The following is a 229331-nucleotide window of genomic DNA, read 5'->3' as shown; positions in this document are numbered from 1 at the left end:
GGACAGCTCGCCCGGAGCGAGGTCCGTGCGGTCGCCCACCAGCGCGAGCGAGACCAGCTTGAGCCGCTCGCCGCGGAAGACCGTCCAGGCGCCGGGCGCGGGGGTGCAGCCGCGCACCACCCGGTCCACCCGCATCGCGGGCGCCGTCCAGTCGGCCTGCGCGTCCTCGACATTGATCTTCGGAGCGAGGGTGACGCCGTCGGCCGGCTGCGGTTCGGCGTGCAGAGTGCCGTCCTCGATGCCGTCCATGGTGGCGACGAGCAGACCGGAGCCCGCGAAGGCGAGCCGGGTGAGCAGATCGCCGCTGGTGTCGGTGGGCCGGATCTCCTCGGTCAGCACTCCGTAGACCGGACCCGAGTCGAGCCCCTCCTCGATCAGGAAGGTCGACGCCCCCGTCACTTCGTCGCCGGAGATGATCGCGTGCTGCACGGGCGCGGCACCGCGCCAGGCCGGCAGCAGCGAGAAATGCAGATTGACCCAGCCGCGGGCCGGAACCTCGAGCGCGGACTTCGGCAGCAGCGCTCCGTACGCCACGACGGGACAGCAGTCCGGGCCGATCTCGCGCAGCCGGGCCAGGAAGTCCTCGTCACGCGGCTTGACCGGCTTCAGTACTTCGATGCCGGCGTCCTCGGCCCGCTGTGCGACCGGGCTCGCCATCAGGGTGCGTCCCCGCCCGGCCGGCGCGTCGGGCCGGGTGACCACGGCTGCCACCTCGTGCCTGCCGGATGCGATGAGAGCGTCCAGGGCGGGTACGGCGACTTCGGGGGTGCCTGCGAAGACGAGTTTCACTGGGTGCCTCTCGGACCGGTACGTACGACAACGAGCAGCGCACCAGTCTATGGGCCGGGCCGAGGGGGCGTACGCCTGGCTGCGCGCCCCTCGCATATGCCCTTACGCCCCCGCAGCGTGACCAGATCAACGGGTGGCGCGTTGGTCAAGAGAGATTGACCGAAACGACAAGGGCCGCAGGCGCGGCCCGATCCCTTTCAACGCCGGTTCGAGAGGCTTGTTCATGGCCGACCACGCAACCCACGACGCCCAAGCGCGGGCCAGCCTCCACCTGTTGGTGCGGGACATCGAGCGGGTCCGCCGACAGGTGGACGCACTTCGCACACTGACCGCCCAGTTGGGGAACGTCTACCGTCCGCGCCGCTCGGGACCCTCCACGGGCTTCGTCGTCTACGGCAGGGCTCCCGCCCCCACCGTCCGGCTGGCCCAGGAGCTGAGGGACAGTGTCGAGACACTGGTGACCGCCGCGGTGGACTTCGACCGTTCGCTGGGATTCTCGTGGGACGCGGTGGGTTCGGCCCTCGGCGTCACCAAACAGGCGGTGCACCGCAGATACGGTGCCCGGCGCGCCGCAGCGGCCACCGCCACGGCCACCACCGCCGAAACCGAAACCGACCCCACCACCGATGAGGAGAGCGCACCGCAGACGGGCCCGGCGCACACACTGCCCGCTGCGCCCGGCCTCCCCTCCGTACCTGCCGCGCGGTCGATGCCGCCGCAGCCGCCGGCGGGCAGCCAGTCGTCCCGGGAAGAGGCACGCACGAGCGCGTTCCCCGGTCCTCGGAACGGCTGACCCGCCCCGCCCCCGTTGCACTGCCCCCGGAGAGCGGCCGTCCGGGGGCAGCCGTGCGCCGGGACACCGATGCGCGGACGCCGGGCTGGGCCCTCTCAGCCGATCTCCGGCGGGTCCACCCTGATCCGTACCGGATCGCCGCCGCGGGTCAGCCGCGCCGCCTGCGCCGTCCTGAGCGCTGCGGCGAGCTCCGCACCGCTGCCGGGCGGCACCCGGATCAGCGCACGCTGCCAGTTCTCCCCCGGCGGCGCTTCGCCGGTCCTGCGCGGCCGGTTCGGATCGCCGGCCTCGACAGCCACCGGCCCCAGCACCTCGGCGTCCCCCGGCAGCCGGACCGCTTCCATGAACGCCTCCACCGCCGCTGGTTTCCCGGACACGGCGGCCATCCGGGAGACGGGCGGGAAGCCCAGCTCGGCCCGCTCGGCCAGCTCACGCACCGCGTGCCCCACCGGGTCCCAGCGGACCAGGGCCTGCACCGGGCGCAGCGTCGGCTCGGCGACGACCACCACCGTGCCGCCTTCGACCTGGCCGCGTACCAGCGATGCGGCGTCCATCCAGCGGCGCAGCGCCTCCTCACCGGCCCGCAGGTCGGGGCGCCCGAGCATGACCCAGCCGTCGAGCAGCAGTGCGGCCGCATAGCCGCTCTCGGCGACCGGCTCGGCGCCCGGGGTACTGACCACCAGGGCGGGCCGGCCGTCCACGGTGTCGAGCACATGGTCGCGTCCGGATGTCCGCACGGGTACGGCGGGAAACGCCCGTCCCAGCTCCTCAGCGGTGCGCCGGGACCCCACGATCAGGGCCCGCAGTCCCGTATGGCCGCATTCCGCGCAGCGCCGGCCGGCAGCGTCACGTCCGCACCATGCGCAGTGCAGCGCCCGCTCGTCCGGGGCCTCCAGCGGTCCCGAGCAGTGCGCGCACCGGGCCGGTGTCCTGCACCGCTCGCAGGAGAGTCTCGGCACATAGCCCCGCCTCGGCACCTGCACCAGCACCGGACCGCTCTTCAGCCCTTCCCTGACCGCCTGCCAGGCCACGGTCGGCAGTCGCGCGGCGCGGGCCGCCTCGTCCCGGGCCAGGTCCATGTCCCCGACGGTCCGCACCAGCGGTGCGGCCGCCCGGATCTGCTCGCGGTCCGCGACCAGCGGGGACGCCCAGCCGCTCTCCACGAGCTGAGCCGCCTCCACCGTGCAGCTTCTGCTGCCGAGCAGAAAGGCGCACTTGTCGTGTGCGGCACGCAGCAGCAGCACCTCGCGCGCGTGCGGCAGCGGTGCATGCGGCTCACTGTGGCTGGAGTCCCCGTCCTCCCAGATGACGACCAGGCCGAGGTCCCGCACCGGCGCGAACATGGCGGCCCGCGTCCCGACCACCGCCCGCACCGAACCGCGCCGTACCGCCAGCCACTGGCGGTACCGCTTCTCGGGCCCCGCATCGGCGGTGAGCAGCGCGTGCCGCCCGGCGCCCAGCTCCTCGGTGAGTGCCGCGTCCACGCGCGCCGCCGTCCGCCCGTCCGGCACCACGACCAGCGCACCGCGACCGGAGGCCAGCGCCGCCCGTACGGCGATCGCCACCTCCCGCGGCCAGTGCGGGCCGGGCAGCGCGGTCCAGACGGCGCGCGGCGCTCCGCCGCCGGCGAGCGCCCGCAGAAAACCGGGGCCCTGCGCATAACGCCCCCAGCTGGCCGGTTCCGGCTCCGCCGGTGACTCCAGCGGTGGCGGTGACGGCCTGCCCTCGGCACGCGCGTTCCTCGGCGGCACTGCCAGCTGCAGTACGTCGGCGAGAGAGCCCGCATACCGGTCGGCCACCGCCCGTGCGAGTGCCAGCAGCTCGGCGCTGAGCACCGGCTCGGGCGAGACCACTCCGGCGAGCGCGGCCAGCGGACCCGCGTAGTCGGATTCAGCACGCCGCTCCACGACGAACCCGTCGATCAGCCCGCCGCCCTCACGGCGGCCGGCCCGGACGTTCCGGTTCCCCGCTCCGAACCGGACCCGCACCCGCACACCCGGCTGGGCGGCTTCGTCCAGCTCCTCGGGAACGGCGTAGTCGAAGAACTGGTCGAGATGGAGCACGCCCTTGTTCACCACGACCCGCGCCACCGGCAGCTCCCCGGCGAGCGCGGCGCCCCGCCAGGTCCGCGGCTTGGCCCGCGGGACCTTCGCCGTGCGCACCGTCTCCCTGATGAGCGCGAGCTGTTCCGGGGCCGCGGTCTGCCGCGGCCCCGTGTTCGGTTCGTCCTCGCTGCTCACAGCCAAATTCCTACCAGAAGCCACTGACATCCCGACGGCCCGGTGACCGCCGCGGTGTGACCGGCGGGCGGGTGAAACAGCTTCACACCGCAAGCGGCCCGCCAGCGGCGCCACCGAAGGATCCGGTGACGCCCCTGACGGGCCGATATGCAGCTGAGCAGCGGTGGTACGACGACCGCCGGAACCTGGGAACCGCTCGGGGCCGGCGCAGGTACGGCCGCCGTTCGGGGCCGGTCCTACAGACCGGTTGCCTTGCGCAGCGCGTCCACCCGGTCCGTGCGCTCCCAGGTGAAGTCCGGGAGCTCGCGGCCGAAGTGGCCGTATGCGGCGGTCTGCGCGTAGATGGGCCGGAGCAGGTCGAGGTCACGGATGATCGCGGCCGGGCGGAGGTCGAAGACCTCGGTGATGGCGTGCTCGATCTTCTCGACGTCCACCGACGCGGTGCCGAAGGTCTCGACGAACAGGCCCACCGGCTCCGCCTTGCCGATCGCATAGGCGACCTGGACCTCGCAGCGCGAGGCAAGACCGGCGGCCACCACGTTCTTGGCGACCCAGCGCATGGCGTAAGCGGCCGAGCGGTCGACCTTCGACGGGTCCTTGCCCGAGAAGGCACCGCCGCCGTGACGTGCCATGCCGCCGTAGGTGTCGATGATGATCTTGCGGCCGGTCAGACCCGCGTCGCCCATCGGGCCGCCGATCTCGAAGCGGCCGGTCGGGTTGACCAGCAGCCGGTAGCCCTCGGTCTCCAGCTTGATGCCGTCCTCGATGAGCTGGTTGAGCACATGCTCGACGACGAACTCGCGGATGTCGGGGGTGAGCAGGGAGTCCAGGTCGATGTCGCTCGCGTGCTGCGACGACACGACGACCGTGTCGAGGCGGATCGCCTTGTCGCCGTCGTACTCGATGGTCACCTGGGTCTTGCCGTCGGGGCGCAGATACGGGATGGCGCCGTTCTTGCGCACCTCGGAGAGACGGCGCGAGAGCCGGTGTGCCAGGTAGATGGGCAGCGGCATGAGCTCGGGTGTCTCGTCGCAGGCGTAACCGAACATCAGGCCCTGGTCGCCCGCGCCCTGCTTGTCGAGCTCGTCCTCGTCGCCCTCGACGCGCTTCTCCCAGGCGGTGTCGACGCCCTGGGCGATGTCGGGCGACTGTGCGCCGATGGACACCGAGACGCCGCAGGAGGCACCGTCGAAGCCCTTCTTCGACGAGTCGTAGCCGATGTCGAGGATCTTGTCGCGGACGAGCTGCGCGATCGGCGCATACGCCTTGGTGGTGACCTCACCGGCCACATGCACCTGGCCTGTGGTGATCAGGGTCTCCACGGCTACACGGGAGGTCGGGTCCTCGCGCAGAAGTGCGTCGAGAATCGTGTCGCTGATCTGGTCAGCGATCTTGTCGGGGTGGCCCTCGGTGACTGACTCCGAGGTGAACAGACGACGGGACACAACGCTCCCTGGGGTTGCAGCGGCTGCTGGCTGATCATGGGTGGAGCGGCCGGGGGCTGCGCCCGGCTCGTTCCGCGACCAGTTTATCGGTCGCCCCCGGCCAACGGGCCACGTGTCTCGACACGTGGGAGCCGTGTGACCTGAGGCACTGCCTATCGGGGCAAGGCTCCACCCGGTTCCGCCGGCTGGAAAGCCGGACAGGCCCGGTTCCATCCATCGGGTGGGGTGACACAAGAATTTCATCCCAGCCTGGGTACCACCAGGTCCCAGACCGCATCGGCAAGTGCCGCCTTCGGACCGTACGGCACCGCGGTCTCGCCTCCTTCGGCGTCGAGGACGACCGCTTCGTTCTCCTCGGACCCGAAGGTCCTCCGCTCGCCCACCTCATTGACCACCAGCAGGTCACAGCCCTTGCGCCGCAGCTTCGCGCGGCCGTTGTCCATGACGTCGTCGGTCTCCGCGGCGAATCCGACGACCACCTGCCCGGCAGTGGCCCGGTCGGCGGAGATCTCGGCGAGGATGTCCGGATTGCGGACCAGGACGATCGGCGCGGGCTCCTGGCCGTCCTTCTTCTTGATCTTTCCCTCGGCGTAGGACGCGGGCCGGAAATCGGCGACAGCGGCGGCCATGACCACCGCGTCGGCGTCCGCCGCCGCCTTGAGGACGGCCTCGCGCAGCTGTACGGCGGTGCCGACGTGGACGATGTCGGCGCCGGCCGGGTCGGGCAGCCCGGTGTTGGCCTCGATGAGCGTCACCCTGGCCCCGCGGGCGACAGCAGTACGGGCGAGGGCATAGCCCTGTTTCCCGGAGGAACGGTTGCCCAGATAGCGGACCGGGTCGAGCGGCTCCCGGGTGCCGCCCGCGCTGACCACCACATGGCGGCCCGCGAGGTCGGGCCCGGCGACTCCGCGGGCGAGCACCTGCCGGCAGGCCTCGAAGATCGCGCCGGGATCGGGCAGCCGCCCCTTGCCCGTGTCGACCCCGGTGAGCCTGCCGACGGCGGGCTCGATCACCACGGCGCCGCGGCGCCGCAGCGTGGCCACGTTCTCCTGGGTTGCGGGGTGCTCCCACATCTCGGTGTGCATGGCGGGCGCGAAGACCACCGGACATCGGGCGGTGAGCAGGGTGTTGGTCAGCAGATCGTCGGCAAGTCCGTGGGCGGCCTTGCCGAGCATATCCGCCGTCGCGGGAGCGACCAGGACCAGATCCGCCTCCTGGCCGATCCGCACGTGCGGCACCTCGTGGACATCGGTCCACACCTCGGTCGACACCGGATGCCCGGAGAGTGCCGACCAGGTGGCGGCACCGACGAAGTGCAGCGCCGAAGCCGTCGGTACGACCCGCACGTCATGGCCCGACTCGGTGAGCCTGCGCAGCACCTCGCACACCTTGTACGCGGCGATGCCTCCGCTGACCCCCAGAACGACCTTCGGCCTGTCCGCCACGTCCATGCCTCCCCGGCTCCCGCATTCGGATTCGTACACCCATGACACACCACAGGCCCGGCAGTAGCGCTGCCGGGCCTGTGGGGAAAAAACAGCTGTCTGCGTTACTGCGCGGGGCCCTCGATGGCCTCGGAGGTCAGCAGACCCGCGTTGATCTCGCGGAGCGCGATCGAGAGGGGCTTCTCGTGGACGTGCGTGTCCACCAGCGGACCGACGTACTCGAGCAGGCCTTCGCCCAGCTGCGAGTAGTACGCGTTGATCTGGCGCGCGCGCTTGGCGGCGTAGATCACAAGGCTGTACTTGGAGTCGGTTGCCTCGAGCAGCTCATCAATCGGCGGGTTGATGATGCCCTCGGGCGTGGAGATGGAAGAGGACACTCTCTGCCTTCCGATGGAGTGAAAATCAAAGAACCTTGACCAAGGCTAGCAGCTCGCGGGCCACGTCCTCGACGGAGGTATTGACAAGGGTCGTATCGAACTCCGCGTCGGCGGCCAGTTCGATCTTCGCGGCGTCCAGCCGCCGTTCGATGACATCGGACGGCTCGGTCCCGCGGCCGGTCAGCCGGCGGACCAGCTCGTCCCAGCTGGGCGGAGCCAGGAACACCAGCTGAGCCTCCGGCATCGACTCCCGCACGAGCCGGGCGCCCTGGAGATCGATCTCCAGGAGCACCGGCTCGCCCGCCTCGAGTCGCTCCAGCACCGCCCGGCGTGGAGTGCCGTAGCGATTGCCCGCGAATTCGGCCCACTCAAGCAGCTCACCGTTCGCGATGAGCTTGTCGAACTCCCCGTCGTCCACGAAGAAGTACTGGACGCCATGACGCTCGCCGGGGCGTGGCTTGCGGGTCGTCGCCGACACCGAGAGCCATACCTCGGGGTGAACCTTGCGCATGTGCGCGACGACCGTGCTCTTGCCGACCCCGGAGGGGCCGGAGAGCACGGTCAGCCGCGGACAGGGGTCCGGGGATGCGGGGGACGTCCCCCGGGGTGTTACAGCCATACGGCGATTATTCCAGCTTCCCAGGGGTGCCTGGGACGTCAGGCAGCGCCGCCACCGAACTCGCGCTCCAGAGAGGCGATCTGATTGGAGCCGAGACCGCGCACCCGGCGGCTCTCGGAAATGCCGAGCCGCTCCATGATCTGCTTGGCGCGGACCTTGCCCACGCCGGGCAGGGACTCGAGGAGAGCGGAGACCTTCATCTTGCCGATGACACCGTTCTCCTGGCCCTGCTTGATGACCTCGTGGAGGGATGCACCGGAGTGCTTGAGTCGATTCTTGACCTCGGCCCGCTCCCGGCGAGCCGCGGCGGCCTTTTCGAGCGCGGCTGCGCGCTGTTCAGGGGTAAGGGGCGGAAGAGCCACGCCTACGTCACCTCGGATGTCGAACTGTCGGATACGGACCGGTGCGGGACTGATCGCCCCACACCTGGTGAGCGACGTGCAAAGGAATTGCGAGTCGGCTCTCGACGGAGACTAGCGGCCAGGGCCGCTCCAGTCAGCGAGAACAGACGAAAAGTCCTGGTCAGCTGTGACTGGGGGCGACATTTGGTGCATATAACCCCGGTTTTCGGTCTGCCGGGTGACCATTGGCCGAATCTGTACGCTCCCGCACGGGGTCTTGACCGCCATCAGCCCCCGACCTCGGGCAGTCCTCAGCCGGAGACCGCCGCGCGTACCTCGTCGGTGAAGCGGGCGGCCGAATCACGCAGAGCGGCGATGTCCGGTCCGTGACGCAGCACGCCGCGGCTGACGCTCGGCAGCACATTACGGACCGCGGAACCGAATACGGCGGGCAGATCGGCGGGGGTCGCGCCCTGGGCCCCGATCCCGGGGGCCAGCAGCGGCCCGTTGATGTCCAGCCGCACACCCGCTTCGCCGAGTGTCGCACCGACCACCGCGCCGACCGCGCCCAGCGGCTCGGCGCCCTCGTTCTCGGCCGCCATGTGGTCGAGCAGTACCTGGGCGACGGACCGGCCGTCGGCAGCCGTGGACCGCTGGACCTCGGCGCCCTCCGGATTGGAGGTCAGCGCGAGCACGAACACACCGGATCCGCTGAGCACGGCGGCGTCCAGAGCCGGCCGGAGCGAGCCGAAGCCGAGATACGGCGAGACGGTCACGGCGTCCGAGAAGAGCGGCGAGTCCTTCTCGAGGTAGGTCGCCGCGTAGGCGCCCATGGTCGAGCCGATGTCGCCGCGCTTGGCGTCCATCAGCACCAGGGCTCCGGCCGCACGCGCATCGGCGACGGCGCTCTCGAGTACCGCGACACCGCGGGACCCGAAGCGCTCGAAGAAGGCGGACTGAGGCTTGAGCACGGCCACGCGGTCCGCCAGCGCCTCCACGACGGTACGGGTGAACCGCTCCAGGCCGGCGACGTCGTCCGCCAGGCCCCAGGCGGTCAGCAGGGACGCATGCGGGTCGATGCCCACACAGAGCGGGCCGCGGGTGTCCATGGCGTGGCGCAGGCGTGCGCCGAAGGGTTCGACGGGACTCATCGGGTGACCTTCCGGTTCTCGGCGCCGACTGCTTCGGCGAGGGTGGCGTAGGGGCTGGCCCGGAGCCGGGCGGCGAGCCCCTTGTGGATCGCGCGGGCCCAGAACGGGCCCTGGTAGATGAAGGCGCTGTATCCCTGGACGAGCGTCGCGCCGGCGAGGATCCGCTGCCAGGCGTCCTCTGCGGTCTCGATGCCGCCGACCCCGATGAGGGTCAGGTCGTCCCCCACGCGGGCGTGCAGACGGCGCAGGACCTCCAGCGAGCGCTCCTTGAGCGGAGCCCCGGAGAGGCCACCGGTCTCCTTCACCAGCGCCGGCGCCGACCGCAGCCCGAGACCTTCGCGGGCGATGGTGGTGTTGGTGGCGATGATGCCGTCCAGACGGAGCTCGGCGGCCAGGTCCGCGACGGCGTCCACGTCCTCGTCGGCCAGATCGGGGGCGATCTTCACCAGGAGCGGCACCCGCCGGCCGGGGACCGTACGGTCGGCGGCCTCCCGTACGGCCGTCAGCAGCGGCCGGAGCGCCTCGGTGGCCTGGAGGTTCCGCAGGCCCGGGGTGTTCGGCGAGGACACGTTCACCACCAGGTAATCGGCGTGCGCCGCGAGCCGCTCGGCCGACGCGACGTAGTCGCCGACCGCCTCCTCCTCCGGGACGACCTTGGTCTTGCCGATGTTGACACCGACCGTGGTACGGAAGACCTGGCTGCGCGCCGCCATACGGGCCGCGACAGCCTCCGAACCCTCGTTGTTGAAGCCCATCCGGTTGATGAGCGCGCGGTCCTTCACCAGACGGAAGAGACGCTTCGGGGGGTTGCCCGGCTGGGGCTGCGCGGTGACCGTACCGATCTCGATGTGGTCGAAGCCGAGCATCGTCATTCCGTCGATGGCCACGGCGTTCTTGTCGAAACCGGCGGCGAGCCCGAAGGGTCCGTGCATCCGCAGGCCCAGTGCCTCGGTGCGCAGTTCCTCGTACCGGGGGGCGAGCGCGGCCGCGATGAAGGTGCGCAGCACCGGAATTCCGGCGGCGGCCCGGATCCAGCGGAACGCCAGATGGTGGGCACGCTCCGGGTCCATCCGCTTGAAGACCAGCTCGAAGAAGAGTTTGTACATCTCAGTGTCCTCATGAAGAGGGGGACACCGTTTCCGGTGTCCCCCTGCTGAACTGCTAGTCGCGGGCCGCGGTCAGTTGCTCGGCGTGTTCCTGGAGCGACCGGACGCCGACGTCCCCGCCGTTGAGCGCGTCGATGCCCTGCACCGCGGCGGCGAGCGCCTGGACCGTGGTCAGGCAGGGAACGGAGCGGGCCACTGCCGCCGTGCGGATCTCGTAGCCGTCGAGACGGCCGCCGGTGCCGTACGGGGTGTTGACGATGAGGTCGACCTCACCGTCATGGATGAGCTGGACGATGGTCCGCTCGCCCGCCGGTCCTTCGCCCTCACTCAGTTTGCGTACCACCGTGGCCTTGATGCCGTTGCGGCGCAGCACTTCGGCGGTGCCCGACGTGGCCAGCAGTTCGAAGCCGTGGGCGACCAGCTCACGCGCCGGGAAGATCATGGAGCGCTTGTCCCGGTTGGCGACCGAGATGAACGCCCGGCCCTTGGTGGGCAGCGGGCCGTACGCGCCGGCCTGCGACTTGGCGTACGCCGTGCCGAAGACCGAGTCGATGCCCATGACCTCGCCGGTGGAGCGCATCTCCGGGCCGAGGACCGTGTCGACACCGCGTCCGTGCATGTCGCGGAAACGCGACCACGGCATCACGGCCTCCTTGACGGAGATGGGCGCGTCGTGCGGCAGCGTGCCGCCGTCGCCGGTGGCCGGGAGCATGCCCTCGGCGCGCAGCTCGGCGACGGTCGCCCCCAGCGAGATACGGGCGGCGGCCTTGGCCAGCGGCACCGCCGTGGCCTTCGACGTGAAGGGGACGGTACGCGAGGCGCGCGGGTTGGCCTCGAGCACGTAGAGGATGTCGCCCGCCATCGCGAACTGGATGTTGATCAGTCCGCGGACGCCGACACCCTTGGCGATGGCCTCCGTCGATGTGCGCAGCCGCTTGATGTCGAAGCCGCCGAGAGTGATCGGGGGCAGCGCACAGGCGGAGTCGCCGGAGTGGATCCCGGCCTCCTCGATGTGCTCCATGACCCCGCCGAGATAGAGCTCGGTGCCGTCGTAGAGCGCGTCGACATCGATCTCGATCGCGTCGTCCAGGAAGCGGTCGACCAGCACCGGGCGACTGGGGCTGATCTCGGTGGACTCGGTGATGTACGAGGAGAGACGGGACTCGTCGTACACGATCTCCATGCCGCGGCCGCCGAGCACGTACGAGGGGCGCACCAGGACCGGGTATCCGATCTCGTCGGCGATGGCCTTGGCCTCGTCGAAGGTCGTCGCGGTGCCGTGCTTGGGGGCGGGCAGATCCGCCTCGGCGAGCACCCGGCCGAAGGCTCCGCGGTCCTCGGCTGCGTGGATCGCCTCGGGCGGGGTGCCGACGACCGGCACGCCGTTGTCCTTGAGCGCCTGGGCCAGACCGAGGGGGGTCTGGCCACCGAGCTGGACGATGACCCCGGCCACCGGTCCCGCGAGCGTCTCGGCGTGCACGATCTCCAGTACGTCCTCGAGTGTGAGCGGCTCGAAGTAGAGCCGGTCGGAGGTGTCGTAGTCGGTGGAGACGGTCTCGGGGTTGCAGTTGACCATCACGGTCTCGTAGCCGGCGTCGCTCAGTGCGAAGGAGGCGTGGACACAGGAGTAGTCGAACTCGATGCCCTGGCCGATCCGGTTCGGACCCGAGCCCAGGATGATCACGGCGGGCTTCTCGCGCGGCGCGACCTCGCTCTCCTCGTCGTACGAGGAGTAGAAGTACGGGGTCTTCGCGGCGAACTCGGCCGCGCAGGTGTCGACAGTCTTGTAGACGGGACGCACGCCCAGTGCGTGCCGCACCTCTCGCACGACGTCCTCGCGCAGGCCGCGGATCTCGGCGATCTGGATGTCCGAGAAGCCGTGGCGCTTGGCGTCGGAGAGCAGCCAGGGGTCGAGCTTCTCGGCTGCGGCGAGCTCGTCCGCATGCTCCTTGATCAGGAACAGCTGGTCCACGAACCACGGGTCGATCTTCGTCGCGTCGAAGACCTCCTCGGGCGTCGCGCCGGCCCGCATGGCCTGCATGACGGTGTTGATACGGCCGTCGGTGGGAACCTTGGCCGTCTCCAGCAGCGCGTCCTTGTCGCCGGGCTCACCGGTGAAGGTGAACTGCGATCCCTTCTTCTCCAGCGAGCGCAGCGCCTTGTTCAGCGCTTCGGAGAAGTTGCGGCCGATGGCCATGGCCTCGCCCACCGACTTCATGGTGGTGGTGAGGGTGGCGTCGGCGGCCGGAAACTTCTCGAACGCGAAGCGGGGCACCTTGACCACGACATAGTCGAGGGTCGGCTCGAAGGACGCCGGAGTCTTCTCCGTGATGTCGTTGGGGATCTCGTCCAGCGTGTACCCGACGGCGAGACGGGCCGCGATCTTCGCGATCGGGAAACCGGTCGCCTTCGATGCGAGCGCCGAGGAACGCGAGACGCGGGGGTTCATCTCGATGACGATGATCCGGCCGTCGTCCGGGTTGACCGCGAACTGGATGTTGCAGCCGCCGGTGTCCACGCCGACCTCGCGGATGATCGCGATGCCGATGTCGCGCAGTCGCTGGTATTCGCGGTCGGTCAGTGTCATCGACGGTGCGACGGTGATCGAGTCACCGGTGTGCACACCCATCGGGTCGAAGTTCTCGATGGAGCAGACGACCACGACGTTGTCGTGCTTGTCGCGCATCAGCTCCAGCTCGTACTCCTTCCAGCCGAGGATGGACTCCTCCAGGAGCACCTCGGTGGTGGGCGAGAGCATCAGGCCCTGGCCTGCGATACGGCGCAGCTCCTCCTCGTTGTGCGCGAAGCCGGAGCCGGCGCCGCCCATGGTGAAGGAGGGGCGGACGACGACGGGGTAGCCGCCGAGCTCGCCGACACCGCCGATGACGTCGTCCATGGTGTGGCAGATGACCGAGCGGGCGGACTCGCCATGGCCGATCTTCGCGCGGACGGCCTCGACGACCCCCTTGAAGAGGTCGCGGTCCTCGCCCTTGTTGATGGCCTCGACGTTGGCGCCGATCAGCTCGACGCCGTACCTCTCAAGGACACCGTTCTCGTGCATGGAGATCGCCGTGTTGAGCGCGGTCTGCCCGCCGAGGGTCGGGAGCAGGGTGTCGGGGCGCTCCTTGGCGATGATCTTCTCGACGAACTCGGGCGTGATCGGCTCGACATAGGTCGCGTCGGCGATCTCCGGGTCGGTCATGATCGTGGCGGGGTTGGAGTTGACCAGAATGACCCGCAGGCCCTCGGCCTTGAGGACCCGGCAGGCCTGGGTGCCGGAGTAGTCGAACTCGGCTGCCTGGCCGATGACGATCGGTCCTGAACCGATGACCAGGACGGACTGGATATCGGTGCGCTTAGGCACGCTGGCCCTCCATGAGCTCTACGAAGCGGTCGAAGAGATACGCGGCGTCGTGCGGGCCTGCGGCTGCTTCGGGGTGGTACTGGACGCTGAATGCGGGCTGGTCGAGCAGCTGGAGACCTTCGACCACGTTGTCGTTGAGGCAGACGTGCGAGACCTCGGCGCGGCCGTACGGGGTGTCGGAGACCCGGTCGAGCGGTGCGTCGACGGCGAAGCCGTGGTTGTGCGCCGTGACCTCGACCTTGCCGGTCGTGCGGTCCTGGACGGGCTGGTTGATCCCGCGGTGGCCGTACTTGAGCTTGTACGTGCCGAAGCCGAGCGAACGGCCGAGCAGCTGATTGCCGAAGCAGATGCCGAAGAGCGGCGTTTTGCGCTCCAGGACGGCCTTGATCACGGTGAGGTCGGCGGTGGCGGGGTCGCCGGGGCCGTTGGAGAGGAACACTCCGTCCGGGGCCACCGCGTAGACGTCGTCGGCTGTGGCGCCGGCCGGCAGCACGTGCACCTCGATGCCGCGCTCGGCCATCCGGTGCGGGGTCATGCCCTTGATGCCGAGGTCGATCGCGGCGACGGTGAACTTCTTCTCGCCGACCGCGGGCACGACGTAGGTCTCGGTCGTGGCGACCTCGGCGGAGAGATCGGCGCCGTCCATCTCCGGGGCCTGGCGGACCCGCGCGAGGAGCGTTCCCTCGTCGGCGATCGCGTTGCCGGAGAAGATGCCGACGCGCATGGCGCCCCGCTCGCGCAGATGGCGGGTGAGCGCACGGGTGTCGATACCGCTGATACCGACGACGCCCTGGCTCACCAGTTCGTCCTCGAGGGAGCGCTGCGAGCGCCAGTTCGACGGAATGCGCGCGGGGTCACGCACCACATAGCCCGCGACCCAGATCTTCTTCGACTCGTCGTCCTCGTCGTTGACACCGGTGTTCCCGACGTGCGGGGCGGTCATCACGACAACCTGACGGTGGTACGAGGGGTCGGTGAGGGTTTCCTGGTAACCGGTCATGCCGGTGTTGAACACCGCTTCACCGAAGGTCTCCCCCAGGGTCCCGTAGGCACGGCCGCGGAAGCTGCGGCCGTCCTCCAGGACGAGTACGGCGGGAGGCGCCGATTTCCTCTTCGAGGCGTTCCCCGGATTGGAGATCGTCATCGTGCGGTGCCTTCCGTAGTGATGGAGTCGTTCGCCGACTGCTTCATGGAGTTGATGGCCTCGGCCCAGGCGGCCTGCCCGGCCGAGTGGTCCGAGCGGAAACCGGAGTCGATCAGCCTGTCGCCGTGCTGCCAGGTGATGATGAGCAGTCCGCCCTCGGTGAGCACCTTGCCCGCGATGCCCTTGTCGAGCCTGGCCCCGCGCAGCTGGGCGGCCGGGATGAAGAAGTCGTTCGCCCCCGGGCGTACGACGTCCACTCCGGCGTCCGTCAGCGTCACATCGGCCCTGCTGCGGGTACCCAGTCCTCGCGCGACGATCCGGTCGAGCCACTGCCCCGCGGTTGTCGAACCGTGGTAGCGGCCGCTCATGGTCAGTGTCGCCGCACCCGGCTCCGCGGGCGCGGCGGGGAGCTCGGGGAGATCGCCCTGCAGCGTCCCCCGCCACTTCCAGCCCTCACGCATCAGCCAGTAGACGAGCGTGATGACGAGCAGCAGCCCGATGATCCAGCCGATGCGCCCCGCCCAGTCGGTGACCTGCGCCGACTTCTGCTCGGCTGCGAGGTGTCCGACTGCCGGGCTGACCGCTGCCAGGTTGATGAGAGGTGTCACGCCAGCTTCCCGTCCACGACCGTTGCCCGGCCCCGCAGGAAGGTGTGGGTGACGCGTCCCGGCAGCTCACGCCCCTCGTACGGAGTGTTGCGGCTGCGGGAGGCGAAGCCCGCGGGGTCCACCTCACCACGGTAATCCGGATCGATGAGAGTGAGGTTCGCGGGCTCGCCTGCCGAGATGGGGCGCCCGTGCCCGGCCAGCCTGCCGATGGCCGCGGGCCGGAAGGACATCCGGTCGGCGACGACGGCCCAGTCCACCAGACCGGTGTCGACCATCGTCTGCTGTACGACGGAGAGCGCTGTCTCGAGTCCGACCATTCCCATGGCGGCCGCGGCCCACTCGCAGTCCTTGTCCTCGTGCGGGTGCGGGGCGTGGTCGGTGGCGACGCAGTCGATCGTGCCGTCGGCGAGTGCCTCGCGCAGCGCCATCACATCGGCCTCGGTGCGCAGCGGCGGGTTCACCTTGTAGACCGGGTTGTACGTGCGCACCAGCTCGTCGGTGAGCAGCAGGTGGTGCGGGGTGACCTCGGCGGTGACGTTCCACCCCTTGGACTTGGCCCAGCGGACGATCTCGACGGATCCCGCGGTCGACAGATGGCAGATGTGCACCCGGGAGCCGACGTGGGCGGCGAGCAGGACGTCACGGGCGATGATCGACTCCTCGGCGACGGCCGGCCAGCCGCCGAGGCCGAGCTCGGACGAGACCACGCCCTCGTTCATCTGGGCGCCTTCGGTGAGGCGGGGTTCCTGGGCGTGCTGGGCGACGACTCCGTCGAATGCCTTCACGTACTCGAGGGCGCGGCGCATGATCACGGCGTCGTGGACGCACTTGCCGTCGTCTGAGAAGACCTTCACCCCGGCGGCCGAGTCGTGCATCGCACCGAGCTCGGCCAGCTGCTTGCCGTCGAGGCCCACGGTGACGGCGCCGACGGGCTGCACGTCGCAGTAGCCGGATTCCCTTCCGAGGCGCCAGACCTGCTCCACGACACCGGCGGTGTCGGCCACCGGAAACGTGTTCGCCATGGCGTGGACGGCGGTGAACCCGCCGACGGCCGCGGCCCTGGTACCGGTGAGCACGGTCTCGGAGTCCTCACGGCCGGGCTCACGCAGATGGGTGTGCAGATCGACCAGGCCGGGCAGCAGGATCCTGCCCTCGGCCTCGATGACCTCGGCGCCGTCGGCCGGCAGGCCGGCGCCCACCGCCTCGATGGTCTCGCCGTCGATCAGCACATCCTGCGGCTCGCCGCCGAGCACCTTCGCACCGCGGAGCAGAATCTTCTTGGTCTCGCTCATCTTTACTTGCTCTCCTCGGATACAGCGGGGCGCGCAGCGCTTCGCTCAGGGGTGGCGGCGGGCGACGATGGGGAGGTGGTGGCGGGCTCGGAGCCGCCCAGCAGCAGATACAGGACGGCCATCCGGATGGAGACGCCGTTGGCGACCTGTTCGACCACGGTGCAGCGGTCGGAGTCGGCGACGTCGGCGGTGATCTCCATACCCCGGTTCATCGGCCCGGGGTGCATGACGATGGCGTGCCCGGGCATCCGGGCCATCCGGTCGCCGTCCAGGCCGTAGCGGCGCGAGTACTCGCGCTCGGTCGGGAAGAAGGCCGCGTTCATCCGCTCGCTCTGCACCCTGAGCATCATCACGGCATCGGACTTGGGCAGCACCCGGTCCAGGTCGTACGACACCTCGCACGGCCAGTGCTCGACACCGATCGGCACCAGGGTCGGCGGCGCCACCAGGGTCACTTCCGCGCCCAGGGTGTGCAGCAGGTGGACGTTGGACCGGGCGACGCGGCTGTGCAGGACGTCACCGACGACGGTGATGCGGCGGCCTTCGAGATCCCGCCCGATGCCGGCGTCGGCGCCGACCAGTCGGCGGCGCATGGTGAAGGCGTCGAGCAGCGCCTGCGTGGGGTGCTCGTGGGTGCCGTCCCCTGCGTTGACCACCGCGCCGTCGATCCACCCCGAGGTGGCGAGGCGGTACGGGGCTCCCGAGGCGCCGTGCCGGATGACCACGGCGTCGGCACCCATCGCCTCCAGGGTGAGCGCCGTGTCCTTGAGGGACTCGCCCTTGGAGACGGAGGAGCCCTTCGCGGAGAAGTTGATGACGTCGGCCGAGAGCCGCTTGGCGGCCGCCTCGAACGAGATGCGAGTCCGCGTCGAGTCCTCGAAGAAGAGGTTGACGACGGTGCGGCCGCGCAGGGTCGGAAGTTTCTTGATCGGCCGGTCGGCGACCCTGGCCATCTCCTCGGCGGTGTCGAGGATGAGGACGGCGTCGTCGCGCGTGAGATCGGCGGCCGAGATGAGGTGGCGCTTCATCCGGGTGTTCTCCATGTGTGCGGAGGATTCGGGCATGGCGGGCGGGCAGGCACAGCTCTGCGGCCCGGGTCGCGGGCCGGGGTGCGGGAAGCTACTGCTCGCCGGTCGGGGCGGCCGGCTCCGTGCCGAGCAGCACCGCGTCGCGGCCGTCCTCCTCGGAGAGCTGGACCTTGACCGTCTCCCGCAGCGACGTGGGGAGGTTCTTGCCGACGTAGTCGGCGCGGATCGGGAGTTCGCGGTGGCCGCGGTCGACGAGGACCGCGAGCTGGACCGCGCGGGGGCGGCCGATGTCACCCAGCGCGTCGAGCGCGGCACGGATGGTGCGGCCGGAGAAGAGCACGTCGTCGACGAGGATCACCAGACGTCCGTCGACACCGTCGGCGGGGATGTCCGTGCGGGCCAGCGCGCGGGCCGGGCGCATCCGCAGGTCGTCGCGGTACATGGTGATGTCGAGGGAGCCGACCGGGACACTGCCTCCGGTGATCTCTTCGAGTTTGTCGGCCAGCCTGCGGGCCAGGAAGACACCACGGGTCGGGATGCCGAGAAGCACGACGTCATCGGCGCCCTTGGCGCGCTCGACGATCTCGTGCGCGATGCGGGTCAGAACTCGCGCGATGTCAGGGCCCTCAAGAACGGGGCGCGCATCGGTGGTGCTTGCGTCCATATGAAACGGACCTCCTTCTCCGCCTCACGGGACGGACCTTAAAGGACGTCAAAATTACGGTTCCCACGGTACCAGGGGCCGCATCAGCGGCATCACGGGCCCCGCCGCACCTGGGCGGGAGCCGCCCCCGACCGTTCAGCTTGACGCATCCAAGTAACGCTGCGTAACCTCACAGTGAGTTACCAGCCGCGCGGCGGAGCCGCAGGTCGTCTCAGCGTCCGGGGAGCCATATGTCCAGCGAATACGCCAAACAGCTCGGGGCAAAGCTCCGCGCTATCCGCACCCAGCAGGGCCTTTCCCTCCACGGTGTCGAAGAGAAGTCCCAGGGCCGCTGGAAGGCCGTGGTGGTGGGCTCGTACGAGCGCGGCGACCGCGCCGTGACCGTGCAGCGCCTCGCCGAGCTGGCGGACTTCTACGGGGTGCCCGTGCAGGAGCTGCTGCCCGGGACCACGCCGGGCGGAGCCGCCGAGCCGCCGCCGAAGCTCGTTCTCGATCTGGAGCGCCTCGCCCATGTCCCGCCGGAGAAGGCCGGACCGCTCCAGCGTTACGCCGCCACCATCCAGAGCCAGCGCGGCGACTACAACGGCAAGGTGCTGTCGATCCGCCAGGACGACCTTCGCACCCTGGCCGTCATCTACGACCAGTCGCCGTCGGTCCTCACCGAACAGCTGATCAGCTGGGGTGTGCTGGACGCGGACGCCCGCCGTGCCGTCGCGCACGACGAGGGCTGATCACTTCCGGCGCTCTGGCTGCATCGCAGAAGAAACGTCTCGTCCGATGGGCGGACCCGCATCCGCCGGGTCCGCCCCTCGGCGTTCCGGCCCGGCAACGGGTTCATGACACGTCGGCAGGGCCTCCCTGCCGCGGTCCGGCGGCCCGGTAGAGCCGGCCGACGAGTTCGGGCAGCAGCCGCTTTGTGAGTTCCGGCGGCAGCACCTGGAGCACCGCGAGAACGGGTGCCATCCGCGGGGGCAGCTCCCCGTCATCCCCGACACCCGCGAGAGCGAGTGCCGCGGACACCTCCCCGGGCGTCAGCGCGTCCGGGTCCAGCATCCGGGCGGCCGCCGCGAGTGCGGGATCCACTTCCGCCGGACCCCGCTCCCGGGCGGCCCCGACTGCCACGGCGAGGGCGTCCAGCAGTTGCCGCACCGTCCGCTCGTCGGCCACCGCCGCCGTCACCGTGAGATGCAGGTTGGCCGGCGAACCCCCGAAGGCGGGCTGCGGCTGCAGATACCAGCCGGCATCGCGCATCTCGTCCGCCACCACGAAGGGGTCGATTCCCGGCCCGTCGGCGGCCACCGCGATCAGGGACGCGTCGGGCCGGCCGAGCACCCGCAGGCCCTTGATGCTCTCGATGCCCTGTGCGAGCGCCGTCGCCGCATGGTGCACCCGGGACGACAGGCGGGTGTACCCGTCCGTACCGATCCGTTCCACGACCGCCCAGGCCGCCGCCAGCGGTCCGGCCGGTTTGCTGCCCTGCAGGGTGGCGTTGACCACCGGATAGCCGGGCCAGGAGGCATGCGCGAACCAGCCGTGCCTGCGCAGTTCGGCGTCGCTGAAGAGCAGCACGGACGCACCCTTGGGGGTGTAGGCGTATTTGTGCAGATCGACCGAGAGGGACGTCACTCCGGGCGTCGACAGATCGAACGCCGGCAGCCGCGGCGCGTCCGGGCCGAGCCGCAGATGCCCCAGGTACCAGCCGCCGATGCAGGCGTCGACATGGCAGAGGACCCCACGCCGGGCCGCCGCCGCTGCGATCTCCTCCACCGGGTCGATCACACCGTGGGCGTACGACGGCGCGGAGGCCACGACCAGCGCGGTGCGGTCGCTGATGGCCGCCGCCATGTCCTCGGCGCGGGCCCGGTACGTCAGCGGGTCCACCGGCACCACCACAACACTGAGGCCGAAGAGCGCGGCCGCCTTGTGGAATGCGGCATGCGCGGTGTCCGCGACGACCAGTTCGGGACGTGTGACACCGCGGGTGCGCCGGGCGTGCTCGCGGGCTGTGAGCACCGCCAGCAGGCAGCTTTCCGTGCCTCCGCTGGTGAAGGTGGCCGCAGTGTGCTCGTCCCCGCCCAGCAGCCGGGCGGCGCGTGCCGTGATGTCGTTCTCCAGGGCCACCACGCTGGGGAATACGGTCATGTCCAGTCCGTTGACGCCCGCGAACCGCTCTGCCGCCGCGGCGGCCAGCTCTTCGACGCCGGCCAGGCCGGAGTCGTAGACGTAAGCCATGGTGCGGCCGCCTCTGACCGGCAGGTCCCGGGCGCGCAGGCTGCCCAGCCGGTCGAGGATCTGCCGGTCCCTGGCTTCGTCTGAGACGGGGTCTGTGGCCATGCGCCGAAACCCTAGGCACTGGTCATGACATGCACCAGGCCCGAAGCAGAAGATTGTTCATCTTCCGCCCCGGGCCCGGAACGGTGTCATGCGGAGCCGCTCGAACAGGGTCAGCCCTGATCGCGCAGGAGACTCGGCTTGAGGTCCTTGAAACGACCCAGCAGGCCGTTGATGAAGGAAGGCGACTCGTCGGTGGAGAACTCCTTGGCGAGCTGCACCGCCTCGTCGATCACCACAGCGTCCGGCGTCCCGTCGACCCACACCAGTTCATAGGTGCTCAGCCGCACGATGTTGCGGTCGACGACCGGCATCCGGTCGAGCGTCCAGTCCACCGCATAGGCGGTGATGAGGTCGTCGATCCGGTCCGCGTACTCCGCGTACCCCTCGACGAGCTCCATCGTGTATTCACCGACCGGCGGCTGCCGGTCATCGGTCCGGGCGAGACGGATCCAGTCCGCGAGGACGGTCTGCACGGACGCCCCGCGCTGGTCGGCCTCGAAGAGGATCTGGAAGGCGCGCTTGCGCGCCGTGTTCCGGGCAGCCACGGTTAGCTGTTCACCCGGCCGAGATAATCGCCGGAACGCGTGTCGACCTTGATCTTCTCACCGGTCGTGATGAACAGCGGGACACCGATCTCGTAGCCGGTCTCCAGCGTGGCCGGCTTGGTGCCGCCGGTGGAACGGTCGCCCTGCACGCCCGGGTCGGTGTGCTGGATCGTCAGCTCGACAGCGGCCGGGAGCTCGACGTAGAGCACATCGCCCTCGTACTGGGCGACAGAGGCGGTGAAGCCCTCGATCAGGAAGTTGGCGGCGTCGCCGACGGCCTTGCGGTCGACCATCAGCTGGTCGTACGTGTCCATGTCCATGAAGACGAAGTACTCGCCGTCCATGTACGAGAACTGCATGTCACGTCGGTCAATGGTGGCCGTCTCGACCTTCACGCCGGCGTTGAAGGTCTTGTCGACGACCTTGCCGGAGAGCACGTTCTTGAGCTTGGTGCGCACAAAGGCCGGGCCCTTGCCGGGCTTGACGTGCTGGAACTCGACGACGGACCAGAGCTGGCCCCCGTCGAGCTTGAGCACCAGGCCGTTCTTGAGGTCGTTCGTGGAAGCCACGGTTGAGGTTCTCCTGGACTGCAGCGTATGTGGGACCGCGGGTACGCGCTCAGAGAGCGAGCAGTTCCTTGGTCGTAATGGTGAGTAGCTCTGGTCCGCCGTCCGCCTCTGGGCGTACGACGAGCGTGTCATCGATCCGGACTCCGCCCCGTCCCGGGAGGTGGACCCCCGGTTCGACGGTGACCGGCACGCAAGCGTCCAGTTTACCCATGGCCGCAGGTGCCAACTGCGGGTCCTCGTCGATTTCGAGTCCCACACCGTGCCCGGTGGACTGCGGAAGCCCCTCTCCGTGGCCCGCCGCATCCAGTACCTGGCGCGCGGCGCGGTCCACGTCACGGCAGGCGGCGCCCGGCACAAGGGCCTCCCGACCAGCCCGTTGTGCGGCGAAGACGAGGTCGTAGAGGTCGACCTGCCAGTTCGCGGGCGATGTCCCGATGACGAATGTACGACCGATCTCGGATCGGTATCCGCGGTATGCGGCGCCCAGGCAGACGGACAGGAAGTGCCCCTCCTCGACCCTGCGGTCCGACGGCCGGTGCCTTCTCAGTCCCGCGTTGGGTCCGGTGGCCACCGATGTGGGGAAGGCGGGCCCCTCAGCGCCGTGGTCGATGAGCCGGCGCTCCAGCTCCAGGGCGAGATGGCGTTCGGTACGGCCGACCAGGATCGATTCCAGCAGCTCACCCAGTGCCTGGTCGGCGATCTCGGCGGCGGTCCGAAGGCTCGAGATCTCTTCCTCGTCCTTGATGATCCGCTGCTGTTCGACGGCCCCTGCCAGGTCGGCGAGGTGCAGTCCGGGTGACACCGAGCCGATCGCGCGGTGCCTGGCGACCGTCAGGTGGTGCTCCTCGACAGCGAGGGAACGGGTGTTGGTGGCTCCCAGCAGCCCGGCCGCGGCGACCGCGGGGTCGCCCCCGGCAGCCGGCAGCATCCGCAGCCGCAGGTGCTCGTCGGGGCGACCGGCTGCCGGATCGCCCGCCGGATCGACCGGGCAGAGCAGCTCGTCCCCGCCCGGACCGAGCAGCAGCACGGCGCCGGCCGGGGCCGTACCCGAGAGATACCGGACATTGGCCGGCCGGGAGACCAGTGCGGCGGCGCTGCCGGCCGCCAGGCACCGGTCGCGCAGCCTTTCCCGGCGGAGCGCGAACACCTCTGACATGCCCCCGAGCCTAGGAGCGCAAGCGGGCTTCAGCCGTTTCAGCGCGTCCGACCGGGGGGCTTCACCAGGTGGGAGGGCTGGCGATGGACCGCGCCAGTACGTCGTCGAGCACCTGGGCGGTGGTCTCCACATCGAAGGCCGAGTTGTCGATGATCGGCAGCCCGGAGCCGTACCAGCCGGCCATCCGGCCGTGGATCCGAGCGACTTCCTCGTCGCTCAGCCGGCGGTTCCCGCTGCGGGCGGCGTTACGTTCCAGCACGATCTCCAGGCCCGGAAGGAGAACGACCGGCAGCAGGCCGGGGCCGACATGGCGCTTCCAGCCGCCGAGACCGACCACGGGCCGGTCGGGGAAGACCGCGTCGTCGAGGATGCAGGAGATGCCGTTGGCCAGGAAGTTCCGGGCGGCGAAACCGCAGGTACGCCGGGCGAGGCGGTACTGGGCCTCGGAGTGGTCGTTCCAGCCGGACTGCGGATCGGCGAACCCGGAGCAGACCCACTCGCGCACATCGTCCAGGCTGATGTGCGCGGTGGGCACCGGACGCCGCTGCGCCCAGTGCCGGGCGACGGTGGTCTTGCCGGCGCCTGCAGGCCCGATCAGCAGCACGGCGAGCGTGGTGCTGCCGGTGTCCGCACGGACGCTGGCGGGCGGAGGGGCGGGCAGGGCCACAGGGCCGCCGGGGGGCAGCCGGACATGGCCGGTGGATTCCGGCGGCAGCGAAGGCGCCGGCGGGGCCGCGGGCGCCGGCGGCCGTTGCGGGGCCGGAGCGACCCAGCCCGGGGCCTGGTCCGGGTGCTGGGCACCCGGCATCCACCCTGCGGCTCCCCCGTGGGACGGCGGCAGCGGAGCCCCCATAGCGTGCATCCGGTGCCACTCCGTCCGTGTCGCCGACTGAATCTCGCTACCGAACGGTACCCTCCCCGGCCGGCACCCTGTGAACGGCCGGGAGGCGGTCGGAGTGCCGCGTCAGGCGGCGAGTTCTCCGGCCAGCGCGCGCAGCGCAAGGCGGTAGGAGCCGATTCCGAAGCCCGCGACCGTGCCGCTGGCGACGGCAGCGATTACCGAGTTGTGACGGAACTCCTCGCGGGCGTACGGATTCGAGATGTGCACCTCGATGAGCGGCGCGGTGCGCTGCGCCGCGGCGTCACGCATTCCGTACGAGTAGTGGGTGAAGGCCCCGGGGTTGATCACTACGGGGACCGACCCGTCTGCCGCCTCGTGCAGCCAGCGGATCAGCTCCCCCTCGTCGTTGGTCTCCCGGACCTCGACATCGAAGCCGAGCTCCTTGCCGAGGCTCCGGCAGGCGTCGACGAGCCCCGCGTACGAGGTCGCTCCGTACACATCGGGCTCGCGGGAGCCCAGCCGGCCCAGATTGGGGCCGTTGAGGACGAGGACCTTCCTGTTCACGCGGAGACCTCCCCGTACGCGGCGAGCAGCACCGCCGGGTCGGGGCCTTCCAGAACGGTCGGTTTGCCGAGACCGTCGAGAACGATGAAGCGCAGCACGTTGCCCCGGGACTTCTTGTCGACCTTCATGGTCTCCAGAAGCTTGGGCCACTGGTCACCGCGGTAGGTCAGCGGCAGCCCGACGGAGGCCAGTACGGCACTGTGCCGGTCGGCTGTCGCATCGTCGAGGCGGCCCGCCAGGCGTCCGAGTTCGGCGGCGAAGACCATACCGACGGAGACGGCTGCGCCGTGCCGCCACTTGTAGCGCTCGTTCTTCTCGATGGCGTGGGCCAGGGTGTGCCCGTAGTTGAGGATCTCGCGCAGTCCCGACTCCCTCAGGTCGTTCGACACGACCTCGGCCTTGACCCGGATGGACCGCTCGATGAGCTCGGCGGTGTGCGGACCGGCGGGGGTACGGGCGGCCTCGGGGTCGGACTCGACGAGGTCCAGGATGACCGGGTCGGCGATGAAGCCCGCCTTGATGATCTCGGCCATGCCGGACACGTAGTCGTTGACCGGCAGCGAGTCCAGGGCCGCCAGATCGCAGAGCACCCCGGCGGGCGGATGGAAGGCACCCACCAGGTTCTTGCCCTCGGCGGTGTTGATGCCGGTCTTGCCGCCGACCGCGGCGTCGACCATGCCCAGCACCGTGGTCGGGACGGCGATCCAGCGCACCCCGCGCAGCCAGGTCGCCGCGACGAACCCGGCGACATCGGTGGTGGCTCCGCCTCCGACGCCGATGATGACGTCGGTGCGGGTGAAACCGGTCTGGCCCAGTGCCTTCCAGCAGTAGGCGGCGACCTCGACGGTCTTGGCCTCCTCGGCGTTGGGCAGCTGGATCGCGATGGCCTCGTATCCCTGGTCCGCGAGATCCTGCCGCACGGCCTCACCGGTCTCGGCGAGTGCCTCCGGGTGCAGGACCGCGACCCGCTTGGTCTGCTCACCGATCAGCGACGGCAGCTCGCCCAGCAGCCGGCGGCCCACCAGCACCTCGTACGGATCGTGGCCGTCCGTGCCGCCGACCTGGATACGGATGGGAGCGTCCTGCGTCATGTGGGTGTTCTCCTGGCCGGGTGTCCTGGGGGCCGCGGCGCCCGCCGCGGATGGCGTGCCCCCCGCGGGCTGCGCGAGTTCCAGAGCGTCGATGACCGCTTGGGCCACCTCCTCGGGCGTGCGGTTGTCGGTGGCTACGACCTCACGGGCGACTTCGGTGTACAGCGAGCGGCGAGCGTCCATCAGTTCGCGCCACTGCCTGCGCGGATTGACGGCGAGCAGCGGGCGAGCGGTGTTCAGTCCGACGCGCTTGACCGCCTCGTCGACATCCATCGAGAGATAGACGACCGGGTGCCCGGCAAGCAGAGCCCGGGTGGACTCGTCGAGCACCGCGCCCCCGCCGAGCGCGAGTACGCCGGTGTGCCCGGCGACCGCGGCGCGGACAGCGGCCCGCTCGAGGGCGCGGAAGTGCTCCTCGCCCTCGTCGACGAAGATGTCCGCGATCGTCCGGCCCTCGGCCTCGACGATGTCCGCGTCGGTGTCCCGGTAGACCGCGCCCAGGCGCTCGGCGAGCAGTTCGCCCACGGTGGACTTGCCGACACCCATCGGCCCGACCAGGACGACCAGCGGCCCGCTCATCGGATCTGGAGGTGGTCGAGGTACGACCGGACGTTGCGGCTGGTCTCGCCGACGCTGTCACCGCCGAACTTCTCGGCGACGGCGTCCGCGAGGACCAGCGCGACCATGGCCTCGGCCACGATGCCCGCGGCCGGTACCGCACACACGTCCGAGCGCTGGTGGTGAGCGGCCGCCACCTCTCCGGTGGCCACGTCGATGGTGGCGAGTGCCCGGGGCACGGTGGCGATCGGCTTCATCGCGGCCCTCACCCTCAGCAGTTCACCTGTGGACATACCGCCCTCGGTTCCGCCGGAGCGGCCGGAGGTGCGGCGGACGCCCTCGGCGGTGGGCACGATCTCGTCGTGGGCCCGGGAGCCGGGCACCCGTGCGAGGTCGAAGCCGTCCCCGACCTCGACGCCCTTGATCGCCTGGATTCCCATCAGCGCGGCGGCGAGCCGCGCGTCCAGCCGGCGGTCCCAGTGCACATGGGATCCGAGCCCCACCGGCACGCCGTAGGCGAGCACCTCGACCACGCCGCCCAGGGTGTCGCCGTCCTTGTGGGCCTGGTCGATCTCCGCGACCATCGCCTTCGACGCGTCGGCGTCCAGGCAGCGCACCGGGTCCTCGTCCAGCTTCGCCTCGTCGGCGGGGACCGGAACGACGCCGTAGGGCGCTTTCGCGCCGGCCAGCTCCACGACATGGGAGACGATCTCGATCCCGGTTGTCGCCCTGAGGTACGAACGGGCCACCGTGCCGAGCGCCACCCGGGCCGCCGTCTCACGGGCGCTGGCGCGCTCCAGGATCGGCCGGGCCTCGTCGAGCGAGTACTTCTGCATCCCCGCGAGGTCGGCGTGGCCGGGGCGGGGGCGGGTCAGCGGAGCGTTGCGGGCCAGCTTGGCCAGCTCCTCGGGGTCGACCGGGTCGGCCGACATGACCTGCTCCCACTTGGGCCACTCGGTGTTGCCCACCATGACGGCCACCGGTCCGCCCATGGTCAGTCCGTGCCGTACGCCGCCGAGGAAGGTGACCTCGTCCTTCTCGAACTTCATCCGGGCGCCGCGGCCATAACCGAGCCGTCGCCGGGCGAGCGCGTCCGCCACCATGCCCGTGGTGATCGTGACACCGGCGGGAAGGCCCTCCAGCGTCGCCACCAGTGCGGGTCCGTGCGACTCCCCCGCGGTCAGCCAACGCAACCTGCTCAACGGTGCTCCTCATGCTCGCGCTTCGATCTGCGACGGCGCGACCGGGTGCGCGGCCCTGGCCCGCCTCATCCGATCCTCCCACGGCCGGGCCCGCCGCCGGTCATGGGTCCAGCTGGCGGACGTCCCCGGGGAGCCCGCACCGGCGCGCCGGTGCGGGCCGCACAGGCCGGTCAGCGGCAGGGCGGGGCGGTGCTGCTGCGCACCACCAGGCGCGTCGCCAGATCCACCCGGGTGGTGGCGGGCCGCTCACCCCGGCCGAGGTCGATCACCAGCCGGGCCGCTGTCTCGGCCATCTCGAGCAGCGGCTGACGCACGGTGGTGAGCGGCGGCCCCACCCATCGGGTGATCGGCAGATCGTCGAAGCCGACGACACTGAGGTCCTCCGGGATGCGCAGCCCCCTCTCGCGGGCGGCCTCGAAGACACCGAGCGCCTGGAGATCGTTCCCGGTGAACACGGCGGTGGGCGGGTCCGGGAGGCGCAGCAGGTCCAGACCGGCGGCGTAGCCGGCCTCGTGGTGGAAGTCGCCCTCCCTCACGAGCTCGGGGTCCACCGGGAGGCCGGCGGTCTCCAGTGCGGCGCGGTATCCGTCCAGTCGTGCCCGGCTGCACATCATGCTGGCCGGGCCGCCGATGACACCGATCCGGCGATGGCCCAGCTCCACCAGGTGACGGGTGGCCGCGAGTCCCCCCTGCCAGTTGGTGGTGCCCACCGACGGGACGTCGTCCCCCGGGTCACCGGCCGGGTCGACCACGACGAAGGGGATGTCGCGGCTGGTCAGCTGGGCACGCTGGGCGGCGTTGAGGTCCGAGAGCACCAGGATCACCCCGACGGGCCTGCGGGCCAGTACCCCGTCCACCCAGGTCTGACCAGGTGTCAGCCGGCCCGCGCTCTCGGAGAGGACCAGGCTGAGCCCGTCCTCCCTCGCGACGTTCTCGACCCCCCTGATGACCTCCATCGCCCAGGCACTCTCGAGTTCGTGGAAGACCAGGTCGATCAGCTGGGACTGCTGCGAGGCGCCCCGCCTGCGCCGGTAGCCGTGCTGGAGCAGCAGTTCCTCGACCCGGGTGCGGGTCGAGGCGGCGACGTCTGCGCGCCCGTTCAGGACTTTCGAAACTGTCGGAGCCGAGACCCCGGCAGCACGGGCGATCTCCGCCAGCGTGGCGGCACCTTCCGGCTGGTCTCCGGCCGGCGTCTTCTGCTGTGAGGACGGGACGTTCGCAGGGCTCATACAGGGATCGTAGCCCTCGATCCAGCCCGCACCGGTCCCGGTGCACCGATCAGGGAAACCCCTGCGCAGCCTCTTGACGAGTCCGAAACCCACCCGTACGGTTCCGGCAACATTCGTAGAACAATTCGAAACATTCGACAGAGGTGCGGTCATGGGGTCGGGCATTCTCAGCAGCGGTACACGTACGGCCAGATGGACCGCGGCAGGGGCCGCGATGGTGATGGCCGGGGTTCTGGCCGGCTGCGGCTCGAGCAGTGGCGGTGGCGGCAGTTCCATCACCGCCTACGTCTACGGCGACGACGCGGTGAAGGTGCAGAAGGCGGCCGTCGCGAAGTTCAACAAGACGTCCGACGTCAAGGTGAAGCTGGTGTCGGTGCCCGGCACCGACTATGTGAACAAGCTCCGCAGCGCCATGGGAACGCCCAACGCGCCGGACGTCTTCTACAACTGGGGCGGTGGCTCCATCAAGCCCTATGTCGACGCCGGTCAGCTCGTGGACCTCACATCGACCGTCAAGAGCGACGCCACACTCAAGGACGGTTTCCTGCCGTCGATCATGACCGCGGGAAGTCTCGACGGAAAGGTCTACGGCGTTCCCATGCGCGGGATGCAGCCCGTGGTGCTCTTCTACAACAAGACCCTCTTCGCGCAGAACAACCTCCAGGCGCCCAAGACCTGGAACGACCTGCAGAAGGACATCACCACCTTCAAGTCCAGGAACATCACCCCCTTCGCCCTCGGCGGCGCCGACAAGTGGCCCGAGCTGATGTGGATGGAGTACCTGCTGGACCGGACCGGAGGCCCCGGGGTCTTCAAGAAGATCCAGAGCGGTGACTCCTCCGGGTGGGGCGATCCGGCGGTGCTCAGGACCGCGCAGACCGTGAAGCAACTGGTCGACGAGGGCGCCTTCGGCTCCAACTTCAACTCGGTCGACTATGGCAATGGCGGCGCGCCCACCCTGCTCAACAAGGGCAAGGCCGCCATGCACCTGATGGGCTCCTGGGAGTACTCGACCCAGCTGGGCAAGGCCCCGAAGTTCGCCAAGAAGGACCTGGCCTGGACGACCTTCCCGACCGTGGCCGGCGGCGTGGGTGACGTGAACGACGTGGTGGGCAATCCCACCAACTACTGGTCGATCAACTCCAGGACGAAGCACAAGGACGCGGCGGTCAAGTTCCTCAAGACCATGGCGGCGGAGTCGTACGCCAAGTCCCTGATCGCCAACGGGGACGTCCCCACCACCTCACACGCGACGTCCCTGTTCAGCTCGTCGCCCAACCCGCAGTTCTCCACGTACCAGTACGACATGGTGCAGAAGGCCCCGAGTTTCACTCTCTCGTGGGATCAGGCGCTGGAGTCCCGGATCGCCACCCCGCTGCTCACCGAGGTCAGCAAGCTCTTCGCCGGGAAGTCCACCCCTGAGCAGTTCGTCTCCGCGATGAAGGCCGTCAAGTAACGATGTCCACCACTCCGCTCGCCACGCAGCACGTTGAGGACGCGAAAACGGCCCGACCCGTCAAGCGCGGAGACGGCAGGGCGGCCGGCAGCAATGTCGGCCGCCCGCACGTCGGCTGGGCGCTCCCCGGTCTGCTCTTCTTCGCCGTCTTCGCGATCGCCCCGCTGGCACTCGCCGTCTATCTGTCCTTCTGTACGTGGGACGGCCTGAACTCGCCCACACCGGCCGGACTGGCCAACTGGACGCGGCTCTTCAAGGACCACGACTTCGGCCAGGCCGCCTGGCTGAGTCTGCTGCTCACCACGATCAGCTGGGCCTTCCAGACCCCGGTCGCGCTGCTGCTGGGAGTCTGGGCGGCGGGACGCCAGCGCAGCCGCGCCCTGCTCTCGGCGATCTTCTTCATCCCGCTGCTGCTGTCCACCACCGCCATCGCGATGCTCTTCCATGCCCTGCTGGACCCCAACTTCGGCGTGATCAAGGAAATCGGCCCCTGGATCGGGGTCGACCCCAACGTGATGGGGACCTCCACCGGTGCCCTGCTGGTGGTGGCGTTCGTCGGCGGCTGGCAGTTCATGCCGTTCCACACCCTGATCTACCAGGGGGGCGCGCGGCAGGTTCCCGAAGTCCTCTACCAGGCCGCGTCCATCGACGGCGCGGGGATGCTCCGGCAGTTCTTCCACATCACGCTGCCTCAGCTGCGGCACACCGTGACCACCTCGTCGGTGCTGATGATCGTGGGTTCGCTGACCTACTTCGACACCGTGCTGATCATGACCAAGGGCGGTCCTGGCACCGACACCACGATCCTGCCCTACCTGATGTACCGCACCGGCTTCCAGACGTACGACCTCGGCTACGCCGCCGCCATCGCCACCGCCCTGGTCGTGGTGGCCACCAGTCTCTCGCTGGTCCTGGTCCGCTTCAGCGGTTTCGGCACCATGCGCTCCACCCGGGAAGGTATGTAACGCGATGTCGTCCGTCACCCGCACCGCGGCGCCTGCCGTGACGCCCCTGCCGCCGGGTCCGGCCGCCGGTGCGCCACGGCGCAGCCGCCTGCTGCGCAGAGCGAACCCACTGGCCGGCCTCGGTTCGCTGGTCTGGCTCGTCATCGTGCTGGTCCCGCTCTACACGCTGGTCTCCTCGTCGCTGATGCATCAGGACGAAGCACTCGACGGCGACCCGCTGGCCTTCCCCTCCCGTCCCACGCTGGACAACTACAACACCGTGCTGCACAGCGGCTTCTTCACGCTGCTCGGCAACACCGCGATCGTCGCCGTTTCCACGGTGGCCATCGTGCTGGTGCTGTCCGTCCCGGTGGCCTACGTCGCGGTACGCACCCGGAATCGCTGGTCGTCGCTGGCCTTCAGGACCTTCCTGCTCGGGGTGGCGATCCCGGCTCAGGCGGTGATCGTCCCGCTGTATCTGCTGATCGGGAAGATGGGCCTCTACGACACCCTGCCGGCGATCATCCTGCCCACCGCCGCCTTCGCGATGCCGGTGTCGGTACTGGTGCTCAGCGGCACGATGCGGGACGTCTCCGAAGAGCTGTACGAGGCGATGTCCCTCGACGGTGCGTCGCCACTGCGGATGCTGCTCCAGCTGGCAGTACCACTCTCCAGGGCCGGCATCAGCACAGTGGCCATCTACTCCGCACTGCAGGCCTGGAACGGCTTCCTCTTCCCGCTGATCCTCACCCAGTCCGAGGGCAACAGGGTCCTGACGCTCGGCCTGTTCAACTTCATGTCCCAGTTCGGCGTGAACATCCCCGCCGTGCTGGCAGCGATCGTCCTCTCCGTGGTGCCGATCTTCGCGGTCTATCTGGTGGCCCGGCGCGCCCTGGTGAACGGCCTGATGGGGGTGGGCGGCAAGTAGGGCCGAGCACAGCACCGCCGCATCACCGCCACTCCGGAGAGGAACCCCTGCACGATGGCATCCCACCCCGTTCCGCAAGCCCCGCGCGCCACTGCCGTCCCCGTCGCCGCCACTGCCGCCGAAAGCCCTGCCGTCGAACGTCCCGCTGCTGATGCACCCTGGCGCGACCCGTCCCGCACGCCCGGTGAGCGAGTGACCGATCTCATCGCCCGGATGAGCCTGGAGGAGAAGACCGCACAGCTCTACGGTGTCTGGGTGGGCGCCGACTCCGAAGGCGATGGGGTCGCACCGCATCAGAACGACATGGTGGATCCGGTCGACTGGGAGAAGCTGATCACCCGGGGGCTCGGACAGCTCACCCGGCCCTTCGGCACCGCCCCGGTGGACGCCGGCGTCGGCGCCGTCTCACTGGCCCGCGCCCAGCAACGTATCGCCGAAGCGGGGCGGTTCCAGATACCCGCACTGGCCCACGAGGAGTGCCTGGCCGGCTTCACCGCCTTCGGCGCGACCGCCTACCCGGTGCCGCTGGCCTGGGGCGCCGCCTGGGATCCGGCGCTGGTCGCCGAGATGGCCCACCGGATCGGCAGCGACATGCGGTCCGTCGGCGTCCACCAGGGGCTGGCGCCTGTTCTGGACGTGGTCCGTGATCCGCGCTGGGGCCGTGTCGAAGAGACCATCGGCGAGGACCCCTACCTGGTCGCCACCGTCGCCACCGCCTACGTCCGGGGACTGGAGTCCGCCGGCATCGTGGCCACCCTCAAGCACTTCGCCGGGTACTCCGCATCGGCGGGCGCCCGTAACCTCGCCCCGGTGCGGGCCGGCGCCCGTGAACTGTCCGACGTGATCCTGCCGCCGTTCGAGATGGCCGTGCGGGAAGGCGGCGCCCGCTCGGTGATGAGCTCCTACTCCGAGATCGACGGTGTGCCCACCGCAGCCGACCCGGCCCTGCTCACAGGCCTGCTCCGGGACACCTGGGGTTTCGAAGGCACCGTCGTCGCCGACTATTTCGGCATCGGCTTCCTGGAGACGCTGCACAAGGTCGCCGCCGACCGCGCCGATGCCGGCCGGTTGGCCCTGGCAGCCGGTGTCGACGTGGAACTGCCCACCGTCCGCTCCTACGGCGACACCCTGATCGCCGCCGTCCGCTCGGGCGCGGTGACGGAGGACATCGTCGACCGGGCGCTGACCAGGGTGCTGCTGCAGAAGTGCGAGCTGGGCCTGCTCGACCCCGACTGGTCGCCGCTGCCCGCCGCCCTCCCCCACGGCGACGACCCGGAGCAGGCGCGCGGCACCATCGACCTCGACCCCGCCGAGAACAGGGCCCTGGCCCGGCTGCTGGCCGAGCAGTCCTGCGTCCTGCTCTCCAACCCCTCGGGCGCGCTGCCACTGCGCGCCGACACCCGGATCGCCGTGGTCGGCCCCCGCGCGGACGACCCGTTCGCGATGCTCGGCTGCTACTCCTTCCCCAGCCATGTCGGCGTCTCCCACCCCGAGGTGCCGCTGGGCATCACCATCCCGACCCTGCTGGAGTCGCTCGGCGCTGAACTCCCGGACACCCGGCTGACCTTCGCCCCCGGCTGCGATGTGGACGGCGACGACACCTCCGGTATCCGGGCCGCGGTGGAACTGGCCCGCGACGCGGATATTTGCGTGGCGGTACTCGGCGACCGTGCCGGACTCTTCGGGCGCGGCACCTCCGGCGAAGGCTGTGACGCCGCGGACCTCTCCCTGCCGGGTGTCCAGGGCGAACTGCTCGACGCGCTGCTGGCCACCGGAACCCCGGTGGTGCTGGTGCTGCTGACGGGCCGTCCGTACGCGCTGGGACGCTGGGACGGCGGGCCGGCCGCCGTCGTCCACGCCTTCTTCCCCGGCGAGGAGGGCGGGCCGGCACTGTCCGGAGTGCTCTCGGGACGGGTCAATCCCTCGGGCCGGCTGCCCGTCGGGGTGCCGTACGGGCCGGGCGGCCAGCCCTGGACGTATCTGCAGCCGCCGCTGGGTCTTGCGGGCGGGGTCAGCAGCCTCGACCCGACGCCGTTGTACGCCTTCGGCCACGGCCTCTCGTACACCACCTTCGCCTGGGATCCGGTCGGCCCGACACCGGCCGAGCTGCCCACCGACGGCTCCATGGACATCGAACTCGTCGTCCGCAACACGGGGGTGCGCGACGGAGCCGAGGTGGTGCAGCTCTATCTGCACGACCCGGTCGCCCAGACCACCCGCCCCGACGTGCGGCTCATCGGCTACGCCAGGGTGCCGCTGGCCGCCGGGCAGGCGCGGCGCGTTCGGTTCCGCTTCGACGCCGACCTGACGTCCTTCACCGGCCTGGACGGGCGAAGGGTCGTCGAACCGGGCGATCTGGAACTGCGCTTCGCTACCTCCAGCGCGGCCACCGGCATCCGGCAGATTGTGCCGTTGCGTCTCACCGGTCCCGAGCGCACCGTCGACCACCGGCGCCGGCTGGTCTGCGACACCTCGGTCGCACCGCCGGCGGACGGCGTCTGAACCGCCCGCCGGGCACCGCGGGAGTACCGGAGGAAGCGTCCCCGTCGCCCCATCGGCTCCGGGTCGGCCACCGCGCCGTCCGGGGCCGTTTCCGGCGCCCGCCTCCCGGCCTCCGCGCGCCGCGCCGTCCGGCCCGGGTCGGTGCCCCTGCCGCCGGCCGGTGGGCCACGACACTCGTTCGCCGCTTGCCGGACACGACACCGAGAGGTCACTCCCGGCGCCCTCGCGATTTCCCGTGCACGGGGATTGACCCCCCGATTTCAAGGCTCTAAGTTTCGCAGAAACTTGCGGAATCGATCTCGAAACTTTCGATCCGATCGCCTGGCGGCCCCTTCGGGCCTGCCTCCGCCCCGTCCGAAAGGGACATTCCATGCTCAGAACCCGACACTGCGCCATGGCCGGAATCGCTGCCACAGCCCTGCTCGTCTCGGCCCTCACCCTGCCGGAAGCGTCCGCGGCCGGCCCGGCCGCCGCCCGTCACAGCAAGCCGGAGCACCAGGCGTCGCCGGACTCCCTCGGCGGCCTCGGTCTGCGGGCCGGACTGCGCATCGGCACGGCGGTCGACACCACCGCGCTCGCCGGCGACGCACCCTATCGGGCCGCCGTTGCCGGGGAGTTCACCTCCGTCACCCCGGAGAACGTCATGAAATGGGAGGTCGTCGAGCCCGAGCGCGGCAGCTACGACTGGAGCGCCGCCGACCGGCTGGTCGACTTCGCCGGGACTCACGGGCAGCTGGTCCGCGGACACACCCTGGTCTGGCACAGCCAGCTGCCCTCCTGGCTCACCGCCGGAGACTTCAGCAGCGACGAGCTGCGGGACATCCTGCACCGGCACATCACCGACGAGATGACCCACTTCAAGGGCAGGATCTGGCAGTGGGACGTCGTCAATGAGGCCTTCAACGACGACGGCACCCTGCGGGACAGCATCTGGCTCCAGAAGCTCGGCCCGGGTTATATCGCCGACGCCTTCCGCTGGGCCCATCAGGCGGACCCCCGGGCCAAGTTGTTCATCAACGACTACAACATCGAGGGTGTCAACGCGAAGAGCACCGCCCTGCGCGACCTGGTCGCCCAGCTGCGGAAGCAGCATGTCCCCATCGACGGAGTCGGGATCCAGGGTCACCTGGACGTTCAGTACATCGCCCCGCACGACATCGCGGACAACATGGCGCGCTTCGAGGCCCTCGGTCTCGACACCGCGGTCACCGAGGCGGACGTCCGGATCACCCTTCCCGTCGACGCCACCAAGTCGGAGGCGCAGAACGAGGCGTACAGCGTACTGCTGCAGGGCTGTCTGCTCACCCGGCACTGCACCGACTTCACCGTCTGGGGCTTCACCGACAGGTACTCCTGGGTGCCCGCGACGTTTCCCGGTGAGGGTGCGGCGAACATCATGGACGAGAACTACCGGGCCAAGTCGGCCTACTCCGCCCTCAGCCAGGACCTGAAGCTGAGCGCGGGCAGGCACTGACACCGGGCACGCGCCCCCTGCGGCCCGGCAGTTCGGGCCCGGGAGACCTCCGGCCTAATTTGTCATTCACCTGAACAAATGCTGCACAATTCTGGGAGAGCAGTATGGACAGGCAGTCCCCACAGCACCGCGCACCGCACTCCACACCCCGCACCAGCCGCAGAACCGTCCTCGGGATGGGCCTGGGAGTCACCGCTCTGGCGGCGACCCCACTCGGTTCCCTGCTCGGGCTGACCACCGGATCCGCAGCAGCCGTCCCGGTTCGCCCGGCCAGGCCGGCCGACTCCGGGGCGTACATCGCCTTCAGCCCGGTCCCGAACGGGTTCCCGCTGGTCAGGGCAGGCAAAGCGGTCCCCATCGTGGTCAGCGCCGGCGACCACGCGGGAGTGGTGCGGGTCGCCGGCGACCTGCAGGCCGACATCGAACGCGTCACCGGTGCACGTCCGTCCGTCTCCCACGGGCCGATTCCCCGGGCCCGTGAGATCACGGTCGTGGGCACCATCGGTCGCAGCCCGCTGATCGACGGACTGGTGTCCGCAGGCAAGCTGGATGTCAGCGGCATCGAAGGACAGTGGGAGACCTCCCTCCAGACCGTCGTGGAGAAACCCCTGCCGGGTGTCGACCGGGCCTTCGTGATCGCCGGCAGCGATCAGCGCGGCACGGTCTTCGGGGTGTACGACGTCTCCCGGGGCATCGGTGTCTCCCCCTGGTACTGGTGGGACGATGTCCCCCCGCTGCACCGCGACGAGCTGTATGTGATGCCGGGACGACACACCCAGGGCACCCCCGCCGTGAAATACCGCGGCTTCTTCATCAACGACGAGAACCCGGGCCTGGGCACCTGGGCACCCGCCTTCTTCGGGCCGGGAAAGGCGCCGGGTTACGAGGGCGGTTTCAACGCCGCCTTCTACGCCAGGATCTTCGAGGTCGTGCTGCGCCTGAAGGCCAACTACCTGTGGCCCGCCGTCTGGGGCCGCGCGTTCGCCGAGGACGACCCGGAGAACCACGCCACCGCGAAGGCGTACGGCGTCGTGATGGGCACCTCCCACGAGGCGCCGATGATGCGTGGCATCGAGGAGTGGAACCGGCATGCGGTGGCGGCCGTGCGGGACAGCACGGGCCGGATCACCACACCCGGGCATGACCCGTACGGCGGCACCGGCGAATGGTCCTACCGTCACAACGCGGAAGCGCTCAAAGCCTACTGGGCCGACGGCGTCCGCCGGATGACGGACCAGGACTTCGAGGGAGTGGTCACCCTCGGGATGCGCGGCAACGGCGACACCGGGCTGCCGGACGGCGACGGCATCGACCTGATGACCGAGATCATCGCGGCCCAGCGGAAGATCCTCGCCGATGTCTCCGGCAAGGACATCACCACGATCCCCCAGGTGTGGACCCTCTACAAGGAGGTACAGCGCTACTGGGACCGCGGGCTGCGGGTCCCCGACGACGTCACCGTCGTGCTCACCGACGACAACTGGGCCAACATCCGTAAGCTGCCCGATCTGCGGAAGGACCCGCGCAGCGGCGGTTACGGCCTCTACTACCACTTCGACTACGTCGGGGTGGGCCGCAACTACAAGTGGGTGGACACCACTTCGCTGCCCAACCTGTGGGACCAGCTGCACCAGTCCGTCGCCTACGGCAACAACGGGCTCTGGATCACCAACGCCGGCGATCTCAAGGGCAACGAGGCGGCCACCCAGTTCTTCCTCGACTACGCCTGGGACCCCGGCCGCTGGACCCTGGAGTGCATCCCGGAGTGGGAGGAGCAGTACGCCAGGCAGAACTTCGGGGAGCAGCAGGCCGCCGCGGTGGCGTCGGTGCTCAGCACATACGCCCAGCTGCAGTCACGCCGCAAGCCCGAACTGCTCAACCGGAAGATCACCCTGGACCCGGCCAAGGACCCGGCGAAGGACTCTTCGGCCGTCGTCCAGGACGATCAGGCCACGCCCTTCAGCCTCACCGACTACCGGGAGCTGGAGCGGGTGACGTCGGAGTGGCAGCGGCTCGGCGCGGCGGCCGAACTGATCGGCAGGAAGCTGCCTGACTCCACCCAGGACGCCTGGTTCGAACTGGTCGGATACGAGGTGCAGGCCACCGCGAATCTCTACGCGCTGCGCGAGGCCGAATTCCTCAACCTGCACTACGCGGCGCAGGGCAGGGCCCTCACCAACGATCTGGCAGCGACAGCCGAGGCCCGTCTCGCCGACGACCTCGCGCTCGCCGACCGCTTCAACACCCGGGTGGCCGGCGGAAAATGGGCCGGATTCCAGACCCAGCCGCACATCGACTACGGCGATGTGGCGCGCTACGGGCCCAACGCCCCCTGGCAGCAACCGGAGCTCGACAACGTCGCGCTCAAGGATGTGCTCTTCCCCGCCGTCAGACGCATCGGCCTTCCGGCGGCCGCCGGGATGGGTGTCGCGATCGACGGCTCGGAAGCCTGGTGGCCGAAGGAGCGGAGTGCTGCGGTGCTGCCCGCCTTCAGCCCGTACCAGAGCCAGCCGGCGCAGTACATCGAGGTGTTCAACCGTGGCACCGGCGCCTTCGGCTACAGCGTCCGTACGGGAGTCCCCTGGCTGACCGCCGACCGCCCCCGCGGACAGGTGGAGAAGCAGGAAAGGATCACCCTGCGGGTCGACTGGTCACGAGCGCCCGGCGGCACCACCAGGGTCCCGGTGAAGGTGTCGGGGCCGCGGGGAGCCGAGGTGACCGTGCAGGCCGTGATCGACAACCCCACGGTGCGCCGCTCGCAGCTATCGGGGTTCGTCGAGGCCAACGGCTACGTGTCCATCGAGGCCGACCACTACACCCGGTCCGTCGGCAGCGGGGGCATCACCTGGCAGCGGATCCCGCACATCGGACGCACCGGATCCGGTATGGAGCCGTTCCCCGTGACGGCGGCCCGGCAGACGCCCGGCGCCACCTCACCCAGGCTGGAGTACCGTCTCACCCTGTTCACCACGGGCCCGGTGACCGTGTGGGCGTATCTCTCGCCGCGCAATGACGCCCTGGCGTCGGACGGGCTGAAGTACGCCGTCTCCTTCGACGGGGACGCACCGCAGACCGTGAACATCACCGAGGTGACCGGGGCCGACGACGGCACCATGAACGCCCAGTGGGCGCGGAACACCTCGGACAACGTCAATGTCACCAGCACCACCCACCACGTGGGCCGGCCCGGTGCGCATGTGCTGAAATTCTGGATGGTGGACCCGACGGTGGTCCTGCAGAACCTGGTGGTGGACACCGGCGGTCTCAAACCCAGCTATCTGGGTCCGCCGGAAAGCCTCAGGCTGCACTGAGCCGGCAGGCAGCCGAGGAGAGACGATGCGACTGGAGTCCGATGGCGGGGCCGCTCTGACAGTGCGGGGCGGCCCCGAAGGGGTGCGGCTCACCGCCCCGCCGACGGCCACGGACGGGGAACGGGTCCTGAGGTACACCCCCGCCCAGGCACGCGAGCTCGCGGCCGCCCTGATGCGCGCCGCCGAAGAGGCGGAGCGCGCCGAACCGGCCGAGCCGGTCACGGTCGAGGCGCGAGAGCTGCGCCGCGGCGATGTGAGGGCCGGTGAACGCTCGATGACGGTGGACCGCGTCAGGCCCGCCGGCGCCACGACTCAGGTGACCTGGAGGTCGGACACCGGCCGCACCTGGACCCAGGACTACACCGCTGACACAGCCATCGCCCTCCGGCGCCGCGGCTGATCCGGGAAGCCGCTCTCAGCGTGCTCCGAGCGCCTGTTCCCCCGCTTCGCGCATCGCGGACAGGGGGGCGGGTGCTCGCCCTGTCATCTGTTCCACCTGCAGCACCGCCTGGTGCACGAGCAGATCGAGGCCCCCGACGACGGCCCCGCCGTGTGCAGCCCAGGCCGTGGCGACCGAGGTCGGCCACGGGTCGTAGAGGACGTCGAAGAGCGTGCCCGGCGCATCGGGAACCGCCGCGGCCAACGCATCGGTGGCACCGGCCGGGGTGGTCGAGACGACCAGCGGCGCATGCAGCGCTTCGGCCGCTTCAGCCCAGTCGGCGGTGCGCACGTCCACCCCGAGCCGCTCGCCCCAGCCCCGCATCTCCGCGGCACGGGCCGTGCTGCGCACATAGGCGGTGACCGGGCCGGCACAGATCTTCGAGAGGGCGGCCAGTGCCGACGAGGCGGTGGCACCCGCGCCGAGCACGGCGGCGGTGTCCACCTTCTGCACGCCCCTCTCGCGCAGGGCGGCGATCATGCCGGGGATGTCGGTGTTGTCCCCCAGACGGCGGCCGTCCTCGGTGAGGACCACGGTGTTGACCGCCTCGACCGAAGCGGCGGTCGGGCTGACTTCGTCCAGCAGCGGAAGGATCGCCCGCTTGAGCGGCATGGTCAGTGAGAGCCCGGCCCAGGACGCGTCGAGCGTCCCGACGAAGCCGGGGAGGCCCGACTCGTCGATCTCGAAGCGGTCGTACGTCCACCCCTCGAGGTCCAGCGCCCGGTATGCGGCACGGTGCAGGACCGGGGAGAGCGAGTGCGCGATGGGCGAACCGAGCACGGCCGCCCGCTTGATGTGGGTCACTGGCCGGACTTCTCCTGCTGCTTCTCGTATTTCGCGCGGTTCCGGTTCTGCTCCGCGTTGGTCACGGCGAACACGGTCTTGTTCTCGGTCACCGACACGAAGTAGTACCAGGGGCCGGGGGTCGGGTGGAGCGCGGAGTGCAGGGCGTCCGGACCCGGGTTGCCGATGGGGCCCGGGGGCAGACCCTTTATGTCGTACGTGTTGTACGGATCCTTGATCCTCCGCAGAGCGTCCACGCTGCCGACATCCAGCGTGCTCTGCTTCCGCACGTAGTTGATCGTGGAGTCGAACTCGAGCCGGCCGACCGTCTCCGTGTTGTTCGGCTTCAGACGGTTGTAGACGACGCGCGAGACCTTGTCGAAGTCATGCTTGTACTTGCCCTCGGCCTGGACCAGGCTCGCCACCGTGATGACCTGGAACGGATCCTTCAGTCCCAGCTTCTTCGCCGCGCCCTCGAGATCCTCCTTGCCGTACGCCTCGTCCGCCTGGCCGACCATCTTCTTCAGGATGTCCTCCGGCTTCATCTGTTCGCCGGCCGGGTAGCTCGCCGGGTAGAGGAATCCTTCCAGCGGGTCCTTGAGCTCCTTGTGGCCCTTGGCCCAGCTGGGCAGGCCCAGGTCGTCGGCCTTCGCCTTGGCGATCGCCTGAGTGGTCCCGGGTTTCAGTTTGAGCTTCGCGTCGATGGCCGCGTAGACCACCTTGTCCCGCGTGCCGGGCGGGACGATGATCACATTGAGGCTCTTCGGGTCGACCATCGCGGTGACCGCGTTCGCCGCGGACATCTGCTGGTTCAGCGAGTACACCCCGGCCTGGAGGGACTTGCCGTTGGCCGCCGAGACAAAGGCGTCGACACTCTTGACGACACCCTTCTGCTTCAGGATGCGCCCGATGCCGCCGATGCCCGTTCCCGCGGGCACCTCGACCTGCACGGGGGTGGTGCCCACGCCCGTGAAGTCGGGCGCGGGCGCATGACGGCTCTGCCAGTAGTCGTACCCGTAGTAGCCGGCCCCGCCGACACCACCGACCAGCACTGCCGCGACCACGGCGCATGCGCAGCCGCTGCGACGCTTCTTGGGCTTGTTCTTGCCGCGGCGGTCGCGGGTGTCCTCCCGGGTCTCGCCCGGGTCGTCGTCGTAGTCACGGTCGTCCCTGTCACCGGGGCCGTCCGCGCCGGTGAAGAAAGGATGCGTCTCCGGCTCGGGCTCGGGCTCCGCCTCGGGTTCCGGGGCCGGCTGCTGCCACTCATCGCGGCGGTCCGGGGGCTGCGGTGGCGGGTAGGCCTCGGGCGTCCGGTAGTAGTCAGGGGTGTCGCCGGCGTAGTTCGTCTGCTGTGCGCCGTACGGGTCACCCTGCGGTGACCCGTACGGCCCTCCGGACTGCTGACCGGTGTTCCAGCCGTTGTACTGAGCCTGCTGATTCTGCTGTTGCTGCTGGTACGGATCCTGCGGCTGGTACTGACCCTGCTGGCCCTGCTGCTGGTACGTCTGCTGCTGCGGGTACTGCTGGCCCTGCTGCTCCGGATACTGGCCCTGCTGATACGTCTGGTGCTGGGGGTACGACTGACCCTGGGGATACGACTGGCCCTGCTGGTAGGCCTGGTCCTGCTGGTAGTGCTGCTGGTACGGGTCCTGCGGCTGCGAGGGGACCGGGTTGCCGTACTGGTCGTACTGCTGCTGCTCCTGCGGATACTGCCGGCGGCCGTCGTACGGCGGCCGGCCGGAGGGGTCCTGCTGACCTCCCCATCCCTGGTCCCCGTACAACGGGTCCTCGGGATCCCACGGTTCGGAGCCTGCGCCCCGGCCATACTCAGTCATCGGTCCCCTAGAGCCGCGAGGCCTCCGGACGGTCCGCCTCTTTTTGCTGTGCGGCAGCTGTTCACACACTGTCGCATGGCGCGGAACGTTACCGTACTGCGATCAGACAACCACTTCGACGGCCTCACCAGCGGCCTTGCCCGAGACCCGTTCGGACTCGAGTGCGTTCTGCAGAATCACGATCGCCGCGGCCTGGTCGACGACGGAACGACCCTTCTTGGATTTTACGCCCGAGGCGCGCAGTCCCTGGGTCGCTGTGACTGTGGTCATCCTCTCGTCAACCAGTCGTACAGGAAGGGGCGCGATCCCGCGAGCCAACTCCTGGGCGAAGCCACGGACCTTGGCGGCCGCCGGTCCCTCGCCCCCGTTGAGGGAGCGAGGCAGGCCGACGACGACCTCGATCGGTTCGTACTCCTCCACCAGCTGCTTCAGCCGCCGGTGCGCGGCCGGGACATCACGTCCCGGGACGGTCTCCACCGGGGTGGCGAGGACCCCGTCGGGGTCGCACGAGGCGACCCCGATACGGGCATCCCCGACATCGATCGCCAGTCGGCGGCCGCGTCGCATCAGGCCGTCTCTCCGACCAGGCGCTCGACGGCGGCCACCGCGTCACCGATGGCGTCCGGGTTCTGGCCTCCGCCCTGGGCGACGTCGGGCTTGCCGCCACCGCCGCCCCCCAGGGTCTTGGCGGCCGTGCGGACCAGCTCCCCGGCCTTGAGCCCGCGCTCACGGGCGGACTCGTTGGTGGCGATGACCGTCAGCGGGCGGCCGTTGGCGGTGGTGAAGAGAGCCACCACGGCCGGGCGGTCATTGCTGATCCGCCCGCGGACGTCGAGGACCAGCCTGCGCAGGTCGTCGGCGCCGGTGCCGTCCGGCACCTGGCCGGTGACCACGGCGACACCGCGTACGTCCTTGGCGCCCGCGGCGAGTCCGGCGGCAGCCTGCAGGACCTTCTCCGCGCGGAACTTCTCGATCTCCTTCTCGGCGTCCTTGAGCTTGGCGAGCATGCCGGAGATCTTCTCGGGAAGCTCCTCGGAACGTCCCTTGACCAGCTCCTGGAGCTGGGCGACCACGGTGTGCTCCCTGGCCAGGAAGTTGTAGGCGTCCACCCCGACCAGAGCCTCGATCCGGCGTACGCCGGATCCGATCGAGGATTCGCCGAGCAGCTTCACCAGACCCAGCTGGGCGGTGTTGTGGACGTGCGTACCGCCGCACAGTTCCTTGGAGAAATCGCCGATGGTGACGACCCGCACCCGCTCGCCGTACTTCTCACCGAACTCGGCGATGGCGCCCTGCTTCTTGGCCTCGTCGATGGACATGACCTCGGCCTGGACGTCGAGTTCACGGGCGAGCACGTCATTGATCTTGTGCTCGACATCGGTGAGGACGGTGCCGGGTACGGCGTTGGGAGAGCCGAAGTCGAACCGGAAGCGGCCCGGCGAGTTCTCCGAACCGGCCTGGGCGGCGGTCGGCCCGAGAGCGTCGCGCAGCGCCTGGTGGGTCAGATGGGTGGCGCTGTGCGCGCGGGCGATGGCCCGGCGGCGGCGCAGATCGATGACGGCGTAGGCGGAGGCGCCGACAGTCACCTCGCCGACCTGGACCGCACCCTTGTGGACCGACACGCCGGGGACCGGCTGCTGGACGTCCCGGATGTCGACGACAGCACCCGAAGACAGCTTGATACGGCCGGTGTCGGCGAGCTGGCCACCGCCCTCGGCGTAGAACGGGGTCCGGTCCAGGACGATCTCGACCTCGTCGCCCTCGGTGGCGGCCGGCGAGGGCACCCCGTCGACGAGCAGGCCGACAATGGTCGACTCACCCTCGGTGGAGGTGTATCCGGTGAACTCCGTCGAGCCGGAGCTGTCGGCCACCTGGCGGTATGCGGAGAGATCGGCGTGGCCGGTCTTCTTGGCTCTGGCGTCGGCCTTGGCCCGGTCCCGCTGCTCCTTCATCAGACGGCGGAACCCGTCCTCGTCCACCGAGAGGCCCTGTTCGGCGGCCATCTCCAGGGTGAGGTCGATCGGGAAGCCCCAGGTGTCGTGGAGCAGGAAGGCCTTCTCGCCGGCGAGCACCTGACCGCCGGTGGCCTTGGTGTCGCTCACCGCGGTGTCGAGGATATTGGTGCCGGCCCTCAGGGTCTTGACGAAGGCGGCCTCCTCGGCGAGGGCGACTGTCTCGATGCGCTTGCGGTCGGTGATCAGCTCCGGGTACTGCTGCCCCATGGTGCTGATCACCACGTCGACCAGGTCGGCGACGACGGGTCCGGTGGCACCGAGCAGCCGCATGTTGCGGATGGCGCGGCGCATGATGCGCCGCAGCACATAGCCGCGGCCCTCGTTGCCGGGTGTGACCCCGTCGCCGATGAGCATCACGGAGGTACGCATGTGGTCGGTGACGACGCGCAGCGCGACGTCCGACTTCTCCTCGGCGCCGTAACGGACACCGGTCAGCTCGGTGGCCTTGTCGATGACTACCTGCGAGGTGTCGATCTCGTACAGGTTCCGCACGTCCTGCAGGATCATCGCCAGGCGTTCGAGGCCGAGGCCGGTGTCGATGTTCTTGGAGGGCAGGTCGCCGAGGATAGGGAAGTCCTCCTTCCCGTCGCCGGCGCCCCGCTCGTACTGCATGAAGACCAGGTTCCAGATCTCCACATAGCGCTCGTCGTTGACGGCGGGGCCGCCCTCCACGCCGAACTCAGGACCGCGGTCGTAGTTGATCTCGGAACACGGACCGCAGGGGCCGGGAACGCCCATGGACCAGAAGTTGTCCTTCTTGCCGAGGCGCTGGATGCGCTCCGCCGGTACGCCGATCTTGTCGCGCCAGATCTGCTCGGCCTCGTCGTCGTCGAGGTAGACCGTGATCCACAGCCGCTCGGGGTCGAGACCGTAACCACCGTCGGCCACGGAGCCGGTGAGCAGCTCCCAGGCGTAACCGATGGCGCCTTCCTTGAAGTAGTCGCCGAAGGAGAAGTTTCCGCACATCTGGAAGAACGTGCCGTGCCTGGTGGTCCTGCCGACCTCTTCGATGTCCGGTGTGCGCACGCACTTCTGCACGCTGGTGGCCCTCGGGGCCGGCGGCTTGGCCTCGCCGAGGAAGTACGGCTTGAAGGGGACCATGCCCGCGGGGACAAGCAGCAGAGTCGGGTCGTCCGCGATGAGCGACGCCGAAGGGACGACGGTGTGACCGCGCTCCTCGAAGAAGCTCAGCCAGCGGCGGCGAATCTCGGCCGACTCCATCAGTGGTCCTCATTCCGGTTGTGCGTATGCCTGGGGTGTCCGGCATCGGTGCGTTTGACGCCGGTGTGTTCGGTGACGATGTGTTCGATGGCGGCGAATCGCCGCCGCGCTGCGAGTTCGGGGGCGGGCGCCGCCTCGATGCCGAGCGCCTCGCCCAGCTCCGCCTCGCGCTGGGCCATCCCGGCCCGGACATCGATGGCGAACTCCTTGAGCCGGTGTCCGGCGTCGACGGCCTTGTTCGCCGCCTGCGCCGCGAGGCTCTCCGGGCTCAGAGCCCTGATCTTGCGGTTGACCTTGGTGGTGGCCCACACGCCGGCTGCGGCGCCGGTGGCGAACCAGAACGTACGGCGGAACATTGCAGCGTCAGCCCTTCCGCTTCCTACGCCGTGCGGCCGGTACCGTGCGGCCGACGATCACCGGCCGGCCCGGACGCCCCGGCTCGTCGCCGGCCCGGCGCCCCAGAGCCCTGCGCACGCCGTAGCCGAAGGCCGCGACCTTCACCAGCGGCCCGCCGAACGTCGAGGCGACGGTCGTGGAGAGCGCCGAGGCGTTCGACGTGACCTCCTGGACGTCCGTCGCGATCGCGTCGACCCGGTCGAGCTGGGTCTGCGCCGAGCGCACGGCCGCCGAAGCGTCGGCGAGCAGCGGAACCGCCTGATCGGTCACGTCCGCCACGAGCTTGGTGGTCGCCCTGAGCGTCTGCGCCAGCCTGACCAGCGCCACGGCCAGGAAGGAGACCAGGATCGCCCAGAAGACTGCCACCAGGATGCCGGCCACCTCTCCACCGGACACGTTGCACCGCTCTCTGGTCGTCGGAAGTCACGTCGGATTTTGGTTGTCCGAGCCTATCGCGCCAGAACACGGCCCCCGTACCGGATTACGGTCGCGTGGGGGATCACTTCAGGGATCGAATTGTACGTACTGCTTACCTCCCAGTACTCTCCGTGTTCCATGCGAAGCGACTCGTCCGGTCACCGCGGTACCGGCCCTGGCGGCAATGGCCCGGGCAATCTCCCTGCGGAGCTCAACCGCTTCGTGGGGCGCTCCGCCGAGCTCACCGTGCTGGAGGGGCTTCTGGACGCGTCACGTCTGGTCACCGTGACCGGCGTCGGCGGGGTGGGCAAGAGCCGCTTCGCGACCCATGCCGCGAGAGGGCTGAAGGAACGGTACGGCGACGGTGTCTGGCTGGCCGAGCTCTCCTCCCTGCGCGATCCGGCGCTGCTGGAGCACGCGGTCGTCGCCGCACTCGAACTGACCGATCACACCAGCAGACCGCCGCGCGAAGTGCTGACGGAACACCTCGCCGGGCGCCGGGCGCTCCTGGTGATCGACGGCTTCGAGTTCCTGGTCGACGCCTGCGCGGACATGCTGCTCGAACTGCTCCGCCGGGCGCCGCGGCTGCAGGTGCTCGCCGTGGGCCGCCGGCCCCTGCGGATCGACGGCGAGACGGAACTGGCGCTGGCCCCGATGCGTGACATGGACGCGGTCCGGCTGTTCGCCGACCGGGTCGCGGCCGGCCGGCCCGGATTCCGGCTCGCCGAGGACGACGGCGGGGCCGGAGCCGACGCAGGCGCGAAGGTGCAGGAGCTGTGCCGGCGGCTGGACGGGATCCCGCTCGCTCTGGAGCTCGCCGCCGGCCGGATGCGGGCGCTCTCCGTCGAACAGTTGCTGGCCAGACTCGATGACCGGTTCCGGCTGCTCACCGGCGGCAGCCGCAGCGCGCTGCCGCGCCACCGGACCCTGCGCACCGCCATCGGCTGGAGCCATGAGCTGTGCACCGCGCGGCAACGGCTCCTGTGGGCACGGCTCTCGGTCTTCGCCGGACAGTTCGACCTGGAGGCCGCGGAGTACGTCTGCTCCGGATCCGATCTGCCCTCCCGCCGCGTCCTGGACGAGCTGGAGGAGCTGCTGGCGCAGTCCGTCGTGATCCGCGAGGAGACGGCGGCCGGCATCCGGTACCGGATGCTGGACACCGTCAGGGAGTACGGCTCCGACTGGCTCGACGCGACGGGTGACGCGGAGCGGCTGCGGCGCCGGCACCGCGACTGGTTCCTCGGGCTCGCGACCTGGTGCGAGCTCGACTGGTTCAGCCCCCGTCAGGCCTCGGTCGCGGCCCGTGTCGAGTGTGAGCTGCCCAATCTGCGCGGCGCGATGGAGTTCTGCCTCGACCAGCCCGACGACGTGCATCTGGCGCAGTATCTGGCGGGGACGCTCTGGTTCTACTGGGCCGGCTGCGGGCGGCTGGCCGAGGGGCGGCACTGGCTGACCCAGGTGCTGGAAGCGGAGGCCGGGAGCGGTACGTCGCGGCTCAAGGCGTTGTGGGTGCTGGGCTATGTGGCGGTGCTCCAGGGCGACCCGATCGCCGCGGTCGCCGCCCTGCAGGAGTGCCGTGAATCCGCGGAGCGCACCGGTAACGCGACCGCCGCCGCCTATGCGGTGCACCGGACGGGCTGTCTCGCGCTGGTCACCGACGACATGGCGCGAGCGGAGGAACTGCTGCGCTCGGCGGTCGGCAGGTACCGGGAGATCGGTGAACTCAACAGCAATGTGCTGATGGGACAGATCGAGCTGGCGATGGCGGTGGGCTTCAGGGGCGGTCTCGAGGAGGCGGCAGCGATCTGCCACGAGGTCGTGGCGGTCTGCGAGGACCACGGTGAGCGCTGGGCACAGTCCTACGCGCTGTATGTGCTGGCCTTCCAGTCCTGGGCCGAGGGGCACAGGGGCCGGGCCAGGGAACTGCTCGCCGAATGCGTCACGATCAGCCACACGTTCCACGACCTGCTCGGTACGGTGCTGGCGCTCGAACTCATCGCGCTGCTCACCCTGGAGGGCGGCGAGCCGGCCGAGGCGGCGCTGTTGCAGGGCGCGGCCGGAGAGATCTGGGGCTCCGTCGGGCTGCCGCTCTTCGGTTCGAAGTACTACAACGCGCCGCACCTCAGCTGCGAGAAGCAGGCTCGTGAGCAACTGGGCGCGAGGTCCTACGAGGCAGCCGTCGCCGAGGGTTCACGGATGACACCCGACGCGGCCGTCGCCAGGGCGCTGCGCGGACCGGTACGCGAAGACCCGCCGTCCCCCGCTCCGGAAGGGGCGGGGGGACGACGGGCCAAAACGCTCAAGCGCGAGGTACGACCGGATCAGCGGGCGTAGTACTCGACGACCAGCTGCTCGTCACAGATGACCGGGATTTCCTTGCGGTTCGGGTCACGGTCCAGGCGGAAGGCCAGGGCCTTCAGGTTCACCTGGAGGTAGCGCGGGGTCTCACCCTCGGTGTCGTAGCCACCCTCACGGGCGACCTGGAAGGGGACCTTGTCGCGGCTGCGGTCACGGACCGACACGACGTCGTCGGGGCGGACACGGAACGACGGCTTGTCGACCTTGCCACCGTTGACCTGGATGTGGCCGTGGACGACCATCTGGCGGGCCTGGTAGATGGTGCGGGCGATGCCCGAACGCAGGACCAGCGCGTCGAGGCGGCGCTCGAGCTCGACGACCAGCGCCTCGCCCGTCTTGCCTTCGGCCTTCTTGGCGCGGTCGTAGGCACGCGCCATCTGGCGCTCGCTGATGTCGTACTGGGCGCGCAGACGCTGCTTCTCGAGCAGACGGACCTTGTAGTCCGAGTTCTGCTTGCGGCCACGGCCGTGCTCGCCCGGCGGGTACGGACGGGCCTCGAAGTACTTGACAGCCTTCGGCGTCAGCGCGATACCGAGCGCGCGAGACTTCTTGACCTTGGGACGCGACTGGTTAGGCACGTTCTCCAAACCTCCATGGTTGGGTTAGGTTAGGCTCACCTTACTCAAGGAGATCGCATGTCGCGTCCGGGGAACACCAGTCACATCACGGACAGCACGAAGAAGGCCGACGCCCAAGGCGTCGACACGACGGAGGTCCGATCAGATCGTGGTCAGCCGCGTCCCAGCGGACTTGAAACCGCCCGGATGCCGTCAGCAGCCGAGCGCACACGAACTCTCGTACAGAGTACCTGCTCGGCCGTACTGCTCGTGACCGGGGTGGAAGGCGCCCGGACCGATCAGCTGATGCCGCGCAGCCGGACACTGGGCCAGGACGGCGAACTGTATCTGCTGTTTCCGGCCGATTCAGCGGTGGTACGGGCCGCCACACACGCCCAGGGCGATGAACTCGCGGCGGTGCTGGAAATCACGGATGTCGCGCCGGTCGCCATGCCGAACCGTATCCGGGGCCGGGCCTGGGTGTCGGGATGGCTCACGACCGTCCCGGGCAGGGCGGCGGCGGGCCTGATGATGCTCCGGCTCGAGGCCGGCGACATCCATGTCGACGATCTGTGGGGTCCGGCCGCCGTGGACCCTGAGGATCTCGCCGGGGCCTGCGCCGATCCGCTCTCCCGGCACGAGGCCGAGCTGCTTCAGCACCTGCACGCCGCACACGGCGAGCAGCTGTGTGAGCTGCGCGGGCTGCTCGGTGCGCGGGCCTCGCACGTGCGGTCGGCGGTACCGGTGGCACTCGACAGGTTCGGCCTCCGGGTGCGGTTCACCGGGGACGGGAGCTTCGACGTGCGCTTCGACTTCACGGAGCCCGTGCGCGATGTGACCGGACTGCGCCGGGCCATGCACAGCCTCTTCGGCTCCTTGGGCGAGGGCCGCTGACCGCGGCGGTCACCGGCGCCCTTCGGCGCCCTCGCCCGCCAGCCGCTCGCGCACCTTCTCCACGACATCCGCGTAGCGCGCCTCGGCGCCGTACCTCGTGGGCTCGTAGTAACGCTTGCCGTGCACGGCGTCCGGCGCGTACTGCTGGGCGGCGATCGCGCCCGGAACATCGTGCGGATAGACGTAGCCCTGGGCGTGACCGAGCTTGGCCGCGCCCTTGTAATGGCCGTCGCGCAGATGCGCGGGGACCGGGCCCACCAGTCCGTCGCGCACATCCGCCCGGGCGGCGGAGATCGCCATGGTGGCGGTGTTCGACTTGGGTGCGAGGGCCAGCGCGATGGTGGCGTGGCTCAGGGTGAGCGCGGCCTCGGGGAAGCCGATCAGTGCCACCGCCTGGGCGGCGGCGACGGCGGTGGGAAGAGCGGCCGGGTCGGCCAGCCCGATGTCCTCGCTCGCCGAGATCATCAGCCGGCGGGCGATGAACCTCGGATCCTCCCCCGCCTCGATCATGCGAGCCAGATAGTGGAGTGCGGCATCCACGTCCGAGCCACGGATCGACTTGATCAGGGCGCTGGCCACGTCGTAGTGCTGATCGCCGTCCCGGTCGTACGTCACCGCCGCGCGGTCGACGGTCTCCTCCACGGTCTCCAGGCTGATCTCCGGCTCGGACTTGGCCATCGCGGCCCCGGCCGCGGCTTCGAGCGCGGTGAGCGCGCGGCGCGCGTCACCGCCGGAGATCCGCAGCAGATGCGCCTCGGCATCCTGTTGCAGGGTGACCGCGCCGCCGAGGCCGCGCTCCTCGGTCAGCGCCCGGCGCAGCAGCGCCCGGAGATCGTCGTCGGTGAGCGATTCCAGGGTGAGCAGCAAGGAGCGCGAGAGCAGCGGGGAGATGATCGAGAAGTACGGGTTCTCGGTGGTCGCGGCGATGAGGGTGACCCAGCGGTTCTCCACCGCGGGCAGCAGCGAATCCTGCTGCGCCTTGCTGAATCGGTGGATCTCGTCCAGGAAAAGGACCGTCTCCTTGCCGTATCCGCCCGAGGCGCGACGGGCACCGTCGATGACGGCCCGCACCTCCTTGACCCCCGCCGTGATGGCCGAGAGCTCGACGAAACGCTTCTGCGTCGCCTGGCTCACGACGTAGGCGAGCGTCGTCTTGCCGATGCCGGGCGGCCCCCAGAGCAGCACCGACGACGGCCCCGCGGGACCACCCCCGGCCTCACCGACCAGCCTGCGCAGCGGCGAGCCCTGTTTCAGCAGATGCTGCTGACCGACCACCTCGTCGAGGGTGCGCGGACGCATCCGTACGGCAAGGGGGCTGCTGGACGGGTCCTTCTCCTGGCGCTCTTCGGCTGCGGCGGTGAACAGATCGGGTTCCACGCACAAAACCCTATGTCACGCCACTGACAACACCGCCGGCTCCGCCCGCTGTCCCGGACCCGGGACGCCGGACCGTCAGCCGGTCCAGAAACTCCACCAGCGGGTCAGGATCAGCATGCCGATGATGCCGATGTGCACCACGGGGAGCACCCAGGTGAACTCGTCCAGGAAGCTCCGCAGCCAGAACGGGGCAGGCAGCTGCCGGTTACGGATGTTGTGCGAGGTGACGTACCAGAACAGCGTGATGGTGCCGACCCAGGCGAGGCAGCACCAGAGGCAGAGCGCGTTGATCGAGTACAGCGACTCGAACTGGAGCCAGGTCACGAACCCGACCCCGAAGAGACAGCCGGCGTTGAACGAGAGCCAGTACCAGCGGCCGAAACGGCCGCCCGCCAGCAGGCTCAGCCCGACACAGATCACCACCGAGTAGGTGGCGAGACCGAGCATCGGGTTGGGGAATCCGAACACCGATGCCTGGGCACTCTTCATGATGTTGCCGCAGGACAGCACCGGATTGATGCTGCAGCCCGGTGTGAAACCGGGGTCCTTGAGCAGTTTGAACTCGTCAAGGGTGATGACCCACGCCGCGAGCAGCCCGGCGGCACCGGTGATGACCAGTAGCCAGGCGAGCCCGCGGCCACCACCGGTTTTCCCATCCTGCTGTGCGGACACGTCCTCGATCACCGTCGTCGTCATAGTGCCGATCCATCGCTCCTGAGACCTGCTGGGCGGGCCCTATTGTGCCGCACCGCGGGGGCTGTCCACCGTTCGATGGACATAAGGATGTACGCCTGGCCGTACCCATCCGTTCAGTGCCCCGGAAGACTCGTCGTCATGACAGCACTCGCGGTGGAAGTACGCGGACTTCGCAAGCAGTACGGCGAAGTGACCGCAGTAGACGGCCTGGACCTGGGCATTCGGCAGGGAGAGGTCTTCGGCATTCTCGGCCCCAACGGGGCGGGCAAGAGCACCACGGTGGAAATCCTGCAGGGCCACCGGTCCCGGGACGCAGGCGAGGTGTCCGTTCTCGGCACCGATCCGGCCGCCGGGAACCGTACGTGGCGATCACGTGTCGGAATTGTCTGGCAGGACGAATCGGCGCCCGCGGAGTTGACGGTCCGCGAAACGGTGAGCCATTTCGCCCGTTATTACCCGAAACCTCGGAGTGCGGACGACGTCATCGACCTGGTCGGTCTCGGCGCGAAGGCCGACAGCCGTATCAAGAGTCTCTCGGGCGGACAACGGCGCAGGCTCGACGTGGCGCTCGGAGTGATAGGCGGGCCCGAACTGCTGCTGCTCGACGAGCCGACGACGGGGTTCGACCCGGCGGCGCGACGCCAGTTCTGGGACCTGATCCGGCAGCTCGCCGCCGAGGGCACCACCATCGTGCTCACCACCCACTACCTGGAGGAGGCCGAGGCGCTCGCCGACCGGCTCGCGGTGATCGCGGCCGGACAGGTCGTCGCAGAGGGCCGGCCGGCCGCACTGCGTGAGCGCTACGGAACCGATGCCACGGTCGAGTGGACCGAGGCGGACGGCGCCGGGCACGAGGAGCGGACAGCGACGCCGACCCGTACCGTCGCCGCACTCATGGAGCGCTTCGAAGGGGAGGTCCCCGGCCTCAGAATCAGCCGCCCCACGCTCGAGGACGTGTATCTGCGCCTCACCGGACAGGAGAACGCCCGATGACCGCCCTCACCACGACCACCGATACCTCACCGCGCACCACGTCCGGCAGGCTGCCCGGCGCCTGGAGCATCGGGCTGAGCCGGGGCGCGCTCGAACTCAAGCAGTTCGCCCGACAGCGCGACCAGGTCATCTTCACCTTCGCCTTCCCCGTCGTGTTCCTCGCTCTGTTCGCGTCGATCTTCAGCGACGACGTCGAGGGCGCCGGCATCACCGCATCGCAGCTCTACGCGGCCGGGATGCTCGCAGCGGGCATCATGTCCACCAGCTTCCAGTCGCTGGGCATCTCGATCGCCATCGAGCGGGACGAGAAGGTGCTGCGCCGGCTCCGCGGCACTCCGATGCCGCCGGCCGCGTACTTCCTCGGCAAGATCTGGATGGTGCTGGTCACCGGGCTCGCCGAGACGGCGATCCTGCTGGGCGCCGGCGCGGGCCTCTTCGGTCTCGACCTTCCGACCGACGCCCTGACCTGGCTCACCTTCGGCTGGATCTTCGTTCTCGGGCTCACCTCCTGTGCCCTCCTCGGCATCGCGATCAGCAGTCTCCCCAAGTCGGGGAAGAGCGCGAGCTCGGTGGTCGTGCTGCCCTTCCTGATCCTGCAGTTCATCTCCGGGGTCTACATCCCGGTCGGTACGGTGCCCGACTGGCTGCTCAACATCAGCGCCTTCTTCCCGCTGAAATGGATGTGCCAGGGCTTCCGCGGTGTGTTCCTGCCGGACTCCGCTGCCGTCCTCGAACAGGCCGGAGACTGGGAGTTCGGGAGGATCGCCCTGGTGCTCGGCGCCTGGTGCGCCGGAGGATTGGTCCTGTGTCTACTGACTTTCCGGTGGAAGAACCGGCGCGACGCTTGACCGGGGCGCGGGCGTCCCATGTGTGGGAGCGGACGTTCCTGCCGTGGGACGCGTACTTCGCGGTCCTGCTGGCCGTCACCGAGGTGTTCGTGCTCGGCACGTCGGCCCCTTCGCTGCCCACGCGTTCAGCGTCGGCAGTGCTCCTGGCCCTGCTGGCCCCCTGGTATCTGCGGTACGGCCGCCAGGTGATCATGGACGAGGGCGACGACGAGCGCCGGGCGCTCATCTATCTGGCAGGGGCGGTGCTGCTCTTCCTGCCCGCCTCGTGGCTGGTCGGCGAGACCCGTCTCGCCACCTTCGTGCTCGCCCCGCAGTGCTTCATGCTGCTGCGGATGCGCCGTGCCCTCGCGGTGCTTTCGGTGATCGTCATCGCGCCGGTGATCGGCTGGGCGCTGCTCTGGCATCCGGAGCGGCAGGTCGTCTTCTTCAACACCGTCTTCGCGGTGGCTTCGCTCGTCTTCTCGCTGTTCTTCGGTACCTGGATCACCCGGGTACTCGAGCAGAGCAAGGAGCGAGCCGCGCTGATCGCGGACCTGGACAGCAGCCGCGAGGAGGTCGCCAGGCTCTCCACGGCTCACGGCGCCCTCGCCGAGCGGCAGCGGATGTCCCGCGAGATCCACGACACCCTCGCGCAGGGCTTCACGAGTCTGCTGATGCTGATCCAGGTGGTGGAAGCGGAGGTGGACCACGATGTGCCGGGGGCCCGCGGCCATTTGGCACTGATGGCCGCGACCGCGCGCCAGAACCTCGCCGAGGCCAGGGCCCTGGTCGCCGGTGGCGCACCGGCGGACCTGGCGGACAGCTCGCTCCCCGACGCGGTACGCCGGCTGGCCGGCCACCACGCGGAGCGGACCGGGGCGCCGGCGGATGTCGAGGTGACCGGGACCGTACAGCAGTTGCCGCCCGGTCTCGAGGTGGTGGCCCTGCGCACCTGCCAGGAGGCTCTGACCAACGCCCTCAAGCACGCCGGTTCCGCGGTTCCCGTCTCGGTCACCCTCGCCTACGGCGAGACCGCGCTCACCGTATCGGTGAGCGACTGCGGCTGCGGATTCGACCCGCGGGCGCCGCGCCGGGGATACGGTCTCAGCGGACTCCGGGCCCGCGCGGCCGAGGTCGGCGGCACCGCGGAGATCCGCAGTGCACCGGGGGCAGGCACCACCGTCACCGTGAACTTGAGGAGCCCCAGTTGATCCGGATTCTGCTCGCCGACGACCATCCCGTCGTACGGGAGGGGCTGCGCGGGATGCTGGCTGCCGAGCCGGATCTCGAAGTCGTCGGCGAGGCGTCCAGTGGGCCGCGGGCCGAGGCGCTGTCGGCCGAACTGCGCCCGGACATCGTGCTGATGGACCTGCGGATGCCCGGCGGTGGCGGAGCCGAGTCGATCGGCAGAATGACCGCGGCCGGGCTGCCCTGCCGAGTGATCGTTCTGACGACGTACGAGACCGACGGCGACATCCTGCGAGCCGTCGAAGCAGGGGCCGCCGGGTATCTGCTCAAGGATCTCGCCCGTGGCGAGCTGGCCGACGCGGTCCGGGCGGCAGCCCGGGGCGAGACGGTGCTTGCGCCCTCGGTCGCCGCCCGGCTGGTCGACCAGTTGCGCAGCAGGCCGGAGCGGCCGCGGCTTTCGGAGCGTGAGACCGCGGTCCTGCGTCTGGTGGCTGAGGGATGCACCAATGCCGAGATCGGCCGTCGTCTCTTCATCGGCGAGTCCACGGTCAAGACCCATCTGCTGCGGGTCTTCGGCAAGTTGGAGGTCGACGACCGCACGGCGGCGGTGACGAACGCGATGCGGCTCGGGCTGCTGTAGCCGGAAGGCCCGTACGGAGCTGTCCCCGTACGGGCCCTGGCGCCTGCTGGTGTCAGCGCAGTCGTGCCGCGACCGCTTCGACAATGCCGTCGAGCTGCACCGCGCTCTGCTCCCCCGACTCCATGTCCTTCAGCTGCACGACACCCTCGGCGAGATCACGTTCACCCGCGACGACGGTGTAGCGGGCCCCGGAGCGGTTGGCCGCCTTCATCGCGCCCTTCAGGCCCCGGCCGCCGAAGGCGAAGTCGGCGGCGATCCCGGCCCTGCGCAGGCCGGTGACCACACCGAACAGCACCCGGCGCGCCTCCTCGCCCAACGGCACGGCGAACACACTGGTGGCGGAGGGAAGTTCGAGCTCCACGCCCTCCGCCTCGAGCGCCAGGACCGTACGGTCCACACCAAGCGCCCAGCCCACCGACGGCAGTTCGGGACCACCGATCATCTCGGAGAGGCCGTCGTAGCGTCCGCCGCCGCCGACCGCGGACTGCGAGCCGAGGCCGTCGTGCACGAACTCGAAGGTGGTGCGGGTGTAGTAGTCGAGGCCGCGCACCAGCTTCTCGTCGTCCTCGAACACCACACCCGCCGCGGTGATCAGTTCACGCACCGACTCGTGGTACGCCTTGCACGCGTCGCAGAGGTAGTCCCGCAGCACCGGCGCTCCGGACAGTTGCTTCTGCACTTCGGCACGCTTGTCGTCGAGCACCCGCAGCGGGTTGATCTCGGCCCGCCGCCGGGTGTCCTCGTCCAGGTCGAGCTCGCGCAGGAAACCCTGGAGCGCTTCCCGGTAGACCGGACGGCACTCCTTGTCCCCCAGCGAGTTCAGCAGGATGCGGAAGTTGCGCAACCCGAGCGAACGGTAGGCCTGGTCGGCCAGGATGATCAGCTCGGCGTCCAGCGCCGGGTCCTCCGCGCCGATGGCCTCCGCGCCGACCTGCGAGAAGTGGCGGTAGCGGCCCTTCTGCGGGCGCTCGTAGCGGTAGTACGAGCCGGAGTACCAGAGTTTGACCGGCAGATTCCCGGCCTTGTGCAGATTGGCCTCCAGCGCCGCGCGCAGCACCGAAGCGGTGCCCTCGGGACGCAGCGCGAGACGGTCGCCGCCCTTGGTCTCGAAGGCGTACATCTCCTTGGACACGATGTCGGTGGACTCACCGACACCACGGGCGAAGAGCTCGACGTTCTCGAAACCGGGCGTCTCGACGTAGCCGTAGCCCGAACTCCTCAGTGGTGCGGCGATCGCCTCACGCACCGCGAGAAAGGTCGCGGAGGAGGGCGGAAGCAGGTCGTAGGTGCCCTTGGGCGCCTGGAAAGTACTCACGGAAAGTCGTCACATTCCTCGTCGGGGAGCGGCCATGCCCCGCAGAAACGGGTTGCCGGCGCGCTCGCGGCCGATGGTCGTCTGCTCGTTGTGACCGGGCAGCACCACGGTCGAGTCGTCGAGCGGCAGGCAGACACGGGCCAGCGATTCGAGCATCTCGGAGTGGTCGCCACCGGGCATGTCGGTGCGTCCGATGGAGCCGGCGAAGAGCAGGTCGCCCGAGAAGAGAATCTGCGGAATGTCCTCCGCCTCGGGCAGTCTGAAGGTCACCGACCCCTTGGTATGGCCCGGCGCGTGCGAGACGGCGATCTCCAGTCCCGCCAGCCTCAGCTCGGCCCCGTCGGCGAGCTCCTTGACGTCGTCCGGCTCCCCCACGGTCAGTTCGCCCATCAACGGCATACCGATGGAGCGGCCGATGCCCTTCTCCGGGTCGCTCATCATGTAGCGGTCCGCGGGGTGGATCCATGCCGGTACGTCATGCGCTCCGCACACCGGAACGACCGATGCCACGTGGTCGATATGGCCATGGGTGAGAACGACCGCCACGGGCTTGAGCCGATGCTTCCTGAGCGCGTCCTCGACTCCCTGGGCAGCCTGGTGGCCCGGGTCGATGATCACGCACTCCTCGCCTGCGGCGGGGGCCACCAGATAACAGTTGGTGCCCCAGGCCCCGGCGGGGAACCCGGCAATCAGCACGATCGTCCTTAAATGTCGGTCCAGCGGGAGTTTGCAGCGGATCAGAGCCTACCGGCGCTCCTCATCACACAGCGAACCCATATACGGTACGGCCTAGCCCGGACCGGTCCAGGACACACGTACGAGGGAGAACACCCGGTGGTCAGCAGCGATCAGCGGCGGCGCCAGCTCGCCAGGGAAAAGTTCGAGCGGCAGCAGGAGCGCCGCGTCACGGCCCGGCGCAAGGCCCGCCGGCGCAATTCGGTGATTGCATCGGCCGTCGCCGTGGTGGTCGTGGCAGGCGCCATCGCCTATGGCGCGGGTGCGTTCCGGAGCGACAAGAACACGGAGGGCAAGGACGCGGGGGCTTCCCCCTCGGCTTCCCCCTCGGCGAGCAGCACCGCGCCGCCCGAGCCCGCCATGAAGATCGACAAGAAGGCGAAGTACACCTTCACCCTCAAGACGAACCGGGGCGCCGTGGCACTGGCGATGGATGCCGCGAAGACCCCGCACACCGTCAACTCCTTCAAGTACCTCGCGGACAAGGGCTTCTTCGACGGCACCAAGTGCCACCGGCTGACGACCAGCGGGATCTACGTACTTCAGTGCGGCGACCCCAAGGGCGACGGCTCGGGCGGTCCCGGGTACACGATCCCCGACGAGAACCTGACCGCCCTCGGCAAGGCGGGCGCGGACGGTTCGGTGACGTATCCGGCCGGCACGGTGGCGATGGCCAACACCGGTCAGCCGCACACCGGCGGGAGCCAGTTCTTCCTGGTCTACAAGGACAGCAAGCTGCCTCCGACGTACACCCCGTTCGGGACGATGGACGACGCCGGCCTGAAGGCCGTCAAGGACGTGGCCAAGGCCGGAGTCGCCGGTGGGAGCAAGGACGGCGCCCCCAAGAAGGCCGTCACGGTCACGAAGGCCACCGTCGCCAAGTCCTGAGCCGGGATATTCGGATGGGCCGGATGCGGACAGCCGCCCCGCAGTTCGCCTATGTTGGCGGTGTGCGGGGCGTATGCAGCCCGGCCGAAGAAACTGTGGACGATGCCCGGGGGCCGCACAGTCCCCGCAGGCATCATGTGGATGGAGGCGCTGTGAGCAGCGACCCGTGGGGCCGTGTCGACGAGACAGGCACCGTATACGTGCGTACCGCCGACGGCGAGAAGGTCGTCGGCTCTTGGCAGGCAGGTTCTCCGGAGGAGGCTTTGGCCTACTTCGAGCGCAAGTACGAGGGCCTGGTCGTCGAGATCGGCCTCCTGGAACGGCGGGTGAAGACGACCGATCTCTCGGCCAAGGACGCCCAGACCGCCATCGATCATCTGCGGGGGCAGATCGATGACCACCACGCCGTCGGCGATCTCGGCGCGCTGCGGGTGCGGCTCGACGCCCTCGTCGCGACGGTCGATGCGCGGCGCGAGGAGCGCAAGGTCCAGAAGGCCAAGCAGACCGACGAGGCGAAGCACGCCAAGGAAGCGCTGGTCGTCGAGGCCGAGGAACTGGCGAAGAGCGACCAGTGGCGTTCGGCCGGAGAACGGCTGCGGGCCCTGGTGGACACCTGGAAGGGCCTGCCGCGGCTCGACCGGAAGTCCGACGACGAGCTGTGGCACCGCTTCTCGCACGCCAGGTCGGCGTTCTCCAAGCGCCGCAAGGCGCACTTCGCCTCGCTCGACGCGCAGCGCGAGGAGGCCCGCAAGGCCAAGGAGAAGCTGGTCACGGAGGCCGAGTCGCTTTCCGGCTCGACCGACTGGGGGGCCACCGCGGCCCGCTACCGCGATCTGATGACCGAGTGGAAGGCCGCGGGCCGCGCCCAGCGCGAGGCCGAGGACGACCTGTGGAACCGCTTCCGCGGCGCCCAGGACGTGTTCTTCGCGGCGCGCGGTGACGTGTTCGCCGAGCGTGACGCCGAGCAGACGGAGAACCTCACGCGGAAGGAGGAGCTCGCCACCGAGGCCGAGAAGCTGCTCCCGGTCAGGGACCTCAAGGCGTCGAGGGCCGCCTTCCGTGCGCTCAACGAGCGCTGGGAGGCGATCGGCCACGTACCGCGTGACGCCCGTCCGAAGGTGGAGGGGCGGATGCACACCGTGGAGCGCGCGCTGCAGGAGGCCGAGGAGTCCGAGTGGCGCCGCACCAACCCGGAGGCCCGGGCCCGTGCCGCGGGGCTCACGGGACAGCTGCAGGACGCCGTGGACAAACTGCGCACCCAGATCGACGCGGCGCGTGCGTCGGGCAACAACGCCAGGGCGGACAAGCTGGCGCGTGAGCTCGAAGGCCGGCAGGCGCTGCTCGACCAGGCGCTGAAGGGCCTGGAGGAGTTCGGCGGCTGACAGCCCGCTCCGTGGCACGACGAAGGGCTCCCGTACCGGGCAGGTACGGGAGCCCTTCGTTCTGTGCGCGGGTGCTACGGGCGCCGGGCCGATGTCACCCGGTACACGTCGTAGACGCCCTCCACGCCCCGTACGGCCTTCAGGACGTGCCCGAGGTGCTTCGGGTCCCCCATCTCGAAGGTGAAGCGTGAGGTGGCGACCCGGTCGCGGGAGGTCTGCACGGCCGCCGAGAGGATGTTGACGTGCTGGTCGGAGAGAACCCGGGTGACGTCCGAGAGCAGACGTGACCTGTCGAGCGCCTCGACCTGGATGGCGACCAGGAAGACCGAGGACTGGGTGGGCGCCCATTCGACTTCGAGGATCCGTTCGGGCTGCTGCGAGAGCGAGTCCACGTTGACGCAGTCCGCACGGTGCACGGAGACGCCGCTGCCCCGGGTGACGAACCCGATGATGGGGTCGCCGGGAACCGGCGTACAGCACCGCGCGAGCTTCACCCAGACGTCGTCCACGCCCTTGACGACCACTCCGGGGTCGGCGTTGGCCCTGCGCTTGCTGCGGCCGTGCGAGGGCGGTGTGCTCTCGGCGATGTCCTCGTTCGCTGCCTCTTCGCCGCCGAGCGCCTGCACCAGTTTCTGCACGACGCCCTGCGCGGCCACATGGCCTTCGCCGATCGCCGCGTACAGCGAGGAGATGTCCGGGTAGCGCATCTCGTGGGCCAGCGTGACCAGGGAGTCGCCGGTGAGGATGCGCTGGATGGGCAGGTTCTGCTTGCGCATGGCCCGCGCGATGGAGTCCTTGCCCTGCTCGATCGCCTCGTCGCGGCGCTCCTTGGAGAACCACGCGCGGATCTTGTTGCGCGCCCGCGGCGACTTGACGAAGCCCAGCCAGTCGCGGGAGGGCCCGGCCCCCGCGGCTTTGGAGGTGAAGACCTCCACCAGGTCACCGTTGTCCAGGGTGGATTCCAGCGGGACGAGCCGGCCGTTGACCCGCGCTCCTATCGTCCGGTCACCGACCTCCGTGTGCACGGCGTAGGCGAAGTCGACCGGGGTGGCGCCCGCCGGCAGCGCGATGACGTCGCCCTTGGGCGTGAAGACGAAGACCTCGTTGCGCGAGAGGTCGAACCGAAGCGACTCGAGGAACTCGCTGGGGTCCTCGGTCTCCTTCTGCCAGTCGAGCAGCTGGCGCAGCCAGGCCATGTCGTTGACGGTGTCCTGGCCGGCGCCCTTGCCGGTGTTCCTGGGCACGTCGGTGCGCACTTTGGAGGCGCCCGCGACGGCTTCCTGCTTGTACTTCCAGTGCGCGGCGATGCCGTACTCGGCCCTGCGGTGCATGTCGAACGTACGGATCTGCAGTTCGACGGGCTTGCCGCTCGGCCCGATCACCGTGGTGTGCAGCGACTGGTACATGTTGAACTTGGGCATCGCGATGTAGTCCTTGAAGCGCCCCGGCACCGGATTCCATCGCGCGTGGACGGTGCCCAGCGCCGCGTAGCAGTCACGCACCGTGTCGACGAGGATGCGGATCCCGACCAGGTCGTAGATCTCGGCGAAGTCCCTGCCCCGCACGATCATCTTCTGGTACACGCTGTAGTAGTGCTTGGGCCTTCCGGTGACTGTCGCCTTGATGCGGGCAGCGCGCAGATCGGCCTGGACCTCGTCGGTCACTATGGCGAGGTATTCGTCGCGCTTGGGGGCGCGCTCGGCGACCAGCCGCACGATCTCGTCGTACATCTTGGGGTAGAGGATGGCGAAGGCCAGGTCCTCCAGCTCCCACTTGATGGTGTTCATGCCGAGCCGGTGGGCCAGCGGGGCGTAGATCTCCAGGGTCTCGCGGGCTTTCTTCTCCTGCTTCTCCCGCTTGAGGTAGCGCATGGTGCGCATGTTGTGCAGCCGGTCGGCGAGCTTGATGACCAGGACCCGCGGATCCTTGGCCATCGCCACGACCATCTTGCGCACGGTCTCGGCCTGCGCGGCCTCGCCGAACTTGACCCGGTCGAGCTTGGTGACACCGTCCACGAGGAGGGCCACCTGGTCGCCGAAGTCCCGGCGCAGGGTGTCCAGGCCGTATTCGGTGTCCTCGACGGTGTCGTGCAGGAGACCCGCCATCAGAGTGGCCGGGTCCATGCCCAGCTCGGCGAGGATCGTCGTGACGGCCAGGGGGTGCGTGATGTACGGGTCGCCGCTCTTGCGCTTCTGCCCGCGGTGCCAGCGCTCCGCCACCTGGTAGGCGCGCTCGATCTGCCGCAGCGTCGCACTCTCGATCTTGGGATCGTTGCCGCGTACGGCTCTCAGCAGTGGTTCGAGCACCGGGTTGTACGGGGATGAGCGCTGCACACCGAGCCGGGCGAGCCTCGCCCGCACTCGGTTGGAGGAACTTCCCGAGCGTGCGGCGGAGCCGGGGGTGGCGGGCTTGGCCGCTGAGCTCTGCGGCGCGGGGCTCGGTGCCGGCTTGGGCGTCGAGAGAGGCGCGCTGCCGTCCGGGCGCACCACAGGCGCCGCGGAAGGCTTCGGCTTCTCCGCAGGCGGCTTCGCGGGCGTCGCTGGGTCCGCCGCGGGCTTCGCGTTCTGCTCTTCGTGCTGCGCGGCGGCTGCGGACTGGGCCTCGTCTGGCAAGAGCACTCCTCGTGCGGGTCCGGGTCCCCCGGTCAGGTCCGGAAAGCCCATGGTAACGAGCCGGGGCGAACCGCTCGCGCCGGGCTGCTCAGCCACCTGCCGCCCGACGGCGACGCGAGGCGGGCACCCGGGTTTCTCCGGGTGCCCGCCTCGTGTGGTCGTCAGTGCCTCAGAGCGTGATCAGCGCTTCCAGCGGAGCGCCTTCCAGCGCGGGTTCCAGGCGGGCACGCCCGTTGAGGAAGCCCAGCTCCATCAGCACGGCGACACCCACCACCCGGGCGCCGGCCCGCCGGATCAGCTGGAGCGATGCCTCGGCGGTGCCTCCGGTGGCGAGGACGTCGTCGATGACCATGACCCGGTCGTTCGTGTCCAGATCCTCGGCGTGCACCTCGATCTCGGCGCTGCCGTACTCCAGGTCGTACGCCTGCGAAAGCGTCGCGCCGGGGAGCTTGCCCGCCTTGCGGACCGGAATGAAGCCCATCCCGGCGCGTACGGCCACCGGCGCCGCCAGGATGAAGCCGCGCGCCTCGAGTCCGACGATCTTGGTGGCGCCGTGCCGCATGCACAGCTCCGCGAGAGCGTCGGTCAGCGCCGTGAAGGCCTCCGGGTCCGCGAGCAGCGGCGTGATGTCCTTGAACACCACGCCCTGCTTCGGATAGTCCCGTACATCCCGGATGCGGCTGAGCAGCAGCTCCTGGACGGCGGTCATCGGCGCTTGCCCTGGGTACGGCCTCTGCCCCGCGGGGCAGGCGGGCGATTACCCGCGACTGAGCCCGCGACAGCGGTGCCCTCGGGGGCCGCGTCGCGCGCGTCGTCCGCCTCGGCCGATTCGTCGTACGACTCGCCCTTGGCCGCGGCGGAGGCACGCTTGGCCAGCACCCGCTTCTTGAGCGCCTTCATGGCGGGCTCGCGCTCCTTGAGGTCCGCGACCAGCGGGGTGGCGATGAAGATCGACGAGTACGCACCTGCCGCGAGACCCACGAACAGCGCGAGCGAGATGTCGTTGAGCATGCCGGCGCCGAGGAAGCCACCGCCGATGAAGAGCAGACCGGCGACCGGGAGCAGGGCGACGATGGTGGTGTTGATCGAACGCACCAGCGTGCCGTTCAGGCTGCGGTTGGCGATCTCGCTGTAGGTGAAGCGGGTCTGCTTCGTGAGGTCCTTCGACGCTTCCTTGAGACCGTCGAAGACGACGACGGTGTCGTAGAGCGAATAGCCGAGGATGGTCAGCAGACCGATCACGGTGCCCTGGGTGACCTCGAATCCGACGAGCGCGTACACCCCGACGGTGATGGTCAGGTCATGGATCAGAGCGACCAGGGCGGCGATGGCCATCCGCCACTCGAAGGCGATGGCCAGATAGATCACCACCAGGACCATGAAGATCGCCAGGCCCTGCCAGGCCTTGTTGGCGATCGACTCGCCCCAGCTGGGGCCGACCACATCGGCCGCGATCTTGTTCGGCGACACGTTCAGATCCTTGGCGATCTGGTCGTGCAGCTTGTCTGCCGTGCTGGTGCTGATGCCCGAGACCTGGATGCGCAGCGCGCCGTCGGAGCCGAGCTTCTGGACGGTCGCCGGGTGCCCGGAGACCTTCTCCGCCGATGTCTGGGCCTCCGCCACGGAGATGTTGGTGCCCTTGGACGTGGTGAAGACCGCACCGCCCTGGAATTCGATACCGAGGTTGAGCCCGCGCACCGAGAGGCCGACGATGGCGGTGATGGTGATCAGGATCGAGATCGCGTACCAGATCTTGCGCTTTCCCACGAAGTCGTAGCCGACCTCGCCGCGGTACAGCCGGGCGCCCATGCTGCCGAGTCGCGACATGTCACGCCTCCTTCGGGTCGGTGGGGGCGGAGGCCGAGGACCGGCGGGTACGCCGGAGCGGGGGTTTCGCACCCAGGCGCTTCGGGTCGAGACCGGACCAGGGATGTCCGCTCGCGAAGAACTTCTTGCGGGCCATCAGCGTCATCACCGGCTTGGTGAACAGGAACACCACGGCGACGTCGAGCAGTGTGGTGAGCCCCAGGGTGAAGGCGAATCCCTGCACCTTGCCGACGGTCACGATGTACAGCACGGCCGCGGCGAGGAAGGACACGAAGTCCGAGACCAGGATGGTGCGCCGGGCACGCGGCCAGGCACGCTCGACGGCGGGCCGCAGCGTGCGCCCCTCACGGATCTCGTCGCGGATGCGTTCGAAGTAGACGATGAACGAGTCGGCCGTGATGCCGATCGCGACGATCGCACCGCACACCGCGGGCAGGTTCAGCGCGAAACCGATGCCCTTGCCGAGCAGCGACATGATCGCGTACGTGAGGATCGCGGAGACCATCAGGCTGAGGATGGCGAGGGCTGCCAGGCCGCGGTAGTAGGCCACCAGGTAGATGATGACCAGCGCGAGGCCGATCGCACCGGCGATCAGACCTGCCTGGAGCTGCTCGCCACCGAGCGCCGCGGTCACCGTGGTGACCGTCTCCTCGTGGAAGGAGAGCGGGAGCGCACCGTAGGACAGCACGTTGGCGAGGTCCTCGGCGGACTGCTGGTTGAAGCTGCCGGAGATCTGGGCGCTGCCGCTCAGCGTCTCGCTGACGCTGGGGGCCGAGACGACCGCGCCGTCCAGGGCGATCGCGAACTGGTTCTGCGGCCTCTGCTGCTGCGAGAGCTTCTTGGTGACCGTCTGGAACTTCTTCGAGCCCTTGCCCGTGAAGTCCATCTGCACGATCCACTGGGCGCTCTGCTGGTCGATGACCGCCTTCGCGCCGTCGACGTCGGTACCGGCGACTGCGGCCGCGTCCAGGATGTACTTCTCGTCGCCCTTGTCACTGCAGGCGACAGTCGGGTCGGTGGGCTTGGCGGAAGCGGCGCCGGCCTTGGCGCGGCCCGCCTTCGTGGAGCAGTTGAGCGCCGCGAATTCCTTCTGGAGCTTCGCCGCCGTGGCGGTGTCCGCGGGCGAGGGGGTGGCGGAGGACTTGGGAGGCGCCGAAGCGGAAGGGCTCGGGTCGGCCTTGAGTGCGTCGGTCACGGCGCGGCCCTGGGTGGATGCGCTGGGCGACGCCGTGGCCTTCGAGGTCGCCTTGTCCTTGTTGCCGGCGGTCGACGACGGACTGGGAGACGGTGTGGTGGAGGGCTTGGCCGGCGTCGGTGTCCCTGGGGCGAGGGCGAGCACGGGCCGGAAGTACAGCTGGGCGGTGGTACCGACCTGCTGCCTGGCCTGCTTCTCGTTCGTCCCCTTGGGGATGTTGACGATGATGTGGTCCTTGCCCTGGGTCTGGACCTCGGCCTCGGTCACGCCCAGACCGTTGACGCGGCGGTCGATGATGCTGACCGCGGTGTCCATGTTCTTCTTGTTGATCGCGTTGGGCCTGCCGGGCTGGTTCTCGGCCTTGAGCGTGATGCTCGTACCGCCCGCGAGGTCGATGCCAAGACGCGGCGTGACCTGCTTCGACCAGAACATCCCGCCGACGAGCGCAACCATGGCGATCAGGATCAGGGCCAGGGCACGCCCGGGCTTGCCCTGGGCTCCCGCCTGCCTTCGGCCCTTGTTCGGTGCTGCCACCTTGTCGATTCTCCCTGTCCTACCGCCCTGCGCCGGGTATGCGCTGTGGGCGGCCACGAAGTGATGTGGGGGACCTGCTCCGCAGACGCAGTGCACGGTCTCGGGGACCACCGGCGCACCGTCGGGCGCCGGTGGTCCCCGCGGGTGTTACTTCGCGTCGTCCTCGCCGTCGGCCTTGGGGGCCTTGGTCTCGGCCTGGTCGTCGCCGGTCTTGGCCTCGGCCGGGCCGGCGGCCGCCGCGCCGTCCTCGGAGTCCGCGATCTTGGCGGAGTCCGTGCTGTCCTCGTGGTCCGGGACGTCGTGCTTGCCGAGGTCGACCTTGGCGTCGTCCGACGTCTCGTCGGGGCCGGTCAGCGAGGAGGCGTCGTCAGGAACGACAGCGCCGTCGCCGTGGACGATGCGGTTGTACTCCTCGTCCTCGAGCACCGCGCCGATCGCGTTCTTGCCGTAGACGGCGTGCACGCCAGGGGCGATCTCGAGGAGGACCGAGTCTTCGTTGATCTCCTTGACGGTGGCGTACATGCCCCCGATCGTCCGGACGCCCGCGCCGGGCTGCATCTGATTGCGCATCGATGCGGCCGCCTGCTGCTTGCGCTTGGCGGACCGGGTCATCAGGAACATGGCCCCGATGAGCACGATGAAGGGGAGGAGGGTCACGAGACTCACGGGAGGGAACTTCCTTCGCACGACCGCGCTGATTCACGGCCTGATCTTCGGGGGCGGGGCATGCCGACTTGGAAGGGCGGCATCGGCGGAGTCTAAGCGAGTCCGCATCAATGGAACAACGCCCAGCATGGCACCGGGGTTCCTGCCCGTGCATCCCTGCGCGCCGTCACGCCCCGAAGAGACCCCCTTGTCCTATTCCCCCAGCGCTTCCGGCGCCCCCCTGTGGCGGTACGAGTCCCAGATGTGCCCAGGCGGCGGGTGTGGCCACCCGGCCGCGCGGGGTGCGGGCCAGGAGCCCTTCGCGCACCAGGAAGGGCTCGGCCACCTCCTCGACGGTCTCCCGCTCCTCCCCCACCGCCACCGCCAGGGTGGAGAGTCCCACCGGTCCGCCGCCGAAGAGTTTCAGCAGGGCCCGGAGCACGGCACGGTCCAGCCGGTCGAGCCCCCTGGCGTCGACCTCGTACACCGCGAGCGCCGCGCCCGCCACCTCACGGGTGACGACGCCGTCCGCCTCGACCTGGGCGTAGTCACGAACCCGGCGCAGCAGACGGTTGGCGATACGGGGCGTACCGCGGGAGCGTCCGGCGATCTCGGCGGCTCCTTCCCTGCCGATCTCCACATCGAGCAGCCGGGCCGAACGGTGGACGACCCGTTCCAGCTCGGCCGGCTCGTAGAACTCCATGTGCCCGGTGAAGCCGAAGCGGTCGCGCAGCGGGGGCGGCAGCAGACCCGCCCTGGTGGTGGCGCCGACCAGGGTGAAGGGCGGCAGCTCCAGAGGGATCGCGGTGGCGCCCGGCCCCTTGCCGACGATGACATCGACCCGGAAGTCCTCCATGGCCATGTAGAGCATTTCCTCGGCGGGCCTGGACATCCGGTGGATCTCGTCGAGGAAGAGGACCTCGCCCTCCTGGAGGGAGGACAGAATCGCGGCCAGATCTCCCGCGTGCTGGATGGCGGGGCCCGAAGTGATGCGGATCGGGGCACCCATCTCGGCCGCGATGATCATCGAAAGAGTGGTCTTGCCCAGGCCGGGTGCGCCGGAGAGCAGGACGTGGTCGGCGGTCGCGCCGCGCTGTCTGGCCGCCCTGAGGACCAGGTCCAGCTGGTGCCTGACCTTCTCCTGGCCGATGAACTCGTCGAGGTCCTTGGGGCGCAGCGCGGCTTCGACAGCCTGGTCCTCGCCATCGGCGCCGGATCCCACCAGGCGCTCTTCGGTGCCGGGAGCGGTTTGGTCCCACTCGTTCTGAGGAGGCAGCATGCGGGTCTCCCGATCAGCGGGCGCGGTTGAGGGTCTGCAGTGCGGCCTTGAGAAGCGCACCGATATCGGGTTCGCCCGCGGCCTCGGCCTGCGGGATGACGGCGGTGACCGCCTCTTCGGCGTCACGGGGCGCGTAGCCCAGGCCGACCAGCGCGGTGTGCAGCTGCTCGTTCCACGGAGCCGGACCCGGGGCGGACCGCTGCGCGGCGAGGTGGGCTCCGGTGCCGAGCGGTACCCCGAGGCGGTCCTTGAGCTCCAGCAGGAGCTTCTGGGCGCCCTTCTTCCCGATGCCGGGCACGGCGGTGAGCGCCTTCTCGTCGCCGGTGGAGACCGCGAGCCGCAGGGCGTCCGGGGTGTGCACGGCGAGCATCGCCTGGGCGAGCCGGGGTCCCACCCCGCTCGCGGTCTGGAGCAGTTCGAACACCTGGCGTTCGTCGTCGTCCACGAAGCCGTAGAGGGTGAGCGAGTCCTCCCGGACGACCAGGGAGGTGGACAGCTTGGCGGGCCGGCCGATACGCAGGGTGGAGAGCGTGTTCGGGGTGCACTGGACGGCCATGCCGACACCGCCGACCTCCACGACAGCGGTGTTGGGGGCCAGGGCGGCCACCGGACCGGAGACAAAGGCGATCATGCGGTACGGCCTTTCAGCGTGCGATGGGCGGCGACGGCCTGCTGCAGCCGGTTCTGGGCGGGGGCCCGCCAGATGTGACAGATGGCGAGTGCGAGTGCGTCGGCGGCGTCGGCCGGCCGGGGCGGCGCGTCCAGCCGCAGCAGCCGGGTCACCATGGCGCCGACCTGGGCCTTGTCGGCCCGGCCGCTGCCCGAGACCGCTGCCTTGACCTCACTGGGGGTGTGCAGGGCCACGGGGATACCTCGGCGGGCGGCGCAGAGCATGGCGACGGCGCTCGCCTGTGCGGTGCCCATCACCGTACTGACGTTGTGCTGGCTGAACACCCTTTCCACAGCCACGACTTCGGGCCGGTACCGGTCGAGCCACTCCTCGATGCCGCGCTCGACGGCGACCAGCCGGGTGCCGAGCTCGGCGTCGGACGGCGTGCGCACCACACCCACTCCGAGCATCGTCAGGGGGCGGCCCGCGGCGCCGTCGACCACGCCGACTCCGCACCGGGTCAGCCCCGGGTCCACACCGAGTACGCGCACGTGCCCCTCCCTCGCCCCCGGCGCCTTCGCGCTCGTTCGACCATGCGTTCCTGCGTTGTTGCAGGTTAGCCGGTGGCACCGACAACGCGGACGGGCCGACAGAGGTGTGTCCCTGTCGGCCCGCCGGTACCGCCTTGCTGAGCGCCTGTCAGGCGTCGATCTTCTCCATGACGTCGTCCGAGACATCGAAGTTGGCGAAGACGTTCTGTACGTCGTCGCTGTCCTCGAGTGCGTCGATCAGCTTGAAGATCTTGCGTGCGCCCTCTTCGTCGAGCTCGACCTGCATGGTGGGCATGAAGTTGGCCTCGGCCGAGTCGTAGTCGATGCCGGCATCCTGGAGCGCGGTGCGGACCGCGACCATGTCGGTGGCCTCGCTGACCACCTCGTAGGACTCGCCCAGGTCGTTGACCTCTTCGGCACCGGCCTCCAGAACGGCGCCGAGGACGTCGTCCTCGGCGAGTTCACCCTTGGGCACCAGTACGACACCCTTGCGGTTGAAGAGGTACGAGACCGAACCCGGGTCCGCCATCGAGCCGCCGTTGCGGGTCATCGCGACCCGTACGTCGGACGCGGCGCGGTTGCGGTTGTCGGTGAGGCACTCGATGAGCACCGCGACGCCGTTCGGGCCGTATCCCTCGTACATGATCGTCTGGTAGTCGACGCCGCCCGCTTCGAGACCGCCGCCGCGCTTGACCGCGGAGTCGATGTTCTTGTTGGGGACCGAGCTCTTCTTCGCCTTCTGGATGGCGTCGACGAGCGTCGGGTTGCCCTCGGGGTCGACACCGCCGGTCCGGGCGGCAACTTCGATGTTCTTGATCAGCTTCGCGAAGAGCTTGCCGCGCTTGGCGTCAACCACGGCCTTCTTGTGCTTCGTCGTAGCCCATTTAGAGTGGCCGGACATCTGCCTGTCTCCTTCGCGTAACCATTTCCTGGACGAACGCCAGAGATCCTACCGGGCGCCGGTCACCGGGCGTCGCGCACCATCTCCGTGAAGTACTGGTGCATCCGGTGGTCACCGGTGAGTTCCGGGTGGAACGAGGTGGCGATGGCGTTGCCCTGGCGGACCGCGACGATATGGCCGCCGTGCCGGGCGAGCACCTGGACCTCGGCGCCGACCGACTCGACCCAGGGCGCCCGGATGAAGACGCCCTCCACGGGACCCCCCTCGATCTCCTCGATCCCGACGGCGGCCTCGAAGGACTCGTTCTGACGTCCGAAGGCGTTACGGCGGACGATCATGTCGATACCGCCGAAGGTCTCCTGGCCCGAGCGCGGGTCGAGGATCTTCTCGGCGAGCATGATCAGACCGGCACAGGTGCCGTAGACCGGCAGGCCGGCGGCGATGCGCTCGCGCAGCGGCTCCAGCATGCCGAAGAGCGCGGCGAGTTTGAACATCGTGGTGGACTCGCCGCCCGGTATGACGAGCCCGTCGACCTCGGCGAGTTCATCGGGGCGCCGGACCGGCCTGGCCAGGGCGTCCGCCGTGGCCAGGGCGATCAGGTGCTCCCGTACATCGCCCTGGAGTGCCAGGACCCCGATGACGGGAGTGCTCATCACCAGCCCCGGTTCGCGTAGCGCTCGTTCTCGGGGAGGGTGTCGCAGTTGATGCCGACCATGGCCTCACCCAGGTTGCGGGAGGCGTCCGCGATGATCTTCGGGTCGTCGAAGAAGGTGGTGGCCTTCACGATGGCGGCGGCACGCCTGGCCGGGTCGCCGGACTTGAAGATGCCCGAGCCGACGAAGACGCCCTCGGCGCCGAGCTGGCGCATCAGCGCGGCATCGGCAGGGGTGGCGACACCACCGGCGGAGAAGAGGACCACCGGCAGCTTTCCGAGCTCGGCGACCTCCTTGACCAGCTCGTACGGCGCCCGCAGGTCCTTCGCCGCCGCGTACAGCTCGTTGTTGTCGTAACCGCGCAGCCGGGCTATCTCGTTCTTGATCTGGCGCAGATGACGTACGGCCTCGACGACGTTGCCGGTGCCGGCCTCACCCTTGGAGCGGATCATGGCCGCGCCTTCGGCGATGCGGCGCAGGGCCTCACCGAGGTTGGTGGCGCCACAGACGAAGGGGGTCGTGAAGGCGAACTTGTCGCTGTGGTTGACCTCGTCGGCCGGGGTCAGCACCTCGGACTCGTCGATGTAGTCGACACCGAGCGACTGAAGCACCTGGGCCTCTACGAAGTGCCCGATGCGGGACTTGGCCATGACGGGGATGGAGACCGCCTCGATGATCTCCTCGATCATGTTGGGGTCGGACATCCGGGCGACGCCGCCGTCCTTGCGGATGTCGGCGGGGACCCGCTCCAGCGCCATGACCGCGACGGCGCCCGCGTCCTCGGCGATCTTCGCCTGCTCGGCGTTGACCACATCCATGATCACACCGCCCTTGAGCTGCTCGGCCATGCCGCGCTTGACGCGTGCGGTGCCGGTGGCCGGAGTCTCGGTGGACCGGTCGGTGGTGGGAAGCGTGCTGGACACGGATGACCTCGCTCGGAGAAGACAGTTGTTGCAGCCCTGATGCAACATCCCGCGACCAGGCCACTGCAAGGGCCAATGCCCGGCCGGTGGATCGTTTTCGCGGTACGGGCAGTCTCCGGGGCCTTCGCTCAGGCACCTGGCCGGTCGGCAAGGGCGACCGGCGGCTCGTCGTCCATCTCGAAGGCCAGCGGGAAGGGCGCGTATCCGGCAAGCCGGAACCAGCGGACCTTGCGGTGCGTGCGCAGCGCACGGGCCGCGCGGATCGCGTCGTTGTGGAACCTCCGTGCCATCGGCACCCGCCGGACCGCCGCTGCCAGCTCGCTCGCGGCGTCCTCACCGCCCGGTGCCGCCCGGACCGCCTCGACCTGCGCCGGCTCGCCGAAGACGGCTCTCAGCGCCTGGCTGAGTTCACTCTCGGTCACCTCGCGCTGCTCCTCCTCGGCCTGCCGGGCCGCGTGCGCGGCCTGGTAGAGAACGATCGAGGCGGCAGGGTCGAGGACCCCGGATGTGGCCAGCTCCTGAGCGACCGACGCACGGCGCAGCAGCTGGGCGTCGAGCGCGGCCCTGGCGGCGTCGATCCGGGCGTGCAGCCGGTCGAGCCGCCCGGCGGTCCAGCTCAGATACAGGCCGCCCGCGAAGAGCGCGACGGCGATCCAGATGATCAGGGTTACGGTCACGGGCGGCAAGGCTACCGGGCCACGGTGCGGCCCCTGCCCGGGTGTCAGTCGCGGGCGAGGCCGAACCGGGCCCGCAGGCTCACCCGCTCGTCGGTGTCGACGGATGCCGCGCCGTCCGTCACCGTCTCGTAGACGGCCAGGATGTCCGCGCCGACCGTCGACCAGTCGAAGCGGCGCACATGGGCGCTGCCCCGTTTGCTCAGCTCCTCCCGGCGTGCGCCGTCGCGCAGCAGACCCACGGCGGCCGCGGCGAGTGCGTCCGGGTCCTCGTTGGCGAAGAGTTCACCGGCCGCGCCCTGGTCGAGCACCTGGGCGAACGCGTCCAGATCGCTGGCGAGTACCGGCGCACCCGCCGACATCGCCTCGACCAGGATGATCCCGAAGCTCTCGCCGCCGGTGTTCGGTGCGATGTACAGATCGACGCTCCGCAGCAGCCGTGCCTTGTCCTCGTCGCTCACCATGCCGAGGAACTCGACCCGCCCGCGCATCTCCTCCGGCAGGGTCGCCACGGCTTCCCGCTCGTCGCCCCGGCCGGCCACCAGCAGCCGGGTTCCGGGACACTCGGCGAGGATCTTCGGCAGCGCCCGCATCAGCACGGGGAGCCCCTTGCGCGGCTCGTCGATCCGCCCGATGAAGCCGATCGTGCCGCCGGACTGCGGCTTACTCCCGTCCGGGCTGCCCTGCGACTGCCACTCGGGTCTCGGCTCGGCCCGGTCGAAGAAGCCGACGTCGACGCCGTTGGGGATGACGACCGCGTCGCCCCCGAGATGCTCCACCAGGGTTCTGCGGGCGTACTCGCTCACCGCGATCCGCGCGCTGATCTTCTCCAGTGCGGGCTGCAGGATGGGGTAAGCGGCGATCATGGCGCGCGACCGCGGGTTCGAGGTGTGGAAGGTCGCCACGATCGGACCCTGCGCGGCCCAGCAGGCGAGCAGCCCCAGCGAAGGCGAGGTCGGTTCATGGATGTGGATCACGTCGAAGGTGCCGTCGTGCAGCCACCGCCGAACCCGGGCAGCGGAGATGAACCCGAAGTTCAGCCGGGCGACCGAGCCGTTGTACGGCACCGGAACGGCCCGTCCCGCGGACACGACATACGCGGGCAGCGGTGTCTCGTCGTCGGCCGGGGCCAGCACCGACACCTGGTGGCCGAGGCGGATCAGATGGTCCGCCAGGTCCCTGATGTGGAACTGGACTCCTCCGGGCACGTCCCAGGAGTACGGACAGACGATGCCGATCTTCACGAGGTCTCCCGGCGGGTCTCTAGGTCGGCGAGCCAGAGACGCTGCAGCATGTGCCAGTCCTCCGGGTGCTCGGCGATTCCGGTGGCGAAGGCATCGGCCACCGCCTGCGCCATCACAGACGTCTTTTCGGCGCGGGTACCTGTCTCGGGCACCTCGACCGGCGGATGGACCCGGCCGCGCATCACCGGTGACTCGTCGTACCAGAGGGTCACGGGCAGCAGCAGCGCACCCGTCTGCTGGGCCAGCAGCGCGGGTCCCGCCGGCATCCGGGTGGGCTCGCCGAAGAACTTCACCTCGACGCCGGACGCGGACAGATCACGGTCGGCCACAAGACAGACCAGGCCGCCGGCCCGCAGCCGCTGTGCCAGGGTGCCGAAGGCCGTGCCTCCGGTGTGCGGCAGCACCTCCATGCCCAGACCCTCGCGGTAGGCGACGAACCTGTCGTACAGCGTCTCCGGCTTCAGCCTCTCGGCGACCGTGGTGAAGGGCACCCCGAGCTTCGTGGTGACCCAGGCCCCGGCCAGGTCGTAGTTGCCCATGTGGGGCAGCGCGAGTATGACGCCCCGCCCCGCGGCGAGTCCCTCGGTCAGGTAGTGCACGTCCTTGACGTCGAACCCGTTCTTCACCCGGTCGGTGCTCCATGCGGGCAGCCGGAACGACTCCATCCAGTAGCGCATGTACGAGCGCATCCCGGCCTGCGAGAGACCTGCCAGCCGCGCCGGTGTCGCGTCGGGCACCACCCGGGCCAGATTCGACTCGAGCCGCAGCACGCTCTTGCCCCGGCGCTTCCAGACCGTGTCGGCGATCCGCCTGCCGAGACCGGCAGCCACCGGTTCCGGCAGCTTCCTGACCGCGCTCCAGCCGAGTCCGTACAGCGCGTCGGTCAGACGCTCCTTCATACCGCCTCGCTGTCCTGGGCCGCGGCGGCCGCCGTATCGGCCTCTGCGGACTCCCTGCGTACCGTCACGACGCGCTGCACCAGGGTGATCAGGCTGCCCACTGCCACGATCCACAGCGCGATCGGCAGCAGGATCTGGATGCCGGGCACCCCGAAGGCGTGCAGTCCGGCCAGACCGGCGGCGACGAGCGAGATGACCAGGCGCTCTGCCCGCTCGATCAGACCGTTGACGGCCACCGGCAGGCCGATCGACTCACCGCGGGCCTTGGTGTACGAGACCACCTGGCCACTGGCGAGACAGAAGATGGCGACGGCGCAGAGCACGATGTTGTCGCCGCTGCCCGCGTACCAGAGGGCGAATCCGCCGAAGATCGCTCCGTCGGCGACCCGGTCGAGCGTCGAGTCCAGGAATGCGCCCCAGCGGCTCGAGACGCCGGCCTGACGGGCCATGTTGCCGTCGATCAGGTCGGAGAAGACGAAGAGCGTGATGACGATCGTGCCCCAGAAGAAATCTCCCCGGGGGAAAAAGACCAGCGCACCCGCCATCACCCCGGCCGTGCCGACAAGAGTGACCGCGTCGGGGCTGACCCCGATGCGGAGCAGAAACGAGGCGAACGGCGTGAGGACACGCGTGAAGAATGCACGCGCGTACTTGTTCAGCATGGCCTTCCCGATGGGTCGGTGGGCCGCGCGGCCCCGTTGGCCACCGGCTGGCCCATCGTAGCCAGGACCGGCGGGCGCCACCGCCGGGCCCTCTCTCCGCCGGGCTGCCGTGCTGTTCCGGCGGGCGCACGTATGGACGCATCGTGAGCCGAGTGGAAAGCTCGAATGACCGCGGGCGCCACCGGTGCCGCCACGCACTGCGGCCCCTCCGCTGTCCGCGCCCTGACACCTCACCGTGCACGGGAGGCAAGAATCATGGGCGACAAGTCGAGCACGCACACCGGAGCCGCGGGCAGGGATCCGTCGGCCGGCCGGCCGGCGTCCGTGCGGAATGTGGTGCTGGTCGGCCACAGCGGTTCGGGTAAGACCACGCTGGTGGAGGCCCTGGCACTGACCGCAGGAGCGATCAACCGGGCCGGCCGGGTGGAGGACGGACAGACCGTCTCCGACTACGACGAGATCGAGCACCGCCGGGGGCGGTCGGTGCAGCTGTCCCTGGTGCCGGTCGAGTGGGACGGCATCAAGATCAACCTTCTGGACACGCCTGGATACGCCGACTTCGTCGGTGAACTGAGGGCCGGTCTGCGCGCTGCGGACGCGGCCCTTTTCGTGGTCTCGGCCGCCCAGGACGCCGGCAGCATCGCCGGGGCGACCCGCGCGGTGTGGGAGGAGTGCGCTGCCGTGGGGATGCCGCGGGCGATCGTGGTCACCCATCTGGACACGGCCCGTACCGGGTACGACGAGCTGACCGGAGTGTGCGGCCGCGTCTTCGGCGACGACCCCGACGCCGTGCTGCCGCTGTATCTGCCGGTGTACGGGCCCCAGGGGCCGGACGGTCATGCCCCGGCGACCGGGCTGACCGGCCTGCTCACCCAGCGGCTCCACGACTACTCGTCCGGGCGGTGCGAGGAGGTCCCGCTCGGGGACGCCCTGCGGGTGGCCGAAGAGGCCCGCAACCGCCTGATCGAGGGAATCATCGCGGAGAGCGAGGACGAGACCCTCATGGACCGCTATCTCGGCGGCGACGAGATCGACATCAAGATCCTCATCGGGGACCTGGAGAAGGCCGTCGCCCGCGGGGTCTTCCACCCGGTGCTCGCGGCGGCGCCCGCTGCTGACGGCACAGGTCAGGGCCTGGGCACCGTCGAACTCCTCGAGTTGATCACCCGTGGATTCCCCACCCCGCCGGAACGCGAGGCGCCGGCGGTCACCACCCCGGACGGCGCCGCCCGGCCGGCCGTCGGCTGTGATCCCGGCGGTCCGCTGGTCGCGGAGGTGATCAAGACGGCGTCCGACCCGTATGTGGGCCGGCTCAGCCTGGTGCGCGTCTTCTCGGGCACGCTGCGGCCGGACGAAGTCGTCCATGTGTCGGGGCACGGCATGACGGAACGCGGCCATGCCGATCACGACGTCGACGAGCGAATCGGTGCGCTCTCCGTACCCTTCGGCAAACAGCAGCGCACGCTCGGCCAGTGCGTGGCGGGTGACATCGCCTGCGTGGCCAGACTGACCCGCGCCGAGACCGGGGACACCCTGTCCGCCAAGGACGAGCCGCTGCTCATGGAGCCCTGGGTCATGCCGGACCCGCTGCTGCCGCTCGCCATCGAGGCGCACAGCAAGGCGGACGAGGACAAGCTCTCCCAGGGGCTCGCACGGCTGGTCGCCGAGGATCCGACGATGCGTCTCGAGCAGAACCCGGACACCGGTCAGCTGGTGCTGTGGTGTCTGGGCGAGGCGCACCTCGATGTGGCCCTCGACCGGCTGCGCGGCCGCTACGGGGTCCAGGTCGACGCGGTGCCCTACCGGGTGTCGCTGCGGGAGACATTCGGCGCACGGTCGGCGGGGCGGGGCCGGCACGTCAAACAGTCCGGGGGGCACGGGCAGTTCGCGATATGCGAGATCGATGTGGAGCCCCTTCCGCCCGGCACGGGGATCGAGTTCGTCGACCGGGTGGTGGGCGGCTCGGTGCCGCGGCAGTTCATCCCCTCCGTGGAGAAGGGGGTGCGGGCCCAGGCCGCGCGAGGTGTCGCGGCCGGCCATCCACTGGTCGACATCCGAGTCACCCTGCGGGACGGCAAGTCCCACTCGGTGGACTCGTCGGACGCGGCGTTCCAGACGGCGGGTGCGCTGGCACTGCGGGAGGCGGCCCTCGACGCCCCGATCCATCTGCTCGAACCGGTGGCCGAACTGAAGGTACTGGTGCCCGACGACTTCGTGGGCCAGGTGATCAGCGACATCTCGGGGCGGCGCGGCCGGGTGGTGGGCACCGAACAGACAAGCCCGGGGCGCACACTGGTACGCGCCGAGGTTCCGGAGATCGAGATCGGCAGATACGCCGTCGACCTCCGGTCGGTCTCGCACGGCACCGGGCGCTTCAGCCGCTCGTACGCCCGGCACGAACCCATGCCGCCGCAGGTGGCCGACCGGGTCCGCGAACAGGCGGGAAACGGCCTGTAGTCGACCCCTTCGTGCGCCCGGCTGCCTTGCGGCCGGCGGTCTTCCGGTGTCCCCTGACGGACGAGGAGTGCCACGGATACGCTGGGGCCGCAGCTCAGAAGGTGTGCGGAGCAAGGTAGTTGGGAACAGCCGCAGCAGCGGTTGAGTGCGGCGATGGGGGCAGCGGTGGCGAACGACGGATTCGACTTCATTCCGGGGGCACAGATCCCGCTCCAGGGATCCGCAGGCCAGACCGCTGCGACCCATGCGCTGGCCTCGGCGGCGTATCGGGACAGCCCGGTCGAGGACCTGCTCAAAGCGAACAACGAGTGGCACAAGACCCAGGTGAAGAAGGGCAGGTTCTCGCTCTTCGAGCCGAATCTGGGCGAGTCCTTCTCCCGCGCCGTACAGGTGAGGATGCTCGGCGGCACCCGCAAGCCGCTCATCCAGTCGTTCGGGACCGAACCCCAGACGGTGGTGGAGCACTGCCTGGCCGCGACCCGGATCCGCAAGGAGAGGGACACGAAGCTCACCCTGGTGATGACCGTCTTCGGGCTGGTGTTCCTGCCCGGGCTCGTGCTGTGGCTCGCCGTGTTCCAGCTGCGGCGCACCCTGGGCGGAGCCAGGAACCGCAGCGCCGGGGCGCTGGGCACCGTCCTGCTGGTCGGCGTCGCCGGGCTGGCGGTGCTCTTTCTGATCAAGCTGCCGTTCGGCGGTCCTCTGGCCCTTTATCTCCGGGCGATGATCGTCGCCCCCGCCATAGGGTGGGTCTGGGCCAAAAGGATCTGTGAGGGCACGGCGAAGGATCTGAGGGCCCGCTGGGAGGACCTGCTGTCCGGCGGCGCGGTCGGCGCCAAGATCCCCGAGGCCGTGCCGCGCAACCCCACCGAGACGGCAGCGGAGCGGCTGCGCCAGTCACTGGCGAAGCTGACCGCCGAGCAGCAGTCCAACGCGGTCTTCTACGCGGGGCCCAAGGGGATACTCGGCATGGGCACGCGCTGGGGCAGCTGGCAGCTCGCCGAGGAGCTCATCCCGCTCAAGGAGGGCACCGAGATCCACGGCTTCCGCAGCTGGGATGTCATCAGGGCGGTCCACGACCGGTTGCGGATGCTGGAGCGCGGTCCGCTGCACACCGGCGGTTTCCCCACCCCTTCCGTCAAGCACTGGATCGTCTCCCCCATCGGCGAGAACGCCGCCGAGGTGAGCCGGCCCGAAGGCGAGGACGTCGACGCCTTCCAGATCAAGGGCCACGAGATACAGCGGATCTGCAACGAGCAGCAGTTCGGCAGCGGCAACCGCCACTATCTCGGCGTGCAGTTCACCCTCTGGGACGGTCAGTTGGTGATCACCATGCTGATCACCGTCACGGTGCTGCACGAGACGCTGCGGATCGAGGTGACGGGGCACGCGCTGGGTCCGGTGCACGCGCTCTTCACCACCAAGCCCGCGCCGAAGACCATAGAGGTCAACAAGACCGTCAAGTTCTGGGAGACGACGGAGCGCCATCTGCCGCTGGTGGAGACGGACGAGGTCGTGCGGCTGGCGGCACGGGCCCCGCTCACCTGGTTCCCCGGGGTCCTCGACTGGGCAGGCGGCCGGATCACCCTGCCCGAGCCGTTCGGTATGCGGCACGCCTGGGCCGACAAGCCCTGGCGGCACCGGTTCATGGCCGATGACGCGATGCGTGCGGCGACACCGGTACTGCGGGCCGTCCACTCCGCTGCCATGCGGGTGCTCGACGAGCACGGGGTGAACACCGAGCGCTTCACCAGCCGCTCGCTGATACTCAGCGGCCTCGTCCAGGACGCGCCGCCGCGCCAAGCCGACGTCTACGACGCCTGACCACCTTCACGCGCCTGACGAACCGTTGCTCACCTGCGCCCGAGCCGCTCCCTCCGGAGCCGTTCGGGCGCAGCCGTCCGTCACACGGGCCAGGCGTCGGCGAGCATCTTCCGGGTGTCCGCCAGCAGCTGCGGCAGCACCTTGGTGTGCCCGACGACCGGCATGAAATTGGTGTCGCCGCCCCAGCGCGGTACGACGTGCTGATGCAGGTGCGCGGCGATCCCGGCGCCGGCGGCGACACCCTGGTTCATGCCGATGTTGAAGCCGTGCGCACCCGACGCGGTACGCAGCGCGGTCATCGCCTGCTTGGTGAAGGCGGCGAGTTCGGCGGTCTCCGGCACATCCAGTTCGGTGTAGTCGGCGACATGGCGGAACGGCACGACCATGAGATGGCCGCCGTTGTACGGGTAGAGGTTGAGCACCGCGTACACATGGAGCCCGCGCGCGACGACCAGACCGTCCTCGTCGGACTTCGACGGAATCGAGCAGAAGGGACACGCGTCGTCCGACCCCGGTCCAGTCGGCTTGTTCTCACCCCGGATGTACGCCATCCGGTGGGGCGTCCACAGACGCTGGAACGCGTCCTGAGTGCCCACTCCGATCTGCTGTTCCGGCTCACTCGTCATGCTGAGCAGCATAGGACTTCCCCCATTCGGACCGCGTCGCCGGGGCGCCGCGACGCCCCGGTGCGGCAATGCTGGGCCGATGGACGTCAAGGAGGCCGCTGAGCGCCTGCCCCGCTGGGAGGCACGCACGGAGGTGCCGCTGTTCGCTGCCTCCGTGCTCTTCCTGGCCTGTTACGCGGTCCTTGTGCTGGCCCAGAGGGCCGATGCGCTGCTGCGCGACGTCGCACTGGCCTTGGCGCTGGCCACCTGGGTGGTCTTCGCCGCGGACTACGCGATCCGGCTCGTACTGAGCGGACAGGGCCTGCGCTTCCCCCGCTCGCACTGGCTGGACACGCTGGTACTGGTACTGCCGCTGCTGCGGCCTCTGCGCATGGTGAAGGTGTACAGCGCCGTACAGCAGCGGCGGGCCCGGCCGCGGCTGAGCCTGCAGGCCAGGGTGATGGCCTATGCGAGTCTGTCTGCCGTGCTGCTCGGCTTCGCCGCCGCTCTCGCCGTCTACAGCAGCGAACGCTCCGCGCCGGACGCCACCATCCGCACCTTCGGGGACTCGGTGTGGTGGGCGGCCGCGACGCTGTCCACGGTCGGCTACGGGGATGTGGCCCCGGTGACGGGACTCGGACGGCTGATCGCGGTGGGACTGATGGCGTGCGGCATCGCCCTGCTGGGCGCGGTGACCGGTGCGTTCTCGTCCTGGGTGCTCGACGTGTTCACCCGCGGGGACGAGAACGGGCCCCCGGGGAGCCGCTGAGGCTCTCCCGGGGGCCTCGGCCCCTGCATACGGATCAGACCTGGACGCGGTCCTCGACGGCCCGGGCGATCTTGGCAATCGCCTCGTCGCGGGCGATGCCGTTCTCCTGTGAGCCGTCGCGGTATCGGAACGACACCGTGCCGGCGTTCATGTCCTCGTCACCAACGATGATCATGAACGGAACCTTCTGCTTCTGCTGGTTCCTGATCTTCTTCTGCATCCGGTCGGACGACGCGTCCACGTCGACCCGGAGCCCCTGCTTCCGCGCCTCGGCCGCGAACTCCTGGAGATACGGGATGTGGGCGTCGCCGATGGGGATGCCGACCGCCTGCACGGGCGCCAGCCAGGCCGGGAACGCGCCCGCGTAGTGCTCGAGAAGCACCGCGAAGAATCGCTCGATGGAGCCGAACAGGGCACGGTGGATCATGACCGGGCGCTGCTTGCTGCCGTCGGGGCCGGTGTACTCCAGGTTGAAGCGCTCCGGCAGGTTGAAGTCCAGCTGCACCGTCGACATCTGCCAGGTACGGCCGATGGCGTCCTTGGCCTGGACCGAGATCTTCGGGCCGTAGAAGGCGGCGCCCCCGGGGTCCGGGACCAGCGGAAGACCCTGCTTCTCGGCCACCTGACGCAGGGTCTCGGTGGCCTCTTCCCAGATCTCGTCCGAGCCGACGAACTTCTCCGGGTCCTTGGTGGACAGCTCCAGGTAGAAGTCGTTCAGACCGTAGTCGCGCAGCAGCCCGAGGACGAAGGTGAGCGTCTTGTCGAGCTCGTCCGCCATCTGCTCCTTGGTGCAGTAGATGTGCGCGTCGTCCTGGGTGAAGCCGCGGGCCCTGGTCAGGCCGTGCACGACGCCTGATTTCTCGTAGCGGTACACGGTCCCGAACTCGAAGAGGCGCAGCGGCAGTTCACGGTAGGACCGGCCACGCGCGTCGAAGATCAGGTTGTGCATCGGGCAGTTCATGGGCTTGAGGTAGTAGTCCGTGCCCTCGTCGAGCTGCATGGGCGGGTACATGCCGTCGGCGTACCAGTCCAGGTGCCCCGACGTCTCGAACAGCTTCCCCTTGGTGGCGTGCGGGGTGTAGACGAACTCGTACCCCTCCTCCTCGTGGCGCTTGCGCGAGTAGTCCTCCATGACCCGGCGGATGATGCCACCCCTGGGGTGGAAGACCGCGAGGCCCGAGCCGATCTGCTCGGGGATGGAGAAGAGGTCCAGCTCGCTGCCGAGCTTGCGGTGGTCGCGCTTCTCGGCCTCCGCCAGGAACTCCAGATGCGCCTTCAGCTCATCCTTCGACGGCCACGCAGTGCCGTAGATACGCTGGAGCATCGGGTTCTTCTCGCTGCCGCGCCAGTAGGCCGCGGCGTTGCGCATCAGCTTGAACGCCGGGATGTTCCGGGTGGTGGGCAGGTGCGGACCGCGGCAGAGGTCCTTCCAGCACAGTTCACCGGTCTTGGCGTCGATGTTGTCGTAGATCGTGAGCTCGCCCCCGCCCACCTCGACGTCCGCGCCGTCGTCGGTGGATGCCGAGCCCTTGATCCCGATGAGCTCCAGCTTGTACGGCTCGGCGGCCAGCTCCTCGCGGGCGGCCTCGTCGCTCACCACCCGGCGCGAGAATCGCTGGCCGCGCTTCTGGATCTCCTGCATCTTCTTCTCGATGGCCTTGAGGTCATCGGGTGTGAAGGGGCGTTCGACATCGAAGTCGTAGTAGAAACCGTCCTTGACCGGCGGCCCGATGCCCAGCTTCGCGTCCGGAAACAGCTCCTGCACGGCCTGCGCCATCACATGCGCGGTGGAGTGGCGCAGAATGTTGAGGCCGTCCTCGGACGAGATCTCCACCGGCTCGACCTCGTCGCCCTCGGCCACGGCGTATCCGAGGTCCTTCAGCTCGCCGGCCACCCGGGCCGCCACGACGGTGCGCTCACCGGTGAAGAGCTCGGCTGCCGTAGTGCCCGTCGTCACCACGCGCTCTTCCCGCTCGGAATCGCGTTGGATGACCACACGGACGTCTGACACCGGTCTCTCCTGACTCAGGGGGTGCGACAGCGGAACACTGCGCGCCTGAATCGTACCGAGCCCGGGGAGCCCAATGCGAAACGGTTTGGCCCGGGCCGGGGCCGGGCGGCCTTCGCGCGGTCAGAGATCCCCGGTGCAGGCCTCCTCGAAGAAGTCGAGGTTCTCCTGGAGGGCCTTCATCAGCCGGTCCCGCTCCGTCTCGTCCACGCGCACCGGGGTCACTCCGTCGGCGCCCGTCAGCCTGCGGAATCCACCCCGGCTCTCCAGCCTGCCGTACACGCGGATCGGCAGTCCGACCAGATGCGCGTGGCCCGCGATCCGGTACGCCTCCTCGTCGAGCACCATCCGGACGTGCGAGACCTCGACCCCGGCCAGCACCCGCAGCCGGACCGTGCCCGGGCCGCCCGGCGAGGAGCGCCGCATCCGCACCACCGCGCCGGTGATCCGCACCGGAAGCGAGGGCTCGTCCTTCAGATAGTGCGCGCCCGCCTGGCGCAGGGCCGGCAGATCGCCCGGCGAGAACTCGACCGGTTCGGGCCGCGCGGCGCAGCCGTCGGGCACTCCGGCGGCAGGTGACCAGGCAAGAGTGATCCGGGCCCCTTCGGTGCCCCGTACCAGCGCGATCACCGCCTCGGTCAGTTCACGGCTCACACCCGCCTGCACCGCGGTGCCGAAGGCCTCCATCCCGCCGGTCGCCCGCTGGTAGTCGACGGCCTCCCTGGCCGCGTGCAGTGCGTGGTGCAGCCGTACGACGGCGGCGCGGCCCGGCTCCACCGGTACGAACGCGGTCAGCCCGCGCCCGTCCGATGCGGGGCCCCCGAGTACGCCTTCCAGCAGGGAGCGGGCCTGCCGGCGGTGCCGGTCGCCGTAGTACCCGGCACGGCCTCTGGCCGACAGCGCACCGGCCAGCAGCATCTGGCTCGCCGCCGACCGCAGCTGCTCCTGGACGGTCCAGGGGGCGACGCCGGCCAGGCCCTCCGCCGTCTCCCGTGACCAGCGGATCTCGTCGCTGGGCGCGGAGAGGGCGACCAGCACCTCGCGGGCCGAGGGCGCGGCGCAGCGGGCCAGCGCGATGAGCGCCTCGGCCAACAGGTCCTCGCTGTCCGGAAAGGCGCGGCTCTCCGGAACGAGCACGCTGGTGCCGCGGCCGGCCGGGCCGGGCGGCGTCCAACGCGCGTAACGACCCGCGGCCCCGCCGCGGCGCCGCCAGCCGTGCCGGTCGAGCAGTGCGCCGAGCACCGCCGGGTCGACCCTGGAAGGGTCCGGCCCCTCGCTGCCGTCCCACACTCCCGGGGCATCGACCGGGTGGGGGCGTACCGGCTCATGGATCGGGCGGTGCTGCATCAGGGTCTCCCTCCGGCCCCGACACGGGTCATGATCTCGCAGAGCGCTCGGTCGTCGAATATCCGCGAGGTCGGGATCCGCACGGTGGTCCTTCGCCTGCCCGTCACGGGGTGGCCTGCCAGGTTGGTCCAGTAACAGCAGTGCCGCAGATCGAGCCGTTCGTGTCCGGCCCGCAGCCAGTCGTCCTGAGTCCGCGGCACCAGCATCACGACCAGGATCTTGTGCACCGACACGGGGGTGCGGGCCAGCTTCACCAGATGGGCGTTGTCGAGCGTGAAGGAGAAGGCCGCGCCCGGCGGGTGCGGGGCTATCTGATAAGTGCACTTGAGCTGCACCTTGATCGTCACTTCGTCGTCAACGGTGTGTCCGGCGGCGCCGTGGCTGACGTGCCAGTCGATGCCGTTGTCCGGAAAGGGCTGGGAGAGCGAGCAGCCCGAAGCCGCCGCCACCGCGTGGAGATACCCCACTTGAAAGGTCTCCATGCAGGCGGTGGTGGCGAGCGAGCCGCGCAGCGGCGCGAACCGCTCGGGTGCCAGATCGCCCCGTTCGGGCTGCGCGAGCGCCATGAGTGTGGTGTGCCTTCCGGAAATGTGCCGACCGGTTTCCTGGTGGCGGACCGTCAATGTCCCGGCCCGTCACCTGTGTTGTCTCCGGTCGGCGTATGTCGCAAACAGCCGGGTATCACCGAATCGGGCAGATGTCGCACGCCATCCGCCAAGTGAGTGCGAGGAGTTGGGACATGCCGTGCTGGTACGAGGGGCCACTGGCCGCATTTGACACCGAGACAACCGGCGTGGACGTCGAGGGGGACCGCATCGTTTCGGCCGCCCTGGTGGTCCAGGACGCGGCCGGCGGCCGGCCGCGCATCACCCGCTGGCTGGTGAATCCGGGCATCCCGGTGCCCGCCGGCGCCACCGAGATACACGGTCTCACCGACCTGCATCTGCAGCGCAACGGCCGGTGGCCGTCGCCGGTGGTCGCCGAGATAGCCAAGGCGCTGGCCGAGCAGTGCGCCGCGGGGCGCCCGCTGGTCGTGATGAACGCGCCCTTCGATCTGACGCTGCTGGACCGTGAGTTGCGCCGCCATCGCGCCTCGTCACTCGACCGGTATCTGGGCGAGTCCCCGCTGCGTGTACTGGACCCCAGGGTGCTGGACAAGCACCTGGACCGTTACCGCAAGGGCCGCCGCACCCTGACCGATCTGTGTGAGCAGTACGAGGTGGTGCTGGACGGCGCACACGACGCGGCGGCCGACGCAACCGCCGCCCTCGAACTCGTCCGGGCGATCGGGCGCCGGTACGCCGGCCGGCTGGAACGGCTGACCGCCACCGAGCTCCACGCCCTGCAGGCGGGCTGGCACGCGGCGCAGGCCCGTGGCCTGCAGGCCTGGTTCGCCAGACAGGGCACCCCCGAGGCGGTGGATCCTTCCTGGCCGCTGCGGCCCGAGCTGACCGCGGCAGCCTGACCGCGGCCGTGCGGGCCTCCCAAGGCCCCATGAAAAAAGGCCGGTCCGTCGATGACGGACCGGCCCTTCCCGGTGGGCGATACTGGGTTCGAACCAGTGACCTCTTCGGTGTGAACGAAGCGCTCTCCCACTGAGCTAATCGCCCGGGAACGGACTGAACCATACAGGGCGCGCCGGGCATCCTTCAAACCCTTACGGGCAGCTCGGGGCGGGTCGGACGGCACCAGGTACTCAGTACCGATCTGAGTATCCGAGCGCCTGTGCACCGGGTGTGTCCCGGGCCACACTCAGCGGTCATGGAGAACCTTCCGCCACCCGCGCAGGAGCTGGTGCTTCTGGACCGCGAGCTGGCACAACTCGACGCCCGGCGATCCCAGTTGCTGACCCGCAGGGCCTGGCTCCTCGCCGCACTGCGTTCCGCGCCGGTCCAGCCACAGGGCAGCCACCAGACCCCGCCCGGCCGGCACGCACCGCTGCCGGAGACCTCCCCGCCCAGTGCGCAGAACGTACTGCTCGCCCTCGGTGGGGTACTGCTGACCATCGCTGCGATCGCCTTCACCGTGGTGAGTTGGGGTCATCTGGGCATCGGCGGCCGGGCCACTGTGCTCGGCGCCCTCACCGCGGCGGCGCTGGCGGCCCCGCCGGTCCTGCTTCGCCGCGGACTGGTTTCGACGGCCGAGTCCGTGGCGGGCACCGGCCTGGCGCTGACGGTTCTCGACACCTACGCACTGCACCAGTTCGCGGCCCGGGACAGCGGAGCGGCGGCCTTCGCCGCGGGCTCGGCGGCAGTTCTCGCGCTGCTCTGGGCGGGGTACGGCACAGCGCTCGGAAGGCTGCGGCTCCCGCTGCCCGCCGCGCTGGTCGCGGCGCAGCTGCCGCTGCTGCTGTGGGCGTCGTCGGCCGGCGGCGGTGCCCTGACGACCGGTTGGGCCCTGCTGGCGACCGCGTCGTTCGACGTGGCGGTCCTGCTGGGGCACAAGGACAAGATGATCCGGGTCATCGCCTGCGCCGGCGCTTCCGGGACCGGCGGAGCCGCGCTGCTCACGGCCTGCGGGCCGGCGCTGTCCGCGGACACCGCGGGGGCCGCGGCAGCGCCCGGGGCGCTTCTGCTGGCCGGTGCGGCCGTCGCACTGTCCGCATCGTGGCGGCTGCGCTCGACCGCCGCGGCGGTCGTGGCGGGACTGGCGGCGGTCGCGGCGGCCGGCGGGGTGGTGCGCACCGCGGTTGCCGACGAGTGGGCTCCTGTCGTGCCTCTGGTGTGCGCGATCGGCCTGCTGGCGGTGGTGCGTACCCGGGTGCCCCGTCCTGTCGTACGTGGCGTCGTGGCCGCGTCCTGCGGGGTTCAGGCAGCGGTGGCGCTCTGGGCGCTGCCGCCGGTCGTTGTTGCCGTTCTGGCTCCGGTGGCCCGGCTGGACAGGGTCTGGGCGGGTGCGCCCGGTTCCCTCCGCCTTCCCTGGCCCGCTCTCCCCGCGGCACCGGCGGCCCTGCTCCTGATCGCGGCGGTCCTGACGGTGGCGCAGGCGTCGGCGAGTGCGATGGCTCGGTGGCGCACCGAGGCCGTCTGCGGCGCGCTCGTCCTGGGCTGGGGGGCCGTGCTCGTCCTTCCCGCCGCCGCTTCGCTGCCCTGGCCGGCAGCCGTCACGCTGTACACCGCGCTGACCGTGGCGGCCCTGGCCGCCTCGGTACGCCTGAGCGCGGCGGCCGGCGCCGGCGCGCCGGCCGTGACCGCGCTGGGCTGTGCGCTGGCGGGGGCGTTCGCGGTCTCGATGGCGGCGACGGAGGAGGAGTCCGCCACCTTCGCTGTTCTCGCCGTGCTGCTCGTGGCCTTCGCCGGCGCGGCCGCCGCTCCGGCGGCGCTTGCGATACGGACCGTTACGGCGTGCGCGGCCGTGGTGTACGCGACCGGGCTGGCCGGCGCCTCGGGTGCCGCGCTCGGACTTCCCCCACACCGGACGGCGTTGCTGGTCCTGGCGGTGCCCGCCGTGGTGGCCGGCCTGGCCGCCCGGCTGCGCCGCCACCCGCTGGCGCTGCCGGCGGAGACCGCCGCGGCGGCGGCCGGCCTGGTCGCCGTGGCACTCGCGGCCGGTGACACGGCCTCGCTGGCACTGGTGCTCGCTCTGGGCGCAGTGATCACCGCGGGCACCGCGGTGCGGCCGGAACGGCGGGCGGTGGGCTTCGCGGCCCCCGTCCTGTTCGTACTGGCGACCTGGGTGCGCCTCGCGGACTCCGGTGTCACCGTCCCCGAGGCGTACACCCTGCCCGTCACCGTCCCCGCCCTGGCCGTCGGCCTGCTGCGCCGCCGCAGCGATCCGCAGGCCTCGTCCTGGACCGCCTACGGCCCCGGGCTGTCGGCGACACTGCTGCCGAGTCTCTTCGCGGCCTGGGGCGACACCCACTGGCTGCGGCCGCTGCTGCTGGGCGCGGCGGCGCTGGGTGTCACCCTGACGGGTGCGCGGCTGCGGCTCCAGGCGCCGCTCGCGCTGGGCGGCGCGGTGCTCGCGCTGGACGCCGTGCACGAGCTGGCCCCGTACCTTGTGCAGGTGGCCGGCGCACTCCCCCGCTGGCTGCCGCCGGCCCTCGCCGGGATGCTGCTGCTGGCGGTCGGCGCGACCTACGAACAGCGGCTGCGCGACGCGCGCCGGCTCCGGGACCGGCTGGCGCGCATGAACTGATCAGCCGGGTGTCCCGGCCGGTGACATGCCGGGCCGGCCACCCGGAACGGCTGGGGACAGACCGATGGCCCGGAGGTCTGAGACCTCCGGGCCATCGGTCCGGACGGTGGGCGATACTGGGTTCGAACCAGTGACCTCTTCGGTGTGAACGAAGCGCTCTCCCACTGAGCTAATCGCCCGGGTGCGACGCAAACATTACCGCATCAGCGGAGGCGCCCCCGACCACCCGCGTCACCGGCCGGTCTTCCACGGCATGACGAAACCGAACTGCCTGACATAGATCACGAGCAGGGCGGCCACGACCACCAGGGCGATCGACGCCAGGACGATGTTCCGCCGCCGCACCCGTGGATCGAGAGCCTTCTGCGCGGCTTCGGTGACCTTCCGCTTCGTCCAGCGCAGCACCAGCTGCGCCCAGACGAATTCCGTCGCCCAGACCGCCATGCCCCCGAAGATCACCAGCCAGCCGGGGCCCGGCAGGGGCAGCATGACGATGCCCGCGGCCACCACGGCGAGCCCGACCAGGAAGACGCCGGCCTGCCAGCTCAGGTGGAGGGCCCTGGACGCCCTGATGAACTCCGGCGCCCTGGAACCGAGTCCTGCGGCGGAGGCAGCCTCGTCCCGCCCGTCACTCTCCGTACTCATGCGGCCAACCTACCGGATCGTTCGGAGCCGACCACGGCTCCGAACCGTGTCACTGCAATGGAGTAATGGCACAAAGTCACATTCAGCCGTACGAGGGACCTGAAGGGCCACAAAACGGACAGAGGGGTTTACAACGGCACCGTAGGTGGCATGTCGATTTCGCCGACGTGCGAATCCCCGAGCGCACACTGAGCGAAAGGCCCTGGCGCTTATGAACACCACGGTCAGCTGCGAGCTGCACCTGCGCCTCGTTGTGTCGAGCGAGTCATCACTGCCTGTACCCGCGGGCCTGCGGTATGACACGGCCGATCCGTATGCCGTGCATGCCACCTTCCATACCGGAGCCGAAGAGACCGTGGAGTGGGTCTTCGCCCGCGATCTCCTGGCCGAGGGCCTGCACAGGCCCACCGGCACCGGCGACGTCCGAGTCTGGCCGTCACGCAGCCACGGTCAGGGCGTCGTCTGCATCGCCCTGAGCTCTCCGGAGGGAGAAGCCCTGCTCGAAGCCCCAGCGAGGGCACTGGAGTCGTTCCTCAAGCGGACCGACGCCGCCGTGCCACCCGGTACGGAACACCGTCACTTCGATCTCGACACGGAGCTCTCGCACATCCTGGCCGAAAGCTGAGCCGGGCTGCGAGACGCACGGTGCCGTCCGACTCGGGGCGACGGCACCGCGCAGACAACCTCATACGGCACACGCCGGGCGCCGTTCCCGCGGAATCCACCGCCGGGGCGGCGTCCGGCGCTTCCCGGCGTACCCGGCACGCGCACTTCGTGCCGCTCCGGCCGAGCGGCTAGAGTCGGCGACCATCGGCGGGCGCCGGCCCGCCGCCGGCCAGGGAGTGCACGGTGCTGATCCCCCACGACACCCGGATCGCCCTCGACGCGGTGGTCGGTCTGGTGAATACCGCCCCGGAGGGCAGTGGAGACACCGATCCCCTTGCCGGCATCGAAGCGCTGTACGCGTTTGTGCAGCGGTACTCGGTCAGCGGGGTGGGCGACCTCACCGAGCGCGACCGCACAGCCGTACTGCAGGTCAGGGACCGGTTCGCCGACGTCTTCGCGGCTGCCGACGCCCGCACGGCGGCCGCGCTGGTCAACCAGCTCGTCGCCTCCGCCGGCACCACCCCGCAGCTCACCGATCACGACGGCTACGACTGGCATGTCCATTACTTCGCGCCCGGAGCCTCGGTCGCCGACCACCTGGCCGCCGACGGAGGCATGGCTCTGGCCTTCATCGTGGTGGCAGGCGAACAGGAACGGCTGCGCCGCTGCGAGGCGCCGGACTGCGGGCACGCCTTCGTGGATCTGTCACGGAATCGCTCCCGGCGCTACTGCGACAGCCGCACCTGCGGCAACCGGCTCCATGTCGCCGCCTACCGGGCACGGCGCAAGGCCGCGACGGGCTGACACCTCGCCTCACAGCAGGAACAGATCATGCACGGCCGCCATCAGCAGCAGAGCGCCGATCACCCCGAGAAAGATCATGAGGGGCGGTTGGGAGAGCGCGAAGAGACAGCCACGCGGCTCGGGGGCAGGGGTGGGGACGGTGACATCGTCCCGGGAGGTATCCAGCATCTCGGCCCGATGATGACTCAGCGGCCCTGATTTCGCTGGCCAACACGCATATGTTCGTGGGGAGTTCGCTGGGGCCCGCCGGGGCGCGGACACCTGTGCGCCGACGGAACGTGAGTGCGGCCCCCGGCACCTGCGACGGCAGCCGCAGCCGTGCCCACGAACCCGGCCGACCCCGGCCGGCGCCGGGAGGTCCGGCCCGGCGGGGGCGCCTGCGGTCGTCCGTTCAGATGCCGTGCTTCTTCAGGATCGCCTCCACGTCCGAGAAGTCCTCCGGGGCCGCCGCGGCCTTGGGCTTCGCCTGCGGCTGCGGCGCCTCGGCGCGTCCGGACAGCGAGGGCGCGGACGCCGCGGGAGCGACCGCTTCACGCTGTGCGTCCCTGGCTGCCTTGCGTCCCTTGCGGGTACGGCCCGAACGCCGCTCGACGGCCCTGGTGAAGGCGAAGAGCAGCCAGGCGGTCCCCAGCAGGACGAAGCCGAGCCAGATGGACGGTTTGAAGGCGATGTCGGACACCCAGCCGATCACACCGGTGAGCACCAGCCCGACAGGCACCAGGGAGTACGCGGCGATGCGCGTGGCCGACAGGAAGCGCTTGCGGTACGCCGTGATCGCGGCGATGCCCAGCCCTGCCGCGGACACCGCGGAACAGATGGTCTCGGCAATCATCCGTCTCCTCCTGCCGTGAAGTATTTCCTCCATCCTGCACCTGACCGGGGTGCACAATCCACGATCGGGTCCGACCTCAGGGAGATCTCGGGGGGCGGCTCCTCCTCAGGTCCCGGTCGGACCCCGCCCGGCGAGGCTGGGAGACTGGGGGCATGAGCGACTCCTCTCCCGTCCGCCCCGTCGTCCTCGACGTCTGGTGCGAGCTCCAGTGCCCCGACTGCCGCGGCGCCCTCGACGACCTGCACGCGCTGCGTGCCCGCTACGGCGACCGGCTCGAGCTGCGTCTGCGGCACTTCCCCCTCGACAAGCACAAGCACGCCTATGCCGCCGCCCAGGCCGCGGAGGAGGCGTTCGAGCAGGGGCAGGGCTGGGCCTACACCGAGGCGGTTCTCGCCCGCACCGAGCAGCTCGCGTCGCAGGGTGAGCCGCTGCTGCTCGACACCGCCCGCGAACTCGGCCTCGACGCCGAGGAGTTCGACACCATGCTGATCGACGGGCGGCACATGCTGGTCGTCGACGCCGACCAGGCCGAGGGCAGAGCGATCGGGGTCACCGGCACTCCGACGTATGTCATCGGCGGAGAGCGGCTGGACGGCGGGAAGAGCCGGCAGGGGCTGCGGGAGCGTGTCGAGGAGATCGCCGACCGGCTGCTCACCGGCTGACGTCCGGACCTGCGCTCAGAGCAGCCGCTTCGCGCAGTGACGCTCGACCGTGCGGTACCCGAGAGACTCGTACAGCCGGAGGGCCGGGGCGTTCCCGGCGAAGACGTTCAGTCTGATCAGCCGTGACCCGGCCGCGATTGCCTCGCGCTCGGCCAGCAGCATCAGCGAACGGCCGTGGCCCCGCCCCCGGTGCTCCTCGGCCACCTCCACCTTGAGGACGAGGGTGCCGCGCCTGCCCGGGAGCACCTCGGCCTCCGAGACCCAGACATGGCCGACCACGCCTCCGTCGGCGACCAGCACATCGATCACCGTGCCGGCGGTGGCGAGCCCCTCGGGGAGCCTTCTGCGGTGGTCGGCCTCGGCTCTGGCGCGGGCATCGGCCTCCGCCACCCCGAGGTCGGTCCAGACCTGCGCGTGGTCGCTCACTGCGGCAGTCCGCCACTGTCCGTACTCATCCTCGCGCATGCCCCGGCCCCCGACACCGGCGGGCAGCTCGGGAGGCCGCAGCGGCAGCTCCTTGAGCATGTGGCTGCTGCGTTCGACGTAGCCGAGCGCGGCGGCCATCCGCAGAGCGCCGGGTGCCCCGGCCGGTACGCAGACACGCACATGGGTGCAGCCCCAGCCGCGCAGCACCTCCTCGGCGGCGAGCGCCGCGACCGTCCCCCGTCCGCGTCCGCGGTCCGGTTCATCGATCCGCAGTCCGCCGACGACACCCCAGGACGGCCCGAATGCGTCGTCCGTGCGCAGATCGACGACGCCCACCGGACGGCCGTTCACGCACACCTCGTAGGAGCGTGACTTCGCGCCTTCGGCGCTTTGCTGAAGCGGCCCGGCCGGCCGCAGAGTCGTGGTCATCAGGGGAGTTGTACCCGCGTAACCGCCGGCGTCATCCCCGTTCACCGCACCGGGCCGCCCCGCCGCCTCACACCGTCCGCATCCCGATTCCGGGTCTACGGATCCAGGTCGCCGGCCGCGCGCTCGTCCCAGATCCGCATGGCCTTCGCGGTGACCGGGCCCGGTGCGTCGGCGAGTTCACGGCCGTCGACGCGGTGCACGGCCTGCACATCGCGGAGCGTCGAGGTCAGGAAGATCTCGTCGGCACGCCGCAGTACGTCCAGCGGCAGATCGCTCTCACGTGCGCCGGCCCATTCGATGGCCAGGGCACGGGTGATGCCCGCGAGACAGCCGGAAGCCAGCGGCGGGGTGTGCAATTCCCCGTCGACGACGACGAAGACGTTCGACCCGGTGCCCTCGCAGAGCCGGCCGCCGGTGTTGGCGAACAGCGCCTCGGTGGCGCCATCGGCGTGTGCCCTGGCGAGCGCGACGACGTTCTCGGCGTACGAGGTGGTCTTGAGCCCGGCCACCGCGCTGCGTTCATTACGCGTCCAGGGCACGGTGACAGCGGCGGTGGTGTCGGGCCTGCGAGTGGTCTCACCGAGCGCCGCCACCAGCGTGGGGCCGGCGTCACCGCGTTCCGAGCCGAGTGGGGAGAAGCCACCGGTGTAGGTGATCCGCAGCCGGCCCAGCGGCATCGGATTGGCCTCGAGCACCGCCGCGCAGGCCCGCCGCACCTCGTCGTGATCGGGGTCGGGCAGACCGAGCCCCCGGGCCGAGCGGGTCAGCCGTTCGAGGTGCCGGGTCAGCGCGAACGTGCGCCCATCCGTCGCCTTGACCGTCTCGAAGATGCCGTCGCCCACGGTCAGCCCGTGGTCGAAGACGGATACCAGCGCTGTGTCGGCGTCCCGAAGGCCGCCGTTGACCCAGATCTTCATGGAGTGGTCCTTCCGGTCGGCACTTTCGCTGCCGACGCTATCGCGAGCAGCCGGGACGCCTTGAGCTCGGTCTCCTCCCATTCCCCCTCGGGGTCGGAACCCCAGGTGATGCCGGCGCCCGCTCCGAAACGCAGCACCGGGCCGCCCCCGGCCGTGCGGTCGATCCAGAACGTACGGATACCCACCGCCAGTTCCGCGGTGCCACGGTCGGCATCCACCCAGCCGATGCCGCCGCAGTAGGGGCCGCGCCGCGCCGTCTCCAGCTCCTCGATGACGCGCAGGGCGCTCGCCTTGGGCGCTCCGGTCACCGAGCCCGGGGGGAAGGCGGCAGCCAGGAGTTCGGGCCACCCGGCACCTTCGGCCAGCTCGCCGCGGACCGTGGAGACCAGATGCACCAGACCGGGATAGGGCTCGATCCCGCAGAGCTGCGGAACGGTGACCGATCCGGTGGCGCAGACCCGGCCGAGGTCGTTGCGCACCAGGTCCACGATCATCACGTTCTCCGCGTAGTCCTTCGCCAGCAGCGCTTCGGGGGTGCGTGCGGTCCCCTTGATGGGGCCCGACTCGACGGTCCGGCCGGACCGTCGGAGAAAGAGCTCGGGGGAAGCTGTGGCCGTCTCCACGCCGTGCGCGGGCAGCCGAATCGTTCCGGCAAATGCGCCGGGATTCCCCAGAGCCAGCAGTGAGGTCAGCGCGTCGATGTCCGCGTCGGCCGGCTCCGGCAGCGGCGCGGAGAGCACCCTGCAGAGGTTGACCTGGTAGACGTCGCCGGCCGCGACATGATCGCGGATGCGCCGCACGCCGTCGACATACGCGGCGTGGTCGAGCGAGGACGTCCAGTCACCGGCGGCGGGCCCGCGCCAGCGTCCCGGGACCGCGGGGGGCACCGGTTCGGTACGTACGTCGGCGAACCTGGCGCAGACCAGCCGGCCGTCGAAGTCCGCGGTCACCGCCCAGAAACCGGACGAGTCAAGGGCTGCGGGGTCACTGGTGACATCGCGCAGGTCGGAGGCGACCCGGCCGCCGAAGCGGGCCAAAGGAGCGAGGTGGAGCACGGTTACGAGTCTAGGACCCGCCACCGCCGGACGACTCCGCAGCGAACGCACCGCAGCACGCTGCGGAAACGCGTTTTTGTACTGGCCCGGGAATCCGCTAGAGTTCACCACGTCGCCGGGACGCGCGAGTGGCCCGGAAACAAGCGGACGTAGCTCAGTTGGTAGAGCGCAACCTTGCCAAGGTTGAGGTCGCCAGTTCGAACCTGGTCGTCCGCTCGCAGGACGGGGGATCCACCCGAACCCCCGCACTCCTGGTGGAGTGGCCGAGAGGCGAGGCAACGGCCTGCAAAGCCGTCTACACGGGTTCAAATCCCGTCTCCACCTCCAAGGACGATTAGCTCAGCGGGAGAGCGCTTCCCTGACACGGAAGAGGTCACTGGTTCAATCCCAGTATCGTCCACTGGATCCCCGCTTCGGCTGGGTGTCCGTCCCGCGCGATTAGCTCAGCGGGAGAGCGCTTCCCTGACACGGAAGAGGTCACTGGTTCAATCCCAGTATCGCGCACGCAGTACGCAGTAAGGATTTCCACCGTTCCACGCACGGTCCCGCGCGATTAGCTCAGCGGGAGAGCGCTTCCCTGACACGGAAGAGGTCACTGGTTCAATCCCAGTATCGCGCACACACCCCGGAGCCCCCGGCCGTTCCCTCGGCCGGGGGCTCCGTCGTTCCTCCCGGTCAGGAGGAGAAGAGCATGTGGCCGAAGCCCTTGTTGTGATGGCCGTGGTGGCCGCCGTGGTGACCGCCGTAATGGCCGCCGCCGTGCTGCGGCGCACCCCAGGCAGGGGCCTGCTGGGCGGGGTAGCCCTGCGGCGCGGGTGGCGCGGGCGGGGCCTGCTGTCCCCACTGCGACTCCAGACGGGTCAGTGACTCGAGCTCCCCGTAGTCGAGAAAGATCCCCCGGCAGCCGCTGCACTGTTCGATCTGGACGCCACTGCGGTTGTACGTGTGCATCGGTGCGTGGCACTTGGGACACTGCATGCTCGGCTCAACTCCTCGCCTCGGTTCAGGTGTGTTCACCCTACGATGACGCCTCACACGTCAACTCGGGCGGGAGGGCGGCAATCCGGGCACAGGAATCCAGCATGACCTGCTCGGCCTCGTCCAGCGGCCGGCTCTCCGCGGCGGACTTCGCCAGGGCCAGGGCCGCGGTCTGCACGGTCAGCGCCCGTGCGGGTACGTCGAGTTCGGGCCACGGGTCGCCTCCGGCACGCACCGCGGGGCCGCCCGCGGCACGATAGGCGCCCAGGAAACGTGTCCAGACAAGCGGCGGCAGCAGTCCTGCCGCGTACCAGGCCGCGGGACGGGCCAGGTCCCAGGCGGCGTCGCCGACGCCCAGGTCGTCGATGTCGATCAGCAGCCACGGCCCCTGGGGCACGGGATGTCTGACGAGCTGACCCAGATGCAGATCGCCGTGACAGAGCCGGCCGCCGCGTGCCGGTGGCGCGGCAGTCTCGCCGCGGGCCCATCCGGGAAGACACCGCCAGGCCCGCTCCACGGGTCCCGTCAGGGCCCGGTCGGGCTGTGCAGTGCGCATACGAGCCAGGGCGCGGGCCACTTTGGCGGGGCCGCGCATCGGGGGCAGCGGCCCGTGGAGCAGGCCCGGGGCGACCGCGTGCAGCCGGGCGAGGAGGGTGGCCGCCTCCTCCCATGGCGCGGCGCCCGGGTCTGCGGGATCCACCGGGGTGCCGTAGGGCCACGCGGTCACCGCTCTGGGGCCCGCCGGGGACGGGCGGGTCAGCGGGGGCAGCAGGATGCCGGCCAGCAGCGGGTGGGCGGCGACCTCCACCCGTACCGCCAGGGCCGACCGGTCGGTGTCGGCGGCGTGCGCCTTCGCCACGGCGCCGCCGTGCCGGACCACGGCGCCGTCCGGGCGGTCGGCGAGGACGGTGGCATCCCCTTCGCAGTCGCCGCACGAGGAGAGCCCCGGCGGATGTGCGGCACCTCCGGCAGCGGCTGCGAGCGTCTGGACGAGAGCGGATGCGGTCACGGTCTCCCCCGGTCGGTGCGGACCTTCTCTCCGGGGAGCGTACGGGGCCCGGACCCGGCCCGTGGGTCCGGACAGCGCGATGTCCGGCCAGCTCCCCAGCTGACCGGACAAACGCTGCCGTCCGCCGCACCCCCGTCCCCACGGGGTTGTTGGCCGGATGTCCCTGGCCCGGACCGCTCTCCCGGGCCCGGGGCGCCGCTCAGCGCCCCAGCATCACGCCCACGGACGACGCCTGTGTGACCACTGCCTGCCAGCCTCCGAAGGCGAACATCAGCAGGGCCGCGACGGGGAGAACCATGGCCGCCGCCACCAGGGGGTGGCGGGTCCCGGGCCGGCGGACGCCGAACGCGGCGAATGCCCTGCGCCCCTGCGTGCGGACGATCGTCCGCGATGCCGTGTCCGTCATGATCCTTCTCCTGTCGAGTCGGCGAGCGGCGAGTGCTGGCCTCGGGGGACGAGTGCTTCACCCGCCGCTCGACCTCAAATCTAGGCCGCACCGCGGCACCGGTCGTCATGCCCGCGTACCGATTGCCGGGCCTCCAGGAGGATGAGCCGCCGCGTGTCGGTCTACTCCCCTGGGTGGAGACTCCGCATCCGGGTCCCGGGGTCATCCCCGAGAGAACGCTCATCCTGGCGCGGGAAATCCTCGTCGGTGCCGGTCGCCCGGCCGCGGTGCGCACCACGGCCCCCGTGGACCGGGCCGGTCCACGCCGCTGGGCACGACGCGCCATCCCCGGGGCGTTCGGACCGTGCGGAGAAGTGACATAGCTCACTCCTGACACCCGTTCGTGGGCCGCGTCCACCACCCCGCCCCCCGCCCGGCCTGCCACCAGGCGGCAGGCACGAGAGGCCGGTCCCGGGCCCTCGGCTGTCCCCGGCGGGCCGCCCTCCGCGTCCCCAAGGCCCCTTCTTCTGAAGAGGCTTGGGATTTCACCCGGGTCAGCAGGCCCGCGTCCGCGCCCCGCTGACCCCGCTTCACCTTTTCCTGTCCGGCACTGACAATCGATCGGGCCGTGAGGGCGCGGCCTATGAGCACACCGGCCCGCGGGTACGTAAGCTGTGCCTCGTCAGACGGACCGGGCAGCGGGGATGGACATGGCGATGATGCGGCTCCGGCGCGAGGATCCGCGTGTCGTCGGCTCGTTCAGACTTCACCGGCGGCTCGGCGCGGGCGGCATGGGGGTGGTGTACCTGGGCTCCGACCGGCGTGGGCAGCGGGTGGCGCTCAAGGTCATCCGGCCGGATCTCGCCGAGGACCAGGAGTTCCGTTCGCGTTTCGCACGCGAGGTGTCGGCCGCACGGCGGATCAGGGGCGGCTGCACGGCCCGGCTGGTCGCCGCCGACCTGGAGGCCGAGCGCCCCTGGTTCGCCACCCAGTACGTCCCCGGTCCCTCGCTGCACGACAAGGTGGCGGACGAGGGGCCGCTCTCGGCCGCGGAGGTGGCCTCCATCGGGGCAGCGCTCTCCGAGGGCCTGGTCGCGGTGCACGAGGCGGGGGTCGTACACCGCGATCTCAAGCCGTCGAACATCCTGCTCTCGCCCAAGGGCCCCCGGATCATCGACTTCGGGATCGCCTGGGCCACCGGGGCCAGCACACTCACCCATGTCGGGACCGCGGTCGGGTCCCCCGGCTTCCTCGCACCCGAGCAGGTGCGAGGCGCCATGGTCACGCCCGCCACCGACGTGTTCGCGCTGGGCGCCACTCTGGCCTACGCCGCAACGGCGGACTCGCCTTTCGGACACGGCAGTTCCGAGGTGATGCTCTATCGCGTCGTGCACGAGGAACCCCATCTGTACGAGGTGCACGACGCCCTCGCACCGCTGGTGAGGGCCTGCCTCGCCAAGGACCCCGAGGACCGGCCGAGCACCCTCCAACTCTCCATGCGCCTCAAGGAGATCGCGGCCCGCGAGGCACAGGGTCTCCCCGAGAGCCGGCCGCCCGCGCAGCGCCGCGCGGCCGAGGCGGACCGGCCCACCGGGCGGCTCGCCGGACCGTACACGGAGCAGCAGACCCAGCGCCGCGCGGAGGGCGCGCCCACACCGCGGCCACAGGCCTCGCGCTCCTCGTCCCCGCGGAGCGGCGCCCGCCCCGCGGCGCGCGGTACGAGCCGCTCCAACGGCCGGACGAACAGCCGTCCTGGCACCAGGCCCGGCACCCGTCCGACATCGGCGGGACGGCGGCCGGGGCCCAGCCCGCGGATGATGCGGCAGAGGCTGATCGTGTTCGTCGTGGTGACGCTGATCGTTCTGGTCGGGATCGCCGCGGCGCAGCAGTTCTGAGCTGGGCACCCGTCAGTCCCGCGGCGCTGTCGGTCAGTCCCGCGGCTTGCGGCGGCCCACGCCGTCCGTCAGTCCTGCGGGCGGCCCGTCGCCACCGCGTAGAACGCCACGGCGGCGGCCGCTCCCACGTTCAGCGAGTCCACACCGTGTGCCATCGGAATGCGTACCCATGCGTCGGCGGCGACCAGGGCCCGGGTGGAGAGGCCCTCCCCTTCGGCACCCAGCATCAGAGCGACCCGGTCGAGCCGGTGGGGGGCGGCCTCCTCGATGGCCGTCGCTTTCACGTCCGGGGTGAGCGCCAGCAGTCTGAAGCCCGCCTCGCGTACGGTCTCCAGGCCCTTGGGCCAGGTGTCCAGACGCGCGTAGGGAACGGCGAAGACCGCGCCCATCGAGACCTTGACCGAACGACGGTAGAGCGGGTCGGCGCAGTCCGGCGAGAGCAGTACCGCGTCCATGCCGAGCGCCGCCGCGCTGCGGAAGATGGCGCCGATGTTGGTGTGGTCGTTGACCGATTCCAGGACGGCGATGCGCCGGGCCGTCCCGAGCAGGTCGTCGGAGCCCGGCAGCGGCTTGCGCTGCATCGAGGCGAGGGCTCCACGGTGGACGTGATAGCCGGTCACCCGCTCCGCCAGATCGGGGCTCACCGCGTAGACCGGGGCCGTCATTTCGTCGATGACGTCGCGCATCACCTCGACCCATTTGGCCGACAGCAGCATGGAGCGCATCTCGTACCCGGCCAGCCCGGCACGCCGGATGACCTTCTCGCCCTCGGCGATGAACAGGCCCTCGGCCGGCTCACGTCTGCGGCGCAGTTCGACGTCGGTCAGGCCGGTGTAGTCCCGCAGACGGGGGTCTTCCGGATCATCGACGGTGATGAGTTCAGCCACAGGGTGATACTGCCTTGTCCTGGACGGGGTGCCAACGGCTGGGCACGCGGGCGGCTACTGCGGTTTGCCGGTGGGGCCGACACCCACGACGGCGCCGATGACGATGACGGCAGGCGGACGCACACCCTCGGACCTGGCCTTCTCGCCCACGGTCGCCAGTGTGGCGTCGACGCGCCGCTGTGCGGCCGTGGTGCCCTCCTGTACCAGGGCCACGGGGGTATCCGGTGCTTTTCCGTGCTCGATCAGGGTCCGGGCGATGGCCGCGATCTTGTCGACGCCCATCAGTACGACCAGGGTGCCGCGCAGCGCGGCGAGCGCGGGCCAGTCGACGAGGGAACGCTCGTCGTCCGGGGCGACATGCCCGCTGACCACCGTGAACTCATGGGCCACACCTCGATGGGTGACCGGGATCCCGGCCGCGCCGGGGACACTGATGGAGCTGGAGATACCGGGCACCACCGTGTACGGGATACCGGCTTCGGCAAGTGCCTCGGCCTCCTCCATGCCCCGGCCGAAGACAAAGGGATCGCCTCCCTTGAGCCGTACGACGGTCCTGCCCGCCTTGGCGTGCTCGATGAGCGCGTTGTTGATGGCCTCCTGTGCCATGAAACGGCCGTAGGGGATCTTCGCGGCGTCGATCACCTCGACATGCGGGGGCAGCTCGTCGAGGAGATCGCGCGGGCCGAGCCGGTCGGCGATCACGACGTCGGCCTCGGCGAGCAGCCGGCGGCCGCGCACCGTGATCAGGTCAGGGTCGCCGGGGCCGCCGCCCACCAGGGCGACGGCCGCGGCTTGCGAACGCGCGCGGTGGTGACGGGCGGCGAGGGTCCCGTCGCGCAGGCCGTCCACGATCGCGTCGCGTACCGCCGCCGAACGGCGCGGGTCACGGCCGGTGAGGACGGCAACGGTCACCCCCTCGCTGCGCCCGGTGGCCGGCGTCCATGCTGTGGCGGCTTCGGCGTCATCGCTGCGCACGCACCAGATCCGGTTACGCTCGGCCTCCGCGGACACCCGTTCGTTCGCCTCGGTGTCGCCCGTCGCGATCAGGACGTACCAGGCGTCGGTCAGGTCGCCTTCGGTGTACCGGCGCCGCTCCCAGCGGATCTCGCCCGCCTCGGCCATCGCTTCGACGGACGGCGTCGCCGAGGGAGAGACCAGGACGATGTCGCTGCCGGCCGCGATGAGGGTGGGCAGGCGCCGCTGGGCGACCTGGCCGCCGCCGATCACGACGACGCGCCGCCCGGAGAGGCGGAGACCTACGGGGTAGGCGGGGTACTCGACGTGCTCGGCCATGGCGTGGCTGGCTCCTCGCGCGGGGAGTGGTGCGACGGGCGCCGCTGCGTCGGTGAAGCGGCTGGTGGGACGGGGTGACAGCCCCGGGGACACTTTACGTTCCCCCTGCGTGGGGCACTGGGCGAGGGGCCGGGACCTGCTGCCCCGGCCCCTCGCCCGGACTGCCGTGCTACTTCTCCGTGACGCCTGCCGAGTCGAACGTCGCGACCTCGTGCATCGCCCTGGCCGCGCTCTGGACCACGGGCAGCGCGAGCAGCGCACCGGTGCCTTCGCCCAGACGGAGGTCGAGGTCGACCAGCGGGCGCAGCCCCAGCTTGTTCAGGGCGGCGACATGGCCGGGCTCGGCGCTGCGGTGGCCCGCGATGCAGGCCGCCAGTGCCTCGGGGGCGATCGCGCGGGCGACGAGCGCCGCGGCTCCGGCACTCACCCCGTCGAGGATGACCGGTGTACGCAGTGAGGCGCCACCGAGCAGGAAGCCGACCAGCGCGGCGTGTTCCAGGCCGCCCACCGACGCGAGTACCCCGATGGGGTCGGTGGGGTCGGGCTGGTGGAGCTCGAGTGCGCGGCGGACCACATCGACCTTGCGCGCGTGCATCTCGTCGTTGATCCCGGTACCGCGGCCGGTGACCTCGGCCGGGTCCTGTCCGGTGTACACGCAGATCAGGGCGGCCGACACGGTGGTGTTGGCGATGCCCATCTCTCCGGTGAGCAGTCCCTTGTTGCCGGCCGCCACCAGGTCACGGGCGGTCTCGATGCCGACCTCGATCGCGGCCAGCACCTCCTCGCGGGTGAGTGCGGGGCCGGTGGTGAAGTCGCCCGTTCCGGCCCGGACCTTGCGGGGCAGCAGTCCCGGGGTGGCGGGGAGATCTCCGACGACACCCACGTCGACGACGCAGACCTCGGCACCGACCTGGTTGGCGAAGGCGTTGCACACGGCCCCGCCCCCCAGGAAGTTGGCGACCATCTGGGAGGTCACTTCCTGGGGCCACGCGGTGACGCCCTGGGCGTGCACCCCGTGGTCACCCGCGAAGATCGCCACAGCCGCGGGCTCCGGGACCGGCGGCGGGCACATCCGGGAGAGTCCGCTGAGCTGCGCGGAAATGATCTCCAGCATGCCCAGCGCACCGGCGGGCTTGGTCATCCGCTTCTGGCGCTCCCACGCCTCGCCGAGCGCCTTGGCGTCGAGCGGCCTGATGTTGGTGATCGTCTCCTGGAGGAGGTCGTGCGGCTCCTCGCCGGGCAGGGCTCGGCGGCCGTAGGTCTCCTCGTGGACCACCCAGGACAGCGGGCGGCGCTTGGACCAGCCCGCCTGCATCAGCTCGGGCTCCTCGGGGAACTCGTCGACGTATCCCACGCAGAGATAGGCGACGACTTCCAGATGTTCGGGCAGTCCGAGGGCACGGACCATCTCACGCTCGTCGAAGAAGCTGACCCAGCCGACTCCGAGGCCCTCGGCGCGGGCGGCGAGCCAGAGGTTCTCCACGGCGAGCGCGGAGGAATAGGGCGCCATCTGCGGCTGGGTGTGCCGGCCGAGGGTGTGGCGGCCGCCACGGGTGGGGTCCGCGGTGACGACAATGTTCACCGGGGTGTCGAGGATGGCCTCGATCTTCATTTCCTTGAACTGCTTGGCACGGCTCTTGGGGAGCGACTTGGCGTAGGCCTCACGCTGACGCTGCGCCAGCTCGTGCATGGAACGGCGGGTCTCGGCCGAGCGGATGACGACGAAGTCCCAGGGCTGGGAGTGGCCGACGCTCGGCGCGGTGTGCGCCGCCTCGAGGACGCGTAGCAGCACCTCGTGCGGGATGGGGTCGCTGCGGAAACCGTTACGGATGTCCCGGCGCTCCCGGATGACCCGCAGCACGGCTTCGCGCTCGGCGTCGTCGAAGGCAGGGGCGGCGGCGCGGACGGGCTCGGGTCCGGCATCCGATGTGACCTCCACGGGCCCGGCCTCCGGGGCGGACTCGGGAAGCGGCGCCTCCACGGGCTCGGTCACGGCGACGGGTTCCGTCACGGCAACCGGCCCGGCCACAGCGTCGGACAATGCTCCCGCCTGCGACCCCTGCTCCGGGATCATCACCACGGGTGCGACGGCGTTCGGCGCCGGCTCCCCGTGACGGGGAGCGGGCACGGCAGCCGCTGCCGGCTCCGGCTGCTGCTGATCCCCGGTCTCTATCGGTACCGCATCGGGCACGGGCACGGCCTCCTGGCCGACGGCATCGGCCGGCGCGGCCTCCGCTGCCGGGGCGGCCGCCGCGACCGGGGCGGACTCCTGGACGGGCTCGGGCTCGGCCGGCGGCTCAGGCAGGGCAGCGGACACGACGGCGGACTCGGACTCGGCTGTGGTTTCCGCCGCCGGCTCGGCCGCGGGCTCGGTGGCGGCCCCGGCGGACGGGTCATCGGCCGCCTCCGCGGCAGGCACCGTCACCGGCACGACGGGCAGCTCCACGGAGGGCTGCACGGTCGGCTCCGCACCTGACCCCGGCGGCTGCACAGGTGCGGCACCGTTCGTACCGCCCTGTCCGGGGACAGAGCCGGCGATCTGCCCGTCCGGGTACTCGGCGGGGGCAGGCGGGCCGGCCGGAGCGGTCATGTCCGTGGCGAAGTCCGGGGCGGCCATGTCGGTGGCCGGCGCAGCGGCCGGATATGCCGCCGGAGCGATCGGATCCTCGGCCAGGCCGAAGGCGGCCTCCGGTTCGGGCGCCGCAACGGGCGCGGAGCCGTACGGCTCAGGTGCGGCTGCGGGGTGCGGGGCTGCGGTGTCCGGCACCGGACCCGCGGGGGTCCCGGCGGGGGCGGCCGCAGGCTCGGGAGCGACCGTTTCTGCCGCGCCGACGAGGTTCTGCGGGGATGCGTGCGGCAGTTGAGCAGCGGACGGCGCGCCGTCCTGGACGGGCGCCGCCGGCTCCGGGGCCCAGGCCGTCGCGGCCTGCGGAGGAATCTCGCCGAGCTGCGGACCGGGGAGCACCGGCTCATCGGCGCGGGTGAAGTCCAGGTACTCCGGGCCCAGGGTCTGCTGCCCGGCCTCACGTACGGGTACCGGGGGTGTCTGGACCGCGGGCGCCGGGGGCGCGGTGGGACCGCGGTCGGCCAGCGAACGCACCACACCACCCGATGTGTCGGGCACCGGCGGGCCCAGATGCAGCGGCCTGCGCAGCGGTGGTGGTGTCGTCGCGGCCGCGGGCTGGGCCACCGGGGCCCGTACGGCCCCGAGGTCCACGGACCCGGTGTCGCGGCCGCCGGTCTCGTGCGCGCCCGGCTCGGGCATCGGCGCCACGGCCTCGGCCGCCTGCTGCTCGAACTGCGGCTGGGGCTCGCTCCAGGCACCCTGTGCGCCGGGCATCAGCAGCAGATCGTCGTCCTCGGTGGGAGTCTCGGAGGGGTCGAGGTAGGGGTAGACGCCGGGGGCGGGGCTGCCCGGCTGCTCCACCGCGCCTGCGCTCTCCGGCTGTCCCTCGCCCGGGATCTGGCCGGTGTCGGTCATGCGTACCCCTCGCCCATCCATAGTGCTCCTTCAGCCCTTTACCGGGACGCCCGTACTGAGAACAACGAGCGGGCGCGCCGCGCGGCACGAAAGGCCTGCGGACACTCAGTATTGTCACGGTCGTTCAGCGCCGGGCAGTGGTTCCTGCCCGGGTTCGCTGTGGGCTGCGCCACGTTGCGCGTCCCCCGGTGTCGCCGTACCACATCAGGCCCCAAAACGGTTCCTTTTTCCGGACATTGGCGAACGAAGCGCCGAACCTCCAGCTGCGGTACAACAGTCGGCCAGCCTACCCCGCGCTGTTCCGGGGGAGGGTCAGGGGCCGCTCTCCGGACGCCGGCCGGAGACCAGGAACACTACGGAGCGCTCCTTCTCGGCCCAGGAACCGGTGTCGAGGCCGACGGACTGCAGCAGTGCGCATTCGACGACGTAGCCGCCGTCCGCGAGGGCGGCGCAGAGCGCCTCGGCCTCGTCCCGCGTGCCCGCGTGGGTGACGATGCGCGCGGGCCTGCGGTCGGCGCAGGCGACCACAACTGCCACTCCCCCGCCCCCGATCCGTACGACATCGGGCTCGGGCAGCCGCTCGAGTACATGGGGTGCGCGGCCGTGGACGACCTGCAGCTGAACGCCGAAGTGCCGGGCCACGGCATCGGCACGGGCGCAGGCCTCCGGGTCGGCGTCGACTGCGATGACCGCGGCGCCGAAACGGGCCGCCTCGGCCGCAAGGGCCCCGCTGCCGCAGCCGATGTCCCAGACCAGATCGCCGGTGGCCGGGCCGAGACGGGCCAGCTGGGCCGCGCGCAGGCCGGCGTGCTCGCCCTTGCCCAGCCCTTCTCCGTACTCGGCGGCCGGCAGTGCCCAGCCCCGTACGACCGGGACGTCGGCGTTGCCTGCCCCACCGATGACAATGACCACATTGGGGTCGCGCCATGCGTGGTCGGCGGCCTTGTCGGAGGTCAGCACGGTGACTTCCTCGCGGTCGGTGCCGAGTTCCTCACAGATGACGAAGGTCCGGTGCACACCTTCGAGGAGCAGCGCCAGCTCGGCGGGCCCGGCACCGGGTGAGGTGAGAACCGCGACCTTGGGGTTCGCCCGGCACACATTGACGGCACGCCGGAGCGTGCGCGGGTGCGCCACCACGACCTCCGCGTCGTCCCAGGGCATCCCGGCCCGGGCAAAGGCCGCGGCGACGGACGATACGGCGGGCACCACCTCGACCTCGAGGCCGTATTCGGGCACGCGCAGCGTGCGCACGACACCGTGGAAGCCGGGGTCGCCGTCGGCCAGTACGACCGCGCTGCCGCGGTGGCCCGCGATCCGCCGGGCGGCCAGGCTCACACTGCCGAGGCGGATTCTCTCCGCTCCGGCCGGTACTTCGGGGAGCGCGAGGTGATGCGCGGCCCCGGCGACCAGCGTGGCCGCGGAGAGGGCGGACCTGGCGGCTGCGGTCAGGGGCGAACCGTCCCAGCCGATCACCGTGACCCGGTCGGCCATCGTCGTCAGTCTCCTGGTGTTGTTGCAGGTGGAGTGGGACAGGAAGGGCACTTGAGGGTACCCGCTGCGGCAGAGCCGGGACGAGGGGGTCAGTTCCAGTCGTTGAAGGTTCCGTAGCCGTTCGCGTCGGCCAGTTGCTCGGCGACCCCGTCCAGGTCCTCGGGGAGCAGGCTCCACACGATGAGATCGGTACGGATGTCGGTCCAGCCGCCGTCCTCGGTCTGGGTACGCGCTATCCAGGCATTGCGCAGGACGCCTTCACTGATGCAGCCGATCTTCTGGGCGACCTGCTGCGCCGCGGTGTCGTCCGCGGGGGTGCGCAGCTCGATGCGCTCGAAGTGCTGATCGCGGAAGAGCCACTGGGCGATGGCGAGCACCGACTCGGTGGCATAGCCCTCACCGCGCGCCCAGTGCGCTGTGATGTAGCGGACCTCGGTGGCGAGGGTACGCCGGTCGGTGGCACGCAGGTGGATGGTGCCCACCAGCCGCTGGGTGAGGAACTCGGTGACCGCGAGAACGATGCCGCGCCCGGAGCTGCGCTCCGCCGGAGCGATCCTGCGGACCCAGCGTTCACCGTCGATGCGCTGGTAGGGGTGCGGCGCCGACGTCCAGGTGGTGACCATCTCGTCGTTCATCATGTCCACCAGCGGCGGGATGTCCGACTCCTCGAAGGGGCGCAGCACCAGCCGGTCCGTGCTGATGGAGATGTCCGGGAAGGTGGTCGTCATGCGCTGCTCCATGGCCGGGACCGACGTAAAGGCACAGCATGCAGCATGGGGACCGCGCTCCGCATGGCCGGGTGGCCGCGGGAAGGCCCCGCGTACCACGTGAGGGTATGCGGGGCCCCGGTCCACAAGAACCGTACGGGTGTCAGGACTTGACGGCTCCGAAGGCGGGGATGACCGCGCCCTGGTACTTGTCCTCGATGTACTTCTTCACCTGAGCGGAGTTCAGGAGTTTGGCGAGCTTCTGCACGCGCGGGTCCTGCTCGCCGCCCTTCTTGACGACGAGGAGGTTGGCGTAGGGGTTGCCGGCCGCCTTCTCCAGCACCAGCGCGTCCCTGCTCGGCTTCAGCTTCGCGTCGAGGGCGTAGTTGCCGTTGATGACCGCCGCGTCGACGTCGGCGAGGGCGCGCGGCAGCGTGGCCGCCTCGAGCTCCTTGAACTTCAGGCCCTTGGCGTCCTGGATGTCGGAGAGCTGGGCGTCCTGGCCCACTCCGGACCTGAGCTTGATCAGACCGTTGTCGGCGAGCAGCTTGAGCGCGCGGCCCTCGTTGGTCGTGTCGTTGGGGACCGCGACCGTCTGGCCCGGCTTGACGGACGCGAGGTCCTTGTCCTTCTTGGAGTACAGACCGAGCGGCTCCAGGTGCACGCTGACGACCGGCACCAGGGTGGTGTGGTTCTTCTTGTTGAAGTCGTCGAGGTACGGCTTGTGCTGGAAGAAGTTGGCGTCGACCTGGCCGCTCTGGGTGGCCCTGTTCGGCAGCACGTAGTCCGTGAACTCCTTGACCTGGAGCTTGAGGCCGGCCTTCGCCGCGAGGTGCGTCCTGACGTAGTTGAGGATGTCCGCGTGCGGGACCGGGGAGGCGGCGACGACCAGCGCCTTGCTCGTGTCGGCGTCCGCGCCCTCCGGCTTGCTCGACGGGTCGGACGAGGTGCCGCAGGCGGTGAGGCCGAAGGCCAGTGCGGCGGTGGCGGCGGCGGACACGGTTATTTTGATCGAGTTACGCACGAAAAGTGCCTCTTTCTGGTGGTGCGGAAAGACGCCCGGACAAGGAGTGCGGGCTCTGGGGGAGAGAAGTTCTACGAAGAGGTGCGGCCCCGGCGCTCCAGGAGCCGTACCGCGCCGTCGCCCAGCAGCTGGATCACGGTGACGATCACGACCAGCACGATCACCGTTGCGATCATGAAGTCGTTCTCGAAGCGCTGGTATCCATAGGTGATCGCCTTGGAGCCGAGGCCCTCGCCGCCGACCGCACCGGCCATCGCGGAGTAGCCGATCAGCACGATGACGGTGGTGGTGACTCCGGAGATCAGCGAGGGCAGCGACTGCGGCAGCAGCACCTTGCGCACGATGGTGGGCACGCTTCCGCCCATCGACTGGACCGCTTCGACCAGCCCGTGGTCGACCTCGCGGACCGCCGTCTCGACGAGCCGGGCGAAGAAGGGTATCGCTCCGATCGCCAGCGGGACGATCATCGCGGTCGGGCCGATGAAGGTGCCGACCACGAGGGTGGTGAAGGGGATCAGGGCGATCAGCAGAATGATGAACGGCAGCGAACGCCCGATGTTCACGATCACGCCGACGGCCTTGTTGACCGGGCGGTTCTGCAGCAGTCCGCCCTTGTCGGTGAGGACCAGGAGCACGCCGAGCGGCAGCCCGACGAGGACCGTGACGAGCGTCGACCACAGCACCATGTAGAGGGTGTCGGTGGTTCCCTGGGACAGCAGCGGCTGCATCTCGGACCAGTTCACTTGACACCCTCCTCGACCAGCGCTGCCGGGGCGGCGCCGGACTTCGTATCGGCCACTTCGACCTGGAGGCCCTGCTCGCGCAGGAATCCGATGGGCACCACGTTCTCCTCGAAGGGGCCGGGCAGTTCGATGCGCATCCGGCCGATCTGGTGGCCGCCGACGGTGTCCATCGCGGCTCCCAGGATCGAGATGTCGATGTTGTACGTACGGGAGAGCTGGGAGATCACCGGGCGCCCTGCGCTGTCGCCGTGGAAGGTGATGTCGATGACTGTGCGGTCGGGGCCGGACGGTTCGCCACCGACCGGAAACAGCTCATGGGCGAGTTCGGAGCCGGGCGTCGCGAGGAGTTCCCCGACGGTCCCCGACTCCACGATCCTGCCCCGCTTCATCAGCGCGGCGGAGTCGCAGACCGACTTGACGACCTCCATCTCGTGGGTGATGAGAAGGACGGTCAGCCCGAGCCGGCGGTTCAGGTCGCGCAGCAACTGGAGGATCGAGCGGGTGGTCTCGGGGTCGAGCGCGGAGGTCGCCTCGTCGGAGAGCAGCACCTTGGGGTCACCGGCGAGGGCCCGCGCGATTCCGACGCGCTGCTTCTGGCCTCCCGAGAGCTGCGCCGGGTAGGCCTTCGCCTTGTCGGCGAGACCGACCAGATCGAGGAGTTCGAGCGCCCTGCGCGAGCGGTCCCTGCCGGAGATCCCGATGATCTCCAGCGGCAGCTCGACGTTGTCCTGAACGGTGCGCGAGGACAGCAGGTTGAAGTGCTGGAAGACCATGCCGATCCGGCTGCGCGCCGAGCGCAGCTCCTGTCCAGCCCGCCGTCCGCGGCCGCCGAGCGCGGTGAGGTCGATCCCGTCGACGCTCACCGTGCCCGATGTGGGGCGCTCCAGCAGGTTGACACAGCGGATGAGCGAGGACTTGCCGGCGCCGCTCTGACCGATCACGCCGAACACCTCGCCCTCGCGGACGTGCAGATCGACGCCGTCCAGAGCGGTGACCTCACGGCCGCGCGAGGCATAGACCTTCGTCAGGCCGGTAGTGGTGATCACAGAAAATCCATCACTGTCGAGTGCGCGGCGCAGTCTCCGCCGGGCACGGGGCATTCATCTGAAAGGCGGCACGGCCGTGACCGGTGGCAACCGGAAGACGTGTCGTGTCCGGGGCGAACTCGCCGGCATACCTGGGGGATGTACGCGCAGGGAGCGGTTCGGCTCTCGGTCCCGCTTCGGGGCGCGGGACTCGGGCGGGGACCCTCAGAAAGTACGCATTCGACACATACAGCGAGCACCGGGCGTCGTGATCGCCTCGGTCGCAAGGGTGCGGCTGCTCGTTGTGGTCATGCGCCAAGTAAAGCAGACCGGCCGGCGGCCCGATCACCCGCGTCCGCATAGCGGACGGCCGTGGACGGTTTTCACGGCCGGCGTCGCGCGCCCCGCGACCCCTCACGACCTGCAACGATGCCGGAGGACCGAGCTCCGCCCGGGTGTCGGCGGCCGGCCGCGCGCCGCCCGGCTGTGGCCAAGGCCACGACCTCCGGCCCCACCGCTCCGGGGCGCGCGCAGCGGGTTCTTCGGCCCGTAATATCCTCAACTCCATGCTCGACGCCCTGACGGTCGCGGTCTCCGTGACCGCGCTCGCCCTCGCCGCCTGGTGCGGCCACGCCGCCTACCGGGACCAGTCCACCAAGGACTGGCACTTCATCGGTATGGCCGTGGTGTCCGCACTCGCGCTGGTGCAGCTGGTGTTCGGCATCGTGCAACTGGCCCGCGGCGAGCAGCCCGACCAGGGCAAGGCGATCTTCATCGCGTACTTGATCGGCTCCTTCGCGGCCGTCCCCGCCGCCGGGTTCCTCTCGCTGACCGAGCGGACCCGCTGGGGCTCGGTCACGGTGGCCGCCGGCGCTGTGGTTCTGGCCGTGCTGGAAGTCCGGCTCTACGACATCTGGGGAAACTGACGATGACCGCAGCTGAGGAGAAGCCCCGGTACGAGCTGGGCACCGGCCCGGGCCGGGTGCTCGTCTGGTTCTACGGAGTGTTCACGGTCGCCGCGGCGTCTCGCTCGATCGTCCAGATGATCATGGACTTCGGAAAGGCCCCGCTCGCCTACACCCTGTCCGCCGTCGCGGCAGTGGTGTACGGCTTCATCACCTACTCACTGGTCCGCGGCGGCGAGAAGGCCCGCAGGGCGGCACTCGTCTGCTGCGCCGCCGAGCTGGTCTTCGTCCTCGTGGTCGGCACCTGGACGCTGGCCGATCCTGGCGCCTTCCCCGACGCGACCGTCTGGTCGGACTACGGGATGGGCTACCTCTTCATCCCGGTGATCCTCCCGGTGCTCGGCATGCTCTGGTTGCGGAAGGCCGGCGCTGCCGGTCGGACGCCGGTGCCCAGCCCTTAGGCGCTCTTCACGAACGCCCCGGCCGCCGCCTCCTTCTCCATCGTCACGATCCTCAGGGCCGGTCCTGCCTGCTCGGTGGACACCGGCACATAGCCATGGCTGCGGTACAACCGGAGATTGCCCTCGCTGCGGTGGCCGGTGAACAGCTGGAAGCGCCTCGCCGAGGGCTCGGACGCGAAGCGCGCCTCGATGGCGGTCAGCAGCCGGCCGCCGAGACCGTGGCGCTGCATCCTCGGATGCACGATCAGCTTCGAGATGCGGGCCGTGCCCGATTCATCGATCCAGCCGCGCACCGATGCAACCACTTCGTCGCCGAGCCGGGCGACCAGCGCGTGCCCTTCGGCGAGTTCGGCCCGCAGCCCGTCGAGGGTCTGGGTGAGCGGTTCGATGGAGTAGTCGCCGTAGAGCTCGGCCTCACTCTGGTAGCACAGGTACTGCAGCTTCAGAATCTGCTCGGCGTCCTGTGCCGTTGCCGCTGAGATGGTCACGCTCATGCCCATGTGTGCATGCCTCCCGCTCACCTGTTCCACCGGTTGTCTATCGCTCCATTCCCCACCGGCCGGGCACCGCAACCTCCGACGTCAGCATCCGCCGCAGACAACTCAGACAACGGGAACGAACCGGCCCCAGGCTGCCCTGTGACATACCCAACTCCCCGGCGATCTCCCGGTAGGTGGGGTCGGCCGGGGAGAGCATCGCGGCCAGTACCTCGGGGCAGCGCCCCGGTGTCCGGCCGACCGCCGCCCGCACCGCGCGGCGCCGCTCCGCGGCCAGGGCGGACGGCTCCGGGCGCGCCTCGGCGGCGGCGGAGGGCTCGACGGCGTACGGCAGTTCCCGCCGAGCCTGCCGCCGGGCGAGCCGCGCCTCCGCGCGGACCGCCGAGCGCACCCAGCGCCTGGGTTCGTCCGGGGTCTGCTCCAGCAGCCTGACCCAGACGGCCTGTTCGAGATCGGCAGGGTCGACCCCGGCCGCGAAGGCTTCGGCCGCCGCCTCCGCGGCCAGCAGCGGGCTCAGTTCGGTTACGAGATCCATGCCGGGCGTGACGCGGGCGCGCCGGTGCACAGTTGCCGGGGCGGCCGTATGTCACCCGTATGGGGAGGGCCGGCAGCCGTCAGCGGTCGCCGAAGTCGGCGGCCGCGAGCAGCGCGGTGTCGGCGTTGTCGGAGAAGACACCGTCGATACCGGTTGCGAAATACGCCCGGAAGGCGCCGAATGCGTCGCCGTAGGCGTTGGGGTCCGTGCCCCGCCGGAAGTCCGCGGGCAGGAAGGTGTTCTCGTTCCGCATCGTGTAGGGGTGGAGCAGCAGGCCCTGGGCGTGGGCGTCCCGCACCAGTGACGTCGGTTCGGTCAGCCGTCCCGCGGCGTCCTTCGGGATGACCGAGTCGAGCGTGGGACCGATCCCCTGGGCGTAGGAGGCGATCCACTTCAGCCCTCCGGGGCTCTGCAGATCGGCGACCGTGCGCGGGTCGCCCGCCTCGACGAAGTCCCACGGCCGGCTGTCGGGGGTGGAGAGCAGCACCACGGCCGGCGTGGTGACGAGCCGGGACAGGCGCTGGATGGAGCCGGGTTCGAAGGACTGCAGGAACTGCGGGGAGTTGCGGTGGTCGCGGCCGTACCGGCGGAGCAGTGCGACCAGCGGTTCCTCGAGCCCGAGGCCGCGCTTGCGGAAGTAAGTGGGGTGCTTGGTCTCGGTGTAGAGCCAGACCGGCCTGCCCCGCTTGCGGCCCTCCTGCTCCGCCCACCGCAGCACTTCGGCGAAGGTCGGCACGGACCAGCGGCCGTCGTAGAGCGTGTTGTGCTGCCGGTTGCCCGGAATCCGCTCCTTGGCCCGCAGTGTCTTGATCTCGGCGAGTGTGAAGTCCTCGGTGAACCAGCCGGTGACGGGGACGCCGTCAACGGTCCTGGTGGTCCTGCGGTCCGCGAACTCCGGGTGCGCTGACACGTCCGTCGTCGCGCTGATGTCGTTCTCGTGGCGGCAGATCAGATGCCCGTCCCTGGTGGGCACCACGTCCTGCTCGATGATGTGCGCGCCGAGGTCCAGGGCGTGCTGGTACGAGCCGATGGTGTGCTCGGGACGGTATCCCGCGGTGCCGCGGTGGCCGATGACCGTGGGGACCGGCAGCTCCCTGTACGGCGCACCGTGCCCTGCGGCGCGCGCCGTGCCGGAGAGGCCGACGGCGGCTGCCCCCAGCACCGCCGCACCCAGCACCGTGCGCCTGCCGGGGCGCCTGTCCATACCCTGTGTCATGACCGCTCCTCCATGTGTGTGATGTCCCGCACCTGTCAAGCGTGAAGTGCCCGATGGTAGGCAGCAGCGCATAGCGTGGTGGTAGATCTGGACACAACACGGTGGAAACTCACGTCAACACTGTGTATCGGGTGGATGAACCCGATGTGCGCGCGCACTCAGCTCGCGAGTATCGTCCTCACCTGCACATACTTCATAGCGGCTGCCCAGCCACGACTCCGGAGGAACCGTTGTCCCGACTCGCGCTCATCAAGGCAGTGCTCGGACCGATCATGCGCCTGATGTTCCGCCCACAGGTGGAGGGCGCCGAGAACATCCCCGGCACGGGTCCGGTCATCCTCGCGGGCAACCATCTGACGTTCATCGACTCGATGATCATGCCGATCTGCCTGGACCGTCAGGTCTTCTTCATCGGCAAGGACGAGTACGTCACGGGCAAGGGCGTCAAGGGCCGGCTGATGGCCTGGTTCTTCACCGGTGTGGGCATGATCCCGGTGGACCGCGACGGCGGGCGCGGCGGCGTCGCGGCGCTGATGACAGGACGTCAGGTGCTGGAGGACGGCAAGGCCTTCTCGATCTATCCGGAGGGCACCCGCTCCCCCGACGGCCGGCTGTACCGCGGCCGCACCGGCATCGCCCGGCTCACCCTGATGACCGGCGCGCCGGTGGTGCCGTTCGCGATGATCGGCACGGACCGGATCCAGCCGGGCGGCTCGGGACTGCCGCGCCCCGGGAAGGTGACGGTCCGCTTCGGTGAGCAGATGGAGTTCTCCCGCTACGACGGAATGGACCGAGACCGCTATGTGCTGCGTGCGGTGACGGACTCGGTGATGGCCGAAGTGATGCGCCTGTCCGGCCAGGAGTACGTGGACATGTACGCGACCAAGGCCAAGGCCGCCTGACCACGGCACCGTACAGCGGAGGACCGTCGCACGATGCGGCGGTCCTCCGGCGTATGTCCGGTGCGTGCGCTACCGCTCCCGCCCGGTGCTCAGATGCCGAGCTTCTGCCCTTTCAGCAGGATCCAGGCCGTCAACGCGGTGGCGAAGATGACGGCGGAGCCCACCCCGGCCGCCGCCTGGAAACCGTGCGTGAAGGCGTCCTGGGCCGATGAGAGCAGCGCGGCACCCTGGTCGTGCGGGAGCGCCTGCGCCGTTTCCACCGCGCCGCCCAGCGACTCGTGCGCCGCGACCGCTTCATCGGCCGTGACGCCCTGCGGGACGGAGAAACCGCGGTAGATCCCGGTGACCACGGAGCCGAGCAGCGCGATGCCGAGCGCGGCACCCAGTTCGTAGGCCGTCTCGGACACCCCGGACGCCGCTCCCGCCTGTTCCTTGGGAACACTGGAGAGGATGACGTCGGAGGTCACCGTGAAGGAGAGGCCCGCCCCGAGGCCGCCGACGAACAGCGACAGCCCCAGAACCACGACGCCGGTGGAGGCGTTGAGAAACACACAGCCGGCGAGTGCCACACCCACCGCCGACAGACCCCCGGCCACCGCGCTGCGTACCGATGCCCTGCGGGCCACATAGCCGGCCATCAGACCGGTGCTCACCGCCCCGACCGCCGCCGGAAGTTCGATCAGCCCGGCATCGAGCGGCGAGCGTCCCTGCACCAGCTGGAGGAACTGCGAGAGGAAGAAGACCAGACCCGAGAGACCGAGGATGGTCAGCAGGTCGGCGAGTACCGCTCCGGAGAACCCCCGGTGCTGGAACAGCCGCATATCGAGCAGCGGCGATTCCAGCGTCAGCTGCCGCCGGACGAACCAGTACAGGGCCAGCAAGCCGAGGGCCCCGGCCCCCAGGATGTCCCAGCGGAAGCCTTCGACCGCCGCTTCCTTCACCGCGTACACCACCGCCATCACACCGACCAGCGAGAGAAGCACACTGACCAGGTCCCACGGTCCGGGGGCGGGATCGCGCGACTCGGGCAGGAGTTTGATACCGACCACGACGAGCACGGCCATCACCGGCAGGTTGATCAGGAAGACCGACCCCCACCAGAAGTTCTCCAGCAGGAATCCGCCGACGACAGGACCGACCGCCGTGCCGGCCGATGCGGCCGCGCCCCAGATACCCACCGCCAGGCTGCGTTCCTTGGGATCGTGGAAGATGTTGCGGATCAGCGCGAGGGTGGACGGCATCAGCGTGGCACCCGCGACACCGAGCAGCGCCCGGGCGACGATCATCATTTCGGGGCTGGTCGCGTAGGCGTTGAGCACGGAGATTCCGCCGAACGCGACAGAACCGGTGAGCAGCAGCTTCTTCCGGCCGATCCGGTCACCGAGGCTGCCCATGGAGACGAGCAGTCCCGCGATGACGAAGGAGTAGATGTCACCGATCCACAGCAGCTGGGTGCCCGAGGGCTTGAGATCCTCGCTGAGGAAGGGGGTGGCCAGGCCGAGTACGGTCGCGTCGACCGCGACCAGCAGCACGGCCAGTACGAGGACGGAGAGGGCGAGCCAGCGGCCGAGACGGTGCCCGGGCTCGTCGCTACTGGTCATTGCTCCACGCTCCGCTGTGCTCCGCCGAGCAGCAACTCGGCGATCATGAATGAGAAGTCCTTGGCCGCCACCCTGCCGTCCTGGATCGCCCAGGCGCAGGTCCCGATGAGCCCGTACAGCGCCTCGGTCAGCCAGGCCGGGGACAGATCGATCCGGATCTCGCCCTGCTCCTGCCCGCGCCGGAATATCGAGGAGACCCGGGCGTCCAGCCTCGCCCAGCCCTCGTTCACCTCTTCGCCCTCGAAGAGCTGGTTCTCGGTGACGAGGAAAGCGAGCAGTCCGGCAGCGGGCTCCACCTCCGTGATGAACCGCCGCAATGCGGCGACGGCCGGGCCCTCGCCGGTGCGCGCGGCGTCGAGCGCTGCTTCGAACTCCGCGATACCGAGCTCCTCCAGCGCTCTGACCAGCGCGTCCCGCCCCGCGAAGTGCCGGTGCAGGGTCGCTCTGCCGATGCCGGCAGCTCTGGCGACCTCATCCATGGTGGCGGTCGCCTTGCGGGTGAGAAGCGCCGCGGCGGTACGCAGCACCTGATCCCGGTCAACGGTCATGAGACGACGATACCCCGAATGAGACATCATTGTCTCATTCGATAGGGCCGGGGCACCCGCCGGAGCTCGCCCCGGCCGTCCTCGGATCCGGGTCCTGCCGGGCCTGTACGGGTTGGCTCCGGACGGGTGCAGCCGTTCGTGTGAGGCGGCGGGGTCCGGCCGGTGCGCTGCTGCCGCCCGGTGAACTGCCCTTCTGTGAACTCCGGGACGGGAACGGGAGGGGCGCTCCCGCTAGGCTGAGTACGCAACGCCGGTTCGGCGCGGTTCCCCGGACCGGTTCCTGGACGCGATGCCCGCGCAGTACTCAGCAGCGAGGAGCGGTTCGTGCGAGATATCGCTGTATTCAGCGGTAGCGCCCATCCCGAACTGGCCGCAGAGGTCAGCTCGCACCTGGGAGTCCCCCTGAGCCCGGTGCGGGTCAACCGGTTCGCCAACGACTGCCTGGAGGTCCAGCTCCAGGCCAACTGCCGGGAACGCGACGTGTTCCTGATCCAGCCGCTGGTCGCACCGGTTCAGGAGAACCTCGTCGAGCTGCTGCTGATGTGCGACGCGGCACGGGGCGCGTCGGCGGGCCGTATCACCGTGGTGATGCCGCACTACGCCTACGCCCGTTCGGACAAGAAGGACGCCCCGCGTATCTCCCTGGGCGGCCGGCTGGTGGCCGACCTGCTGGTGAACTCCGGCGCGGGCCGGGTGCTCGCCCTGACCCTCCACTCACCGCAGGTGCACGGGTTCTTCTCCTGCCCTGTCGATCATCTGCACGCGCTGCGGGAGCTCGCCGCCCACTTCCGCACCTACGATCTGTCCCGCACCACGGTCGTCTCTCCGGACCTCGGCAACGCCAAGGAGGCTGCGGCCTTTGCCAGGCTCCTCGGTGTGCAGGTCGCGGCCGGGGCCAAGCAGCGCTTCGCCGACGACCGGGTGGCCATCAGCGCCGTCATCGGCGAGGTCGCCGACCGTGATGTGATCGTCCTGGACGACGAGATCGCCAAGGGCAGCACGATGCTCGAACTCCTGGACCGGCTGCGCGAATTGGGGGCGCGTTCGGTCAGGGTGGCCTGCACCCATGGGCTGTTCGCCGCGGGAGCTCTCAAGCGGCTGGCGGATCAGAGCGACGTGCTGGAGATCGTCTGCACGAACACGGTGCCGATACCGGCCGGTGACCGCCCGGACAAGCTGACGGTGCTCTCGATCGCTCCGGCCCTGGCCGAGGCCGTGCGGCGCATCCACAACGGCGAGTCGGTCAGCGCCCTGTTCGATCCTTCCTGAACCGGCACCGGGCGCCGGACACTGCCCGGGGAGCCTGCGCTGTGCGGCGACCGGCACCGCGCAGGCGGGGCGGGCCGCTCAGCTCCAGGGCAGCTTGGCACGCTGCTGCCAGTACGCGGCGGGCTCCTCCCCCAGTTCGCCCAGACGGTCCAGCTGTTCCTGGCCCAGGTCGACCACCGCGGCATGCAGATTGGCCGACAGCTGGGCCGTGGTAGCGGCTCCGGAGAGGACAACACCCGCCCAGGGACGGCAGAGGACGGCCGCCAGAGCGACCGCGTCGGGGGTCGCGCCGGTTTCCTCGGCGATGTCGCGCAGCGGGGCCGGCGCCGCTGGTCCGGCCAGTCGGCCGTTCGCCACCGCTTCCTTGACGATCACGGTCAGGCCCGCTTCATGGGCCTCCTCCAGGGCATCGCCCGCCGCCGTGTCCAGCAGGTTGTAGGTGCTCTGGACGGTGCCGAAGAGGGGGCTGCCGTCGACCGTGACGTCGAGGGCCGCCCGAATGGTGTCCGCCTGATCGGGACCGCTCGTGGAGAAGCCGATGGTCACACCACCGGCGGCCAGCTCGGCGAGCCGGGCGTGCAGTGCGGTGTCGGTGAGGGCGGGACTCCCGGCGGTCAGGGAGTGGATCTGATAGAGATCGAGCCGCTCCCCCAGCAGCATCCCGGTCTCGGTGCGCTGGCGTTCGAAGGTCGCCACGCCGTGGTCCTTGACCTCGTGGACCTCCGCGTCGGTACGCCAGTCCGCGGTGTACGTGTAGCCCCACTTGCTGCCGATGACCACGTCCTGGACCGCGGGGCGGGCACGCAGCCAGTCGGAGAGGAACGCTTCGGCGCGTCCGTAGGACCGTGCGGCATCGAAGTAGCGCACTCCCTGCGCGTAAGCGGCGTCGAGCAGCTCATGGGTCCGTTCGAGGAGCATCTCGGGGGTGCGCTCGGCAGGCAGGTCCCGGTCACGTCCCAGGTTGATGTATCCGGGCCTGCCGACGGCCGCCAGGCCGAGTCCGATGTGGGCCGTCGGGGTGGTCGCTGCCTTGAGGCGGGCGAAGGGCATGGGCGGGGCTCCCTGCGCGGATCGGTGGGATTGCGGTCTCCTTCACCTCTACCCACGATCACCGGCAACAGCTCCCGGCACCCCGGGTGAGGTGCCGGACGCCACAGGAACAGCTACTTCTTCGCCGACGCCCAGGCGTGCTGGATGACCAGGTTGGCCTTGACCTCCACGAGCTGCACGGCGACCGCGGACGGTGCGGTACCGCCACGGCCGGTGCGGGCGGCCAGAGCGCCGGGGACGTTCAGGACCGTACGCACCTCGGGGGTGAGATGGCCGGAGATCTTCGCGAACTGCTCGTCGCTGAGCTGGTCGAGTTCGATCCCCTGCTGCTCGCACTCCTTGACGCACGCGCCGGCCACCTCGTGCGCGACCCGGAACGGCACGCCCTGCCTGACCAGCCACTCGGCGATGTCGGTGGCGAGTGAGAAGCCCGCAGGGGCGAGCTCCTCCATACGCTCCCGGTGGACGGTCAGGGTGGCCATCATCCCGGTGAACGCCGGGAGCAGGACCTCCAGCTGGTCACAGGAGTCGAAAACCGGCTCCTTGTCCTCCTGCAGATCACGGTTGTATGCGAGCGGGAGGGCCTTGAGGGTGGCCATCAGCCCCGTCAGGTTGCCGATCAGCCGGCCCGACTTGCCCCGCGCCAGTTCGGCGACATCCGGGTTCTTCTTCTGCGGCATGATCGACGAGCCGGTCGAGAAGGCGTCGTGCAGGGTCACGAAGGAGAACTCCTTCGTGTTCCAGATGATGACCTCCTCCGCGATCCGCGAGAGGTTGACGCCGATCATCGCGGTGATGAAGGCGAACTCCGCGACGAAGTCACGTGAAGCGGTGCCGTCCATGGAGTTGCCGGCCGAGCCGCGCTCGAAGCCGAGGTCCGCGGCGACCGCCTCGGGGTCCAGACCCAGCGAGGACCCGGCCAGCGCGCCCGATCCGTAGGGCGAGACCGCGGTCCGCTCGTCCCACTGGCGCAGCCGCTCCGCGTCCCGGGACAGGGCCTGCACATGAGCCAGCACATGGTGGGCGAAGAGCACCGGCTGGGCGTGCTGCAGGTGCGTACGACCGGGCATGGCGGCATCCGGGTGTGCGTCGGCGAGGCCGACCAGGGCGTCCTGGAAGTCGGCGATCAGGCCGCCGATGATGCGGGCGTGGTCCCGCAGGTACATCCGGAAGAGCGTCGCGATCTGGTCGTTGCGGGACCGGCCGGCCCGCAGCTTGCCGCCGAGCTCGGGGCCGACGCGCTCGAGCAGACCGCGTTCCAGTGCGGAGTGCACGTCCTCGTCGGCGACGGTCCCGGTGAAAGAACCGTCCGCCACATCCGCCTCGAGCCGGTCGAGACCGTTGTGCATCCGCGCCAGTTCGTCCTCGGTGAGCAGGCCTGCCCTGTGCAGGGCGCGGGCGTGCGCGCGGGATCCGGCGATGTCGTACGGCGCGAGCCGCCAGTCGAAGTGGACCGACGCGGAAAGATTCGCCAGCGCCTCGGCGGGGCCGTCGGCGAAACGACCGCCCCAGAGCCGGACATCACCGGTATTGCTGCTCACTGAGTACTCCTCAAGAGGGTGGATATACGCGACCGCCTCCCCGCCGCGGAGGATCGGGGAGGCGGTCGTCACGTGTCGGTGCCGGGGCGGGGATCAGGCCTTCAGGTCACGCCGCGCGGCGATCTTCGACGACAGGCCGAAGATCTCGATGAAGCCCTGCGCCTTGGACTGGTCGAAAGTATCGCCCGAGTCGTAGGTCGCCAGGTTGAAGTCGTACAGCGACTCGCTGGACTTCCGTCCGGTGACCACCGCGCGGCCACCCTGCAGGGTCATCCGGATGTCGCCCGTGACGTACTGGTTGGCCTCGTTGATGAAACCGTCCAGAGCCCGCTTGAGCGGCGAGAACCAGAGACCGTCGTAGACCATCTCGCCCCAGCGCTGCTCGACCTGCCGCTTGTAGCGGGCCAGTTCACGCTCGACGGTGACGTTCTCCAGCTCCTGGTGCGCGGTGATCAGCGCGATGGCGCCCGGCGCCTCGTAGATCTCCCGGGACTTGATGCCGACGAGCCGGTCCTCGACCATGTCGATCCGGCCGACGCCGTGGGCCCCTGCCCGCTCGTTGAGCTGCTGGATCGCCTGGAGGACAGTGACTTCCTTGCCGTCGATGGCGACCGGTGCGCCGGCCTCGAAGGAGATGACGACCTCGTCGGCCTCGCGCGGAACGGACGGGTTCTGCGTGTACTCGTAGACGTCCTCGATCGGTCCGTTCCAGATGTCCTCGAGAAGGCCCGTCTCGACGGCGCGCCCGAAGACGTTCTGGTCGATGGAGTACGGGGACTTCTTGGATGTCGCGATCGGCAGGCTCTTCGCCTCGCAGAAGGCGATCGCCTTGTCCCGGGTCATCGCGTAGTCACGGACCGGCGCGATGCACTTGAGGTCGGGGCCGAGCGCGGTGATACCGGCCTCGAAACGGACCTGGTCATTGCCCTTGCCGGTGCAGCCGTGAGCGACCGTGGTGGCGCCGTGCTTGTTGGCGGCGGCGACGAGGTGCTTGACGATCGCCGGCCTGGAGAGCGCCGAGACCAGCGGGTAGCGGTCCATGTACAGGGCGTTGGCCTTGATCGCCGGGAGGCAGTACTCGTCGGCGAACTCGTCCTTGGCGTCGGCCACCTCGGCCTCGACGGCACCGCAGGCGATGGCCCGCTTGCGGATGACGTCCAGGTCCTCGCCACCCTGGCCGACGTCCACGGCAACGGCGATGACCTCGGCGCCCGTCTCCTCGGCGATCCAGCCGATGGCGACGGAGGTGTCCAGGCCTCCCGAGTAGGCGAGTACGACGCGCTCGGTCACGGGTTTCTCCTTACGGTGCAATCACTGATAGGTATAACTATGCAATGCTCCGTATGTTTTGTCAAAGCTGCCGGTGAGGCGCGGCCCGGGCGGCGCGGCGGCAGACCCGTGAACCCTGAGACCCGAGGGCTGTCCCACCACTCGGAACGCACACCATCGAGTGAACCGCAGGACGATAATCACTCCCATGGGAAAGACGTACGAGCGCATCGACGGACGACTCAGAACCTTCATCGAAGAGCAGCACATCTTCTTCACGGCCACCGCGCCTCTCGACGGCGACGGCACGGTCAACCTCTCCCCCAAAGGCGTCAGCGGCTCCTTCGCGGTGATCGACGAGCGGACCGTGGCGTATCTGGACTTCGCCGGGAGCAATGCGGAAACCGTCGCGCACCTCAGGGAGAACGGCCGCATCACCCTGATGTGGTGCGCTTTCCAGGGACCCCCCACCATCGTGCGGATACACGGCCGCGGCCGGCCCGTCTTCCGTGACGACCCGCGCTTCGGCGAACTGATCCCGCACTTCCCCGGCGTCGACGCCACTCGGCACGGGCTTCGCGCGATCATCGTGGTGACGGCCGAGCTGATCAGGGACACCTGCGGTTACGCGGTTCCCTTCATGTCGTACGACGAGGACCGCGACCTGCACGCCAGGAGGTTCGAGCGCGAGGACGACACCTCGCTCAGCCAGTACTTCGAGAAGAAGGAATACATCGCCCGGAGCATCGACGGGCTGCCGGGGCTGCCGCTGCCGCTCCCCGCACTGAGCGGTGTACCGGGGCCGGCGGAGAACCCTGCCGGAGAGAACGGCACGGCCCCGGGGGAGCGATAGCGCAGGACAAACCGAAAGGGCCGGGGCTCCCCCGGTCCTTTCTCGCGCCCGCACACCCTCCCCCGGCCCGCCCGGGCCCTGCCCGCACGCCCTGCCCGGGCCCGCGCAGCCCTGCCCGCACGCCCTCCTCGAGCCCGCCCGGCCGCTCTCCGTCTCGGCCCCGGAAAAGAATCTGGCGGAACCCATGGACAGGAGCGATCCGCTCCGCTTAGCGTTCAGACATGCCTGGACAGGTTCACAAACATCATCGCGTCTCGCACATCCTCGCCGAGGAGATCCGCGCCGGAGTGCACGCCGACGGCACCAAACTGCCCGGCGAGCACACCCTGCGGGAACGTTTCGGGGTCAGCCGCACCACCGTGCGGCAGGCGCTGAACGCGCTCGGCGAGCAGGGGCTGATCGCCACCCACGCGGGGATCGGCTCCTTCGTCACGTTCGACGGGACGCCCCTGGACAACCGCCTGGGCTGGACCCAGGCGCTCGCCGACCAGGGAACCGTGCTCACCACCGAAGTGCTGCGGTTCGAAACGTTCACCGATCTGGCGCTGGCCGGTGAACTCGGCCTGGAGGCATCGGAGTTCATCGCCCTCGACCGGGTCAGACGACTCCCCGGCGGGCAGGGCATCTCACTGGAGCGCAGCCGGGTCCCGTCGGTCGGCCCGCTCGTCGGACTGCCCGAGCGGGGTCTCGGTGACGGTTCCCTCAACACGGCGCTCATCGCCGCCGGGCGCATCGCCGATTCGGGCGAGGCGCGGATCTCGGTCTCCGGCATCGGCGAAGCCGACGCCGCCACGCTGCGCCGCTCTCCCGGCGAACCGTTCCTCCGGCAGTCCCAGGTGTTCCGCGCCGCCGACGGCTCCGTCGTCGAGCAGGTCACCAGTCTTCTCGATCCGTCCCGGTTCCAGCTGCACGTCCGTACCACCGGCCGAGGAGGCCACGTATGACCGACCGCGACACGCTCGACCGGGCACTCGGCGCCTTCTACGGGCTCGCGCTCGGGGACGCCCTGGGCATGCCCACCCAGGTCATGTCACGCCAGGACGTGGTGCGTGTCTACGGACACGTCACCGGCTTCGAAGCCGCGCAGCCCGACAATCCGGTGAGCGCCGGGATGCCGGCCGGCTCGGTCACCGACGACACCGACCAGGCCGTCATCGTGGGCCGGTTGCTCGCCGAGGGCGGCGGGCACATCGACCCAATCCGCTTCGCCGGCGAACTGCTCGCCTGGGAGAAGGAGATGAGGGCCAAGGGTTCCTTCGATCTGCTGGGCCCCTCGACCAAGGCGGCTCTGGACGCGGTGGCGGGCGGCGCCGACATCAGGGAAGCGGGCAGATACGGCACCACCAACGGCGCAGCCATGCGGGTCACCCCGGTCGGTATCGCCTTCGCCGCCGGTCCGCAGTCCGTCCTGCTCGACCGCGTCGTCGAGTCCTGCCAGGTCACCCACGACACCACGGTGGGTATCGCCGGAGCGGCAGCCGTGGCGGCCGCGGTGAGCACAGGTGTCGGCGGAGGCACTCTGGACGAAGCCTTCGAAGCGGCGATCGCCGCCGCACGGGCCGGCTCCGAACGCGGCAACTGGATCGCCGGGGCAGATGTCTCCGCCCGGATCGGCTGGGCCCGCGAACTGGTGCGCGGCCTCGACGAAACGACGGCGCTGGACCGGGTCGTCGCGCTCATCGGCACCAGTGTCGCCACCCAGGAGTCCGTGCCCGCCGCCTTCGCCGTCCTCGCTCTGACCGGCGGCGACCCCTGGCGCAGCACCCTGCTCGCCGCCAACCTCGGCGGTGACAGCGACACCATCGGAGCAGTGGCGGGCGCGATCGCCGGCTCCGTGCACGGGCTCAGCGGGCTGCCGGCCGATGCCGTACGCACACTGCGCGCGGTCAATGGGCTCGATCTCGAGCCGCTGACGATCCGGCTGCTCTCCCTCCGCTGAACTCCCCCGATCCGTCCGTTCCACCCGAGCACTGCGTAAGGAGGTCCCGTCATGGCCGCTTCAGCGAAGAACGACCGCGTCGGCACCGTAGAGACCCGAGGGATCGAGCCGGTCCCCGACAGTGAGCGTCATGGCCACGCGGGCCAGATGTTCTGGACCTGGTTCGCCGCCAACATCTCCCTCCTCGGGCTGCCGCTCGGTGCGACGCTGGTCGCCTTCCGCGGCCTCGACATCTGGCAGGCGGTGCTGGTCGCCGTGCTCGGTTCGTTCGGTTCCTTCGCACTGGTCGGGGCGCTGAGCATCGCGGGGCAGAAGGGCGGCGCTCCGGCGCTCACCCTCTCCCGGGCGGTCTTCGGACAGCGCGGGAACGCCGGCCCCACGCTCATCACGTGGCTGAGCCGGGTCGGCTGGGAGACGATCACCACGACCACCGCCGCGTACGCCCTGCTCGCCCTGCTCGGCGTGGCCTTCGGGGTGGCACGCAACACCCCGCTCACCGTGGTCTGTCTCCTGGTGTTCATCGCGTGCACCCTGCTGATCAGCGGCCTCGGCCACGCCACCATCATGTGGATCAACAAATGGGCCACGGTCCTCTTCGGCGTACTGAACCTCGTCGTGATGGGTTTCCTCGTCGCGACAGTCGACTGGTCCGAGGTGCTGGCCGCCCCCGCCGGCCCCACCAGCGGGGTGATCGCCGGAATCGGCTTCATCGCCGCGGGAACCGGTATCGGCTGGGCCAACGCGGGCGCGGACTACGCGCGTTATCTTCCGCGCTCCGTCCCGGGCGGCCGGCTCATCTCCGCTTCCGCGTTCGGCGCCGGCATCCCGCTCGTGCTGCTGATCTCACTCGGTTCGCTGCTCACGGCGGGCGACCCGGCGCTCGCCACGGCTTCCGACCCGGTCGCCGCCATCAACGCCATGCTGCCGTCCTGGATGGCCGTCCCGTATCTGATCGCGGCCTTCGGCGGGCTGCTGATGTCCAACCACCTGTCCACCTACTCCGCGGGCCTGACCATGATCACGCTGGGGCTGAAGGTGCCGAGGGCCGCCGCGGTGCTGGTCGACGTCGTGCTGATGTTCCTCGGCGGCATCTACTTCATGCTGATCGCGGGGAACTTCTACGGCCCCTTCTCCACCTTCCTGACCCTGCTGGCCGTCCCCATCTCCGCCTGGATCGGAGTGATCGCCGTGGACACGCTGCGCGGCCGCACCTACGACGCCGCGAGCCTGATGAACACCGGCCGCACCAGCCGCTACTGGTACACCGGCGGCTTCCACCTGCCCGCCGTGCTCAGCTGGGTTGCCGCGATCGTGGCCGGACTGCTCTTCACACGTGCCGCGACGGGCACCGACGATGTGTGGTTCTCGGGCCCGCTGGCCGGCAGCTGGTTCGGCGCCAACGGCCTGGGCTGGGCCATCTCAATGGCGGTCGGCTCGGCCGGTTACGGGGTGTTCGGGCGCAACCGGCCGGTGACCGCCGTCACCACGCCCGCACTCGAGGAGGCCGTCCGATGAAGCCGCGACTGGTTCTCGCAGGAAACGTCATCGTCGATCTGGTGATCGAGGTCCCCGCGCTGCCCGAACGCGGCGGCGACGTCATCGGTACACGTACCGACCGGACCGCTGGCGGCGGCTTCAACACCCTGGTCGCGGCCCGCAGGCTCGGTACGGAGGCGGCGTACGCCGGCCTGCACGGCACGGGGCCGCACGGCGATCTCGTACGGGAGGCGCTGGCCGCCGAGGGGGTGCGGACGCTGCTGCCGGTGCGCGAGGACGGGGACACCGGATTCTGTGTCGCGCTGGTGGATTCCGGGGGTGAGCGCACGTTCGTCACGAGCTTCGGCGTCGACTCCCGGCTCACCGGGGCCGAACTGGACGCGGTGGCGGACCTGCTGACCGGCGACGACCTGGTACAGCTGTCGGGATACGGCCTGGTCATGCCGGTGAACGGTCCCCTGCTCTCCCGCTTCACCGCCCGGCTGCCGGCCGGGGTCACGGTCTGTTTCGACCCCGCGCCGCTGGTGGCCGGCATCCCCGCCGCGGTGCTCGACCCGGTACTCGCGCGCACCGACTGGCTCAGCTGCAATGCCCGCGAGGGACGGCTGATGACCGGCCACGAGAATCCGGCGCGGTCCGCGGCAGCCCTGCGGGAGCGGCTCTCGCCGGGCGCGGGTGTACTCGTGCGCGCGGACAAGGACGGCTGCTGGCTGGCTGCGCCGGGGACCGCGCCGGTCCATGTGCCCGGCTTCGCTGTGGAAGCGGTGGACAGCAATGGTGCGGGAGACGCCCATGTCGGTGCCTTTCTCGCCCTGCTGAGCCGGGGCCTCGATCCGCTCTCCGCGGCGCGCGGGGCCAACGCCGCCGCGGCGTACGCGGTCACCCGGCGCGGCCCCGCCACGGCGCCCGGCCTCGCTGAGCTGGTCGCCTTCCTGGGTGCCGATCCGCTCGCTCACCGGCTGGCCGCACTATCCGTGTAAGGACCACATAACGAGACGGTGTTGCGGCAGGGGGCGGCGCAGGCGTTCCATCGCGGCGTGCGAACCGAACAAGCTCCCCCTCAGCCCGCCGACACCACCGATCGCGCGGCACGCCGCGCGGTCACCGTGTTTCCCCTTCTCGTCCTCGCGGCGGGGGCGATCGGCCTGGCCTCGCCAGGCGCCTTCGCCGGCTGGGGAGTGTCCGTGCCGTACCTCCTCGGCGTGGTCATGTTCTGCATGGGCCTGACGATGACCGCGGTGGATTTCCGGGGGGTGGCGAAACGGCCCTGGGCCGTGGGGCTCGGCCTCGTGGCGCACTACGTGATCATGCCGGGTCTCGGCTGGCTGATCGCGCACGCCCTGGATCTGTCACCGCAGCTGGCTGCCGGGGTCATCCTGGTGGGCTGCGCACCGAGCGGTACGGCGTCCAACGTGGTCACCTATCTGGCGCGCGGGGACGTGGCGCTGTCGGTCTCGGTGGCCACGGTCTCCACCATCGTCGCCCCGCTGGTGACGCCTCCGCTGACACTGCTGCTCGCGGGCACCTATCTGCCGGTCGACGCGGGCTCGATGATGACCGACATCCTGAAGACCGTGCTGCTTCCGGTCCTCGCGGGACTGGCCGTGCGGTTCCTGGCCGGCCGGTACATAGACCGGCTTCTGGGCGCCCTGCCCTGGCTGTCCGCCGCCACGGTGGCCGTCATCGTCGCCGTGGTGGTGGGTGGCAGCGCCGAGACGATCAAGTCCGCGGCGGCGATGGTGCTCCTCGCCGTGGTCCTGCACAACGGTCTCGGACTGCTGCTCGGCTACGGCGCGGGCAAGGTGGCCCGGCTCGGCAGGCCGGGGAGCCGGGCGATGGCCTTCGAGGTGGGCATGCAGAACTCCGGCCTGGCCGCCTCTCTGGCCACCGCCCACTTCAGCCCGCTGGCCGCGCTGCCCGCCGCGATCTTCTCGGTCTGGCACAACATCTCGGGTGCGCTGGTCGCGGCCTCCATGGCCCATCGCTCCCGGAAGACCGAACCGCTCGGCGACCGTTCGGGTCAGCCGGCTCCGGACGGCTCACCCGCGGGGTAGGGCAGTGGCCCGTACGGAGCACATCCGGGGGCGCCACGCCGCGACGGTGCATACGGTGCTGGCATGCGCAGATCTATGCTGATCGGTTTTGCCCTGCTGGCCCTCACCGGCTCGGTCGCGGCACACCCCTACGAGGCTCCGCCTCTCCCGGAGACACTCGCCGACGCCGGCGACGGCACCCAGCTGCTCACCGCCGAGGCCGCCGACACCGGTTCCACCACGGGCACGCTGAGCTGGTGGAGCCTGCGGGCGGGCACCTGGGTGAAGTCGGGATCCGCCCCGGCCCGCTTCGGTGCCAACGGCCTCGCCGAGGGCCGGCAACGCAAGCAGGGCACCGACACCACACCCACCGGCCTGTACGAGCTGCCGTACGCCTTCGGAACCGACGCGGCTCCGGCCGGCACGCGCTACCCGTACCGGCGCGTCGACGACCGCTCCTGGTGGTGCGAGGACAACGACTCCACGAGCTACAACCGGTGGGTGGAGCCACTGCCCGCCGACTGCCGGGCGGCCGAGGCGGAGCATCTGGCCCGCTACCGGACGCAGTACGCCCGCGCGATGGTGATCGGCTTCAACTACGCCGATCCGGCGCGCGGGCGGGGCGCCGGAATATTCCTCCATGTCAACGGACGCGGCGCGACAGCCGGTTGTGTGTCCGTGCCGGCAGCCGCCATGGACCGCATCCTGGCCTGGGCCGATCCGGCCCGGCGCCCGCACATCGCGATCGGCACCCGCTGGGGCCCGACTGCGCTGACCCGGTACTGAGGCCGGCCGGAGGACCCGCGCGGGCTCAGCGAGGGTTCTGAGCCAGCCGCAGCAGATGGTCCGCGAGCGCCTGCCCGCCTGCTGGATCGCGGCTGATCAGCATGAGCGTGTCGTCACCCGCGATCGTGCCGAGGATGTCGTGCAGTTCGGCCTGGTCGATGGCCGACGCGAGGAACTGGGCAGCACCGGGTGGCGTTCGCAGTACGACCAGATTGGCCGAGGCCTCCGCTGAGATCAGAAGTTCCGCGGAGAGCCGGCGCATCCGTTCTTCCTTGGCCGATCCGCCGAGGGGCGCGTGCGGGGTGCGGTATCCGCCCTCGCTCGGCACCGCGTAGATCAGCTCCCCACCCGTGTTGCGGATCTTCACCGCTCCCAGCTCGTCGAGGTCCCGGGAAAGGGTCGCCTGAGTGACGCTCAGCCCGTCGTCGGCGAGCAGCTTCGCGAGCTGGCTCTGCGAGCGGACCGGACCGCGGTTGAGGATGTCCACGATCCGCCGGTGGCGGGCCGTACGGGTCTGCGGGACCGAAGGTCCGTTGTGCTCGGTTTCCTGCGCCTCGGTCATCGTCGCCTCATTCTGCGGATCGCTCTTCCCCGTTCGCCCGGTCGAGGACGCCCGGCAGCGCCTGGAGGAACGCGTCCACCTCGTTGTCGCCGATGATCAGCGGCGGCATCAGCCGTACGACATCGGGGGCGGGCGAGTTCACCAGGAAACCGGCGTCCTGAGCCGCCTGCTGCAGCTGCGCCGCGCGGGGCTCGGTGAGCACGATACCCAGCAGCAGACCGGCACCGCGGACGTGCCCGACCAACGGGTGCCCCAGCGACTCGATTCCCTCCCGCAGCTTCTCCCCGATGCGCTTCACCCGGTCGAGGATTCCGTCGGCGGCGATCGTGTCCAGGACCGCGAGTCCGGCAGCGCAGGCGACCGGATTGCCGCCGAAGGTGGTGCCGTGCTGACCGGGGCGGAGCAGTTCGGCCGCCGGGCCGAAAGCGACGGCAGCGCCGAGCGGAAGTCCCCCGCCCAGGCCCTTGGCCAGCGTGACGACATCGGGTTCCACACCATCGTGTGCCTGGTACTCGAACCACTGGCCGGTGCGGCCGATGCCGGTCTGGACCTCGTCGAGCACCAGCAGTGTGCCGGTGGCACGGGTGATCTCGCGGGCGGCCCGGAGATAGTCCCGGGGCGGGACCACGACGCCGCTCTCCCCCTGGATCGGCTCGATGATCACGAAAGCGGTGTTCTCGGTGACGACCGCGCGCAGTGCGTCCGCGTCGCCGTAGGGAACGTGGGTGACCACTCCGGGCAGCGGCTCGAAGCCGTTCTGCTTTCCGGGCTGCCCGGTGAGCGACAGCGCCCCCATGGTGCGGCCGTGGAACGCCCCCTGGGTGGCGACCATATGGGTGCGCCCGGTCAGCCGGCCGATCTTGAAGGCGGCTTCGTTCGCCTCCGCGCCCGAGTTGGCGAAGTACACGCGTCCCGGGCGGTCGAAGAGCTGGAGCAGCCGTTCGGCGAGCGCGATGGGCGGCTCGGCGATGAAGAGGTTGGACACATGACCCAGTGAGGCGATCTGCCGCGAGACCGCGTCGACGACCGCCGGATGGGCGTGGCCGAGCGCGTTGACCGCGATACCGCCGACGAAGTCGGTGTAGGCCGTGCCGTCGGCGTCCCTGACGGTCGCGCCGGAGCCGCTCACGAGTGAGAGCTTCGGGACGCCGTAGTTGTCCATCAGCGCGCCCTGCCAGCGCTGTGCGAGTTCCTGGTGGGTCATGACTCCCCCTCGGTGGCGGTCTCGGTGTCGGTCTCTTCGCTGTCGGGCACGACCATCGTGCCGATGCCCTCGTCGGTGAAGATCTCCAGCAGGATCGAGTGCTGGACCCGCCCGTCGATCACGCGAGCGGTGGTGACACCGTTCCGTACGGCGAACAGGCAGCCCTCCATCTTGGGGACCATTCCGCTGGCGAGCTCGGGCAGCAGCATCTCCAACTGCTTCGCGGTGAGCCTGCTGATGACGTCGTCGCTGTGGGGCCAGTCCTCGTAGAGTCCCTCGACATCGGTCAGCACCATCAGGGTCTCGGCGTTCAGCGCGGCGGCCAGCGCAGCCGCGGCGGTGTCGGCGTTGACGTTGAAGACATGGTTGTCGTGAGCGCTGCGGGCGATGGACGAGATGACCGGGATACGGCCGTCGTCGAGCAGCGCCTGGATCGCGCCGGTGTCGATCCCGGTGATCTCGCCGACCCTGCCGATGTCCACGGACCTGCCGTCGATCTGCGGGAAGTGCTGTACCGCTGTGATGGTGTGCGCGTCCTCGCCGGTCATTCCCACGGCGAACGGGCCGTGCTGGTTGAGCAGTCCGACCAGTTCTCGCTGGACCTGGCCGGCGAGGACCATCCGTACGACGTCCATCGCCTCGGGTGTCGTCACCCGCAGCCCGGCCTTGAACTCGCTGACCAGGCCGTGCCGGTCGAGCTGGGCGCTGATCTGCGGACCGCCGCCGTGCACCACGACCGGCTTGAGACCGGCGTGCCGCAGGAAGACGACGTCCTGCGCGAACGCGGCCTTCAGGTCCTCGTCGACCATGGCGTTGCCGCCGAACTTGATGACGACGGTCTTGCCGTGATGACGCGTCAGCCAGGGCAGGGCCTCGATGAGAGTCTGCGCCTTGGGCAGTGCGGTGTGCTTACGAGTGCTCATGAGCTGTACGCGCTGTTCTCGTGGACGTAGTCGGCGGTCAGATCGTTGGCCCAGATCACGGCGGACTCGCTGCCCGCAGCGAGGTCAGCGGTGATCTTCACCTCGCGGTACCGCATGTCGACGAGGTCGCGGTCCTCGCCCACCGAACCGTTCTTGCAGACCCAGACGCCGTTGATGGCGACACTGAGCGCGTCGGGCTCGAACGCGGCCGCGGTGGTGCCGATCGCGGAGAGCACCCGGCCCCAGTTCGGGTCCTCCCCGTGGATGGCGCACTTGAGGAGATTGTTGCGGGCGATGGAGCGGCCGACCTCGACTGCGTCGTCCTCGGACGCGGCGTTGACGACCTCGATACGGATGTCCTTGCTCGCGCCCTCCGCGTCGCCGATCAGCTGGCGGGCGAGGTCGTCGCAGACCGTACGGACCGCTTCGGCGAACTCCTCGTGGCCGGGCGTCACTTCGGACGCACCCGAGGCGAGCAGCAGCACCGTGTCGTTGGTGGACATGCAGCCGTCGGAGTCGACTCGGTCGAACGTGGTGCGGGTGGCCGAGCGCAGCGCCCTGTCGAGCGTCCCGCTCTCCAGGTCGGCGTCCGTGGTGAGGACGACCAGCATGGTGGCGAGGCCGGGGGCGAGCATGCCCGCACCCTTGGCCATCCCGCCGACGCTCCAGCCTTCGCCGCCCGCGACGGCGGTCTTGTGCACGGTGTCGGTGGTCTTGATGGCGATGGCCGCCTTCTCCCCACCGTGCGCGGAGAGTTCGCCGGCGGCCTGCTCGATGCCCGGCAGCAGCTTGTCCATCGGCAGCAGCAGCCCGATGAGCCCGGTCGACGCGACGGCGACCTCCCCCGCGTTCTGTCCCAGGACCTCGGCCGCCTTCTCTGCTGTGGCGTGGGTGTCCTGGAAGCCCTTGGGGCCGGTACAGGCGTTGGCGCCGCCGGAGTTGAGGACGACGGCGCCCACGACTCCGCCCTTGAGGACCTGCTCCGACCAGAGAACGGGCGCCGCCTTGACGCGGTTGGACGTGAAGACGCCCGCGGCGGCCAGCCGGGGTCCGTTGTTGACCACGAGGGCCAGATCCGGGCCGCCGCTCTCCTTGATTCCGGCGGCGATGCCCGCTGCCGTGAACCCCTTGGCTGCCGTGACGCTCACTGAATCTCCTCGTTCGCCCCGCCGGTCCGGCGGCTCGTGTCACTGTCGGTCACTCCGCCCAGCGGTGTGCTTGGGCCCGCCCCCGGTGCGGCGGCCGCTTGCCTGTCGCTCACGGGGCCACCCCGACCGTGGAGAGCCCGGTGTCCTCGGGAAGCCCGAGGGCGATGTTCATGCTCTGCAGGGCGCCGCCCGCGGTGCCCTTGGCGAGATTGTCGATGGCGCTGATCGCGATGATCCGGCCCGCCGCCGCGTCATGGGCGACCTGGATCTGTACGGCGTTGGAGCCGTACACCGACGCCGTCGCCGGCCACTGCCCCTCGGGCAGCAGCTCCACGAACGGCTCGTCGGCGAAGGCCTTCTCGTACGCGGCGCGCACGGTCTCCGCGGTAACCCCCGGCTTCGCCCTGGCACTGCAGGTGGCGAGAATGCCGCGGGGCATCGGGGCGAGCGTCGGCGTGAAGGACACCGTGACCGGGCCGCCCGCTGCCGCGCTGAGGTTCTGGATCATCTCCGGGGTGTGCCGGTGACCGCCGCCGACGCCGTAGGGGGACATGCTGCCCATGACCTCGGAGCCCAGCAGACGCGGCGTGGCGGACTTGCCCGCTCCTGAGGTGCCGGAGGCCGCGACGATCACCGCTTCCGGCTCGGCGAGGCCGGCGGCGTACGCCGGGAAGAGGGCGAGCGACACGGCCGTGGGGTAGCACCCCGGCACCGCGATGCGCTTGGTACCGGCGAGCGCTGCGCGCCCTCCGGGCAGCTCGGGCAGGCCGTACGGCCAGGTACCGGCGTGCGGCGAGCCGTAGAACCTCTCCCAGTCGCCGGCGTCCCTCAGCCGGAAATCGGCTCCCATGTCGACAACCAGCACATCGTCACCGAGCTGCTCGGCCACGGCTGCGGACTGCCCGTGCGGCAACGCCAGAAAGACCACATCATGGCCGGAGAGCACCTCGGCGGTGGTCGGCCGGAGCACCCGGCCGGCCAGCGGACGCAGATGGGGCTGCAGCGTGCCGAGCGGCTGCCCGGCGTTGGAGTTGCCGGTCAGGGCGCCGATCTCGACATCCGGGTGGGCCAGCAACAGACGCAGCACCTCGCCGCCGGCGTATCCACTTGCCCCTGCCACTGCTGCACGTACCGCCACCGGAACCCTCCTCGTCGATGGCATGACTATACGCTCGCATGCAGTTTTATGCAACGAATCGGTGCGGGGCGGGCAGCCGCGCGAGGTCGAGCGGCCGGGGTGGGCCGTCCGGCGCGCTCCGCGTCGCCGCGTCGCCGGCGCCGGACCACCGCGCCCGTAGGACCGCCGACCACGCCTGCTGGTCCCCGATCCTGGACAGCGTGTGCAGCGCCCGGCTCCTTGCTCGCACACGCTCCGAACGGACTTCGCGGAGCAGTTCGGGAAGTGTCATGGGCACCGGGCGGCGCGTCGCGCCGCGGCCGCACCGACGGGTGTCGTCACTCCACTCACTTTGACTGCCTCAGGAGAAGTCTGCTGCGGTGATGCCGTCAGGATGTCCGGACGGCCATTCCACCAACTCGATCCGGTAGCCGTCCGGGTCCGTGAGCCACGATGTCTTCGGGCCATGAGGGCCGCCCGGATACTGGACAGGCTCCGGCTCCAGGCCGGATCCGGCCAGGGTCTCCAGGACGGTGACGAGTGTTTCCACCTGGATCGCGAGATGGTCGAACCCGTTGCCCACGTCGATGCGTCCGTGGCCCGGACGGTGGACCAGTTCGAGCGAGGCCGCCGGTTCGCCGGGGAACTGCAGGATCGCAAGGCGAGCACCGTCACCGCCTTCGACTCTGCCCAGTTCGACGTAGCCCAAGGCGGTGTAGAAACCGAGCGAGCGGTCCAGATCGGTAACGCGGTACGCGACGAAGAGCGTCTTCATGAGGCCTTCCCGGATTGGTGCACCCGGTAGCGGAGGTGCGTGACGTCTCGATCGTCGAGCCGGCGGACGAGGTCGAGTTCAATGTGCTCACTACCGAGATGCTCGAACAGCCGTCGGCCGCTGCCGAGAATGACCTGGACCAGATGGATCTCCATCTCGTCGATCTGCCCGGCTCGGAGAAGGGCTTGGGCCGCTCCCGCTCCGTGGACCATGACCGGCCGGTCACCGGCTGCCATGCGAGCCTGACGGGCGCAGTCCGCGACATCGGTGACGAATCGCGCGTGGCCCGGTGGCACGTCCCCGTCATCCTCGTGGTGGGTGAGGACGAAGATCGGGACGCCGTCGTGATGGTCGCCCTGCCAGCGCCCGGCGAGTTCGAATGTCCGACGTCCGGAGATCACTGCGCCGGTTGCCAGCGCTTCGCGGTAGACCTGTCCACTGGGCCCGTCGGAGCCCCGGTCGTCGAGCCAGTTGAAGAGCCGCCCACCGTTGCGTCCGAGCTCCTGGCCCGGCCGATCGTCCGGTCCGGCGATATAGCCGTCGAGGGACATCGACATGTACAGCCGAATCGGAGTGTTCATCCTGGCCTCCATCTCTCCTCCTCCATGACACCGGGATCCACCGGCTTCCCGCCCCGCCGGCCGGGCGGGATGTCGCAAGGAAGACTGCAGTCAGCCGGAGAACTCATCGGCCTGGGGGTCAGCTGAGATAGTTCAGGCTCTGCGTGGCCCTCCGGGCGTTCGACGAGGTGGCCGCGTTCGAAGCGGGCTCCGGCGCGGACGAGGGCGATCAGGTGGGGTGCGTTCACGGCCCGCCGGCGGGAATGGGCGGACCACCGTGGGATCGGCCGCGCTCTAGACGACGCCCTGCCGCAGCCGGTACGGAACCGCTCGCTCCGCGGCAGCGCCGTCTGCCGGTGGGCGGGGCCTCCGGCAGCGCCGTACGGTTCGTCACCGCTTCGGGAGGAGCTCGTCCGTCCACGGCGGAGGAGAAATGACAAAGGCAAGGAGTTACCCACTCCTTGCCATATTCAAGGTATAGCGAACCGGGGGGCTTGCGGCAAGGCCCGGGTCGTGGGCCAGAATCATCCGTCAGGGCCGGAACCCGCGCATATAACCGACTCGCGGAGTTCGTCCGGTGATGTCGGCTCAGGGGCTCGCGGGGAACGCCGCGTCGGCGGTGGGACTCGCCGTGCGACGGCGGGGCTCGGCGCTGCGCTGCGGGTGTGCGCGCCGGCCGACTGCGCGGAGCCGGGGCCGGCTCCGGCCGGAATCCAGTCTCGTTGAGGGGGCGTCTTCATGTTTGACGTGATCGTGGTCGGCGGCGGACCGACCGGCTTGATGCTGGCCGGCGAGTTGCGGCTGGCCGGAGTACACGTGCTCGTGCTGGAGAAGCTCACCGAGCCATCCCGGCAGTCGCGCGGGCGCGGTATGCACGCGCGCAGCGTCGAGGTGATGGACCAGCGCGGTCTGCTGGACCGGTTCCTCGCGGTCAGTGAGAAGTTCCAGGCCGGCGGATTCTTCGGCGGCATCCACAAACCGTGGCCCGGCCTGCTGGACACGGCCCACCCGTACGGCCTCACCACCCCGCAGGCCGTCACCGAGCAGCTGCTCACCGAGCATGCCCTCGAACTCGGCGCCGAGATCCGGCGCGGCTGCGAGGTGGTCGGGCTGAGCCAGGACGAGGACGGGGTGAGCGTCGAGCTGGCCGATGGGGGTACCCCCGCCGGCGGCGGTGTGGGCGGCGGTGTGGGCGGCGGGCAAGGCACACATCTGCGATCGCGCTACCTGGTCGGCTGCGACGGCGGCCGCAGCACGGTGCGCAAGCTCCTCGGCGTCGGCTTCCCCGGCGAGCCCGCCACGGCCGAGACGCTGCTGGGCGACATGGAGGTGACCGAGGATCCGGCGACGATCGCCGCCGTCGTCGAGGAGGTCCGCACGACGCAACTGCGCTTCGGAGTCGTCCCCGAGGCGGACGGGACCGCGATGTGCCGCATCGTCGTGCCCGCCGACGGGGTGGCCGAGGACCGCACGACCGCGCCGACTCTTGACGAGTTCAAGAAGCAGCTTCGGACCTTCGCGGGCACCGACTTCGGCGCGCACTCACCGCGATGGCTGTCCCGGTTCGGTGACGCCACCCGGCAGGCCGAGCACTACCGGGAAGGACGGGTGCTGCTGGCCGGCGACGCGGCGCACATCCATCCGCCCGTCGGCGGGCAGGGGCTCGGCCTCGGCGTGCAGGACGCGTTCAACCTCGGCTGGAAGCTGGCCGCCGAGGTCAACGGCTGGGCACCGGGCGGGCTGCTGGACAGCTACCACACCGAACGCCACCCGGTGGCCGCCCGCGTGCTGGACAACGCCCGCGCGCAGACCACGCTGATGGGAACCGATCCGGGTGCGATCGCCCTGCGGGAGCTGTTCTCGAAGCTGATGGACTTCGAGGAGGTGAACCGGTATGTGACGGGAATGGTCACCGCGGTCGAGATCCGCTACGACTTCGGCGGAAACCACGAACTGCTGGGCCGGCGAATGCGGGACGTGAGGCTGAAGCGGGGGCGCCTCTACGAGTTGCTGCACGGCGGCCGCGGGCTGCTCCTCGACACGACCGGCCGGCTCTCGGTGGCGGGCTGGGCGGACCGGGTCGACCACGTCGTCGACGCCAGCGAGGAACTGGACGTGGCTGCCGTGCTGTTGCGGCCGGACGGCCACGTGGCATGGGCCGGTGAGGATCAGCAGGACCTGCTCAGCCGGCTGCCGCAGTGGTTCGGCGCCGCTGATCCGGCCGGCGGTCGCCGGTCCGGTGTTCCACCACGGACCGGCGGTCAGTAGCCTCGTGCACTGCGCCCCGCACCCGGCGCCGGGCGCGACACCGCCCGGCGAACTCAGCCCGCCGGTGCGTCACTCGACCTGCCGGCCTGGAGGCATCGAACCATGACCGACCGACCGTCCTGGGCCCCTCAGGACATCGATATCACCAAGCCCAGCGCCTCCCGGATCTACGACTACTTTCTCGGCGGCTCGCACAACTTCGAGGTCGACAGGCAGGCCGCCGCCGCCGCGCTCCGGGCGATGCCGGGTGTCCCCGCGATCAGCCAGGCCAACCGGGCCGTGATGCACCGCGCGATCCGTTACGCACTGGACCTCGGCATCACCCAGTTCCTGGACATCGGATCCGGCATTCCCACCTTCGGCAGCAGCCATGAGGTCGCCCAGAAGGCCGACCCGCGGGCGCGCGTGGTCTATGTCGACAACGACCCCGTGGCGTTCGCCCACAGCCGCGCCGTGCTGGACGGTAACGAGAACGCTGCGGTCGCCGCCGCGGACCTGCGCGATCCGCAGTCCGTCCTCGGCCACCCGGAGACCCGGCGGCTGCTGGACCTCGGCAGGCCGATCGCCCTGCTGCTCGTGGCCGTGGTGCATTTCCTGTCCGACGCGGACCGTCCCGCGGAGGTCATCGCCACCCTGCGGGACGCACTGGCACCCGGCAGCATCATGGTCATCACCCACGCCACGCTGGAACACGGCCCCACCCCGACCGGCCAGCGTGCCGTTCAGGAGGTCTACCAGCGCACCAGTACCCCGCTGATCATGCGCAGCGCCGGCGAACTCGAGCCCTTCTTCGCCGGTTTCGACATCATCGAGCCCGGCATCGTCCCGCTGCCGTACTGGCGGCCGGACGTGCCCGGCGACGACCACGATCCGGCCGTACTCCACGGCCTGGCCGGAGTAGGGCTCAAAGCCTGACCGCGGACCGGAGCCGGGGCGGCGGCCCAGCGCTCCGGCAGCCCCCGGTAGGCTCTGCGGGACCCGCCCGAGGAGCCCTGCCGATGTATCCCGTGCCCGATGTCCTGGCCTATCTGGCAGGTGCCTGGCGGGTCGAGCGGACCGTGCGGGACCTGTCAGGTGAATCGGACGGCTGTTTCACGGGACGCACGGACTTCGAGCCGCTGGACGGCGGCGGACTGCTGCATCACGAGTCCGGCACCTTCGTCTGGCAGGGCGTGGCCCGGCCCGCCGGGCGCATCCTGCGCTTCCTTCCCGCGCAGCCCGGTGAGGACGGTGGGACCGGCACCTCACAGGTGCAATTCGCTGACGGACGGTTCTTCCACGGTCTGGACCTGCGCTCCGGACACCACATCGCCGACCACCCCTGCGGCGCGGACCTCTACCGGGGTGAGTTCGAGGCCTGGGGTCCCGACGGCTGGCGCAGTATCTGGCGTGTCGGAGGACCGGCCAAGCAGTTGCTGCTGACCACGGAGTACACCCGCGAGCGGTAGAGCACGGCACGCGGGCGGGACCGGGCAGCCGTTCGCCTCCGGATCCTCGTAGGCCCCTGAGGCCGGGGCCGGCCGCGCCCCGGCCTCCGGGTCAGCGCATACCGGTGTCGAGCCGCAGGCTCCAGCGGCCCGGCGTTCCGGTCAGCGTCACCGTGGAGAGTGGACGGACGTCGACGTTCCAGTAGGCGGAGGGGGGCGCCTTGAGGGCGTACACCAGGGCCGCACGGACAACCGCGGGCTCGGCGACCGCGACGATCGAACCCTCGACGGCGGGGCGGGTCTCCAGCCAGCCGCCCACCCGGGAGATGAACTCCAGCAGGGACTCGCCCCCGTGCGGGGCCGCGCGGGGGTCGGCGAGCCACGCGTCGACGGCCGCGGGCTCACGTGCCGTGACCTCGGCCAGCGTGAAACCCCGCCAGCGGCCCATGTCGCAGTCGCTCAGTGCAGGCTGGGCGAGCGGCGCGTATCCCAGGGCATCTCCGGTGGCACGACTGCGGGTGGTGGGCGAGCAGTAACGGAGCTCCGCGGCGGCCAGCGGCACCAGGACACTCGCCGAGAGCTGCACCTCGTGCCAGCCGACCTGGTCGAGTGGCCGGTCGTCGTCGAATCGCTCGGCGAGCCGGGAGGAACTGCGCGCAGCGGTGACCAGCGTGACGCGAACGCTCATGGCGGTGATCGTGCGGCGGAAAGCGCCCCGGGTCAAGAGGCCGGTCACGACCTCACAGGTGCGGCACCGCCGCACGACCGGTACCGGTCAACCGAGCACGGTGTCGCACGCCTCGCGCAACCGTCGCACCCCTTCGCCGATCTCTTCGGTACCGGCCACTCCGGCGAAACTCAGCCGCAGGTGCGGCGCCGGCGGCTCGGCGGAGAAGTAGGGACGCCCCGGCGCGACGGCGACACCTGCTCTGAGGGCGGCGGCGACCACGGCGCGCTCGTCCGTTCCATCGGGGAGGCGCAGCCAGAGGTGGTAGCCACCGGTGGGGATGTGCGGGAGCGCCAGTTCCGGGAGGTCACGCCGGAGGGCGGCGGCCAGCGCGTCCCTGCGGTCCCTCAACTCGACTGCCACGGAACGCAGATGGCGGCTCCAGGCAGGCGATCCGACCAGTTCGAGGGTGGCTTCCTGGAGCGGGCGGGGAACGAAGAAGCTCTCGACGACCTGGATGGCGCGCAGCCGCTCGAGGACCGGGCCCCGAGCAGCCAGCCCGCCGACCCGCAGGCTCGGCGATGTGGCCTTGGTCAGCGAGCAGACATGAACGACCACCCCGTCCCGGTCGTCGGTCGCCAGTGGTCTGGGCAGCGGGCCCGCGTCCTGGTGGACCAGACGGCGCACGAAGTCGTCCTCCACGACGAACGCTCCCGCCTCCCGGGCGATGCGCAGCACGTCGGGACGCCGGGCCGCGCTGAGCACCGCTCCGGTCGGGTTCTGGAAGAGCGGCTGGCACACGAAGACACCTGCCCCGGTCGCCCTGAAGGCCGCTGCGAGCAGTTCCGGGCGCACACCGTCGGAGTCGACCGGCACGGGCACCGGCCGCAGGCCCGCCGCCCGGGCGATGGCGAGCATCCCCGGATAGGTGGGCGATTCGACGAGGACCGGGGCGCCCGGCGGGGCGAGGGCCCGCAGTGCGGTGGTCAGGGCGCTCTGGCCGCCCGCGGTGACCAGCACCTCCGCCGCGGTGACCGGACCTCCGATACCGCGCGCGAACCACTCGCGCAGCTCCGGGAGCCCGTCGACGGGCGGCCGGCCCCAGGCACCCGGTCTGCGCCCGGCCCTGGCGAGGGCGGCCGACATGGCCTGCTCGGGCTGGAGCGAGGAGTGGAGATAGCCGCTGTTGAACTCGATGACGCCGGGTGCGGGCGCCGCGAGCGTGACCAGGACCCCCGAGGCGTCCACCGCGCGAGGCACCGCGTCGGTGGCCCCGTCCGCGCTGAGCGCGACCTCCTGCCATGAGGTGTCGCCGGGTGCCGGAGCGTTACTGGGGGGCTGTGCGCGGAAGGCGCCGGCCCCCGGCCTGGTCTCCACCAGACCTTCGGCGGCCAACTGGGCGAGCGCGCGGGCGACCGTCACCGGGCTCACCCGGTAGCTCTCCACCATGGCCCGGCTCGACGGGAGCTTTCCATCGATCGGATAGCGGTCAAGCTCTGCCTTCAGCGATTTCACCAGCGCATCGACGCTGCTACCCTGGTTCATGACAGTACAGAATAGCGCTACCGTCGACACACGGATAGCAGTGAACAGCAGCGGCACCCTGCTGGCAGCGCTGGGCGTCGTCGCTTTTTCGCTCACCTTTCCCGCGACCGCCTGGGGTCTTGAGGGCTTCGGACCCTGGTCGCTGGTATCGGTGCGATGTGTACTCGCCGCTCTGATCGCGGGCGCCGCCCTGCTCGCCCTGCACGCCCCGGCGCCGGAGCGGCGTCACTGGACAGGTCTTGCCGTGGTGGCCTGCGGCGTGGTCGTGGGCTTTCCGCTGCTCACCACGCTGGCCCTGCAGACCTCGACCACCTCGCACGCGGCGGTGGTGGTGGGTCTGCTGCCGCTCACCACGGCGGCCCTCTCCGCGCTGCGGACCGGATCGAGGCCCTCGAGGACCTTCTGGATCTCCGCGCTGGCCGGAGCGGCCGTGGTGATCGCCTTCACCGTCCAGCAGTCCGGTGGCGCAGTTTCCGCCGGTGATCTGTATCTCTTCGCCGCACTGCTGGTCTGCGCGGCCGGCTACACGGAGGGGGGACGCCTCGCGCATGAGATGCCGGGCTGGCGGGTCATCGGCTGGGCACTGATCATCTGTCTGCCGTTGGCGATCCCGGCCGCGGTCATCGCGCTGACCCTCGAACCGGTGCATCCCACCGCGCACAGCATTGCCGGAATCGCCTGGGTGGCGGCCGGTTCGCAGTTTCTGGGACTTGTCGTGTGGTACCGGGGAATGGCCGGAATCGGCGTGGCGAGGGCCTCCCAGCTGCAACTGGGTCAACCGCTTCTGACACTGATCTGGTCCGTCCTGCTGCTCGGCGAGCGGCTGCCGGTGGCCGCTCCGGTGGCGGCCGTCGCGGTACTGGTATGCATCGCGGTCACTCAGCGATCAAGAACGCGATAGACAGATATCGCCCTTTGTGCCCGCTTTTTCATGATTCACCCGGGCCGTCATCCACGCGCAGGTCAGGAGTAACGTCTGGGGCCGGGGCGTGCGCCGGAACCATACGGGGGACTCGCCCGCGACGATCTGCGAAAGGCTGGATGTGACCGACATCGAACGCGTCGGAGTGGTGGGCTGCGGCCAGATGGGCGCAGGAATCGCCGAGGTGTGCGCCCGCAGCGGCCTTGAGGTGAAGGTCGCCGAGACCACGGGTGAGGCCCTGGAAATAGGACGTACGCGACTCCACAACTCTCTCTCGAAGGCCGCCGAGCGCGGCAAGATCACCGAGGAGGAGCGCGACGCGACGCTCGGCCGGCTGACGTTCACCACCGATCTCGGGGAGTTCGCCGACCGCGATCTCGTCATCGAGGCCGTCGTGGAGAACGAGCAGGTCAAGACCGAGATCTTCCAGGTACTCGACCAGGTGGTGACCCGGCAGGACGCGATCCTGGCCTCCAACACCTCGTCCATCCCCCTGGTGAAGCTGGCCGTCGCGACGTCGCGTCCCGACCAGGTCATCGGCATCCACTTCTTCAATCCCGCACCGGTGCAGCAGCTGGTCGAGCTGATCCCGGCGCTGACCACGTCCGACGAGACGGTGAAGCGCTCCGAGGAACTCGTCCAGGACATACTCGGCAAGCACGCCATCCGCGCCCAGGACCGCTCGGGCTTCGTGGTCAACGCCCTGCTCATCCCGTACCTGCTGTCCGCGATCCGGATGTTCGAGTCGGGTATCGCGAGCCGTGAGGACATCGACAACGGCATGGAGATGGGCTGTGCCCATCCGATGGGTCCGCTGAAGCTCACCGACCTGATCGGCCTGGACACGGTCGCATCGGTCGCCGACTCGATGTACGCGGAGTACAAGGAGCCACTGTACGCCGCTCCCCCGCTGCTGCAGCGCATGGTGGACGCGGGCAGGCTGGGCCGTAAGACGGCCTCGGGCTTCTACTCCTACGCCTGACGCGGTACGGGTGCGGGGCGTGCCGGCGCCGCCCCGCACCCGCTTCCCGGCGGACCGGGCTCAGCCCAGGCGCAGGTGGTGCAGCATCAGCAGCCCGGCCGCCATGTTCGCCGCGGGAACCTCACCCCGGGCGATCATGTCGGGGACCAGCTTGAGCGGAATCCACGCACGGCGCGATGACTCGAAGGCGTCCACCGGTTGCCCCGTGTAGGTGCCCAGGTCCGACCAGTAGAGATGATGCCGTGCGTCGGTGAGCCCGTTGGAGGGTTCGACGGTGAGCAGATGCCGGAGCGGACCGGGCCGCCAGCCCGTCTCCTCCTCCATCTCGCGGGCCGCAGCGGCTTCGATCGCCTCACCGTCCTCGACGACTCCCGCCGCGAGCTCCCAGCCCCAGCTGTCCGTGATGAACCGGTGCCGCCAGAGCAGCAGTACCTCATTGGCGTCGTTGACGACGGTGGCCACCGCCACAGGGCGCAGCCGGATCACGAAGTGGTCCAGATGGGCGCCGTCCGGGAGTTCGACATCCGCCAGATTCACCTGGAACCAGCGGTTCTTGTACACGTTTCGTTCGCTTAAGTTCATCCACTGCACAGTTCTGCCACCTTCCGACAAGTTGATGGCAACATCGCAGCAGTAGCGGGGTCAGAGGGGAACGCGCAGAGCCCCGTCGATGAGAGCGGCCGCCTCATCGGCCCTTCCGAAGCCGCTCTCCAGCAGATGACCGCGTACGGCCCTCAGCTGGTCCCGCAGCCGCTGAGACTCCATCCCCCTTGCCTGCACGGTCATTTCGACTGCGGTGGCGACCGCACGGTCGGCCTCCCCCTGCCGCAACTCGATCTGGGCGAGGGTCGCCAGCCGGTGCACCCGGCCCCGGTCGTGCGCCGGAGCGTCGGCCGCCGCGACGGCCTGCGCACGGGCGGCCGGCAGATCACCCAGTCTGAGCAGCGCCTCCGCGACCTGCACATTGACCAGACCCGGCTGGACGTAGCCGGTCTCGTCCGGCTCGGCGCCCGAGCTGATCCGACCGGCAGCCGCCTCGGCGCGCCGGATGCAGGACATCGCGCTGCTCGCGTCGCCGAGACACGCATACGCCTTGGCCTGCATCGCGTGGAGATCGGTCCCCAGCGCCGGGGTGAGCTCCCGGCCCGCTGCTCGCAGCGCCGCCTCCGCGAAGGCCACCGCCTGCCGGTATTCGCCCATGAACAGTGCCTGGTTGACGAGGAGCGCGACCACGTAGGCACCGAGCCCGCGGTCACCGCTGGCCTTGGCCAGGCGCAGTGCCTGGTGGAAGTAGCGCTGGGCGAGCCCCTGCGCATCGGAGTCGTAGGCACAGATACCCGCGATGGCCACCAAACCCCCTGCGGCCCGGAGCAGTTGACGCCCGGTGGCATCGCTGTAACTGCCGCGCAGCAGCGGCGCGGTCTCGAAGTTCAGGAATCTGACGACCCGGGCGCGGGTCGCGATACCCCCCGCCTTCCGGTACATCAGCTCATAGTGGGCGCGGGCCGCCCGCAGGGTCTCGGTGTCCGCGAGGCTGACCCGGGTCGGGCCGTCCCGCGAGACGTCGACGTCCTCGGGCGGGTTCTCCCACTCCCAGACCGGCAGCACCGCCGGGGTCCCCGTGACCGGCGCAGCGCCCAGTATGTGGGGGCGCTGCTGTTCGTCGGAGCGCCACAGCGCCGCCGCCCGCTCCATGAATCCGGAGAGGGGCGTGCCCTGCGACGGCGCAGGGCCATCCGGCACACCCAGACCCACGTCATCGAGAGTCAGCGTGCGGCGCAGTCTGGCGGCGAGCACCTCGCAGAGCAGATCGGGCACTTGGCCCCGCGGCCGCTGGCCCTTCAGCCACCGGGCGACGGCGGTGTGTTCGTATCGCAGCGACAAGCCGCGGGAGGCACCCGCACGATTGACCCGGGCAGCCAAACCGGCGTGGGACATGCCGGCCTCGTCGAGCAGCGCGTCGAGCAGGGTATTGGGCAGCATCAAGGCCCTCCGGTGGCTCGGTGGGGCTCAGCGTAATGGAGCGCCGTTCACACGGGGTGTGAACGGAGTGCTCGTACTGGGATGTTCACGCCACTGCCCCTGCGGGGCCCGTCGGCGATTGACTGAACTGCCTCTCAGGAGGCGGCCGGGCCGTCGGCTCCCCCTCGTACAGTGCGACGGCCCGCTCCCGGCGCCGTCCGTCCTGCCGGAACCGCCCGGCGCTCCGTGGCGGGACGGACGGCGCACATCGTGCCGGGCGGATCGGGCGTCCGGCAGCGGTCGTTGTGCAGCACGAGCAGCGCCACATCGTCGGTGAGCCGGCCACCGGTGTGGCGCAACAGCGCCCGGTGCACACCATGGATCACCGAAGCCGGCGAGATCGGCGAACCCCGTGCGGCATCGGACAGTGCCTCGTCCAGCCGGAAGAACCGCCCTGCGGCGTCCCGTGCGTCGGTGGCGCCGTCGGTGTGCAGGACAAGCGCCTCGCCCGGCAGCAGACGGGTACACCGGTGCGCGGCGACGCCGGCGGGCAGCGGGAAGGTACCCAGCGGTGGCAGCGGCTCCGCACCGGAGAGCTGCCGGGCGTCCCTGCCGAGCCGATAGGGCCACGGGTGCCCGCAGTTGACCGCGGACACCTCACCCTCGGCGTCGACTTCGAGGAGAAGTATGGTGACGAACTCCTCGGCGGAGGGATGGTCCGGCTCGGGGCCGCCCGCCGACGGATGCTCGGTGCGCGCCCGCTCCCGCAGGTGGCGTTCCAGCGCGCGCTCCAGCCGGCGTGCCACGCCCGCCAGTTCGGGCTCGTCATGGGCCGCCTCGCGGAAGCTGCCGAGCACCGCGGCCACCGCGCCGATGGCGCCAAGACCGTGCCCCCGAACATCCCCGATCACCAGCCGCACACCGTGAGCGGTCGACAGCGCCTCGTACAGATCGCCGCCCACCATCGCGCCACGTGACACCGAGAGCTGACCTGCCGCGACGGACAGTCCGTCGATCCGGGCGGGCAGCGGACGCAGCAGCACCCGTTGGGCCGCGTAGGCGACCTCGCGGACCTGCCGCAGTTCCCTCAGCGGACCCATGCGCACCCCCGCGAGTACGCAGCCGGTCAGCGCGAGCAGTACGCCGCAGAACAGGAGCCGAGGAGCGATCGCGCCGTCGCTGACCGGCGGGGAGATCAGCTCCCAGCCGACCACGACCAGAAGCCAGAGCCCGGGGAGGCCGAGGACGACCGTCCCGCGCCACACCCTCGTACGGATCGCGGCCCGCGCACGGACCGCGGCCTTCGCACGGATCATGACGTCAGCCCCCTCGAGTTCTGATCGGGCGGGTCGATATCGGGCGGACCGATTCTGTCGGCCCTTCGCACCCGTTGGCGGACATCACCTGCGCTTCTCACCCGAACGAGTGATCAGAGGTCCCGATCCCCGAGTGCCGGGAGCGGCCGTCCGTGCGTCAACAGCCGAGGGGCATGCCCGGAGATCCGGACATGCCCCTCGGACGGCCACCGCTACGAGCGGTCGCGGTGCTCACGCGCCGCGCAGCACCGCCCCCGTGCGCTCGGCCGCGAGCGCCACCGCGGCGTCGCGTGCCGCTGTGGCCTCGTCGACCGTCAGGGTGCGGTCGCCCGCACGGAAACGCAGCGCATAGGCCAGGGACTTGTTGCCCTCACCGATCTGCTCACCGGTGAAGACATCGAAAAGCCGCAGCGATTCGAGGAGTTCACCCGCCCCTTCACGCAGCGCGGCCTCCACGTCGGCGGCCCGCACACCGGCCGCCACGACCAGCGCGACGTCCTGGGTGGCCACCGGGAACGCGGAGATACGCGGGGCGACGAGCGGAGCGGTCCCCTGCTCCAGCACATCGAGCTCGAGCTCCATCGCGCAGGTGCGCTCCGGCAGATGGAGCGCCTTGATCGCACGCGGATGCAGCTCACCGGCGTGACCGGCGAGAACCTCCTGGCCGTCCACCGTGACGTACAGCGCGGCGCAGCGCCCCGGGTGCCACGGCTCGTGCCGGTCGCCGCGGACGGTCAGCTCGACGCCGGCCTCGCGGGCCACCGTACGGGCCGACTCGACGGCGTCCGCCCAGTCGGCCGGGCGGCCCTTGCCCCACCAGCCGGACTGCTCGCGGGCCCCGGCCAGGACAGTGGCGACCCGGCGCGGCTGACGCGGCAGCGTGGCGTTGATCCCGGCGATCTCCTCGTCGGTGGGACGGCGGTCGACGGGCAGCCGCGCGGCGGTGTGCTCATGACCGGTGGGCCTGAAGACCAGACCGGTCTCGAAGAGCGCCAGGTCGTGCGACCCGCGTCCGGCATTGCGCCGCAGCGCACCGAGCAGACCCGGCAGCAGCGAGGTGCGCAGCGCCGGCTCCTCGTCGGAGAGCGGGTTGACCAGCGTGACCGCGGTGCGGCGTGCGTCGTCGGCGGGGAGACCGAGCTGGTCGAGCACCGCCTGGCCCATGAACGGGTAGTTCAGGGCTTCGACGAAGCCGGCTCCGGCGAGCGCACGGCCGGTCCTGCGGTGCAGCCGCTGCCGGTCGGTGAGCCCGCGGCCGGCCGGTGGCTTCGGCAGGGTCGAGGGGAGGTTCTCGTACCCCTCGAGCCGGATGACCTCTTCGGCCAGGTCGTTGGGGTAGGCGAGGTCCGGACGCCAGGACGGCACGGTGACCACCAGCTCGTCCTGCCCGTACACATCACAGCCGACCTGCTGGAGGCGGCGGACGACGGTCTCACGGCCGTACCGCACGCCGGCCACCCGGTCGGGGTGATCGGCCGGCATCGAGATGGAGCGCGGCGCGGTCGGTGCGATGACCTCGGTGACGCCGGCCTCGGCGGTGCCGCCCGCGAGCAGCACCAGGAGGTCCACGGTCCGCTGGGCAGCGGCCGAAGCGGCCTCCGGGTCGACTCCGCGTTCGAAGCGCTTGGACGCCTCGGACGGCAGCCTGTGCCGGCGGGCTGTCCGCGAGATGGAGAGCGCGTCGAAGTGCGCGGCCTCGATGACGACATCGGTGGTACCGCTGACCCGGCCGGTGCCGGGGTCCGCCGTGGCGTCGGCGATCTCGGTGTTGGCACCGCCCATCACGCCCGCGAGGCCGATCGGTCCGCGATTGTCCGTGATGACGAGGTCCTCGGCGTCGAGAACGCGCGCCGTGCCGTCGAGGGTGGTGAACTTCTCGCCCTGCGCCGCCCTGCGCACACCGATCGGGCCGTCGATCCGGGTGCGGTCGTAGGCGTGCAGCGGCTGGCCGAGCTCCAGCATCACGTAGTTGGTGATGTCGACGGCGAGTGAAACCGGCCGCATCCCGGCCTTCTGCAGCCTGCGCTGCAGCCAGACCGGCGTACGGGCCTCGGGGTCGAGCCCGGTGACGGTACGCGCGGTGAAACGGTCGCAGCCCCGCGGGTCGGCGATCTTCACCGGGTAGCCGTGCGCATTCGGCGCGGGGACATCGAGCAACGCCGGGTCACTCAGCGGCAGCCCGTAGGCGACGGCCGTCTCCCGTGCGACTCCGCGGATGGAGAGGGCGTATCCGCGGTCGGGTGTGACGGCGATGTCCAGGACCTCGTCCACCAGCTCGAGCAGCTCGATCGCGTCGGTGCCTGTTTCATGGCCGGGAGGCAGCACGATGATGCCGTGCGAACCGTCGTCGCCCATGCCCAGCTCGTCGCCGGAGCAGATCATGCCGTGCGATGTCCTGCCGTACGTCTTGCGTGCGGCGATGGCGAAGTCGCCGGGCAGCACCGCGCCCGGCAGGACCACCACGACGTGGTCGCCGACCGCGAAGTTGCGGGCACCGCAGACGATCTCCTGCGGCTCGCCGGTGCCGTTGGCCGTACCGACGTCAACGGTGCAGAAGCGGATGGGCTTCTTGAAGCCCTCCAGCTCCTCGATGGTGAGTACCTGTCCGACGACCAGTGGGCCCTTGAGGCCGGCGCCGATCTGCTCGACCGTTTCGACCTCGAGGCCGACGCCGACCAGCTTGGCCTGAACGTCACGGCCGGTCTCGGTGGCGGGGAGATCGACGTACTCCCGCAGCCAGGAAAGCGGGACCCGCATCAGATCTCCATCCCGAACGGCCGGGTGAAACGGATGTCACCCTCGACCATGTCTCGCATGTCTTCGACGTTGTGGCGGAACATCAGCATCCGTTCGATGCCGAACCCGAAGGCGAATCCGCTGTACTTCTGCGGGTCGACACCACAGGCGGTCAGCACCTTGGGGTTGACCATGCCGCAGCCGCCCAGCTCGATCCAGCCCTCGCTCGAGCAGGTGCGGCAGGGTCGGTCGGGATTGCCCACCGAGGCGCCGCGGCAGACATAGCACTGCATGTCCATCTCGGCGGACGGCTCGGTGAACGGGAAGTAGTTCGGGCGCAGCCGGGTGGTCATGTCCTGCCCGAAGAGCGCCTGCACCATGTGGTCCAAGGTGCCCTTGAGGTCGGCCATGGTCAGGCCCTCGTCCACGGCGAGCAGCTCGATCTGGTGGAAGACCGGGGTGTGCGTGGCGTCCAGCTCGTCGGTGCGGTAGACCCGCCCCGGGCAGACCACGTAGACGGGGGGCTCACGGTCGAGCAGCGTGCGGGCCTGGACGGGCGAGGTGTGCGTACGCAGCACGACACCGGACTCGTCACCCTCCGTGCCCTCGGGGCCCTGGACGAAGAAGGTGTCCTGCATCTGCCGGGCGGGGTGGTCGGGCGTGAAGTTCAGGGCGTCGAAGTTGAACCACTCCGCCTCGACCTCCGGGCCCTCCGCGATCTCGTAGCCCATGGCGACGAAGATGTCGGCGACCCGTTCCATGAACGTGGTCAGCGGGTGGCGGGCGCCGGCCGGCGTGCGGTCGTAGGGCAGTGTGACGTCCACCGCCTCCTCGACCAGGACCCGCTCGTCGCGCTCGGCCTCCAGCTCCGCCTGCCGGGCCGCGAGGGCCTTGTTCACGGCGCCGCGTGCCATGCCCACGCGCTTGCCCGCGTCGGCCTTGGCCTGCGGAGGCAGCGCACCGATCTCGCGGTTGGCGAGCGCCAGCGGCGAGGTGCCCCCGGTGTGTGCGGTCTTCGCGTGTGCGAGCGCGTCGAGGTCGCCCGCGGCGGCGAAGGCGGCCAGCGCCTCGCTCCGCATGCGCTCGATCTCTTCCGGTTTCAGTGCCTCGACCTCAACAGGGTCGTACGACTTGTTCGGTGCCGACATCTCTTCCCGTACTTCCGATTGCTGGCTGAGGCGACCTGCTCGCCGACAGCGACGTCAAGGACGCAAACGTGCCACGTGCCGAGTCTAAAGGCCGCGCGGAGGCGAAGAAGCCCGCGGGCTGCTCAGGAGAGGTAGGCCGGAGCGCCGACGGGCAGAATAAATCGGAACTCTGCGCCGCCGCAGGGCCCCCGGCCGACCGTGATCGTCCCGCCGTGCGCCTCGACGATCCCCTTGACGATGTAGAGGCCGAGCCCGGTCCCGCCACGCTTGCTGCCCCGCCAGAAACGGGTGAAGACGCGGCTCATCGACTCCTCGGGAATGCCGGGGCCCTCGTCGGTCACCGTGACGCCCGTTCCCTTCTCGTCGTTCTTCGCGGAGGCTGCGGACACCTCGATCGTGACGGTTCCCTCGCCGTGGCGCACCGCATTTTCCAGCAGGTTGCCGAGGACCTGGTCGATCTTGTCGGGATCCGCCCAGAGGTCGGGCAGCGGCTGCTGGATACGGACCAGGAAGCGGTCCGGGTCCTGCCCCGAAGCGGTGTGCCCCTGGATGTGCCGTCCGACGGCCGCCACGACGTCGACCGGCTGGCGGCGCAGCTCGAGGCGACCCGAGTCGATGCGCGAGATGTCGAGCAGTTCGGCGATCAGCCGGGTGACGCGGTTGGCGTCGGCGTCGACGGTCTCCAGCATCAGCCGCTTCTGGTCGTCCGTGAACCGTTCCCACTTGGCCAGCAGGGTCGCGGTGAAGCCCTTGACCGAGGTCAGCGGGGAGCGCAGTTCGTGCGCGACCGTGGCTATCAGCTCGGCGTGGCTGCGTTCGGTGCGCCGGCGCGCCTCGGTGCCCCGGATGGAAACCACCAGCCGGCGCACCGGGCCTGTGGGGTGCTCGCGTATGTACCGCGCGGAGACCAGCACCTCGCGGCCGCCGGGCAGGAGCAGATTGCGCTCGGGCTGGCCGTACCGGATGGCGAGCCCGCCGTACGGGTCGGTCAGCGTCCACCAGCGGCGGCCCTTGAGGTCCTCGAGCGGCAGCGCCTGCTCCAGCGGGGAGCCGAGAGCTGCGGCCCTGGGCACGGCGGTGATCCGTGCGGCTGCCGAGTTGAAGCAGATGACCGTGCCCCGTTCGTCGGCCACGACCAGACCGTCGGGGAGGTCCTCGGGGTCGACCCCGCCGTCCCCGGCCCAGCCCGCACCGCTCAGCAGGGATCCATGTCCCTGCGATGACGCACCGCCCGCTGGCACAGCCATCCCCGCACCCCACCTCTCCGAATACCGCAGTGGGCCCCCGAACTCGTCACCCTACTAGGTGGAGGTGACGGAGCGGCACCCTCCGGAAGCGCGCTGCGCACGTGCCGAAGCGTAGAGACATACGGCTGCGGCCGTCGCGAGGTTCAGACTCTCGGCCCGGCCGTGGATCGGGACGCGCACCACGGCGTCGGCGAGCGCCCGGGTCTCCTCGGGCAGCCCCCAGGCCTCGTTGCCGAAGATCCAGGCGCTCGGCCCGCCCATGGTCCCGGCGTCGAGCTCCGCGTCGAGGTCGTCATCGCCCGCGCCGTCCGCGGCGAGGATCCGTACCCCCGCCGCCTTCAGACCGGCGACCGCCTGCTCGACCGGAACACCGACGGCAACCGGCAGATGGAAGTGCGAACCCACCGACGCCCGTACGGATTTGGGGTTGTAGAGGTCGACGGACGCGTCGGTGAGGACGACCGCGTCGGCCCCCGCCGCGTCGGCACAGCGCAGTACGGTGCCGGCGTTGCCGGGGTCGCGGACATGGGCGAGCACCGCCACCAGCCGGGGCCGGGCGCTGAGGATTTCCTCGAAGGGGGAGTCCAGGAAGCGGCAGACACCCACCAGCCCCTGGGGGGTGATGGTCTGGGAGAGCCCGGCGAGCACCTCGTCACCGGCCAGGTGGATCCGTGCCCCGGCCTCCCGTGCGGCCCGGATGATGTCGGCGTACCGTTCGGCGGCATCGACCGTGGCGAACAGCTCGGTCAGGGTCGGCTCGCCGCCCGACCGGTGGACCACCGCTTCCCGCACGGCCTGGGGGCCCTCGGCGATGAACCGGCGTTCCCTGGTGCGGAAATTGCGCCGGGCCAGCCTCCTGGCGGCGGCGACGCGCGGGGAACGCGGGGAGATCAGCTCGGCGGGGGTGCCCATGGTCGGCGTTTCACCTTACGTGCGTACGGATCTGCGGAACTACAGAACACAGCGGACCCGCAGACGGTGTCCGTCTGCGGGTCCTCCGGTGTGAAGAGTTTGCCTGTATCAGGCAGCGGTCTTCGGCGCGTTGACGTCGCTCGGGAGCGCCTTCTGCGCGACCTCGACCAGCGCGGCGAACGCGGTGGAGTCGTTGACGGCCAGCTCGGCGAGGATCTTGCGGTCCACCTCGATGTTGGCGGCGTTCAGACCCTGGATGAGGCGGTTGTACGTCATGCCGTTCTCGCGGGCAGCGGCGTTGATGCGCTGGATCCACAGGCGGCGGAAGTCGCCCTTGCGCTTCTTGCGGTCGTTGTAGTTGTAGACCAGGGAGTGGGTGACCTGCTCCTTGGCCTTGCGGTACAGGCGCGAACGCTGACCACGGTAGCCGCTGGCGGCTTCGAGGATTGCCCGGCGCTTCTTGTGGGCGTTGACTGCCCGCTTGACGCGTGCCACTTGTTAACTCCTTGTAGCGGGGCCGTGGTTGGACTCACACGGCCCGGAAACGAATTGGTCCCGGTCGGATGTCGTGCCTCCGGTGGTCACCGGGGGCCCGGCACTACTTGCCGAGAAGCTTCTTGACCTTCTTGGCGTCGCCCGGGGCCACCGTGACGGTGCCGGTCAGCGAGCGGGTCTTCTTCGACGACTTGTGCTCGAGCAGGTGGCGCTTGCCGGCGCGCTCACGGAGCACCTTGCCGGAGCCGGTGATCTTGAAGCGCTTGCTGGTACCGCTGTGCGTCTTGTTCTTCGGCATCGCGCCGTACTCTCCTCGTCAGTGGCGCTCCCCCGGTGCGGGCACCGGACTGCGGGAGCGTCAGATCGTTGGTATGTGTTCCGGACCGGACCCCGGGGCCGCCTGGATGGCGGCCCCTGCGGTCACGCTTCGGAGGATGTCTCGGCCGGTGCTTCGGCCGCTGCCTCGGCCGGAGCCTCGGCGGCCTCGTCCGTGGCCTCGTCGGTCGCGTAACCCTGGCGCTCCGCCTTGCGGGCGGCCTGAGCCTCACGAGCCTCGGCCATGGCCTCGGTCTTCTTCTTGTGCGGGCCGAGAACCATGATCATGTTTCGGCCGTCCTGCTTCGGGTTCGATTCGATGAACCCAAGGTCCTCGACGTCCGATGCGAGACGCTGGAGCAGACGGAAGCCCAGCTCGGGGCGGGACTGCTCACGACCACGGAACATGATCGTGATCTTGACCTTGTCGCCCTGCTTGAGGAACCGCACGACGTGACCCTTTTTGGTGTCGTAGTCGTGCGGGTCGATCTTCGGCCGGAGCTTCATCTCCTTGATGACCGTGTGCGCCTGGTTCTTGCGCGCCTCACGGGCCTTCATGGCCGACTCGTACTTGAACTTCCCGTAATCCATGAGCTTGCACACGGGCGGACGGGCGGTCGCCGCGACCTCGACCAGGTCGAGGTCGTACTCCTGTGCCAGCTCCAGGGCCTTGGCAAGCGGCACAATGCCGACCTGCTCGCCGCTGGGTCCGACAAGTCGCACCTCGGGAACGCGAATCCGGTCGTTGATGCGGGGCTCGGCGCTGATGGATCCTCCTCGGTAGCACCACACGACTGTCTGGCAGACAGCCGCGTAACGTCTGTTTAGACAGACCAACCGTGCGGAGAAAGTAAAAATGCCCCGGACGGGACACAGGCGGAAGCTCCTTTACTACCGGAGCACCGCCGCGTCGAACCGCGGGGCGCACATCGGGTGGCCTCCATCGTCCGTACGGAACGATGGGCGCCGCCTGACCGGTGACCCGCCGTCCCGAAGGACAGCCAGGTGGGAGATCGGAGCCTCCACTTGTGGGCCGGGCACACAGGTGTCCGGCCGGTCGTTACACAAGGTTAGCACCTCCCCGGGGGCAGGGCTAACCGGCGGACACCGGACCTTCGCGCGAGAGGCCGCGGGGCTGCGCATATCGTAGGCGCCATGAGTGACGCGACCCCTTCCCCCGGCTCCCCCGACGAAGCCCCCGGCTTCGACTCCATGACCCGCGACATCGCGGATGTCCCTGCGGTCGAGGTGATCACGACGGTCGCGGTGCACCTGATGAGTTCGGCGGCGGTCAACCTCGGGCTCGCCGAGGACGGCGAGAAGCACAAGGACCTGGACGAGGCACGGAAGCTGATCCAGGCGCTGGCCGGCCTGGTGACCGCCAGCGCCACGGAGATCAGCACCTTCCACGCGGCGCCGCTGCGCGACGGGCTGAAGTCGCTGCAGCTCGCGTTCCGTGAGGCTTCGGTGGTGCCCGACGAGCCCGGCCAGGGGCCCGGCGAGAAGTACACGGGCCCCGTGCACAGCTGATTTCAGGCGTCGTCCGCCACCGCGGCGGGCAGCCCCGCGGGGTGGGTGAACCGGTGCGCGTACGCCGCCAGCGCACCACCGATCATCGGGGCGACCAGGAACAGCCACACCTGGGAGAGGGCCGGGGTGCCGGCGAAGAAGGCCGGCCCCAGGCTCCGGGCCGGGTTCACCCCGGTACCGGTGAGCGGAATACCGACCAGATGGACGGCGCCGAGCGCCAGGCCGATCGGCAGGCCGGCGAGACCGGTCACCAGGATCTTGTTGGTCACCGCCAGGAAGACGTAGACGAACACGAAGGTCAGCGCGAACTCCACGAGGAATGCGCCGCCGGTGTTGAGCTGCACGGTCGACCTGTCGTCGTAGCCGTTGCTGCCGAACAGCCCATGGGTCTTGAGGCCCGGCACCTGCTTGGCGAGCAGGAAGAGAATCGCGGCGCCGACGACGCCGCCGAGCAGCTGCGCCACCCAGTACTCGAGCGCGGTGCGCACCCGCATACGGCCGGCCACGAGCATGCCCATGGTGACCGCGGGGTTGATGTGGCAGCCCGAGATGGCGCCCAGCGCATACATCAGCCCCAGCATGGTGAAGCCGAAGCAGAGCGCGATACCGAAGGCACCGATGTATTCACCGGCCAGCACGGCGGCGCCCACCGCGACGAACACCAGCAGCAGAGTTCCGAGGAACTCCGCGACTATCTTCCGCGTCTCCGTCTCCATATGACACACCTCACGAAGATTGTCGGATTTCACCGCAATTATTCGTCCATGAAGCCAGGTGTGCCTGTCGGGACGCGGTGCGTCACCCCGGGCGTGTGAAGAGCGGGGCGTTGGGAGCCGGAGCCGCCGCGGGGAGCAGGGCCAGATCGAGCCCCTGGACCAACCGGGCCCGGAGCACCTCGTCGGCGGCCAGCGCCGTGGCGACGGAGCGAGCCGCCGACCCCGGGTCGGCGGCGGGGTCCAGGACCAGGGCCAGGGTGCCGTCGGCCCGTCCGGGGCCGAGATGGGCCCGCAGTACGTCCGGCTGCGCGGCCACCACGGCCCGCACGGCCTCCGTGACGGCCGGATCGTCGAGCGGATCCGTACTGGTCCGCCCTTCGGCCAGCGCCAGCAGCGCCGCGCCCTTGAGTTCGTAGGGAACGGGGCCCGCCAGATCGAGTACCAGGGTGTCGGCCCGCTCATGGGCGGCGGCCTGCAGCGCCTGGTGCAGCGGTACGGCGACCGGGCGGGCACCGGGGTCCCAGCGGGTCAGTGCCGCGGTCGAGGTGAAGGCGGGCAGCGCTGTGCGGTCACCGGCCCGCAGTGTGGGAACAGCCATGTCGCTGCTCTTCTCCCGCCGGAGTCCGCTCCCCCGGTGTCCTTCGGCCTCCTCGCCGGTCCCGGTCTCGCCGAGCACGGCGACCACAGGTACCAGCAACCGGGCGTCCTTCAGGGCTTCCAGCACCTTCGGCTCGGCCGCTCTGTCCTGTGACCAGGCGGCCAGCGCCGCGGTGAGCCGGGGGTCGGCGGAGCCGTCGTCGTCGGAGAAACCGGAGTCCGGAATGTTCTTGAGCGCCACCCCCCGAGCCTAGCCGCCGGGGGCAGGACCCCGGTCTACGGGGCCCAGCTCCCCGTGGGCCGTTTCCGCCGGACCCCGGCGGAACTCCCGGCCGGATCTCTCACCTGGTGTTCAGCCTGCGCACAGTGCACCCCCAGGTTGGATTCCTAGCGTCCGGGACCATGAGAAGAACCACACCCCGGATATGCGCGACGGCCGCACTCGCCCTGCTGCTGAGCGGCTGCGCCTTCTCCCCGGTGCCCACCGCGCTGGCCTCGTCCGTATCGTCTGCCGTACCTTCGGCGCCGGCCGGCGCCACCGGCGCGGTACCGAGCAGGGAGCCCTCAGTGGATCTGAACGCGGCACTGGTGTCCGCGCTGCAGCGGGCGGCCGGGGACAGCTCGCTGTCGGCGGCGGTGTTCGACACGAAGAGCGGGGTCACCGCGGTCGGCGGGAACCGCAGCTACGACACGGCGAGCATCGTGAAGGTCGACATCCTGGCGACGCTGCTGATGCAGGCGCAGGACGCGGGGCGCCGGCTCACGGCGCGGGAGACGGCGTACGCCACCGCCATGATCGAGCACAGTGACAACGACTCGGCGACCGCCCTGTGGAATGCGATCGGCGGCGCGGCCGGACTCGACGCGGCAGGCAAACGGTTCGGACTCACCGCCACGAAGGGCGGTGCGGGCGGCGAGTGGGGGCTGACGCAGACCACCGCCCAGGATCAACTCATGCTGCTGAAAGCCGTTTTCGGCACCGACTCCCCGCTCAGCGCGGACTCCCGCGGCTATCTCCGGGGATTGATGGGGCAGGTGCAGGCCGATCAGCAGTGGGGAGTGTCGGCCGCGGGAAGCAACTGCGCCCTGAAGAACGGCTGGCTGCCGCGGAGTTCCACGTCCCTGTGGGACATCAACAGCATCGGCCGGGTCACCGCGGACGGCCGCACCTATCTGATCGCCGTGCTCTCCGACGGCCATGCCACCCGCGCGGCAGGCATCGCGAAGGTCGAGGACGCCGCGCGGGCCGCCGTCAGAACGCTCGCCGGTAGCGGCTGATGCCCGTGCCCCGCCCACCCGTTCCGCGGCCACCGCGCCACAGCACCACGCCGCAGGCGAGCAGCAGCACCCCGCCTCCGCCTGCCAGCGGGACCAGCCAGCCGGCAGGTCCGCCGCCCGTGGACTGCGGGTCGGGACCGGGGCCGAAGTACGTCTTCCCCGGTGCTGCGGCTTCGTTCCGGATACGGCCGGGCGTGAGCTTCGCCGCGGCACCGAGCGCGGCGGCCGGGTCCACGATGCCGTAGCCGCGGGCGTCGTCCCGGCCGCTCCGGGGGGCGTCACGGGCCGTGTCGGTGAGCAGCTTCCTGATCTGGGCCGGCGTCAGATGCGGATACGCGGCGCGGACCAGGGCGACCGTACCGGAGACGAAGGCGGACGCCGCGCTGGTGCCCCAGCCCACGTAGTACTTGTGGTCGGGATCGGCGATCACCACATCGTCTCCGGGGGCGCTGACCGTGGCGTACCAGTGCCGGGTGGAGAACGAGGCATGGGTGCCGTACCGGTCGACCGCGGTCACCGCGATCACACCGGGATAGGCGGCGGGGTAGGAGACGGGGTCGCCGTCCTCTCCGCCGTTGCCCGCGGACGCGACGACGACCGCGCCCTTGGAGAGCGCGTACTGCACGGCGGAGTCCTGCGCCGGCTCGGGGTGGGCCGAAGCGCTGTCGTCGCCGAGCGACAGGTTGATGACGTCGGCGCCGTGGTCGGCCGCCCAGCGGATGCCTTCGGCGAGGGCGCTGCCCCGGGACTCGCGGGCCTTCTTGATCGCGGGATCGGCGCCTTCGAGAATCACCCGGACCGGCAGGATCCTCGCCTGGGGCGCGATCCCCATGATGCCGTCCCCGTGACCGGGTCCATGCCCGTGGCCGGCGATGATGCCCGCCATAGCGGTGCCGTGGCGGGCCCAGGACCGGTCCCCGCGGCGCGCCCCGAATCCGATCAGGTCCTCGTCCGGGAGGACCTGTCCCGCGAGATCGGGGTTGGTGCCGTCCACACCGGTGTCCAGGACGGCGACCGTGACGCCCTTGCCCTTGGTCGTACGCCACGCCTGCTGGACGTGCATGGAATCCAGCGCCCACTCCTGGGCGCGGATGGAGTCGGCGTGGGCCGGCACGGACGGCAGCACGGCACAGAGCGCCGCGGCCAGCGCCGAGGTGCACGCGACGAGGGGTCCGCTTCGCCTCATCAGGACGTCTCCGTGACGGATGCGGCGTTCCGGCGCAGCGCGCGTTCGACCCGCTCCTCGATCCCGGCGGCCTCGTGCCCGAGTCCTGCCTGGGCCGCGGCCGTCTTCTGGGAGGGCGCCATGGCCCGCGCGGCCGGCTGGGGGTCGGTGACCTTGCGGCCGTCGGCGAAGCCCGAGACCGCGTACACGACCACCGGAGCGTCGGTGAGGACGCTGACCTTCCAGCTCGCCCGCTGCTGGTCGCCGAAAGTGGCGGCGACGGTGGACTTCACCGGATAGGTTCCCGGGAGCAGATCGGTGCGTGCGCCCAGTCCCTCGTCGGCGAAGCGGGCGTGCAGAGCCTTCATCGCGGTCGGGTCCGCCTCTGTGAAGACCATGCCGACCGTGGTCACACTGCTGCTGGTCGCGTCGGTGTAGGTGGCCCTCAGCAGCCTCGTGCAGCCGACCGGTTCGAGCACCTTGAGCAGCAGCGGGTCCAGCCTGCCCCGGCAGCTGGTGTCGGGGGCCACACCCAGCCTGGTCCATGACCGGTCGGCGCCGCCGGGGCCCGCGCCGTCCCCCTTGAGCGTGCGGGGGAAGAGGGTGTCGACGGGGGTGCTGTGCCAGAGGCCTCGTGCGGCGGTGAATCCGGTGCGGGAGCCGGCCGCGTCGGCCTCGCCGGTGAGCACGCTCCCGGCGACCGCGCCACCGATGAGCCCGAGGCCCAGCACCAGGCAGGCCGCTACGGCCACGGTCCTCGCGGGACGGCGGGCCGCCACCGGACGCAGCCGGGTGGTGGTCTCCGACGGGGTCTCCGGGCGTGGCTGTGCGTAGACGGTCGGATTTCCTGCGCCGGGGCGCGGAGTGAGGTCGACCGCTCCGACGGGCCTGCGCCGGGTGGCCGGGGGGACCGCGGGCCTGGGCGGCGCGACCTGCGGTGGTGGCGGCGGGTACGCGACGGCGGGCTGCCGGCCGGGGCGCTCGTCGCCGGACGGCTGCCGGTCCGGGGACGTCCGGGCGGGCTCGTCGGCAGGCGGGTTCCCGGCGTCCGGGCCACCGGTGGGCGGGCCGGTGTGCGGGGGATCCAGGGGCGGATCGACGAGGGGACGCAGCCGGGTGGTCGTTTCGACGGGGGTCTGCGCGGAGTCGTCCGCGGGCCGTGCGGCAGTCCGCACCGGCGGCCGCGCGGGCCGGGGCGGAAAGGACGGGAAGGGGGCACGTGGTGCTTCGGTACCCATCCACCCCCCTGTGCCTCTGTTTGCGTCTGCGTACAACTGCCCGTCATGTGCGTGCCGGCGCACGGGCGGCACTCCGCCCGGTCGTCGTCCGCGCGCGCCCGCCCGTCACTCTACGGGCTGCCGGTGGTCCGGCGGGAGGTGGACGGTACGCCCGGGGCATCTGCCCCGAACGTCCCCCTACCCTCCGGTAATCATGTCTGTCAGGCTTCGGCCATGACGCCCCGTGCTGCTGACCGGACCCGGTACGACCGGGCCACCGCCGCTCTTGACGCTCCGCTGGCGATCGTCGACCTCGAAGCCTTCGACGCCAATGCCGACGATCTCGTCCGCCGTGCCGCGGGCAAGCCGATCCGGGTGGCCAGCAAATCCGTGCGCTGCCGGGCTCTGCTGGAAAGGGTGCTGGGGCGGGAGGGCTTCGCCGGGCTGATGTCGTTCACGCTCGCCGAGTCCCTGTGGCTGGCGCGGTCCGGTTTCGAGGACGTTCTGCTGGCCTATCCGTCGGCGGACCGCGGCGGCTACGCGGAGCTGGCGGCCGACCCGAAACTCGCCGCCGCGGTGACCGTGATGGTCGACGACCCGGCGCAGCTGGAACTGATCGACCGGGCACGCGACGGTGGCCGCGAGGAGATCCGGGTCTGTCTGGAACTGGACACCTCCCTGCGGATGCTCGGCGGACTGGTGCGCATCGGAGCGCTCCGCTCCCCGCTCCGCGAACCCGCCCAACTCGCCGAGCTGGCCAGGTCGGTGGCGCGCCGTCCGGGATTCCGGCTGGTGGGCCTGATGGCGTACGAGGGCCATGTGGCCGGGGTGGGAGACGCGGTGGCAGGACATCCGCTGCGCTCGTCCGCGGTCCGGCTCATGCAGTCGGCGGCCCGCAGAGAACTGGCTTCCAGGCGTGCGGCGGTGGTGCGCGCGGTCCGTGCTGTGGCACCGGAGCTGGAGTTCGTCAACGGCGGCGGCACGGGCAGCGTCCAGCACACCGCGGCGGAGGAGGCGGTGACCGAGATCGCCGCCGGTTCCGGCCTGTACGTACCGCGGCTCTTCGACAACTACACCTCGTTCACCGGGCGGCCTGCCGCGCTCTTCGCGATGCCGGTGGTGCGCCGGCCCGGTGTGGGCGTGGTGACGGTACTCGGCGGCGGCTACCCCGCATCGGGTGCGGCCGGCGCGGACCGGCTGCCCGTGCCGTATCTCCCCGAGGGTCTGCGCTACGACCCGCAGGAGGGCCCGGGTGAGGTGCAGACACCGCTGCTCGGCTCGCCCGCGGATGATCTGCTGATCGGCGACAAGGTGTGGTTCCGCCACGCGAAGGCGGGTGAACTGTGCGAACGCTTCACCGCGCTTCAGCTGATCCAGGGCGACCGGGTGAGCGCGACGGTGCCGACGTACCGCGGTGAGGGGCACACCTTCCTGTGACACGCGTCCGCCGGTACGCGGCCGGCCGGGCGGTGCTCAGGGGCCGATGCTGCTGCCCACTCCACCGCTGGTGGCGTCGCCGATGGGGCGGATCCCCCGGGTGATGGTGTCCATGAGGCTTGTCGGCGGGCCGTCGGGCCCTGCGTCGAAGGCGAAGCGGACGACCACGATCGCCTCCGAGCCGACCGATGAGGGCACGGCGAGTGTCTGTACGTAACCACCGGGGCCCGCGCCGGTCCTGACCCGCCAGCGGATCAGATAGCCGGTACGGCCCGCCACCGAGACCGACTTGGACTCGAGCTGGGTGTGCGAGGTGATGCCGTTGTAGATGAGGTCGCCGACGATGTCCCGGTCGTACGAACTCTTCGCGGCATCGTCGATGTCCGCCTTGGCCACGGCTTCTGCGGTGGTCAGATCGGTCTGTGTGGCGGTCCGTGAGGTGACCCTGCCGTGCCAGCAGAAGGTGCCGGTGTCCCCGGGACAGTCGTAGGAGTGCTCGGTCCGCATGGTCGTCACGTCCTCGACGGTGCTGGACGGCTTCTCCCATCCGTCCGGGACCGGCAGGGTGATGCCGTCGAGCTGGTCCACCAGCAGCGAGGGGCTGTCGGCGGTCGGCGCGCCGGCGGTGGGGCTGTCCTTGTGGTCGGTGGTGGCGGCCGGGGACGAGCTGCTTCTCGCGGTCTCCGGCCCCTTGTGGTCGTCGCCCCTGCCCGCGACGACCACCCCCGCGGCCACAGCGCCGGCGAGTACGACGCCGACCGCGGCCAGCACCGCGATCCGCTTATGGCCACGCCGCGGCGCGGGCGGGCCGAACTGCTGCGGCCCTGACTGCTGCGGGCCGAAACCCTGCGACGGCGGCCCGAACTGCGGCGGTGCGCCGGCGGCCGGGCGGGTGGTCGCGGTCCAGGCCGTTCCGTCCCACCAGCGTTCGGTGGCCGGCAGAGAGGCGTCCGGATACCAGCCGGGCGGGGTCGCGTGCGTCATGGCGCCACTCTAGGGTTCGGGCCCCCGGGGCCTGCCCCGGGGGCCCGCGGCACATCGGTCCGGCTACGAAAGCGGCGTCACATAGGCCCCGGAGATCCCTCCGTCCACCAGGAAGTCCGTGGCGTTGACGAAGGAGGAGTCGTCACTGGCCAGGAAGGCCACCGCGGCGGCGATCTCGTCCGCCTCGGCGAAACGGCCGACCGGGATGTGGACCAGCCGCCGCGCCGCCCGCTCGGGGTCGCTGGCGAACAGCTCCCGCAGGAGCGGTGTGTTGACCGGTCCTGGGCAGAGGGCGTTGACCCTGATGCCCTGGCGGGCGAACTGCACACCGAGTTCCCGGGACATCGCGAGTACTCCGCCCTTGGACGCGGTGTACGAGATCTGGCTGGTCGCCGCGCCCATGACGGCCACGAAGGACGCGGTGTTGATGATCGAACCGCGGCCCTGGCGCTGCATGTAGGGGATGGCGGCCTTGCAGCAGAGATAGACGGACGTGAGGTTGACGTCCTGGACGCGCCGCCATGCATCGATGCCTGTGGTGAGGATCGAGTCGTCGTCCGGGGGCGAGATGCCCGCGTTGTTGAAGGCGATGTCCACCGAACCGTAGGTCTCGTGGGCAGTGCCGAAGAGGGCTTCGACCTGATCCGCGTCGGTGACGTCGACCCGTACGAAAGTGCCGCGCACCGCGTCCGCGGCCGCTTTCCCCGCCCGTTCGTCGATGTCGCCGCAGACGACGTGCGCGCCTTCGGAGGCGAGACGGCGGGCGGCGGCGAGGCCGATACCGCTCCCCGCACCGGTGATGACGGCGGTGCGGCCGACGAGGCGGCGGCAGACTGAGGTTTCTTCGGTCATGTGTGCTCAGGCCTCCGTACTGATGAAGACGTTCTTGGTCTCGGTGAACGCGGCGAGCGAGTCGGGGCCCAGCTCACGCCCCAGGCCGGACTGCTTGTAGCCGCCGAACGGGGTGGAGTAGCGCACACTGCTGTGTGAGTTGACCGAGAGGTTTCCGGCCCTCACGGCCTGGGAGACCCGCAGTGCCCGGCCCACGTCACGGGTCCAGATGGAACCGGACAGTCCGTACTCGGTGGCATTGGCCAGAGAGACCGCTTCGGCCTCGTCCTCGAAGGGCAGGACCACCGCGACCGGCCCGAAGATCTCCTCGGTGGCGGCCGGGGACCCCGGTGACTCGGCGGTCAGCACGGTCGGCGGGAACCAGAACCCGGGCCCCGCGGGTGCGGTGCCGCGGATCGCGGCGGCGCCCGCCGGAACGTAGGAGCGTACGCGTGCCAGCTGTGACTCGGAGATCAGAGGTCCCATCTCCGTCTTCTCGTCCGACGGGTCACCGACCACCACGGACTCGATACCGGGGACCAGCAGTTCCAGGAAGCGCTCGTACACGGAGCGCTGGACCAGGATCCGGGTGCGCGCGCAGCAGTCCTGGCCCGCGTTGTCCAGGAAGGACATCGGTGCCGCGGCCGCCGCGGCGTCCAGGTCGGAGTCGGCGAACACGATGTTGGGGCTCTTGCCGCCGAGTTCGAGGGTCAGCGGCTTCGTCAGTTCCGCGCACCTGGCCATGATCTGCTTGCCGATCCGGGTGGAGCCGGTGAAGACGATCTTCGCCACGCCCGGGTGCGTGACCAGTGCGCTGCCCGCGGTGTCCCCGGCGCCGGGAAGCACCTGGAAGAGATGTTCGGGAAGACCTGCCTCCAGGGCGAGTTCGGCGAGCCGCAGTGCGCTGAGCGGAGTGGTCTCGGCGGGCTTGAGGACGACCGCGTTGCCCGCCGCGAGCGCGGGCGCGGTGCCCCAGGCCGCGATGGGCATCGGAAAGTTCCACGGGGCGATCACCCCGACGACTCCGAGCGGTTCGAGGATGGTGAGGTCGATACCACCCGCGACCGGAATCTGGCGGCCCATCAAGCGTTCGGTCCCACCTGCCGCGTACTCCAGCAGATCGCGGACGTTGGCCGCCTCCCAGCGGGCGTTGCCGAGGGTGTGCCCGGCCTCGCGCACTTCGATGCGGGCGAGTTCCTCGCGGTGTTCATCGACGACAGTGGCGAACCGCCGCAGCAGCCGCGCCCGGTCCGCGGGTGCGGCTGCCGCCCAGCCGCGCTGGGCGCGGGCCGCGGCGGCCACCGCTGCCGCGACCTCGGCGGCCGTGGTGGCCCGGACCGTGCCGATGACTTCTTCGGTCGCCGGATTGAGTACGGAATGCTCGTGCACGGCGGTCCTCACAGACGCTCGAAGGCTCGGCGCAGCTCCCAGTCGGTCACTGCCGCGTCGAAGGCCTCGGTCTCGACGCGCGCCATGTTGCGGTAGTGCGCCACGACCTCGTCTCCGAATGCCTCCCTGGCGACCTCGCTGTCCGCCCAGAGGCCCGCGGCCTCGGACAGGGTGCCGGGCACCTGCGCGTAGTCGGCTTCGTAGGCGTTGCCCTCGCACGGCTCGGGGAGTTCAAGCCGGTGCTCGATGCCGTACAGCCCGGCGGCGATCAGTCCCGCCACCGCGAGGTAGGGATTGACGTCGCCGCCCGGCAGCCGGTTCTCGAAGCGCAGCGAGGGGCCGTGCCCGACGACCCTGAGCGAGCAGGTGCGGTTGTCGTGGCCCCAGGCCACCGCGGTGGGCGCGAACGATCCGCGCCGGAAACGTTTGTAGGAATTGATGTTGGGTGCGTAGAGCAGTGAGAAGTCGCGGAGCGCGGCGAGCTGGCCGGCCAGGAAAAAGCGCATGACCGGGGACATGCCCCCGGCCTCGGCGCCGGTCATGGCGCTGCGCCCGTGCTCGTCGCGGAGCGAGAGGTGGATGTGGCAGGAGTTGCCCTCGCGCTCGTTGTACTTCGCCATGAAGGTGAGCGACATGCCCTCCTGGGAGGCGATCTCCTTGGCGCCGGTCTTGTAGATCGCGTGCTGGTCGCAGGTGGTCAGCGCCTCGTCGTAACGGAAGACGATCTCGTGCTGGCCCGGATTGCATTCGCCCTTCGCCGACTCGACGGTCAGCCCGGCCGCCGCCATCTCGTTGCGGATGCGGCGCAGCAGCGGCTCGACCCGGCCGGTGCCAAGGACCGAGTAGTCGATGTTGTACTGGTTGGCCGGGGTCAGATCCCGGTAGTCGCGGTCCCACGCCTGCTCGTAGGTGTCCTTGAACACGATGAATTCGAGCTCGGTGCCGACATGGGCGGTGAGGCCGTGCGAGGCCAGTCGGTCCAGCTGGCGGCGGAGGATCTGGCGTGGCGCGGCGGCGACGGGCGAGCCGTCCTGCGCGGCGAGGTCGGCGATGAGCAGCGCGGTTCCCTCGTGCCACGGAATGCGGCGGAGCGTGGTCAGGTCCGGGTGCATGGCGAAGTCGCCGTAGCCCCGGTCCCAGGAGGCCGTCGCGTAGCCGTCGACGGTGTTCATCTCGGTGTCGACGGCGAGGAGGTAGTTGCAGCCCTCCGTGCCGTGTTCGAGTACCTCGTCGAGGAAGAAGGACGCGGCGAACCGCTTGCCCTGGAGTCTGCCCTGCATATCGGGGAAGGCCAGGACCACGGTGTCGATCTCACCGCTCTCGACGAGTATGCGCAATTCCTCCACGGCGAGCGCGGGTGTACGGACTGGCACGGGCGGATCCTCTCCTCACGGGCCTGAAGATGATCCAAACGTAGGCTCTGGACGGCCGGTTTGGATACGGTGCGTTGATTCCGCGTGCCGCGTCTTCCAGGAGTGCCCGTGTCGCACCGCCGTCCGCTGATCGGGCTGAGTACCTATCTGGAAGCCTCCGCGCGCTGGGGCGTCTGGGATCTGCCCGCCGCCCTGCTCCCGGCCGGCTACCCGCAGCTGGTGCGGGCGGCCGGCGGACTCTCCGCGATGCTTCCGCCCGATGTGCCGGGCGTGGCGGCGGAGCTGGTGGCCCGGCTCGACGGCCTGGTGATCGCGGGAGGGCCCGATGTGGAGCCGGTGCGGTACGGAGCCGAGCGGGATCAGCGGTGCGGTCCGCCGGCCCGGGAGCGGGACGCCTGGGAACTGGCCCTGATCGAGGCCGCGTTGGCGGCGGGGACACCACTGCTCGGTATCTGCCGGGGGATGCAGCTGCTCAATGTCGCGCTCGGCGGGACGCTGGTGCAGCATCTGGACGGCCACACGGGGGCCGCCGGCGTCTTCGGGAGTCATCCGGTGAAGCCGGTGCCGGACACCCTGTACGCGTCGATCGCGCCGGAGGAGACGGATGTGCCGGCCTACCACCACCAGTCGGTGGAACGGCTGGGACGCGGACTGGTGGTCTCGGCCCGTTCGGCCGATGGCACCATCGAGGCGATCGAGGTGCCTGGCAGGCACTGGGCGCTGGGGGTGCAGTGGCATCCGGAGGCGGGCAGGGATACTCGGGTCATGGCTGCACTGGTCCGGGCCGCCTCCTGAGCCGGCCGGGCACGGGCGGCGTCCGTTCCGTGCCCCGCGCCGTCAGCCGAGAGCGGCCCGCAGCGCCTGCGGAGCGCGGCACAGCGACGGCCCGTACCAGGTCAGATACCGTCCGCTGACGAGCGCGGCGGGAAGCCCCGGAAAAGCCTCGGGCCCGTCGTCGGCGGTGAACCGGTACGGCTCATCGGGCAGGACGACCATGTCCGCACCCGCCGCGGTCAGCTCGCCGAGCGGAATCCTCGGATAGCGCTCGGGGTGCTCCGCGTACGGATTGCGTACGCCGAGCCTGCTCAGCAGATCCCCTGCGAAGGTGTCCCGGCCCAGCACCATCCAGGGCCTGCGCCAGATCGGCACGATGGCTGTGCGTTCCCGGCCCGGGACGACTCGCGCCCAGGCCTGTTCCGCCTCGTCGAGCCAGCGGGGCCGGCCGGCCCCACAGGCGGCGAGCACCCTTTCCAGTTCGCTGAACGCCTGGGAAAGACCGCGCACTTCGGTCACCAGCACGCTCAGCCCCGCGGCTCTCAGCGCCTCGAGGTCGGCCGGCCGGTTCTCCTCCTCGTTGGCGATGACCAGGTCGGGTCGCAGCCCGGCGATCGCCGGCACATCGGGATTCTTGGTGCCCCCGATCCGTACGACGTCCAGCCCGGCCGGACGGACGCACCAGTCGGTGGCCGCGGCCAGCACCCCGGGAGCGCTGACGGCGACCGCCTCGGTGAGCGAGGGCACCAGGGAGACGACGCGCATCACGGCCGGCTCAGCGCCGCTGCTCCGCGGTCGCGTCGACATGGTCGGCGACCCCCACTACGACGATGCGGGTGTCGGTTCCGGTGGCCCGCCAGCGGTGGCGCACGCCACCGGAGAGGAACATCGAATCACCGCGTTCCAGCCGGTACACCCGGCCCTCGGCCTCCACTTCGGCCGCGCCGTCGGCGACGTACATCAGCTCGTCGTTGCGGTGCTTGAACTCGCAACCGGTCTCCTGTTCACCGGTGAACTCGGTGGCACGGAGCTGATGGTGTCCCGCGACCAGCGGCCGGGTCTGCGGCTCGGACTGCGGTGGGCTGCCGGGGGCGGTCGCCGCCCGTACGACATCCACCGTGCGCGCGGCATCCGAGGCGGCGAGCAGTTCCACCGCCGTGGTCTCCAGTGCGTCGGCCACCCGCTGGAGGGAACGGACGCTCGGGCGGGCGCGCTCGTTCTCGATCTGGCTGAGGAACGGCACCGAAAGACCGCTGCGTGCGGAGACCTTGGCCAGGGTGAGACCGAGGGTGCGCCGGCGCCTGCGGACTGCCGCGCCCACCCGGAGCGGTTCCTTCTCGTCGGTGTCCATCTCGCGGTTGCCCTCCCCTAGCCGTGTCGCCCGTTGCACGTGCTGCAAGCACCTTACGCAGCTTCCGCCCACAGCTGGGCTCTCCTGTCACACCCGAGTGGGACATCACGACACGACGCAAGGGGTGGACGACGCCCTCGGGCGCTGTCCACCCCTTGCGGGAGTGCGGAGTACTACCGGGTCAGCCGGCGACGGGCGCCAGCTTGGCCTCCATCTCCGGATGGGCGTCCAGCCAGGTGCGGGCCGACTTCTTCTCGTTGCCCGGTCCGCCGTTCTGGATCGCGACCTCGAGCGAGTTCAGCTGGTCCTCGCTGAGCTTGAAGTTCTTCAGCCAGCCGTTGAACTCGGGAAGGTCCTTGCCGAAGTCCTTGCGGGCGACGGTGTGGATCGAGTCGCTCTTGCCCCAGGCGCCCTTCGGGTCCTTGAGCTTGGTCAGGTCGTACTTGCCGTACGCCCAGTGCGGCGACCACAGCACCACGACGACCGGCTCCTTCTTCTTGATGGAGCGGTCCAGCTGAGCCAGCATCGACGACGTACTCGACGACACGACCTTGTACTCACCCTGCAGACCGTAGGCCTTCAGGACCTTCTTGTTCAGCGTGCCCATCTCACCGGCACTGGACTCAATACCGATGATCTTGCCGTTGAACTCCTTGCCCTTGCCCTTCAGATCCGCCAGCGACTTCACGCCCTTGACGTAGGAAGGCACGGACAGTTCAAGGGACGTGGGCCCGTACCAGGAACCGATATCGGAGAGGTTGTCCTTGTATCTGTCCCAGTACTGCTTGTGCGTCGACGGCAGCCAGGAGTCGAACTGCACATCCATCTGGCCTTGTGCCAGCGCGGTGTACAGCGGGCCCGGGTCGAGCTGCTTGACGTTCGGCTTGTAACCGCGATCCTCGAGGATGTTGTCCCAGAGGTAGGTGCTGGCGATTGCCTCGTCCCACGGGAAGTAACCGAGGTTGACGCTCTTGCCCGCGTCCTTGCCCTGCTGAGCACCGCCGCCGGGGACGGGGGCGAGCTTGTTGACGAGACCCGGATTCTTCTTGAGCCAGGCCTTCACGCCGTCCTGCTCGTGCCCCTCACCCGCGGCCTGTACGGCGTTCTCCAGGCTCGTCAGCTGGATCTCTGTGAGCTTGAAGTCCTTGAGCCACTTGGCAGCGGTCGGGTCCTTCTTGGCGAAGCCCTTGTGCGCGACGGTGTGGATCGAGTCCGTCTTGCCCCAGGCGCCCTTCGGGTCCTTGAGCTTGGTCAGGTCGTACTTGCCGTACGCCCAGTGCGGCGACCACAGCACCACGACGACCGGCTCCTTCTTCTTGATGGAGCGGTCCAGCTGAGCCAGCATCGACGACGTACTCGACGACACGACCTTGTACTCACCCTGCAGACCGTAGGCCTTCAGGACCTTCTTGTTCAGCGTGCCCATCTCACCGGCACTGGACTCAATACCGATGATCTTGCCGTTGAACTCCTTGCCCTTGCCCTTCAGATCCGCCAGCGACTTCACGCCCTTGACGTAGGAAGGCACGGTCAGCTCGAGGGACGTGGGCCCGTACCACTGGCCCATGTCGTCCATCTGTGACTTGTACTTGTTCCAGTAGTCGGCGTGCGTCGTCGGCAGCCAGGAGTCCGTCTGGAAGTCGACGTCGCCGCGGGCCACACCGGAGTAGAGCGGGCCGGCGTCGAGCTGCTTGACATCGGTCGTGTAGCCGCGCTCCTCCAGGAGCTCCTTCCACAGGAAGGTGGAGGCGATGCCCTCGTCCCAGGGGATGTACCCCATGTTGATCTTCTTGCCGTGACCGACGTTCGTGCCGGCCGCGGAACTCCCCTGGCTGTCGCCGGAGCCGGCGATGTTCATGCCGCCGGCGACGAGCGCCAGCACCACGACACCAACGGTCGCCACAGCGGTACCGGGCCGGTAGTGGGCCAGGCTCCATCCGCGAGCGACGGCCATCGCCTTCGCGGCCGCCCTGCGGCCGAGCGGGGAGACCCGCTGGTTGAGCGCTCCGGTCATCCGGTCCAGGTAGATGGCCAGGATGACGACGGCGACACCGCTCTCCGCGGCGAGACCGACCTGGAGCTGGGTGATCGCGGCGTAGACCTTCTCGCCGAGTCCGCCCGCACCCGCCATACCGCCGATGACCACCATGGACAGCGCCAGCATGATGACCTGGTTGATGCCGGCCATGATCGTCGGCAGCGCGAGCGGCAGCTGCACCCGGGTCAGGATGCTCCGAGGGCTGGTGCCGAACGCCTCGGCGGCCTCGACCAGCTCGGCGTCCACCTGGCGGATGCCGAGTTCCGTCATCCGTACGCCCGGAGGCATGGCGAAGACGATCGTCGCGATCACACCCGGGGTGACCCCGACGCCGAAGAACATGACGCCCGGGATCAGATAGACGAAGGCCGGCATCGTCTGCATCACGTCGAGCACCGGCCGGACGGTAGCGCCGACCTTGGAATTGCGCGCGGCCCAGATACCCAGCGGCACCGCGATCACGATGGTGATCACCGCGGCGACGACCACCAGCGAGAGCGTGGCCATCGCCTCGTCCCAGAGCGCGAGCGAGTCGATCAGCGCGAATCCCGCGAAGGTGAGCACCCCCGGCAGCAGACCACGCAGCCAGAAGGCGAGAACGGTGAAAATGCCCGCCATCAGCAGCGGCTCGCCGCCGCTGAGAACGGCGTTGACGCCGTCGTACATGTTCGTCAGCACGCTGTTGATGAAGTCGAACAGCCAGCTGACGTGGTTCTGGAGCCAGTGGACGATGTCCTCGACCCAGTTGCCGAAATTGAGCCTAGGCACTGGCGACCGCCTTGTTGTCGGGGGCCGCGTCGCAGGCCAGCGGAGCCTCGGCGTACTCGCCGAGGAAACCTATGAGCCGGGACTGCGGCACCACGCCGACCAGCTTTCCTTCTGTGTTCTTCACGGCCACCGCGTGCGGCACACGCGCACTCACACCGCACAGATCGGCGAAGCTGGTGTCCGGGGTGACCGTCTCGCATCCGCAGTCGTCCGCGCCGCTGACGGGGTCCGTCATCATCGCCGCGGCGGTGAGGACGCGGGTGCGGTCCACGTCCTTGATGAAGGACGCGACGTAGTCGTTCGCCGGGGTGATGAGGATGTCCTCGGCGGTGCCCTGCTGGACGATCTCGCCGTCGCGCATGACGGCGATGCTGTCACCGAGCCGCATGGCCTCGTTGAGGTCGTGCGTGATGAAGACGATCGTCTTCTTCAGCCGCTTCTGGAGTTCGAGCAGCTGGTCCTGCATGTCGCGCCGGATCAGCGGGTCGAGGGCGCTGAAGGACTCGTCCATCAGCAGCAGGTCCGCGTCGGTCGCCAGCGCACGGGCGAGCCCCACACGCTGCTGCATACCGCCGGACAGCTCGTCGGGCCAGGAGTTCTCCCAGCCTGCGAGACCCGTCATCTCCAGGGCCTCGGTGGCCCGTTTCTCACGCTCCGCGCGCGGCACGCCCTGCACCTCGAGGCCGTATCCGGCGTTGTCGAGGACGCTGCGGTGCGGGAAGAGAGCGAAGTGCTGGAAGACCATGCTGATCTTCTTGGAGCGCACCTCCCGCAGCTCCCGGTCGCTGAGCGCGGTGAGGTCGTCGCCGTCGAAGAGCACCCGGCCGGACGTCGGCTCCAGCAGACCGTTGAGCATGCGCAGCAGGGTGGACTTGCCGGATCCGGAGAGACCCATGACAACGAAGATGTGGCCCGGTTCGACGGTGAAGGACGCGTCGATCACCGCAGCAGTCGTCCCTTCGCCGCGCAGCTCATCGCGGCCGGTGCCGTTCTCGAGCTTCTGAACGGCTTCATCGGGTCGTCTGCCGAACACTTTGTACAAGCGGTCGGCTTGCAGCCTGGACACATATACCTCACGCGTCGGAATGAAAACGACCCGTCACCCCCGTGTCGACAGGTCGTGGAGCGGCGCGGGATCCGCCCGCTTCACCCTCGCAATATTTGAATCTGCTACTGGTTCCGCTCCGGGGCGGCGTCTGCCCACGTTTACACCACACAAACAGAAGAGTGACCCAGCTCACTTGGGGCGGCTGTCGGTGCCGTACGGCATCATCGGACCCGTGACGCGACGCCTGATGCTCCTGGATACCGCCTCCCTCTACTACCGGGCCTATTTCGGGGTCCCCGATTCGGTCCGTGCCCCGGACGGCACCCCGGTCAATGCCGTGCGCGGCTTGCTCGACTTCATCGCCCGGCTGGTGCAGGACCACCGCCCCACCGATCTGGTCGCCTGCATGGACGCCGACTGGCGTCCGCAGTGGCGGGTGGACCTCATCCCGTCGTACAAGGCGCACCGCGTCGCCGAGGAGACGGCGCAGGGACCCGACGTCGAGGAGACCCCTGACACCCTCGCACCGCAGGTCCCGATGATCGAGCGGGTGCTCGACGCGATCGGCATCGCCCGTGTCGGAGTCGCCGGATACGAGGCGGACGATGTCATCGGCACCCTCGCCGGACAGGCCACCGGCCCGGTGGACATCGTCACCGGCGACCGTGACCTCTATCAGCTGGTCGACGACGCACGCGGCGCCCGGGTCCTCTATCCACTGAAGGGCGTGGGAACCCTCCAGCTCACCGACGAGGCGGTGCTGCGCGAGAAGTACGGGGTGGACGGGCGCGGCTACGTGGATCTGGCACTGCTGCGGGGCGACCCGAGCGACGGGCTGCCCGGAGTGCCCGGTATCGGGGAGAAGACCGCTGCGAGACTGCTCGACGCGTTCGGTGATCTGGCCGGGATCATGGCCGCCGTCGACGACCCGTCGGCGAAGCTGACGCCGTCGCAGCGCAAGAAGCTGTACGAGGCCCGCCCCTACCTCGATGTGGCACCGAAGGTGGTGCGGGTGGCAGCGGACGTGCCGCTTCCGCCGTTCGATCCCGTGCTGCCCGCGGAGCCGCGCGATCCTGCCGCCCTCGAAGAGCTCGGCGCCCAGTGGGGACTGGGCGGTTCGCTGCAGCGTCTGCTCTCCGTCCTGCACGGCTGAGGTGCTAACTTAGGTGAACCTAAGAACTCGGGACCAGGGAGCCGTTCGTGGCAGAAGAAACAGCCCGCAGGACACCGCAGGCCCGTGAGGTGCAGGTGATCCGCACCGAGCGGATCACCCCGCACATGGTGCGTCTCGTCCTGGGCGGTGAAGGGCTGGAGGGGTTCGACGCCTCGGAGTTCACCGACCACTACATCAAGGTGCTGTTCGCACCCGACGGGGTGAGCTACGCCGAGCCGTTCGACATGGCACGGATCCGCGAAGAGCTGCCGCGTGAACAGTGGCCGGTCACCCGGACCTACACCGTTCGGGCCTGGGACCCGGCGCTGAGGGAGCTGACAGTCGATTTCGTGGTCCACGGCGACGAGGGCCTGGCCGGGCCGTGGGCGGCCCGGGCGCAGCCCGGTGAGACCATACGGTTCTTGGGTCCCGGCGGCGGTTACGCACCGGATCCGGCCGCTGACTGGCATCTGCTGGCGGGCGACGAGAGCGCGCTGCCGGCGATCGCCGCCGCGCTGGAGCGTATGCCGGCGGACGCGCTGGTCCACGCCCTCATCGAGGTGTCGGGCACCGAGGAGGAGCAGAAGATCGCCGCTCCCGCGGGGGTGTCGGTCAGCTGGCTGCACCGCGGTGAGCGTCCGGCGGGCGATGCGCTGATCGATGCGGTGCGCGCACTCGACTTCCCCTCCGGCACGGTCGGCGCCTTCGTCCACGGCGAGGCCGGCTGCGTGAAGGAGCTCCGCCGGCACCTGCGGCTGGACCGGGGCATCCCGCGCGAACAGTTGTCGATCTCGGGGTACTGGCGTCTCGGCCAGACCGACGAGGCCTGGCGGGCCGCCAAGCGCGAGTGGAACGCCCAGGTCGAGGCGGAGCAGGAGCGGGCCGCCTGAGGAACCGCCGCACCGGTGAGCCCCCGGCCGCGGTACGGCCGGGGGCTTGCCGCTGTACTTCCTTCGTGTCAGTCCGGTCTGCTGCCGGCCCGTCAGACGGAGCGCTGGTAGGACCGGAAGGTACGGGTCGACAGCCAGACCGAGAACACCGCGAGCAGCAGCAGCCCTCCTCCGCGGCTGAGCACCACACCCCAGTCCGGGCCCGCCGACATCGCCGAACGCCCCGCCACCATCGCCCAGTTCACCGGGTTGAAGTCCGCGATGTGCCGCATCCAGGACGGCATCTGGGCAGGGGCCATGAAGGCCGAGGACAGGAACGTCAGCGGCAGCAGCAGAAAGGTGTTGATGCCGATGATCGATTCGCGCTCACGGACCAGCATGCCGAGAGCGTTGGAGAGGGTTCCGAAGACCGTACCGAGCAGGATCGACGCGACCACCAGGATGACGAGCCCGCCGAGGCCCCCGGGGTACTGAGCGCCGCCGAGCAGCCCCAGCAGCACGATGACCACGGACTGAACCGCCGTGGAGATGCCGTTCTGCACCACATTGGCGTTCATCAGCGCGGTCCGGCTGACCGGGGTGGTCAGGAAGCGGTTGAGCGTGCCGCGTTCGATCTCCTCCAGGGTTCCCATGCCGGCCCACATGCTCGATCCCAGGGCGCTCATCACCACGATGCCCGGGATCAGATAGTCGAGATACGTGGAGGTGCCGAACCCACCGAGTTCGACGACCTTCCGGAAGAGGCTGCCGAAGAGGAACAGCCAGATCACCGGCTGGATCAGGGAGATCAGCAGAAAGACGGGCTGACGCAGGATCGCCATCAGCTGACGCTGGGTCATGTACCAGGTCTGGGTGAGAGTGGCGGTGCTCACAGGGCTTCTCCCGCGGCTGCGCCCGCGAGGTGCGGGACGGTGGGAACTGCTTCGGCGAACCGGCGTCCTGCGTATCGCAGATAGACGTCGTCAAGGGATGGCCTGGCGACCGTCGCGGCGGCGACGGCGGCTCCGGCCCTCTCCAGGGTGGCGAGCAATGACGGCACCGCTGCCGCCCCGTCGTCCGCCCTGGCACTGACCCGGCGCCCCTCGACCAGCACCTCATGGATGCCGGGCAGGCCGGCGAGTGCGGCGGTGAGCACCGCTCCGTCCCCTTCGGCCCGGAGCTCCACATGCACCGCGTCGCCGCGCAGTTCGCCCTTGAGCTCATCGGGGGTGCCCTCGACCACGACCCGGCCGCGGTCGACGATCGCGATGCGCTCGGCCAGCCGGTCGGCCTCCTCCAGATAGTGGGTGGTGAGGAGAATGGTCAGCCCCTCTTCGCCCGCCAGCCGGGAGATCTCGTCCCACATGGCCGCGCGGGCCTCGGGGTCGAGCCCGGTCGTCGGTTCGTCGAGGAAGAGCACCCGCGGCCGGTGGACCAGACCGAGCGCCACATCGAGGCGGCGCTGCATACCGCCGGAATATCCCTTCACGATGCGGTTCGCCGCGTCCGCGAGATCGAAGCGGTCGAGCAGCTCACCGACGCGCCCGGCGAGTGCGGCGCCTCTCATGCCGTAGAGCCGGCCCTGGAGCAGCAGGTTCTCCCGGCCGGTGGCCACGGGGTCGGCGCCGGACTTCTGGGCGACGACCCCGATCTCGCGGCGCACCCGGTCGGGATGGCGCAGCACATCGTGTCCGGCGACCGACGCTTCGCCGCTGTCCGGGCGGGCGAGGGTGGTGAGGATCTTCACGGTGGACGATTTGCCCGCACCGTTGGGGCCCAGCAGCCCGAAGACGGTGCCGGCTTCGACGGTGATGTCCATCCCGTTGAGGGCGGTGACATCACCTGGATAGGTCTTGATCAGTCGATGCGCCGTTACGGCGGGCGCGGGGTCGGTCATGACAGGGCTCTCCTGTGGTGAGCGGGGTTCTCGGGCATGCCGAGCCGATCCGCGTGAAGAGCGCCGGGCTATCCTGGGTGTGCCGCACCTCGATCGCCCGGCTTGCCTCACCGCAAGTCCGGTCCGGGGTTCGAGACCCCGGTGGGAGCTGCTCCAACAGCGCCCGCCGGGGTCTTCTCTCTGTGGGACGTCTCAGTCCCTGGAGCCATCCTCCTCCAAGGTCTGCCATTCCTGCGGGACTTCACCGGTCTCGTGCAAGGACCGCCAGCCCTGTATACCGCTGAGCGATCCGTCCGCCATCTCCGCGACCAGCGTGCGGGTCCACTCGGCCTCCGCCTCGAGCATGTGCAGCTGGTACTCCGTGTCCAGCAGGAAGATCCGGGGCAGCGTCTCGTACAGCTTCTGCAGGACGCCCCGCAGCGCGGCGGCCCGTACTTCGAGCTGGCCGGCCCGGTCGGTCAGCAGCGTCGCCGTCTCGTCCGGCGGCAGCACCCCCATGAAGGAGAGCGCCGTCCCGTAGAGCGGGAACTCGGTGGCGGGGACGGCCAGCAGATCGGACATCCAGTCGACCATCTCGGCGCGGCCTTCGCCGGTCAGGCAGTAGAGGGTGCGCTCGGGGCGATTGCCCTGCTTCTGCACGTCGGCGACCTCGACGAAGTCATGCTTCTCGAGGTTCTGCACCACCGTGTAGAGCGAACCGAAGTTGATCTTTACGCTCTGTTCCTTGCCGCGCTGACGGAGGGTCTGTGCGATCTGGTAGGGGTGCATCGGGCGCTCGGAAAGCAGCACCATGACGGCGAGTGCCAGCGGGTTGCCGAGCTTGCGCCGCTTCACTGCCACTGTCACCGCCCCATTCCTCATCGCATGCGAATACTCGTGGCCGAACATATCGCGACGCCACACACGCGTCAACCACGATGTATCGCGTATGTGAGAATCGCTGACAGCATCCGAGCGTCTGAGCAATCCACCAGGGCTCCGGCTCCGAATGAAGAGCAGACCCTTGTATGCAACCGTCCCGCACCGTGGAGGAACGCCGCGTGAAAGAAGCCGTACACATCAGCGGAGCCGCCTCGGCGGGACCTGATCTGCAGGAACTGCTGGCCCGGGTCAGCAGGGGCGACCAGGAGGCGTTCTCAAGTCTGTACGACGCGGTGTCCGGCCCCGTTCTGGGCCTGGTACGCGCGGTGCTGAGGGACCCGGCCCAGTCGGAGGAGGTGGCCCAGGAGGTTCTGCTCGAGGTGTGGCGCAGTGCGGCACGTTTCCGCGCCGACCGGGGAACCGCCATCAACTGGGTGCTGATGCTCGCCCACCGCAGGGCCGTGGACCGGGTGCGTTCGGCGCAGGCGGCCACGGACCGCGAACACAAGGCGGCACTGCTCGACCGGACCCCCGCCTTCGACGACGTGACCGAGCAGGTGGAGGCGCGTCTGGAACGTGAGCAGGTACGGCGTTGTCTGCGCTCCCTCACAGAAGTGCAGCGTGAATCGGTGACCCTCGCGTACTACCGGGGGCTCGCCTACCGGGAAGTGGCCGAGCTTCTCTCCGTACCCCTCGGCACCATCAAAACTCGACTGCGCGACGGACTCATCCGGATGCGCGACTGCCTGGGGGTCAGCGCATGATGACAGCGGATCTGCACACACTCACCGGCGCGTACGCCCTGCACGCGCTGGACACCGACGAGCGTGCCGAGTTCGAGCAGCACCTGGCGGACTGCCCTGCGTGCACCCAGGAGGTACGCGAGCTGCAGGCCACCGCGGGACGGCTCGGACTGGCCGTCACGGTGACCCCGCCACCCGCGCTCAAGGCACAGGTGCTGCGGAGGATCGCCACCGAACGCCAGGAACCGCCGCTGCTGGCGCACCAGCCGCGCGGTGGCGGTGGCCGTCGGGGCCGGGCCCTCTCACGCTTCACGCTGGCGGCCTGTCTGGCCGCGGCCGTCGGCTTCGGCGGCATCGCGGTGTGGCAGCACGAGGAAGCCGGCGACGCCAGGGCCAGTGCCCAGCACTCGCAGCAGCAGGCCGATGCGCTGGCCTCGGTGCTCGCCGCCCCCGACGCGAAGGTCACTACCGGAAGGCTCTCGAACGGGGCGACCGGCACCGCGGTCGTGTCGCACAGCAGGAACAAGGCCGCGTTCCTCGCCTCCGGACTGCCCAAGCCGCCCAGCGGCAAGGTCTACCAGCTGTGGTTCAACGACGCCGGGACCATGCGGCCGGCCGGGCTGCTGAACTCCTCGGCCACCTCCGAGGGTGTGCTGCTGGCCGGCTCGGTGAACTCCGCCAAGGGAATGGGCATCACCGTCGAACCGGCGGGCGGCTCTGCCGAGCCGACCAGCAATCCGCTCGCGCTGATGCAGTTTCCCGCCTGACGGCTCCCCCGTAATCCCTGACGGGGCAGCACATGGGCTGTCCCGTATTCCCTGATGGGTCAGCGCACGGCACTGGATGCGGTGCGTCGCGAGGCGGGGGCACCAGCACGCCGGCTGCCTGCCACGGACAGCAGATGGTGCCGCGGCAGGCAGCGGGAAGACCCGGAAGACACTGCCTGCCACGGCACTAGCCGTCGGCCCGCGGGGCCCGCTTCGGCGGCAGCGGGAAGAAACCACTGGTGCGCCCGGCGTACTCGGCGAAGCCGGGACGGTCCGCCATATGCCGCTCCAGCAGGCGCTTCCCACTGCCCTTGGTCAGCAGCAGGCTCATCACCACAGGGCCGGCGACCGTTGCAGCGGCTGCCACCGGATCGTCACAGACGATGAGGAACAGCCCCCACCAGACACAGAAGTCACCGAAGTAGTTCGGGTGCCTGGTCCATGACCACAGCCCGCGGTCCATGATCCGCCCCCGGTGTGCCGGATCGGACGTGAAGCGCGCCAGCTGCCAGTCCCCGACCGCCTCGAAGGCCAGGCCGACCAGCCACACCGCGGCGCCCACCCAGGCGACCGGGCCGAGCGGCCCCGGGATGTACTGCGCGGCCTGCACCGGCAGCGAGACCAGCAGCACAAGTGCGCCCTGGAGCAGATAGACCGTGCACAGTGCGTACAGGTTCCGGTTCCCCCGTGCTCCGCTGAGCATCTTCTCGTACCGCGGGTCCTCCCCGCGGCCGCGCCCGCGATACGCGATATGGGCGGCCAGCCGTACCCCCCACACGACGGTCAGTACGGTCACCAGCAGCCGTCGGGCGTCGTCACCCTCGCCCGACGACACCGCGTACGAGACCAGCGCCACCAGCGCGAACGCCGCTCCCCAGGCGATGTCCACAATCCGGTGCAGCCCCCTGGCGCACGCGACGGCGAACGTGATCAGCATGACGGCGAGAGCGGCGGCCGCCGCCGCTCCCACCCCTTCGCCGAACGCCGCCCAGGGATAGCCGTTCACCGTCCGCCGTCCTCGGCGTACCAGTCCAGCGGAGTGCCGGGCATGGCACTCGTACCGTCACCGGCGGGCCGGACCGCGAGGATCTGGTCGACGCCCATCCGGCGTTCCTCGAAGGCCAGCCGCCCACCGGCCAGATAGAGGCGCCAGACCCGCGCGGTCTCCTCGCCGGCCAGGTCGCTGAACTCCGCCCAGCGTTGCTCGAGCGTGTCCAGCCAGGCACCGACGGTCCTGGCGTAGTGCTCGCGGAGTGATTCCACGGACCGCACTTCCAGACCTGCGCCCTCCAGCAAGGAGACCGTCTCGCCCAGCGGGCGCATGTGCATGTCGGGGGCGATGTACGCCTCGATGAAGGCACCGCCGCCCGGTGCGACAGCGCCCCGGGACATCTGCTGGACCAGGACCCGGCCAGCCGGACGGAGCATCCCGTACAGCGTCGCGGTGAAGCCCGGATACTCCGCGTCGCCGACGTGCTCGCCCATTTCGATCGTGGACACCGCGTCGTAACCGCCGCCCTCGATGTCGCGGTAGTCCGACAGCCTTACGTCGACCAGGTCGCCCAGACCACGCTTCTCGACCTGCGCCCCGACGTACTCGGCCTGCTCGCGGGCCAGCGTGACCGCGGTGACGCGCACCTGGTACTCCTGCGCCGCGTAGAGCGCTAGCGAGCCCCAGCCGCAACCGATGTCCAGCAGTCGGGCTCCGGGCCGCAGTCCGAGCTTGCGGCAGATCAGTTCCAGCTTGTCCCGCTGGGCGTCCTCGGCGACGTAACCGGGCTTCTCGCTGGTCCAGTAGCCGCAGGAGTACGCCATGGTGCGGTCGAGCAGCAGCGCGTAGAAGTCGTTGGAGAGGTCGTAGTGATGGCTGATGGCGGCCCGGTCACGGGCCCGGCTGTGCAGGGCGCCCCGCAGCCGTGCCTGGCTGGCCGGCGGAGCGGGCCGGGGGCCGATCGCGCCGAGCCGCAGCGCGGTACGGAACGCGCGGCCCCGCTGCGCGAGGGTGAGCTCCGGCGGGCGCAGGCCCCGTGAGCGGACCGCGCCCCACACCGTGCGCAGACCGTCGGCAAGGTCCCCCTCGATGTCCAGTTCGCCCGTCACGTAGGCCTGGGCGAGGCCGAGTTCACCGGGCTGCCAGACGAGCCTGCGCAGCGCGCGGCGGGAGCGGAGCACCACGACCGGAGCTTCGTCGGGACCGGCGAGGGAGCCGTCCCAGGCGCGCAGCCGCAGGGGCAGGCGGCCCCCCATGAGCTGTTCCGCCAGCGGAAAGAGCTGCTGTGCGGCGCCGGTCCGTGTCGCAAGAGCCGTCATCGGGAGGTTTCCTCCTTGGTCAGCAGCACGTGCTGCACGTCCAGATAGCCGGAGCGGAAGCCCGCTTCGGAGTAGGCGAGATAGAAGGTCCACAGCCGCCGGAAGGTCTCGTCGAAACCGAGTGCGGCGACCTGCGGGGCCTGCTCCTCGAACCGTTCACGCCAGAGCCTGAGGGTCTCCGCGTAGTGCGGCCCGAAGGTGTCGCGCCCGCTGACGCGCAGGTCGGTGTGGTCCGCGGCGGTCTGCTCGATCGCCTCGGTGGAAGGCAGCAGGCCGCCGGGGAAGATGTACTTCTGGATCCAGGTGAAGGTGTCCCTGCTGGCCAGCATCCGGTCGTGCGGCATGGTGATCGCCTGGAGGGCGACCCGCCCGCCCGGCGCCAGCAGCCGGTCGAGCGTTTTGAAGTACTCGGGCCAGAATTCGGCGCCGACGGCCTCGATCATCTCGACACTCACGATGGCGTCGTAACCACCGCGCACCGTGCGGTAGTCGCGGATCTCCACGGTCACCCGGTCCTCGACACCCGCGGCGCGGATACGTTCCACGGCCAGATCGCGCTGCTCCCGGGAGAGCGTCACGGTGAGCACCGTCGCCCCGCGTTCCGCGGCGCGAACGGCCAGTTCACCCCAGCCGGTACCGATCTCAAGGAGCCGGGTACCCGGCCCGACCGCGGCCTGGTCGAGCAACCGGTCGATCTTGCGGTGCTGTGCGGCTGCCAGCAGGGTGTGATCGGCCGGGAAGCCGCGGAAGAGCGCCGATGAGTACGACAGGGTCTCGTCCAGGAAGAGCGCGAACAGATCGTTGGAGAGGTCGTAGTGGTGGCTGATGTTCTCGCGTGATCCCTCGGGGGTGTTGCGCTGCGCCGCGGGCTGCTTGCTCGCCCAGACCGCGCGAAGCTTCTGGAGCGGGGCGGGAATCAGGCTCGCCGCGCGTTCGGCGAGCACGGCCAGCACGCCGACCAGGTCGCCGGCCTCCCATTCGCCCGCCATGTAGGACTCGCCGAATCCAATGAGTCCGCCCGCGCCGATCCGCCGGAAGAACGCCCTCGGGTCGTGCACCACCATCAGCGGACCGCCGAGACCGAGTGTCTGCGTGGCGCCAAGACGCACCCGCAGCGGGAGGGCTCCGAGTGCCTTGCGGACGATGCGCTCGGCCACGGCCGTACGCAGCCATGAGGCGCGCGGGAGTCGCGCCACGTCCGGCCACCGCCCGGCGTCGACCGCGGTGCGCGGTGCGTCCGGGACAGCGGGGGCCGGTCCCGGTGAGCCTGCGGATCCGGGGCAACCAGTGGTTTCCGTGGAGACGGTCACGCTCACTTCATGCCCTCCTGAGGCCGGTGACGGGGACGGGGCTGCACGGGAAGTCCGCGCAGGTAGAGGCGGATGCCATGGATACGGATGGCCGCCGATGCGGCCAGGGCGGGCCAGGGGTGGCGCAGTGCCGCCCGCAGCAGCACGGCCGGTGTGACCTCCCGGCGCTCGCCACTGACGGTCGCGGTGAACGGCCGGGTGCCCGCACGCTCCAGATGGACCGTGAGATTCAGCCGCTCGCCCGGCCGCGGCAGCCGCATCCGGTAGTCGCCGTCCACCGGGAAGAACGGCGAGACGTAGAACTCCTTCCCGACCGTGTCCTGGCCGGAGGCGTCGGGGCGCAGGAGGTAGCAGTGCCGTTCGCCATAGGTGTTGTGCACCTCTGCGACGACACACAGCGGGCGGCCATCGGCGTCGTTGCACCAGTAGACGGTGAGCGGGTTGAAGACATAGCCGAGGACCCGGGCGTGGGCGAGCATCAGCACACTCCCGCCCGCGAGGTCGACGCCCCTGGCGGCCAGGAACTTCTCCAGGCCGGCCCGCACCGTCGGCTCGTCGCCGCCGAAGTGATCCCGTGCGTCGAAGCGGGCGAGCAGGCGCAGCGGCCAGGGCATCCGGGGCGGCCGGTCGGGGTCGATCACCCACATGTAGGTGCGGTGGCGCAGGCTGTGCCGCAGCGGCTCTGTCCGCACATGAGTGATGGTGCACGGATAGACGGAGTTCACCAGGTCACCCCCAGGGCCGCGGCGGCCGCGACGCCGGAGCGGCAGCCGTCCTCGTGGAAGCCCGAGCCGTGGTAGGCGCCGGCATAGGCGGTGACCTGGCTGTTCAGGTCCGGAAGCAGGCGCTGTGCGGCCACCGATTCAACGGTCTGGACGGGGTGTTCGTACACCATGCGGTCGACCACCCGGTCCTCGGCGATCCGGCCGGCGCCATTGAGGGTGACCACATAGCGGTCGGGGGCGTCGAGCCGTTGCAGGCGGTTCATGTCATAGCTGACCTGTACCCGCTCGGCCCCCGAGCCGCAGTGCGGCATCAGATAGTTCCAGGAGGCGCGGGCCCGGGGGCTGCGGGGCAGGACCGAGGTGTCCGTGTGCAGGAGGGTGGGGTTTCGGGAGTAGCGGAAGGCGCCGAGCACACGGCGCTCCTGCTCGCTCGGGTCGGTGAGCATCCGCAGCGCCTGGTCGGGATGGACGGCGATGACCACGGCGTCGTACCGCTCGGCGCTGCCGTCCTCGGCTGTGATCTCGACACCGTCCGGGGTGCGCCGCACGCTCCGGACCGCGGTCGAGGTGTGCAGGGCGGTGAGCTCCTTGCCGATCCGCTCGACATACCGTGCCGAGCCTCCGGTGACGGTGCGCCAGACCGGGGAGCCGGTGACCGCGAGCATCCCGTGGTGGTCCATGAAGCGGAAGAGCGGTTCGGCGGGGTGGCCGAGTGCCGTCAGCGGGTCGCAGGACCAGACCGCTGAGACCAGCGGTGTCATGAAGTGCGAGACGAAGTAGGGCGAGAAGCCGCCGCGCCGCAGGAAGTTCCCGAGGGTCATGCCGTCGGCTCCCCCGCCGGCGGCGAGCAGCTGCCGGGCCCTGCGGTGGAAGAGCGGTACCTCGGCGAGCATCCGCAGATAGCGGGCCCGGAAGAGGTTGCGCGGCTGCGCGACAAGCCCCGACAGCCCCCGCGCTCCGGCGTATTCGAGTCCGCAGCCCTCGCACCGCACGGACATGCTCATCTCCGACTCCTGGGTGGTGACGCCCAGTTCACCGAAGAGCCGGAGCAGCAGGGGATAGGTCCGCTCGTTGTGCACGATGAAACCCGAGTCGACACGGTGCACCCTGCCGTCGGCCGCCGGTATGTCGTGGGTGTGCGCATGTCCGCCGAGCCTGTCGTCGGCCTCGTACAGCGACACGTCATGTGCGCGTTGCAGGACGTGCGCGGCCGTGAGCCCCGCGATCCCGCTGCCCACCACTGCCGTCCGGCGCCTCTGGTCCACCATGCCACTCCCTCCGGGGGCAGTTCCGTGCACCGCCCCTTACCTGCTATTCGGCGCCGGTTCACGGTCGGATTGGTCTGTCACTCGATCGAATGACAGACCAATCCGCAGACGGTCGCGGGCCGAATAGGCGTCGTGAGTGCACTTCGGAGCGTCGCGGCAGCACCGGGCGGAGCGGGTTACCCGTCCCGCCGTGCCGTGCGCCGTGGAGGCTCGCTCCACTGCACCCGACCCCTCAAGCCGCTGTACGTGATCACTGCAAGGAGACCGTCATGAACACCACTCGCTCCCCCCGCCTCGCCCTCGCCGTCGTGGGTGCGGTCGTCCTGCCGCTGGCGCTGGCCGCCTGCTCCAACGACGACTCCAAGACCAGCTCCGCCGGCTCCAAGCCGACGCCCACGGCGGCCAAGAGCAGCGCCATGGACACCGGCAAGCCGTTCGGTCCCGGTTGCGCGTCGGTGCCCAAGGACGGCGCGGGCAGCTTCGACGGCATGGCCAAGGACCCGGTGGCTACCGCGGCTTCCCACAACCCGGCGCTCTCCACGCTGGTCACCGCGGTCAAGAAGGCCGGCCTGGTCGACACGCTGAACAACGCCAAGAACATCACGGTCTTCGCCCCGACCAATGACGCCTTCAACAAGATCCCGAAGGCCCAGCTGGACAAGGTCCTCAACAACAAGGCCATGCTCACCAAGGTGCTCACCTACCACGTGGTGGGCCAGAAGCTCACCCCGAAGCAGCTGGAGAACGGCACGTACCCGACCCTGGAGAAGAGCAAGCTGACCACGTCCGGCTCCGGCACCTCGTACAAGGTCAACGACACGTCCAACGTGGTCTGCGGCAATGTGCCGACGGCCAACGCGACGGTCTACATCGTCGACAGCGTGCTGATGCCGAAGTAATCAGGTCGGCTCCGGTGGCCTGTCCCCGGAGCGCGCATTCCCCGCCGCGGGCCGCTGCGCACCATGGGCGGCGGCCCGCACGGGGGCCGGGATCCGGGTGCGCGGCCCCACCGGCCGCGCTCCGACGGCTCACGGTCCGGCCGGCCGGCGGACGCTCGTACTCTTGACCTCGATGAGACGCAAGAGACCCCGCCCGCCGGCGCCCCTGCCGCAGCGGGAGGGCATTGATCCGGTCAGGCTCAGGCTTCCGTCCGACGGGACGTGGGCGACCGTGCGCGATCATCTCGTGGAGCGGCTGCCGGCCGGAGCCGCGACGGTGGACGCGATGCTCCGGGACGGGGCGTTCGTCGGTGCGGACGGGCCGGTGACCGCCGACACCCCGTACGCACCGGGGGCCTCGGTCTGGTTCCACCGCGATTTCCCCGACGAGGTGCCCGTCCCGTATCCCATCGATGTGCGCTATCGCGACGATCACATCCTGGTGGCCGACAAACCGCACTTCCTCGCCACCATGCCCCGCGGCAGCCACGTCACCCAGACCGCGCTGGCCCGGCTCCGGCGGGATCTGGATCTGCCCGAGCTGAGTCCCGCGCACCGCCTCGACCGGCTCACGGCGGGTCTGATCCTGTTCTGTGTGCGAGCCGATGAGCGTGGCGCGTACCAGACCCTCTTCCGCGACCGGAAGGTGCGCAAGGAGTACGAGGCCGTGGCCCCATACCTCCCCGGGCTCACCCTGCCGCACACAGCTCGCAGCCGGATCGAGAAGGTCCCCGGAATCGTCGCCGCCTTCGAGACGGCGGGCGAGCCGAACAGCGAGACCCGGATCGAGCTGACCGGGCACCGCGCGGGACTCGGCCGTTACCGCCTCACCCCGGTCACTGGCCGCACCCATCAGATCCGGGTCCATATGAACGCGCTCGGCGTTCCGCTGCTGGGCGACCCGTTCTACCCGGTGGTCACCGATCCGGCACCGGACGACTTCAGCCGGCCGCTGCAACTGCTGTCGCGGATGCTGGAGTTCACCGACCCGGTCACCGGCATCGAGCACCGCTTCGAGAGTGGCCGCACACTGCGGGCCTGGACGGCGTACGAGGACTGGGCCTCGGGAAGGCCCTGAGGTGCCGGGCCCCCGCCGGACATGCCGGACGGGGGCCACAGGACCCGCCGGTCAGCCGACGGAGCTGTACGCGACCACTCCCCGGCGCACCGCGTCGACCGCCTTGCGGGCGTTCCTGGAGACCGTGCTGTCCGCGCCCGGCGCGGCCGCGGCGATCTGGCCGAGCACGTCGATGACCTGTTTGCACCAGCGGACGAAGTCGCCCGCCGGCATCTCGGCGTCGCGCAGCACCTCGTCGAGGCCCCGGCCCGAGGCCCACTGGTACGCCGCCCAGGCGAAGCCGAGGTCCGGCTCGCGCTGCCCCACACCCTCCGTCTGGTTGATCTTGAAGTCCTCTTCGAGGGCGTCGAGCCTGCCCCAGATGCGGACCATCTCGCCCAGCGCGGTCTTCGCCCTGCCGGACGGCACCTTGGGTGTCACCGCGTCGTCGGACTGCCGGGCCTCGAAGACCAGCGCCGACGCGCAGGCGGCGAGCTCCGCGGGGCTGAGGCCCTCCCAGACACCGGCGCGCAGGCACTCCGATGCCAGCAGGTCCAGCTCACCGTAGAGCCGGGCGAGGCGCTTGCCGTGCTCGGTCGCCTCGTCGCCGCGCAGATAGTCCAGTTCGGTCAGCAGCGCGTAGATACGGTCGAAGGTGCGGGCGATGGTGTTCGTCCGGCCCTCGATCCGGCGCTCCAGCTGCCGGGTGTCCCGCTGCAGGCGGTGATACCGCTCGGCCCAGCGCGCGTGGTCCTCGCGCTCGTCGCAGCCGTGGCAGGGATGCGCACGCAGCTCGCTGCGCAACCTGGCGATCTCACGGTCGTCGGCGGCGGTGGACCGCTGCTTGCGGTGCCGGTCGGGCACGATGTGCCCGGCCTTGGTGCGCAGTGCCGATGCCAGATCGCGCCGCGACTGCGGGGAGCGGGCGTTGAAGGACTTGGGGACGCGCATCCGGTCCAGTGCCTCGACCGGCACCGGGAAGTCGATCGGCGCGAGACGCTTGACCTGCCGCTCCGCGGTCAGCACGAGCGGCCTCGGCCCGTCCTGCATCTCGAAGCCGCGGTGCCCGTTGGCCCGCCCGGCCGGCAGTCCGGGGTCCAGGACCAGCGCGAGGCCCGCGAACTTGCCGGTCGGCACATGGATCACGTCGCCGGGTTTGAGCTTCTCCAGCGAACTCGCGGCCGCCGCGCGGCGCTGTGCGGCCCCCTGCTTGGCCAGCTCCGTCTCACGGTCCTTGAGGTCGCGGCGCAGCCGTGCGTACTCCTCGAAGTCGCCCAGGTGGCAGGTCATGCCCTCCCGGTAGCCCGCGATCCCCTCCTCGTTCTTCTGCACCTGCTTGGAGATGCCGACGACGGACTTGTCGGCCTGGAACTGCGCGAAGGAGGTCTCCAGCAGCTCGCGCGAGCGGTGCCGCCCGAACTGCTGCACCAGATTCACCGCCATGTTGTACGAGGGCTTGAAGCTGGAGCGCAGCGGATAGGTACGCGTACCGGCCAGCCCGGCGAGCCCCACCGGGTCCATGCCGCGCTGCCAGAGCACCACGGCGTGACCCTCGACGTCGATGCCGCGCCTCCCGGCACGTCCTGTGAGCTGGGTGTACTCGCCGGGAGTGATGTCGGCGTGCTGCTCGCCGTTCCACTTGACCAGCTTCTCGAGCACCACCGAGCGGGCCGGCATGTTGATGCCCAGCGCCAGGGTCTCCGTCGCGAACACGGCCTTGACCAGACCGCGCACGAAGAGTTCCTCGACGACCTCCTTGAAGGTCGGCAGCATCCCGGCGTGGTGCGCCGCGATGCCCCGCTCCAGACCTTCCAGCCACTCGTAGTACCCCAGCACATGCAGGTCCTCGCGGGGGATCGCTGCGGTGCGTTCCTCGACCAGTTCACGGACCGTCTGGCGCGCCTCCTCGGGGTTGAGCCGGAGACCCGCGTGGAGGCACTGCTGGACCGCGGCCTCGCAGGCGGCCCGGCTGAAGATGAAGGTGATCGCCGGGAGCAGCCCCTCGGCGTCGAGCCGCGCGATGACCTCGGGCCTGCTGGGGGTCCAGATGCGGCTGCGCGAGCGGCGCTCGCGCTCCCGGTCCGCTTCGCGCACCATCTTGCCGCGCCGGCGGTCGCGGGGGTTGTAGGTGCGCTGGTTCTCCTGCCGGGCCATCCGCAGCAGATCGGGGTTGACCTCCCGCTTGGCCCCGCCCCTGCCGCCGTGGTCGGTCGACTCCTCGAAGAGGTCGTACATCCGGCGTCCGGCGAGCACGTGCTGCCACAACGGCACCGGCCGGTGCTCGGAGACGATCACCTCGGTGTCGCCACGGACGGTGTCCAGCCAGTCCCCGAACTCCTCGGCGTTGGACACCGTGGCGGAGAGCGAGACCAGGGTGACCGACTCGGGGAGGTGAATGATCACTTCCTCCCAGACCGCGCCGCGGAACCGGTCGGAGAGATAGTGCACCTCGTCCATCACGACATGTCCGAGGCCGAGCAGTGCCTGCGAGCCCGCGTACAGCATGTTGCGCAGCACCTCGGTGGTCATGACCACCACGGGCGCACCGGCGTTCACGCTGTTGTCGCCGGTGAGCAGGCCGACCTTGTCGGCGCCGTAGCGCCTGGCCAGATCCGCGTACTTCTGGTTGGACAGGGCCTTGATGGGCGTGGTGTAGAAGCATTTGCGGCCCTGTTGCAGGGCGAGGTGCACGGCGAATTCGCCGACGATGGTCTTCCCGGATCCGGTGGGTGCCGCGACGAGCACTCCCTTGCCGGCCTCCAGTGCCTGGCACGCCTCGATCTGGAAGGGATCGAGCTCGAAGTCGTACATGTCACGGAAGGGGGCCAGCGCGGTGGCCTCTTCAGCAGCACGTACCCGGGCGGCTGCGTATCGCTCAGCGGGCGAAAGGTCCTCGGTCATCTTGTCAACGAGCCTACCCGCCCCCTCCGACACTCAGCCGATCTTTAAATCATGGTGCGATGACCCTGACCGCGCCGGGAACGCACTCGGCGGTCACCGGCAGCGCGCCGAGCGGTTCGCCGTCCGCGTACGCGGTGATGCCCGCGGCCTCCAGCATGACCTTGCGCACCCGGTGCACCATGACCTTGGGATGCCCGATGTGGGTCCCCCGGTAGACCCGGGGGAAGACCTTGACGAGGGTCGCGCGTGAGCAGTCCCCGACCACCGTGATGTCGAAGTATCCGTCGTCCAGCTCGGCCCCGGCGCATATCCGCATCCCGCCGCCGTAGGACGAGCCGTTGCCGACGGCGATCAGTGTCGCCTCGATCTCCCGTACCGGTCCGTCGTCGAGTGCGATCCGGTACGGGAACGGGCGGAACGCCGCCAGCTCGGCAACCATGGCCAGGTCGTACTTGAATCGTCCGGCCGGCCATCGCATCCGGTTCCCGCGGTCATTGACCCGCGAGTCGAAGCCGGAGGCGAGCACGGTCCCGAACCACCGGTCGCCCACCCTGCCCAGGTCGATGTCCCTGATGTTCCCGGCTTTGAGCGCATCGGCCGCGAACCGGCCGGCGGACGCAGGATCGAGGACCGGCACACCGAGCGCCCTGGCGAAGTCGTTGCCGGTGCCGGCCGCCACCACGCCGAGCGGGGTCCGGGTGCCGGCCACGGCCTGCAGGGCGAGGTTGATCATGCCGTCCCCACCGACGGCTATCAGTGCTCCGGTTCCCCCGTGGACAGCCTCGCGCGCCCGGCGCAGTGCGTCGCCCGCGTCGGCGCCGAGCACCGTCCGTACCGAATAGCCCGCGTCCCGCAATGCCGAAGCGGCCGGCTGCGCGGCATGCGCGCCCCGGCCGCGCCCTGCGGTGGGATTGACGAAAAGGGTGATCTCGCTGGTCACCCGCCGGACCTTACAAGGTCAGGTGGCGTCGTCGTAACCGTTGAGCCTGCTCGACCTTCCGCCGTCCGACTGCTCGGGCAGGGCGGGGGTGGTCACGCGCTCGATCTCGCCGATGTCCTCAGGGGCGAGATCGAGGTCGGAGGCCTCGTCGTCGTCCGGGCCCTCGGCATCGCGAAGCCTGCGCCGCTTGTCGTTCACCAGAGAGACCGCGACGGCTCCGAAATACATCACCCAGATCGGGCCGGCCAGAGCCAGCATCGAGATGGGGTCCGTGCTGGGGGTCGCGACCGCGGCGAAGACCGTGATTCCCATGATCATCCCGCGCCACCAGCCAAGCAGTCTCTTGCCGGTGAGGATGCCGCCGAAGTTCAGCATGACCAGCAACAGCGGCAGCTCGAAGGCCAGGCCGAAAACTACGATCATGCGTGTGATGAGGTCCAGCAGATCCTCGAGAGGCAGCTGGTTGTCGGTACCGATGACGGCGAACTGAAGCATCACGGTCGCCATCTTGGGCAGCGTCCAGTAGGCGAAGTACGCGCCCATCGCGAACAGCGGGAAGCCCGTGGCGACGAACGAGAGTGCGTACTTCTTCTCCTTCTTGTGCAGACCCGGGGCGATGAACGCCCACAGCTGGTAGAGCCAGACCGGTGATGCCAGGGCCACACCGCCCGTCAAAGAGATCTTGAGGGCCAGCGTGAACGGCGCCAGGAGACCGTTCTGCACGATGCGGGCACAGTTGGCGCTGTGCTGCTTGGCCAGCTCCGTGAAACTGGTGTTGCACCCCACCGCATGCAGGATCGGGTCGGTGAAGAACTCAAGGATCCGTTCATAGAACATGGCCGAGAAGACCGAGGCGATCACGATCGCCAGCAGGCTCTTCACCAGCCGGTTGCGCAGCTCACGCAGGTGCTCCACAAGGGGCATGCGCCCCTCGGCATCCTTGTCCTGTTTGCGGGCAGACACGAGCAACCCACGTCCTCATCTCGTGCGGCGGGCAGCCGCTGACCGCGGCGCCCGCTCCGGCCCGGTTGTCAGCGCTTGGTCGAGTCGGAAGGCTCGGTCACCGGGCGTGCGCTGGTCACGTCTCCGGGAGCGGCCTGGATGGTGCGCGGGACGTCGGTCTGGGCCGTGGTGTCGTGCGGCGGGTCCGCCGGGGCGGGCTGCTGGCCGTCCGACTTCATGGCCTTGGCCTCGCTCTTGAGGATACGAGCGGACTTGCCCAGCGAACGGGCCATGTCCGGAAGCTTCTTCGCGCCGAACAGCAGGACGATGACGACGAGGATCAGGATGATCTCGGGTGCGCCGAGCCTTCCGAACATAAGCTGTACCTTCTCACCGAGGCGGCTGGGGTGGGGCTGCCCGACCGATCGGACAGGTGTCCGGCCGTCGCGCTGGCAGCGATCGTAACCCGCGGGAGTAAACGGGTGGCAATGCCCGCGCATACTCGCGATTGCAGCCCGTGCCTCGCTCCCGGGCCCGCGACCAGCAGCGTACCGCTGAAAGCCGCCGGGCAGCAGGGGCCCTCCCCCGGGGCACGGCCTTCCGCGGCGTGCCACCCCCCCTACGGCAGGGTTTCGCCGCTGCGCGCGAGGCCGGTGGCGGCGCGCTCGAGACTCTCGGCCGCCGTGTTGATCTGCTGTGTGGTGCGGGCCACCTGGCTGCCCAGGCGCTGGGCTTCGAGGAAGACCCTGACCGCGAGCACGCCGAGCACCGCGACCCCGAGGAAACCCAGAGCGATGGCGAACATCGGCCAGAACATGCGGCAACCCTAAACGGTCTCGGCGGTGGAGTGGAGCCGCAGCGTCCGCACGCCGCCGCCGGTGAGCAGTTCGATGATCCGCTCCCCGGCCGGCTTACGGACGGCGGACCCGCACTCGGGGCAGGTGAAGGAGTAGAAGGTGGTACGCCGGCTGGCGCCGATGGCAAGCCTGAACGCCTCGGCGGCCAGCTCGAAGCGGCCCCGGCAGTCCGGGCAGGCCGCCTTGAAGACGGCCGGGCCGATCTGCGCCGAAAATCCGGGCATTACCGTCATATTCCGCAACTCCCTCTATCCCTGCCCTTCATAGGCCGCGAGCGCCTCACGGGCCGCGAGCCGTGCGCTCTCCGCCAGCCCCTGCGGCGACACGATGCGCCCGTCGCCGCCCAGTCGCAGCGCCAGCCTGCGCAGGGATGCCGGCTCCGGCGTGCGCAGGGTGATCCGCAGACCGCCGTCACCCAGTTCTTCGGCGATGTCGTGCGGGTAGTACTCGGCGACCCAGCGCCCGCCCGGGCCCACCTCCACCACGACCTCGGGATCCTCGGCCGCGGGCTGGACGAGCCCTTCCGAGAGATCACGCAGTTCGAGCTCCGGCGGCGCCGACGGCTCGTCGAGCAGCTTGATCTCGGCGACCCGGTCGAGACGGAAGGTCCGTCTCGCCTCGGAGAGGTAGCACCAGGCCTCCATATACGTGTGGCCCACGGCAAACAGCCGGATCGGGTCGACCTCACGCTCGGTGAGCTCGTCGCGGGCCGGTGAGTAGTACCGCAGCCAGAGCCTGCGCCGTTCGGAGATGGCCCGGTCGACGTCGGCGAACACACCGCCCTCGGACTCGAAGGTCACCGAGAGACGGGAACTGGCGCCCGCCGCCTCACCGGCGGCGGCCTCCAGCTTCGCGGTGGCCCGCAGCAGCGCCTGCCGGTCGCCCTCGCGCAGCCCCGGCAGGGTCGAGACGGCGCGGGCGGCCACCAGCAGGGCGGTGGCTTCGTCGGCGGCCAGCCGCAGCGGCTCCGCGACATCGTCGGGGTTGTGCCACCAGATGGACTCGCCGTCGGTGTCGATGTCCAGGAGATCGCCGCCGCGGAAGCTCGTCCCGCACATCGGAAGCACGTCGAGGTCCGAGATGAGCTCGTCCTCCGTGATGCCGAAGGCCCTCGCCACATCCCCGACACGCGCCCCCGGGCGCTCCCGCAGATAGGTCACGAGTGACAGCATCCGGCGGGTCTGGTCGATCGCGTTCGTAGCCACGTGCTCCTCAGTCCTTGGCCACGGCGCGCAGCCGGTCCACCACATCGGCCCGCAGGTCAGCGGGTTCCAGCACCATCACATCGGGGCCGAACTCCACGAGCCAGGCGTCCAGACCATGACCGTACGGAATCTCCAACTCGTCCCATCCCCCACCGAGTTCCCGGCAGCGGGCGGCCCGTGAGCGCAGCGGGTAGCCGGCCCCGGTACGCAGTTTGATCAGCGCCGTACGGGTCGCGGTCTCCCCCGCCCAGGTCTCCACGGTCTCGCGGACGGTCACCACATCCGGCACACCGGCGGTGAAGGGACCGGAACGGGAACGGACCCGTCCGGTGATCCGGGAGAGCCTGAACACCCGTTCGGCGCCGCGCTCCCGGTCCCAGCCCGCCAGATACCAGTGGCCCCGCCAGCACTCCAGGGTCCAGGGCTCGACCTGGCGGGACTCGGGACGGGCGGCGTTGGCCTTGCGGTAGTCGAACACCACCGGGCGCCGGTCACGGCAGGCCAGCATCAGCGGCTCGAAGGCTGCCTCATGCACGGGGATGCGCGGCTCCAGCGCACTGTGCTGAGCCGCGTACGGGTCCTCCGCCTCCGGCATACCGGCCGCGCGCAGCTTCTGCAGCGCGCCGCTGGCCGCACCGGCCAGCCGGGCCTGCTGCCAGACCTTGGCGGCGAGACCGAGGGCGGCGGCCTCCTCGGCGTCCAGGGCGACCGGGGGCAGCCGGTTACTGTCACGGCGGGCCAGATAACCGGCGTCCCCGTCGAGGTTCTCGACCGTCTCGATGACCAGGCCGAGTTCGCGCAGATCGTCCTTGTCGCGCTCGAACATCCGGTTGAAGGCCTCGTCGGAGCCCGCGTCCAGATAGGCCTCGATGGAGCCTCTCAGCTCACGCTTGCTGAGCGGGCGCCGGGTGCCGAGCAGGCACAGGGCCAGATTCATCAGCCGCTCGGCCTTGGCAATCGCCATCGACGCCCTCTCTGGGGTCCGGGGCGTGTCCCCCGGAGGAATGCAGCACGCTCTACGACCGTCGACCGTACCGCCCCGCGCTGTCGTGGCAAAAGCCGAGGGCCCACGCCGGCAGGCGTGGGCCCTCAGAAACGATCAGTTCCGATCAGACCGCGACCAGGTCGCAGACGAAGATCAGCGTCTCGCCCGACTTGATGCGGTCGCCCGCACCGCGGTCGCCGTAGGCGAGGTGCGCGGGGATGGTCAGCTGGCGGCGGCCGCCGACCTTCATGCCCTGCACGCCCTGGTCCCAACCGGAGATGACCTGACCGACACCCAGCTGAAACTGCAGCGGAGTGCCGCGGTTCCAGCTCGCGTCGAACTCCTCGCCGGTGGAGAAGGCCACACCGACGTAGTGGACCTTGACCGTGTCACCGGCCTTGGCCACGGCGCCTTCGCCCTCCCAGATGTCCTTGATCTCCAGGTCGGCCGGCGGCTCGCCGCCCGGGAAGTCGATCTCGGGCTTCTCGATGCTCACGTGACTGCTCCTACTTATCGATACTGGGCAACCGGGACAGTCTTACACTGCCGCCAGGATGTCGACGACGAAGACGAGCGTCGAGTTGGCCGGCAGGGTCGCGCCCTGGGCCTTGCTGCCGTAGGCCAGCTTCGGGGGAATGACCAGCAGCACACGGCTGCCGACCTTCTTGCCGACCAGGCCCTGGTCCCAGCCCGGAATGACCTGACCCGCACCGATGGCGGTGGCGAACGGCGCGCCGGACTTCCACGACGTGTCGAACAGGGTGGCGGTCGGCTTGCCCTGGTTGAGCTTCCAGGCGGCGCCGCTGTACTGCATGTAGACGGTCTGGCCCTTCTTGACCGTCGCGCCGTCGCCCTGGATCAGCACCTTGTCGGTGAGCGTCTTCGGCGGGTCGTTCTTCGGCACCGAGATGGTGGCGGCCGCGTCCTTGTCCGCCTTCACCTGGGGCAGGTTGGACGGGATGGCGGCCTGGGTGCCGTGGGCCCTCTTGGGGATCACTTTCTGGATGTCGAGGGTGAAGACCAGGGTGTCCTTGCCGGTGACCCCGAGCTGCTTCTGGCCCGCGCTGCCGAACGCGGCGGCCGGCGGGGCGACGACCAGCACACGGCTGCCGATCTTCTGGCCGACGACGCCGTCGGCGAACGCCGGGATGATGGTCTTCGAACCGGCGGTGATGAGCTGGGGGGCGCCGCCCTTGTCGTACGAGCTGCCGAGGTCCTTGCCGCTCTTCCAGACCTTTCCGGTGAAGCTGGCCATCACCAGGTCGTCCTTCTTGACGACGGCGCCGCTGCCCTCGGAGAGCGGGTGGACGACGAACTTGCCGCTCGGGTCCTGCTTGGGAATGGTGATGGCGGCCTTCTTGCCCGTCTCCCCCTTGACGCTGGGAAGCGGAGACGCAGAGTCGACAGGCTTGGGCACCGGCGCCGGCGCGGACTGGCTGGGGGACGGAGAGGCGGCCGTGTCGTCCTTCTTCGAGCCCCCACCTCCACAAGCGGTCAGTACCAGGGCCGGCACGATGAGCAAGGCTGCAAAACGGCGTCGCACAATGGTCCTCGGGGGGTAGCTGGGATGTCAGTGGCCGCCACTCTACGACGCCGTGTCCACCACACGGGTTTACGGCAGACGCAGGAGCCCCGCACATCTCTGTGTGCGGGGCTCCTGCGTGTGTTGCGCGAGGACGGTCACATCCCGGCGATGAGCTTCTCCACCCTGTCGTCGACCGACCTGAACGGGTCCTTGCAGAGCACGGTGCGCTGCGCCTGGTCATTGAGCTTGAGATGCACCCAGTCGACGGTGAAGTCCCGCCGCTGCTCCTGTGCGCGGCGGATGAAATCACCGCGCAGCCGCGCCCTGGTGGTCTGCGGGGGCACCGACTTGCCCTCGAAGATCTTCAGGTCGTTGCAGATCCTGGCGGCCTGCCCCCGCTTCTCCAACAGGTAGTACAGCCCGCGCCTGCGGTGGATGTCGTGGTACGCGAGGTCTATCTGGGCGACCCGCGGATTCGACATGGTCATGTTGTGCTTGTCCCGGTACCGCTCGATGAGCTGGTATTTCATCACCCAGTCGATCTCGGTTCCGATCCGGTCGAGTTCCTCGGACTCGATCGCGTCGAGCGTGCGGCCCCAGAGCTCCAGCACCTGCTCGACCTGGCCGGTACGGATGCCGCGGCGCTCCACGAAGTCCACGGCCTTGTCGTAGTACTCGCGCTGCACTTCGAGCGCCGACGCCTCACGACCGCTGGCGAGCCGCACCTTGCGGCGGCCGGTGATGTCATGGCTGACCTCGCGGATGGCCCTGATCGGGTTCTCCAGGGTCAGATCGCGCATCACCGTGCCGGCCTCGATCATGCGCAGCACCAGGTCGGTGGCGCCGACCTTGAGCATCATGGTCGTCTCGGACATGTTCGAGTCGCCGACGATGACATGCAGCCTGCGGTAGCGCTCGGCGTCCGCATGCGGCTCGTCGCGGGTGTTGATGATCGGACGGGAGCGGGTGGTGGCGGAACTGACACCTTCCCAGATGTGCTCCGCACGCTGGCTCACGCAGTAGACCGCTCCGCGCGGAGTCTGCAGCACCTTGCCGGCACCGCAGAGCAATTGGCGGGTGACGAGGAACGGAATGAGAATGTCCGCGAGCCGGGAGAACTCTCCGTGGCGGGCGACGAGATAGTTCTCGTGGCAGCCGTAGGAGTTTCCCGCCGAGTCGGTGTTGTTCTTGAAGAGATAGACGTCGCCCGCGATTCCCTCCTCGTGCAGGCGGCGTTCGGCATCGACGAGCAGGCCTTCGAGAATGCGCTCGCCGGCCTTGTCGTGGGTGACCAGTTCAGCCACGTTGTCGCACTCGGGAGTTGCGTATTCCGGATGCGATCCCACGTCGAGGTAGAGGCGGGCGCCGTTCCGCAGGAAGACATTGCTGCTGCGGCCCCATGACACAACACGGCGGAAGAGGTAGCGCGCCACTTCGTCAGGGGACAGTCGGCGCTGTCCCCTGAATGTGCACGTGACGCCGTACTCGTTCTCCAGCCCGAAAATGCGGCGGTCCATGACTGAACATTACGCCTGATGGCCTGTCCTGAAACCGGGTTCGGCTGCCCCGTTCCGATCATTTTCGGAAGCGGCCACGACGGAACCCATATCGCCGGGAGCTGCGAGGACCCGCTGGGTGGCCATCAGGACGAGCAGAGCGGCGATTCCTCCGGCACCCGCCGAGGCGAACCCCGCGGCCACACCACCGACTTCCACGGCCGGCCCCGCAACGGCCGTTCCCAGTGCGGCGCCTACGCCGAAAGTGGTGACCAGCCAGGAGAACGCCTCCGTCACCGTGCCGCGCGGAGCGTGCCGGTCGACGACAATGAAGGCACAGGCGATGGCGGGCGCCAGGGACACCCCGGCCAGCGTCATCAGGGCGGTCATCGCGGTCGCACCCGGTGCGGACATCAGTGGCAGATAGCCCAGCGCCAGGCAGCCGACGACGATCCGCAGCCGCTTCTCGGGCGCGCCGGGCCACTGCCGGGCGCCGTACACCAGTCCCCCGACGAGGGCGCCGAGACCGATCGCTGCCATCAGTACCCCGTACACCGCGTCGCCGCCGTGGTCGTCGGCATAGGCGACGGCCGCGACCGTGATCGAGCCGAGTGCCAGGCCGATGAAGAAGAAGGCACCGAGCAGGGCGAGCAGGCCCTTCGAGCGCAGTGCCCCCAGCCAGTGGGCCTCGCGCGGCGCCGAGCGCCAGGTGCGCGAGGGCTCCGAGACGACGACCGAGAGCGCGCCGAGCACGCCGAGTACGTTGACCGCCACCAGGGCGGTCGCCTCGGACCACAGCGCCACCGCCAGGGTGATCAGCAGCGGTCCCGCGGTGAACATCACCTCCTGCGCCACCGCGTCCATGGCATAGGCGGCGTGCACCCGGTCCTCCCGCTTCAGAACACTGGGCCACAGGGCACGCAACCCACCTTCCAGCGGCGGCGTGAAGAGGCCGGACACCAGGACAGCGGCGACCGCGAGGGGAACGGGATCGGTCCCCACCGCCGCGAACAGCACCATGCCGAGCGCCGACACCACCGCCGCCGGCAGCATCACCCGGGGTTGTCCGTAGTGGTCCACGGCGCGGCCGAGCAGCGGCTGCCCGACGGCCGTCGCCAGCCCGTAGACGGCCGAGAGCAGCCCGGCGAGGGAGTAGCTGCCGCCTTCGGCGCGGACGAAGAGCACCACGGCGATCGCGGCCGTCGCATTGGGCAGCCGGCCGACGAGGGTGCCGGTCAGCAGCCGCGTCACATGCCTGGTGCCGAGGAGTTCCGCGTAGCCCGCAGCCATGTCCGCCCCTTGTCTCCCCGGCCGATAGCCGAAGTGTTACGTATAACTTCCCGGGTTATACGTACCATGAGCCCTGACCGCGGGTCCAGACGACCGCACACCAGATGCGGGCCGGGGGCCGGCCGAGTGGAGGACCGAGTGGACGCCCGAGCGACGAGCCCGGCGCATACCGGGCCGGCCCGCCCCACCAGCCGCGATGTGGCGCGCGCCGCCGGTGTGTCGCAGGCCACCGTCTCCCTGGTGCTGGGCGACAAATGGCGCGGCCGGGTGTCCGAGCGCACCGCGGGGCTGGTCCGGGACGCGGCCGGCCAGCTGGGCTACCGGCCCAATATCGCGGCCCGCAACCTGCGACTGGGCAGCACGCGTACCGTGCTGCTCGTCGTCCCGGCGCTCACCAACGAGTTCTTCGCCAGGGTGTACACGGGGGCCGCCGCGACCGCAGCGGAACACGGCTTCGGGGTGGTCCTCTACCCGTCACCCGAGGGGGTGGGGCCGGCCAGGGACCCCTTCGCCTCGGCCCGGACCGCGCTGGACGGAGTCATCGCCTCCTCCATGGCGGTCGGCGCACTGACCGCCATCCAGGGTTCCGAGCTGCCCCTGGTGATGCTCGACAGCGATCCGGCCCAGCCCGGAGCCGCCGCCCACGTGAATCTGGACATCGCGGACGGGATGCGCCAGGTGACGGGCCATCTGCTCGCCCTCGGGCACCGCCGGTTCCTGCACCTCGCGCCGGACGTCGACTCCTGGACCTTCGATGTACGCGCCGAAGCGTTGCGCGCCGCCCTGCGCGGCACGGAGGTGCGTACGGTCGCAGCGGCGCTGAACGTCGATGCCGCACGGCGGGCCGCGGAACGCGCGCTCAGCGGCCCGGAGCCCCGCCCCACCGCGGTGATCTGTGACGACGACATCCTCGCCGCCGGTGCCTGCAAGGCCGCCCGGCGGCTCGGGCTGCGGGTGCCCGAGGATCTCTCCGTCACCGGGTTCGACGACCTCGCGCTCGCCACCGCCGTGGAACCGGAGCTCACCACGGTGGCGCTGCCTGCCGAGGACATCGGCCGCCGCGGTATGACGGCGCTGCTCGCCGTACTGGACGGCAGGCAGCCGGAGAACGGCGATCTGCCGGTCGCACTCCTGGTCCGCGGCTCGACGGCGCCACCGCCCGGGTGACGGGGCACCGGCACCACGCCCGGCGCCCCGGAACCGTGCGTACGGTCCGGGGCGCCGGGCGGGAAGCCGGGTGCGGCTACTCCTCTTCTTCCTCGTCGGACGGGGCGTCGGTCTCGGTGACAGCCGCGTCGTCCGCGGCCAGCAGCCGGGACAGCTGACGGCCCACGATGCGCTTGAACTTCCGCTTCTGGGGCCGCGTGCGGTCCAGCACGGCCACTTCCAGTCGCTCGGCGGGGATTTCCCGCTCGCCCCCGTTGGTGTCCCGCGAGAGGGCCTGTACGGCCAGCTTCAGCGCCTCGGCGAGAGTCATACCGTCGCGGTGCCGCTGGTCGAGGAAGGTACTGATGGTCTCGGCGTTGCCGCCGACCGCGACCGAACCGTGTTCGTCCACGATCGAGCCGTCGTGCGGCAGCCGGTAGATCTGGTCGCCTTCCGGATCGGCGCCCACCTCGGCCACGACAAGCTCCACCTCGTACGGCTTCTCGGCCGCGCTGGAGAAGATCGTGCCGAGGGTCTGCGCGTAGACGTTGGCGAGGCCACGCGCCGTCACATCGTCACGGTCATAGGTGTATCCGCGCAGATCCGCGTAGCGCACTCCGCCGATCCGCAGATTCTCGTACTCGTTGTACTTGCCGGCGGCCGCGAAGCCGATCCGGTCGTAGATCTCGCTGAACTTGTGCAGCGCACGGGACGGGTTCTCGCCGACGAACACAATGCCGTCGGCATACTGCAGCACAACCAGGCTGCGACCACGGGCGATGCCTTTCCGGGCGTATTCCGCCCGGTCCGCCATGGCCTGCTGAGGTGAGACATAGAACGGCGTCGACACCGGCTATCCGTCCCTTTCTGTCAGTGACGAGTGCATCGGAAGACCTCAGAGCAGCGGGGCGCGCGGGCCGTCGGGCTGCTCCAGACGCCGCTCGAGGATCGAACGGGCGATCTCGGCGCCCTCCTCGTCGGTCAGCCTGCGGAAGCCTTCATCCGTGATGACGGTGACGATCGGATAGATGCGGCGGGCCACATCGGGGCCGCCCGTCGCCGAGTCGTCGTCGGCTGCGTCGTACAGCGCCTGCACGACCAGGGTGGTCACCTCCTGCTCCGTCAGATCGTCGCGGTACAGCTTCTTCATGGAGCCGCGCGCGAAGATCGAGCCGGAGCCGGTCGAGGCGTAACCGGCTTCCTCGGACCGTCCGCCCGTGACGTCGTAGGAGAAGATGCGGCCCTTCTCACGGTCGACGTCGTATCCGGCGAAGAGCGGAACCACGGCGAGCCCCTGCATGGCCATGGAGAGATTGCCGCGGATCATGGTGGAGAGCCGGTTGGCCTTGCCCTCCAGGGAGAGCGTGGTGCCCTCCACCTTTTCGAAGTGTTCCAGCTCGAGCTGGAACAGCTTGACCATCTCCACCGCGAGGCCGGCGGTGCCCGCGATACCGACTGCCGAGTACTCGTCGGCCGGAAAGACCTTCTCGATGTCGCGCTGGGCGATCATGTTCCCCATGGTCGCCCGGCGGTCACCGGCGAGGACGACCCCGCCCGGGAACGTCGCGGCCACGATCGTCGTCCCGTGCGGCGCCTCGAACGCACCCTGCACGGGCGGCAGCGCACGCTTGCCCGGCAGGATCTCGGGCGAGTGGTCCGACAGGAAGTCCATGAAGGAGGACGAGCCCGGCGTCAGGAAGGCGGCCGGCAGTCGCCCGGTGCTACGAGGGTTGGCTTCCACGCGTTTCCTTCCGGATGGGCGGCGGCCCCGCCTTCTGACGGCCGGGCCGATCTTGTGATCTGTGCACGGACCTTACCCGCGCCCGCGGCGGTCATCCGCGCCGGTGCCGTCGGCTTTTCGGCGACGGCACCGGCAGGGACAACGCGCCTTACTCGCCGCCCTTTTGGACAAATGACCGAACGAAGTCCTCGGCGTTCTCCTCGAGCACGTCGTCGATCTCGTCGAGAACCGAGTCGACGTCGTCCGAGAGCTTCTCCTGGCGCTCCTTGAGGTCCTCCGAGCCCTGCGCCTCCGGCGCCTGCTCCTCGGTCTCCTCGGTGCTGCGCGTCGCCTTCTGCTGTCCGCCGCCGGTGTCCTTGGTCGCCATCTACCTCACCCCGCTCGGTTCGATGTAACTGATCAGACCCGCTTGATCAGACCCTCTTGATCAGACCCTACAAGCGGGGTCCGACATTGGCCTCGCACTTCCCTCAACGTCCGGGACCCATCTCGATGATTCCCACACCTCGGCCTTTTCAGCCTCCGGAGAGCACCCGGACCAGGTCCTCCGCGGTGCGGCACCGGTCCAGAAGCTCCTTGACGTGGTTGCGTGTCCCCCGCAGCGGCTCCAGCGTGGGCACCCGCTGCAGGGTGTCCCGGCCGGGAAGATCGAAGATCACCGAGTCCCAGGACGCGGCGGCCACGTCGTCGGCGTACTGCTCGAGGCAGCGGCCGCGGAAATAGGCCCTGGTGTCCTCAGGAGGGTTCGTCCGGGCCCTCATGACCGCCGGCTCGTCCAGGATGCGCTTCATCCTGTTGCGGGCCACCAGGCGGTTGTACAGGCCCTTCTCGGGCCTGACGTCCGCGTACTGGAGATCCACCAGATGCAGCCTGGCGGCGTCCCACTCCACGTTGTCGCGACGCCGGTAGCCCTCCAGGATCTCCCTCTTGGTGATCCAGTCGAGCTCGCCCGAGAGGCTCATGGGATCGGTCTCCAGGCGGTTCAGCACGTCCTCCCAGCGGCCCAGGACGTCCTTGGTCTGGTCGTCCGCGTCCACGCCGTAACGCTCCTCGACGTACTTCCTGGCCAGCTCGAAGTACTCCATCTGGAGCTGTACTGCGGTGAGGGTCCGGCCGCTACGCAGCGTGACCAGCTGCCGCAGGGTCGGGTCGTGGGAGACCTGGTGCAGGGTGCGGACCGGCTGATCGACGGCCAGGTCCACGTTGATGAAGCCGTCCTCGATCATCGCGAGCACCAGGGACGTCGTGCCGAGCTTGAGATAGGTCGAGATCTCCGAGAGATTCGCGTCGCCGATGATCACGTGCAGCCGGCGGTACTTCTCGGCGTCCGAGTGCGGCTCGTCCCTGGTGTTGATGATCGGCCGCTTGAGCGTGGTCTCCAGACCCACCTCGACCTCGAAGTAGTCCGCCCGCTGGCTGATCTGGAAGCCGTGCTCGTGGCCGTCCTGGCCGATACCGACCCGTCCGGCGCCGGTGACGACCTGGCGGGAGACGAAGAACGGCGTCAGATGGCGCACGATGTCCGAGAACGGCGTCTCCCGCTTCATCAGGTAGTTCTCGTGCGTGCCGTACGACGCGCCCTTGTTGTCCGTGTTGTTCTTGTAGAGGTGGATCGGCAGGGCGCCGGGAACCTGCGCCGCCAGCTCGGCGGCCTCCGCCATGATGCGCTCGCCGGCCTTGTCCCAGAGGACCGCGTCGAGGGGATTGGTGATCTCTGGCGAGCTGTACTCGGGGTGGGCGTGGTCGACGTAGAGGCGCGCACCGTTGGTGAGGATGACGTTGGCCAGGCCGATGTCCTCGTCGGTCAGCTGGCTGCTGTCGGCGGTGTCACGGGCGAGGTCGAAGCCTCGCGCGTCCCGCAGCGGATTCTCCTCCTCGAAATCCCAGCGGGCCCGCCGGGCCCGGTGCATCGCCGCCGCGTAGGCGTTGACGATCTGGGACGAGGTGAGCATGGCATTGGCGTTCGGGTGACCCGGGACGGAGATGCCGTACTCCGTCTCGATGCCCATTACTCGCCGTACGGTCATGCGGCCCTCCTTGCCCGGCAGCGCCCCTCGCGGGGCGCAGCTCAAGTACCGCTCATTCTCCGGTGCGTGCGCGGTCGCCCGTCCGCGCACTGCGCGACTCGGTGGTACGGACGAGCCTAGAACGCCTCTGCGCCGGTGGGGAGATCATTACAGGCATTGCTGTCCCCGCGGCCCAAAGGCCGAAAAACGGGGCGGCCGCGGGTACCCGCAGAGGGGACCCGCAGCCGCCCTGTCTTTTACAGGTACTGACCGGTGTTTGCCACCGTGTCGATGGAGCGTCCGGTGTCCGCGCCCTGTTTTCCAGTGACAAGGGTACGGATGAACACGATCCGCTCGCCCTTCTTGCCGGAGATTCGGGCCCAGTCGTCCGGGTTGGTGGTGTTCGGCAGGTCCTCGTTCTCCTTGAACTCGTCCACGCATGCCTGGAGGAGATGGGAGACCCGGAGACCCTTCTGCCCCTGGTCGAGGAAGGCCTTGATGGCCATCTTCTTGGCCCGGTCGACGATGTTCTGGATCATCGCGCCCGAATTGAAGTCCTTGAAGTAAAGGACTTCCTTGTCGCCGTTGGCGTACGTGACCTCGAGGAAGCGGTTCTCCTCGGACTCGGTGTACATCCGTTCGACGACCGACTGGATCATTCCGCTGACCGTGGCGTCCGGGCTGTCGCGGTGCTCGGCCAGATCGTCCGTGTGCAGCGGCAGCGATGCCGTCAGGTACTTCGCGAAGATGTCCCTGGCCGCTTCCGCGTCGGGGCGCTCGATCTTGATCTTGACGTCGAGCCGGCCCGGCCGCAGGATCGCGGGGTCGATCATGTCCTCGCGGTTGGAGGCACCGATGACGATGACGTTCTCCAGGCCCTCCACACCATCGATCTCGGCGAGCAGCTGCGGGACGATGGTGTTCTCCACGTCCGAGCTGACGCCGGAACCACGGGTGCGGAAGAGGGATTCCATCTCGTCGAAGAAGACGATGACGGGGGTGCCCTCACTCGCCTTCTCCCGCGCACGCTGGAAGACCAGCCGGATGTGCCGCTCGGTCTCGCCGACGTACTTGTTGAGGAGCTCGGGGCCCTTGATGTTGAGGAAGTAGCTCTTCCCCGCGGGCTGTCCGGTGACCTCGGCGACTTTCTTGGCAAGGGAGTTGGCGACGGCTTTGGCGATGAGCGTCTTGCCGCAGCCCGGCGGACCGTAGAGCAGGATGCCCTTCGGCGGCCGCAGTTCGTGTTCCTTGAAGAGGTCGGGGTGGAGGTAGGGGAGCTCGACCGCGTCGCGGATCAGCTCGATCTGGTCGCCCAGACCGCCGATCTTGTTGTAGTCGATGTCCGGAACCTCTTCGAGGACAAGCTCCTCGACCTCGCTCTTCGGCACCACTTCATAGACGTAACCGGACCGGGAGTCGAGCAGCAGGGCGTCGCCGGGACGGATGGTGATGTCCAGGAGTGGCTCGGCGAGCCGCACCACCCGTTCCTCGTCGGTGTGCCCGATCACCAGGGCGCGCTCGCCGTCCTCGAGGATCTCCTTGAGGGTGACGATGTCCCCGGCGCGCTCGAATTCCATGGCCTCGACCACGTTGAGCGCTTCGTTGAGCATGACTTCCTGGCCACGCCGGAGCTCTTCGAGCTCGACGCTGGGACTGACATTCACCCGGAGCTTGCGGCCCCCGGTGAAGATGTCGCACGTACCGTCCTCATTGGCCTGCAGAAACACGCCGAAGCCGGCCGGCGGCTGTGCGAGCCGGTCGACTTCCTCCTTGAGGGCCACGATCTGGTCGCGGGCCTCACGGAGTGTGTTGGCGAGCCGCTCATTCTGAGCGGACACGCCCGCCAGATTGGTCTGCAGCTCGACGATCCGCTCTTCGAGAATCCTCGTATGGCGCGGAGAGTCGGCGAGCTTGCGGCGCAGGACGGCGATTTCCTGCTCGAGATAGGCAACCTGGCCGGCGGGGTCCTCAGACCCTCGCGCGGGCCGGATGCCGCGGTTGATGTCGTCGTCGTGGGCTGCCACGGTCCTCACCTCCTCCAAGGGGAGCTGGACGCTTCCTGACCCTACCTGGGCGGCTGGCGAATCAAACCCCTAGATCACAAAGACTGTCGGAGAGTGTCTGATCTTCACCCTTGCGTACTCCCTCGTGTCTTGGGGATACCCACCCAGCACCGTCGGAAAGCAGCCGGTTGTATCGTCGAACTGTCCAACACCCGTCAGGGCTGGCTCCAATTGGTTCGACCGCGCAGGAAACGTCAGGAGAACGACCGTGCAGCACGAGGCTCCCACCGGTGAGGGCGCTCCGGCCCTCGAGGTCTGGATCGACCAGGATCTCTGCACCGGCGACGGCATCTGCGTCCAGTACGCGCCCGAGGTCTTCGAGCTGGACATCGACGGGCTGGCGTATGTGAAGGGCTCCGACGACGAGCTGCTCCAGTCCACCGGGGCCACAACCCCCGTGCCGCTTCCCCTCCTGCAGGACGTCGTGGACTCGGCCAAGGAGTGCCCGGGCGACTGCATTCACGTGCGCCGCGTCACGGACGGCGTGGAGGTCTACGGCCCCGCCGCGCAGTGACCTCTCACACGCTCCGCGCCTGCGACGGCACCGAGCGTACGAACTTCCCGCCCTGCCAGCGCCACTTGGCCCGCTCCTGGACATCCGGCTTCCAGCGCGGCACGTCGGGCGACGAATAGCCGAGCAGGGTCGCGGTCACCGCGCCCTCCCGGACGGCCAGGGCGCCCACCGTCCGCCGGGACGCGGGGGCGAGCAGCGTCGCCACCACCCGTGGCGTGCCGCCCTTGCCGTGTGGCTGGATGACGACGTATATCCCGCTGGGCGGGGTGCCCGAGCCCGCGTTGCAGCTGACCGCCGCCACGGTTTCGGGGCTGCCGTCCCCGTCGAGATCGCCGGTCGCCTTCCTGGTGACGACGCTGCCCACACTTCCGCACTCCAGCGGGAACGTGACGGCTGCCGTGTCAGGGGCGGCGGCAGCGACCGGTTTCGCGCCCTGGGACGCGGTGGCCGGATCGGGCGTGAGGAATCCCGCTATGGCGACGACGCCGGCCATCGCGGTGGCCGTGGCCAGCCAGTGCACCGGGCTGGTCCGGGTGTGCGCGAGGTCCGGGAGGTCCGGGAGCGCGGAGGGCTGCACGCGGGAGGTCTCCTGTGGGGCAGTTCCGGAGGGGGTGGCCAGAATGGTGCCACACGTCACACGACTTCGGAACGCCGGGGTCCGTATGGTCAACGTAAAGATGCCGCCGCCGAGTTCCCCGGTGTGCTGAGGGAACTCGGCGGCGGCATCGCGACGTTGTCCGCGGTCAGGCGGTGGGGTCGGTATCGCTCTCGTCGCCGGTCTTCGCCTGCGTCCTGACCGCCCCGGGACCGGAGTAGTCATCGCCGTACGCGCCCTTGGAGGGGCGGCGGCGGCGCATCGGGGGCTCCACACCGTCCGCGAGACGGCGGGCGGTGACCAGGAAGCCGGTGTGGCCGATCATCCGGTGGTCCGGGCGGACGGCGAGCCCTTCGACGTGCCAGTTGCGGATCATCGATTCCCAGGGCTGGGGCTCGGCGAAGCAGCCGATCTCCCTGAGGGACTCGACGGTGCGTGAGAGCTGGGTGGTGGTCGCCACGTAGCAGCAGATGATGCCACCGGGCACGAGCGCCTTGGACACCGCTTCCAGGCACTCCCAGGGGGCGAGCATGTCCAGGACCACCCGGTCGACATCCGTGTCGGTCAGATTGTCCTGGAGATCGCCCACGGTGAGCTGCCAGGCGGGGTGTGGCCCGCCGAAGTAACGCTCGACGTTCTGGGTGGCGATCTCGGCGAAGTCCTCGCGGCGCTCGTAGGAGTGCAGCATGCCCTGCTCGCCGATGGCACGCAGCAGGAAGCTGCTGAGCGCACCGGAGCCCACCCCCGCCTCCACGACGCGCGCGCCGGGGAAGATGTCGCCGAAGGCCAGGATCTGGCCCGCGTCCTTCGGGTAGACCACGGCGGCGCCGCGGGGCATGGACAGGACGAAGTCGGGGAGCAGGGGGCGCAGCGCAAGGTAGGCGACGTTTCCCGTGGTGCGGACAACGCTGCCCTCGGGAGCACCGATCAGCTCGTCGTGCGGGAAAGAACCCTTGTGGGTGTGGAAGTTCTTGCCTGCTTCGAGCGTGAAGGTGTGGTGGCGACCCTTGGGGTCGGTGAGCTGGACCTGGTCCCCGACTTTGAAGGGCCCACGTCGGCGGGCGGCACCGGTCGGTTCGGACATGTGAGCAGCCTACCGGCCTCAGGAACCGGGACGCGCCATCGCCTGGACGAATGCACGCTCGACATCCGTGGTGGACAGTACGCCGAAGATCGCGCCGGTCTCCTCCACCACCAGGTATTCGGTGGCGGGGCTGGCCCTCAGCTTGTCGAGGAGCGCCTCCCCCGCGAGCTCGGCCGGCACCTTCATGCTCTCGGTCAGATCCTGGGCCAGCCCGCTGACCGCGACCCAGGGGCGCCGGTGCTCGGGCACCCCGACGATGGCCGCCTCCCTGACCAGGGCCGTGGGCTCGCCCTGGCTGTCGACGATCACCAGGGCGCGCGCGCCCGCCTCGTTGGCACGGCGCAGCGCCTCGGAGAGCGGGGTGGTGGTCTCCACCGGGACGGCACGGCGGGTGAGCGTGCGGGCACGGAGCTCGGGGAGATGTTCGCGCAGCCGGGCCATCCGCAGGCTGTTGCCCGCACCGGTCCAGATGATCGCGGCGAGGATCGCGGCCAGCAGCGCGTCCATCACGGTTTCCATGCCGCCGGCGTCGGCGTCGGAACCGGTGTGGGTGAGCAGCGGAAGGCCGATCAGCACCGTGACGGCGAGCGCCCTGCCGAACCAGGCGGCCGCGATGGTGCCGCTCATCGGTTTGCCGGTGATCTTCCAGACCACCGCGCGGAGCATCCGGCCACCGTCCAGCGGCAGCCCCGGCAGCAGGTTGAAGGCCGCCACGATGAGGTTGGAGATCATCAGTCCGGCGAGCAGTACGCCGGGCACCGTACCCGGATCGACGGCCTTCATCCCGAGGTAGAAGACACCGGAGAGGACGAGTGAGAGCAGCGGCCCGACGAAGGCGAGGATGAATTCCCGGCCCGGGGTGTCCGACTCCTTCTCGATCTCCGAGACCCCGCCGAAGAACTGGAGCTGGATGCGCCGCACCGGCAGCCCGAACCGCAGGGCGGCGACCGTGTGGGCCAGTTCATGGACCAGTACCGATGCGTAGAAGGCGACCGCGAAGAAGAGGGAGACCAGGTAGCGGATGGCGCCGAGCTCCGGCAGCACCCGCTCGAGCTGGCCGCCGAAGACCCAGGTGATGAGCGCGGCCACCAGGAACCAGCTGGGCGCGACGTACACCGGCACGCCGAAGGGGCGGCCCATCAGGATGCCGCCGCCCGGGGCGTCCCGGCGCCCGGGCTTGCCGCCGTCGGGTGCGGAGCCGTGATCGGCATCCCCCGCTCCGGACTGCGGGCGCCCCTTGTCGCCGCTCTCGTCCACGATGTCCCTTCGTGTCTTCCGTCCTGCGCGAGCATCCTCACCGCTGCGTAGTGCGATGTCCCGATCATGCAGTGTGAGGGGTACGAGGTCGATGGTATGCGGACCGGTGTCAGTGGCGGGCCTTAGGGTCTGGGTCATGACTACCGCCCAGCAGCCCACTTCACTCTCGCCGTCACGGGCGAGCGACTTCATGCAGTGTCCCCTGCTGTACAGGTTCCGGGTGATCGACAAGCTTCCGGAGAAGCCGAGCGCGGCGGCCACCCGGGGCACCCTGGTGCATGCGGTGCTTGAGCGGATGTTCGACGACCCGGCCCCGGAGCGGACGGCGCCGCGGGCCAGGGCGCTGGTTCCCGGCCAGTGGGACCGGCTGCTCGCTGCCAAGCCGGAGCTTGCCGGGCTGTTCCCCGACGACGCCGGGGGCGAGCAGCTGGCCCAGTGGCTCTCGGAGGCCGAGCAGCTGGTCGAGCGGTGGTTCACCCTGGAGGACCCCAGCAGGCTGGAGCCCGCGGAGCGGGAACTCTTCATCGAGACCGAGCTGGAATCGGGACTGCGGCTGCGGGGCATCATCGACCGGGTGGACGTGGCACCGACCGGCGAGGTGCGGATCGTCGACTACAAGACGGGCAAGGCGCCCCGTCCGCAGTACGCCGAGGGCGCGCTGTTCCAGATGAAGTTCTACGCGCTGGTGGTGTGGCGGCTGAAGGGGATCGTGCCGCGCAGGCTCCAGCTGGTCTACCTGGGTAACGGCGAGGTCGTGACCTACGATCCGGTCGAGGCGGATCTGCTGCGGGTGGAGCGCAAGCTGCTGGCCCTCTGGGACGCGATCAGGACGGCCACCGAGACGGGCGACTGGCAGCCGCGCCAGACCAAGCTCTGCGGCTGGTGCGATCATCAGGCGTTCTGTCCGGAATTCGGCGGTACGCCGCCCGTGTACCCGCTGGCAGTCACCGGCGGCGCCGGGTCCGTGTCCTCGGAGCCCGACCCGCAGGGGCCGCCCGCGCAGAGACCGGGCTCGCAGGAGCCGGCCTGACCTGCGCCGCGCGCCCCGAGGAGTCGGCGGGCAGTGCTCAGGGCAGAATGGGGCGGGTCTATCAAAGGAGTTGCTGTGGCGATCCGCGTCCTACTGGTCGACGACCAGCCGCTGCTGCGCACCGGTTTCCGGATGATTCTGGAGGCCGAGCACGATCTCGCCGTGGTCGGCGAGGCCGGTGACGGCCTTCAGGCCCTCGACCAGGTCCGCGCGCTGCAGCCCGACGTCGTGCTGATGGACATCCGGATGCCCAGGATGGACGGGGTGGAGGCGACCCGTCAGATCACCGGCCCGGGCCGCGACGGCCCGGCGAAGGTGCTCGTGCTCACGACCTTCGATCTCGACGAGTACGTCGTGGAGGCGCTGCGTGCCGGTGCGAGCGGCTTCCTGCTGAAGGACGCGCCCGCCAATGAATTGGTGCAGGCGATCCGGGTGGTCGCGGGCGGCGAGGCGATGCTGGCGCCCAGCATCACCCGCCGGCTGCTCGACAAGTACGCGGACCACCTGCCGTCCGGTGAGGAATCCGTTCCCAACACCCTGCACACGCTGACCGAGCGCGAGGTCGAGGTACTCAAACTCGTCGCCCGCGGCCTGTCCAACGCGGAGATCGCCGCCGATCTGTTCGTCAGCGAGACCACCGTCAAGACGCATGTGGGCCATGTGCTGACGAAGCTCGGGCTGCGTGACCGGGTGCAGGCCGCGGTGTACGCGTACGAGAGCGGTCTGGTGCGTCCCGGCGCCCAGCAGTAGGGAGGGGCGCCGCTTCTGCCGCCTGCCGCCGATCCGGACCGGCGGCAGGCGGTTCCGTGCCCGCCGCCGGATGGCCGCCCGCGTGGGCCCTCCCCCACCAGGTGCCCGCCGGTTCAGTTCTTGCTGATCTCCCAGAACCGGAACACGGTCGACGCGTCGAGCGTCCACTCGAGCCCGGTGATGTCGTCGTGGGCGACGGCGTACTGCTTGCCCTGCCACAGCGGGAGGATGGGCAGATCCGTCGCGACGATGTCCTGGAGCTCGCTGAAGTCCCCGGACGCTGTGGTCCGGTCGGTCGCCGACGACTCGGCCGGGATCAGATTGTTGATGATGGTCTTGTTGCTGTAGTTGTTGCCCAGCACATTGCCCTTGCCGAAGAACGGCGAGGTGAAGTTGTCGGCGTCCGGGTAGTCGGGCACCCAGCCCTTCACGTAGACGCCGTACTTCCCCGCGGCGATCCCCTTCTCGTACTGCCCGTACGGCACGGACTTCACCGTGGCGTCGAAGAGGCCGCTGGCGTTCAGCTGCTTGGCGATCGCTCCGAACTCCTCGTCGGTCGCGGGGCCGTAACGGCTGGGCGTGGACCAGAGGGTGAGCTTCACCTTGCTGGTGATCCCGGCGGAGCGCAGTGTCTGGGCGGCCTTGTCGGGCTTGGGGTTGTCGCCGTACATGTCGAAGAACGCGGTGCGGTGGGACGCGATCCCGGCGGGGACGATCGAGTACAGCGGCTCGGCCGTGGACCGGTAGACATCGGTGACCAGGGCGTTGCGGTTGATGAGGTAGGCCATCGCCTTGCGCACGGCGAGCCGGCCGGCGACCGGGTCCTTCATGTTGAAGACCAGGTGCTGGACCTCGGCGCTCGAGCCCTCCACGACGTCGATGCCCTTGTCACCGGTGACCGAGTCCTGGATGGACTCGATGTCCTTGGCGGTCAGGCCACGGTAGGCGAGGTCGATGTCGCCCTTCTTGAGCGCGGCCCCCAGCGCCTTCTGGTTGTTGTGGAAGAGCTTCATGGTCATGCCGGAGTTCTTCACCTGCGCCGTGCCCTCGTAGCGCGAGTTGACCGAGAAGACCGCCTGCTTCTTGTTGTAGGAGTCCAGCTTGTAGACACCGGATCCGACCGCCTTGCCGTCGGTGCGGAGCTTGTCGAAGCTGTACTGGCGGTGATCCACGATGGAGCCCGCGCCTGAAGCGATCTTGCTGGGGAAGGTGGCGTCGGGGAACTTCAGATGGAAGACGACGGTCCTGTCGTCCGGAGTCTCCACCTTTCCGATCGAGGTGAGCAACGGGCCGGGACCCAGCTCGTCATTGATCTTCAGCACCCGGTCGAAGGAGAACTTGACGTCCCGCGCGGTGAGTTTGTCGCCATTGCTGAACGTGAGGCCGCTGCGCAGCGTGCAGCGGTACGTCGTCGACCCGCCGGACTCGAAACGGCACTCCTTGGCCGCCTCGGGCTGCGGGGTCGAGCTGCCCTTGGGAAAGCTCATCAGGGACTGGAAGACGTTGTTGAAGAGCAGCCAGGACCCGGGGTCGTAGCCCGACGCCGGGTCGGTGGCCTGGATCTCGTCGGACATCCCCATGACCACCGCCTTGCCGGTCCCCCCGGCGTCGTCCTGCGTGCCACAGCCACTGAGCAGCCCGGCTGCCAGTCCCCCCACGAGAAGGACAGGCAGCGACTGGTTACGACGTATCTTCACGCAGGTGCCTCACATAGTCCGTGCCGATATCAGCTGACGCCGCGGCCCAGCTCCCAGATCTGCAGGGCCGATGAACTGCTGAGCGCCCATTCCGCTCCGGTCAGATCATCACGCGCGGCAACATACTGCTTACCCTGCCAGAGCGGCAGCACCGGGACGTCGTTCGCGACGATGTCCTGGATCTTCTCGAAGGCACCGGTGGCCGCCGTGCGGTCCGCGGCGCGGCGGGAGTCGGGGATGTACTTGGTACGGATCGCGTTGTTCACATAGGGCGAGTTGAGGAAGTTCCCCTTGCCGAGGAACGGCGCCACGAAGTTGTCCGAATCAGGGAAGTCCGGGAACCAGCCGAGTCCGTAGACGGCGTAGTCACCGTGGGTCTGCGCGGGGCGGTACTGCGCCCACTTGGTGCCCTGGGTCTTGACGTCGAAGAGACCCGAGGCATTCAGCTGCTGCTTGAGCAGGGCGAATTCCTTTGCCGTGCCTGGTCCGTAGTGGTCGGTCGTGTAGTGGAGGGTCAGCCGCACCTTGCTGGTGATCCCGGCGTTGTGCAGGATCCTGGCGGCCTCGGTCTTGCTCGGGTCGCCGTACTTGTCGAAGAACGAGTTGGTGTGCCCGGCCATGCTGGAGGGGATCAGCGAGTAGAGCGGCTCGGCTGTGGCGCCGTACACCTCGCTCGCGATCTGGCCCCGGTCGACGAGTGCCGCCATCGCCTGGCGGACCGCCTTGTTCTTCACCGAGGGGTCATCGGTGTTGAATCCGAGGTAACGGATCTCCAGACCGGGGCTCTCGACGAAGTTGATGTCCTGCGTCGCGCCGGCGGAGAGCGTCCTGATCTGTGCCGGAGACATGGAGCGGGTCATCATGTCGATGTCGCCGGACTTCAGTGCCACGCCCATGGCCCCGGCGTCGCTGAACGAACGGATCTCGACCTTGTCGTTCTGCAGCTTCAGCATCCCCTTGTAGTGGGGGTTCTTGGTGAAGACCGCCTTCTGCATCCGGTTGTTCGAGACCACCGTCTTGAGGGTGTACGGGCCCGAGCCGTCCACCACGAAGCCGTTGCGCAGCCGGTTCGGCTCGTAGGTGCCCTTCTCCACGATGCCCGCCGCCGGGGTGGCCAGCTTGTACGGGAAGGTGGCGTCCGGGGTCTTGAGATGGAAGACCAGCTCGTTGTCGCTCACCTGCTCGATGGTGTCGATGTTGTCGAGCAGACCGGCCGGGCCGTTGCGGTCGTTGATGCGGGTGACGCGTTCGAGGGAGTACTTCACATCAGCGGCCTTGAGCGGGTCGCCGTTGGAGAATTCCAGTCCGCTGCGCAGCTTGCAGCGGTAGCTCTCGTTCTCGGTGTCCGTGAACCGGCAGTCGGATGCCGCGTCCGGCTTCGGCTGGCCGCCGCCGCGAGGCACCTGCAGCAGCGACTGCAGGGCGGGGCGCAGGATGTTCCAGGCACCCGCGTCGTAGGCGTAGGCGGGGTCGAAGGGGGCCGGAGCCTCCTGGTCGGCCACGAACGAGTCCGTCGTGCCCACGACGATGGCCTTGCCGCCGCTGTCACCGCTGTCCGTACTGCCGCACGCGGCGAGTATCGGAGCGAGCAGGCCCACTACGGCCGGCAGCACCAAAGTCTTGCGGTTCATTCTGGACGTTCTCCTCATCCGGCACTGGGGATACAGCGGCGTACAGACACTCCGCCGCTGCCGCCCGGTCGGGGCGGTGCGATCGGGCCGGGTACAGAGCGATCAGTCCTGTGTTCGCGGCCGCCTGGTGGGCGCCGGGACAGGGGTGTGTGCGGCGAAGTTCTCGCAATGAGATTAGTGGGGAACGTCAGGAAAGCTGGACCGGCGGCGACTTGAGGTGCTTGCACACCATCTTCACGAATAGCGGAGTGTGGATATCCGAGCACAGGAATGATTCGTACACCGCTCCACCAATCGGGACACATGGGCACGTCCCGTAGGACTGATGAGCCCGCCCCAGCACGGGGAAGCGTCTGTGTCGACGCCCCCGTGGGTGATAAACGTCACGCGAGTTCCTGCTTTAGCAAAGCAGGAATTGCGGGCCCCGTGCTCACGGAATACACACAATTGATCGAAGCTGGTTGGCTCCGAAATTAAAGAAGCACGCTCGGTGCACGACTCAGTGCATTCCGTTGACCAGGGTCCTGAGAAAGGCCAGGTCGACCTGTTCGAGCGACGCCAGGACCACTCTGCCGCCCGCCGGGACGATCGGCGCGACCGACGGGACGGCCACCACACGGCAGCCTGCGGCCTCCGCGGCGGCCACCCCGGTCGCGGTGTCCTCGATGACCGCGCAGCGTGTGGGATCCGCGCCCAGGCCCGCCGCCGCGGCCAGATACGGCTCCGGGTGCGGCTTCGTGCGGGTCACTTCGTCGCCCGCGATCGTCAGCGCGAAGTTGTCCGGGCCCAGCGAGTCGAGGACCCGGTCGATGATGCGCCGGTGCGAGGCCGAGACGAGGGCGGTGGGCACCTGGTGGGCGGCCAGCTCGGTGAGCAGCCGCAGCGCCCCCGGCATCAGGGGTACCCCGCGGGAGATCCGCGCCTCGAACCTGTCGTTGAGCAGCACGGTGATCTCGGGCAGTGTGATGTCCGCTCCGGTCACCTCGATGAGGTAGCCGGCGCTGCGGGTCATCGGGCCGCCCACCACGACGTCGCGCCATCCTTCGTCGAGCCGGTGGCCGAGGCCTGCGAAGACCTCCACCTCCGCGTCCCACCAGAAGCCCTCGGTGTCCACCAGGGTGCCGTCCATGTCGAGGAGGACGGCCTGCAGAGCGGAGTCTTCGGCCATACGGGTACTGAGCGCAGGGACCGTACTGGTCATCCGGTCACACCTCCTGGAGGGACGAGAAGGCCGGCCGCCCACCCAGCGTGGGGAAGCGACCGGCCTGCACTGGACCGACCAGTGTACGACGTCCTGACGGATTACCGCGCGTTGAAGTACTTCGCCTCGGGATGGTGGATGACGATCGCGTCGGTGGACTGCTCGGGGTGCAGCTGGAACTCCTCGGAGAGGTGCACTCCGATCCGCTCGGGCTCCAGCAGCTCGGCGATCTTTGCCCGGTCCTCCAGGTCGGGGCAGGCGCCGTAGCCGAGCGAGAAGCGCGCGCCCCGGTACTTCAGCGCGAACATGTCCTGGACGTCCGAGGGATCCTCACCGGCGTATCCGAGCTCGGAACGCACCCGTGCGTGCCAGTACTCGGCCAGCGCCTCGGCCAGCTGCACGGACAGGCCGTGCAGTTCGAGGTAGTCCCGGTAGGCGTTGGCCCCGAAGAGCTCGGCCGTCCTCTCGCCGATCCTCGAACCGACCGTGACCACCTGAAGGCCGATCACATCGGTCTCACCCGACTCCTCGGGCCGGAAGAAGTCCGCCAGGCAGAGCCGGCGTCCGCGGCGCTGGCGCGGGAACGTGAAGCGGGTGCGCTCGCTGCCGTCGTCGTTGAGCAGGATCAGGTCGTCGCCCTTGGACACACAGGGGTAGTAGCCGTAGACGACGGCCGCCTCCAGCATGTTCTCGGTGTGCAGCTGATCGAGCCAGCCGCGCAGATGCGGGCGGCCCTCGGTCTCCACCAGCTCCTCGTAGCTGGGGCCGTCGCCCTTACGGGCCTCCTTGAGCCCCCACTGGCCCTTGAAGAGCGCGCCCTCGTCGAGCCAGGTCGCGTACTCCTTGAGCTGGATGCCCTTGACCACCCTGCTGCCCCAGAAGGGCGGCTCCGGGACCGGGTTGTCGATGGCGACGTCCGAGCGCACCGACCCCTCCGCCTCCTCGGCCTCGAGGACCACCGCCTGATCGCGCTTGGGAACCCGGCGCTGCTTGAGCTCGGGCAGCGTTGCCCCCGGTACGCCGCGCTTGACCGCGATCAGGGCGTCCATCAGCCGCAGCCCCTCGAAGGCGTCGCGCGCGTAGCGGACCTCGCCCTCGTAGATCTCGTGGAGGTCCTGCTCGACGTACGCCCGGGTCAGCGCCGCTCCACCGAGGATCACCGGGAAGTCGGCGGCCAGCTTGCGCTGGTTGAGCTCCTCCAGGTTCTCCTTCATGATCACGGTCGACTTGACCAGCAGCCCGGACATCCCGATGACGTCGGCCCGGTGCTCCTCGGCCGCCTCCAGGATCGACGAGACAGGCTGCTTGATGCCCAGGTTGACCACGTTGTAGCCGTTGTTGGAGAGGATGATGTCCACCAGGTTCTTGCCGATGTCGTGGACATCGCCGCGCACCGTGGCGAGGACGATGGTGCCCTTGCCGTCGTCGTCGGTCTTCTCCATGTGCGGTTCCAGATAGGCCACCGCGGTCTTCATGACCTCGGCGGACTGCAGCACGAAGGGCAGCTGCATCTGTCCGGATCCGAACAGCTCGCCGACCACCTTCATACCGGCGAGCAGGGTGTCATTGACGATCTCGAGCGCGGGGCGGGTCTCCAGCGCCTCGGTGAGATCGGTCTCCAGGCCGTTCTTCTCGCCGTCGATGATGCGGCGCTGGAGCCGTTCGTCGAGCGGAAGGGCGAGCAGTTCCTCCGCCCTGCCCTCCTTCATCGACTTCATGTTGACGCCCTCGAAGAGCTCCATGAGCTTCTGCAGCGGGTCGTATCCCTCGGCCCGGCGGTCGTAGATCAGATCGAGCGCGACCTTGACCTGATCCTCCTCCAGGCGGGCGATCGGGAGGATCTTGCTTGCGTGCACGATCGCGGAGTCGAGGCCTGCCTTGACGCATTCGTCCAGGAAGACGGAGTTGAGTACGACCCGGGCCGCCGGATTGAGTCCGAAGGAGATGTTGGAGAGGCCCAGCGTCGTCTGGACGTCCGGGTGGCGGCGCTTGAGTTCGCGGATGGCCCCGATGGTGGCGGCGCCATCTCCCCGGGACTCCTCCTGACCGGTGCAGATGGTGAAGGTCAGGGTGTCGATGAGGATGTCGGGCTCGCGCACACCCCAGTTGGCCGTGAGGTCCTCGATGAGCCGCTCGGCGACGGCGACCTTGTGCTCGACGGTACGGGCCTGGCCCTCCTCGTCGATGGTCAGCGCGATCAGCGCGGCGCCGTGCTCGACGGCCAGCGCGGTGACCTTGGCGAAGCGCGACTCCGGTCCGTCGCCGTCCTCGTAGTTGACCGAGTTGAGAACGGCCCGGCCGCCGAGCTTCTCCAGGCCGGCCCGCAGTACGGGCACCTCCGTGGAGTCCAGCACGATCGGCAGGGTCGACGCGGTCGCGAAGCGGCCGGCCAGTTCCGACATGTCCGCGACACCGTCGCGGCCGACGTAGTCGACGCAGAGGTCGAGCAGGTGCGCGCCTTCGCGGATCTGGTCACGGGCCATCTCCACGCAGTCGTCCCAGCGGCCGTCCAGCATGGCCTCGCGGAACTTCTTGGACCCGTTGGCGTTCGTCCGCTCGCCGATCGCGAGATACGAGGTGTCCTGGCGGAAGGCCACGCTCTGGTAGAGCGACGCGGCTCCCGGCTCGGGGCGTGGTTCACGCACGGTGGGGACGGTGTCCCGTACCCGCTCGACGACCTGGCGCAGATGCTCGGGCGTGGTGCCGCAGCATCCGCCGACCAGGGACAGCCCGTACTCGCGGACGAAGGTCTCCTGGGCGTCGGCCAGCTGCTCCGGGGAGAGCGGGTAGTGCGCGCCGTTCTTGCCGAGCACCGGCAGGCCGGCATTGGGCATGCAGGAGATCGGGACGCGGGAGTGCCGGGCGAGGTAGCGCAGGTGCTCACTCATCTCGGCGGGACCTGTCGCGCAGTTCAGCCCGATCATGTCGATGCCCAGCGGTTCCAGCGCGGTGAGCGCCGCACCGATCTCGGAGCCGAGCAGCATGGTGCCGGTGGTCTCCACGGTGACCGAGCAGATCAGCGGGAGGTTCGCGCCGGTGGCCTCCAGGGCGCGGCGGGCGCCGATGACGGAGGCCTTGGTCTGGAGCAGGTCCTGGGTGGTCTCGACGAGCAACGCGTCGGCGCCGCCCGCGATCATGCCTTCGGCGTTCTGCTGGTAGGCGTCCCGGAGCTTGTCGTACGGGGCGTGGCCCAGCGTCGGCAGCTTGGTGCCGGGGCCCATCGAGCCGAGCACCCAGCGCTGCTGTCCGGTCGAGGCGGTGAACTCGTCGGCGACCTCGCGGGCGATGCGCGCACCGGACTCGGAGAGCTCGAAGACACGGTCGGGGATGTCGTACTCGCCCAGCGCCGCAAGGTTCGCGCCGAAGGTGTTCGTCTCCACACAGTCGACGCCGACGGCGAAGTACTCCTGATGGACCGAACGGACGATGTCCGGCCTGGTCACATTGAGGATCTCGTTGCAGCCTTCGAGGTTCTGGAAGTCCTCGAGGGTGGGATCCTGCGCCTGGAGCATGGTGCCCATGGCGCCGTCCGCCACCACCACTCGGGTGGCGAGCGCCTCACGGAGTGCGTCCACTCGGGTCCGGCTGTCAGGGGAAGGGGTCGGCAACGAGGCCATGGAATGTACTCCCTGGGATGCGACGGCTGTCGGCTTTGCGCCCTCCGGCAGGATGACGCACCCGGCCAGGGTAACGGGGACGGCGTGCCGACGGCGCGGCGTCCCACGGGGCGGACGGCTGCCTCGGATCCGGAGGGCAGCCGGTCCCCCCGGGTATCCATGTGCCCCACTCCGGGTGACACTGGTCGGCATCGGCCGATAGTGTTCAGCATTGCCGAACAGAGTGGAGGGTGGCCGGGCGATGGCTAAGAACATTCAGTCCCTGGAACGGGCGGCTGCGATGCTGAGGCTGCTCGCGGGCGGCGAGCGACGGCTCGGCCTTTCCGACATCGCCTCCTCACTCGACCTGGCCAAGGGCACGGCCCACGGCATCCTGCGCACCCTTCAGCACGAGGGCTTCGTCGAACAGGACGCGGCATCCGGCCGCTACCAGCTGGGCGCCGAACTGCTCCGGCTCGGCAACAGCTATCTCGATGTGCACGAGCTCCGGGCGCGCGCCCTCGTCTGGACCGACGACCTGGCCCGCTCCAGCGGGGAGAGCGTCTATCTGGGCGTGCTGCACCAGCACGGCGTCCTGATCGTCCACCATGTCTTCCGGCCGGACGACAGCCGGCAGGTGCTGGAGGTCGGGGCCATGCAGCCGCTGCACTCCAGCGCACTGGGCAAGGTGCTCTCGGCCTTCGACCCGGTGGCGCACAGCGAGGCCCTCGAGACCGAGCGCAAGACCTTCACCACGCGCACCGTCAGCGAACTGGACGCGTTCGAGTCCCTGCTCGACATGACCAGGGCGCGCGGCTGGGCCGCCGACGTCGAGGAGACCTGGGAGGGTGTGGCATCGGTGGCCGCTCCCATCCACGACCGCCGCCGGATGCCCGTCGGCGCCGTCGCCGTCACCGGAGCCGTGGAACGGGTCTGCCAGGAGGGCGAACTGCGCTCCGAGCTGGTCGCGGCGGTGCGCGACTGCGCCCGTTCCGTCTCGCGGGACCTGGGCGCCAGCCGCTTCTGAGGCAGGCCGCGCACCACCCCCGGCACGGCAGGTACGAACCGTGACCGAGTTTCCGGGCGCAGACTCTTGACGTTTATCGACCGTCGGACAAAACTGCCGTTCATCGGTCGGCATTGTCGAACACCTACCGGAAATAAGCGTTAGAGTGTGACAGCGCCAAGGGCCGCTAACGCCCTCACCTGAGGGCGCGGACGACCGGAGGAAACCCGGCGTCCGGCTTCCCCTGGACGAAGGACAAAGGAGTCGCGGGTGTCCAGCTCCGACATCTTCATCGGCGAGACCATAGGTACCGCCGTGCTCGTACTGCTCGGCGCCGGCGTGTGCGCCGCAGTAACACTCAAGCGCTCGAAGGCCAAGGACGCGGGATGGCTCGCCATCACGTTCGGGTGGGGTTTCGCGGTGCTCACGGCTGCGTACATCGCCGGCAGCGTCTCGGGCGCCCACCTCAACCCGGCGGTCACCATAGGGCTCGCCATAGAGGGCGGCACCCCGTGGAGCGATGTGCCCCTGTATCTCGTCTCCCAGCTGTTCGGCGCCATGATCGGCGCGGTCCTCGTGTGGGTCGCCTACTACGGACACTTCCAGGCCCATCTGACCGACCCGGAACTCGTTGAGAAGCACGTGTCCGGCCCGGAGCTCAAGGCCACAGCGGGGCCAGTGGGGCCCGGCCCGGTCGGCGGTGTCTTCTTCACCGCGCCGGAGATCCGCAACGCGGTGCAGAATATGGCTACGGAGATCATCGGTACCGCCGTACTGGTACTGGCGATCCTCACCCAGGGCCTGAACGACAAGGGCAACGGCCTGGGCGCGCTCGGCGCGCTGATCACCGCGCTGGTCGTCGTCTCCATCGGCCTGTCGCTCGGCGGGCCGACCGGCTACGCCATCAACCCGGTCCGTGACCTGGGTCCGCGCATTGTGCACGCGCTGCTGCCTCTGCCCAACAAGGGCGGCTCGGACTGGAGCTACGCATGGATACCCGTGGCAGGACCGTTGATAGGCGGCGCTCTCGCGGGCGGTCTCTACAACCTCGCGTTCACGTGAGCCCCCAGCCGAGAACCGGTACTGACGACCACTCCCCTTCGGACTTTCGGAGCACACCGTGACCACTGACGCTCACACCACGGGGCCGTTCATCGCGGCCATCGACCAGGGCACCACCTCCAGCCGCTGCATCGTGTTCGACAAGGACGGCAGGATCGTCTCCGTCGACCAGAAGGAACACGAGCAGATCTTCCCGAAGCCCGGCTGGGTCGAGCACAACGCGGCCGAGATCTGGACCAACGTCCAGCAGGTCGTGGACAGTGCGGTCGAGAAGGCCGGCATCACCGCCGCCGACGTCAAGGCGATCGGCATCACCAACCAGCGCGAGACCACGCTGCTCTGGGACAGGACCACAGGCAAGCCGGTCCACAACGCCATCGTCTGGCAGGACACCCGCACCGACGCCCTCTGCCGGGAGCTCGGCCGCAACGTCGGCCAGGACCGCTTCCGCCGCGAGACCGGCCTGCCGCTGGCCTCGTACTTCGCCGGGCCGAAGATCCGCTGGCTGCTGGACAACGTCGATGGCCTGCGTGAGCGCGCCGAGGCCGGCGACATCCTCTTCGGCACCATGGACTCCTGGGTCATCTGGAACCTGACGGGCGGTGTGAACGGCGGCGTCCACGTCACCGACGTCACCAACGCGTCCCGCACGCTGCTGATGAACCTGCACCGCATGGAGTGGGACGAGAAGATCCTCGCCTCCATCGGCATCCCGGCGGCCGTGCTGCCCGAGATCCGCTCATCCGCCGAGGTGTACGGAACGGCCGCGAGCGGTGCGCTGGCGGGTGTGCCCGTCGCCTCCGCGCTCGGCGACCAGCAGGCGGCGCTGTTCGGCCAGACCTGTTTCTCCGAGGGCGAGGCCAAGTCGACGTACGGCACCGGCACCTTCATGCTGATGAACACCGGCGACACGCCCGTCAACTCGTACAACGGGCTGCTCACCACGGTCGGCTACCGGATCGGCGACCAGAAGGCGGTGTACGCGCTCGAGGGGTCGATCGCCGTCACCGGTTCGCTCGTCCAGTGGCTGCGCGACCAGATGGGAATCATCAACAGCGCGGCCGAGGTCGAGACGCTGGCCTCCTCGGTGGAGGACAACGGCGGCGCGTACTTCGTCCCCGCCTTCTCCGGTCTCTTCGCCCCGTACTGGCGCCCGGACGCCCGCGGCGTGATCGCGGGTCTGACCCGCTATGTCACCAAGGCGCACATCGCCAGGGCTGTGCTCGAGGCGACCGCCTGGCAGACCCGCGAGATCAGCGACGCGATGACCAAGGACTCCGGCGTCGAGCTGACCGCGCTCAAGGTCGACGGCGGAATGACCTCCAACAACCTGCTGATGCAGACGCTCTCCGACTTCCTGGACGCACCGGTGGTGCGCCCGATGGTGGCCGAGACGACCTGCCTCGGCGCTGCCTACGCCGCCGGACTCGCCGTCGGCTTCTGGCCGGACACCGACGCCCTGCGCGCCAACTGGCGCAGGGCCGCCGAGTGGACACCGCACATGGACGCAGACGTCCGTGACCGCGAGTACAAGAGCTGGCTCAAGGCCGTACAGCGGACCATGGACTGGCTCGAGGACGAGGAGTAAAAAACATGACCACCCTGCAGAGCGTCCCGGCACTCGGGACGCACCCGGCCTCCGGCTCCCTTCCGAGCCGAGCCGAGACTCGGGAGCAGCTCTCCAAGGCGACGTACGACCTCCTGGTGATCGGCGGCGGCATCCTGGGCATCTCCACCGCCTGGCATGCGGCGCAGTCCGGGCTGCGGGTGGCCCTGGTGGATGCCGGCGACTTCGCCGGCGCCACCTCATCCGCCTCGTCCAAGCTGCTCCACGGCGGACTGCGCTACCTCCAGACCGGTGCGGTGAAGCTGGTCGCCGAGAATCACTTCGAGCGCCGCGCTGTCTCCCGTGACGTCGCCCCCCACCTGGCCAATCCGCTCACCTTCTATCTGCCGGTGTACAAGGGCGGGCCGCACGGTGCGGCCAAGCTCGGCGCGGGTGTTTTCGCCTATTCGGCGCTCTCCGCCTTCGGTGACGGGGTCGGCCACGTCATATCCCCGTCCCGGGCGCAGCGTGATGTTCCCGAGCTTCGTACGGACAACCTGAAGGCCGTCGCCGTCTACGGCGACGACCAGATGAACGACGCGCGGATGGCTCTGATGACGGTGCGTGCCGCCGTCGAATCCGGCGCCACCGTGCTCAACCACGCGGAGGTCACCGGCCTCCGCTTCACCCGGGGCAGGGTGACCGGCGCCGAGCTCAAGGACCGTCTCGACGGAGAAGAGTTCGGTGTGAGCGCCCGGCTGGTACTGAACGCCACCGGGCCGTGGGTCGACCATCTGCGCAAGCTGGAGGACCCGGAGGCGGCTCCTTCCATCCGCCTCTCCAAGGGCGCGCATCTGGTGCTGAAGCGCACCTCCCCCTGGCGGGCCGCGCTGGCGACGCCGATCGACAAGTACCGGATCACCTTCGCCCTCCCCTGGGAGGACCAGCTGCTGCTCGGTACCACCGACGAGGAATACGAGGGTGACCCGGCCGATGTCCGGGTCACCGAGAAGGACATCGCCCAGATCCTGGACGAGGCCGCGTTCTCGGTCCGCGACCAGCAGCTCTCGCGTGATCTGATCACCTACTCGTTCGCGGGTCTGCGGGTGCTGCCTGGGGGACCGGGCGACACCTCGAAGGCGAAGCGGGAGACGGTCGTCACCGAGGGACGCGGCGGCATGCTGTCGGTGGCCGGCGGCAAGTGGACGACGTTCCGGCACATCGGCCGCACGGTGATGAACAAGCTCGCCGACCTGCCGGGACACCCGCTGGGCGAGGACATGGAGCCGATCTCGCGTCTGCCCAAGAAGCAGCCGCTGCCCGGCATCGCCAACCCGAACGCGGTCGCGCACCGGCTGCTGGCGGACGGCGGCACGCAGGGACCGGAGATGGCGGCCGACACCGCGCGGCACCTGGCCACGCACTACGGTTCGCTCGCCTTCGACATCGCCCGGCTCGCGAACGAGGACCCGGCGCTGTCCCGGCGCATCCACCCGGATGCCCCGGAGATCTGGGCGCAGGTCGTCTACGCCCGCGACCACGAGTGGGCGGAGACCGCCGACGACGTACTGCGCCGCCGTACCACGCTGACGATCCGCGGACTGGCGACGGACGAGGTGCGGTCCGAGGTCGAGGACCTGCTCGGCAGGAACTGAGCACCGCAGGGGTGCGGGGCGGCCTTCCGGGGGAAGGCCGCCCCGCACCCCTTTTCCGGTCCGCCCGCACCGGACGGGCCACCATCAGGGTGAGACCTCTTCCAGGGCCCGGCCCGCTGTCTCGTCCGCGCCGAACACGGCGACGACGGCACCCGCCAGAGCGACCGCGCCGAGCACCGCGAACACGAGGGAGACGCGGCCGCCCGCGTACACCATGCCGACGACGATCGGTCCCAGGATGACCCCGAGACGGTTCAGCGCGCCGCCGACACTGCTGCCCAGGGCCCGCATCCTGGTCGGGAAGAGCTCCGGTGTGTACAGGTACAGGCAGATATTGGATCCGAAGAGGAAGACCGCCGCGAGGGAGGTCCACACCAGCACCTGGGCCGGGGTGTGCGCGCCGAGGCAGGCGAGAACGAACAGGACGACGGCGGACCCGGTGAGGGAGACGGTGATGACCCGCCTGCGTCCGGCGCGGTCCACGGTCAGCGCGACGGCCAGACAGCCGAGGAGACCGGCACAGGATGTCACCGTCGAACAGAGCAGCGCGTCGGAGAGCGTCAGGTCGTAGCGGTTGCGGTAGATCGTCGGCAGCCATGAGGTGATGCCGTAGTTGACGAAGTAACCCGTGAACCAGAGAGCGCCGATCACCAGGGTGCGACGGCGGTAGCGGCCGGTGAAGAGCCCCCGCAGGCCGTCGGCGGCCTGCCCGGAGGGTCCAGCCGGGCGGCCGGGGCCGACGGGGGGCGTGGCGGGTACCGGAGGAAGCGGCTCACCGGTGGCCCGTCCCACCTCGGCCTCGATCCTCGACATCACGGCGGCGGCCTCCTCGTCCCTGCCGTGCTCGGCGAGCCAGCGCGGCGATTCCGGCACGGCCCGCTGGACCAGGACGCAGAGCACGCCGGGCACGGCTGCGATGACGTACATCCAGCGCCAGCCGAGCAGAGGCACGACCCAGGCGGCGACCAGCGCGCCCACGGTGAGCCCCGCGGGGAAGACCAGCTCGTACAGCAGGACGAAACGGCCGCGGCGGTGGCTACGGGTGATCTCGGCGATGAAAGTGGCGGCCACCGGAACCTCGCCTCCGATGGCCAGGCCCTGAACGAAGCGGACGGCCATGAAGGAGTCCGGTGACGTGGTGGCGGCCAGGGCCAGATTGGCGAGGCTGGAGAGTCCCACGCACAGGACGATGACCTTGACCCGGCCGATCCGGTCGGCGAGCCGGCCGGAGAGCAGCGCACCGGCGAGCATGCCGATCGATCCGACGGTGAGCAGCCAGGTGGTGGCCGACGTGGTCAGATGCCACTCGTCGCGCATCTGCGGCAGGGCGTAGGCGATCAGGAGCTGGTCGAATGCCTCGAAGAAGGTCACGGCGCCCACGATGAGCCGCACGGTGACATGCCAGCGGCTCATGGGCAGCCGTTCGAAGCGGGCGGCAATCGCCGCCCGGAGGGCAAGGTCGGGGGAAGCGTCGATCGTCATGCAGGGTCCTCCGACTCCGCGGATGAGGGGACGAGGGCGAGCGCTGGGGGCGGAACGCGTCGTTCCACAGGGTTCGGGGACACCCTGCCGATGAAGCGCGTTAGGCGTAAGTCTCTTAGGGCTTAAGTTGTATCGCTTGACTACCGGCGTACGTCAAGAGCCTCCACTGGGAAATCATCATCCGGTTGGACCTTGCGCTAAATTAGTTAAGCCCTTAGATTTCTAGCACTCACTCAAATCCGGCCCCGCAAGGAGGCTCCCGCATGCTCCGGTCCCCAGCCGCCGCTGTGCCCGACGAAGCACTCATTGCCGGCCAGTGGCGCCGCGGTGCCGGCGCTCCGGCCGAGACCGTCGACCCCGCCACCGGCTTGGTGCTGGCCACCGTGCACGCCGTGTCCGTGGCAGAGGTCGACGAGGCAGCCGAGGGAGCGGCCCGCGCCGCGGCGGATCCCGCCTGGCGGTCGCTCCTTCCGCACCTGCGCGCCCGGCTCCTGCACCGGACAGCCGATCTGATCGACGAATCGGCCGAACACCTGGCCGCCCTCCAGACCGCCGACACCGGCAAGGCCCTCACCGAGACGCGCGCCCTGGTGGCCAGCGCCGCCGGGACCTTCCGCTACACGGCGGCCGCACTCGAGACCGCCGAAGAGGCGATCACCCCCTCACGCGGCGACTACGTCACCATGAGCCGGTACGAACCCATCGGTGTGGTCGGCGCGATCAACCCCTGGAACTCCCCCGTCGCCAGCGATGCGCAGAAGCTCGCCCCCGCGCTCGCCGGCGGCAACGCGGTGCTGCTCAAGCCCGCCGAGTGGACCCCGCTGGTCTCCCTCGCACTGGGCCGTCTGATCACCCGGGCCATCGGCGAACTCGGCCTGCCCGCAGGGCTGCTGTCGGTGCTGCCGGGGCGCGGCAGCGTCGTGGGGGACGCCATCGTGCGCCATCCGCTCACCGGCAAGGTCACCTTCACCGGCGGCACGGACACCGGACGGACCATCGCGCATGCCGCGGCGGAGAAGCTCATGCCGGTGTCGCTGGAGCTCGGGGGCAAGTCCCCGACGATCGTGCTCGCCGACGCCGACATCGAACAGGCCCTGGCCGGAGTGATGTTCGGCATCTTCTCGTCCAGCGGCCAGTCCTGCGTCGCCGGTTCACGGCTCTTCGTGGCCCGCGAACTGTACGACTCGTTCGTCGGCCGGCTCGTCGAACGGGTGGAAGAGCTGCGGGTCGGTCCCGGCACGGCTCCGGACACCCAGGTGGCACCACTCGTGCACCACAAGCACCGGGACTCCGTCGCCGCCCATGTGGAACGGGCGCGCGGCGAGGGTGCACGCGTGCTCTGCGGGGGTTCGGTGCCGCCAGGGGATGCCTACCGCGACGGCGCCTACTACCTGCCGACCGTGCTCGCGGGGCTCGACAACACCTCGCTCACCTGCCAGGAGGAGATCTTCGGTCCGGTGCTCGTCGCGCTGGATTTCGACGGCGAGGAGGACCTCGTACGGCAGGCCAACGACTCGGTGTACGGACTGGCCTGCGGCATCTGGACCCGTGACCACCGGGCCGCCTGGCGGATCGCCCGCCGGATCGATGCGGGCACCGTCTGGATCAACACCTACAAGCAGTTCAGCATCACCACTCCTTTCGGCGGCCTGAAGGACAGCGGTCTCGGCCGGGAGAAGAGCCGCGACGGCATCCGCGCCTATCAGCGCCAGAAGTCCCTCTACTGGGGCACATCGGACGCTCCGCTCCCCTGGGCCAACTAGCCGCGCACGCCCGTACGCCTGTCTGGAGACTGCCATGCTTCAACCGCCCATAGCCCGGCTGCGTTCCCTTCGCCACGTCGAGCTGCTCACCCCCGCATTCAGCGAGGCCGCCGACTTCTATCAGGAGGTCTGGGGCCTGGAGTCCGTCGAGTCCGACGGCGGCGCGCGCTGGCTGCGCGGCAGCGGCGCGGAACATCACGTCCTGCATCTCACCCGCGCCGACCGCACCGGGCTCGGCCGTATCGCGTTCGCCGTCGCGACGCCGGCCGAGGTCGACGAGGCTGCCCGGCGGCTGCCGGCCCACGGCATCACACCCCTCTCGGGGCCGGGGCCGCTCGACCAGGTGGGCGGCGGCTACGGTCTGCGCTTCACCGACCCCGAGCAGCGGCTGATCGAGATCAGCGCACAGGTCGATGCGGTGGCGCCGCGCGGCCGGGACGAAGCGGTGCCGGTCGGCGTCACGCATGCCGTGCTCAACACCGCGGACATCGACGCGTCCGTCGCCTTCTACCGCGACGTGCTGGGCCTGCGGGTCTCCGACTGGTCCGAGCACCAGATGGCGTTCCTGCGCTGCAACTCCGACCACCACTGCATCGCCTTCAACCAGGCCGAGTGGGCCTCGATCAACCACGTCGCGTACGAGATGAGTTCGGTCGACCACTTCATGAGGGGGCTGGGACGTCTGCGACACCACGGCATCACTCCGCAGTGGGGACCGGGCCGGCACGGTCCGGGTGACAACACCTTCTCGTACTTCACCGACCCGTCCGGGCTCGTCTGCGAATACACATCGGAGGTCGCACAGATCGTCGAGGACACCTGGATCGCCCGGGTGTGGCGCCGCAGTCCCGAACTCTCCGACCTCTGGGGCACCGCCGGGCCGCCCTCGCCGGAGATCCGCCGCAGCATGGCGGGCTCCCCGGACCCCGGCCCCCTGACCACCGCCGGCCCCTGCTCCCTCTCCTCCGAGGAGGTTTCCGCATGACTCTCAAGGTGGGACTCGTCGGCTGGGGCGCCATCGGCCGCGTGGTGGGCTCCGCCCTCGCCGGAGGCGCCGTCGAAGGCGCCGAACTCGTCTGTGTCGTGGACAACCGCGCGCTGGGCACGGCGCCCGCCCCGCAGCTCACCTTCGAAGAGGCGCTGGAGTGCTGCGACTTGATCGTCGAGGCCGCGGGCCAGGGTGTCGTACGGGAATGGGCGGAGCGCATCCTGCGTTCCGGCACCGACCTGCTGATCGCATCGACCGGCGCGCTCACCGACGAGGAGCTGAAGAAGCGGCTGCTGAGCGCGGGGCCCGGCCGGGTGTACTTCACCTCCGGCGCCGTCGGAGGTCTCGATCTGCTCCAGGCGGTCTGCCGCCTCGGACCGCTGCACGACGTACGGCTGACCACGACCAAACTGCCGTCCACCCTCGAACAGCCATGGATGGACGAGGCGTTGCTGGCCCGTCTGCGGACGGCGACCGGTCCCGTCGAGGTCCTGTCGGGCACCGCCCGCGACATCCCGGTGAAGTTCCCGAAGTCCACCAACGTGGCGGCGTCCGTGGCCCTGGCCGTCGGAGACCTGGACGCCGTGCGGGTGCGGGTTGTCGCCGACCCCGGTGCACACCGCACCCGCCATGTCATCGAGGCGGCGGGCCCGCACGGCAGCTACCGCTTCGAGGCCGCGCATCTCCCCGACCCCGTCAACCCCGCGACCAGCCAGGTCGTGCCGTACGCCGTACTGCGCAGCCTGGGTGCGATCGCCGGGCGGACGGGACAGATCCTGTGACCGCCGGAGTGCATGTGGAGCAGGCGGGGGCAGAAGGGCCGCTGCTGCTGTGCCTGCACGGCATCGGCTCGTCGTCCGCCGCCTTCGCACCGCAGCTCGCCGAGCTGTCGGCGTACCTGAGGGTCCTGGCCTGGGACGCTCCCGGATACGCCCGGTCCGCCGACCCGCAGGGCGCGTTGACGCTGGACGACTACGCGGACACCGCTGCGGCGCTCATCGCGGAACACGGTGGACGCGCCCATGTGCTGGGCGTGTCCTGGGGCGGAGTGATCGCTCTGCGGCTCGCCTCCCGCCACCCGGGACTCGTCGACTCCCTGATCATCGCCGACTCCAGTGCGGGTTCCGGAACGGATCCGGCGAAGGCCGGCGCGATGCGGCAGCGGGCCGCGGAACTGGCCGAGTCCGGCCCGCGGGCCTTCGCCGAGCGGCGCGGTCCCCGGCTGGTCTCCGCCGCGGCGCCCGTCGCACTGGTGCGAAGGGTCGTCGACACCATGGCCGGCTCCGTCCGGCTGCCCGGATACGGCTGGGCGGCCGAATCGATGGCCGCAGCGGATCTCCGGGCCGAACTCACCGGTGTCACGGCGCCCGCTCTCGTCCTCTGCGGCGACCAGGACACGGTTACCGGCCCCGGGGCGAGCCAGGTCATCGCCGGCTCCCTCCACACGTCCGCCTACGTGATCGTCAAGGACGCCGGTCATCTGGCGAACCAGGAGCAGCCCGAGGCCTTCAACGCCTGGGCCCTCTCCCACCTCCGTATCACCGCTCGGATCCCTGAGCGGCCGATCAGCCCCGCACCATAAGGAGCACATCATGCCTGTCAGCACCACCGACTACGACAACGGCGGGGATCTCGCCCGGTACACCGACGCGCTGATCGCGACGAAGGACTCCCGCGAGCCCGACTGGGACACTCTCGCGTTCCAGGCGAAGGCCGGCGAGCAGTACCGCCGCGCCCAGATCCGCTACGTCGGCTCCGGGGCCACCGGCAATCACGACGGCGACAGCCGCATCCTGCCGTCCGGCGGCTTCACCTTCTCGAACATGCTGCTGCCGCCGGGGGCCGAGGGGCCCGAGCACACGCACCACGACGTCGAGGAGGCGTTCTTCGTCCTGGAGGGTCAGGTCCGCGTCGGCATCCACCGGGGTGACGGTGAGTCCGAGTACCGGACCCTCGGTTACCGCGACATGATCGTGGTGCCGGCCGGTGTGGCCCGTTCACTGAAGAACGAGGGCGACACCGACGCCCTGTTCTGTGTCGTGATCGGCACCCGCAAGCCGCAGGTCCCGACCTACCCCGAGCACTCGCCGATGCACGGCGTGACCCGCGACTGATGCCGACTGTCGTCATCACCGGC

209 protein-coding genes and 7 tRNA genes (2 of these 216 only partly in view) are annotated in these 229331 nt (G+C 69.9%); 71 read left to right on the top strand and 145 right to left on the bottom strand.

Annotated features, from left to right (window positions below; all coding sequences use genetic code 11):
• Positions 1–789, bottom strand: partial view of a methionyl-tRNA formyltransferase gene (fmt, locus tag OHS16_RS27070; RefSeq protein WP_328539857.1) — the 5' portion only. The gene continues 156 nt to the left of window position 1, outside the view; only the first 789 of its 945 coding nucleotides appear in the window; its start codon is at positions 787–789; its stop codon lies beyond the left edge, outside the window.
• A gap of 223 nt (positions 790–1012) precedes the next feature.
• Between fmt and OHS16_RS27065 the strand changes: the two genes are divergently transcribed.
• Entirely contained in the window at positions 1013–1582 is a 570-nt protein-coding gene (locus OHS16_RS27065) for a hypothetical protein (protein WP_328539856.1), read from the top strand.
• A 95-nt stretch (positions 1583–1677) separates the two neighbouring features.
• Here the strand turns inward: OHS16_RS27065 and OHS16_RS27060 are convergent, their stop codons facing one another.
• From OHS16_RS27060 to pyrR, 14 genes are all read right to left on the bottom strand, one after another.
• Complete coding sequence (locus OHS16_RS27060) at positions 1678–3822, bottom strand: primosomal protein N' (RefSeq protein WP_328539855.1); 2145 nt, start codon at positions 3820–3822, stop codon at positions 1678–1680.
• A gap of 236 nt (positions 3823–4058) precedes the next feature.
• Positions 4059–5267, bottom strand: coding sequence for a methionine adenosyltransferase (metK, locus tag OHS16_RS27055; protein ID WP_328539854.1), 1209 nt, complete (start codon positions 5265–5267; stop codon positions 4059–4061).
• Between the two features lie 239 nt (positions 5268–5506).
• Positions 5507–6718, bottom strand: a complete 1212-nt coding sequence (gene coaBC, locus OHS16_RS27050) for a bifunctional phosphopantothenoylcysteine decarboxylase/phosphopantothenate--cysteine ligase CoaBC (RefSeq protein ID WP_328539853.1) — start codon at positions 6716–6718, stop codon at positions 5507–5509.
• A gap of 98 nt (positions 6719–6816) precedes the next feature.
• Positions 6817–7089, bottom strand: a complete 273-nt coding sequence (rpoZ, locus tag OHS16_RS27045) for a DNA-directed RNA polymerase subunit omega (RefSeq protein ID WP_028814064.1) — start codon at positions 7087–7089, stop codon at positions 6817–6819.
• 25 nt (positions 7090–7114) lie between these two features.
• A complete protein-coding gene (gene gmk / locus OHS16_RS27040) occupies positions 7115–7708 on the bottom strand; it encodes a guanylate kinase (protein WP_328539852.1) in 594 nt (197 codons plus the stop codon).
• 38 nt (positions 7709–7746) lie between these two features.
• The gene (locus OHS16_RS27035) at positions 7747–8070 is read right to left on the bottom strand and encodes an integration host factor (RefSeq protein ID WP_266858973.1); all 324 of its coding nucleotides are present in this window, start codon (positions 8068–8070) and stop codon (positions 7747–7749) included.
• Positions 8071–8360: 290 nt separating this feature from the next.
• Complete coding sequence (gene pyrF, locus OHS16_RS27030) at positions 8361–9200, bottom strand: orotidine-5'-phosphate decarboxylase (protein ID WP_328539851.1); 840 nt, start codon at positions 9198–9200, stop codon at positions 8361–8363.
• Positions 9197–10306: a quinone-dependent dihydroorotate dehydrogenase gene (locus tag OHS16_RS27025; RefSeq protein WP_328539850.1), complete on the bottom strand. Its 1110-nt coding sequence runs from the start codon at positions 10304–10306 to the stop codon at positions 9197–9199. Before OHS16_RS27025 ends, pyrF begins: the two co-directional genes overlap by 4 nt.
• A 55-nt stretch (positions 10307–10361) precedes the next feature.
• Positions 10362–13670, bottom strand: a complete 3309-nt coding sequence (carB, locus tag OHS16_RS27020) for a carbamoyl-phosphate synthase large subunit (RefSeq protein ID WP_328539849.1) — start codon at positions 13668–13670, stop codon at positions 10362–10364.
• Positions 13663–14814, bottom strand: coding sequence for a glutamine-hydrolyzing carbamoyl-phosphate synthase small subunit (carA, locus tag OHS16_RS27015; RefSeq protein WP_328539848.1), 1152 nt, complete (start codon positions 14812–14814; stop codon positions 13663–13665). The genes carB and carA overlap by 8 nt, the downstream gene beginning before the upstream one ends.
• Positions 14811–15422, bottom strand: coding sequence for a PH-like domain-containing protein (locus OHS16_RS27010; protein ID WP_328539847.1), 612 nt, complete (start codon positions 15420–15422; stop codon positions 14811–14813). The genes carA and OHS16_RS27010 overlap by 4 nt, the downstream gene beginning before the upstream one ends.
• Positions 15419–16714 carry a dihydroorotase gene (locus tag OHS16_RS27005; RefSeq protein WP_328539846.1) on the bottom strand — a complete coding sequence of 432 codons (1296 nt, stop codon included), beginning with the start codon at positions 16712–16714 and terminating at the stop codon, positions 15419–15421. The genes OHS16_RS27010 and OHS16_RS27005 overlap by 4 nt, the downstream gene beginning before the upstream one ends.
• A gap of 2 nt (positions 16715–16716) precedes the next feature.
• The gene (locus OHS16_RS27000) at positions 16717–17742 is read right to left on the bottom strand and encodes an aspartate carbamoyltransferase catalytic subunit (protein WP_328541002.1); all 1026 of its coding nucleotides are present in this window, start codon (positions 17740–17742) and stop codon (positions 16717–16719) included.
• A 91-nt stretch (positions 17743–17833) separates the two neighbouring features.
• The gene (pyrR, locus tag OHS16_RS26995) at positions 17834–18406 is read right to left on the bottom strand and encodes a bifunctional pyr operon transcriptional regulator/uracil phosphoribosyltransferase PyrR (RefSeq protein ID WP_328539845.1); all 573 of its coding nucleotides are present in this window, start codon (positions 18404–18406) and stop codon (positions 17834–17836) included.
• A 230-nt stretch (positions 18407–18636) separates the two neighbouring features.
• Here pyrR and bldD point away from each other — a divergent pair, with 230 nt between their 5' ends.
• Complete coding sequence (gene bldD / locus OHS16_RS26990) at positions 18637–19137, top strand: transcriptional regulator BldD (protein WP_014157378.1); 501 nt, start codon at positions 18637–18639, stop codon at positions 19135–19137.
• Between the two features lie 103 nt (positions 19138–19240).
• Here bldD and OHS16_RS26985 read toward each other — a convergent pair whose 3' ends face one another.
• From OHS16_RS26985 to OHS16_RS26945, 9 genes are all read right to left on the bottom strand, one after another.
• Positions 19241–20740 carry a pyridoxal phosphate-dependent decarboxylase family protein gene (locus OHS16_RS26985; RefSeq protein ID WP_328539844.1) on the bottom strand — a complete coding sequence of 500 codons (1500 nt, stop codon included), beginning with the start codon at positions 20738–20740 and terminating at the stop codon, positions 19241–19243.
• Between the two features lie 110 nt (positions 20741–20850).
• Positions 20851–21285 (bottom strand): transcription antitermination factor NusB, encoded by a 435-nt coding sequence (gene nusB, locus OHS16_RS26980; RefSeq protein ID WP_328539843.1) that lies wholly within the window; start codon positions 21283–21285, stop codon positions 20851–20853.
• A 2-nt stretch (positions 21286–21287) separates the two neighbouring features.
• Positions 21288–21854 carry an elongation factor P gene (efp, locus tag OHS16_RS26975; RefSeq protein ID WP_328539842.1) on the bottom strand — a complete coding sequence of 189 codons (567 nt, stop codon included), beginning with the start codon at positions 21852–21854 and terminating at the stop codon, positions 21288–21290.
• Positions 21855–21903: 49 nt separating this feature from the next.
• A complete protein-coding gene (locus tag OHS16_RS26970) occupies positions 21904–23010 on the bottom strand; it encodes an aminopeptidase P family protein (RefSeq protein WP_443042700.1) in 1107 nt (368 codons plus the stop codon).
• A gap of 61 nt (positions 23011–23071) precedes the next feature.
• Positions 23072–23872, bottom strand: a complete 801-nt coding sequence (locus OHS16_RS26965; RefSeq protein ID WP_328539841.1) for an AAA family ATPase — start codon at positions 23870–23872, stop codon at positions 23072–23074.
• Positions 23873–23974: 102 nt separating this feature from the next.
• A complete protein-coding gene (aroQ, locus tag OHS16_RS26960; protein ID WP_328539840.1) occupies positions 23975–24415 on the bottom strand; it encodes a type II 3-dehydroquinate dehydratase in 441 nt (146 codons plus the stop codon).
• Positions 24412–26085, bottom strand: coding sequence for a 3-dehydroquinate synthase (aroB, locus tag OHS16_RS26955; protein WP_328539839.1), 1674 nt, complete (start codon positions 26083–26085; stop codon positions 24412–24414). The genes aroQ and aroB overlap by 4 nt, the downstream gene beginning before the upstream one ends.
• Positions 26082–27266, bottom strand: a complete 1185-nt coding sequence (gene aroC, locus OHS16_RS26950) for a chorismate synthase (RefSeq protein WP_328539838.1) — start codon at positions 27264–27266, stop codon at positions 26082–26084. The genes aroB and aroC overlap by 4 nt, the downstream gene beginning before the upstream one ends.
• Before the next feature lie 170 nt (positions 27267–27436).
• Positions 27437–28495, bottom strand: a complete 1059-nt coding sequence (locus OHS16_RS26945) for a LacI family DNA-binding transcriptional regulator (RefSeq protein ID WP_328539837.1) — start codon at positions 28493–28495, stop codon at positions 27437–27439.
• 214 nt (positions 28496–28709) lie between these two features.
• On the opposite strand from OHS16_RS26945, the gene OHS16_RS26940 reads away from it, so the two are divergent.
• The 7 genes from OHS16_RS26940 to OHS16_RS26910 all read left to right on the top strand — a co-directional run bounded on the left by OHS16_RS26940 (position 28710) and on the right by OHS16_RS26910 (position 39510).
• Positions 28710–29951: an extracellular solute-binding protein gene (locus OHS16_RS26940; RefSeq protein ID WP_328541000.1), complete on the top strand. Its 1242-nt coding sequence runs from the start codon at positions 28710–28712 to the stop codon at positions 29949–29951.
• A gap of 2 nt (positions 29952–29953) precedes the next feature.
• On the top strand, positions 29954–30916 hold the full coding sequence (locus OHS16_RS26935) for a carbohydrate ABC transporter permease (protein ID WP_328539836.1): 963 nt from the start codon (positions 29954–29956) through the stop codon (positions 30914–30916).
• 4 nt (positions 30917–30920) lie between these two features.
• The gene (locus OHS16_RS26930) at positions 30921–31823 is read left to right on the top strand and encodes a carbohydrate ABC transporter permease (RefSeq protein WP_328539835.1); all 903 of its coding nucleotides are present in this window, start codon (positions 30921–30923) and stop codon (positions 31821–31823) included.
• A gap of 54 nt (positions 31824–31877) precedes the next feature.
• Positions 31878–34325, top strand: a complete 2448-nt coding sequence (locus OHS16_RS26925) for a glycoside hydrolase family 3 N-terminal domain-containing protein (RefSeq protein WP_328539834.1) — start codon at positions 31878–31880, stop codon at positions 34323–34325.
• Positions 34326–34695: 370 nt separating this feature from the next.
• Entirely contained in the window at positions 34696–35799 is a 1104-nt protein-coding gene (locus OHS16_RS26920; RefSeq protein ID WP_328539833.1) for an endo-1,4-beta-xylanase, read from the top strand.
• Positions 35800–35903: 104 nt separating this feature from the next.
• The gene (locus tag OHS16_RS26915; RefSeq protein WP_328539832.1) at positions 35904–39110 is read left to right on the top strand and encodes a glycosyl hydrolase 115 family protein; all 3207 of its coding nucleotides are present in this window, start codon (positions 35904–35906) and stop codon (positions 39108–39110) included.
• A gap of 25 nt (positions 39111–39135) precedes the next feature.
• Positions 39136–39510 carry a hypothetical protein gene (locus OHS16_RS26910; protein ID WP_328539831.1) on the top strand — a complete coding sequence of 125 codons (375 nt, stop codon included), beginning with the start codon at positions 39136–39138 and terminating at the stop codon, positions 39508–39510.
• A gap of 15 nt (positions 39511–39525) precedes the next feature.
• Here OHS16_RS26910 and OHS16_RS26905 read toward each other — a convergent pair whose 3' ends face one another.
• The 6 genes from OHS16_RS26905 to OHS16_RS26880 all read right to left on the bottom strand — a co-directional run bounded on the left by OHS16_RS26905 (position 39526) and on the right by OHS16_RS26880 (position 46195).
• Positions 39526–40353 (bottom strand): shikimate dehydrogenase, encoded by an 828-nt coding sequence (locus OHS16_RS26905; protein WP_328539830.1) that lies wholly within the window; start codon positions 40351–40353, stop codon positions 39526–39528.
• Positions 40350–42167 (bottom strand): endolytic transglycosylase MltG, encoded by a 1818-nt coding sequence (mltG, locus tag OHS16_RS26900; protein ID WP_328539829.1) that lies wholly within the window; start codon positions 42165–42167, stop codon positions 40350–40352. The genes OHS16_RS26905 and mltG overlap by 4 nt, the downstream gene beginning before the upstream one ends.
• Positions 42168–42269: 102 nt before the next feature.
• Positions 42270–42734, bottom strand: coding sequence for a Holliday junction resolvase RuvX (ruvX, locus tag OHS16_RS26895; protein ID WP_328539828.1), 465 nt, complete (start codon positions 42732–42734; stop codon positions 42270–42272).
• Positions 42734–45403, bottom strand: a complete 2670-nt coding sequence (gene alaS / locus OHS16_RS26890) for an alanine--tRNA ligase (RefSeq protein ID WP_328539827.1) — start codon at positions 45401–45403, stop codon at positions 42734–42736. The genes ruvX and alaS overlap by 1 nt, the downstream gene beginning before the upstream one ends.
• Positions 45403–45759 carry a DUF6167 family protein gene (locus OHS16_RS26885; protein WP_328539826.1) on the bottom strand — a complete coding sequence of 119 codons (357 nt, stop codon included), beginning with the start codon at positions 45757–45759 and terminating at the stop codon, positions 45403–45405. The genes alaS and OHS16_RS26885 overlap by 1 nt, the downstream gene beginning before the upstream one ends.
• 7 nt (positions 45760–45766) lie before the next feature.
• Complete coding sequence (locus tag OHS16_RS26880; RefSeq protein WP_328539825.1) at positions 45767–46195, bottom strand: DUF948 domain-containing protein; 429 nt, start codon at positions 46193–46195, stop codon at positions 45767–45769.
• 159 nt (positions 46196–46354) lie between these two features.
• On the opposite strand from OHS16_RS26880, the gene OHS16_RS26875 reads away from it, so the two are divergent.
• Positions 46355–48550, top strand: coding sequence for an ATP-binding protein (locus OHS16_RS26875; RefSeq protein WP_328539824.1), 2196 nt, complete (start codon positions 46355–46357; stop codon positions 48548–48550).
• On the opposite strand, the gene rpsD is transcribed toward OHS16_RS26875, so the two are convergent.
• On the bottom strand, positions 48538–49152 hold the full coding sequence (rpsD, locus tag OHS16_RS26870; RefSeq protein WP_328540999.1) for a 30S ribosomal protein S4: 615 nt from the start codon (positions 49150–49152) through the stop codon (positions 48538–48540). The two genes, OHS16_RS26875 and rpsD, sit on opposite strands and share 13 nt — an antisense overlap.
• 186 nt (positions 49153–49338) lie before the next feature.
• Between rpsD and OHS16_RS26865 the strand changes: the two genes are divergently transcribed.
• Positions 49339–50025, top strand: a complete 687-nt coding sequence (locus tag OHS16_RS26865) for a DUF2470 domain-containing protein (RefSeq protein WP_328540998.1) — start codon at positions 49339–49341, stop codon at positions 50023–50025.
• Positions 50026–50034: 9 nt separating this feature from the next.
• Here OHS16_RS26865 and OHS16_RS26860 read toward each other — a convergent pair whose 3' ends face one another.
• On the bottom strand, positions 50035–51402 hold the full coding sequence (locus tag OHS16_RS26860; RefSeq protein ID WP_328539823.1) for a replication-associated recombination protein A: 1368 nt from the start codon (positions 51400–51402) through the stop codon (positions 50035–50037).
• A gap of 75 nt (positions 51403–51477) precedes the next feature.
• Positions 51478–52098 carry a vitamin K epoxide reductase family protein gene (locus OHS16_RS26855; protein ID WP_328539822.1) on the bottom strand — a complete coding sequence of 207 codons (621 nt, stop codon included), beginning with the start codon at positions 52096–52098 and terminating at the stop codon, positions 51478–51480.
• Positions 52099–52236: 138 nt separating this feature from the next.
• Here OHS16_RS26855 and OHS16_RS26850 point away from each other — a divergent pair, with 138 nt between their 5' ends.
• The 4 genes from OHS16_RS26850 to OHS16_RS26835 are packed head-to-tail and all read left to right on the top strand — an operon-like array spanning position 52237 to position 55746.
• Positions 52237–53091, top strand: coding sequence for an ABC transporter ATP-binding protein (locus OHS16_RS26850; protein WP_328539821.1), 855 nt, complete (start codon positions 52237–52239; stop codon positions 53089–53091).
• Positions 53088–53939, top strand: a complete 852-nt coding sequence (locus OHS16_RS26845) for an ABC transporter permease (protein WP_328539820.1) — start codon at positions 53088–53090, stop codon at positions 53937–53939. Before OHS16_RS26850 ends, OHS16_RS26845 begins: the two co-directional genes overlap by 4 nt.
• The gene (locus OHS16_RS26840; protein ID WP_328539819.1) at positions 53897–55129 is read left to right on the top strand and encodes a sensor histidine kinase; all 1233 of its coding nucleotides are present in this window, start codon (positions 53897–53899) and stop codon (positions 55127–55129) included. The genes OHS16_RS26845 and OHS16_RS26840 overlap by 43 nt, the downstream gene beginning before the upstream one ends.
• On the top strand, positions 55126–55746 hold the full coding sequence (locus tag OHS16_RS26835) for a response regulator transcription factor (protein WP_328539818.1): 621 nt from the start codon (positions 55126–55128) through the stop codon (positions 55744–55746). The genes OHS16_RS26840 and OHS16_RS26835 overlap by 4 nt, the downstream gene beginning before the upstream one ends.
• A gap of 52 nt (positions 55747–55798) precedes the next feature.
• On the opposite strand, the gene hisS is transcribed toward OHS16_RS26835, so the two are convergent.
• Both hisS and OHS16_RS26825 read right to left on the bottom strand, forming a co-directional pair.
• A complete protein-coding gene (gene hisS, locus OHS16_RS26830) occupies positions 55799–57061 on the bottom strand; it encodes a histidine--tRNA ligase (RefSeq protein WP_328539817.1) in 1263 nt (420 codons plus the stop codon).
• Between the two features lie 9 nt (positions 57062–57070).
• On the bottom strand, positions 57071–57757 hold the full coding sequence (locus OHS16_RS26825) for an MBL fold metallo-hydrolase (RefSeq protein ID WP_328539816.1): 687 nt from the start codon (positions 57755–57757) through the stop codon (positions 57071–57073).
• Between the two features lie 138 nt (positions 57758–57895).
• On the opposite strand from OHS16_RS26825, the gene OHS16_RS26820 reads away from it, so the two are divergent.
• Both OHS16_RS26820 and OHS16_RS26815 read left to right on the top strand, forming a co-directional pair.
• Positions 57896–58684 (top strand): peptidylprolyl isomerase, encoded by a 789-nt coding sequence (locus OHS16_RS26820; RefSeq protein ID WP_328539815.1) that lies wholly within the window; start codon positions 57896–57898, stop codon positions 58682–58684.
• 152 nt (positions 58685–58836) lie between these two features.
• Positions 58837–60066, top strand: a complete 1230-nt coding sequence (locus OHS16_RS26815; protein WP_328539814.1) for a DUF349 domain-containing protein — start codon at positions 58837–58839, stop codon at positions 60064–60066.
• 74 nt (positions 60067–60140) lie between these two features.
• On the opposite strand, the gene OHS16_RS26810 is transcribed toward OHS16_RS26815, so the two are convergent.
• The 15 genes from OHS16_RS26810 to pgsA all read right to left on the bottom strand — a co-directional run bounded on the left by OHS16_RS26810 (position 60141) and on the right by pgsA (position 75275).
• Positions 60141–62678: a RelA/SpoT family protein gene (locus tag OHS16_RS26810; RefSeq protein WP_328539813.1), complete on the bottom strand. Its 2538-nt coding sequence runs from the start codon at positions 62676–62678 to the stop codon at positions 60141–60143.
• A gap of 169 nt (positions 62679–62847) precedes the next feature.
• Complete coding sequence (locus OHS16_RS26805; RefSeq protein WP_328539812.1) at positions 62848–63387, bottom strand: adenine phosphoribosyltransferase; 540 nt, start codon at positions 63385–63387, stop codon at positions 62848–62850.
• A complete protein-coding gene (gene secF, locus OHS16_RS26800) occupies positions 63384–64505 on the bottom strand; it encodes a protein translocase subunit SecF (protein ID WP_328539811.1) in 1122 nt (373 codons plus the stop codon). The genes OHS16_RS26805 and secF overlap by 4 nt, the downstream gene beginning before the upstream one ends.
• A gap of 1 nt (position 64506) precedes the next feature.
• Positions 64507–66234, bottom strand: a complete 1728-nt coding sequence (secD, locus tag OHS16_RS26795; RefSeq protein WP_328539810.1) for a protein translocase subunit SecD — start codon at positions 66232–66234, stop codon at positions 64507–64509.
• Between the two features lie 147 nt (positions 66235–66381).
• Positions 66382–66900 carry a preprotein translocase subunit YajC gene (yajC, locus tag OHS16_RS26790; protein ID WP_328539809.1) on the bottom strand — a complete coding sequence of 173 codons (519 nt, stop codon included), beginning with the start codon at positions 66898–66900 and terminating at the stop codon, positions 66382–66384.
• A 166-nt stretch (positions 66901–67066) separates the two neighbouring features.
• Positions 67067–68158 (bottom strand): Holliday junction branch migration DNA helicase RuvB, encoded by a 1092-nt coding sequence (gene ruvB / locus OHS16_RS26785; protein WP_328539808.1) that lies wholly within the window; start codon positions 68156–68158, stop codon positions 67067–67069.
• Positions 68159–68171: 13 nt separating this feature from the next.
• Positions 68172–68789 carry a Holliday junction branch migration protein RuvA gene (ruvA, locus tag OHS16_RS26780; protein ID WP_328539807.1) on the bottom strand — a complete coding sequence of 206 codons (618 nt, stop codon included), beginning with the start codon at positions 68787–68789 and terminating at the stop codon, positions 68172–68174.
• Positions 68786–69319, bottom strand: coding sequence for a crossover junction endodeoxyribonuclease RuvC (ruvC, locus tag OHS16_RS26775; protein ID WP_328539806.1), 534 nt, complete (start codon positions 69317–69319; stop codon positions 68786–68788). Before ruvC ends, ruvA begins: the two co-directional genes overlap by 4 nt.
• A 148-nt stretch (positions 69320–69467) precedes the next feature.
• Positions 69468–70220, bottom strand: coding sequence for a YebC/PmpR family DNA-binding transcriptional regulator (locus OHS16_RS26770; protein ID WP_328539805.1), 753 nt, complete (start codon positions 70218–70220; stop codon positions 69468–69470).
• A gap of 62 nt (positions 70221–70282) precedes the next feature.
• Positions 70283–70876 (bottom strand): pyridoxal 5'-phosphate synthase glutaminase subunit PdxT, encoded by a 594-nt coding sequence (pdxT, locus tag OHS16_RS26765; protein WP_328539804.1) that lies wholly within the window; start codon positions 70874–70876, stop codon positions 70283–70285.
• Positions 70873–71844: a pyridoxal 5'-phosphate synthase lyase subunit PdxS gene (pdxS, locus tag OHS16_RS26760; protein ID WP_328539803.1), complete on the bottom strand. Its 972-nt coding sequence runs from the start codon at positions 71842–71844 to the stop codon at positions 70873–70875. Before pdxS ends, pdxT begins: the two co-directional genes overlap by 4 nt.
• Positions 71845–71924: 80 nt before the next feature.
• Positions 71925–72473 carry a hypothetical protein gene (locus tag OHS16_RS26755; RefSeq protein WP_328539802.1) on the bottom strand — a complete coding sequence of 183 codons (549 nt, stop codon included), beginning with the start codon at positions 72471–72473 and terminating at the stop codon, positions 71925–71927.
• 44 nt (positions 72474–72517) lie between these two features.
• Positions 72518–73714, bottom strand: a complete 1197-nt coding sequence (locus OHS16_RS26750; RefSeq protein ID WP_328539801.1) for a glycosyltransferase family 4 protein — start codon at positions 73712–73714, stop codon at positions 72518–72520.
• Positions 73711–74613 (bottom strand): phosphatidylinositol mannoside acyltransferase, encoded by a 903-nt coding sequence (locus OHS16_RS26745; protein WP_328539800.1) that lies wholly within the window; start codon positions 74611–74613, stop codon positions 73711–73713. The genes OHS16_RS26750 and OHS16_RS26745 overlap by 4 nt, the downstream gene beginning before the upstream one ends.
• Positions 74610–75275: a phosphatidylinositol phosphate synthase gene (gene pgsA, locus OHS16_RS26740; RefSeq protein WP_328539799.1), complete on the bottom strand. Its 666-nt coding sequence runs from the start codon at positions 75273–75275 to the stop codon at positions 74610–74612. Before pgsA ends, OHS16_RS26745 begins: the two co-directional genes overlap by 4 nt.
• A gap of 255 nt (positions 75276–75530) precedes the next feature.
• Here pgsA and OHS16_RS26735 point away from each other — a divergent pair, with 255 nt between their 5' ends.
• Positions 75531–77732, top strand: coding sequence for an elongation factor G-like protein EF-G2 (locus OHS16_RS26735; RefSeq protein ID WP_328539798.1), 2202 nt, complete (start codon positions 75531–75533; stop codon positions 77730–77732).
• A 153-nt stretch (positions 77733–77885) separates the two neighbouring features.
• Positions 77886–79553, top strand: coding sequence for a hypothetical protein (locus tag OHS16_RS26730; RefSeq protein WP_328539797.1), 1668 nt, complete (start codon positions 77886–77888; stop codon positions 79551–79553).
• A gap of 80 nt (positions 79554–79633) precedes the next feature.
• Here the strand turns inward: OHS16_RS26730 and OHS16_RS26725 are convergent, their stop codons facing one another.
• Positions 79634–80191, bottom strand: coding sequence for an HIT family protein (locus OHS16_RS26725; RefSeq protein WP_328539796.1), 558 nt, complete (start codon positions 80189–80191; stop codon positions 79634–79636).
• Positions 80192–80258: 67 nt separating this feature from the next.
• Between OHS16_RS26725 and OHS16_RS26720 the strand changes: the two genes are divergently transcribed.
• Positions 80259–80927 carry a potassium channel family protein gene (locus OHS16_RS26720; RefSeq protein ID WP_328539795.1) on the top strand — a complete coding sequence of 223 codons (669 nt, stop codon included), beginning with the start codon at positions 80259–80261 and terminating at the stop codon, positions 80925–80927.
• 34 nt (positions 80928–80961) lie between these two features.
• Here the strand turns inward: OHS16_RS26720 and thrS are convergent, their stop codons facing one another.
• The 3 genes from thrS to OHS16_RS26705 all read right to left on the bottom strand — a co-directional run bounded on the left by thrS (position 80962) and on the right by OHS16_RS26705 (position 84848).
• On the bottom strand, positions 80962–82938 hold the full coding sequence (gene thrS, locus OHS16_RS26715; RefSeq protein WP_328539794.1) for a threonine--tRNA ligase: 1977 nt from the start codon (positions 82936–82938) through the stop codon (positions 80962–80964).
• A 120-nt stretch (positions 82939–83058) separates the two neighbouring features.
• Positions 83059–84282 (bottom strand): hypothetical protein, encoded by a 1224-nt coding sequence (locus OHS16_RS26710; RefSeq protein ID WP_328539793.1) that lies wholly within the window; start codon positions 84280–84282, stop codon positions 83059–83061.
• Positions 84282–84848, bottom strand: a complete 567-nt coding sequence (locus tag OHS16_RS26705; protein ID WP_328539792.1) for a DUF4365 domain-containing protein — start codon at positions 84846–84848, stop codon at positions 84282–84284. The genes OHS16_RS26710 and OHS16_RS26705 overlap by 1 nt, the downstream gene beginning before the upstream one ends.
• A gap of 173 nt (positions 84849–85021) precedes the next feature.
• Here OHS16_RS26705 and OHS16_RS26700 point away from each other — a divergent pair, with 173 nt between their 5' ends.
• Complete coding sequence (locus OHS16_RS26700) at positions 85022–85747, top strand: 3'-5' exonuclease (RefSeq protein ID WP_328539791.1); 726 nt, start codon at positions 85022–85024, stop codon at positions 85745–85747.
• Between the two features lie 73 nt (positions 85748–85820).
• Here the strand turns inward: OHS16_RS26700 and OHS16_RS26695 are convergent.
• Positions 85821–85892, bottom strand: a tRNA-Val gene (locus OHS16_RS26695).
• Between the two features lie 151 nt (positions 85893–86043).
• Between OHS16_RS26695 and OHS16_RS26690 the strand changes: the two genes are divergently transcribed.
• Positions 86044–88419: an SCO7613 C-terminal domain-containing membrane protein gene (locus tag OHS16_RS26690; RefSeq protein ID WP_328539790.1), complete on the top strand. Its 2376-nt coding sequence runs from the start codon at positions 86044–86046 to the stop codon at positions 88417–88419.
• A gap of 107 nt (positions 88420–88526) precedes the next feature.
• On the opposite strand, the gene OHS16_RS26685 is transcribed toward OHS16_RS26690, so the two are convergent.
• Together OHS16_RS26685 and OHS16_RS26680 are read right to left on the bottom strand one after the other, a co-directional pair.
• Positions 88527–88598: transfer RNA gene (locus tag OHS16_RS26685), tRNA-Val, on the bottom strand.
• Between the two features lie 52 nt (positions 88599–88650).
• Positions 88651–89064: a TIGR02611 family protein gene (locus OHS16_RS26680; protein WP_328539789.1), complete on the bottom strand. Its 414-nt coding sequence runs from the start codon at positions 89062–89064 to the stop codon at positions 88651–88653.
• Between the two features lie 211 nt (positions 89065–89275).
• Here OHS16_RS26680 and OHS16_RS26675 point away from each other — a divergent pair, with 211 nt between their 5' ends.
• Entirely contained in the window at positions 89276–89689 is a 414-nt protein-coding gene (locus tag OHS16_RS26675) for an SsgA family sporulation/cell division regulator (protein WP_003959770.1), read from the top strand.
• A gap of 224 nt (positions 89690–89913) precedes the next feature.
• The gene (locus OHS16_RS26670) at positions 89914–90474 is read left to right on the top strand and encodes a CGNR zinc finger domain-containing protein (protein ID WP_328539788.1); all 561 of its coding nucleotides are present in this window, start codon (positions 89914–89916) and stop codon (positions 90472–90474) included.
• A 9-nt stretch (positions 90475–90483) separates the two neighbouring features.
• On the opposite strand, the gene OHS16_RS26665 is transcribed toward OHS16_RS26670, so the two are convergent.
• On the bottom strand, positions 90484–90642 hold the full coding sequence (locus tag OHS16_RS26665; protein WP_328539787.1) for a hypothetical protein: 159 nt from the start codon (positions 90640–90642) through the stop codon (positions 90484–90486).
• Positions 90643–90865: 223 nt separating this feature from the next.
• On the bottom strand, positions 90866–91306 hold the full coding sequence (locus tag OHS16_RS26660; RefSeq protein WP_328539786.1) for a hypothetical protein: 441 nt from the start codon (positions 91304–91306) through the stop codon (positions 90866–90868).
• Positions 91307–91458: 152 nt separating this feature from the next.
• On the opposite strand from OHS16_RS26660, the gene OHS16_RS26655 reads away from it, so the two are divergent.
• Entirely contained in the window at positions 91459–91968 is a 510-nt protein-coding gene (locus OHS16_RS26655) for a DsbA family protein (protein ID WP_328539785.1), read from the top strand.
• Between the two features lie 15 nt (positions 91969–91983).
• Here OHS16_RS26655 and OHS16_RS26650 read toward each other — a convergent pair whose 3' ends face one another.
• From OHS16_RS26650 to OHS16_RS26640, 3 genes are all read right to left on the bottom strand, one after another.
• The gene (locus tag OHS16_RS26650; RefSeq protein ID WP_328539784.1) at positions 91984–92823 is read right to left on the bottom strand and encodes a GNAT family N-acetyltransferase; all 840 of its coding nucleotides are present in this window, start codon (positions 92821–92823) and stop codon (positions 91984–91986) included.
• Positions 92824–92918: 95 nt separating this feature from the next.
• Positions 92919–93740, bottom strand: coding sequence for an aminotransferase class IV (locus OHS16_RS26645; RefSeq protein WP_328539783.1), 822 nt, complete (start codon positions 93738–93740; stop codon positions 92919–92921).
• Positions 93737–94795, bottom strand: a complete 1059-nt coding sequence (locus OHS16_RS26640) for a chorismate-binding protein (RefSeq protein WP_328539782.1) — start codon at positions 94793–94795, stop codon at positions 93737–93739. Before OHS16_RS26640 ends, OHS16_RS26645 begins: the two co-directional genes overlap by 4 nt.
• A gap of 143 nt (positions 94796–94938) precedes the next feature.
• On the opposite strand from OHS16_RS26640, the gene OHS16_RS26635 reads away from it, so the two are divergent.
• The 5 genes from OHS16_RS26635 to OHS16_RS26615 all read left to right on the top strand — a co-directional run bounded on the left by OHS16_RS26635 (position 94939) and on the right by OHS16_RS26615 (position 95414).
• Positions 94939–95011 (top strand) — tRNA-Gly (locus tag OHS16_RS26635).
• Between the two features lie 37 nt (positions 95012–95048).
• Positions 95049–95122: transfer RNA gene (locus OHS16_RS26630), tRNA-Cys, on the top strand.
• A 1-nt stretch (position 95123) separates the two neighbouring features.
• Positions 95124–95195, top strand: a tRNA-Val gene (locus OHS16_RS26625).
• 32 nt (positions 95196–95227) lie between these two features.
• Positions 95228–95299 (top strand) — tRNA-Val (locus OHS16_RS26620).
• 43 nt (positions 95300–95342) lie between these two features.
• Positions 95343–95414 (top strand) — tRNA-Val (locus tag OHS16_RS26615).
• A gap of 56 nt (positions 95415–95470) precedes the next feature.
• Here the strand turns inward: OHS16_RS26615 and OHS16_RS26610 are convergent.
• The 3 genes from OHS16_RS26610 to OHS16_RS26600 all read right to left on the bottom strand — a co-directional run bounded on the left by OHS16_RS26610 (position 95471) and on the right by OHS16_RS26600 (position 97188).
• Positions 95471–95773, bottom strand: coding sequence for a TFIIB-type zinc ribbon-containing protein (locus tag OHS16_RS26610; protein WP_328539781.1), 303 nt, complete (start codon positions 95771–95773; stop codon positions 95471–95473).
• Between the two features lie 40 nt (positions 95774–95813).
• Positions 95814–96782: a phosphotransferase family protein gene (locus OHS16_RS26605; protein WP_328539780.1), complete on the bottom strand. Its 969-nt coding sequence runs from the start codon at positions 96780–96782 to the stop codon at positions 95814–95816.
• Between the two features lie 199 nt (positions 96783–96981).
• Positions 96982–97188: a hypothetical protein gene (locus OHS16_RS26600; RefSeq protein ID WP_328539779.1), complete on the bottom strand. Its 207-nt coding sequence runs from the start codon at positions 97186–97188 to the stop codon at positions 96982–96984.
• Positions 97189–97877: 689 nt separating this feature from the next.
• Here OHS16_RS26600 and OHS16_RS26595 point away from each other — a divergent pair.
• Complete coding sequence (locus OHS16_RS26595; RefSeq protein ID WP_328540997.1) at positions 97878–99062, top strand: serine/threonine-protein kinase; 1185 nt, start codon at positions 97878–97880, stop codon at positions 99060–99062.
• Between the two features lie 68 nt (positions 99063–99130).
• Here the strand turns inward: OHS16_RS26595 and OHS16_RS26590 are convergent, their stop codons facing one another.
• The 8 genes from OHS16_RS26590 to OHS16_RS26555 form a co-directional block, all read right to left on the bottom strand.
• Positions 99131–99949, bottom strand: a complete 819-nt coding sequence (locus OHS16_RS26590) for a TrmH family RNA methyltransferase (protein WP_328539778.1) — start codon at positions 99947–99949, stop codon at positions 99131–99133.
• 54 nt (positions 99950–100003) lie between these two features.
• Positions 100004–101242: a uroporphyrinogen-III C-methyltransferase gene (cobA, locus tag OHS16_RS26585; RefSeq protein ID WP_328539777.1), complete on the bottom strand. Its 1239-nt coding sequence runs from the start codon at positions 101240–101242 to the stop codon at positions 100004–100006.
• A gap of 169 nt (positions 101243–101411) precedes the next feature.
• On the bottom strand, positions 101412–104723 hold the full coding sequence (gene cobT, locus OHS16_RS26580; protein WP_328539776.1) for a nicotinate-nucleotide--dimethylbenzimidazole phosphoribosyltransferase: 3312 nt from the start codon (positions 104721–104723) through the stop codon (positions 101412–101414).
• Between the two features lie 312 nt (positions 104724–105035).
• Positions 105036–106214, bottom strand: a complete 1179-nt coding sequence (gene cbiE / locus OHS16_RS26575; protein ID WP_328540996.1) for a precorrin-6y C5,15-methyltransferase (decarboxylating) subunit CbiE — start codon at positions 106212–106214, stop codon at positions 105036–105038.
• An 89-nt stretch (positions 106215–106303) separates the two neighbouring features.
• Positions 106304–106942 (bottom strand): GNAT family N-acetyltransferase, encoded by a 639-nt coding sequence (locus OHS16_RS26570; protein WP_328539775.1) that lies wholly within the window; start codon positions 106940–106942, stop codon positions 106304–106306.
• 142 nt (positions 106943–107084) lie between these two features.
• Positions 107085–107945, bottom strand: a complete 861-nt coding sequence (locus OHS16_RS26565; protein ID WP_328539774.1) for a MetQ/NlpA family ABC transporter substrate-binding protein — start codon at positions 107943–107945, stop codon at positions 107085–107087.
• A gap of 71 nt (positions 107946–108016) precedes the next feature.
• On the bottom strand, positions 108017–108688 hold the full coding sequence (locus tag OHS16_RS26560; RefSeq protein WP_328539773.1) for a methionine ABC transporter permease: 672 nt from the start codon (positions 108686–108688) through the stop codon (positions 108017–108019).
• A complete protein-coding gene (locus tag OHS16_RS26555; protein WP_328539772.1) occupies positions 108685–109734 on the bottom strand; it encodes a methionine ABC transporter ATP-binding protein in 1050 nt (349 codons plus the stop codon). The genes OHS16_RS26560 and OHS16_RS26555 overlap by 4 nt, the downstream gene beginning before the upstream one ends.
• 545 nt (positions 109735–110279) lie before the next feature.
• Here OHS16_RS26555 and OHS16_RS26550 point away from each other — a divergent pair.
• A complete protein-coding gene (locus tag OHS16_RS26550) occupies positions 110280–110639 on the top strand; it encodes a hypothetical protein (protein ID WP_328539771.1) in 360 nt (119 codons plus the stop codon).
• A gap of 2 nt (positions 110640–110641) precedes the next feature.
• The gene (locus tag OHS16_RS26545; RefSeq protein WP_328539770.1) at positions 110642–111079 is read left to right on the top strand and encodes a hypothetical protein; all 438 of its coding nucleotides are present in this window, start codon (positions 110642–110644) and stop codon (positions 111077–111079) included.
• On the opposite strand, the gene OHS16_RS26540 is transcribed toward OHS16_RS26545, so the two are convergent.
• The 3 genes from OHS16_RS26540 to OHS16_RS26530 all read right to left on the bottom strand — a co-directional run bounded on the left by OHS16_RS26540 (position 111076) and on the right by OHS16_RS26530 (position 113327).
• Positions 111076–111579 carry a GNAT family N-acetyltransferase gene (locus OHS16_RS26540; protein WP_328539769.1) on the bottom strand — a complete coding sequence of 168 codons (504 nt, stop codon included), beginning with the start codon at positions 111577–111579 and terminating at the stop codon, positions 111076–111078. The genes OHS16_RS26545 and OHS16_RS26540 overlap by 4 nt on opposite strands.
• A 37-nt stretch (positions 111580–111616) precedes the next feature.
• Positions 111617–112111 (bottom strand): sigma-70 family RNA polymerase sigma factor, encoded by a 495-nt coding sequence (locus OHS16_RS26535; RefSeq protein WP_328539768.1) that lies wholly within the window; start codon positions 112109–112111, stop codon positions 111617–111619.
• Positions 112112–112190: 79 nt separating this feature from the next.
• Positions 112191–113327, bottom strand: coding sequence for a glycerophosphodiester phosphodiesterase (locus OHS16_RS26530; protein WP_328539767.1), 1137 nt, complete (start codon positions 113325–113327; stop codon positions 112191–112193).
• 230 nt (positions 113328–113557) lie between these two features.
• Here OHS16_RS26530 and OHS16_RS26525 point away from each other — a divergent pair, with 230 nt between their 5' ends.
• Positions 113558–114229, top strand: coding sequence for a lysophospholipid acyltransferase family protein (locus tag OHS16_RS26525; protein WP_328539766.1), 672 nt, complete (start codon positions 113558–113560; stop codon positions 114227–114229).
• 89 nt (positions 114230–114318) lie between these two features.
• Here OHS16_RS26525 and OHS16_RS26520 read toward each other — a convergent pair whose 3' ends face one another.
• Positions 114319–115830 (bottom strand): MFS transporter, encoded by a 1512-nt coding sequence (locus OHS16_RS26520; protein ID WP_328539765.1) that lies wholly within the window; start codon positions 115828–115830, stop codon positions 114319–114321.
• Entirely contained in the window at positions 115827–116378 is a 552-nt protein-coding gene (locus OHS16_RS26515; RefSeq protein ID WP_328539764.1) for a TetR/AcrR family transcriptional regulator, read from the bottom strand. Before OHS16_RS26515 ends, OHS16_RS26520 begins: the two co-directional genes overlap by 4 nt.
• Before the next feature lie 324 nt (positions 116379–116702).
• On the opposite strand from OHS16_RS26515, the gene OHS16_RS26510 reads away from it, so the two are divergent.
• On the top strand, positions 116703–117647 hold the full coding sequence (locus tag OHS16_RS26510) for a ribose-phosphate diphosphokinase (RefSeq protein ID WP_328539763.1): 945 nt from the start codon (positions 116703–116705) through the stop codon (positions 117645–117647).
• A 78-nt stretch (positions 117648–117725) separates the two neighbouring features.
• On the opposite strand, the gene OHS16_RS26505 is transcribed toward OHS16_RS26510, so the two are convergent.
• From OHS16_RS26505 to OHS16_RS26495, 3 genes are all read right to left on the bottom strand, one after another.
• Positions 117726–118697 (bottom strand): aldo/keto reductase, encoded by a 972-nt coding sequence (locus tag OHS16_RS26505; protein WP_328539762.1) that lies wholly within the window; start codon positions 118695–118697, stop codon positions 117726–117728.
• Positions 118698–118810: 113 nt separating this feature from the next.
• Positions 118811–120238 carry an argininosuccinate lyase gene (argH, locus tag OHS16_RS26500; RefSeq protein ID WP_328539761.1) on the bottom strand — a complete coding sequence of 476 codons (1428 nt, stop codon included), beginning with the start codon at positions 120236–120238 and terminating at the stop codon, positions 118811–118813.
• 93 nt (positions 120239–120331) lie between these two features.
• Entirely contained in the window at positions 120332–121528 is a 1197-nt protein-coding gene (locus OHS16_RS26495; RefSeq protein WP_328539760.1) for an argininosuccinate synthase, read from the bottom strand.
• A gap of 187 nt (positions 121529–121715) precedes the next feature.
• Between OHS16_RS26495 and OHS16_RS26490 the strand changes: the two genes are divergently transcribed.
• The 7 genes from OHS16_RS26490 (at position 121716) to OHS16_RS26460 (ending at position 128615) form a co-directional block, all read left to right on the top strand.
• Positions 121716–122360: a pyridoxamine 5'-phosphate oxidase family protein gene (locus tag OHS16_RS26490; protein WP_328539759.1), complete on the top strand. Its 645-nt coding sequence runs from the start codon at positions 121716–121718 to the stop codon at positions 122358–122360.
• A gap of 221 nt (positions 122361–122581) precedes the next feature.
• A complete protein-coding gene (locus OHS16_RS26485) occupies positions 122582–123304 on the top strand; it encodes a GntR family transcriptional regulator (protein ID WP_328539758.1) in 723 nt (240 codons plus the stop codon).
• The gene (locus OHS16_RS26480) at positions 123301–124299 is read left to right on the top strand and encodes an ADP-ribosylglycohydrolase family protein (RefSeq protein WP_328539757.1); all 999 of its coding nucleotides are present in this window, start codon (positions 123301–123303) and stop codon (positions 124297–124299) included. Before OHS16_RS26485 ends, OHS16_RS26480 begins: the two co-directional genes overlap by 4 nt.
• 51 nt (positions 124300–124350) lie before the next feature.
• Positions 124351–125814: a purine-cytosine permease family protein gene (locus OHS16_RS26475; RefSeq protein ID WP_328539756.1), complete on the top strand. Its 1464-nt coding sequence runs from the start codon at positions 124351–124353 to the stop codon at positions 125812–125814.
• Positions 125811–126776 (top strand): PfkB family carbohydrate kinase, encoded by a 966-nt coding sequence (locus OHS16_RS26470; protein WP_328539755.1) that lies wholly within the window; start codon positions 125811–125813, stop codon positions 126774–126776. The genes OHS16_RS26475 and OHS16_RS26470 overlap by 4 nt, the downstream gene beginning before the upstream one ends.
• Before the next feature lie 57 nt (positions 126777–126833).
• Positions 126834–127850 (top strand): bile acid:sodium symporter family protein, encoded by a 1017-nt coding sequence (locus tag OHS16_RS26465; protein WP_328539754.1) that lies wholly within the window; start codon positions 126834–126836, stop codon positions 127848–127850.
• 63 nt (positions 127851–127913) lie between these two features.
• Positions 127914–128615 carry a L,D-transpeptidase family protein gene (locus OHS16_RS26460; protein ID WP_328539753.1) on the top strand — a complete coding sequence of 234 codons (702 nt, stop codon included), beginning with the start codon at positions 127914–127916 and terminating at the stop codon, positions 128613–128615.
• 25 nt (positions 128616–128640) lie between these two features.
• Here OHS16_RS26460 and OHS16_RS26455 read toward each other — a convergent pair whose 3' ends face one another.
• From OHS16_RS26455 to OHS16_RS26420, 7 genes are all read right to left on the bottom strand, one after another.
• On the bottom strand, positions 128641–129177 hold the full coding sequence (locus OHS16_RS26455) for an arginine repressor (RefSeq protein WP_328539752.1): 537 nt from the start codon (positions 129175–129177) through the stop codon (positions 128641–128643).
• A 7-nt stretch (positions 129178–129184) separates the two neighbouring features.
• On the bottom strand, positions 129185–130381 hold the full coding sequence (locus OHS16_RS26450) for an acetylornithine transaminase (RefSeq protein ID WP_328539751.1): 1197 nt from the start codon (positions 130379–130381) through the stop codon (positions 129185–129187).
• Positions 130378–131304, bottom strand: coding sequence for an acetylglutamate kinase (gene argB / locus OHS16_RS26445; protein WP_328539750.1), 927 nt, complete (start codon positions 131302–131304; stop codon positions 130378–130380). Before argB ends, OHS16_RS26450 begins: the two co-directional genes overlap by 4 nt.
• Positions 131301–132452: a bifunctional glutamate N-acetyltransferase/amino-acid acetyltransferase ArgJ gene (gene argJ / locus OHS16_RS26440; RefSeq protein ID WP_328539749.1), complete on the bottom strand. Its 1152-nt coding sequence runs from the start codon at positions 132450–132452 to the stop codon at positions 131301–131303. Before argJ ends, argB begins: the two co-directional genes overlap by 4 nt.
• 109 nt (positions 132453–132561) lie before the next feature.
• Positions 132562–133590 carry an N-acetyl-gamma-glutamyl-phosphate reductase gene (argC, locus tag OHS16_RS26435; RefSeq protein ID WP_328539748.1) on the bottom strand — a complete coding sequence of 343 codons (1029 nt, stop codon included), beginning with the start codon at positions 133588–133590 and terminating at the stop codon, positions 132562–132564.
• Between the two features lie 340 nt (positions 133591–133930).
• Positions 133931–134344, bottom strand: coding sequence for a VOC family protein (locus OHS16_RS26425; protein ID WP_328539747.1), 414 nt, complete (start codon positions 134342–134344; stop codon positions 133931–133933).
• Complete coding sequence (locus tag OHS16_RS26420) at positions 134341–134925, bottom strand: dihydrofolate reductase family protein (RefSeq protein WP_328539746.1); 585 nt, start codon at positions 134923–134925, stop codon at positions 134341–134343. Before OHS16_RS26420 ends, OHS16_RS26425 begins: the two co-directional genes overlap by 4 nt.
• A gap of 717 nt (positions 134926–135642) precedes the next feature.
• On the opposite strand from OHS16_RS26420, the gene rox reads away from it, so the two are divergent.
• The 3 genes from rox to OHS16_RS26405 all read left to right on the top strand — a co-directional run bounded on the left by rox (position 135643) and on the right by OHS16_RS26405 (position 138620).
• Positions 135643–137172: a rifampin monooxygenase gene (gene rox, locus OHS16_RS26415; RefSeq protein ID WP_328539745.1), complete on the top strand. Its 1530-nt coding sequence runs from the start codon at positions 135643–135645 to the stop codon at positions 137170–137172.
• 102 nt (positions 137173–137274) lie between these two features.
• Positions 137275–138087, top strand: a complete 813-nt coding sequence (locus tag OHS16_RS26410; protein ID WP_328539744.1) for an SAM-dependent methyltransferase — start codon at positions 137275–137277, stop codon at positions 138085–138087.
• Between the two features lie 83 nt (positions 138088–138170).
• Positions 138171–138620 (top strand): DUF6314 family protein, encoded by a 450-nt coding sequence (locus tag OHS16_RS26405; RefSeq protein WP_328539743.1) that lies wholly within the window; start codon positions 138171–138173, stop codon positions 138618–138620.
• A gap of 91 nt (positions 138621–138711) precedes the next feature.
• Here the strand turns inward: OHS16_RS26405 and OHS16_RS26400 are convergent, their stop codons facing one another.
• Positions 138712–139287, bottom strand: a complete 576-nt coding sequence (locus OHS16_RS26400) for a histidine phosphatase family protein (RefSeq protein ID WP_328539742.1) — start codon at positions 139285–139287, stop codon at positions 138712–138714.
• A gap of 87 nt (positions 139288–139374) precedes the next feature.
• Positions 139375–140811: an aminotransferase-like domain-containing protein gene (locus tag OHS16_RS26395; protein WP_328539741.1), complete on the bottom strand. Its 1437-nt coding sequence runs from the start codon at positions 140809–140811 to the stop codon at positions 139375–139377.
• On the opposite strand from OHS16_RS26395, the gene OHS16_RS26390 reads away from it, so the two are divergent.
• Together OHS16_RS26390 and OHS16_RS26385 are read left to right on the top strand one after the other, a co-directional pair.
• Complete coding sequence (locus OHS16_RS26390) at positions 140810–141712, top strand: DMT family transporter (RefSeq protein ID WP_328539740.1); 903 nt, start codon at positions 140810–140812, stop codon at positions 141710–141712. The two genes, OHS16_RS26395 and OHS16_RS26390, sit on opposite strands and share 2 nt — an antisense overlap.
• Positions 141713–141854: 142 nt before the next feature.
• The gene (locus OHS16_RS26385; RefSeq protein WP_328539739.1) at positions 141855–142715 is read left to right on the top strand and encodes a 3-hydroxybutyryl-CoA dehydrogenase; all 861 of its coding nucleotides are present in this window, start codon (positions 141855–141857) and stop codon (positions 142713–142715) included.
• 60 nt (positions 142716–142775) lie between these two features.
• Here OHS16_RS26385 and OHS16_RS26380 read toward each other — a convergent pair whose 3' ends face one another.
• The 10 genes from OHS16_RS26380 to infC form a co-directional block, all read right to left on the bottom strand.
• Positions 142776–143306, bottom strand: a complete 531-nt coding sequence (locus OHS16_RS26380; protein WP_328539738.1) for an NUDIX domain-containing protein — start codon at positions 143304–143306, stop codon at positions 142776–142778.
• Between the two features lie 51 nt (positions 143307–143357).
• On the bottom strand, positions 143358–144698 hold the full coding sequence (locus tag OHS16_RS26375; protein ID WP_328539737.1) for a transcriptional regulator: 1341 nt from the start codon (positions 144696–144698) through the stop codon (positions 143358–143360).
• Between the two features lie 134 nt (positions 144699–144832).
• Positions 144833–145993, bottom strand: coding sequence for a PP2C family protein-serine/threonine phosphatase (locus OHS16_RS26370; RefSeq protein ID WP_328539736.1), 1161 nt, complete (start codon positions 145991–145993; stop codon positions 144833–144835).
• A 231-nt stretch (positions 145994–146224) separates the two neighbouring features.
• On the bottom strand, positions 146225–148750 hold the full coding sequence (pheT, locus tag OHS16_RS26365; RefSeq protein ID WP_328539735.1) for a phenylalanine--tRNA ligase subunit beta: 2526 nt from the start codon (positions 148748–148750) through the stop codon (positions 146225–146227).
• Positions 148750–149877 carry a phenylalanine--tRNA ligase subunit alpha gene (pheS, locus tag OHS16_RS26360; RefSeq protein ID WP_328539734.1) on the bottom strand — a complete coding sequence of 376 codons (1128 nt, stop codon included), beginning with the start codon at positions 149875–149877 and terminating at the stop codon, positions 148750–148752. The genes pheT and pheS overlap by 1 nt, the downstream gene beginning before the upstream one ends.
• Positions 149878–149999: 122 nt before the next feature.
• Positions 150000–151124, bottom strand: a complete 1125-nt coding sequence (locus tag OHS16_RS26355) for a sensor histidine kinase (protein ID WP_328539733.1) — start codon at positions 151122–151124, stop codon at positions 150000–150002.
• A gap of 54 nt (positions 151125–151178) precedes the next feature.
• Complete coding sequence (locus tag OHS16_RS26350) at positions 151179–152036, bottom strand: TrmH family RNA methyltransferase (protein WP_328539732.1); 858 nt, start codon at positions 152034–152036, stop codon at positions 151179–151181.
• Between the two features lie 108 nt (positions 152037–152144).
• Complete coding sequence (gene rplT / locus OHS16_RS26345; RefSeq protein ID WP_328539731.1) at positions 152145–152531, bottom strand: 50S ribosomal protein L20; 387 nt, start codon at positions 152529–152531, stop codon at positions 152145–152147.
• Positions 152532–152634: 103 nt separating this feature from the next.
• A complete protein-coding gene (gene rpmI / locus OHS16_RS26340; RefSeq protein WP_328539730.1) occupies positions 152635–152829 on the bottom strand; it encodes a 50S ribosomal protein L35 in 195 nt (64 codons plus the stop codon).
• 122 nt (positions 152830–152951) lie between these two features.
• Positions 152952–153638 (bottom strand): translation initiation factor IF-3, encoded by a 687-nt coding sequence (gene infC / locus OHS16_RS26335; protein ID WP_328539729.1) that lies wholly within the window; start codon positions 153636–153638, stop codon positions 152952–152954.
• A 363-nt stretch (positions 153639–154001) separates the two neighbouring features.
• On the opposite strand from infC, the gene OHS16_RS26330 reads away from it, so the two are divergent.
• Complete coding sequence (locus OHS16_RS26330; RefSeq protein WP_328539728.1) at positions 154002–154376, top strand: DUF1844 domain-containing protein; 375 nt, start codon at positions 154002–154004, stop codon at positions 154374–154376.
• A 2-nt stretch (positions 154377–154378) separates the two neighbouring features.
• Here OHS16_RS26330 and OHS16_RS26325 read toward each other — a convergent pair whose 3' ends face one another.
• Positions 154379–155092, bottom strand: a complete 714-nt coding sequence (locus tag OHS16_RS26325; protein WP_328539727.1) for an aquaporin — start codon at positions 155090–155092, stop codon at positions 154379–154381.
• An 82-nt stretch (positions 155093–155174) separates the two neighbouring features.
• Positions 155175–155930, bottom strand: a complete 756-nt coding sequence (locus OHS16_RS26320) for an SseB family protein (protein ID WP_328539726.1) — start codon at positions 155928–155930, stop codon at positions 155175–155177.
• Positions 155931–156091: 161 nt separating this feature from the next.
• Here OHS16_RS26320 and OHS16_RS26315 point away from each other — a divergent pair, with 161 nt between their 5' ends.
• Positions 156092–156967 (top strand): serine hydrolase, encoded by an 876-nt coding sequence (locus tag OHS16_RS26315; RefSeq protein ID WP_328539725.1) that lies wholly within the window; start codon positions 156092–156094, stop codon positions 156965–156967.
• Here OHS16_RS26315 and mycP read toward each other — a convergent pair.
• Both mycP and OHS16_RS26305 read right to left on the bottom strand, forming a co-directional pair.
• Positions 156942–158153: a type VII secretion-associated serine protease mycosin gene (gene mycP / locus OHS16_RS26310; protein WP_328539724.1), complete on the bottom strand. Its 1212-nt coding sequence runs from the start codon at positions 158151–158153 to the stop codon at positions 156942–156944. The genes OHS16_RS26315 and mycP overlap by 26 nt on opposite strands.
• On the bottom strand, positions 158153–159370 hold the full coding sequence (locus OHS16_RS26305) for a hypothetical protein (RefSeq protein ID WP_328539723.1): 1218 nt from the start codon (positions 159368–159370) through the stop codon (positions 158153–158155). The genes mycP and OHS16_RS26305 overlap by 1 nt, the downstream gene beginning before the upstream one ends.
• A 213-nt stretch (positions 159371–159583) precedes the next feature.
• Here OHS16_RS26305 and OHS16_RS26300 point away from each other — a divergent pair, with 213 nt between their 5' ends.
• Positions 159584–160786, top strand: coding sequence for an amino acid deaminase/aldolase (locus tag OHS16_RS26300; protein ID WP_328539722.1), 1203 nt, complete (start codon positions 159584–159586; stop codon positions 160784–160786).
• Positions 160787–160822: 36 nt separating this feature from the next.
• On the opposite strand, the gene OHS16_RS26295 is transcribed toward OHS16_RS26300, so the two are convergent.
• The 4 genes from OHS16_RS26295 to OHS16_RS26280 all read right to left on the bottom strand — a co-directional run bounded on the left by OHS16_RS26295 (position 160823) and on the right by OHS16_RS26280 (position 165363).
• On the bottom strand, positions 160823–161770 hold the full coding sequence (locus tag OHS16_RS26295) for a DUF2510 domain-containing protein (RefSeq protein ID WP_328539721.1): 948 nt from the start codon (positions 161768–161770) through the stop codon (positions 160823–160825).
• A 63-nt stretch (positions 161771–161833) separates the two neighbouring features.
• A complete protein-coding gene (locus OHS16_RS26290) occupies positions 161834–162622 on the bottom strand; it encodes a 3-oxoacyl-ACP reductase (RefSeq protein ID WP_328539720.1) in 789 nt (262 codons plus the stop codon).
• Between the two features lie 6 nt (positions 162623–162628).
• Entirely contained in the window at positions 162629–163990 is a 1362-nt protein-coding gene (locus OHS16_RS26285; RefSeq protein ID WP_328539719.1) for an aldehyde dehydrogenase family protein, read from the bottom strand.
• A gap of 8 nt (positions 163991–163998) precedes the next feature.
• Positions 163999–165363 (bottom strand): glutamine synthetase family protein, encoded by a 1365-nt coding sequence (locus OHS16_RS26280; protein ID WP_328539718.1) that lies wholly within the window; start codon positions 165361–165363, stop codon positions 163999–164001.
• A 108-nt stretch (positions 165364–165471) separates the two neighbouring features.
• Between OHS16_RS26280 and OHS16_RS26275 the strand changes: the two genes are divergently transcribed.
• A complete protein-coding gene (locus OHS16_RS26275; RefSeq protein WP_328539717.1) occupies positions 165472–166158 on the top strand; it encodes a gamma-glutamyl-gamma-aminobutyrate hydrolase family protein in 687 nt (228 codons plus the stop codon).
• Between the two features lie 42 nt (positions 166159–166200).
• Here the strand turns inward: OHS16_RS26275 and OHS16_RS26270 are convergent, their stop codons facing one another.
• The 4 genes from OHS16_RS26270 to OHS16_RS26255 form a co-directional block, all read right to left on the bottom strand.
• The gene (locus OHS16_RS26270) at positions 166201–166902 is read right to left on the bottom strand and encodes a helical backbone metal receptor (RefSeq protein ID WP_328540995.1); all 702 of its coding nucleotides are present in this window, start codon (positions 166900–166902) and stop codon (positions 166201–166203) included.
• Between the two features lie 10 nt (positions 166903–166912).
• Positions 166913–167488 (bottom strand): helix-turn-helix domain-containing protein, encoded by a 576-nt coding sequence (locus OHS16_RS26265; RefSeq protein ID WP_328540994.1) that lies wholly within the window; start codon positions 167486–167488, stop codon positions 166913–166915.
• A 181-nt stretch (positions 167489–167669) separates the two neighbouring features.
• On the bottom strand, positions 167670–170294 hold the full coding sequence (locus OHS16_RS26260; protein ID WP_328539716.1) for an ABC transporter permease/substrate binding protein: 2625 nt from the start codon (positions 170292–170294) through the stop codon (positions 167670–167672).
• Positions 170287–171360, bottom strand: a complete 1074-nt coding sequence (locus OHS16_RS26255; RefSeq protein WP_328539715.1) for a quaternary amine ABC transporter ATP-binding protein — start codon at positions 171358–171360, stop codon at positions 170287–170289. Before OHS16_RS26255 ends, OHS16_RS26260 begins: the two co-directional genes overlap by 8 nt.
• 229 nt (positions 171361–171589) lie before the next feature.
• Here OHS16_RS26255 and OHS16_RS26250 point away from each other — a divergent pair, with 229 nt between their 5' ends.
• Positions 171590–172495, top strand: a complete 906-nt coding sequence (locus tag OHS16_RS26250; RefSeq protein WP_443042798.1) for a 5'-3' exonuclease — start codon at positions 171590–171592, stop codon at positions 172493–172495.
• A gap of 47 nt (positions 172496–172542) precedes the next feature.
• Complete coding sequence (locus tag OHS16_RS26245) at positions 172543–173385, top strand: siderophore-interacting protein (RefSeq protein WP_328539714.1); 843 nt, start codon at positions 172543–172545, stop codon at positions 173383–173385.
• Positions 173386–173477: 92 nt separating this feature from the next.
• Here OHS16_RS26245 and OHS16_RS26240 read toward each other — a convergent pair whose 3' ends face one another.
• The 3 genes from OHS16_RS26240 to OHS16_RS26230 form a co-directional block, all read right to left on the bottom strand.
• A complete protein-coding gene (locus tag OHS16_RS26240; RefSeq protein ID WP_328539713.1) occupies positions 173478–174257 on the bottom strand; it encodes an ABC transporter permease in 780 nt (259 codons plus the stop codon).
• On the bottom strand, positions 174254–175261 hold the full coding sequence (locus OHS16_RS26235; RefSeq protein WP_328539712.1) for an ATP-binding cassette domain-containing protein: 1008 nt from the start codon (positions 175259–175261) through the stop codon (positions 174254–174256). Before OHS16_RS26235 ends, OHS16_RS26240 begins: the two co-directional genes overlap by 4 nt.
• A 192-nt stretch (positions 175262–175453) precedes the next feature.
• A complete protein-coding gene (locus OHS16_RS26230; protein ID WP_328540992.1) occupies positions 175454–176101 on the bottom strand; it encodes a PadR family transcriptional regulator in 648 nt (215 codons plus the stop codon).
• Positions 176102–176301: 200 nt separating this feature from the next.
• Between OHS16_RS26230 and OHS16_RS26225 the strand changes: the two genes are divergently transcribed.
• The gene (locus tag OHS16_RS26225) at positions 176302–176886 is read left to right on the top strand and encodes a sigma-70 family RNA polymerase sigma factor (protein WP_328539711.1); all 585 of its coding nucleotides are present in this window, start codon (positions 176302–176304) and stop codon (positions 176884–176886) included.
• Positions 176883–177632 carry an anti-sigma factor gene (locus tag OHS16_RS26220; RefSeq protein ID WP_328539710.1) on the top strand — a complete coding sequence of 250 codons (750 nt, stop codon included), beginning with the start codon at positions 176883–176885 and terminating at the stop codon, positions 177630–177632. The genes OHS16_RS26225 and OHS16_RS26220 overlap by 4 nt, the downstream gene beginning before the upstream one ends.
• A 187-nt stretch (positions 177633–177819) precedes the next feature.
• Here the strand turns inward: OHS16_RS26220 and OHS16_RS26215 are convergent, their stop codons facing one another.
• Genes OHS16_RS26215 through OHS16_RS26195 form a run of 5 tightly spaced genes read right to left on the bottom strand, consistent with a single transcriptional unit; the run spans position 177820 to position 183245 of the window.
• Positions 177820–178638: a DUF1295 domain-containing protein gene (locus OHS16_RS26215; protein ID WP_328539709.1), complete on the bottom strand. Its 819-nt coding sequence runs from the start codon at positions 178636–178638 to the stop codon at positions 177820–177822.
• Positions 178635–179942, bottom strand: coding sequence for a cyclopropane-fatty-acyl-phospholipid synthase family protein (locus OHS16_RS26210; RefSeq protein WP_328539708.1), 1308 nt, complete (start codon positions 179940–179942; stop codon positions 178635–178637). The genes OHS16_RS26215 and OHS16_RS26210 overlap by 4 nt, the downstream gene beginning before the upstream one ends.
• Positions 179939–181252, bottom strand: coding sequence for a class I SAM-dependent methyltransferase (locus OHS16_RS26205; protein ID WP_443042797.1), 1314 nt, complete (start codon positions 181250–181252; stop codon positions 179939–179941). Before OHS16_RS26205 ends, OHS16_RS26210 begins: the two co-directional genes overlap by 4 nt.
• A 2-nt stretch (positions 181253–181254) precedes the next feature.
• Positions 181255–181980: a DUF1365 domain-containing protein gene (locus tag OHS16_RS26200; RefSeq protein WP_328540991.1), complete on the bottom strand. Its 726-nt coding sequence runs from the start codon at positions 181978–181980 to the stop codon at positions 181255–181257.
• Positions 181974–183245 (bottom strand): NAD(P)/FAD-dependent oxidoreductase, encoded by a 1272-nt coding sequence (locus OHS16_RS26195; RefSeq protein ID WP_328539706.1) that lies wholly within the window; start codon positions 183243–183245, stop codon positions 181974–181976. The genes OHS16_RS26200 and OHS16_RS26195 overlap by 7 nt, the downstream gene beginning before the upstream one ends.
• A gap of 269 nt (positions 183246–183514) precedes the next feature.
• Between OHS16_RS26195 and OHS16_RS26190 the strand changes: the two genes are divergently transcribed.
• A complete protein-coding gene (locus OHS16_RS26190; protein WP_328539705.1) occupies positions 183515–184144 on the top strand; it encodes a fasciclin domain-containing protein in 630 nt (209 codons plus the stop codon).
• Positions 184145–184316: 172 nt separating this feature from the next.
• A complete protein-coding gene (locus OHS16_RS26185; protein WP_328539704.1) occupies positions 184317–185261 on the top strand; it encodes an RluA family pseudouridine synthase in 945 nt (314 codons plus the stop codon).
• A 51-nt stretch (positions 185262–185312) separates the two neighbouring features.
• On the opposite strand, the gene OHS16_RS26180 is transcribed toward OHS16_RS26185, so the two are convergent.
• The 12 genes from OHS16_RS26180 to OHS16_RS26125 all read right to left on the bottom strand — a co-directional run bounded on the left by OHS16_RS26180 (position 185313) and on the right by OHS16_RS26125 (position 197381).
• On the bottom strand, positions 185313–188141 hold the full coding sequence (locus OHS16_RS26180) for a DEAD/DEAH box helicase (protein ID WP_328539703.1): 2829 nt from the start codon (positions 188139–188141) through the stop codon (positions 185313–185315).
• A 49-nt stretch (positions 188142–188190) separates the two neighbouring features.
• The gene (locus tag OHS16_RS26175; protein WP_328539702.1) at positions 188191–189081 is read right to left on the bottom strand and encodes a diacylglycerol kinase; all 891 of its coding nucleotides are present in this window, start codon (positions 189079–189081) and stop codon (positions 188191–188193) included.
• An 18-nt stretch (positions 189082–189099) separates the two neighbouring features.
• The gene (tatC, locus tag OHS16_RS26170) at positions 189100–190050 is read right to left on the bottom strand and encodes a twin-arginine translocase subunit TatC (RefSeq protein WP_328539701.1); all 951 of its coding nucleotides are present in this window, start codon (positions 190048–190050) and stop codon (positions 189100–189102) included.
• A gap of 62 nt (positions 190051–190112) precedes the next feature.
• Entirely contained in the window at positions 190113–190400 is a 288-nt protein-coding gene (tatA, locus tag OHS16_RS26165; RefSeq protein ID WP_328539700.1) for a Sec-independent protein translocase subunit TatA, read from the bottom strand.
• A gap of 242 nt (positions 190401–190642) precedes the next feature.
• On the bottom strand, positions 190643–190840 hold the full coding sequence (locus tag OHS16_RS26160) for a hypothetical protein (protein ID WP_328539699.1): 198 nt from the start codon (positions 190838–190840) through the stop codon (positions 190643–190645).
• Between the two features lie 9 nt (positions 190841–190849).
• Complete coding sequence (locus OHS16_RS26155) at positions 190850–191113, bottom strand: hypothetical protein (RefSeq protein WP_443042699.1); 264 nt, start codon at positions 191111–191113, stop codon at positions 190850–190852.
• A 15-nt stretch (positions 191114–191128) separates the two neighbouring features.
• Positions 191129–192085, bottom strand: a complete 957-nt coding sequence (locus OHS16_RS26150) for a helix-turn-helix transcriptional regulator (RefSeq protein WP_328539698.1) — start codon at positions 192083–192085, stop codon at positions 191129–191131.
• A 7-nt stretch (positions 192086–192092) separates the two neighbouring features.
• Complete coding sequence (locus OHS16_RS26145; protein ID WP_328539697.1) at positions 192093–193049, bottom strand: helix-turn-helix transcriptional regulator; 957 nt, start codon at positions 193047–193049, stop codon at positions 192093–192095.
• Positions 193050–193194: 145 nt separating this feature from the next.
• Entirely contained in the window at positions 193195–193566 is a 372-nt protein-coding gene (locus OHS16_RS26140) for an FKBP-type peptidyl-prolyl cis-trans isomerase (RefSeq protein ID WP_328539696.1), read from the bottom strand.
• A 42-nt stretch (positions 193567–193608) separates the two neighbouring features.
• The gene (locus OHS16_RS26135) at positions 193609–194613 is read right to left on the bottom strand and encodes an FKBP-type peptidyl-prolyl cis-trans isomerase (protein WP_328539695.1); all 1005 of its coding nucleotides are present in this window, start codon (positions 194611–194613) and stop codon (positions 193609–193611) included.
• Between the two features lie 137 nt (positions 194614–194750).
• Positions 194751–196112 (bottom strand): Pup--protein ligase, encoded by a 1362-nt coding sequence (gene pafA / locus OHS16_RS26130; protein WP_328539694.1) that lies wholly within the window; start codon positions 196110–196112, stop codon positions 194751–194753.
• Between the two features lie 9 nt (positions 196113–196121).
• Complete coding sequence (locus tag OHS16_RS26125; protein ID WP_328539693.1) at positions 196122–197381, bottom strand: MFS transporter; 1260 nt, start codon at positions 197379–197381, stop codon at positions 196122–196124.
• 198 nt (positions 197382–197579) lie between these two features.
• On the opposite strand from OHS16_RS26125, the gene OHS16_RS26120 reads away from it, so the two are divergent.
• A complete protein-coding gene (locus OHS16_RS26120) occupies positions 197580–198548 on the top strand; it encodes a LacI family DNA-binding transcriptional regulator (protein WP_328540989.1) in 969 nt (322 codons plus the stop codon).
• A gap of 76 nt (positions 198549–198624) precedes the next feature.
• On the opposite strand, the gene prcA is transcribed toward OHS16_RS26120, so the two are convergent.
• The 5 genes from prcA to arc all read right to left on the bottom strand — a co-directional run bounded on the left by prcA (position 198625) and on the right by arc (position 204298).
• Positions 198625–199377 carry a proteasome subunit alpha gene (prcA, locus tag OHS16_RS26115; protein WP_328539692.1) on the bottom strand — a complete coding sequence of 251 codons (753 nt, stop codon included), beginning with the start codon at positions 199375–199377 and terminating at the stop codon, positions 198625–198627.
• 45 nt (positions 199378–199422) lie between these two features.
• The gene (gene prcB / locus OHS16_RS26110) at positions 199423–200268 is read right to left on the bottom strand and encodes a proteasome subunit beta (protein WP_328539691.1); all 846 of its coding nucleotides are present in this window, start codon (positions 200266–200268) and stop codon (positions 199423–199425) included.
• Between the two features lie 148 nt (positions 200269–200416).
• The gene (locus tag OHS16_RS26105) at positions 200417–200635 is read right to left on the bottom strand and encodes a ubiquitin-like protein Pup (protein WP_164263898.1); all 219 of its coding nucleotides are present in this window, start codon (positions 200633–200635) and stop codon (positions 200417–200419) included.
• 148 nt (positions 200636–200783) lie between these two features.
• Entirely contained in the window at positions 200784–202295 is a 1512-nt protein-coding gene (gene dop / locus OHS16_RS26100) for a depupylase/deamidase Dop (RefSeq protein WP_443042698.1), read from the bottom strand.
• Positions 202296–202531: 236 nt separating this feature from the next.
• A complete protein-coding gene (gene arc, locus OHS16_RS26095) occupies positions 202532–204298 on the bottom strand; it encodes a proteasome ATPase (RefSeq protein ID WP_328539690.1) in 1767 nt (588 codons plus the stop codon).
• A 247-nt stretch (positions 204299–204545) separates the two neighbouring features.
• On the opposite strand from arc, the gene OHS16_RS26090 reads away from it, so the two are divergent.
• Positions 204546–204851, top strand: a complete 306-nt coding sequence (locus tag OHS16_RS26090; RefSeq protein WP_328539689.1) for a ferredoxin — start codon at positions 204546–204548, stop codon at positions 204849–204851.
• Between the two features lie 4 nt (positions 204852–204855).
• Here OHS16_RS26090 and OHS16_RS26085 read toward each other — a convergent pair whose 3' ends face one another.
• The 3 genes from OHS16_RS26085 to OHS16_RS26075 form a co-directional block, all read right to left on the bottom strand.
• Entirely contained in the window at positions 204856–205428 is a 573-nt protein-coding gene (locus OHS16_RS26085; protein WP_328539688.1) for a hypothetical protein, read from the bottom strand.
• A 166-nt stretch (positions 205429–205594) separates the two neighbouring features.
• Entirely contained in the window at positions 205595–206530 is a 936-nt protein-coding gene (locus tag OHS16_RS26080; protein WP_328539687.1) for a tRNA (adenine-N1)-methyltransferase, read from the bottom strand.
• An 18-nt stretch (positions 206531–206548) separates the two neighbouring features.
• On the bottom strand, positions 206549–207787 hold the full coding sequence (locus OHS16_RS26075) for a site-2 protease family protein (RefSeq protein ID WP_328539686.1): 1239 nt from the start codon (positions 207785–207787) through the stop codon (positions 206549–206551).
• Between the two features lie 91 nt (positions 207788–207878).
• Between OHS16_RS26075 and OHS16_RS26070 the strand changes: the two genes are divergently transcribed.
• Together OHS16_RS26070 and OHS16_RS26065 are read left to right on the top strand one after the other, a co-directional pair.
• On the top strand, positions 207879–208817 hold the full coding sequence (locus tag OHS16_RS26070) for a RecB family exonuclease (RefSeq protein ID WP_443042697.1): 939 nt from the start codon (positions 207879–207881) through the stop codon (positions 208815–208817).
• 75 nt (positions 208818–208892) lie between these two features.
• The gene (locus tag OHS16_RS26065) at positions 208893–209567 is read left to right on the top strand and encodes a response regulator transcription factor (RefSeq protein WP_328539684.1); all 675 of its coding nucleotides are present in this window, start codon (positions 208893–208895) and stop codon (positions 209565–209567) included.
• A 113-nt stretch (positions 209568–209680) separates the two neighbouring features.
• Here the strand turns inward: OHS16_RS26065 and OHS16_RS26060 are convergent, their stop codons facing one another.
• From OHS16_RS26060 to metH, 4 genes are all read right to left on the bottom strand, one after another.
• On the bottom strand, positions 209681–211258 hold the full coding sequence (locus OHS16_RS26060) for an ABC transporter substrate-binding protein (protein ID WP_443042796.1): 1578 nt from the start codon (positions 211256–211258) through the stop codon (positions 209681–209683).
• 35 nt (positions 211259–211293) lie between these two features.
• Positions 211294–212895, bottom strand: coding sequence for an ABC transporter substrate-binding protein (locus OHS16_RS26055; protein ID WP_328539682.1), 1602 nt, complete (start codon positions 212893–212895; stop codon positions 211294–211296).
• A 499-nt stretch (positions 212896–213394) separates the two neighbouring features.
• The gene (locus tag OHS16_RS26050; protein ID WP_328539681.1) at positions 213395–214096 is read right to left on the bottom strand and encodes an HAD family hydrolase; all 702 of its coding nucleotides are present in this window, start codon (positions 214094–214096) and stop codon (positions 213395–213397) included.
• 101 nt (positions 214097–214197) lie between these two features.
• Complete coding sequence (metH, locus tag OHS16_RS26045) at positions 214198–217713, bottom strand: methionine synthase (protein ID WP_328539680.1); 3516 nt, start codon at positions 217711–217713, stop codon at positions 214198–214200.
• Between the two features lie 241 nt (positions 217714–217954).
• Here metH and OHS16_RS26040 point away from each other — a divergent pair, with 241 nt between their 5' ends.
• The 4 genes from OHS16_RS26040 (at position 217955) to OHS16_RS26025 (ending at position 222961) form a co-directional block, all read left to right on the top strand.
• Positions 217955–218719, top strand: a complete 765-nt coding sequence (locus tag OHS16_RS26040; protein WP_328539679.1) for an IclR family transcriptional regulator — start codon at positions 217955–217957, stop codon at positions 218717–218719.
• A 249-nt stretch (positions 218720–218968) separates the two neighbouring features.
• Entirely contained in the window at positions 218969–219760 is a 792-nt protein-coding gene (locus OHS16_RS26035; protein WP_328539678.1) for an MIP/aquaporin family protein, read from the top strand.
• 58 nt (positions 219761–219818) lie between these two features.
• Entirely contained in the window at positions 219819–221348 is a 1530-nt protein-coding gene (gene glpK, locus OHS16_RS26030; RefSeq protein ID WP_328539677.1) for a glycerol kinase GlpK, read from the top strand.
• 5 nt (positions 221349–221353) lie between these two features.
• Positions 221354–222961: a glycerol-3-phosphate dehydrogenase/oxidase gene (locus OHS16_RS26025; RefSeq protein WP_328539676.1), complete on the top strand. Its 1608-nt coding sequence runs from the start codon at positions 221354–221356 to the stop codon at positions 222959–222961.
• Positions 222962–223045: 84 nt separating this feature from the next.
• On the opposite strand, the gene OHS16_RS26020 is transcribed toward OHS16_RS26025, so the two are convergent.
• Complete coding sequence (locus OHS16_RS26020; RefSeq protein ID WP_328539675.1) at positions 223046–224443, bottom strand: MFS transporter; 1398 nt, start codon at positions 224441–224443, stop codon at positions 223046–223048.
• Positions 224444–224706: 263 nt separating this feature from the next.
• Between OHS16_RS26020 and OHS16_RS26015 the strand changes: the two genes are divergently transcribed.
• The 6 genes in view from OHS16_RS26015 to OHS16_RS25990 are tightly spaced (at most 34 nt apart) and all read left to right on the top strand, a layout consistent with a single transcriptional unit that may run on beyond the window.
• A complete protein-coding gene (locus OHS16_RS26015; protein ID WP_328539674.1) occupies positions 224707–226206 on the top strand; it encodes an aldehyde dehydrogenase family protein in 1500 nt (499 codons plus the stop codon).
• A 34-nt stretch (positions 226207–226240) separates the two neighbouring features.
• Positions 226241–227191 (top strand): VOC family protein, encoded by a 951-nt coding sequence (locus OHS16_RS26010; RefSeq protein ID WP_328539673.1) that lies wholly within the window; start codon positions 226241–226243, stop codon positions 227189–227191.
• Entirely contained in the window at positions 227188–227976 is a 789-nt protein-coding gene (locus OHS16_RS26005; RefSeq protein WP_328539672.1) for an aspartate dehydrogenase domain-containing protein, read from the top strand. Before OHS16_RS26010 ends, OHS16_RS26005 begins: the two co-directional genes overlap by 4 nt.
• Positions 227973–228776 carry an alpha/beta fold hydrolase gene (locus OHS16_RS26000; protein ID WP_328539671.1) on the top strand — a complete coding sequence of 268 codons (804 nt, stop codon included), beginning with the start codon at positions 227973–227975 and terminating at the stop codon, positions 228774–228776. Before OHS16_RS26005 ends, OHS16_RS26000 begins: the two co-directional genes overlap by 4 nt.
• A gap of 10 nt (positions 228777–228786) precedes the next feature.
• Positions 228787–229308, top strand: coding sequence for a cupin domain-containing protein (locus OHS16_RS25995; protein WP_328539670.1), 522 nt, complete (start codon positions 228787–228789; stop codon positions 229306–229308).
• A protein-coding gene (locus OHS16_RS25990; RefSeq protein ID WP_328539669.1) for an SDR family oxidoreductase crosses the window boundary here: on the top strand, positions 229308–229331 show its 5' end (the start). It continues 714 nt past the right edge of the window; only the first 24 of its 738 coding nucleotides appear in the window; it begins with the start codon at positions 229308–229310; the stop codon falls past the right edge of the window. Before OHS16_RS25995 ends, OHS16_RS25990 begins: the two co-directional genes overlap by 1 nt.

This window comes from Streptomyces sp. NBC_00344 (assembly GCF_036088315.1).
Taxonomy (GTDB): Bacteria; Actinomycetota; Actinomycetes; order Streptomycetales; family Streptomycetaceae; genus Streptomyces.
This window is presented reverse-complemented; position numbering and strand designations above follow the sequence as displayed.

Coding starts and splice junctions, on each gene's coding strand:
- OHS16_RS26490 (WP_328539759.1), top strand. CDS start 121,716: ATGGGAAAGACGTACGAGCGCATCGACGGACGACTCAGAACCTTCATC.
- OHS16_RS26420 (WP_328539746.1), bottom strand. CDS start 134,925: ATGAACACTCCGATTCGGCTGTACATGTCGATGTCCCTCGACGGCTAT.
- OHS16_RS26050 (WP_328539681.1), bottom strand. CDS start 214,096: ATGACCAGTACGGTCCCTGCGCTCAGTACCCGTATGGCCGAAGACTCC.
- OHS16_RS26770 (WP_328539805.1), bottom strand. CDS start 70,220: ATGTCCGGCCACTCTAAATGGGCTACGACGAAGCACAAGAAGGCCGTG.
- OHS16_RS26520 (WP_328539765.1), bottom strand. CDS start 115,830: ATGACCAGTAGCGACGAGCCCGGGCACCGTCTCGGCCGCTGGCTCGCC.
- OHS16_RS26915 (WP_328539832.1), top strand. CDS start 35,904: ATGGACAGGCAGTCCCCACAGCACCGCGCACCGCACTCCACACCCCGC.
- OHS16_RS26965 (WP_328539841.1), bottom strand. CDS start 23,872: ATGCACGCTATGGGGGCTCCGCTGCCGCCGTCCCACGGGGGAGCCGCA.
- OHS16_RS26515 (WP_328539764.1), bottom strand. CDS start 116,378: ATGACCGTTGACCGGGATCAGGTGCTGCGTACCGCCGCGGCGCTTCTC.
- OHS16_RS26450 (WP_328539751.1), bottom strand. CDS start 130,381: ATGACCCACCAGGAACTCGCACAGCGCTGGCAGGGCGCGCTGATGGAC.
- OHS16_RS26300 (WP_328539722.1), top strand. CDS start 159,584: ATGACGCCCCGTGCTGCTGACCGGACCCGGTACGACCGGGCCACCGCC.
- metH (WP_328539680.1), bottom strand. CDS start 217,713: ATGGCCTCGTTGCCGACCCCTTCCCCTGACAGCCGGACCCGAGTGGAC.
- cobA (WP_328539777.1), bottom strand. CDS start 101,242: ATGGCCGAGCACGTCGAGTACCCCGCCTACCCCGTAGGTCTCCGCCTC.
- OHS16_RS26455 (WP_328539752.1), bottom strand. CDS start 129,177: ATGACCGAGGCGCAGGAAACCGAGCACAACGGACCTTCGGTCCCGCAG.
- OHS16_RS26570 (WP_328539775.1), bottom strand. CDS start 106,942: ATGACGACCACCTTCCCGGACATCTCCATCAGCACGGACCGGCTGGTG.
- OHS16_RS26355 (WP_328539733.1), bottom strand. CDS start 151,124: ATGGCTGTGCCAGCGGGCGGTGCGTCATCGCAGGGACATGGATCCCTG.
- OHS16_RS26645 (WP_328539783.1), bottom strand. CDS start 93,740: ATGAAGATCTGGGTCAACGGCGGCCTTCGGGACGCCGACACAGCGCTG.
- OHS16_RS26325 (WP_328539727.1), bottom strand. CDS start 155,092: ATGGAGACGGAGACGCGGAAGATAGTCGCGGAGTTCCTCGGAACTCTG.
- OHS16_RS26940 (WP_328541000.1), top strand. CDS start 28,710: ATGGTGATGGCCGGGGTTCTGGCCGGCTGCGGCTCGAGCAGTGGCGGT.
- OHS16_RS26080 (WP_328539687.1), bottom strand. CDS start 206,530: ATGTCCGAACCGACCGGTGCCGCCCGCCGACGTGGGCCCTTCAAAGTC.
- cbiE (WP_328540996.1), bottom strand. CDS start 106,214: ATGGCCGACCGGGTCACGGTGATCGGCTGGGACGGTTCGCCCCTGACC.
- OHS16_RS26730 (WP_328539797.1), top strand. CDS start 77,886: ATGGGGGCAGCGGTGGCGAACGACGGATTCGACTTCATTCCGGGGGCA.
- pgsA (WP_328539799.1), bottom strand. CDS start 75,275: ATGCTGAACAAGTACGCGCGTGCATTCTTCACGCGTGTCCTCACGCCG.
- ruvX (WP_328539828.1), bottom strand. CDS start 42,734: ATGCGACGCGGCCGCCGACTGGCGATCGATGTCGGGGATGCCCGTATC.
- bldD (WP_014157378.1), top strand. CDS start 18,637: ATGTCCAGCGAATACGCCAAACAGCTCGGGGCAAAGCTCCGCGCTATC.
- OHS16_RS26305 (WP_328539723.1), bottom strand. CDS start 159,370: ATGGGTACCGAAGCACCACGTGCCCCCTTCCCGTCCTTTCCGCCCCGG.
- OHS16_RS26470 (WP_328539755.1), top strand. CDS start 125,811: ATGAAGCCGCGACTGGTTCTCGCAGGAAACGTCATCGTCGATCTGGTG.
- OHS16_RS26210 (WP_328539708.1), bottom strand. CDS start 179,942: ATGACGGCTCTTGCGACACGGACCGGCGCCGCACAGCAGCTCTTTCCG.
- OHS16_RS26350 (WP_328539732.1), bottom strand. CDS start 152,036: ATGGGCACCCCCGCCGAGCTGATCTCCCCGCGTTCCCCGCGCGTCGCC.
- dop (WP_443042698.1), bottom strand. CDS start 202,295: ATGACCGTACGGCGAGTAATGGGCATCGAGACGGAGTACGGCATCTCC.
- OHS16_RS26025 (WP_328539676.1), top strand. CDS start 221,354: ATGACCACCCTGCAGAGCGTCCCGGCACTCGGGACGCACCCGGCCTCC.
- pafA (WP_328539694.1), bottom strand. CDS start 196,112: ATGGACCGCCGCATTTTCGGGCTGGAGAACGAGTACGGCGTCACGTGC.
- OHS16_RS26680 (WP_328539789.1), bottom strand. CDS start 89,064: ATGAGTACGGAGAGTGACGGGCGGGACGAGGCTGCCTCCGCCGCAGGA.
- OHS16_RS26400 (WP_328539742.1), bottom strand. CDS start 139,287: ATGAGCGTTCGCGTCACGCTGGTCACCGCTGCGCGCAGTTCCTCCCGG.
- OHS16_RS26160 (WP_328539699.1), bottom strand. CDS start 190,840: ATGTTCTGGCCGATGTTCGCCATCGCTCTGGGTTTCCTCGGGGTCGCG.
- OHS16_RS26180 (WP_328539703.1), bottom strand. CDS start 188,141: ATGACCGAGGACCTTTCGCCCGCTGAGCGATACGCAGCCGCCCGGGTA.
- OHS16_RS26735 (WP_328539798.1), top strand. CDS start 75,531: ATGGGCGACAAGTCGAGCACGCACACCGGAGCCGCGGGCAGGGATCCG.
- OHS16_RS26930 (WP_328539835.1), top strand. CDS start 30,921: ATGTCGTCCGTCACCCGCACCGCGGCGCCTGCCGTGACGCCCCTGCCG.
- OHS16_RS26155 (WP_443042699.1), bottom strand. CDS start 191,113: ATGACGGTAATGCCCGGATTTTCGGCGCAGATCGGCCCGGCCGTCTTC.
- OHS16_RS26875 (WP_328539824.1), top strand. CDS start 46,355: ATGCGAAGCGACTCGTCCGGTCACCGCGGTACCGGCCCTGGCGGCAAT.
- OHS16_RS25995 (WP_328539670.1), top strand. CDS start 228,787: ATGCCTGTCAGCACCACCGACTACGACAACGGCGGGGATCTCGCCCGG.
- OHS16_RS26700 (WP_328539791.1), top strand. CDS start 85,022: ATGCCGTGCTGGTACGAGGGGCCACTGGCCGCATTTGACACCGAGACA.
- OHS16_RS26265 (WP_328540994.1), bottom strand. CDS start 167,488: ATGGACACCGACGAGAAGGAACCGCTCCGGGTGGGCGCGGCAGTCCGC.
- aroB (WP_328539839.1), bottom strand. CDS start 26,085: ATGAGCGGGCCGCTGGTCGTCCTGGTCGGGCCGATGGGTGTCGGCAAG.
- pyrR (WP_328539845.1), bottom strand. CDS start 18,406: ATGGACGCAAGCACCACCGATGCGCGCCCCGTTCTTGAGGGCCCTGAC.
- OHS16_RS26220 (WP_328539710.1), top strand. CDS start 176,883: ATGATGACAGCGGATCTGCACACACTCACCGGCGCGTACGCCCTGCAC.
- pheT (WP_328539735.1), bottom strand. CDS start 148,750: ATGCGGGTCCCGCTTTCCTGGCTGCGGGAGTACGTCGATCTCCCCGCC.
- OHS16_RS26235 (WP_328539712.1), bottom strand. CDS start 175,261: ATGACCGACCCCGCGCCCGCCGTAACGGCGCATCGACTGATCAAGACC.
- OHS16_RS26690 (WP_328539790.1), top strand. CDS start 86,044: ATGGAGAACCTTCCGCCACCCGCGCAGGAGCTGGTGCTTCTGGACCGC.
- OHS16_RS26745 (WP_328539800.1), bottom strand. CDS start 74,613: ATGAAGGAGCGTCTGACCGACGCGCTGTACGGACTCGGCTGGAGCGCG.
- OHS16_RS26885 (WP_328539826.1), bottom strand. CDS start 45,759: ATGTTCCGCCGTACGTTCTGGTTCGCCACCGGCGCCGCAGCCGGCGTG.
- OHS16_RS26865 (WP_328540998.1), top strand. CDS start 49,339: ATGCCGTCAGCAGCCGAGCGCACACGAACTCTCGTACAGAGTACCTGC.
- OHS16_RS26195 (WP_328539706.1), bottom strand. CDS start 183,245: ATGGTGGACCAGAGGCGCCGGACGGCAGTGGTGGGCAGCGGGATCGCG.
- OHS16_RS26390 (WP_328539740.1), top strand. CDS start 140,810: ATGACAGTACAGAATAGCGCTACCGTCGACACACGGATAGCAGTGAAC.
- OHS16_RS26675 (WP_003959770.1), top strand. CDS start 89,276: ATGAACACCACGGTCAGCTGCGAGCTGCACCTGCGCCTCGTTGTGTCG.
- OHS16_RS26315 (WP_328539725.1), top strand. CDS start 156,092: ATGAGAAGAACCACACCCCGGATATGCGCGACGGCCGCACTCGCCCTG.
- ruvA (WP_328539807.1), bottom strand. CDS start 68,789: ATGATCGCCTTTGTCTCCGGTCCGGTGGCCGCCCTGGCCCCCAACACC.
- OHS16_RS26040 (WP_328539679.1), top strand. CDS start 217,955: ATGGCTAAGAACATTCAGTCCCTGGAACGGGCGGCTGCGATGCTGAGG.
- OHS16_RS26190 (WP_328539705.1), top strand. CDS start 183,515: ATGAACACCACTCGCTCCCCCCGCCTCGCCCTCGCCGTCGTGGGTGCG.
- OHS16_RS26185 (WP_328539704.1), top strand. CDS start 184,317: ATGAGACGCAAGAGACCCCGCCCGCCGGCGCCCCTGCCGCAGCGGGAG.
- OHS16_RS26410 (WP_328539744.1), top strand. CDS start 137,275: ATGACCGACCGACCGTCCTGGGCCCCTCAGGACATCGATATCACCAAG.
- gmk (WP_328539852.1), bottom strand. CDS start 7,708: ATGGCTGTAACACCCCGGGGGACGTCCCCCGCATCCCCGGACCCCTGT.
- OHS16_RS26610 (WP_328539781.1), bottom strand. CDS start 95,773: ATGCAGTGTCCCAAGTGCCACGCACCGATGCACACGTACAACCGCAGT.
- OHS16_RS26805 (WP_328539812.1), bottom strand. CDS start 63,387: ATGACCGCCGTCCAGGAGCTGCTGCTCAGCCGCATCCGGGATGTACGG.
- OHS16_RS26270 (WP_328540995.1), bottom strand. CDS start 166,902: ATGCGCGTCGTCTCCCTGGTGCCCTCGCTCACCGAGGCGGTCGCCGTC.
- cobT (WP_328539776.1), bottom strand. CDS start 104,723: ATGACCGACACCGGCCAGATCCCGGGCGAGGGACAGCCGGAGAGCGCA.
- OHS16_RS26550 (WP_328539771.1), top strand. CDS start 110,280: ATGCTCGACGCCCTGACGGTCGCGGTCTCCGTGACCGCGCTCGCCCTC.
- OHS16_RS26480 (WP_328539757.1), top strand. CDS start 123,301: ATGACCGACCGCGACACGCTCGACCGGGCACTCGGCGCCTTCTACGGG.
- argB (WP_328539750.1), bottom strand. CDS start 131,304: ATGAGCACTCGTAAGCACACCGCACTGCCCAAGGCGCAGACTCTCATC.
- OHS16_RS26330 (WP_328539728.1), top strand. CDS start 154,002: ATGAGTGACGCGACCCCTTCCCCCGGCTCCCCCGACGAAGCCCCCGGC.
- OHS16_RS26600 (WP_328539779.1), bottom strand. CDS start 97,188: ATGACGGACACGGCATCGCGGACGATCGTCCGCACGCAGGGGCGCAGG.
- OHS16_RS26015 (WP_328539674.1), top strand. CDS start 224,707: ATGCTCCGGTCCCCAGCCGCCGCTGTGCCCGACGAAGCACTCATTGCC.
- OHS16_RS26665 (WP_328539787.1), bottom strand. CDS start 90,642: ATGCTGGATACCTCCCGGGACGATGTCACCGTCCCCACCCCTGCCCCC.
- OHS16_RS26070 (WP_443042697.1), top strand. CDS start 207,879: ATGGTATGCGGACCGGTGTCAGTGGCGGGCCTTAGGGTCTGGGTCATG.
- OHS16_RS27065 (WP_328539856.1), top strand. CDS start 1,013: ATGGCCGACCACGCAACCCACGACGCCCAAGCGCGGGCCAGCCTCCAC.
- OHS16_RS26845 (WP_328539820.1), top strand. CDS start 53,088: ATGACCGCCCTCACCACGACCACCGATACCTCACCGCGCACCACGTCC.
- carA (WP_328539848.1), bottom strand. CDS start 14,814: ATGACGATCTCCAATCCGGGGAACGCCTCGAAGAGGAAATCGGCGCCT.
- mycP (WP_328539724.1), bottom strand. CDS start 158,153: ATGAGGCGAAGCGGACCCCTCGTCGCGTGCACCTCGGCGCTGGCCGCG.
- rox (WP_328539745.1), top strand. CDS start 135,643: ATGTTTGACGTGATCGTGGTCGGCGGCGGACCGACCGGCTTGATGCTG.
- OHS16_RS26020 (WP_328539675.1), bottom strand. CDS start 224,443: ATGACGATCGACGCTTCCCCCGACCTTGCCCTCCGGGCGGCGATTGCC.
- OHS16_RS26710 (WP_328539793.1), bottom strand. CDS start 84,282: ATGCAGCACCGCCCGATCCATGAGCCGGTACGCCCCCACCCGGTCGAT.
- OHS16_RS26005 (WP_328539672.1), top strand. CDS start 227,188: ATGACTCTCAAGGTGGGACTCGTCGGCTGGGGCGCCATCGGCCGCGTG.
- OHS16_RS26985 (WP_328539844.1), bottom strand. CDS start 20,740: ATGGCCACAGACCCCGTCTCAGACGAAGCCAGGGACCGGCAGATCCTC.
- OHS16_RS26970 (WP_443042700.1), bottom strand. CDS start 23,010: ATGTCAGAGGTGTTCGCGCTCCGCCGGGAAAGGCTGCGCGACCGGTGC.
- OHS16_RS26540 (WP_328539769.1), bottom strand. CDS start 111,579: ATGGGCATGAGCGTGACCATCTCAGCGGCAACGGCACAGGACGCCGAG.
- OHS16_RS26855 (WP_328539822.1), bottom strand. CDS start 52,098: ATGACGACGACGGTGATCGAGGACGTGTCCGCACAGCAGGATGGGAAA.
- OHS16_RS26655 (WP_328539785.1), top strand. CDS start 91,459: ATGAGCGACTCCTCTCCCGTCCGCCCCGTCGTCCTCGACGTCTGGTGC.
- OHS16_RS26595 (WP_328540997.1), top strand. CDS start 97,878: ATGGCGATGATGCGGCTCCGGCGCGAGGATCCGCGTGTCGTCGGCTCG.
- OHS16_RS26475 (WP_328539756.1), top strand. CDS start 124,351: ATGGCCGCTTCAGCGAAGAACGACCGCGTCGGCACCGTAGAGACCCGA.
- OHS16_RS26460 (WP_328539753.1), top strand. CDS start 127,914: ATGCGCAGATCTATGCTGATCGGTTTTGCCCTGCTGGCCCTCACCGGC.
- OHS16_RS26425 (WP_328539747.1), bottom strand. CDS start 134,344: ATGAAGACGCTCTTCGTCGCGTACCGCGTTACCGATCTGGACCGCTCG.
- OHS16_RS26105 (WP_164263898.1), bottom strand. CDS start 200,635: ATGGCGACCAAGGACACCGGCGGCGGACAGCAGAAGGCGACGCGCAGC.
- OHS16_RS26920 (WP_328539833.1), top strand. CDS start 34,696: ATGCTCAGAACCCGACACTGCGCCATGGCCGGAATCGCTGCCACAGCC.
- OHS16_RS26250 (WP_443042798.1), top strand. CDS start 171,590: ATGCTCCTGGATACCGCCTCCCTCTACTACCGGGCCTATTTCGGGGTC.
- pyrF (WP_328539851.1), bottom strand. CDS start 9,200: ATGAGTCCCGTCGAACCCTTCGGCGCACGCCTGCGCCACGCCATGGAC.
- OHS16_RS26010 (WP_328539673.1), top strand. CDS start 226,241: ATGCTTCAACCGCCCATAGCCCGGCTGCGTTCCCTTCGCCACGTCGAG.
- OHS16_RS26925 (WP_328539834.1), top strand. CDS start 31,878: ATGGCATCCCACCCCGTTCCGCAAGCCCCGCGCGCCACTGCCGTCCCC.
- OHS16_RS26705 (WP_328539792.1), bottom strand. CDS start 84,848: ATGGCGCTCGCGCAGCCCGAACGGGGCGATCTGGCACCCGAGCGGTTC.
- OHS16_RS26660 (WP_328539786.1), bottom strand. CDS start 91,306: ATGATTGCCGAGACCATCTGTTCCGCGGTGTCCGCGGCAGGGCTGGGC.
- OHS16_RS26530 (WP_328539767.1), bottom strand. CDS start 113,327: ATGACACAGGGTATGGACAGGCGCCCCGGCAGGCGCACGGTGCTGGGT.
- OHS16_RS26935 (WP_328539836.1), top strand. CDS start 29,954: ATGTCCACCACTCCGCTCGCCACGCAGCACGTTGAGGACGCGAAAACG.
- pheS (WP_328539734.1), bottom strand. CDS start 149,877: ATGTCGGCACCGAACAAGTCGTACGACCCTGTTGAGGTCGAGGCACTG.
- OHS16_RS26505 (WP_328539762.1), bottom strand. CDS start 118,697: ATGCCCTTCGCCCGCCTCAAGGCAGCGACCACCCCGACGGCCCACATC.
- OHS16_RS26145 (WP_328539697.1), bottom strand. CDS start 193,049: ATGGCGATTGCCAAGGCCGAGCGGCTGATGAATCTGGCCCTGTGCCTG.
- OHS16_RS26395 (WP_328539741.1), bottom strand. CDS start 140,811: ATGAACCAGGGTAGCAGCGTCGATGCGCTGGTGAAATCGCTGAAGGCA.
- OHS16_RS26725 (WP_328539796.1), bottom strand. CDS start 80,191: ATGCTGCTCAGCATGACGAGTGAGCCGGAACAGCAGATCGGAGTGGGC.
- coaBC (WP_328539853.1), bottom strand. CDS start 6,718: ATGGACGTGGCGGACAGGCCGAAGGTCGTTCTGGGGGTCAGCGGAGGC.
- rpmI (WP_328539730.1), bottom strand. CDS start 152,829: ATGCCGAAGAACAAGACGCACAGCGGTACCAGCAAGCGCTTCAAGATC.
- OHS16_RS26375 (WP_328539737.1), bottom strand. CDS start 144,698: ATGCTGCCCAATACCCTGCTCGACGCGCTGCTCGACGAGGCCGGCATG.
- OHS16_RS26055 (WP_328539682.1), bottom strand. CDS start 212,895: ATGAACCGCAAGACTTTGGTGCTGCCGGCCGTAGTGGGCCTGCTCGCT.
- mltG (WP_328539829.1), bottom strand. CDS start 42,167: ATGACTGAGTATGGCCGGGGCGCAGGCTCCGAACCGTGGGATCCCGAG.
- OHS16_RS26290 (WP_328539720.1), bottom strand. CDS start 162,622: ATGACCGAAGAAACCTCAGTCTGCCGCCGCCTCGTCGGCCGCACCGCC.
- ruvB (WP_328539808.1), bottom strand. CDS start 68,158: ATGCTGCCTCCTCAGAACGAGTGGGACCAAACCGCTCCCGGCACCGAA.
- OHS16_RS27025 (WP_328539850.1), bottom strand. CDS start 10,306: ATGTACAAACTCTTCTTCGAGCTGGTCTTCAAGCGGATGGACCCGGAG.
- alaS (WP_328539827.1), bottom strand. CDS start 45,403: ATGGAGTCGGCCGAGATTCGCCGCCGCTGGCTGAGCTTCTTCGAGGAG.
- OHS16_RS26545 (WP_328539770.1), top strand. CDS start 110,642: ATGACCGCAGCTGAGGAGAAGCCCCGGTACGAGCTGGGCACCGGCCCG.
- secF (WP_328539811.1), bottom strand. CDS start 64,505: ATGTCGCGACTCGGCAGCATGGGCGCCCGGCTGTACCGCGGCGAGGTC.
- OHS16_RS26910 (WP_328539831.1), top strand. CDS start 39,136: ATGCGACTGGAGTCCGATGGCGGGGCCGCTCTGACAGTGCGGGGCGGC.
- OHS16_RS26125 (WP_328539693.1), bottom strand. CDS start 197,381: ATGGCTGCGGGCTACGCGGAACTCCTCGGCACCAGGCATGTGACGCGG.
- OHS16_RS26720 (WP_328539795.1), top strand. CDS start 80,259: ATGGACGTCAAGGAGGCCGCTGAGCGCCTGCCCCGCTGGGAGGCACGC.
- OHS16_RS27005 (WP_328539846.1), bottom strand. CDS start 16,714: ATGAGCGAGACCAAGAAGATTCTGCTCCGCGGTGCGAAGGTGCTCGGC.
- OHS16_RS26945 (WP_328539837.1), bottom strand. CDS start 28,495: ATGAGCCCTGCGAACGTCCCGTCCTCACAGCAGAAGACGCCGGCCGGA.
- OHS16_RS27000 (WP_328541002.1), bottom strand. CDS start 17,742: ATGAAGCGCCACCTCATCTCGGCCGCCGATCTCACGCGCGACGACGCC.
- OHS16_RS26485 (WP_328539758.1), top strand. CDS start 122,582: ATGCCTGGACAGGTTCACAAACATCATCGCGTCTCGCACATCCTCGCC.
- tatA (WP_328539700.1), bottom strand. CDS start 190,400: ATGTTCGGAAGGCTCGGCGCACCCGAGATCATCCTGATCCTCGTCGTC.
- OHS16_RS26535 (WP_328539768.1), bottom strand. CDS start 112,111: ATGGATCTCGTAACCGAACTGAGCCCGCTGCTGGCCGCGGAGGCGGCG.
- pdxS (WP_328539803.1), bottom strand. CDS start 71,844: ATGTTGCATCAGGGCTGCAACAACTGTCTTCTCCGAGCGAGGTCATCC.
- OHS16_RS26295 (WP_328539721.1), bottom strand. CDS start 161,770: ATGACGCACGCGACCCCGCCCGGCTGGTATCCGGACGCCTCTCTGCCG.
- OHS16_RS26850 (WP_328539821.1), top strand. CDS start 52,237: ATGACAGCACTCGCGGTGGAAGTACGCGGACTTCGCAAGCAGTACGGC.
- OHS16_RS26370 (WP_328539736.1), bottom strand. CDS start 145,993: ATGATCCGTGCGAAGGCCGCGGTCCGTGCGCGGGCCGCGATCCGTACG.
- OHS16_RS26405 (WP_328539743.1), top strand. CDS start 138,171: ATGTATCCCGTGCCCGATGTCCTGGCCTATCTGGCAGGTGCCTGGCGG.
- OHS16_RS26650 (WP_328539784.1), bottom strand. CDS start 92,823: ATGACCACGACTCTGCGGCCGGCCGGGCCGCTTCAGCAAAGCGCCGAA.